203 protein-coding genes, 3 tRNA genes, 3 pseudogenes and 2 riboswitches (1 of these 211 running past the window's edge) are annotated in these 230686 nt (G+C 62.9%); of the genes and pseudogenes, 112 read left to right on the top strand and 97 right to left on the bottom strand.

Features of this window, described 5'->3' with window-relative positions; translation table 11 throughout:
• Nucleotides 1–418: the end of a DNA topoisomerase III gene (locus tag NCR35_RS01605; RefSeq protein WP_250532767.1), read on the top strand. It extends 2240 nt beyond the left edge of the window; the window shows 418 of its 2658 coding nt (coding positions 2241–2658); its start codon lies off the left edge, out of view; it ends in the stop codon at nucleotides 416–418.
• A gap of 88 nt (nucleotides 419–506) precedes the next feature.
• Here the strand turns inward: NCR35_RS01605 and NCR35_RS01600 are convergent, their stop codons facing one another.
• Together NCR35_RS01600 and NCR35_RS01595 are read right to left on the bottom strand one after the other, a co-directional pair.
• On the bottom strand, nucleotides 507–1604 hold the full coding sequence (locus tag NCR35_RS01600; RefSeq protein WP_250532766.1) for a transcriptional regulator GvmR: 1098 nt from the start codon (nucleotides 1602–1604) through the stop codon (nucleotides 507–509).
• Nucleotides 1605–1827: 223 nt separating this feature from the next.
• Nucleotides 1828–3699 carry a phosphoenolpyruvate carboxykinase (GTP) gene (locus tag NCR35_RS01595; RefSeq protein ID WP_250532765.1) on the bottom strand — a complete coding sequence of 624 codons (1872 nt, stop codon included), beginning with the start codon at nucleotides 3697–3699 and terminating at the stop codon, nucleotides 1828–1830.
• A gap of 509 nt (nucleotides 3700–4208) precedes the next feature.
• On the opposite strand from NCR35_RS01595, the gene NCR35_RS01590 reads away from it, so the two are divergent.
• The gene (locus NCR35_RS01590; protein WP_175938885.1) at nucleotides 4209–5225 is read left to right on the top strand and encodes a D-2-hydroxyacid dehydrogenase family protein; all 1017 of its coding nucleotides are present in this window, start codon (nucleotides 4209–4211) and stop codon (nucleotides 5223–5225) included.
• Nucleotides 5226–5228: 3 nt separating this feature from the next.
• On the opposite strand, the pseudogene NCR35_RS01585 reads toward NCR35_RS01590, so the two are convergent.
• The 3 genes and pseudogenes from NCR35_RS01585 to NCR35_RS01575 all read right to left on the bottom strand — a co-directional run bounded on the left by NCR35_RS01585 (nucleotide 5229) and on the right by NCR35_RS01575 (nucleotide 7012).
• A pseudogene (locus NCR35_RS01585) lies at nucleotides 5229–5706 on the bottom strand (OsmC family protein).
• Between the two features lie 19 nt (nucleotides 5707–5725).
• Nucleotides 5726–6595 carry a patatin-like phospholipase family protein gene (locus NCR35_RS01580; RefSeq protein ID WP_250532764.1) on the bottom strand — a complete coding sequence of 290 codons (870 nt, stop codon included), beginning with the start codon at nucleotides 6593–6595 and terminating at the stop codon, nucleotides 5726–5728.
• A gap of 3 nt (nucleotides 6596–6598) precedes the next feature.
• Entirely contained in the window at nucleotides 6599–7012 is a 414-nt protein-coding gene (locus NCR35_RS01575) for a PaaI family thioesterase (RefSeq protein ID WP_250532763.1), read from the bottom strand.
• A 169-nt stretch (nucleotides 7013–7181) separates the two neighbouring features.
• On the opposite strand from NCR35_RS01575, the gene NCR35_RS01570 reads away from it, so the two are divergent.
• A tRNA-Lys gene (locus NCR35_RS01570) sits at nucleotides 7182–7257 on the top strand.
• A 51-nt stretch (nucleotides 7258–7308) separates the two neighbouring features.
• Here NCR35_RS01570 and NCR35_RS01565 read toward each other — a convergent pair.
• Nucleotides 7309–7695 (bottom strand): DUF488 domain-containing protein, encoded by a 387-nt coding sequence (locus tag NCR35_RS01565; protein ID WP_250532761.1) that lies wholly within the window; start codon nucleotides 7693–7695, stop codon nucleotides 7309–7311.
• Nucleotides 7696–7862: 167 nt separating this feature from the next.
• Between NCR35_RS01565 and NCR35_RS01560 the strand changes: the two genes are divergently transcribed.
• A complete protein-coding gene (locus tag NCR35_RS01560; RefSeq protein WP_250532760.1) occupies nucleotides 7863–9224 on the top strand; it encodes an MFS transporter in 1362 nt (453 codons plus the stop codon).
• Nucleotides 9225–9474: 250 nt separating this feature from the next.
• On the opposite strand, the gene dbpA is transcribed toward NCR35_RS01560, so the two are convergent.
• Complete coding sequence (gene dbpA, locus NCR35_RS01555) at nucleotides 9475–10857, bottom strand: ATP-dependent RNA helicase DbpA (RefSeq protein ID WP_250532759.1); 1383 nt, start codon at nucleotides 10855–10857, stop codon at nucleotides 9475–9477.
• Between the two features lie 4 nt (nucleotides 10858–10861).
• Nucleotides 10862–11056 carry a hypothetical protein gene (locus NCR35_RS01550; protein ID WP_244847619.1) on the bottom strand — a complete coding sequence of 65 codons (195 nt, stop codon included), beginning with the start codon at nucleotides 11054–11056 and terminating at the stop codon, nucleotides 10862–10864.
• 266 nt (nucleotides 11057–11322) lie between these two features.
• Between NCR35_RS01550 and NCR35_RS29865 the strand changes: the two genes are divergently transcribed.
• The 8 genes from NCR35_RS29865 to NCR35_RS01515 all read left to right on the top strand — a co-directional run bounded on the left by NCR35_RS29865 (nucleotide 11323) and on the right by NCR35_RS01515 (nucleotide 24852).
• Nucleotides 11323–11451: a hypothetical protein gene (locus tag NCR35_RS29865; RefSeq protein ID WP_284502798.1), complete on the top strand. Its 129-nt coding sequence runs from the start codon at nucleotides 11323–11325 to the stop codon at nucleotides 11449–11451.
• Between the two features lie 402 nt (nucleotides 11452–11853).
• Nucleotides 11854–13878: an anti-phage ZorAB system protein ZorA gene (gene zorA / locus NCR35_RS01545; RefSeq protein ID WP_250532758.1), complete on the top strand. Its 2025-nt coding sequence runs from the start codon at nucleotides 11854–11856 to the stop codon at nucleotides 13876–13878.
• Between the two features lie 3 nt (nucleotides 13879–13881).
• On the top strand, nucleotides 13882–14592 hold the full coding sequence (locus NCR35_RS01540) for an OmpA/MotB family protein (protein ID WP_250532757.1): 711 nt from the start codon (nucleotides 13882–13884) through the stop codon (nucleotides 14590–14592).
• Nucleotides 14589–16283, top strand: a complete 1695-nt coding sequence (locus NCR35_RS01535) for an EH signature domain-containing protein (RefSeq protein ID WP_250532756.1) — start codon at nucleotides 14589–14591, stop codon at nucleotides 16281–16283. The genes NCR35_RS01540 and NCR35_RS01535 overlap by 4 nt, the downstream gene beginning before the upstream one ends.
• 9 nt (nucleotides 16284–16292) lie before the next feature.
• Complete coding sequence (locus tag NCR35_RS01530) at nucleotides 16293–20051, top strand: SNF2-related protein (RefSeq protein WP_250532755.1); 3759 nt, start codon at nucleotides 16293–16295, stop codon at nucleotides 20049–20051.
• 799 nt (nucleotides 20052–20850) lie between these two features.
• Nucleotides 20851–21420, top strand: coding sequence for an ATP-binding protein (locus NCR35_RS01525; protein WP_250532754.1), 570 nt, complete (start codon nucleotides 20851–20853; stop codon nucleotides 21418–21420).
• On the top strand, nucleotides 21417–23177 hold the full coding sequence (locus NCR35_RS01520) for an AAA family ATPase (RefSeq protein WP_250532752.1): 1761 nt from the start codon (nucleotides 21417–21419) through the stop codon (nucleotides 23175–23177). Before NCR35_RS01525 ends, NCR35_RS01520 begins: the two co-directional genes overlap by 4 nt.
• Nucleotides 23149–24852 (top strand): LeoA/HP0731 family dynamin-like GTPase, encoded by a 1704-nt coding sequence (locus tag NCR35_RS01515; protein ID WP_250532751.1) that lies wholly within the window; start codon nucleotides 23149–23151, stop codon nucleotides 24850–24852. The genes NCR35_RS01520 and NCR35_RS01515 overlap by 29 nt, the downstream gene beginning before the upstream one ends.
• A 920-nt stretch (nucleotides 24853–25772) precedes the next feature.
• On the opposite strand, the gene gyrB is transcribed toward NCR35_RS01515, so the two are convergent.
• From gyrB to dnaA, 3 genes are all read right to left on the bottom strand, one after another.
• Nucleotides 25773–28244: a DNA topoisomerase (ATP-hydrolyzing) subunit B gene (gyrB, locus tag NCR35_RS01510; protein ID WP_250532750.1), complete on the bottom strand. Its 2472-nt coding sequence runs from the start codon at nucleotides 28242–28244 to the stop codon at nucleotides 25773–25775.
• Between the two features lie 134 nt (nucleotides 28245–28378).
• Nucleotides 28379–29482, bottom strand: coding sequence for a DNA polymerase III subunit beta (gene dnaN, locus NCR35_RS01505; protein ID WP_244847616.1), 1104 nt, complete (start codon nucleotides 29480–29482; stop codon nucleotides 28379–28381).
• Nucleotides 29483–29756: 274 nt separating this feature from the next.
• The gene (gene dnaA, locus NCR35_RS01500) at nucleotides 29757–31325 is read right to left on the bottom strand and encodes a chromosomal replication initiator protein DnaA (RefSeq protein ID WP_244847615.1); all 1569 of its coding nucleotides are present in this window, start codon (nucleotides 31323–31325) and stop codon (nucleotides 29757–29759) included.
• Nucleotides 31326–31750: 425 nt separating this feature from the next.
• Between dnaA and rpmH the strand changes: the two genes are divergently transcribed.
• The 4 genes from rpmH to yidC all read left to right on the top strand — a co-directional run bounded on the left by rpmH (nucleotide 31751) and on the right by yidC (nucleotide 34514).
• Complete coding sequence (gene rpmH, locus NCR35_RS01495) at nucleotides 31751–31885, top strand: 50S ribosomal protein L34 (protein WP_004198824.1); 135 nt, start codon at nucleotides 31751–31753, stop codon at nucleotides 31883–31885.
• Between the two features lie 90 nt (nucleotides 31886–31975).
• Nucleotides 31976–32452, top strand: coding sequence for a ribonuclease P protein component (gene rnpA, locus NCR35_RS01490; protein WP_250532749.1), 477 nt, complete (start codon nucleotides 31976–31978; stop codon nucleotides 32450–32452).
• A 56-nt stretch (nucleotides 32453–32508) separates the two neighbouring features.
• Entirely contained in the window at nucleotides 32509–32838 is a 330-nt protein-coding gene (yidD, locus tag NCR35_RS01485; protein WP_250532748.1) for a membrane protein insertion efficiency factor YidD, read from the top strand.
• Nucleotides 32839–32846: 8 nt separating this feature from the next.
• On the top strand, nucleotides 32847–34514 hold the full coding sequence (gene yidC / locus NCR35_RS01480; protein WP_206467306.1) for a membrane protein insertase YidC: 1668 nt from the start codon (nucleotides 32847–32849) through the stop codon (nucleotides 34512–34514).
• Between the two features lie 90 nt (nucleotides 34515–34604).
• Here yidC and NCR35_RS01475 read toward each other — a convergent pair whose 3' ends face one another.
• Both NCR35_RS01475 and NCR35_RS01470 read right to left on the bottom strand, forming a co-directional pair.
• Entirely contained in the window at nucleotides 34605–35099 is a 495-nt protein-coding gene (locus NCR35_RS01475) for a hypothetical protein (protein ID WP_250532747.1), read from the bottom strand.
• A 182-nt stretch (nucleotides 35100–35281) separates the two neighbouring features.
• Nucleotides 35282–35698: a transcriptional regulator gene (locus NCR35_RS01470; protein WP_250532746.1), complete on the bottom strand. Its 417-nt coding sequence runs from the start codon at nucleotides 35696–35698 to the stop codon at nucleotides 35282–35284.
• 300 nt (nucleotides 35699–35998) lie between these two features.
• On the opposite strand from NCR35_RS01470, the gene mnmE reads away from it, so the two are divergent.
• On the top strand, nucleotides 35999–37387 hold the full coding sequence (mnmE, locus tag NCR35_RS01465; protein ID WP_250532993.1) for a tRNA uridine-5-carboxymethylaminomethyl(34) synthesis GTPase MnmE: 1389 nt from the start codon (nucleotides 35999–36001) through the stop codon (nucleotides 37385–37387).
• Nucleotides 37388–37392: 5 nt separating this feature from the next.
• On the opposite strand, the gene NCR35_RS01460 is transcribed toward mnmE, so the two are convergent.
• Both NCR35_RS01460 and NCR35_RS01455 read right to left on the bottom strand, forming a co-directional pair.
• A complete protein-coding gene (locus NCR35_RS01460) occupies nucleotides 37393–37863 on the bottom strand; it encodes an SgcJ/EcaC family oxidoreductase (RefSeq protein WP_250532744.1) in 471 nt (156 codons plus the stop codon).
• On the bottom strand, nucleotides 37860–38486 hold the full coding sequence (locus tag NCR35_RS01455) for a LysE family translocator (protein ID WP_250532742.1): 627 nt from the start codon (nucleotides 38484–38486) through the stop codon (nucleotides 37860–37862). The genes NCR35_RS01460 and NCR35_RS01455 overlap by 4 nt, the downstream gene beginning before the upstream one ends.
• 395 nt (nucleotides 38487–38881) lie before the next feature.
• On the opposite strand from NCR35_RS01455, the gene sap1 reads away from it, so the two are divergent.
• Nucleotides 38882–39226, top strand: coding sequence for a surface attachment protein Sap1 (sap1, locus tag NCR35_RS01450; protein ID WP_250532741.1), 345 nt, complete (start codon nucleotides 38882–38884; stop codon nucleotides 39224–39226).
• A gap of 197 nt (nucleotides 39227–39423) precedes the next feature.
• The gene (locus NCR35_RS01445; protein WP_250532740.1) at nucleotides 39424–39975 is read left to right on the top strand and encodes a YaeQ family protein; all 552 of its coding nucleotides are present in this window, start codon (nucleotides 39424–39426) and stop codon (nucleotides 39973–39975) included.
• Nucleotides 39976–39978: 3 nt separating this feature from the next.
• On the opposite strand, the gene NCR35_RS01440 is transcribed toward NCR35_RS01445, so the two are convergent.
• On the bottom strand, nucleotides 39979–40386 hold the full coding sequence (locus tag NCR35_RS01440; RefSeq protein ID WP_250532738.1) for a VOC family protein: 408 nt from the start codon (nucleotides 40384–40386) through the stop codon (nucleotides 39979–39981).
• Between the two features lie 250 nt (nucleotides 40387–40636).
• Here NCR35_RS01440 and NCR35_RS01435 point away from each other — a divergent pair, with 250 nt between their 5' ends.
• Nucleotides 40637–41764 carry a site-specific integrase gene (locus NCR35_RS01435; protein ID WP_250532737.1) on the top strand — a complete coding sequence of 376 codons (1128 nt, stop codon included), beginning with the start codon at nucleotides 40637–40639 and terminating at the stop codon, nucleotides 41762–41764.
• Between the two features lie 82 nt (nucleotides 41765–41846).
• Here the strand turns inward: NCR35_RS01435 and NCR35_RS01430 are convergent, their stop codons facing one another.
• The 5 genes from NCR35_RS01430 to NCR35_RS01410 form a co-directional block, all read right to left on the bottom strand.
• Nucleotides 41847–45251 (bottom strand): DEAD/DEAH box helicase family protein, encoded by a 3405-nt coding sequence (locus tag NCR35_RS01430; RefSeq protein ID WP_250532735.1) that lies wholly within the window; start codon nucleotides 45249–45251, stop codon nucleotides 41847–41849.
• The gene (locus NCR35_RS01425; protein WP_250532734.1) at nucleotides 45248–46186 is read right to left on the bottom strand and encodes a hypothetical protein; all 939 of its coding nucleotides are present in this window, start codon (nucleotides 46184–46186) and stop codon (nucleotides 45248–45250) included. The genes NCR35_RS01430 and NCR35_RS01425 overlap by 4 nt, the downstream gene beginning before the upstream one ends.
• A 2-nt stretch (nucleotides 46187–46188) precedes the next feature.
• Nucleotides 46189–47370, bottom strand: coding sequence for a restriction endonuclease subunit S (locus tag NCR35_RS01420; RefSeq protein WP_250532732.1), 1182 nt, complete (start codon nucleotides 47368–47370; stop codon nucleotides 46189–46191).
• Entirely contained in the window at nucleotides 47367–48908 is a 1542-nt protein-coding gene (locus NCR35_RS01415) for a type I restriction-modification system subunit M (RefSeq protein WP_250532731.1), read from the bottom strand. Before NCR35_RS01415 ends, NCR35_RS01420 begins: the two co-directional genes overlap by 4 nt.
• A 169-nt stretch (nucleotides 48909–49077) precedes the next feature.
• A complete protein-coding gene (locus tag NCR35_RS01410) occupies nucleotides 49078–49650 on the bottom strand; it encodes a recombinase family protein (RefSeq protein WP_250532730.1) in 573 nt (190 codons plus the stop codon).
• Nucleotides 49651–49978: 328 nt separating this feature from the next.
• Between NCR35_RS01410 and NCR35_RS01405 the strand changes: the two genes are divergently transcribed.
• Entirely contained in the window at nucleotides 49979–50716 is a 738-nt protein-coding gene (locus NCR35_RS01405) for a hypothetical protein (protein WP_250532729.1), read from the top strand.
• Between the two features lie 41 nt (nucleotides 50717–50757).
• On the opposite strand, the gene NCR35_RS01400 is transcribed toward NCR35_RS01405, so the two are convergent.
• From NCR35_RS01400 to NCR35_RS01330, 15 genes are all read right to left on the bottom strand, one after another.
• Complete coding sequence (locus NCR35_RS01400; protein ID WP_250532728.1) at nucleotides 50758–51873, bottom strand: hypothetical protein; 1116 nt, start codon at nucleotides 51871–51873, stop codon at nucleotides 50758–50760.
• A 1305-nt stretch (nucleotides 51874–53178) separates the two neighbouring features.
• Complete coding sequence (locus NCR35_RS01395) at nucleotides 53179–54135, bottom strand: tyrosine-type recombinase/integrase (protein WP_250532727.1); 957 nt, start codon at nucleotides 54133–54135, stop codon at nucleotides 53179–53181.
• Nucleotides 54132–54368 carry a hypothetical protein gene (locus NCR35_RS01390; RefSeq protein ID WP_250532726.1) on the bottom strand — a complete coding sequence of 79 codons (237 nt, stop codon included), beginning with the start codon at nucleotides 54366–54368 and terminating at the stop codon, nucleotides 54132–54134. The genes NCR35_RS01395 and NCR35_RS01390 overlap by 4 nt, the downstream gene beginning before the upstream one ends.
• An 89-nt stretch (nucleotides 54369–54457) precedes the next feature.
• The gene (locus NCR35_RS01385; RefSeq protein ID WP_250532725.1) at nucleotides 54458–54928 is read right to left on the bottom strand and encodes a hypothetical protein; all 471 of its coding nucleotides are present in this window, start codon (nucleotides 54926–54928) and stop codon (nucleotides 54458–54460) included.
• Between the two features lie 242 nt (nucleotides 54929–55170).
• Nucleotides 55171–55599: a hypothetical protein gene (locus NCR35_RS01380; protein WP_250532724.1), complete on the bottom strand. Its 429-nt coding sequence runs from the start codon at nucleotides 55597–55599 to the stop codon at nucleotides 55171–55173.
• 251 nt (nucleotides 55600–55850) lie between these two features.
• Nucleotides 55851–56159, bottom strand: a complete 309-nt coding sequence (locus NCR35_RS01375) for a hypothetical protein (protein WP_250532722.1) — start codon at nucleotides 56157–56159, stop codon at nucleotides 55851–55853.
• Nucleotides 56160–57486: 1327 nt separating this feature from the next.
• Entirely contained in the window at nucleotides 57487–57735 is a 249-nt protein-coding gene (locus NCR35_RS01370; RefSeq protein ID WP_250532721.1) for a hypothetical protein, read from the bottom strand.
• 416 nt (nucleotides 57736–58151) lie between these two features.
• The gene (gene traJ, locus NCR35_RS01365; RefSeq protein ID WP_250532720.1) at nucleotides 58152–58523 is read right to left on the bottom strand and encodes a conjugal transfer transcriptional regulator TraJ; all 372 of its coding nucleotides are present in this window, start codon (nucleotides 58521–58523) and stop codon (nucleotides 58152–58154) included.
• 285 nt (nucleotides 58524–58808) lie between these two features.
• Nucleotides 58809–59087, bottom strand: a complete 279-nt coding sequence (locus NCR35_RS01360; protein ID WP_250532719.1) for a TraK family protein — start codon at nucleotides 59085–59087, stop codon at nucleotides 58809–58811.
• On the bottom strand, nucleotides 59074–59973 hold the full coding sequence (locus NCR35_RS01355; protein WP_250532718.1) for a hypothetical protein: 900 nt from the start codon (nucleotides 59971–59973) through the stop codon (nucleotides 59074–59076). The genes NCR35_RS01360 and NCR35_RS01355 overlap by 14 nt, the downstream gene beginning before the upstream one ends.
• A gap of 898 nt (nucleotides 59974–60871) precedes the next feature.
• Nucleotides 60872–60947, bottom strand: a tRNA-Ala gene (locus tag NCR35_RS01350).
• A gap of 66 nt (nucleotides 60948–61013) precedes the next feature.
• Complete coding sequence (locus tag NCR35_RS01345; protein WP_250532717.1) at nucleotides 61014–61364, bottom strand: c-type cytochrome; 351 nt, start codon at nucleotides 61362–61364, stop codon at nucleotides 61014–61016.
• A gap of 12 nt (nucleotides 61365–61376) precedes the next feature.
• On the bottom strand, nucleotides 61377–62171 hold the full coding sequence (locus NCR35_RS01340; RefSeq protein WP_250532716.1) for a BON domain-containing protein: 795 nt from the start codon (nucleotides 62169–62171) through the stop codon (nucleotides 61377–61379).
• A 23-nt stretch (nucleotides 62172–62194) separates the two neighbouring features.
• Nucleotides 62195–62782 (bottom strand): phosphoheptose isomerase, encoded by a 588-nt coding sequence (locus NCR35_RS01335; RefSeq protein ID WP_244847602.1) that lies wholly within the window; start codon nucleotides 62780–62782, stop codon nucleotides 62195–62197.
• Nucleotides 62783–62914: 132 nt separating this feature from the next.
• Nucleotides 62915–63268: a YraN family protein gene (locus NCR35_RS01330; protein ID WP_250532715.1), complete on the bottom strand. Its 354-nt coding sequence runs from the start codon at nucleotides 63266–63268 to the stop codon at nucleotides 62915–62917.
• A gap of 90 nt (nucleotides 63269–63358) precedes the next feature.
• Between NCR35_RS01330 and rsmI the strand changes: the two genes are divergently transcribed.
• The gene (rsmI, locus tag NCR35_RS01325; protein WP_250532713.1) at nucleotides 63359–64240 is read left to right on the top strand and encodes a 16S rRNA (cytidine(1402)-2'-O)-methyltransferase; all 882 of its coding nucleotides are present in this window, start codon (nucleotides 63359–63361) and stop codon (nucleotides 64238–64240) included.
• Between the two features lie 52 nt (nucleotides 64241–64292).
• Here rsmI and NCR35_RS01320 read toward each other — a convergent pair whose 3' ends face one another.
• A complete protein-coding gene (locus tag NCR35_RS01320; protein ID WP_244847599.1) occupies nucleotides 64293–64895 on the bottom strand; it encodes a septal ring lytic transglycosylase RlpA family protein in 603 nt (200 codons plus the stop codon).
• 666 nt (nucleotides 64896–65561) lie between these two features.
• Between NCR35_RS01320 and NCR35_RS01315 the strand changes: the two genes are divergently transcribed.
• The 3 genes from NCR35_RS01315 (at nucleotide 65562) to NCR35_RS01305 (ending at nucleotide 67411) form a co-directional block, all read left to right on the top strand.
• On the top strand, nucleotides 65562–66206 hold the full coding sequence (locus NCR35_RS01315) for an MBL fold metallo-hydrolase (protein WP_244847598.1): 645 nt from the start codon (nucleotides 65562–65564) through the stop codon (nucleotides 66204–66206).
• Nucleotides 66203–66862: a 3'-5' exonuclease family protein gene (locus NCR35_RS01310; RefSeq protein ID WP_244847597.1), complete on the top strand. Its 660-nt coding sequence runs from the start codon at nucleotides 66203–66205 to the stop codon at nucleotides 66860–66862. The genes NCR35_RS01315 and NCR35_RS01310 overlap by 4 nt, the downstream gene beginning before the upstream one ends.
• 90 nt (nucleotides 66863–66952) lie before the next feature.
• Nucleotides 66953–67411 carry an Lrp/AsnC family transcriptional regulator gene (locus NCR35_RS01305; RefSeq protein WP_008352298.1) on the top strand — a complete coding sequence of 153 codons (459 nt, stop codon included), beginning with the start codon at nucleotides 66953–66955 and terminating at the stop codon, nucleotides 67409–67411.
• Here NCR35_RS01305 and NCR35_RS01300 read toward each other — a convergent pair.
• The 3 genes from NCR35_RS01300 to NCR35_RS01290 all read right to left on the bottom strand — a co-directional run bounded on the left by NCR35_RS01300 (nucleotide 67408) and on the right by NCR35_RS01290 (nucleotide 70129).
• Entirely contained in the window at nucleotides 67408–68601 is a 1194-nt protein-coding gene (locus NCR35_RS01300) for a cation diffusion facilitator family transporter (RefSeq protein WP_250532712.1), read from the bottom strand. The genes NCR35_RS01305 and NCR35_RS01300 overlap by 4 nt on opposite strands.
• A 191-nt stretch (nucleotides 68602–68792) precedes the next feature.
• Entirely contained in the window at nucleotides 68793–69095 is a 303-nt protein-coding gene (locus NCR35_RS01295; RefSeq protein ID WP_250532711.1) for an H-NS histone family protein, read from the bottom strand.
• A 368-nt stretch (nucleotides 69096–69463) separates the two neighbouring features.
• A complete protein-coding gene (locus NCR35_RS01290) occupies nucleotides 69464–70129 on the bottom strand; it encodes a HugZ family pyridoxamine 5'-phosphate oxidase (RefSeq protein ID WP_250532710.1) in 666 nt (221 codons plus the stop codon).
• 159 nt (nucleotides 70130–70288) lie between these two features.
• On the opposite strand from NCR35_RS01290, the gene NCR35_RS01285 reads away from it, so the two are divergent.
• On the top strand, nucleotides 70289–71512 hold the full coding sequence (locus tag NCR35_RS01285; RefSeq protein ID WP_250532707.1) for an MFS transporter: 1224 nt from the start codon (nucleotides 70289–70291) through the stop codon (nucleotides 71510–71512).
• A 57-nt stretch (nucleotides 71513–71569) separates the two neighbouring features.
• On the opposite strand, the gene NCR35_RS01280 is transcribed toward NCR35_RS01285, so the two are convergent.
• Complete coding sequence (locus NCR35_RS01280; protein WP_250532706.1) at nucleotides 71570–72715, bottom strand: branched-chain amino acid ABC transporter substrate-binding protein; 1146 nt, start codon at nucleotides 72713–72715, stop codon at nucleotides 71570–71572.
• 533 nt (nucleotides 72716–73248) lie between these two features.
• On the opposite strand from NCR35_RS01280, the gene NCR35_RS01275 reads away from it, so the two are divergent.
• A complete protein-coding gene (locus NCR35_RS01275) occupies nucleotides 73249–73953 on the top strand; it encodes a dienelactone hydrolase family protein (RefSeq protein WP_250532705.1) in 705 nt (234 codons plus the stop codon).
• A 34-nt stretch (nucleotides 73954–73987) separates the two neighbouring features.
• On the opposite strand, the gene NCR35_RS01270 is transcribed toward NCR35_RS01275, so the two are convergent.
• Together NCR35_RS01270 and NCR35_RS01265 are read right to left on the bottom strand one after the other, a co-directional pair.
• Nucleotides 73988–74170 carry a hypothetical protein gene (locus tag NCR35_RS01270; protein ID WP_175938812.1) on the bottom strand — a complete coding sequence of 61 codons (183 nt, stop codon included), beginning with the start codon at nucleotides 74168–74170 and terminating at the stop codon, nucleotides 73988–73990.
• A gap of 208 nt (nucleotides 74171–74378) precedes the next feature.
• The gene (locus NCR35_RS01265; RefSeq protein ID WP_250532704.1) at nucleotides 74379–75644 is read right to left on the bottom strand and encodes an MFS transporter; all 1266 of its coding nucleotides are present in this window, start codon (nucleotides 75642–75644) and stop codon (nucleotides 74379–74381) included.
• A 324-nt stretch (nucleotides 75645–75968) separates the two neighbouring features.
• On the opposite strand from NCR35_RS01265, the gene NCR35_RS01260 reads away from it, so the two are divergent.
• The 3 genes from NCR35_RS01260 (at nucleotide 75969) to NCR35_RS01250 (ending at nucleotide 78172) form a co-directional block, all read left to right on the top strand.
• Complete coding sequence (locus tag NCR35_RS01260; protein ID WP_250532702.1) at nucleotides 75969–76181, top strand: hypothetical protein; 213 nt, start codon at nucleotides 75969–75971, stop codon at nucleotides 76179–76181.
• A gap of 77 nt (nucleotides 76182–76258) precedes the next feature.
• On the top strand, nucleotides 76259–77293 hold the full coding sequence (locus NCR35_RS01255) for a serine/threonine protein kinase (protein WP_250532700.1): 1035 nt from the start codon (nucleotides 76259–76261) through the stop codon (nucleotides 77291–77293).
• A 156-nt stretch (nucleotides 77294–77449) separates the two neighbouring features.
• Complete coding sequence (locus tag NCR35_RS01250; RefSeq protein WP_250532698.1) at nucleotides 77450–78172, top strand: PepSY-associated TM helix domain-containing protein; 723 nt, start codon at nucleotides 77450–77452, stop codon at nucleotides 78170–78172.
• Between the two features lie 31 nt (nucleotides 78173–78203).
• Here the strand turns inward: NCR35_RS01250 and NCR35_RS01245 are convergent, their stop codons facing one another.
• The 12 genes from NCR35_RS01245 to mgrA all read right to left on the bottom strand — a co-directional run bounded on the left by NCR35_RS01245 (nucleotide 78204) and on the right by mgrA (nucleotide 91474).
• Entirely contained in the window at nucleotides 78204–79223 is a 1020-nt protein-coding gene (locus NCR35_RS01245) for an XdhC family protein (protein ID WP_250532697.1), read from the bottom strand.
• The gene (locus NCR35_RS01240) at nucleotides 79196–79741 is read right to left on the bottom strand and encodes an SRPBCC family protein (RefSeq protein ID WP_250532696.1); all 546 of its coding nucleotides are present in this window, start codon (nucleotides 79739–79741) and stop codon (nucleotides 79196–79198) included. Before NCR35_RS01240 ends, NCR35_RS01245 begins: the two co-directional genes overlap by 28 nt.
• Nucleotides 79732–80964, bottom strand: a complete 1233-nt coding sequence (locus NCR35_RS01235; RefSeq protein WP_250532694.1) for a vWA domain-containing protein — start codon at nucleotides 80962–80964, stop codon at nucleotides 79732–79734. Before NCR35_RS01235 ends, NCR35_RS01240 begins: the two co-directional genes overlap by 10 nt.
• Nucleotides 80940–81836 carry an AAA family ATPase gene (locus tag NCR35_RS01230; protein WP_250532692.1) on the bottom strand — a complete coding sequence of 299 codons (897 nt, stop codon included), beginning with the start codon at nucleotides 81834–81836 and terminating at the stop codon, nucleotides 80940–80942. The genes NCR35_RS01235 and NCR35_RS01230 overlap by 25 nt, the downstream gene beginning before the upstream one ends.
• Nucleotides 81836–82642: an FAD binding domain-containing protein gene (locus NCR35_RS01225; protein ID WP_250532690.1), complete on the bottom strand. Its 807-nt coding sequence runs from the start codon at nucleotides 82640–82642 to the stop codon at nucleotides 81836–81838. The genes NCR35_RS01230 and NCR35_RS01225 overlap by 1 nt, the downstream gene beginning before the upstream one ends.
• Nucleotides 82643–82653: 11 nt before the next feature.
• The gene (locus NCR35_RS01220) at nucleotides 82654–85053 is read right to left on the bottom strand and encodes a xanthine dehydrogenase family protein molybdopterin-binding subunit (RefSeq protein ID WP_250532689.1); all 2400 of its coding nucleotides are present in this window, start codon (nucleotides 85051–85053) and stop codon (nucleotides 82654–82656) included.
• A 52-nt stretch (nucleotides 85054–85105) separates the two neighbouring features.
• Nucleotides 85106–85582 carry a (2Fe-2S)-binding protein gene (locus NCR35_RS01215; protein WP_250473410.1) on the bottom strand — a complete coding sequence of 159 codons (477 nt, stop codon included), beginning with the start codon at nucleotides 85580–85582 and terminating at the stop codon, nucleotides 85106–85108.
• Between the two features lie 285 nt (nucleotides 85583–85867).
• Nucleotides 85868–87310, bottom strand: coding sequence for a branched-chain amino acid transporter BcaP (bcaP, locus tag NCR35_RS01210; protein ID WP_250532688.1), 1443 nt, complete (start codon nucleotides 87308–87310; stop codon nucleotides 85868–85870).
• A gap of 141 nt (nucleotides 87311–87451) precedes the next feature.
• A complete protein-coding gene (rqpR, locus tag NCR35_RS01205) occupies nucleotides 87452–88108 on the bottom strand; it encodes a response regulator transcription factor RqpR (RefSeq protein WP_250532687.1) in 657 nt (218 codons plus the stop codon).
• A gap of 8 nt (nucleotides 88109–88116) precedes the next feature.
• On the bottom strand, nucleotides 88117–88962 hold the full coding sequence (locus NCR35_RS01200) for a sensor histidine kinase (RefSeq protein ID WP_250532686.1): 846 nt from the start codon (nucleotides 88960–88962) through the stop codon (nucleotides 88117–88119).
• Nucleotides 88963–89278: 316 nt separating this feature from the next.
• Nucleotides 89279–90049, bottom strand: coding sequence for a ferredoxin--NADP reductase (locus tag NCR35_RS01195; RefSeq protein ID WP_175938781.1), 771 nt, complete (start codon nucleotides 90047–90049; stop codon nucleotides 89279–89281).
• Between the two features lie 378 nt (nucleotides 90050–90427).
• Nucleotides 90428–91474, bottom strand: a complete 1047-nt coding sequence (gene mgrA / locus NCR35_RS01190; protein WP_250532685.1) for an L-glyceraldehyde 3-phosphate reductase — start codon at nucleotides 91472–91474, stop codon at nucleotides 90428–90430.
• 213 nt (nucleotides 91475–91687) lie between these two features.
• On the opposite strand from mgrA, the gene NCR35_RS01185 reads away from it, so the two are divergent.
• Nucleotides 91688–92482, top strand: coding sequence for a mechanosensitive ion channel family protein (locus NCR35_RS01185; RefSeq protein WP_244847577.1), 795 nt, complete (start codon nucleotides 91688–91690; stop codon nucleotides 92480–92482).
• 76 nt (nucleotides 92483–92558) lie between these two features.
• Nucleotides 92559–92762 (top strand): DUF3185 family protein, encoded by a 204-nt coding sequence (locus NCR35_RS01180; protein ID WP_175938776.1) that lies wholly within the window; start codon nucleotides 92559–92561, stop codon nucleotides 92760–92762.
• Nucleotides 92763–92766: 4 nt separating this feature from the next.
• Here NCR35_RS01180 and NCR35_RS01175 read toward each other — a convergent pair whose 3' ends face one another.
• Nucleotides 92767–93543 (bottom strand): phytanoyl-CoA dioxygenase family protein, encoded by a 777-nt coding sequence (locus NCR35_RS01175; RefSeq protein ID WP_250532684.1) that lies wholly within the window; start codon nucleotides 93541–93543, stop codon nucleotides 92767–92769.
• A 316-nt stretch (nucleotides 93544–93859) separates the two neighbouring features.
• Here NCR35_RS01175 and NCR35_RS01170 point away from each other — a divergent pair, with 316 nt between their 5' ends.
• Nucleotides 93860–94210, top strand: coding sequence for a hypothetical protein (locus NCR35_RS01170; protein WP_250532683.1), 351 nt, complete (start codon nucleotides 93860–93862; stop codon nucleotides 94208–94210).
• Between the two features lie 75 nt (nucleotides 94211–94285).
• Here the strand turns inward: NCR35_RS01170 and metK are convergent, their stop codons facing one another.
• A complete protein-coding gene (metK, locus tag NCR35_RS01165) occupies nucleotides 94286–95473 on the bottom strand; it encodes a methionine adenosyltransferase (protein WP_250532682.1) in 1188 nt (395 codons plus the stop codon).
• Nucleotides 95474–95757: 284 nt separating this feature from the next.
• On the opposite strand from metK, the gene NCR35_RS01160 reads away from it, so the two are divergent.
• The 12 genes from NCR35_RS01160 (at nucleotide 95758) to NCR35_RS01105 (ending at nucleotide 108760) form a co-directional block, all read left to right on the top strand.
• Complete coding sequence (locus NCR35_RS01160; RefSeq protein ID WP_250532681.1) at nucleotides 95758–96642, top strand: lipid A biosynthesis lauroyl acyltransferase; 885 nt, start codon at nucleotides 95758–95760, stop codon at nucleotides 96640–96642.
• A 58-nt stretch (nucleotides 96643–96700) separates the two neighbouring features.
• Nucleotides 96701–97573: a diaminopimelate epimerase gene (gene dapF, locus NCR35_RS01155; RefSeq protein WP_250532680.1), complete on the top strand. Its 873-nt coding sequence runs from the start codon at nucleotides 96701–96703 to the stop codon at nucleotides 97571–97573.
• Nucleotides 97574–97607: 34 nt separating this feature from the next.
• Entirely contained in the window at nucleotides 97608–98327 is a 720-nt protein-coding gene (locus NCR35_RS01150) for a DUF484 family protein (protein ID WP_175938763.1), read from the top strand.
• A gap of 10 nt (nucleotides 98328–98337) precedes the next feature.
• Complete coding sequence (gene xerC / locus NCR35_RS01145) at nucleotides 98338–99261, top strand: tyrosine recombinase XerC (RefSeq protein WP_250532679.1); 924 nt, start codon at nucleotides 98338–98340, stop codon at nucleotides 99259–99261.
• A gap of 36 nt (nucleotides 99262–99297) precedes the next feature.
• The gene (locus NCR35_RS01140; RefSeq protein WP_244847570.1) at nucleotides 99298–100497 is read left to right on the top strand and encodes a class I SAM-dependent rRNA methyltransferase; all 1200 of its coding nucleotides are present in this window, start codon (nucleotides 99298–99300) and stop codon (nucleotides 100495–100497) included.
• 132 nt (nucleotides 100498–100629) lie between these two features.
• A complete protein-coding gene (locus NCR35_RS01135) occupies nucleotides 100630–101712 on the top strand; it encodes a CobW family GTP-binding protein (protein WP_250532678.1) in 1083 nt (360 codons plus the stop codon).
• A gap of 531 nt (nucleotides 101713–102243) precedes the next feature.
• The gene (gene dksA, locus NCR35_RS01130; protein ID WP_061122132.1) at nucleotides 102244–102660 is read left to right on the top strand and encodes an RNA polymerase-binding protein DksA; all 417 of its coding nucleotides are present in this window, start codon (nucleotides 102244–102246) and stop codon (nucleotides 102658–102660) included.
• A 346-nt stretch (nucleotides 102661–103006) separates the two neighbouring features.
• Nucleotides 103007–103543: an ATP-dependent protease subunit HslV gene (hslV, locus tag NCR35_RS01125; protein ID WP_159837392.1), complete on the top strand. Its 537-nt coding sequence runs from the start codon at nucleotides 103007–103009 to the stop codon at nucleotides 103541–103543.
• Between the two features lie 12 nt (nucleotides 103544–103555).
• Nucleotides 103556–104893: an ATP-dependent protease ATPase subunit HslU gene (gene hslU, locus NCR35_RS01120; protein WP_250532677.1), complete on the top strand. Its 1338-nt coding sequence runs from the start codon at nucleotides 103556–103558 to the stop codon at nucleotides 104891–104893.
• Between the two features lie 326 nt (nucleotides 104894–105219).
• Complete coding sequence (gene ada, locus NCR35_RS01115) at nucleotides 105220–106302, top strand: bifunctional DNA-binding transcriptional regulator/O6-methylguanine-DNA methyltransferase Ada (protein WP_250532676.1); 1083 nt, start codon at nucleotides 105220–105222, stop codon at nucleotides 106300–106302.
• A gap of 196 nt (nucleotides 106303–106498) precedes the next feature.
• Entirely contained in the window at nucleotides 106499–108118 is a 1620-nt protein-coding gene (gshA, locus tag NCR35_RS01110) for a glutamate--cysteine ligase (RefSeq protein ID WP_250532675.1), read from the top strand.
• 141 nt (nucleotides 108119–108259) lie between these two features.
• On the top strand, nucleotides 108260–108760 hold the full coding sequence (locus NCR35_RS01105; protein ID WP_175938747.1) for a hypothetical protein: 501 nt from the start codon (nucleotides 108260–108262) through the stop codon (nucleotides 108758–108760).
• Between the two features lie 10 nt (nucleotides 108761–108770).
• Here NCR35_RS01105 and NCR35_RS01100 read toward each other — a convergent pair whose 3' ends face one another.
• The gene (locus NCR35_RS01100; protein ID WP_250532674.1) at nucleotides 108771–110330 is read right to left on the bottom strand and encodes a DHA2 family efflux MFS transporter permease subunit; all 1560 of its coding nucleotides are present in this window, start codon (nucleotides 110328–110330) and stop codon (nucleotides 108771–108773) included.
• A 99-nt stretch (nucleotides 110331–110429) separates the two neighbouring features.
• Nucleotides 110430–110927, bottom strand: a complete 498-nt coding sequence (locus NCR35_RS01095) for a MarR family winged helix-turn-helix transcriptional regulator (RefSeq protein ID WP_250532673.1) — start codon at nucleotides 110925–110927, stop codon at nucleotides 110430–110432.
• Nucleotides 110928–111110: 183 nt separating this feature from the next.
• Here NCR35_RS01095 and NCR35_RS01090 point away from each other — a divergent pair, with 183 nt between their 5' ends.
• Nucleotides 111111–111398, top strand: a complete 288-nt coding sequence (locus tag NCR35_RS01090) for a hypothetical protein (RefSeq protein ID WP_250532672.1) — start codon at nucleotides 111111–111113, stop codon at nucleotides 111396–111398.
• A 195-nt stretch (nucleotides 111399–111593) separates the two neighbouring features.
• Nucleotides 111594–113174, top strand: a complete 1581-nt coding sequence (locus NCR35_RS01085; protein WP_250532671.1) for an efflux transporter outer membrane subunit — start codon at nucleotides 111594–111596, stop codon at nucleotides 113172–113174.
• A 9-nt stretch (nucleotides 113175–113183) separates the two neighbouring features.
• On the opposite strand, the gene NCR35_RS01080 is transcribed toward NCR35_RS01085, so the two are convergent.
• The 12 genes from NCR35_RS01080 to gspD all read right to left on the bottom strand — a co-directional run bounded on the left by NCR35_RS01080 (nucleotide 113184) and on the right by gspD (nucleotide 124672).
• On the bottom strand, nucleotides 113184–113966 hold the full coding sequence (locus tag NCR35_RS01080; protein ID WP_250532670.1) for a type II secretion system protein N: 783 nt from the start codon (nucleotides 113964–113966) through the stop codon (nucleotides 113184–113186).
• On the bottom strand, nucleotides 113963–114466 hold the full coding sequence (locus tag NCR35_RS01075) for a type II secretion system protein M (protein WP_175938736.1): 504 nt from the start codon (nucleotides 114464–114466) through the stop codon (nucleotides 113963–113965). The genes NCR35_RS01080 and NCR35_RS01075 overlap by 4 nt, the downstream gene beginning before the upstream one ends.
• Nucleotides 114463–115818 (bottom strand): type II secretion system protein GspL, encoded by a 1356-nt coding sequence (gene gspL, locus NCR35_RS01070; protein WP_250532668.1) that lies wholly within the window; start codon nucleotides 115816–115818, stop codon nucleotides 114463–114465. The genes NCR35_RS01075 and gspL overlap by 4 nt, the downstream gene beginning before the upstream one ends.
• 31 nt (nucleotides 115819–115849) lie before the next feature.
• The gene (gspK, locus tag NCR35_RS01065; RefSeq protein ID WP_250532666.1) at nucleotides 115850–116962 is read right to left on the bottom strand and encodes a type II secretion system minor pseudopilin GspK; all 1113 of its coding nucleotides are present in this window, start codon (nucleotides 116960–116962) and stop codon (nucleotides 115850–115852) included.
• Entirely contained in the window at nucleotides 116959–117642 is a 684-nt protein-coding gene (locus tag NCR35_RS01060; protein WP_244847558.1) for a PulJ/GspJ family protein, read from the bottom strand. The genes gspK and NCR35_RS01060 overlap by 4 nt, the downstream gene beginning before the upstream one ends.
• Nucleotides 117620–118006, bottom strand: a complete 387-nt coding sequence (gspI, locus tag NCR35_RS01055) for a type II secretion system minor pseudopilin GspI (protein ID WP_206467274.1) — start codon at nucleotides 118004–118006, stop codon at nucleotides 117620–117622. The genes NCR35_RS01060 and gspI overlap by 23 nt, the downstream gene beginning before the upstream one ends.
• Nucleotides 118006–118488, bottom strand: coding sequence for a GspH/FimT family pseudopilin (locus tag NCR35_RS01050; protein WP_255774822.1), 483 nt, complete (start codon nucleotides 118486–118488; stop codon nucleotides 118006–118008). Before NCR35_RS01050 ends, gspI begins: the two co-directional genes overlap by 1 nt.
• Nucleotides 118489–118500: 12 nt before the next feature.
• The gene (gene gspG / locus NCR35_RS01045) at nucleotides 118501–118965 is read right to left on the bottom strand and encodes a type II secretion system major pseudopilin GspG (RefSeq protein WP_244139978.1); all 465 of its coding nucleotides are present in this window, start codon (nucleotides 118963–118965) and stop codon (nucleotides 118501–118503) included.
• A gap of 140 nt (nucleotides 118966–119105) precedes the next feature.
• Nucleotides 119106–119519, bottom strand: a complete 414-nt coding sequence (locus NCR35_RS01040; RefSeq protein ID WP_206467272.1) for a general secretion pathway protein GspC — start codon at nucleotides 119517–119519, stop codon at nucleotides 119106–119108.
• The gene (gene gspF / locus NCR35_RS01035; RefSeq protein ID WP_250532665.1) at nucleotides 119519–120736 is read right to left on the bottom strand and encodes a type II secretion system inner membrane protein GspF; all 1218 of its coding nucleotides are present in this window, start codon (nucleotides 120734–120736) and stop codon (nucleotides 119519–119521) included. Before gspF ends, NCR35_RS01040 begins: the two co-directional genes overlap by 1 nt.
• Nucleotides 120737–120740: 4 nt before the next feature.
• A complete protein-coding gene (gene gspE / locus NCR35_RS01030) occupies nucleotides 120741–122240 on the bottom strand; it encodes a type II secretion system ATPase GspE (protein WP_502801626.1) in 1500 nt (499 codons plus the stop codon).
• Nucleotides 122237–124672, bottom strand: a complete 2436-nt coding sequence (gene gspD / locus NCR35_RS01025) for a type II secretion system secretin GspD (RefSeq protein ID WP_250532664.1) — start codon at nucleotides 124670–124672, stop codon at nucleotides 122237–122239. Before gspD ends, gspE begins: the two co-directional genes overlap by 4 nt.
• 596 nt (nucleotides 124673–125268) lie before the next feature.
• Between gspD and NCR35_RS01020 the strand changes: the two genes are divergently transcribed.
• Both NCR35_RS01020 and NCR35_RS01015 read left to right on the top strand, forming a co-directional pair.
• Entirely contained in the window at nucleotides 125269–125715 is a 447-nt protein-coding gene (locus NCR35_RS01020) for a lytic transglycosylase domain-containing protein (RefSeq protein ID WP_250532663.1), read from the top strand.
• A 107-nt stretch (nucleotides 125716–125822) separates the two neighbouring features.
• Complete coding sequence (locus NCR35_RS01015; protein ID WP_250532662.1) at nucleotides 125823–127031, top strand: GTP-binding protein; 1209 nt, start codon at nucleotides 125823–125825, stop codon at nucleotides 127029–127031.
• A gap of 199 nt (nucleotides 127032–127230) precedes the next feature.
• Here NCR35_RS01015 and NCR35_RS01010 read toward each other — a convergent pair whose 3' ends face one another.
• Entirely contained in the window at nucleotides 127231–127509 is a 279-nt protein-coding gene (locus NCR35_RS01010) for an HU family DNA-binding protein (protein ID WP_008352404.1), read from the bottom strand.
• A gap of 504 nt (nucleotides 127510–128013) precedes the next feature.
• Here NCR35_RS01010 and mnmC1 point away from each other — a divergent pair.
• From mnmC1 to NCR35_RS00975, 7 genes are all read left to right on the top strand, one after another.
• Entirely contained in the window at nucleotides 128014–129825 is a 1812-nt protein-coding gene (gene mnmC1, locus NCR35_RS01005; protein WP_250532661.1) for an FAD-dependent 5-carboxymethylaminomethyl-2-thiouridine(34) oxidoreductase MnmC1, read from the top strand.
• 732 nt (nucleotides 129826–130557) lie between these two features.
• Nucleotides 130558–131760, top strand: a complete 1203-nt coding sequence (locus NCR35_RS01000) for a cation:proton antiporter (protein WP_250532660.1) — start codon at nucleotides 130558–130560, stop codon at nucleotides 131758–131760.
• 52 nt (nucleotides 131761–131812) lie between these two features.
• Nucleotides 131813–132928 carry a YbdK family carboxylate-amine ligase gene (locus tag NCR35_RS00995; RefSeq protein ID WP_175938712.1) on the top strand — a complete coding sequence of 372 codons (1116 nt, stop codon included), beginning with the start codon at nucleotides 131813–131815 and terminating at the stop codon, nucleotides 132926–132928.
• 801 nt (nucleotides 132929–133729) lie between these two features.
• A complete protein-coding gene (locus tag NCR35_RS00990; protein WP_175938710.1) occupies nucleotides 133730–134374 on the top strand; it encodes a MarR family winged helix-turn-helix transcriptional regulator in 645 nt (214 codons plus the stop codon).
• A gap of 146 nt (nucleotides 134375–134520) precedes the next feature.
• Nucleotides 134521–135249, top strand: coding sequence for a glutamine amidotransferase (locus NCR35_RS00985; RefSeq protein ID WP_250532659.1), 729 nt, complete (start codon nucleotides 134521–134523; stop codon nucleotides 135247–135249).
• A 70-nt stretch (nucleotides 135250–135319) separates the two neighbouring features.
• A complete protein-coding gene (locus tag NCR35_RS00980) occupies nucleotides 135320–136432 on the top strand; it encodes an NADH:flavin oxidoreductase/NADH oxidase (RefSeq protein WP_250532658.1) in 1113 nt (370 codons plus the stop codon).
• Nucleotides 136433–136574: 142 nt separating this feature from the next.
• Nucleotides 136575–137051, top strand: coding sequence for an SET domain-containing protein (locus NCR35_RS00975; protein ID WP_244847548.1), 477 nt, complete (start codon nucleotides 136575–136577; stop codon nucleotides 137049–137051).
• Between the two features lie 14 nt (nucleotides 137052–137065).
• On the opposite strand, the gene NCR35_RS00970 is transcribed toward NCR35_RS00975, so the two are convergent.
• Complete coding sequence (locus NCR35_RS00970; protein ID WP_502801625.1) at nucleotides 137066–138592, bottom strand: sensor histidine kinase; 1527 nt, start codon at nucleotides 138590–138592, stop codon at nucleotides 137066–137068.
• Nucleotides 138593–138621: 29 nt separating this feature from the next.
• Entirely contained in the window at nucleotides 138622–139308 is a 687-nt protein-coding gene (locus NCR35_RS00965) for a response regulator transcription factor (protein WP_035962098.1), read from the bottom strand.
• A 611-nt stretch (nucleotides 139309–139919) separates the two neighbouring features.
• On the opposite strand from NCR35_RS00965, the gene NCR35_RS00960 reads away from it, so the two are divergent.
• Nucleotides 139920–140405 carry an Lrp/AsnC family transcriptional regulator gene (locus NCR35_RS00960; RefSeq protein ID WP_175938702.1) on the top strand — a complete coding sequence of 162 codons (486 nt, stop codon included), beginning with the start codon at nucleotides 139920–139922 and terminating at the stop codon, nucleotides 140403–140405.
• Here NCR35_RS00960 and NCR35_RS00955 read toward each other — a convergent pair.
• Both NCR35_RS00955 and NCR35_RS00950 read right to left on the bottom strand, forming a co-directional pair.
• The gene (locus tag NCR35_RS00955) at nucleotides 140381–140917 is read right to left on the bottom strand and encodes a class IV adenylate cyclase (RefSeq protein ID WP_250532657.1); all 537 of its coding nucleotides are present in this window, start codon (nucleotides 140915–140917) and stop codon (nucleotides 140381–140383) included. The genes NCR35_RS00960 and NCR35_RS00955 overlap by 25 nt on opposite strands.
• A gap of 72 nt (nucleotides 140918–140989) precedes the next feature.
• Complete coding sequence (locus NCR35_RS00950) at nucleotides 140990–141892, bottom strand: LysR family transcriptional regulator (RefSeq protein WP_250532656.1); 903 nt, start codon at nucleotides 141890–141892, stop codon at nucleotides 140990–140992.
• Between the two features lie 134 nt (nucleotides 141893–142026).
• Between NCR35_RS00950 and NCR35_RS00945 the strand changes: the two genes are divergently transcribed.
• The 27 genes from NCR35_RS00945 to NCR35_RS00815 all read left to right on the top strand — a co-directional run bounded on the left by NCR35_RS00945 (nucleotide 142027) and on the right by NCR35_RS00815 (nucleotide 172616).
• Entirely contained in the window at nucleotides 142027–143703 is a 1677-nt protein-coding gene (locus NCR35_RS00945; protein ID WP_250532655.1) for a GMC family oxidoreductase, read from the top strand.
• A gap of 299 nt (nucleotides 143704–144002) precedes the next feature.
• Nucleotides 144003–144782, top strand: a complete 780-nt coding sequence (locus tag NCR35_RS00940; protein ID WP_175938694.1) for an ABC transporter ATP-binding protein — start codon at nucleotides 144003–144005, stop codon at nucleotides 144780–144782.
• Nucleotides 144779–145540 (top strand): ABC transporter ATP-binding protein, encoded by a 762-nt coding sequence (locus NCR35_RS00935; RefSeq protein WP_250532654.1) that lies wholly within the window; start codon nucleotides 144779–144781, stop codon nucleotides 145538–145540. The genes NCR35_RS00940 and NCR35_RS00935 overlap by 4 nt, the downstream gene beginning before the upstream one ends.
• Nucleotides 145541–145618: 78 nt before the next feature.
• Nucleotides 145619–146839 (top strand): ABC transporter substrate-binding protein, encoded by a 1221-nt coding sequence (locus tag NCR35_RS00930; protein WP_250532653.1) that lies wholly within the window; start codon nucleotides 145619–145621, stop codon nucleotides 146837–146839.
• 79 nt (nucleotides 146840–146918) lie between these two features.
• Nucleotides 146919–147803, top strand: a complete 885-nt coding sequence (locus tag NCR35_RS00925; RefSeq protein WP_244847541.1) for a branched-chain amino acid ABC transporter permease — start codon at nucleotides 146919–146921, stop codon at nucleotides 147801–147803.
• Nucleotides 147803–148774, top strand: a complete 972-nt coding sequence (locus NCR35_RS00920) for a branched-chain amino acid ABC transporter permease (protein WP_244849175.1) — start codon at nucleotides 147803–147805, stop codon at nucleotides 148772–148774. The genes NCR35_RS00925 and NCR35_RS00920 overlap by 1 nt, the downstream gene beginning before the upstream one ends.
• A gap of 492 nt (nucleotides 148775–149266) precedes the next feature.
• Nucleotides 149267–150433 carry an ABC transporter substrate-binding protein gene (locus NCR35_RS00915; RefSeq protein WP_244847540.1) on the top strand — a complete coding sequence of 389 codons (1167 nt, stop codon included), beginning with the start codon at nucleotides 149267–149269 and terminating at the stop codon, nucleotides 150431–150433.
• A 240-nt stretch (nucleotides 150434–150673) separates the two neighbouring features.
• Nucleotides 150674–151846 carry an ABC transporter substrate-binding protein gene (locus NCR35_RS00910; RefSeq protein ID WP_250532652.1) on the top strand — a complete coding sequence of 391 codons (1173 nt, stop codon included), beginning with the start codon at nucleotides 150674–150676 and terminating at the stop codon, nucleotides 151844–151846.
• A gap of 112 nt (nucleotides 151847–151958) precedes the next feature.
• Nucleotides 151959–153014 carry a branched-chain amino acid ABC transporter permease gene (locus NCR35_RS00905; RefSeq protein ID WP_250532650.1) on the top strand — a complete coding sequence of 352 codons (1056 nt, stop codon included), beginning with the start codon at nucleotides 151959–151961 and terminating at the stop codon, nucleotides 153012–153014.
• Nucleotides 153015–153017: 3 nt separating this feature from the next.
• The gene (locus tag NCR35_RS00900) at nucleotides 153018–154802 is read left to right on the top strand and encodes a branched-chain amino acid ABC transporter ATP-binding protein/permease (protein WP_250532649.1); all 1785 of its coding nucleotides are present in this window, start codon (nucleotides 153018–153020) and stop codon (nucleotides 154800–154802) included.
• On the top strand, nucleotides 154802–155548 hold the full coding sequence (locus NCR35_RS00895) for an ABC transporter ATP-binding protein (protein WP_250532647.1): 747 nt from the start codon (nucleotides 154802–154804) through the stop codon (nucleotides 155546–155548). Before NCR35_RS00900 ends, NCR35_RS00895 begins: the two co-directional genes overlap by 1 nt.
• A 154-nt stretch (nucleotides 155549–155702) precedes the next feature.
• Complete coding sequence (gene mnmG, locus NCR35_RS00890; protein ID WP_250532645.1) at nucleotides 155703–157664, top strand: tRNA uridine-5-carboxymethylaminomethyl(34) synthesis enzyme MnmG; 1962 nt, start codon at nucleotides 155703–155705, stop codon at nucleotides 157662–157664.
• Complete coding sequence (gene rsmG, locus NCR35_RS00885) at nucleotides 157661–158311, top strand: 16S rRNA (guanine(527)-N(7))-methyltransferase RsmG (RefSeq protein WP_250532644.1); 651 nt, start codon at nucleotides 157661–157663, stop codon at nucleotides 158309–158311. Before mnmG ends, rsmG begins: the two co-directional genes overlap by 4 nt.
• Nucleotides 158312–158372: 61 nt before the next feature.
• A complete protein-coding gene (locus NCR35_RS00880; RefSeq protein ID WP_250532643.1) occupies nucleotides 158373–159188 on the top strand; it encodes a ParA family protein in 816 nt (271 codons plus the stop codon).
• Complete coding sequence (locus NCR35_RS00875) at nucleotides 159185–160084, top strand: ParB/RepB/Spo0J family partition protein (protein WP_250532642.1); 900 nt, start codon at nucleotides 159185–159187, stop codon at nucleotides 160082–160084. The genes NCR35_RS00880 and NCR35_RS00875 overlap by 4 nt, the downstream gene beginning before the upstream one ends.
• 39 nt (nucleotides 160085–160123) lie before the next feature.
• Nucleotides 160124–161236 (top strand): SLC13 family permease, encoded by a 1113-nt coding sequence (locus tag NCR35_RS00870; protein ID WP_250532990.1) that lies wholly within the window; start codon nucleotides 160124–160126, stop codon nucleotides 161234–161236.
• Between the two features lie 290 nt (nucleotides 161237–161526).
• Nucleotides 161527–162036 (top strand): ATP synthase subunit I, encoded by a 510-nt coding sequence (locus tag NCR35_RS00865; RefSeq protein WP_250532641.1) that lies wholly within the window; start codon nucleotides 161527–161529, stop codon nucleotides 162034–162036.
• Nucleotides 162037–162221: 185 nt separating this feature from the next.
• Nucleotides 162222–163073 carry a F0F1 ATP synthase subunit A gene (gene atpB / locus NCR35_RS00860; protein WP_244847530.1) on the top strand — a complete coding sequence of 284 codons (852 nt, stop codon included), beginning with the start codon at nucleotides 162222–162224 and terminating at the stop codon, nucleotides 163071–163073.
• A gap of 89 nt (nucleotides 163074–163162) precedes the next feature.
• Nucleotides 163163–163432: a F0F1 ATP synthase subunit C gene (gene atpE, locus NCR35_RS00855; protein ID WP_175938665.1), complete on the top strand. Its 270-nt coding sequence runs from the start codon at nucleotides 163163–163165 to the stop codon at nucleotides 163430–163432.
• Between the two features lie 135 nt (nucleotides 163433–163567).
• Nucleotides 163568–164038: a F0F1 ATP synthase subunit B gene (locus NCR35_RS00850; protein WP_250473360.1), complete on the top strand. Its 471-nt coding sequence runs from the start codon at nucleotides 163568–163570 to the stop codon at nucleotides 164036–164038.
• Nucleotides 164039–164040: 2 nt separating this feature from the next.
• The gene (locus NCR35_RS00845; RefSeq protein ID WP_250532640.1) at nucleotides 164041–164583 is read left to right on the top strand and encodes a F0F1 ATP synthase subunit delta; all 543 of its coding nucleotides are present in this window, start codon (nucleotides 164041–164043) and stop codon (nucleotides 164581–164583) included.
• Between the two features lie 57 nt (nucleotides 164584–164640).
• Nucleotides 164641–166182, top strand: a complete 1542-nt coding sequence (gene atpA / locus NCR35_RS00840; protein ID WP_159837343.1) for a F0F1 ATP synthase subunit alpha — start codon at nucleotides 164641–164643, stop codon at nucleotides 166180–166182.
• Between the two features lie 69 nt (nucleotides 166183–166251).
• On the top strand, nucleotides 166252–167136 hold the full coding sequence (gene atpG / locus NCR35_RS00835; protein ID WP_244847527.1) for a F0F1 ATP synthase subunit gamma: 885 nt from the start codon (nucleotides 166252–166254) through the stop codon (nucleotides 167134–167136).
• Between the two features lie 44 nt (nucleotides 167137–167180).
• Nucleotides 167181–168575 (top strand): F0F1 ATP synthase subunit beta, encoded by a 1395-nt coding sequence (atpD, locus tag NCR35_RS00830; protein WP_250532639.1) that lies wholly within the window; start codon nucleotides 167181–167183, stop codon nucleotides 168573–168575.
• A 75-nt stretch (nucleotides 168576–168650) separates the two neighbouring features.
• Nucleotides 168651–169076 carry a F0F1 ATP synthase subunit epsilon gene (locus tag NCR35_RS00825; RefSeq protein ID WP_175938650.1) on the top strand — a complete coding sequence of 142 codons (426 nt, stop codon included), beginning with the start codon at nucleotides 168651–168653 and terminating at the stop codon, nucleotides 169074–169076.
• A gap of 239 nt (nucleotides 169077–169315) precedes the next feature.
• Nucleotides 169316–171046 carry an AMP-binding protein gene (locus NCR35_RS00820; RefSeq protein WP_250532638.1) on the top strand — a complete coding sequence of 577 codons (1731 nt, stop codon included), beginning with the start codon at nucleotides 169316–169318 and terminating at the stop codon, nucleotides 171044–171046.
• A gap of 622 nt (nucleotides 171047–171668) precedes the next feature.
• Nucleotides 171669–172616, top strand: coding sequence for an alpha/beta hydrolase (locus NCR35_RS00815; protein ID WP_250532637.1), 948 nt, complete (start codon nucleotides 171669–171671; stop codon nucleotides 172614–172616).
• A gap of 4 nt (nucleotides 172617–172620) precedes the next feature.
• Here the strand turns inward: NCR35_RS00815 and NCR35_RS00810 are convergent, their stop codons facing one another.
• On the bottom strand, nucleotides 172621–173433 hold the full coding sequence (locus NCR35_RS00810) for a transporter substrate-binding domain-containing protein (protein ID WP_502801635.1): 813 nt from the start codon (nucleotides 173431–173433) through the stop codon (nucleotides 172621–172623).
• A 198-nt stretch (nucleotides 173434–173631) separates the two neighbouring features.
• Between NCR35_RS00810 and hemE the strand changes: the two genes are divergently transcribed.
• Complete coding sequence (gene hemE, locus NCR35_RS00805) at nucleotides 173632–174729, top strand: uroporphyrinogen decarboxylase (protein ID WP_250532635.1); 1098 nt, start codon at nucleotides 173632–173634, stop codon at nucleotides 174727–174729.
• Between the two features lie 447 nt (nucleotides 174730–175176).
• Complete coding sequence (locus tag NCR35_RS00800; RefSeq protein ID WP_250532634.1) at nucleotides 175177–177420, top strand: primosomal protein N'; 2244 nt, start codon at nucleotides 175177–175179, stop codon at nucleotides 177418–177420.
• Between the two features lie 24 nt (nucleotides 177421–177444).
• Here the strand turns inward: NCR35_RS00800 and NCR35_RS00795 are convergent, their stop codons facing one another.
• The gene (locus NCR35_RS00795) at nucleotides 177445–177606 is read right to left on the bottom strand and encodes a hypothetical protein (RefSeq protein WP_175938639.1); all 162 of its coding nucleotides are present in this window, start codon (nucleotides 177604–177606) and stop codon (nucleotides 177445–177447) included.
• 296 nt (nucleotides 177607–177902) lie between these two features.
• On the opposite strand from NCR35_RS00795, the gene putA reads away from it, so the two are divergent.
• Together putA and NCR35_RS00785 are read left to right on the top strand one after the other, a co-directional pair.
• On the top strand, nucleotides 177903–181832 hold the full coding sequence (putA, locus tag NCR35_RS00790) for a trifunctional transcriptional regulator/proline dehydrogenase/L-glutamate gamma-semialdehyde dehydrogenase (protein WP_250532633.1): 3930 nt from the start codon (nucleotides 177903–177905) through the stop codon (nucleotides 181830–181832).
• A 98-nt stretch (nucleotides 181833–181930) separates the two neighbouring features.
• Nucleotides 181931–183079 carry a branched-chain amino acid ABC transporter substrate-binding protein gene (locus NCR35_RS00785; protein ID WP_244847519.1) on the top strand — a complete coding sequence of 383 codons (1149 nt, stop codon included), beginning with the start codon at nucleotides 181931–181933 and terminating at the stop codon, nucleotides 183077–183079.
• A gap of 301 nt (nucleotides 183080–183380) precedes the next feature.
• Here NCR35_RS00785 and NCR35_RS00780 read toward each other — a convergent pair whose 3' ends face one another.
• The 3 genes from NCR35_RS00780 to NCR35_RS00770 form a co-directional block, all read right to left on the bottom strand.
• Nucleotides 183381–183989 (bottom strand): T6SS effector amidase Tae4 family protein, encoded by a 609-nt coding sequence (locus NCR35_RS00780; RefSeq protein WP_250532632.1) that lies wholly within the window; start codon nucleotides 183987–183989, stop codon nucleotides 183381–183383.
• Nucleotides 183989–184546 carry a PAAR domain-containing protein gene (locus NCR35_RS00775; RefSeq protein WP_250532631.1) on the bottom strand — a complete coding sequence of 186 codons (558 nt, stop codon included), beginning with the start codon at nucleotides 184544–184546 and terminating at the stop codon, nucleotides 183989–183991. The genes NCR35_RS00780 and NCR35_RS00775 overlap by 1 nt, the downstream gene beginning before the upstream one ends.
• A 414-nt stretch (nucleotides 184547–184960) precedes the next feature.
• Nucleotides 184961–186655: a thiamine pyrophosphate-binding protein gene (locus tag NCR35_RS00770; protein WP_250532630.1), complete on the bottom strand. Its 1695-nt coding sequence runs from the start codon at nucleotides 186653–186655 to the stop codon at nucleotides 184961–184963.
• A 308-nt stretch (nucleotides 186656–186963) separates the two neighbouring features.
• Between NCR35_RS00770 and flhF the strand changes: the two genes are divergently transcribed.
• Genes flhF through NCR35_RS00755 form a run of 3 tightly spaced genes read left to right on the top strand, consistent with a single transcriptional unit; the run spans nucleotide 186964 to nucleotide 190407 of the window.
• Nucleotides 186964–188745: a flagellar biosynthesis GTPase FlhF gene (gene flhF, locus NCR35_RS00765; RefSeq protein ID WP_250532629.1), complete on the top strand. Its 1782-nt coding sequence runs from the start codon at nucleotides 186964–186966 to the stop codon at nucleotides 188743–188745.
• Nucleotides 188738–189655 carry a MinD/ParA family ATP-binding protein gene (locus NCR35_RS00760; protein WP_250532628.1) on the top strand — a complete coding sequence of 306 codons (918 nt, stop codon included), beginning with the start codon at nucleotides 188738–188740 and terminating at the stop codon, nucleotides 189653–189655. Before flhF ends, NCR35_RS00760 begins: the two co-directional genes overlap by 8 nt.
• Before the next feature lie 20 nt (nucleotides 189656–189675).
• Nucleotides 189676–190407, top strand: a complete 732-nt coding sequence (locus tag NCR35_RS00755) for an RNA polymerase sigma factor FliA (RefSeq protein WP_175938629.1) — start codon at nucleotides 189676–189678, stop codon at nucleotides 190405–190407.
• Nucleotides 190408–190411: 4 nt separating this feature from the next.
• Here the strand turns inward: NCR35_RS00755 and NCR35_RS00750 are convergent, their stop codons facing one another.
• Complete coding sequence (locus NCR35_RS00750) at nucleotides 190412–191494, bottom strand: GGDEF domain-containing protein (protein WP_250532626.1); 1083 nt, start codon at nucleotides 191492–191494, stop codon at nucleotides 190412–190414.
• A gap of 372 nt (nucleotides 191495–191866) precedes the next feature.
• Here NCR35_RS00750 and NCR35_RS00745 point away from each other — a divergent pair.
• A pseudogene (locus NCR35_RS00745) lies at nucleotides 191867–192538 on the top strand (transposase); the annotation flags it as partial.
• Between the two features lie 68 nt (nucleotides 192539–192606).
• Here NCR35_RS00745 and NCR35_RS00740 read toward each other — a convergent pair.
• Together NCR35_RS00740 and NCR35_RS00735 are read right to left on the bottom strand one after the other, a co-directional pair.
• Nucleotides 192607–194460, bottom strand: coding sequence for an O-linked N-acetylglucosamine transferase, SPINDLY family protein (locus NCR35_RS00740; RefSeq protein ID WP_502801634.1), 1854 nt, complete (start codon nucleotides 194458–194460; stop codon nucleotides 192607–192609).
• A gap of 597 nt (nucleotides 194461–195057) precedes the next feature.
• Nucleotides 195058–195387, bottom strand: a pseudogene (locus NCR35_RS00735) (glycosyltransferase family 2 protein); the annotation flags it as partial.
• A gap of 345 nt (nucleotides 195388–195732) precedes the next feature.
• Here NCR35_RS00735 and NCR35_RS00730 point away from each other — a divergent pair.
• Together NCR35_RS00730 and NCR35_RS00725 are read left to right on the top strand one after the other, a co-directional pair.
• Nucleotides 195733–196878, top strand: a complete 1146-nt coding sequence (locus tag NCR35_RS00730) for a DegT/DnrJ/EryC1/StrS family aminotransferase (RefSeq protein WP_250532625.1) — start codon at nucleotides 195733–195735, stop codon at nucleotides 196876–196878.
• A gap of 83 nt (nucleotides 196879–196961) precedes the next feature.
• On the top strand, nucleotides 196962–197936 hold the full coding sequence (locus NCR35_RS00725) for a 3-oxoacyl-ACP synthase III family protein (RefSeq protein ID WP_250532624.1): 975 nt from the start codon (nucleotides 196962–196964) through the stop codon (nucleotides 197934–197936).
• Nucleotides 197937–198046: 110 nt separating this feature from the next.
• Here NCR35_RS00725 and NCR35_RS00720 read toward each other — a convergent pair whose 3' ends face one another.
• The 7 genes from NCR35_RS00720 to NCR35_RS00690 all read right to left on the bottom strand — a co-directional run bounded on the left by NCR35_RS00720 (nucleotide 198047) and on the right by NCR35_RS00690 (nucleotide 203215).
• Entirely contained in the window at nucleotides 198047–198676 is a 630-nt protein-coding gene (locus NCR35_RS00720; protein ID WP_250532623.1) for an LbetaH domain-containing protein, read from the bottom strand.
• Nucleotides 198673–199845, bottom strand: a complete 1173-nt coding sequence (locus NCR35_RS00715) for an aromatic ring-hydroxylating oxygenase subunit alpha (RefSeq protein WP_250532622.1) — start codon at nucleotides 199843–199845, stop codon at nucleotides 198673–198675. The genes NCR35_RS00720 and NCR35_RS00715 overlap by 4 nt, the downstream gene beginning before the upstream one ends.
• Nucleotides 199846–199977: 132 nt before the next feature.
• On the bottom strand, nucleotides 199978–200607 hold the full coding sequence (locus NCR35_RS00710) for an acetyltransferase (protein ID WP_250532621.1): 630 nt from the start codon (nucleotides 200605–200607) through the stop codon (nucleotides 199978–199980).
• A gap of 7 nt (nucleotides 200608–200614) precedes the next feature.
• Nucleotides 200615–201361 (bottom strand): SDR family NAD(P)-dependent oxidoreductase, encoded by a 747-nt coding sequence (locus NCR35_RS00705; RefSeq protein WP_250532620.1) that lies wholly within the window; start codon nucleotides 201359–201361, stop codon nucleotides 200615–200617.
• On the bottom strand, nucleotides 201358–202395 hold the full coding sequence (locus NCR35_RS00700) for a ketoacyl-ACP synthase III (protein ID WP_250532619.1): 1038 nt from the start codon (nucleotides 202393–202395) through the stop codon (nucleotides 201358–201360). Before NCR35_RS00700 ends, NCR35_RS00705 begins: the two co-directional genes overlap by 4 nt.
• A gap of 8 nt (nucleotides 202396–202403) precedes the next feature.
• A complete protein-coding gene (locus tag NCR35_RS00695; RefSeq protein WP_250532618.1) occupies nucleotides 202404–202646 on the bottom strand; it encodes an acyl carrier protein in 243 nt (80 codons plus the stop codon).
• 493 nt (nucleotides 202647–203139) lie between these two features.
• Nucleotides 203140–203215: transfer RNA gene (locus tag NCR35_RS00690), tRNA-Arg, on the bottom strand.
• A gap of 291 nt (nucleotides 203216–203506) precedes the next feature.
• Between NCR35_RS00690 and NCR35_RS00685 the strand changes: the two genes are divergently transcribed.
• Nucleotides 203507–204415 (top strand): c-type cytochrome, encoded by a 909-nt coding sequence (locus tag NCR35_RS00685; RefSeq protein ID WP_250532617.1) that lies wholly within the window; start codon nucleotides 203507–203509, stop codon nucleotides 204413–204415.
• 18 nt (nucleotides 204416–204433) lie between these two features.
• Here the strand turns inward: NCR35_RS00685 and NCR35_RS00680 are convergent, their stop codons facing one another.
• Nucleotides 204434–206521, bottom strand: coding sequence for a UvrD-helicase domain-containing protein (locus NCR35_RS00680; RefSeq protein ID WP_250532616.1), 2088 nt, complete (start codon nucleotides 206519–206521; stop codon nucleotides 204434–204436).
• A 230-nt stretch (nucleotides 206522–206751) separates the two neighbouring features.
• On the opposite strand from NCR35_RS00680, the gene NCR35_RS00675 reads away from it, so the two are divergent.
• From NCR35_RS00675 to NCR35_RS00640, 8 genes are all read left to right on the top strand, one after another.
• Nucleotides 206752–207795 carry an oxidoreductase gene (locus NCR35_RS00675; protein ID WP_250532615.1) on the top strand — a complete coding sequence of 348 codons (1044 nt, stop codon included), beginning with the start codon at nucleotides 206752–206754 and terminating at the stop codon, nucleotides 207793–207795.
• Nucleotides 207796–207912: 117 nt separating this feature from the next.
• Nucleotides 207913–208016: riboswitch (glycine riboswitch) on the top strand.
• Between the two features lie 7 nt (nucleotides 208017–208023).
• A riboswitch (glycine riboswitch) is annotated at nucleotides 208024–208153 on the top strand.
• Nucleotides 208154–208270: 117 nt separating this feature from the next.
• Nucleotides 208271–209395, top strand: coding sequence for a glycine cleavage system aminomethyltransferase GcvT (gene gcvT / locus NCR35_RS00670; RefSeq protein WP_250532614.1), 1125 nt, complete (start codon nucleotides 208271–208273; stop codon nucleotides 209393–209395).
• Nucleotides 209396–209466: 71 nt separating this feature from the next.
• The gene (gcvH, locus tag NCR35_RS00665) at nucleotides 209467–209847 is read left to right on the top strand and encodes a glycine cleavage system protein GcvH (RefSeq protein WP_175938591.1); all 381 of its coding nucleotides are present in this window, start codon (nucleotides 209467–209469) and stop codon (nucleotides 209845–209847) included.
• 53 nt (nucleotides 209848–209900) lie between these two features.
• Complete coding sequence (gcvP, locus tag NCR35_RS00660; protein WP_250532613.1) at nucleotides 209901–212831, top strand: aminomethyl-transferring glycine dehydrogenase; 2931 nt, start codon at nucleotides 209901–209903, stop codon at nucleotides 212829–212831.
• 193 nt (nucleotides 212832–213024) lie between these two features.
• Nucleotides 213025–214053, top strand: coding sequence for an alginate lyase family protein (locus NCR35_RS00655; protein WP_250532612.1), 1029 nt, complete (start codon nucleotides 213025–213027; stop codon nucleotides 214051–214053).
• A gap of 21 nt (nucleotides 214054–214074) precedes the next feature.
• Complete coding sequence (locus tag NCR35_RS00650; RefSeq protein ID WP_250532611.1) at nucleotides 214075–215463, top strand: L-serine ammonia-lyase; 1389 nt, start codon at nucleotides 214075–214077, stop codon at nucleotides 215461–215463.
• A 129-nt stretch (nucleotides 215464–215592) separates the two neighbouring features.
• Nucleotides 215593–216150 carry a hypothetical protein gene (locus tag NCR35_RS00645; RefSeq protein WP_250532610.1) on the top strand — a complete coding sequence of 186 codons (558 nt, stop codon included), beginning with the start codon at nucleotides 215593–215595 and terminating at the stop codon, nucleotides 216148–216150.
• Between the two features lie 59 nt (nucleotides 216151–216209).
• Nucleotides 216210–216896: a hypothetical protein gene (locus NCR35_RS00640; RefSeq protein WP_250532609.1), complete on the top strand. Its 687-nt coding sequence runs from the start codon at nucleotides 216210–216212 to the stop codon at nucleotides 216894–216896.
• 9 nt (nucleotides 216897–216905) lie between these two features.
• Here NCR35_RS00640 and flhA read toward each other — a convergent pair whose 3' ends face one another.
• The 5 genes from flhA to flgA all read right to left on the bottom strand — a co-directional run bounded on the left by flhA (nucleotide 216906) and on the right by flgA (nucleotide 222758).
• Complete coding sequence (gene flhA, locus NCR35_RS00635; RefSeq protein ID WP_244847497.1) at nucleotides 216906–219008, bottom strand: flagellar biosynthesis protein FlhA; 2103 nt, start codon at nucleotides 219006–219008, stop codon at nucleotides 216906–216908.
• The gene (flhB, locus tag NCR35_RS00630; protein ID WP_244847496.1) at nucleotides 219005–220213 is read right to left on the bottom strand and encodes a flagellar biosynthesis protein FlhB; all 1209 of its coding nucleotides are present in this window, start codon (nucleotides 220211–220213) and stop codon (nucleotides 219005–219007) included. The genes flhA and flhB overlap by 4 nt, the downstream gene beginning before the upstream one ends.
• Nucleotides 220214–220404: 191 nt before the next feature.
• Complete coding sequence (locus tag NCR35_RS00625; protein ID WP_250532608.1) at nucleotides 220405–220839, bottom strand: flagella synthesis protein FlgN; 435 nt, start codon at nucleotides 220837–220839, stop codon at nucleotides 220405–220407.
• Nucleotides 220840–220922: 83 nt separating this feature from the next.
• Nucleotides 220923–221246, bottom strand: a complete 324-nt coding sequence (gene flgM, locus NCR35_RS00620) for a flagellar biosynthesis anti-sigma factor FlgM (protein WP_250532988.1) — start codon at nucleotides 221244–221246, stop codon at nucleotides 220923–220925.
• Between the two features lie 180 nt (nucleotides 221247–221426).
• The gene (gene flgA, locus NCR35_RS00615) at nucleotides 221427–222758 is read right to left on the bottom strand and encodes a flagellar basal body P-ring formation chaperone FlgA (protein ID WP_250532607.1); all 1332 of its coding nucleotides are present in this window, start codon (nucleotides 222756–222758) and stop codon (nucleotides 221427–221429) included.
• Between the two features lie 290 nt (nucleotides 222759–223048).
• On the opposite strand from flgA, the gene flgB reads away from it, so the two are divergent.
• From flgB to flgJ, 9 genes are all read left to right on the top strand, one after another.
• The gene (gene flgB / locus NCR35_RS00610; protein ID WP_244847493.1) at nucleotides 223049–223537 is read left to right on the top strand and encodes a flagellar basal body rod protein FlgB; all 489 of its coding nucleotides are present in this window, start codon (nucleotides 223049–223051) and stop codon (nucleotides 223535–223537) included.
• 7 nt (nucleotides 223538–223544) lie between these two features.
• Nucleotides 223545–223970, top strand: coding sequence for a flagellar basal body rod protein FlgC (gene flgC, locus NCR35_RS00605; protein WP_035962196.1), 426 nt, complete (start codon nucleotides 223545–223547; stop codon nucleotides 223968–223970).
• An 11-nt stretch (nucleotides 223971–223981) separates the two neighbouring features.
• Nucleotides 223982–224707 (top strand): flagellar hook assembly protein FlgD, encoded by a 726-nt coding sequence (locus NCR35_RS00600; RefSeq protein ID WP_250532606.1) that lies wholly within the window; start codon nucleotides 223982–223984, stop codon nucleotides 224705–224707.
• A gap of 47 nt (nucleotides 224708–224754) precedes the next feature.
• Nucleotides 224755–225972: a flagellar hook protein FlgE gene (gene flgE / locus NCR35_RS00595; protein WP_250532605.1), complete on the top strand. Its 1218-nt coding sequence runs from the start codon at nucleotides 224755–224757 to the stop codon at nucleotides 225970–225972.
• Between the two features lie 47 nt (nucleotides 225973–226019).
• On the top strand, nucleotides 226020–226772 hold the full coding sequence (gene flgF, locus NCR35_RS00590) for a flagellar basal-body rod protein FlgF (protein ID WP_244847490.1): 753 nt from the start codon (nucleotides 226020–226022) through the stop codon (nucleotides 226770–226772).
• Between the two features lie 32 nt (nucleotides 226773–226804).
• Nucleotides 226805–227593, top strand: a complete 789-nt coding sequence (gene flgG, locus NCR35_RS00585; protein WP_244847489.1) for a flagellar basal-body rod protein FlgG — start codon at nucleotides 226805–226807, stop codon at nucleotides 227591–227593.
• A gap of 76 nt (nucleotides 227594–227669) precedes the next feature.
• Nucleotides 227670–228353, top strand: coding sequence for a flagellar basal body L-ring protein FlgH (locus NCR35_RS00580; RefSeq protein WP_250532604.1), 684 nt, complete (start codon nucleotides 227670–227672; stop codon nucleotides 228351–228353).
• A 2-nt stretch (nucleotides 228354–228355) separates the two neighbouring features.
• A complete protein-coding gene (locus NCR35_RS00575) occupies nucleotides 228356–229483 on the top strand; it encodes a flagellar basal body P-ring protein FlgI (protein WP_175938557.1) in 1128 nt (375 codons plus the stop codon).
• A 12-nt stretch (nucleotides 229484–229495) separates the two neighbouring features.
• Nucleotides 229496–230554, top strand: coding sequence for a flagellar assembly peptidoglycan hydrolase FlgJ (gene flgJ / locus NCR35_RS00570; protein WP_250532603.1), 1059 nt, complete (start codon nucleotides 229496–229498; stop codon nucleotides 230552–230554).
• The last annotated feature ends 132 nt before the right edge of the window (nucleotides 230555–230686 follow it).

The raw sequence follows: 230686 nt of genomic DNA, 5'->3' as shown, positions 1-230686 counted from the left end.
CGAGAACTCGGTCGCGAATCCGAAGACCTGCGATTTCCGCTCGGGCAAGGTGATCCTGCAACAGGAGATCGCGCGCGAGCAGATGGAAAAGCTGCTGAACGAAGGCAGCACCGATCTGCTGACGAACTTCAAGTCGTCGCGGACGGGGCGCAACTTCAAGGCGTATCTCGTGAAGCAACCGGACGGCAAGATCGGCTTCGAGTTCGAGAAGAAGGAGGCGAAGCCGGGCGCGAAGACCGCGGCGGCGAAGCGCGGCGCGACCGCCGACGCCCAGACCGACAGCGCGGACGAAGGCGATAGCGACGTCGCCGTAGCCGCGAAGACGACGCGGAAGGCGGCCACGAAGACGGTCGCGGCCAAGAAAGCCCCGGCAAAGAAAGCGGCGGCGAAGAAGACGGCGGCGCGTAAAGCGAGTTAATCCCCCGCGCCGGCCTAAAAGCAAAAAGCCCGCGAAGCGATTCGCGGGCTTTTTTTCGTCCGGTGCGCGCTCGAAGGCGCGCAGTCGATCAGAACGGCGACGCTGCCGGCACGCGCCCTCGCGTTCGCGAAGGCTTCGCCAGCTTCGGGCCGAGTTCGCCGTCCATCGAGCGGGAACGCGGCGCGGGCGGCGGCGCTTTGGCTTCGTCGGCGTGAGCGTAGTGAGCTTCCGCGCTGCTCGCGGCCGCCGGCTTGCCGATGCCATCGCGAATCCACTGCTCGCCGAGTTGATGATCCGGCGTCTGGCTGAAGTGCTCGACCAGATGATCGATGAACGTGCGCACCTTCGCGGGCAAGTGCCGCCGGCTCGGATACGCGACGTTGATTTCGACCTGCGGCAACTGATAGTCGCCGAGCAGGCGCACCAGTTGATTGCGGTTCATGTCGTTGCCGATCAGATAGCTCGGCAAGATCGCGATGCCCATGCCGAGCAACGCGAACTGCCGCAGCATCTCGGTGTTGTTCGCGATAATCACGTTCTGCGGACGCACGCGCACTTCGCCGTCCGGACCCGTGAACACGCGCTCGTCGCCCCAATACTCGGACGGCAGGCTCAGGCACGGATGCTCCAGCAAATGTTCAGGCCGCGTCGGCGTGCCGTGCTTTTCGAGATATTCGGGCGTCGCGCACACGGTCATGCAGCCCGTGGTCAGGCGTCGCGTCACGACGCTCGCGCTTTTCACCTGCCGCGCGATGACGATGCCGACATCGAATCCTTCTTCCACGAGATCGACCTGGCGGTCCACCAGCGTCACGTCGGGCACGACTTTCGGATAGCGCTGCGCGTACGTCTGCAACACGGGCGCGAGATTGTGCAGGCCGAACACGACCGGCGCGACAATGCGCAGCGAACCCAGCGGCTCGTGATTGCGCGCGACCACCATCTGTTCGACATCTTCGAGCTCATCGAGAATCTGGCGCGCCCGCTCCAGATACACCTGACCGGACTCCGTGAGCGAAAGGCTGCGCGTCGTGCGGTTGAGCAGACGCGTGCCGAGACGACTTTCGAGATCGGCGACGTGGCGCGTCGCCACCGCGTTCGAGATGTCCATCGCGCTTGCGGCCCGGGCAAAACTGCCGAGATCGGCCACGCGAACGAACACCTTCATCGACTGCAAATGATCCATGGGACAACTCCTGCCGCCACGCGGCTATAAATCGTGCTGCAAGGCAATTCAGAATTATCCTAGGACTCGAAGATTCGTGCAGAAGTTGCGGACCCGCCGTCGTTTTTGGAAAAAATCGTTGAGAAATGCGGGGGACGGAGAAAGATGACCGTTCGGTCATCTTTTCGAAGGAGGAAGGCGCGCCCGGCAGCGTCAGCCACCGGGCGATGCAACGCAGAGTGGATCAGGCAGCGAGACGCTTTTCCATGTCCGCCTTGGCTTCAGGCAGCGCGTCGGGCAGCCCTTGCTGGAGCTTCGCGAACAACTCGTCGTGCAGGGTGAGTTCGTCGCGCCACGCGGCGTCGTTCACCGAGATGACCTGCTGGAACTGCTCGCGCGTGAAATCGAGCGCGCCCCAGTCGATGTCTTCATAACGCGGCGAGATGCCGAACGCGTGTTCCTCGCCGCTCGCCGTGCCTTCGATGCGTCCGACCATCCAGTTCAGCACGCGCATGTTCTCGCCGAAGCCCGGCCACACGAACTTGCCGTCCTCGCCCTTGCGGAACCAGTTGACGCAGAAGAACTTCGGCGGCTTCGCGTTCTGCGCTTGCAGGCGCTCGCCCATCTTCAGCCAATGGCCGAAGTAGTCGCTCATGTTGTAGCCGCAGAATGGCAGCATCGCGAACGGATCGCGGCGCACGACGCCCTGCTGGCCCGCGGCGGCCGCCGTGGTTTCGGAACCCATCGTCGCGGCCATGTAGACGCCTTCGTTCCAGTCGCGCGCCTCGGTCACGAGCGGCACCGTATTGGAGCGCCGTCCGCCGAAGACGAACGCGTCGATCGGCACGCCGGCCGGGTTCTCCCAGTCTGGATCGATTGACGGACACTGCGACGCCGGCGCCGTGAAGCGCGCGTTCGGATGCGCGGCCTTCGCGCCAGTTTCCTTCGCGATCTGCGGCGTCCAGTCGCGGCCCTGCCAGTCGATCAGATGCGCGGGCGGCGTGTCCGTCATGCCTTCCCACCAGACGTCGCCGTCGTCGGTCAGCGCGACGTTCGTGAAGATCACGTTCTCCTTGAGCGTCGCCATCGCGTTGAAGTTGGTCTTTTCGCTCGTGCCCGGCGCGACGCCGAAATAGCCCGCTTCGGGGTTGATCGCGTAGAGACGGCCGTCGCCGCCCGGCTTGATCCAGGCGATGTCGTCGCCGATGGTCGTCACTTTCCAGCCGTTCAGGTCGGAAGGCGGAATCAGCATCGCGAAGTTGGTCTTGCCGCACGCGGACGGGAACGCCGCCGCGACGTGGTACTTGCGCCCTTGCGGCGACGTGACGCCGAGAATCAGCATGTGCTCCGCGAGCCAGCCCTCGTCGCGGCCCATGGTCGATGCAATGCGCAGCGCGAAACACTTCTTGCCGAGCAGCGCGTTGCCGCCGTAGCCCGAGCCGAAGCTCCAGATCTCGCGCGATTCGGGAAAATGCACGATGTACTTGGTGTCGTTGCACGGCCAAGTCACGTCCTTGCGGCCGTCCGCGAGCGGCGCGCCGACCGAGTGAACGCACGGCACGAACTCGCCGTCCGCGCCGAGCACGTCGTACACCTCGCGGCCCATGCGCGTCATGATCCGCATGTTCGTCACGACGTACGGACTATCCGACAGCTCCACGCCGATATGCGCGATAGGCGAGCCGAGCGGGCCCATCGAAAACGGCACGACGTACATCGTGCGGCCGCGCATGGCGCCGTCGAAGAGGCCGTCGAGCGTCGTGCGCATTTCCTGCGGGTCGATCCAGTTGTTCGTCGGGCCGGCGTCTTCCCGACGCTGCGAGCAGATGAACGTGCGATCCTCGACGCGCGCCACGTCCGACGGATCGGAGCACGCGAGATACGAGTTCGGGCGCTTCTCGGGATTGAGCTTCTTCATGGTGCCGGCGGCGACCATCTGTGCGCAGAGCCGGTCGTACTCCTCTTGCGAGCCGTCGCACCAGACGATGCGTTCCGGCTTGGTGAGCGCCGCGACGCGTTGAACCCATTCGATCAGTCTTGCGTGCCGGACATAGGCCGGCGCTTCGACGTCGATGGCATTGTTATTGTTTTGTTCGACTACTGCGGGCTGGTTCATCGAGTTGTCTCCGTTCTTCTGCAATGAAAAACCGTGCGCCCGGACGCTGCGTGCGAGAGGCGTTTCGACGGGACCGCAGGCGCTTCACGCGACAGTGCTTACGCGAATGCGGTCGACCGGCCGAGTGCGGCGTCCTCGGGGCGTGACTCTTGCTGACCTCCCGGCGCTTCCTGCAGTGGCTTGCGCCGCAAAGGAACAAACTGTTAAAAAGAGATACTAAGCGGCCTGTCCCGTTGCTGATTACCGTGTTTTCCGCAATGGGCGCCGCGATTTTCACTTTTCGACGCGGACCTTTATCCGCCGCCGAATGAGGGGAATCAAGCGGGAATCAAGCGGGAATCAAGCATAACACCGCATGGCAGCGAGACATTGACGCTGCGCATAAAGCACAGGTTTCGGCGGAATTGCACGGATTTATCGGTAATTACCCGAAGTTAATTCGCACTTCTTTCAATCGCCGGTTCGACGACGCAGCAGGTTTAATGCCCAACAATACGCAATCACACTCCATGAAAATCGCCATTCTCGACGACTACCAGGACGCCGTTCGGAAGCTCGACTGCTTCCATCTGCTCGATGACCATGAGGTGAAGGTCTTCAATAACACGGTGCGCGGGCTCGGACAGTTGGCTAGCAGACTGTCGGAAGTGGACGCGCTGGTACTCATTCGTGAACGCACCCGCATTAGTTCGCAGTTGCTCGATAAGTGCCCGAAATTGCGCATGATCAGCCAGACGGGCCGCGCGGGCGGCGGCCACATCGACATCGACGCGTGTACGGAGCGCGGAATCGCGGTACTGGAAGGAACCGGTTCACCCGTCGCGCCGGCCGAACTGACGTGGGCGCTCATCATGGCGGCGCAGCGGCGCATTCCGCAGTACGTCGCGAACCTGAAGCAGGGCGCGTGGCAGCAGTCGGGATTGAAGACGTCCGCGCTGCCGCCGAATTTCGGGCTCGGGCAAGTGCTGCGCGGCCAGACGCTCGGCATCTGGGGCTACGGGAAAATCGGCAGGCTCGTGGCGGGCTACGGCAAGGCGTTCGGCATGAACGTGCTGGTCTACGGCCGCGAGCACTCGCAGGAGGCGGCGCGCGAAGACGGCGTGGCGATCGCGGAAAGCCGTGAGATGCTGTTCGAGCAGAGCGACGTGCTGACCGTGCATCTGCGTCTGAACGACGAAACGCGCGCCATCGTCAAAACGGACGATCTCATGCGCATGAAACCGACTGCGCTCTTCGTCAACACGAGCCGCGCCGAATTGCTCGAAGAGAACGCGCTCCTGAATTCGCTGCATCACAACCGGCCGGGCATGGTCGCGGTGGACGTCTACGAAAGCGAGCCGATTCTGCAAGGCTACGGCCTCTTGCGCATGGAAAACGTGATCTGCACGCCGCACATCGGCTACGTGGAGCGCGAAAGCTACGAGCTGTACTTCAGCGCGGCGTTCAAGAATATTCTGGCGTTCGATGCTGGCGATATGTCGAGCGTGGCGAATCCCGAGGCGCTTCAGCACGCGCGCCGCCGTTGACGCTCAGAGCGTCGACACGTCGATAGCCGGCTCGCAGCGCACCAGGAAATTCACCGAATTCGCGATGAAGCAGTACCGGTGCGCCTCTTCATGCAGCCGCGCGGCGAGTGCCGCGTCCCCGCCCGCGCCGATGGTCACCTTCGGGGCGCAGCAGCACATCGACGAAGCGCCCGCTTCCGCCGCGCTCTTCCTGCATCGTGCCGATGGCTTCATCGACATAGGCGGTGACGACGACCTTGTTCGTCGCGCACAGGTGCAGATACCAGAGCATGTGGCACGACGAGAGCGACGCCACGAACAACTCCTCCGGATTGTGACGCGCGGCGTCGCCGCGAAACGCCGGATCGCTCGATGCCTCGATCGCGGGCTTCGTGCCGACGCGCACGAGATGGTCGCGCGAGTACGCGTCGTAGGCGGATGTGCCAGAGCCGAGATCGCCGGTCCACGCGACGGTCAGTTCATAGCGATGCAGCTTCGACACGGCATGCCTCCATAGAGACTCAGGCGAGATGCGACGCGGTTTCCAGAAGACGCGGCAGGCGTTCCAGGAAGTCTTCGCCGTCCTCGCGACCCAGGTCGTAAGCATGCTCCATCTGCGACGGGCTCGTATAGTCCCAGCTCGAAATCGGCACCTTGCGCGACGGCTGCACGTAAAGACGCCGCTGCTCCCCGTGCGGCACGACGAACATGCGCTCGCGCGGATACAGCCGCGTGACCATCACGAGCACCATGCCCGGCGACGCGTCGAGCGCGGAAACCGGCACGTTGTCGACCATGCCGCCGTCGAGCACCGGACGCCCGTTGCGACGCAGGATCGGCGTGAAAGGCGGCGTGCTCGACGATTGCAGAATGAGGTCGGCCAGGTCTTCGATCGTCGCGCATTCCTGCGCCGTCACGAACTCGGGATGAAAGCCGAGCGCCTGACCGAGCGTCGGATGCAGCGTCTTGCGCACGTATTTTTCGATGTTATAGGCGATCAGGCCCGCCGCCACGGCGCTGCGCGCGCCGAGCCAGCGCGGCAGATGCGACACGCCGATGCGAATCTCCGGCGCCGATGCCAGTTCGTCGAAGCGATCCGCGAAGATATCGAGCAGCGCCTGGCGGTAGATGCGGTAGTGCGGAAACACGGACTGGCCGCGCAGCAGATTGCCCCAGTAGGCGTTTCGCGTGTTGTCGCGCAGGACGTCCGCGTAATAGCGCATGACCCAGCGCGCATCGTTGGTGTAGAGCATGCAGGCGGTGGCCGCGCCCGCCGAAATGCCCGCGATGATCCGCGGACGCAGGTCCAGCTCCGGCTGCACGACGTTCCAGAACCCGGCTTGCCACCAGCAGCGGTTGCCGCCGCCGGCGAATACGACTTGATCGAACATTGCTTACTGGTCTTTGTTGATGAGCGCGTAGGTGGTCGTGGCGTGGGCGGCGAGTTCGCCTTTGTCGTCGTGCATGTCGATTTCGCCGAAGACGAGATTGCGTCCGCGCCGCATCACGCGGGCCGTGACGAGCACGTCGCCGGACTTCACCGGGCGCATGAACGTGGTGTTGAGCGAGACGGTGGTCATCGGCGAGAAACCGCCCATGACGTGCGATATGGCGACGACCATCGCGGTATCCGCGGCGGCCATGAACACCTGACCGCAGATGACGCCGCCCGCGTGACGCAGATGCTCCGAGTACGGCAGACGCAGCGTGACGGAGTCGGTCCCGATGGCTTCGGGCGCGAGCGACAGTTCGCGGACCCACGGCGCGAGGATGCTGTCCAGCAACGCGCGGATGGCGGCTTCGTCCATGTCTTCCTGTTCCGTGATGAGTTGACGAATCGAACGATGGTTCGGCGATGCGTCATGATAACGGCTGTCGTGGCGCGCGATGTTCGGCGCGTGGGTCGTTGCGGCGTCGGATTTTCGCGCGGAGGGCTTGCGCTTTTCGAAATATTGCCGCTATAATTTCGCTTCTGTTGGGGCGTTAGCTCAGTTGGTAGAGCAGCGGACTCTTAATCCGTAGGTCGAGTGTTCGAGTCACTCACGCCCCACCAAGGAATTCCTAAGCCCGGTTAGCGAAAGCTGACCGGGCTTTTTGCTTCGTATCAGACCACCTCCGCGCCCCGCTTCACCAAAAGCTCCCGCAGCACCGACCGGTGACACCGCGCCTCATTCTCGCAGTAGCACCCGACCGACAAATTCGTCGTATGCGACAGCGCCGCGAGCAGATCGAGCGACCTGCTCGCCTCCGGCGTCGCCATCTCCGCTTTGTATTTCCGCACGAAGGCGCTCCACTCCTTCTCCGTCTGCGCGCTCAGCGCCTCCGCCACCCGTTCCGCCGATGGCGCCAGGTTCGGGTACCACACATCATAGAAGTTGCGGCTCGCGAACTCGGCTTTCGGCACGCCGCGCGGCGGCCGGCGAACGGTGCCGATGCGCAAGCCTTCGTTGTCGGCGCGCGGTGAGCCGAGCCGCACGATTCGAATCGCCATACTCCGTCTCCTCGTTGTGGTCGTCACAGCATAACCGCCGCCGACGCGTTCGAGCGCGATCCGTCGCGTTCCCGTATCGTTTCGGATTATTCTTCGTTCGCTTACTTCCGGAACACGACGTGCCCGCCGATCCCGCCCAATCCGCACCCCGCGACCCCGATGCGCCGATGACTCCTCGCGAGCGACGCGGCATGGCCGCCATTCTGCTCGCCGTCGCGCTGGCGACACTCGATACCGCCATCGCGAATACCGCGCTGCCCGCCATTGCCGCCGACCTCGGCTCGACGCCCGCGGCCTCCGTCTGGATCATCAACGCGTACCAGCTCGCGATGGTCGCCACGCTGCTGCCGTTCGCGGCGCTCGGCGGCATCGTCGGGCATCGGCGCGTTTATCTCGGCGGGCTCGTCGTGTTCACGATCGCATCCGCGATATGCGCGTTCTCGTGGTCGCTGCCGACGCTCGTCGCCGCGCGCCTGCTGCAAGGGCTCGGCGCGAGCGCCATCATGAGCGTCAATACGGCGCTCATCAGCGCGCTGTTTCCGCTGCACCGGCTCGGGCGCGGCGTCGGACTCAACGCGCTGATCGTCGGCATGTCGTTCGCGATCGGGCCGACGGTGGCGTCCATCGTGCTGTCGCTCGGAGCATGGCCGTGGCTCTTCGCGGTGAATCTGCCGGTCGGCGTGCTCGCGCTTTTCATCGCGTGGCCCGCGCTGCCGCAGACGAAGCGCAGCGCGCACGGCTTCGATCGCGTGGCGGCGGCGCTCAACGTCGTCACGTTCGCGTCGCTCATCTTCGCGCTCGGCGAAGCGGCGCAGCGCGCGCCGTCGCGCACGGTGCTCGCGGCGCTGGCCGTTGCGCTCGTCGCGGGCGCGCTGATGCTTCGACGCGAGCACGGCCATCCCGCGCCGATGCTGCCCGTCGATCTCTTCCGACGCCCGATGTTCGCGCTCTCGACGATGACCGCCGTCTGCTCGTTCGCCGCGCAAGGACTCGCGTTCGTGTCGCTGCCGTTTTACTTCGAGACTGTCCTCGGCCGCACGCAGGTGGAAACCGGCTTTCTGATGACGCCGTGGTCGGTGCTCGTCGCGTTGATGGCGCCCATCGCGGGGCGCTTGTCCGACCGCTATCCGCCGGGTCTGCTCGGCGGCATCGGGCTCGCCGTTCTGTGCGCGGGCATGGTGTCGCTCGCGGCGCTGCCCGCCAATCCGCATGCGCTGGATATCTGCATCCGCATGTCGATTTGCGGTGCGGGCTTCGGCTTTTTTCAGTCGCCGAATCTGAAGGCGTTCATGGCCAGCGCGCCGCGCGAACGAAGCGGCGGCGCGAGCGGCGTAGTCGCGACGGCGCGGCTCGTCGGGCAGGCGACGGGCGCGGCGCTCGTGGCGCTGTGCTTCGGCATCGCGGGAAAGCACGGTCCGGCGCTCGCGCTTTCGCTGGGCGCGGGCTTTGCCGGAGCGGCGAGCGTCGCGAGCGGGCTAAGGCTGGTGACGCGTGATGCCGGCACGGCGGCGGGGATGGCGCGGGAGTGAGTTGGAGGCGCGCAGATGCGCCGCTCGTGACGTGCGAAACCGGCACCGCCTCGGCTTGCGTCGCGCAGGCCTAGATTGAGGCGCTTCGATTCGCCGCTCGTCACGCGGCGCAGAAGTGAACGACGGCGCTCAACCGTGATAGCGACGCGACGTCGGCGACCGTGGTACGCGAGTGGCTCGAAAGCGCGCAACCGCGATGCGCGCGCGACCTCGCTGACACGGCACGCGACCACGTCGAAAGGCCCGCCGCTCAGATCCGCCGCACCTTCACCTTGCGCCCTTTCAGCTTCCCGGCGCCGAGCCTGCGGATAGCGTCATCGGCGATGCCGCGCTCCACCGCCACGTAAGTCACCATATCCATCACGTTGATCTTGCCGATCTGCGCGCCGTCGAAGCCTGCTTCGCCGGTCAGCGCGCCCAGCACGTCGCCGGGGCGGATCTTGTCCTTGCGTCCGCCGAGAATCTGCAACGTGGCCATCGGCGGCTTCAGATGCCCCGGTTCCGCCGACGTCAGTTCCGACAACGGATGCCATTCCACTTCCGCACGCTGCGCTTCTTCGATCGCGCCCACGCGCCCCATTTCGTCCATGCTCGCGAGCGACAGCGCCCAGCCCTCCTCGCCCGCGCGCCCCGTGCGGCCGATGCGATGCACATGCACTTCCGGGTCCGGCGTCACGTCGACGTTGATGACCGCTTCCAGTTGCGCGATGTCGAGCCCGCGCGCCGCCACGTCGGTCGCGACGAGCACGGAGCAACTGCGATTGGCGAACTGCACGAGCACCTGATCGCGTTCCCGCTGTTCGAGCTCACCATGCAGCGTGAGCGCCTCGAAGCCTTGCGCGCGCAGCACGTCGAGCAGGTCGCGGCATTGCTGCTTGGTGTTGCAGAACGCGAGCGTGCTTACCGGACGATAGTGATCCAGCAACAGCCCGACGGCGTGCAGCCGCTCGTGGTCTTCCACCTGATAGAACCGCTGCTTGATCTTGGCATTGCTGTGCTGCTCAGTGAGCTTGATTTCGCGCGGATTGCGCAGGAACTGCTGGCTCAGTTTCGCGATGCCTTCGGGATACGTCGCGGAAAAGAGCAGCGTCTGCCGGTCCTTCGGGCACTGCCGCGCGACGGACGCGATATCGTCGAAGAAGCCCATGTCGAGCATGCGATCGGCTTCGTCGAGGACGAGCGTGCGGACCCCGGCGAGCGAAAGCGTTTCGCGCTGCAGATGATCCATGATGCGCCCCGGCGTTCCCACGACGATATGCGCGCCGTGCTCGAGACTCGCGATCTGCGGACGCATGGGCGTTCCGCCGCACAGCGTCAGCACCTTCACGTTTTCTTCCGCGCGCGCGAGGCGGCGAATTTCCTGCGTGACCTGATCGGCGAGTTCGCGCGTCGGGCAGAGCACGAGCGCCTGCACGGCGAACTGCTTCGCATCGAGCCGCGCGAGCAGCGGCAAGGTGAAGGCCGCAGTCTTGCCGCTGCCGGTTTTCGCCTGCGCGATGAGGTCGTGCCCGGCGAGCGCATGCGGCAGGCTTGCGGCCTGAATCGGCGTCATCGACGTGTAGCCGAGTTGTTGCAGGTTCGCCTGCATCGCCGGGGAAAGCGGCAGGTTGGCGAAGGAAGTGTCGGTGGTCATGGCGTTAATGCGAGCCTCGCGGCGGGATGTCGCTGACTTGTTCGTAGGAGACGGCGCCCTCGGGCGACTCGTGGCGCGTCACGTAGTTGCGCGCGCCGCACATCGGGCAGCGGAACAGCAGACCTTGGCCTTCGTTTTTGATGACGACGTCCGAGGGCTGCCATTCCGCTTGGCAGGACTGGTTTCGGCAGGTGAACATGGGGAAGTTCTCTTGATTGCGATCCGCGCGGGTGCGCCCGCGCAAGATGGATTGGCTCGAAGCCGAAGTGTACGCGGGTTGGGGCGGGCGCTTCGGGGATTAGAGGGGGCGCGGTTGTCCGCGGAAGACTTGGGTGCGATGCCAGGCGACGGGCGCCGCTGCGGTGGCAGTGCGGCAAGCCAGCTCGGCATTGCCACTGGCTTCAAGCCAGCGTGCGAATGGTCCCGAGGTGAGAAACGGCGTGCTACGACCGGCAGCATTGCATCGTGCGGGCTATCGACGTGCTGACGGCGACGCTGGATGAGTACGCAGAATTCGACAGCGAACTCGAGATGATTCGGGCGACGTATCGCGCGAAGCGCGCATTCAACGAACTGCTCGCAAAACAGTTGTAAAGTTCTCCGTATGCCGTGATGGGCTGATAACCGCTATCTGGGTGCAGGTAGCCCATTGCGGGCCTGCAAAAACCGGCCGCAAGTTCTGAATTCAACGGCGTTATGGCAGTCCGGGCGGCATGCCCGGCGGCATCCACAACACAACATTCGCCTGCTTCTAATCAACTGGAAGCCGTAAATCTTCACGCCCCGCAAGACAAACGTTTGCGCAGAAGCTTGAACTACGACGTTTGAGGCTTTTCCTCTTCAAACTTCGGAGGAATATGCCGTAATATTAGGCCAATAAAGGTAATGGCCTGTCGGCGGTCGGCGACGTGCCGTTAGATTCACCACCGACGCCCGCGCGGATACGCGTGGTGCGTACGTTGTAAGAAGCCAAGCCCGTTGTCGGGGAGACCGAAGTTGAATATCCAGTCGTTATTTGCTGGCGTGCCGACGCCCGCTCTTGTCACGGGCGCGTCCCTGGCCACTCTTGTCGTTGCTGTCATTGCATTTTTCTTCGGCCCGGCAATAAGGCATTTGCTTCGCCTAAGCTCTATCCAGCGGCGCATAAAAGCGTTCGACAGCGGAGACTATCCTTCGCAGTTCGAAGCGGCATTCGCCGGCGACCGTCGGCTCGCGCATCTTTGGAATGAATACGCAGAATCACTGCATGTCCAGCGTGAAGAGCGCGACGGACAAATGGTGGTGCGCGCCGTCCGTGCCACGGTCCCTGCCGAGTTGTACTTCAACAGTCAGGTTGTCGTCGACAGCCGTTTGCGCACGGAATTTTTCAAGCACGTTCCCGGGATTTTTACCGGCGTCGGGATTATCGGAACGTTCAGCGGACTCATAGAGGGCCTTCACGCATTTCAGGTCAGCGAGAACGCGGCAACCGTGCGCGGTAGTCTCGAGTCACTCATGCATTCCGTAGGAGAGGCGTTCCTTGTTTCGGCCTCAGCAATCGCCGCGGCGATGTTAACCACGCTGTTCGAGAAACTCCTCCTTGCCTCACTGTACCGACGTACCGAGGAGATCGCTCATGCAATCGACGCGTGCTTTGAGGCCGGAGCCGGCGAGGAGTACCTCGCGCGTCTGGTGAAGGCATCGGAAGAGTCGGCCAGTCAATCCAAAATCCTCAAGGATGCACTCGTCAAAGAGATGGGCGAGCTGTTGCGCGAGTTGACCAGCGCGCAGATCGAGGCGAGCAAGGAGCATTACGCGCTCGCCGCTGAGGCCGGCCGCCAGAACAATGCCGCTCTTGGGCAAGCTATTGCGGAAAGCATCCAGCAAGGTCTCAAAGGACCGCTCGAAGAAATCGCAGCGACGGTTAAAACCGCTAGTGGTGACCAGAGCGCAAGCGCCGGGCGGATGCTGCAAGATGTAATGACGAGCTTCAGCCAACGGTTGAATGATCTGTTCGGAGGTCAGATTTCGGGCCTTACCGAGCTCAACCAACAAACCGCCCAAAGCATTCAGCAGGCCGTCAGCACCCTGCACACGTTGGTAGCGAACATCGAAGCTTCCAGTCAGCGTTCGACGGATGCAATGGCGCAGCGCATGGCCGAGGCCATCGAAAAGATGGAATCTCGACAAGAGGCGATGAACGCGCAATCAGCCGCATTCGTCGAGCAGCTGCGCCAACTGGTCGCGACATCTCAGTCGGAGACCAATCTGAAATTGCAGACGACGCTGGAAACGCTTGGCACGCACGTCGGGGAAATGCTGACCGCGCTGAGCGGCGCGCAAGCAGAGGTATTCGAAAGTAACCGAGCTCGCGAAAGCGCCATGGCTGAACGGACGACCGGGGCCGTTACAGCGATGTCCGAATCCGTCGATGCTGTTGTCAAGGAACTGAGTTCGGCCACTGCGCAAATGGCGCAAAGTGTGAACGCTTTGACTCAGTCCACAGCGTCATCCGTGGACCGCATGCACGCTGGCGTCGAAGCATTGGGCACGGCGTCGCGCAACTTCGCTGCGGCGGGCGAGCGAGTCGCCGGCGTCATCGGTCAAACCGCCGACGTTTCAACCAAGCTCGCTGCGACGGCCGGGCAATTGTCGAGCGGTGCGGGTGCAATCCAGGAGCTGCTCGGCGACTATCGCGCTCACCGCGATAGCATCGGTCGACTTGTCACCGAGTTGCGTGCCACTGTCGAGGCAGCGAAAAAGGAGGCCGCGTTGACCGGCGACATTCTCAATCGCATCGAGACATCCACCCGACACCTTGGCGCGGCGCAGAAACAGGCTGACGAATACCTCGCTGGCGTGAGTCGCGTTCTGGCCGACGCACACGGCGCCTTCGCGACCGAAGTCAAGCGCACGCTCGATAAGACAAACACCGAGTTCCATACAAAACTGACTTCCGCAGTCGGGTTGTTGTCTTCCGCAGTGGGTGAGCTGGAGGTGACGCTTGCCTCTATGGGAACCTTGGCGCCTGCGAGGAGGTAAGCGATGTTTGGACGTCAATTCGTCGTCAGGCGCGGAGGCCGTGATGAGGCGGAGAAGCCCTTTTGGATTTCTTTTGCTGACCTGATGACCGCGCTGATGGTCCTCTTTCTCGTTGTCATGGGGGTAGCTTTGCTCGCCGTGACAAAGAATGTAACGGAGAAAGAAAAGCGTGAAGAGCAGCATAGGAAAGACATCGAGCTTATCCTGGACCGGTTTCAAAGCGCAGCGAAGCGGTACAACGGCATCAAAATTGACCGTGACCGGCACGTTATTGACTTTGGGGATCGTGCGCGCTTTGCGTTTGGAAAATCAAATCTGGCGCCCGAACAGGAAGCAGTGCTGCGTCAATTCGTCCCCGAAATCCTGACGTTGGCGAACGGTGATTTGGGCAAGCGTGTATTAAAACGCGTGGTTGTCGAAGGCTACACGGACAGAACCGGCACATACCTGAGCAATCTCAACCTCAGCCTTCAGCGCAGTGAGCGGGTGCTGTGCAGCATGTTTGCAACGGCGGGTGCGAGTCCGCTCGTAGAGGATCAGAAGGAAGACGTACGGAATCTGTTTCTCGTCGGCGGCTATTCGTTCAATGACTCAAAAGAGACGGACGAGGAGAGCCGTCGCGTTGAAATGCGTCTTGAGTTTCTGGGGGTTGGCGAAGATAGAGCTCCGGCACCGGTGCAACTGGGGAATTTTGGCGACTGCGCACTGCGATGAATGCTCTCAATTACCTCGCGTCCTTACTGCAATCGTCCGTCATCGAGGAAGGACACTCGGTCCAATTGAGCGGAGAAATCGACGCGCTCATCGAAAAGCTGAAAGCGCGCGCGAAATCAGCTGGCGGCCGGGCGCCCGTCCACGACCTTCAGCTCGATGCGGTCAGGCGGTACTGGGATAGCCAGGAGGTGCCTTCGTATCGCGACGCATACTTACTGTCGTTTGGCTTATGCATTCCGCACCGCCCAAAGGGTCAGTGCGTCATGGAGGACCGACCTCGCTTTCAACGCGTCATCGACAGTGTAGACGGCTACAGAGGTAAGACTGCCTCATACAGGCGCTGCTATCAAGGACTTGCAAAGAGCTACTTTGCTTATGATGTAGACGCGCCGAATGTCGCGCCGGCCGGAAAGAAGAACTGGTTAACTCTTCGCGACTATCTCCACGACCGTAACCGTGACATACGAGACACCAGACCAGGGCCCGGGTGGGTCGACACGGCAATCGAGAATCGGCAACTTTTCGATGAATCGCCCTGCGCTCCCTATGTCAGCCAGTTACTGCGCGGCGACGAATCGCATATCGACCGAATTTGTGAGCAGCTGCAAATCGGAAAGGAGTCGTGGTTTCTGCGCCAGCTCGTGCTGACGCAGGTCGAAGGTGCAACGAAGCTTCGTGACAACGAGTTCGTCAGCCTGCTCCCTCGCTTGCTCGGCCTGCTGGCCCATAACGAGGTGCTCCGCGACCGAGGAACCATTCTGGTCCTTGACCGATATGCCCGTGTCTCCCGCACCCCGCTCCATCCCGGACTTCGCGACCATGCTGTCACCTGGTGGGGCAATCCGTGGCTGCCCTCGAATGCGACGCGTTGGGGCGGCGTCGCGCCCGCGGCTCGAGCGATGGTCTCTGATTGGCTAAAGCTCGAATTTATCGAGACCTTCTTTACAAAGCTGGCGGAGGACGGGCTGGCCGACCGTCGCCGAATGGAGTTCTGGAAGCGATATGTCAAATCCATTGACAACATCGAATTTGCACTAGGCTCAACGGCACGCAATTCTCATGAACCTGATCTCGTCGCGCTGCGCAGGAAAATGAAGGGGCTGACTCGCGACCTCGACGCCTCTGGTGCCAACAACGCTTTCATCATGAGGATGGGTAGGTTAGTGGCCGTGGAGTTCAGTGGCCTCGGAAACGCGTTTTATGGCTACGACGCCAGTCGCTCGCTGCCCTTCGATACGCGTCAGACATTAAAGCTCGCGAAAGACGATTGGAATTCGCTAAAGCATTCAAACTGCATGCTGTGGCTCAACCATCAGGATGGCATTCGCGGCTGGAGTCGCTGGGAGGATAGGTTCGAGGAAAAGCTTCGTGAGGGTTTCAATATCCTCCCCTCCGTCGATACTTCAGGTTCTTCTACAAGAAGCCAAGCTGCTAATGAACGTTCGCGCCCGGCGAATGTGGGCTCGTCTCGCGAGAATATTCGCTCGACGCAAAATCACACTGCAACTCACGAATCGTACTCGCATGTCGCGTTGAAGCGATTCGCCGCAATCCATGGTTTGCAAATCGATGACAGGACTGCGCTTGGCGGAAACTTGTGGGTCCGTGGAGACGAGGATGACGAGCATATCGGCCAAGTTCTGGCGGATTGGGGCTTTCATGCAAAGCCGGGCAAAGGCTGGTGGAAATAAGGCGAAACCGTGTTCAAGCTATTCAAGCAGGCAAAAGCGCCGAACGGCACGACCTGGAAGCGACAGTGGTCGGATAAGGGCATCGTTCTGACGCGTCGAACGGAAAGCGCAGGTGCAACGGTCGACGGCGAGTTCCTCGGCGGTTACCTCACGCAACTCACCGATGACGGTCTCGCCAACCCGGTCGAGGACGGGTTCCTGCTGGACTGGCAGTCGGTGTATGAAATCCTCGCGCGGCAAGACTACGAGCAGTTGCGCGACGGTCTTAAGATTCCACCGTTTGCCGACTTCCGTCCGTACCTGCGGAGTAGCCATTCGCTGAGCGACCGTGAGTTTGCTATTGCCATCGATGGATGGCGCATTGATGGTGGCCGCCCATTTCAAGGCACTCTCACGGGGCCAGTAATGTCGGAAGGTACCGCAGAGATGCTGATGCGCCCCGCGCACTGGACGCTCTTCAATGCGGTGGTTACGTTCTCGCGCCGAGGTGACGATGAACGCTCTGATTTGTCCAACCGCCAAGGTTGGGGACGGATTCGCAAGCTGGCGCTCGACGCCGATGCAGGACTTGACGATTTTCTCTATCGCTCGGTGGTGCTGAGTCCCGAAAAGCTCAATATAGGGCTGAGGCGGTCGGTGGATGTGGCCGACGACCACGTAGTCGAGATCGAGCCGAGCTTCGACGGCGCGCCAGACGACTGGCTCGACATGTTCGATAGAGTTCGCGACATTCGTGACCGATATGACATCACGACGCGAGAGGGAATCGTCCAGGTTCTGGTCACGCCGAAAGTCAAGACGGTGCTTCGTGAGATCAAGCGTATGCCTGGCCGGCGCGTCGCGGGCTCACGGGCACAAGCATTTTTGCTCAATCCTTACGCGGCGTTGGGCGCTGATGCCGTCGACGTCATCGAAGAGTCTCAATTCGAGCGCGCCCGGGAAGACGCAGGTCTCGACTATGAACGTTTCGTACCGACGTTCGAGCGCGACGCTGCGGGTTATCCACTGCGAGTCGGCCTGCTTGTCGAATCGGCCGTGGCAAGCGGACCGACGTCCTCGAAGACGCATTGGCTCGACGACGACCAGCTATCCAAGTTTGTGGGGGCCCTTTCCAGGTCTCTCGCGCTTGGGCACCAACTGCTCGCCTGGCAAGGCTACGACCTCGCTCTGCAGGGCGACTCGGAGCAACACCTTCAGGACTTGTCAGCTGCGCTCGCACAACGTCGCACCCCTCCAACGCTGGTCTCCTACGCGCAGGTCCATGACCTGGGAGCCTACTCCACGCGCATCGAATCGATCGGAATCGAGAAGCCGTACCATTCCCCATACATCGCGAAGAAGGATGAAGGTGAAGGGTGGTTTCCCGAGAACATCCTGCCCGTCATCGTTTATCGTCCAAAAGACGGTGGCGATCCGGTAGCCGTACCTACCAACAAGCTGGCCATTGAGAAACTGAAGGACGACGTACGGGAAGCCGAAGCGAAGGGCTTAGCGAAGATCGATGTCCCTTGGGTCAAGGACGCGATCTCGCTGTCGGATGCGAAAGAAATCGTCTCAACGTTCGGAAGGCTCTTCTCCGATTTGGAATCGGGAAAGCCGTTCGACCCAGAAGATCAACGCAAAAAACCCAGTACACAGAACGCAAGGAAGCAACTTGTTCTGCGCGCGAATATTCAGGCACTCGAATACGAGGAGTTGCGTCGGGAGGCGCTACAGTCGGTACCCGCAAGTCCGAAGCTTCCGCAAAGCATTCGCCCGGGCTTCGCTTTGCTGCCGCACCAACAGACAGGCCTCGCCTGGATGCAGCATCTCTTCTCTCTGCAAACCGAATATCAGGTTCGCGGCGCTATCCTTGCCGACGACATGGGCCTAGGCAAGACTTTCCAATTGCTGGCGCTCATGGCCTGGTTGCTCGAGATCGACGCCAATATCGATCCCATGCTGGTGGTCGCGCCTGTCTCATTGCTGGAAAACTGGGCCGAGGAAGCCGACAAGTTTTTTGAGCCGGGTACATTGCCCTTGTTGACTGCTTATGGCGATTACCTTGCCGAGTTTCGCGTTCCGCGCAATCAGATCGATCAACGTCTGCAGACGGAGGACGGTCTGGTCAAGTTTCTGAGGCCTGATTGGGTTGGCAACGCCAAGGTGGTTTTGACCACGTACGAAACATTGCGCGACCTGGAGTTTTCGTTCGCCGCGCAAAAGTGGTCGATGATGGTGTGTGACGAGGCTCAGCGAATCAAGAACCCGGCCGCAATGGTGACCAGGGCCGCGAAGAAGCAGAACGCGGCCTTCAGAATTGCCTGCACTGGGACACCGGTGGAAAACACATTGGCTGATATGTGGTGTCTCTTCGACTACGTGCAGCCGGGTCTGCTGGGCGCACTGAACGATTTCGGTGAGCGCTACCGCAAGCCAATTGAAGCGAAGACGGATGAAGAAAAGTCCCGCGTCGAAGAACTGCGCGCCCGCATTTCACCGCAGATTCTCCGGCGCCTGAAGACTGAAGTCGATACAGGACTTCCTCCGAAAATCGTGGTCGAAGAGTGTCGGCGGCTCCCGATCTCTGGTGCTCAGCGCAAGCTTTACGCAAAAGCGGTGGATGGTTTCAAAAGGCGCAAGGAACCCGACCATACCACGCCGTTCAAGAATCATCTAGGACTGCTTCATTATCTCAGGCTAGTGTGTACCGACCCGAGAGCGCATGGTCTAAGCGTGTTCAAACCTGAGCCAATAAGGGAATATCGCGCGAAATCTCCAAAGCTCGATTGGCTGCTCAAGCAGCTTTCCGAGGTTAGGGCGAAGGGCGAGAAGGCAATCGTCTTTTGCGAGTTCCGGGAAATCCAGCGACTTTTGCAGCACTACATCGAAGCGGAGTTTAGCTATCGTCCCGACATCATCAACGGGGACACGAGTGCTTCATCGTCTCACGTCGCCAGTCGGCAGAAAAGAATCAAAGCTTTCCAAGAAGCGCCGGGATTCGGTGTCCTGGTGCTTTCGCCGGTGGCCGTTGGATTCGGCGTGAATATTCAGGCCGCGAACCATGTTGTTCACTACTCACGCACTTGGAATCCGGCCAAGGAAGATCAGGCGACCGACCGCGCTTACCGCATCAATCAGAGGAAGCCGGTGTACGTCTACTATCCAACTATCTGGGCGGACGATTTCACGACGTTCGACGTCAAGCTTGACCAACTGCTTGCCCACAAACGAGGGCTATCAGAGGACATGTTGAACGGTGCCGGGGACGTGGCGCCGGGGGACTTCAACGTCGCAGACGTGGTGCCGCGTTCACAGACGAGTGACCTGGATGAACGCATCACTCTAAATATGGCGCTTCGTATGGGATGGCAGCATTTCGAATGTCTTGTCGGCGTACTCTGGAGTAAGCGTGGATTCCACTGCTACCGGACGCCGGGCACGAATGATAACGGTGTAGACGTCGTGGCAATCGACGGCGCACGAGGCCAGCTCATTCAGGCCAAAACCAGTGGAACTGATGGTACGAAACTTGGCTGGGACGCGGTGAAAGAAGTGGTGGCCGGTGAAGCCTTCTACCGGCGTAGGCACCCGAACGTCTCGTTCGAAAAGGTCTGCGTCACAAATCAGTTCTTCAATGCGCAAGCGCGAGAGAACGCCAAGCTGCATTCTGTTGACCTACTTGACCAGACAGATCTTTCCGACATGCTTCAGACGTACGAAACGACAATGCTCGAGGTCGAACGGATGCTTTTCGTCGAATGGCAAACGGTGGACCTCGCTAATTAACCAGTGGGATGACGATGAACAGACTCGCTGCTGATTGGCATAACCGCTGTCGCGCGCTACCTCGCCGTGGTCTACGGCCGTTGACGACATATGTCACCGACTTTTAGCAGTGGCACAACTTGGACGCGCGCGGCATGGTCGCACTAGCTTGGGCCGATGCGAGTGCGCCAGAGCCCGCGTTCGTGACAAGCGGACATCATCACAAACGCATCCCGCATGTCGTGACTGCAATCGCGCGATGCTGCGAATGCGTGACGCCCGCGGATACGCGAAGCCCGTTGCAGAGATGGTCGTGTCTCGCCCGTTCCAGTGACTGACGTCCGGCTTCTGTCTGCCGAGTTTTCCATTGCCCCCCTTTGCACCATCTCGCCGCATTGCGATTGTCTTTGTGGCCGCTATGGTGAGGACAGCGGCAGTCGGGGCGTATGCTGATTGGGTCAAGTCTGATGGGCACCAGGGATAACCAGACTTACCTGTATGAAATGGAGGGTTGGAAATACCTTGTGACGTTTGGTTAATAAGCGGTCCGAAGCGAGATGCTAGTGCGTCCAGCGCCCTGTACGTTGAATTGCCCTCAATGTGGGGGGAAACCTACATTTGCCCCGCATAGCGATGTCCTGATCCCTAGTCTGCGCATGAAATATCTTGGCCCCCGCTGTTGCACGCGGAAATTACGGCGGCTTGAAGCGACGCCGTCCGAACAGTTGTCGGGCAAGTTGAAGGACGTCATCACGCAATAGGGCGAGCGCCTCCGACAACGTCGGTTCCCTTCTAATTATCAATCATCTTGTCAACCAACATGCATCCTGAACAGGATTTCAATCGACTGTACACCGACATCTCTGCAAGCATCGCAGGTGCCATCGTCGACATCGCTGAACTGAATGTCGAGCACGAACAAGGGAAGCAGGAAATCGGCAACATGCTGCAACGGCTACGCAGGATTCAAGCGCGCTTCGACCGGCAGCTGGCCGATCTCCAGCAATTCGCGGAGTGGGACAAATTCACGCTCGCCTTCTTCGGTGAGACGAATGCCGGTAAAAGCACCATCATCGAGTCCCTGCGCATTCTCTTCAACGAAGAATCGCGCGAGCAACTGCTGCGCGAACAGGCCTACGACGTCGCGCGTTTGGAACAGGCGCTTGAGCACCACGTCGAGCAGGTCCGGCAAAACATGGACCGCGTTTGCAGCGACTATGCGGCGGAAATTGCCGACATCAGGCAAAGCGCAGCAGCGCTCGCTGGCATGGTGAAAGCGGAATCGTCGGCGCGTGTGCGACGCAAGGTCTGGCTGGGTGTACTTGGCGGCGTTGTCGCAGGGTGCACGCTCACTGTGCCGCTCACACTTGTGCTTCGAGGCCTGCTATGACCACGGCTAGCGGAGAAACTGAGGCGCTCTATGAAGACGGGATCCGCACCGCACCCTCATGCGCGCCTGCGACCGTAAACGCTACGCGCGCGCCACTATTCCGCAGTCGCTCTGCCACCGACGCGGTAGACAGTCTGGTTAATGCGTCGCTCTCGGCGTTCCATGAGGCGGTGGTCGCGCTAGAAGCGAGTCGGCTGGCCGCGCCGCGCGTGGATGGCCAGATTATCGGCACCGGCGAGGCGGACTTTACCAAAGGCAATACAGTCTATCAGCTGAATCACAAGGGCAAGACCTTCCAGTTGCTCGACGTGCCCGGCATCGAGGGCGACGAGGACCGCTACACGAAGATGGTAGAGGAAGCGGTCGCGAAGGCGCACCTCGTCGTCTACGTCAACGGCACGAACAAGAAGCCCGAGAAAGCCACTGCCGAAAAGATCCGCTCGTATCTGCGCTGGGGCACGCAGGTATATCCGCTCGTGAACGTCCGCGGAAACGCCGATTCCTACGAGTTTGAAAGCGATCGAGAGTCGCTGGAATCGCATGGCGGCGCGCTCGCCGCGCTTGAGCAGACCGTCGGCGTGCTCGATACCGTGCTTCCCGAGGGTGTGCTACTGCCCGGCAACTGCGTGCAGGGGCTGATCGGCTTTGCTTCGCTCGCGGTGAACAGCGCAACCGGCAGGACCACCATTCACCCAACGCGAGACAAGGATCTCGTCATCCAGCAACGCAATTTCCGCAAGCATTTTGCTTCGTACGAGGCGATGTTCGAGTTCAGCCAGCTTGGTGTTATCGCGAAACTGGTTGATGCGAAGCTGCCCACTTTCCGCGAAGATATTATCGAAAGCAACAAGGTGAAAGTGCGCCAATTGTTGGGGGCGAACATTGCGGAACTGCAAACCGCGCTCGCGGATCATCGGCGCTTCGTGAAAGACATGTCGGGGAGTTTCAAGGACTGTCGTGACCTGGTCGAGACATCGTTGAGCATCTTTGAGCGACTGCTGGCCAATGGATTATCCAACCGCTGGTCCGACTTCTTCAACGCGCTTAGCGAGCGTGCCGACACGATCGTTGAGAAAAATTACGGCGAGAACGAGGTCATTGCGTCGGAGCTCAAGCGTGCGTCCGCGGCTCTACTGATCAATGTGGGCGAGGATTTACAGAAGCACCTTGCAACCTTGCTCGAAGAGCTTCACGAGCGTGCCCGCGACGCCATGCAGCGATTGATTGTCGACGTTCAGCGCCTGCAGTTCCTGCAAGACAAGAAGCTCGAGGCTGACGGCCGCGCTGCGGCGTTCCGGGTCGAGCAGCTGGACATGAGCCAGAGCCTCAAGGAGTGGCGCGGCATTGCGTTAAATATCGCTTCGTATGCCGTCACAGGCGCAACCATCGGTTCGGCATTTCCTGTCATCGGCACCTTGATCGGTGGGATTGCCGGTGCTGCCATCGGCGCACTCATGAGCGTGGTCGGGGTCTTCATCAGCAAGGAAAAACGTATCCGCAAGGCCCAAGCGCAGGTGCAGAACCAGATCGAAGATCTGCGTAGTAAGGTCATGAGTAAGCTCTCAGGCGAAGTGGCAAGAATCGCCGGCCCGATTCGCAGGGAAATGGGGAATTCTGTGCTTGCACAGGTCGATGCGCTGCATGCAAAACTCGTGCGCCCACTCGTCGTCATTGAACAGCAGATTGCCGCGATGTCAAACATCAAAACTCGACTCGAAAACATGCCCTATGGAACAATTCAAGCAATTCAGCGTTGATAAGGACGCTGCCGTCGGCAAGTTGAACCAGTTGCGCGAACTCCTCGTGGAGCTAGGTGAATTGGGGCTGGACGTGCATCAAGATCTGGACAAGATCGGCTCCGCCTTGGCATCGATCGAAAGCGACGTGTTGCGTATTGCGCTGCTCGGTGCGTTTTCAGATGGCAAAACGAGCGTCGTCGCCGCATGGCTCGGGCGCATCATGAGCGACATGAAGATCGACATGGACGAATCTTCCGACCGGCTCGCCGTGTACAGACCGGAGGGGCTGCCGGGAGAATGCGAAATCGTCGATACGCCGGGACTCTTCGGCGACAAGGAGAAGACACTCAACGGCCAAACGGCGATGTATGAGGATTTGACGCGCCGCTATATTTCAGAGGCGCACCTGATTCTGTACGTGGTCGATGCCACAAATCCGCTCAAGGAAAGCCATGGAGAGATAGCCAAATGGGTTTTGCGTGACCTCAACAAGCTCACTTCCACGGTCTTTGTCATCAATAAAATGGACGAGGTGACGGACCTGACCGAACACTCGCTTTATACGGAACAGGCCACGATCAAGCGGGACAATCTCAAGTCGAAGCTGCAACGTGTGGCGGCTCTTTCGCCGGACGAGTCGGCGCGGCTCAACATCGTGTGCGTGGCCGCGAATCCGAATGGCCGCGGTCTCGATTTCTGGTTCGGCAAGCCGGAGCACTACGAAAGCCGCTCACGCATCAATGATCTCAAGGCGACAACAAGCCAGATCCTAAAGGACAACGTGCCTGCGATACTAATTGCGAAAACGGGCTTCGACGTCGTGCGCGACGTCGTTGCGCAGAAGCTTGGCGCGGCTCAGGTGCAACTCGGCGAACTCGCGATCTATGCGAAGCAGAATCAGGAGGAGTCGGAGCGTATCAAGAGCGATATTAACCGCGGCCGCGCGGATGTCAATCGGCTTGGTGGCGAGCTTGGGAAGGAATTGCAGGCGATGGAAAAGCAGCTGCTAAACAAGTTGCGCCCCTTGTCGCTTGAGGACATTCGCGGCTATCTAGAAGACGAGATCGGCTATACGCAAGACGGCATTGGCTACAAGCTGAATCTGAATATTAAGACGGCGGTCGATCGCTTTTTCGAACAGTCTTCAGCCGTCACGAATCGCATTTCAGTTGAGATCAGTCGCCAACTCGACAAGAGCGAAAGTTTCGTCGAAGCGATGAGCGAGGGTGTACTTCAATCGGCCAGCGGCGTGCTCAAGGGCATCTCGAAGATTAATCCGAGCGTCATCAAAGGCACGATTTTCGCTGCCCGCGACCTGCTGGGCCAGCTCACTGGTATCGCCATCAGGTTCAAGCCGTGGCAGGCCACGAAGTTTGCCGGCGCCATCGCAACCTGGGCTGGTCCTGCGGGCGGTGCTATTTCGCTGGGAGTCGATGTGTACAAGATGTACAAGAGTCACGAATCGGAGGCCGAACTCAAGCAGATCAAGGACGAGATTGGCGACGTCATTACCAGCACCTTCAAGGATATCTACGATCTCCTAGCCGACAACGAAAGAATGCTCGACTTCTTCGCGCCGCAACTGCGCGAGTTCCAGCGCATCATTACGACCATGAGTGATAGCGCCAGAGCCATTCAGGAGAGTCACGAAAAGTTCGGTCAGATCGAACGGCGACTGCGAATGCTCGGCTGAGGGTAGGAGTACGGCGTTTGGTCCGCGCTACCTTCGTTACTGACGCGTTCGCTCAGGAAGTAGATTCGTGGAGAGGTGATGTCAGCTTGTTGCTGCCATGAAGTCATCGTATTCCGCATGTCTGAAGATCCTCACATGGAAGCTTTTTCGCAAACACGACGGAAAGTCGCGGGGTCGCGGCAATTCCTCATTCGTTGTCATCGCGCCGTGCGTTATTTTGGCTGATCCGACAAACGCAGTGAACCGATCGCACGTTTCAAAGTAGTGAAGTCTTGAATGCATGTAGCAGTGTCGACGACAACAAAGCGAAGGTTTATTGCCTTGAGGGTCTTGCGAGCTTTTAAACCCTTCGAAATCTTGCCATTGACGGATATGGCAACGCCGGCCCGTTTGAAAGCGCGGTTTCAAACGGGCTGAGGAAGCATACACTTGAGACCGCCCTTCTTCAGCCATCCCGAGCATATGACCATTCTGTTGGCGGACTGAATTGATTGCGTGGTCGCCTCCACACGTCGAGGTCGGGCGTCCGTTTTGTGTACGAGGTCGGTGTCCGCCATATTCTAATGTCTCGAACGAGCGATTCTTAAACCCATCACACCGGCACCCGGTCCGAGTTGCCTCAACTAAGTATCGCTGGAAATAGATCTTCTTTTGGCGATGAGCTGTCGCGCCGATCCGGGCAATTCGGATGCCGACGCGTAGCGAGTCCCTTGGCTCAGGCGACGCACCAGATCAATCGTTTGATCTGCCTGCAGTGTGGCAGCACAAGCTTGAGCGCGTCGAGCCTCATGTTTCGGAGCCCCTCCTACTGCCCCTACGACACCGATCCATGTAGGCCAGTCGACGCAAGTTTGTCGCCCAGTAGCAAAACTGTGGCGCCAGTAGCAAATTACTTCGGCACCCTACGGTTCGCACCCCCCTCAAACATCAATATTCCCCGCCCGCAACGCATTGCTCTCGATAAACGCCCGACGCGGCTCCACATCATCGCCCATCAGCGTCGTAAAGATGCCATCCGCAGCGATCGCGTCTTCGATCTGCACGCGCAGCAGACGCCGCACGTTCGGATCCATCGTCGTTTCCCAAAGCTGCTCGGGATTCATCTCCCCGAGCCCCTTATAGCGCTGCTTCGACACGTTGCGTTCCGCGTCCGCGATCAGCCACTTCATCGCGCTCTTGAAATCCGACACGGCCATCGACCGTTCGCCGCGCTTGATCAACGCGCCTTCGCCGATCAAGCCCTTGAACGTATCCGCCGTCGAAACCAGTTGCTTATAGTCAGCGGTCAGTTGCAGGTCTTCGTCGAACACGGAAACCTTAACGTTGCCGTGGTGGCGCCGCTTGATGTGCAGCGAGCGCACTTCGCGCACCTGATCGTAGGCCGTCTCCACCGTCACTTCCGGCTTCAGCGGATCGGCACGCAGGCGCGCTTCCAGCGCCTTCGCCGATGCCGCCGCCGCTTCTTCCGTCGACAGGTCGATCACGACACCATCCATCACGGCTTCGAGCGCGGCCGCGTCGTAGATGCGGCTGATGCGATCCACCACCGCCTGCGCCAGCAGGTACGCACGCGCCAGTTCGCCGAGCGCATCGCCCGAAATCGGGTCCGCGCCTTCGTTCGGAATCAGTTCGGAACCCTGTAGAGCGAGCTTCAGCATGTGCTGGTTGAGCTCGTGCGCATCCTTCATATACCGTTCGTCCTTGCCCGCCTTGATCTTGTAGAGCGGCGGCTGCGCGATGTAGATATACCCGCGCTCGACGATCTCCGGCATCTGCCGGTAGAAGAACGTCAGCAAGAGCGTGCGAATGTGCGCGCCGTCCACGTCCGCATCGGTCATGATGATGATGCGGTGATAGCGCAGCTTGTCGAGGTTGTAATCGTCCTTGCCGATGCCGCAGCCGAGCGCCGTCACGAGCGTCACGATCTGTTCCGACGAGATCAGCTTGTCGAAGCGCGCCTTCTCCACGTTCAGCACCTTGCCGCGCAGAGGAAGAATCGCCTGGAACTTGCGGTCGCGTCCCTGCTTGGCCGACCCGCCCGCCGAGTCGCCCTCGACGATATAAATCTCCGACTTCGACGGGTCCTTCTCCTGGCAGTCCGCGAGCTTGCCCGGCAGGCCGATGCCGTCGAGCACGCCCTTGCGCCGCGTCATCTCGCGCGCCTTGCGGGCCGCGTCGCGCGCACGCGCGGCATCGACGATCTTGCTCGTGATGATCTTCGCGTCGTTCGGCGTTTCCTGCAGATAATCTTCCAGCGCCTTCGCGACGATTTCCTCGACCGGCGCGCGCACTTCCGACGACACCAGCTTGTCCTTCGTCTGCGAACTGAACTTCGGCTCCGGCACCTTCACAGAGAGCACGCACGACAAGCCTTCGCGCATGTCGTCGCCGGTGGTCTCCACCTTCGCCTTCTTCGCGATGTCGTTGTCCGTAATGTACTTGTTGATGACGCGCGTCATCGCGGCGCGCAGGCCGGTCAGGTGCGTGCCGCCGTCGCGCTGCGGGATGTTGTTCGTGAAGCAGAGCACGCTTTCGTTGAAGCTGTCGTTCCACTGCATGGCCACTTCGACGGTCACGTTCTCGCGCTCGCCGGTCGCGTGGAACACGGTCGGATGCAGCACCTGCTTCTGCTTGTTGATGTATTCGACGAAGCCCTTCACGCCGCCCGCGAACGCAAAGTCGTCTTCCTTGCCGGTGCGCAGGTCCGTCAGGCGGATACGCACGCCGTTGTTCAGGAAGGACAGCTCGCGCATGCGCTTGGCGAGAATGTCGTAGTGGAACTCGACATTGCCGAAGATCGTCGCATCGGCCAGGAAGTGGACTTCCGTGCCGCGCTTTTCGGTATCGCCGACCACAGGCATCGGCGAATACTGCACGCCGTCTTCCTCGACGATCTCGCGGTTCTGCACCACGCCGCGCGCGAATTCCATGAAGTGCTTCTTGCCGTCGCGGCGCACCGTGAGGCGCAGCCATTCCGACAGCGCGTTCACGCACGAGACGCCCACGCCGTGCAGGCCGCCCGACACCTTGTAGCTGTTCTGATCGAACTTGCCGCCCGCGTGCAGTTCCGTCATCACGATTTCGGCGGCGCTGCGCTTCGGGTCGTGCTTGTCGTCGCGCTTCAGGCCCGTGGGCACGCCGCGGCCGTTGTCCGTCACGGAGATGGAGTTGTCCGCGTGAATCGTCACGTGAATGTCGTCGCAGTAGCCGGCCAGCGCCTCGTCGATGGAGTTGTCCAGCACTTCGAACACGAGGTGATGCAGACCGGTGCCATCCGACGTATCGCCGATATACATGCCCGGACGCTTGCGCACCGCCTCCAGCCCTTCGAGGATCTGAATGGAGGATGCGCCGTAGCTGTTGTCGGGTTGCGAATGTGTGTTTTCAGTCATGGATTTCTTCCGGTTCTGCGTCACTGCTTCGACACTACTTCGATAACTGCTCGTAAATGCTCGAACTTTTCAAAACACCTTAAAAACGCCAAAGGGGCGCGCCGCCCCTTGGAGTGTGATCGGTGTCGTACGCGTCAGATGCGCATCGGCATCACCACGTATTTGAATTCCTCGTTCTCCGGAATGGTGATCAGCGCGCTGGAATTCGCGTCGCCGAGCGCCACCTGAAGCGTGTCGACCTTCAGATTCGCGAGCACGTCGAGCAGATACGTGACGTTGAATCCGATATCGACGGTATCGCCCTGATACGCGATTTCGAGTTCTTCCTGCGCTTCTTCCTGGTCCGCGTTCGTGGACATGATTTTGAGCTGGCCAGGTTCGACGAGGCAGCGCACGCCCTTGAACTTGTCGGACGTGAGAATGGCCGCGCGTTGGAGGGACCGCTGCAACTCTTCGCGGCCGATCTCGAACGTGTTCTTGTGCGACTTCGGAATCACGCGCTGGAAGTCGGGGAACTTGCCTTCGACCAGCTTCGACACCAGTTCCACCTGGCCGAACGTGAACTTCACCTGCGTCGCGGCGATGTCGATCTTCAGCGTGTCGTCGATGTCTTCCAGTAGGCGCTGCAATTCGAGAATGGTCTTGCGCGGAATGATGACTTCCTGACGCGGGAACGCGCCTTCGATCTTCATGGACGAGAACGCGAGGCGGTGGCCGTCGGTGGCGACTGCCATCAGCTGATCGCCGTCCACTACCAGCAGCATGCCGTTCAGGTAGTAGCGGATGTCCTGCTGGGCCATCGCGAAATACACCATGCCGAGCAGCTGGCGGAACGTCTTTTGGGGAACCGACAGGCTCGCGCCGAAGTCAGTAGCCTGGTTGACCGTGGGGAACTCGTCCGCGGCGAGCGTCTGCAAGTTGAAGCGGCTCTTGCCCGAGCGCACGGTGAGGCGCTTGTCGGAGAGGTCGAGCGCGACTTCGCCGGCGGGCATGGCGCGCAGGATGTCGAGCAGCTTGCGCGCGGCGACGGTGGTGGCGACCTGATCGCCGCCGACGCCGAAATCGGCGCGCGTGGTGATCTGGAGTTCGAGGTCCGTCGAAAGGAACGACACGTCCGCGCCGTTCTTGGTGATGAGCAGATTGGCGAGGATAGGCAACGTATGGCGGCGTTCTACGATACCGCTCACGGTTTGCAGCGGCCTTAGAAGATTATCTCGTTCGGTCTTGACCAGTTGCATAGAGTTCCTTCATTGATGTGACGGCCTGTCCGGGCGGTTCGCCACCGTAGCGCCACCGTTCGCCCGCCGGACAACCTCGTAACACGCGTTGCCGGCCCCCCGCCGGTCACTCGCGAAAGCTTGCGCTTCAGAACCGTCCAGGCCAGCGGACGGCAAACCTGTATTGTGCCTGAAAACAGCACGGCTCCCTAGAAATTGGGGGCGTTTTCGCCAATAAACAGGCCCGCACGCGCAACAATCGACGCCTGCTGCCGCGCGCCGCCCGGCGGCTTCATCAGCCCTTCAGCGTCTGTTCCAGCACGTGCAGTTCGTGGTTCAGCTGCGCGTCGTTGCCGCGCTCGGCGGCGATCTTGCGCACCGCGTGCAGCACGGTCGTGTGGTCGCGGCCGCCGAACAGTTCGCCGATTTCCGGCAGGCTTTTCTGCGTCAGTTCCTTCGCCAGATACATGGCGATCTGACGCGGACGCGCGATATTGGCCGGCCGCTTTTTCGAGTACATGTCGGCGACCTTGATGTTGTAGAAATCCGCGACCGTCTTCTGGATGTTCTCGACCGAGATTTGCCGGTTCTGCACCGTCAACAGGTCTTTGAGCGCCTCTTTGGTCAGCTCGATGGTGATGTCGCGGCCGTGGAACTTCGAGTACGCCAGAATCTTGCGCAGCGCGCCTTCGAGTTCGCGCACGTTCGAGCGCAAATGCTTCGCGACGAAGAACGCCACGTCTTCCGACAGGCTCACGCCTTCGGAAATCGCCTTGCGCATCAGAATGGCGACGCGCATTTCCAGTTCCGGCGGCTCGATCGCGACCGTCAAGCCTGAGTCGAAGCGCGAGATCAGGCGATCGTCGATGCCCGAGATCTCCTTCGGATACGTGTCGCTTGTGATGATGACCTGCGCCTTGTTGGCGACGAGCGCCTCGAACGCATAGAAGAATTCCTCCTGCGTGCGCGACTTGCCCGAGAAGAACTGAATATCGTCGATCAGCAGCAGGTCGAGCGAGTGGTAGTAGCGCTTGAAGTCGTCGAACGCCTTGCGCTGGTACGCCTTCACCACGTCGGACACGTACTGTTCCGCATGAATGTAACGGATGCGCGCGCCGGCCTTGTCCATCAGCAGTTGATTGCCGATGGCGTGAATCAGGTGCGTCTTGCCGAGGCCCACGCCGCCATACAGAAAGAGCGGGTTGTAAGAGATGCCCGGGTTGTCCGCGACCTGAATGGCGGCCGCGCGGGCAAGCTGGTTCGCCTTACCGGTCACGAAGTTGTCGAACGTGAGCACCGGATTGAGCTTCGAACGTTCGTAGGCGGAATCGGTTTCACCGCCCGCCGAGGGCGGGCCGCCCGGCCGCCACGTGCGCCGTCCAGCGGCGGCTTCGTTGGCGTCGAGGCTCGGAAGGTCGAGATCGACCTGTTCTTCCTGCGTGGCCTGCGCCTGCTGCGCGGCTTCGGCCGCGAGCGCGTTGACGTGCGCCGTCGCGTTCGCGTGCGCCACCACCGAAGGCGCGGCGGGGGCGGCGGCCGGCGCGGGCGGACGCGGCGGCGTGACGCTCACGCGCGGCGCAGCGTTGGGCGCGCCGCCGACGGCGCTGCGGGCGGTCGCTTTCGGATCGAGAACGAATTGCACGTCGATGGGCGCGCTGAAAAACTCGCGCGCCACGTCGGCGATGCGTCCGGAAAACTGGCTCTTCACCCAGTCGAGCTTGAAGCGGTTCGGCGCGGCGATGCGCAGCGTGCTCGCGTCGGCATCGAAGTCGACCGGGGTCAGCGGCTTGATCCACGTGACGTACTGCTGAGGCGTGAGCTCGCGCTCCAGCAGTGCGGAACAGTGTTCCCAGAAATCGTTCATCGAGTGCGGTCGTTATGGTTGCTGCGCGCCACCTGCGGCCATGCTTGCCGAACGCGTCCGATGACATACGATCGGTCGGCAAGTCCCGGCACGGCCAAGCAGGCATGCTCCGGAGGCTTACGCCGCAAGGGTTTGCGGGCGAACGGCGGGCCGAAGCAGCGGGCGGATATTTGGGAGTAAGGCGAGATTCTAACGCCAAACCCTCGCGGCGCGCGAGTTATCCACAGGGTCAAATCACCGCGCCGAAAGAGGCCGAAAGAGCCGGGTTGCACCGGCGATGGGCGCTAAACTATTGACGGTCAATAGGAAAACGGTTTAAATAGCGGGTTCCGCGAAAACAGAATTCCTGAACCTCCGGCCATCGTGCTTGCAGTGACCACACTGGAGCCAAGCCCGCGCGGTCAATCAACTCAAGTGAGAGCACCATGAAACGTACTTACCAACCTTCCGTGACGCGCCGCAAGCGCACCCATGGCTTCCGCGTTCGCATGAAGACCGCCGGCGGCCGCAAGGTCATCAACGCTCGCCGCGCGAAGGGCCGCAAGCGCCTGGCCATCTAATACAGATCGGTGCTGCTCGCAGCCGCGTCGCGTTCGGAGACGGACGCATCGGAAGGTGGCGAGCCGCTTGCCGAGCGCCGCACAGAAGTCTTGAAACAGGACATCGTCGAGTTGCCGGCGTCGGCCGCGTTCCCCAAGGCCGCAAGGCTGCTGAAAACGGATGAGTTCTCATCCGTTTTTCGTTTGCGCCCCTGGCGGCGTTCGCCGCACTTCGTGCTGTACGGCAAACCCACGGGCAACGAAGCGCGGCTCGGGCTCGTCATCGGCAAGAAGCAGGCGCCGCGCGCCGTCACGCGCAATCTGATCAAGCGGCTTGCGCGCGAGGCGTTCCGGCTGCGTCGCGAAGAGCTGCGCGGATTCGACATCCTCGTGCGGCTGCACGCGAAAATCGACCGCAAGGCGATGCCGAGCGCCAGTTCGCCGCCGCTCCGCGAACTGTGCCGCGGCGAACTGGAAGTACTTTTCGACCGTGCCGTGCGCGAAGCAGCGCGCCGCGTGGCCGAACCCGTGGCGGCGCCGCCTCCGGCGCCCGCCGTCGACGATTCATCCGGCCCTTCCGGGTCATGAAGCGCGGCAGCGACGGTTTGTCTTCCACGGCAGACCGAACGCGCAGCGCGAAGCTTATGCAAACGGCACTCATCGCGTTGTTGCGCTTCTACAAGGTTGCGATCAGCCCCCTGCTCGGCAACCGGTGCCGCTTTTACCCTTCCTGTTCCGACTACGCGCGCGAGGCAATCCAGTATCATGGCGCCGCGCATGGCACGTATCTCGCCGCAAAACGGCTCTGCCGCTGCCATCCCTTTTCGGCGGGCGGCGTCGATCTCGTGCCGACACCGTCCCGTGGCTCCGGTTCTCCATCCGCTTCCAATCAGGCGGATAGCCCGGCTGCAGGTTCCGCCCAAGAAAAGCATTCACCACTAAACGGCGCAAATGCGCTTACCGATCGACACTGAGACAACGCATGGATATCAAACGCACCGTCCTATGGGTCATCTTCTTCGTGTCAGTTGTCATGCTGTTCGACAACTGGCAGCGCGACCATGGGCGCCCGTCGATGTTCTTCCCGAGCGCGACGCAGCCGGCCAAGACCGCCAGCAATCCGGCACCGGGCTCGGCTACGCCGGGCGCGCAGCCGTCCGAACTGACGAACGCGCCGGCAGGCGCTGCGCCGGGCACCTCGACGCCGCCCGCCACGGCGGCTTCGCAGCTCGTCAAGTTCACGACGGACGTGTATTCCGGTGAGATCGACACGCGTGGCGGCACGCTCTCGAAGCTCTCGCTGCTGAAAGAAGGCGACGGCAAGCAGCCCGACCTCTACATCACGCTCTTCGATCACACCGCGAACCACACGTACCTCGCGCGCACGGGCCTGCTCGGCGGCGACTTCCCGAATCACAACGACGTCTTCACGGCGGTGCCGGGCCAGACGTCGCTGTCGGGGGACGCAAAGACGCTGACGCTCGCGTTCGAGTCGCCGGTCAAGGGCGGCGTGAAGGTCGTGAAGACCTACACGTTCACGCGCGGCAGCTACGTGATCAACGTGGATACGAAGATCGAGAACGTCGGCAATGCGCCGGTCACGCCGAAGCTCTACATGGAACTCGTGCGCGACAACACGCCGGTCGAGACGCCGCGCTTCTCGCACACGTTCATCGGGCCGGCTGTCTATACCGATCAGAAGCACTTCCAGAAGATCGATTTCAGCGACATCGACAAGAACAAGGCCACGTTCGAGCCGTCCGCGAACAACGGCTGGATCGCGATGGTGCAGCATTACTTCGCGTCGGCGTGGATTCCGAAGGAAGGCGCGCAGCGCGACATTTACGTCCAGAAGATCGATCCGGACCTGTACCGCGTGGGCGTGCAGCAGCCGGTGCAGACCATCGCGCCGGGACAAAGCGTGACGGTCGATGCGCGTCTTTTCGCCGGTCCGGAAGAAGAGCGCATGCTGGAAGGCATCGCGCCGGGTCTGGAACTGGTGAAGGACTACGGCATGGTGACGATCATCGCCAAGCCGCTTTTCTGGCTGCTCGAAAAAATTCACGGTTTCGTCGGCAACTGGGGCTGGGCGATCGTGCTCTTGACGCTGCTGATCAAGGCGGTGTTTTTCCCGCTGTCGGCGGCGAGCTACAAGTCGATGGCGCGCATGAAGGAAATCACGCCGCGCATGCAGCAGATTCGCGAACGCTTCAAGAGCGATCCGCAGAAGATGAACGCGCAGTTGATGGAGCTGTACAAGACCGAGAAGGTGAATCCGTTCGGCGGCTGTCTGCCGGTGGTGATTCAGATTCCGGTGTTCATCTCGCTGTACTGGGTGCTGCTGTCGTCGGTGGAAATGCGCGGCGCGCCGTGGATCGGCTGGATTCACGATCTGTCGCAGCAAGACCCGTATTTCATTCTGCCGGTGCTGATGGCGGTGTCGATGTTCCTTCAAACGAAGCTGAACCCGACGCCGCCTGACCCCGTGCAAGCCAAGATGATGATGTTCATGCCGATCGCGTTCTCGGTCATGTTCTTCTTCTTCCCGGCGGGTCTCGTGCTGTATTACGTGGTGAATAACGTGCTGTCGATCGCGCAGCAGTACTACATCACGCGGATGATGGGACAGCGTAAGAAGAAGGTGGCTTGAGGTTTTTGGCTGCTCATTTGGATGGGGAGACGCCCGGCTTTGCCGGGCGTTTTTTTTGCGCTGCCTTGACCGCTTACCGCACCGCTTCTTTCACGACTGCTTCATCCCTTGCGATGCGCTGCCGGAAAGATGGTCGCTGAGTCGTTCATCTAGCCGGTTCAGCTTGGCCAGAACGAGGTACGCGGCGGCCGTTGCCTCACGAATATCGCGACGAAATGCGTCCTCCTGCTCATAGCTTTGAAACGACGGTACGGTTTCAGCCGCCTCCAGCCGAGTCGAAACATATGGCGTGATGTCCTCACCGTTCAACAGCATCGTTCCCCGGTGGCCGAGGAGCATGCTCAACGACGTCCGATTCTTTCCCCGCGGCATCGTCTTTGCATCGAACCAGTTTTTTACGGTCGTAGGCGTTACGCTCGCGTCCGGGTCCGCATGCGCGAGTGCGTGAACGAGGTCGTCCGGATGTCCGACGCGGAAGAGCTTCTGCTTGAAATAGGGAACGTCACGCTGGATGGTGTCGGCCACGTCTGCGACCAGCAGCCGTAAGCCGCGCGCGAAAGCCTGTTTTGTACGATTGGTCGCCATGCAGGTAGTGTCGTGGACATTCCAATCCGCGTCTCCAAACTCGAATTTGCGATCTCGAATTCGAGTTTGTATCCATAGCGGGACGGAGCCGAGGCCCTTGCGCTGCAAGCCTTCCCGCCCTCAACGGCGCAAGATAAATCTCGCGGATCAGAACTGAAAAATTTCGTCGCAGCCAGCGCGCCCTACCGCTTCATCGCCCCATAAAACTGGTCGATGAGCTCTTCCAGCAAATACCGATGATGCGGCGACAGCGCCTCGATCTTCGACGCAAGCTCCAGCGTGTCCTCGGACGCCGGGTACCTTTCGTCGCGCGCGAGCGGTTTGGGCGCGGTCTGCACGCCGCCGCTCGGCGGCGGACCGTAATGCAGCCAGTGGAGATCCACCTTCAGCCATTCAGCGAGCGTCTGGAGTTTGTCGCTCGTGGGAATGGAGCGCCCGGTGAGCCACTTATGCGCGGTTTGCGGAGATACCGGCTCGCCCTGGTACCGCAAGTTGAATTTGTTTGCGAGATCAGTCGCGCCCCGCAGCTTCTCGGGCGAGCGGGTCATGGAAAATTTGAGCCGTTCTGAGAAATCGGCCTTCTCTTGCTGTGTTGGCATGCGTTCAATTGTGCAAGGCAATTGCTGCCTACACGTCAACCAATTGCGCTAGATCTGGCGCGCGTCGGACGTCGTTTATCCTGTTCGAGTAATCGCCTATCTGCCTGATGTCAGCTATATCGGCGCCCCGAGACCAGTTCTGACAAGCACCGGCCGTTGATCCGCAGTGGCCGGTGCTGCACACAGCGAACCGTAACCGTATCTTGTTTAAGATAATGCAAGAATTATCCTAGCGAATCGGATCAAGAACCGCGCGATACAATGCCGGCTCCTTCCGACGCCTCCGCTCCCACCGCCGCCATGTTGACCAACGACACCGATCCCATCGTCGCTATCGCCACCGCGCCGGGGCGTGGCGGAATCGGCGTCGTGCGGCTTTCGTTCGGGCGGGCGGGCGAGGCGGCCGCGCAGCAGGCGATGCAGGCGCTCTGCGGCCAGCCGCTCACGCCGCGCCACGCGAGCTACGCGCCGTTCATCGACGGCAAGGGCGAAGCGCTCGACCGCGGCATTGCCCTGTACTTTCCCGCGCCGCATTCGTACACGGGCGAGCACGTGTTGGAATTGCAGGGCCACGGCGGGCCGATCGTGCTCCAGCTGGTGCTGCAACGGGCGATCGAGGCGGGACGCGACTTCGGCCTGCGACTCGCCGAGCCGGGCGAGTTCACGCGCCGCGCGTTTCTCAACGACAAGCTGGATCTCGCCCAGGCGGAAGCCGTCGCCGACCTGATCGAAGCGAGCACGGAAGCCGCCGCGCGTTCAGCCGGCCGCTCCTTAGAAGGGGCGTTCTCGCGCGAAATTCACGCGCTCGTCGAGGACGTGATCACGCTGCGCATGCTGGTCGAGGCGACGCTCGATTTCCCGGAAGAAGAGATCGACTTTCTCGAAGCCGCCGACGCGCGCGGCAAGCTCACCCGCATCCGCGAACGGCTGGATCGCGTGTTGGCGGATGCCCGGCAGGGCGCGCTCCTGCGCGAAGGCATGTCGGTCGTGTTGGCGGGGCAGCCGAACGTTGGGAAATCGTCGCTATTGAATGCGCTCGCCGGTGCCGAACTGGCAATCGTCACGCCGATTGCGGGCACCACGCGCGACAAGGTCGCCCAGACGATTCAGGTCGAGGGCATCCCGCTGCATATCATCGACACCGCCGGCTTGCGCGAGACCGAAGACGAAGTGGAGCGCATCGGCATCGAGCGCACGTGGGGCGAGATCGAGCGCGCGGACGTTGTGCTCCATTTGCTCGACGCTCGCACCGGGGTGACTGTTGACGACGAATCGATTGCTGCACGCTTTCCGCAGGGCGTGCCGGTCGTCCGCGTGCTGAACAAGACTGATCTCGCGGGCGCGCCGGCCGCCGTGCGCGACGGCGACGACCAAGCGCGCGAAGTGAACCTGTCCGCCAAGACGGGCGACGGCATCGCGTTGCTGCGCGAGCAGTTGTTGAAAATCGCCGGTTGGCAGGCGGGCGCCGAAAGCATCTACCTCGCGCGCGAACGGCACCTCACTGCGCTACGCGAAGCGCGCGAGCATCTTGCGCTCGCCGCGGATCACGCGAGCCATCAATCGCAGGTGCTCGACCTCTTCGCCGAGGAATTGCGGCTCGCGCAGGACAGCCTGAACGCGATCACCGGCGAATTCACTTCCGACGATCTGCTCGGCGTCATCTTCAGCCGCTTCTGCATCGGGAAGTAGCGTCGTCAGGCCGCGCGCGGCGGCCCCAAATCACGCAATTCGGCCGTGAGCTTTTCGGCTTCCTCGGGCCGTCCGTGAAATGCCGCCGGCGTGTTTTGAAACATCTCGATCGCGTACGCTCCGTCGCAAAGGGAAAGCACGAGCGTCTGCACGGCATTGAAGCGCGGATCGAGCGCGTCTTGTCCCCGCGGCCACATGCCCGCCACCGCGCGCAGCAACAGCGTCTGCCCGGCCGCCATGCGCCTGACCTCGCGCACCTTCGCGACAAAAAGCGGCGTGGGATGCGCCGTGAAAATCGGTGTCAATTGCGCCTCAATGCAGGCCCGACCGTCGATGGCGCTGCCGTCGAAGCCGACGAGGCTGCCTCGCTCCGCAAAGCGCCCGGCCATAGCGGCGGCGTCCTGCCGGTTCCAGTCGTTGAGCAGCGCAAAATACACGCGCCGCGCGCTGGCGGTCCAGTCGTCGATGCCGTTCATGCTGCCCTCTTCCAGGCCGCAGCGAACACGCCCGCGCCCATCAGCAACGCGCCGCCGGTGCGGTTCACGGCGCGCTGCACCGAAGTCTTGCGGATCGCGCGGCGCGCTCCCGATGCGAGCAGCGCATAGGCGAACGCGTTCGCCGCCGCAATGCCGACGAACGTGGCTTCCAGAATGGCGATCTGCGAGACGGACGCCGCGTGCGGATCCACGAACTGCGGCACGAAGGCGACGAAGAAAATGATGCTTTTCGGATTGAGCGTGGTGACCGCGTACGCGTGCGCCAGTATGCGGCTCGTGCGCAGTTCGCCGGCCGGCTTGACGGCATCCGTATCGACGACCGGCGCGCGCCACAGCTTCACGCCGAGATAGAACAAGTAAGCAGCGCCGATCCACTTCACAGCCATAAAAAGCTCTGCCGATGCCGCGAGCACCACGCCGAGACCGAGCATCGAAGCAGTCATGGCCGTGAGGTCGCCGAGCGCGACGCCGAGCGTCGTGGCGAGGGCAAATTTGCGGCCGTGGCCGAGCGCGTACGAGACGACGAGCAGCACTGTCGGCCCGGGAATCGCCACGAGAATCGCCGAAGCGATTGCAAACGGCAGCCATTGAGCGAGCGTCATTCCGAGTTCTCCTAGAGTAATGCCGTCGATTTATCCACGAACCGGCGTGCGTGACAATAGGCCCTTCGGCTAGCTTCCGCTACCGGCCATCGACTGCTAGGCGCGTGTCGCGGCGCGACAGGAATCGCTTCTGCGACGCACCAAAAGCGCAACGAGACAAATCGTCGCACCGACCCTCTCCTTCGAAGGATTTATTTTCGCTTTCGCCAATTAATCGGCCGTTCGTCGTAAAAGGGAGCGCAGGTAATCTCCGGGATAAAAACTGCGACATTGCGTCTTGTTGCGATCGCACACAACATATGCTTGCAACGCGACACCGCTCATTTAGCATGAGTTCACGGAACGGGTTTTATATACGTTGCTAATGTCGCGGCTTGAGTCCGGAGGCTCTATTCATGAAGAAACGCGCCAGTGCTGTCTTCGCCGTGGTGGGCTTGGTTGTCGCGGTTTCCGCGGCATACGCGCAGGACAACGCGATCCAGCCGCAGCAGACGTTCAAATTCAGGCCCAACTCGTACGGCTGCTTGTCGAAAGATAAATTCGATTCAGCGGACCAGCACGCGAGAGCCGGCGAACATCAGCAAATGCAGCAGTTCTTCGAAGGCTACGAGTGCATATCGACGCCGGTGAATTCGCATTTTCGCGTGCTGCGCGTGGTCGGCCACGACATCGAATTCGTGAATGCCGCCAATAGCGACACGCAAGGCATGTGGACCGCCGATCGCTTTATCGATCAATAAGCGATCGTATTCGAGCGCGCTGTACGAACGGCGCGGTCGCCCGCTCGGGTGGCCGCGCAATCCGCACTTCCAATTCCACATCGATTCGCCGCACAATGTCGGGCTCAGCGCGTCCGATGTGCGGCTTTTGCCGCTGCGCCGTGCCGCTTTCTAACATCCAATGAATCGCCGGCCGCGAGCGCCGGTGTCATCGCTGCATGGCTCTAAAATCCACCATCTACAAGGCCGATCTCCAGATCGCCGACATGGACCGTCATTACTATGGCGACCACTCCTTGACCATCGCGCGGCATCCGTCCGAGACGGACGAACGCATGATGATTCGCGTCGCGGCGTTCGGTCTGTTCGCCGACGAGCGACTCGAATTCTGCAAGGGCCTCTCGGATACCGACGAACCCGATCTCTGGCAAAAGGACCTCACCGGACAGATCGAGCTGTGGATCGAGGCGGGTCAGCCGGACGAACGACGCATTGCGAAGGCGAGCGGTCGCGCGGATCGGGTGGTCGTGATCGCGTATGCGGGAAAGACGGCGGACATCTGGTGGCAGGGCGTGCGCGCGAAGGTCGAGCGCCTGCAGAACGTGACGGTGTGGTCGCTCGCGGACGGCGTGGCGGAAGCGCTCGGCAAACTGGCCGAACGGACGATGCGCCTGCAACTGACGGTGCAGGATGGCGAGGCGTCGCTTGGCAGCGCGACGGTCGATCCGGTGGCGATTCGCTGGAATGTGCTGAAGGCGCCGGTCGCGTGAGCGTCAGGCTTCCGGCGGCCCTTTGAGCTCGATCATGTTGCCTTCGGGATCGAACAGATAGAGCGACGGGCCGAAGCCCTCGGCGCCGTACCGCCGTGCCTCTTCGCCGATGCGCGCGCCGTGCGTCTCGAGATGAACGCGCAGCGCGGCGGCATCGAAGGGTTCGACGCGCAGGCACAGGTGATCCATGTTGCGGCCCGCGCCCGGCTGACCGCTTTCGGGGCGGTCGATGGATGCGCCGACGGCAAGCAGATCGATCAGCGAGCGGCCGGCGCGCATCTGCACGAGACCGATATCGCGCTGCTCTTTTTCCACCGCGCAGCCGAGCGCGGTGCGGTAGAAGTGGATCATCGCGTCGAGGTCGATGCAGCGGATTACGACGTGATCGATTTCGCGGATGTGGATGGGCATGGTGCGCTGCTCGCTCGCGGGGTTATTGAGGAGCAGTGTATGCGGGATGTGGTTTGGGGGGGACGCAGAAAAGACAAAGGGCTCGGTGTGTACCGAGCCCTTTGGAATTCGTGGTGGAGAGGAGGAGGATCGAACTCCCGACCTTCGCATTGCGAATGTAAAAATCTTGCCATATAAATCAAGCGACCTAGCTTTGCCCTCGCTTATTTGCCACAATCTTGCCACACTCCATTCGAGCGAACACTGACAAATGCCAACCATACGAAAGCGTGGCCACTACCAATGGGAGGCCCAGGTCCGCCGACGCGGCTACCCAGCACAGAGCAAGACTTTTAATACAAAGGCTGAGGCGGAAGCGTGGGCCAGCATGATCGAATCGGAAATGTCGCGCGGCGTGTGGGTCAGCCGCAGTGAGGCGGAGGCAACGACGCTCTTTGAGGCGCTGAAACGCTACGAAGAAGAAATCTCGCTGTCAAAGAAGGGGGCCGCACAGGAATTGTCCGTTCTGAAGACCTATAAAGCAGTCGACCTCGCGAAGCGGCCACTAGCAACGATTCGCAGCGCAGACGTAGCGAAGCTTCGGGATGAATGGCTGAAGGAGTACAAGCCCGCGACAGTCCTACGTCGCTTGGCGGTACTGTCCCATGTATTCAACATCGCCCGTAAAGAATGGGGCATGGACAGTCTTTCAAATCCGATCGAACTAATCCGCAAGCCGCCGCCTAACAACGCTCGTACGCGGCGCATTGCTGTAAATGCCGCGCCTGTATGCACGGTAAGCGGGCAAGAATCCGAGCCGCGTGGCGCGGAAGACGGCGAGCTCGAACGAGTAGCCAAGGCTAGCAGCTCTGCGCTGCTGCCGTCCATTATCTGGCTGGCCGTCGAAACCGCGATGCGCCGGGGTGAGATCGTGTCCCTATTGTGGGTGAACGTGGACCTAAATCGCCGCGTCGTGCACCTGCCGTCGACGAAAAACGGAGACGCCCGCGACGTACCCCTATCGTCGCGTGCCGTTGCTGTGCTTCAGGCGCTAAAAGACGCGCGGAATCACGCCAAGGATGACACAAGCGAAGGTGACGAAGATAACGCCGGCCGCGTATTCGAGATTCGCAGCGACGGGGTAACGAGAGCTTTCGAGCGCGCAGTAGGGCGCGCCCGCAAGCTTTACGTCGATGAGTCCAATGCTATCAAACAGAGACCGGATGGCAAATTCCTGACGGACCTTCGCTTTCACGACCTGCGACACGAGGCGATCTCGCGCTTGGCATCCATTTTCCCAATGCACGAGCTGACAAAGATAACGGGCCACAGAGACCCGCGTATGTTGATGCGTTACTACCACCCAAGAGCTGAGGATCTAGCAAAAAGATTGCCCTAACTCCAGCGGCAGTCCCCCGAGCGTCGTGCCCGGAGATGTCCTAGACGACCTCTCGTCGGGGCGGCCTAGCTACTACTTCAACCTAAGCCGCTGCTCGCTCTTTTATGTCGTTGAGCACAGCAACGATTCGTAGAACATCGGCTTGCGGGAACAAACCGCTCACTCCCTGATCATCGAAATCGGTGAAGGGGCTCTCGTACAGCCGGCGCGGGTCCATCGCGCCCCGATCGGTCAGATGGTCGACGATTAGATTGATGAACTCAATCTGGTTGGCGTTGAGGTTTCTGCTCGTCAAAAAGTCAGCGAAAGCAACCTTGGCGGCATCCCGCTCAAGACCGACGAGGGAGCGAATGAACAGGCCAAGGCCGCCGTCCGCGCCGAGATTGACCAGTTCGTCGTTCGTCCCTACGCCTTCCTCCAAGAGGATGCGTTCAAGTTCGGACAGGTCTTGTCGCGTGAGCTGTTCGTTCCGTCGGAGCTTCTGGACGGTGATGTGGTCCGCATGGGTCTTCAGGAAATGCCGGACCTTCATTTGGAACCGTGCTTTGTCCGTACCAACACTCACGTCAGGTAGTACGATCGCAGCACCTTCGCCGATCTCATCCTCGAAGTCGGTATAAACAACCTGACGCTCGTCTGCCTCGATTAGTTTGATCAGCGAGCGAAGTTGCCGGCGCATCTGCTCCAGAGTCCAAGCATCGATATCCTGCCAGTATTCGTCGGTTTGAAGCTCCATGATCAGCGCCATCTGCGCCGCGACCATTGGCACGTTGGCGACCAGCTCCAGCCTGCTCGTCAGAGCCATGACCTTCTCCTTGCAACTCGCGAACGTGGCTTCGCCGCGCAGCAGGGCGAGCTGCCCAGTGATGACGATAAAGTCGAATTGTTTGGCGGCGGTATCGTTGTCCTCGAAGCCTGTCGGCAGACCGGCAACCTCGCGGGTTAGGATATCCCGGTCTTCCGAGCTGAAAAGCTCCCATGCCTCTCGTTGCTGGAAGCGCTCGACCGCCCGACGCTTGGCGCGCACGAGGAAGTTATCGAGCGTCATGGCGCTGACCTCCTCGTAGAGGCGCGTCCGAACGTCAGCGTCAAGGCGTGTGAGTTCGTCTGGCCGGTCAATCTCTGGCAGGCCCTGGATTTCAGAGGCAAGCTCAACGCGGGCGGCGAACAGGCGCTCGCCCAAGGAACGGCCAACAGCGCCATCGGTGATCTTTGGATTCAGGCTAAAGAACTCAAAATTCTGGCAAAAATCGAATATCAGGAAGGTCTCTTTGTGCTTGCCCAGTCCGAAGAGGTCGGGGCAAAGACGCGTCCCCCGGCCGATCATCTGCCAGAATTTGGTCTTAGAGCGGACGATCTTGAAGAAGACGAGGTTCAGAACCTCGGGCACGTCGATGCCCGTGTCCAGCATGTCGACGGAGATGGCGATGTGCGGCGCTTTGTCGGGGATTGAGAAGTCGTCGATTAGGGATTGTGCATACTCGGTCTTGAAATCGATTACGCGCGCGAACTGCCCGGCCAAGTACGGGAAGTTGGCGTCGAAGCGCTCGGCGATGAACTGGGCGTGGTCGTGATTCTTAGCGAAGATGATCGTCTTGCCGAGCCTGTCGCCTTCAGCGACTTTGAGCCCGTGCGTCATCAGGTGCTCCAGCACCTTGTCGACGGTATCCTTGTTGAATAACCACTTGTTGAGCGCGCCGGGATCGATATCGCTGCCCGGGAGCTTGTCCTCCCATTCCAACAAATCCCACTTCTCTTTGTCCGCGTCCGACAGCTCGTCGTATTTGATGCCCTGACGAATGAACTTCAGCGGGACCGAGACCGCCGTCGGCGGCACGAGGAACCCGTCGCCAACCGCGTCGTCGAGATCGTAGGCGTCGGTTGGTACGCCGCGCTCCAACATAAACAGCGAATAGGTGTCGCGATCGATTTCATCGCGCGGCGTAGCGGTAAGCCCGACCAAAAAGCTGTCGAAGTAGTCAAAGATAGCCCGATATTTGCGGTAGACCGATCTGTGCGCTTCGTCGATGACGATCAGATCGAAATGCCCGGAACCGTACTTTCGCTGCCCGCTCTGGATCTCGTCGATCAGGCCCATCATCGTTGGATACGTCGCGACATATACCCGCGCGCCGCTATGATCGTTCTTCTTCGGATCGTGGCGCTCGATCAGGTTTGCGCTCGGGGCAGACGGCAGGTGTTTTTTGAAGTTGTTATGCGCTTGCTTTACAAGCGCTACGCGATCGGCTAGGAACAGCACTCGCTTCACCCAGTTGGCCCGCATGAGCTGATCGACGAGCGCAATGACCGTCCGGGTTTTACCAGAACCCGTCGCCATGACGAGAAGCGCCTTGCGGTGGCGATCTTTCTCAAACACCTCGCCAACGCGGCGAATGGCGCGGGTCTGATAGAAGCGCTCGACGATGGCACTATCGATGGTCGTCGCGGTGAGCCCGCGGCGCGCATCCTTGCGCTGTCGCCATAGCTCCAATTCGTCCTTCTTTAGGAAGCCGTCGACCTGACGGGGCGGATAAAGCGTGTCGTCCCACAGCCAATGCTCATAGCCGTTGGTGTAGAAGATCAGCGGCCGGGCGCCGAACTCGGCCTCAAGGCAATCGGCGTAAAGCTTCGCCTGTTGCTGTCCAACGCGTGGGTCGCGCTTGGTTCGCTTGGCCTCGACGACGGCGAGCGGCTTGCCGTCATCGCCCCAAAGCACATAGTCGACAAACCCCTCTTCGGCTTGATTAGGCATGCCTTTGACCGGGTATTCTCGATCGCGCGACTGATCGAGTGCCCAGCCAGCTTCGGAAAGTAGCAGATCGATGAAGGCGTCGCGAGTCTCAGCCTCGTTATAGTCGTGGGTGTCAGCCGTCTGTTTGTTCGCAGCCTTGACCGCCGCAACCTCCGCCTGAAGCCGTTTGACCTCAGCGTCGAGGCTGACCTTATCTTCCTCGCTCTTGACCCGGGCTGCCTGCTCCTCTGCCAGAAGCCGTGCAGCCGTTTCGCGCTCCTTCGCCACCGCCTCCAATTTTGCGAGCGTAGAAGCTTCGACCTGTACGGCGCGCGGTAGAGCATCGGCATTGAAGGTCAGCGCTGCGTCCGGCTTGGGTCCTCGCGCGTAGGTGCGTACCAGCCAGTAGCTGAAATGGAATAGCTCACGAACACAAGTGATAGCGTTCTGCGCGGCAACAGGACGGGTCTCGTGAACCGCCTTATTGCCGAAATCCTTGATAATACGTGCCTTGGTGACAAGCGCATTACCCGCCACCGCGCGGAATGTACCTTCATGGATGAGCGCCGACAGCGTCGTGTCGTAAGGCGATCGCAGGCTGCGATCGTTGGCGTACATCCACTTGACCGCGCCCTCGAGTGCCAGGCGCGCATAGAAACACGCGCCACGAGGGTCGGACAGCGCCGCCATTTCCGCCTTTTGAGCTAGGTCATAAACTGCTGAAAATTCAGCTTTCAGGAAGGCGAACTGGGTCATGCACGGCCCTCAAACACGATTTCCGGATCAATCTCGTGCGATAGGTAGGGAAGCAGCCCAACCAACATCAGAGAAACAGAAACAAGGTCGCGCAGTTCAATTTCGCGATGTGCGCCGCCGCCGGTGCCATGCCCCATGTTCGGGTAAGCACCACGAAATGCGTAAATCTTCTCGGCCGCCTGCTTCACTGTTGCATGAGGCCATGATCGCACCTCGCCAATCATCTCCGAAAGAACGCCTTTGGTCACATGAGGATTTCGAGACGTAATGGCCTCGAGCATATTGAACTGCTTGATGAAGCAGCTCTTGAGCCGCCCGGCGTTCGGACCAAACTTAAGATCGCGGAACGCATCGTCAAATTCTTGAATGGAGCTTTCGAGCCGCGCATCCTGCAAACACAGATCGCGCACCTCCCCCCAAACCGACGCGAAGATGCCGGGCAGATTAGGGTGAAGGGAAAACGGCCTGCGTAGATCGTAGCGAATGCTGTACTTGCGCAGAAACCCCTCAACAAGATTGACGTATCGGTTAGAGAGATCGTCTCCGCCAATATCATCGATGCACTGAAAGGCTTTTTCCAGTGCAATCACGGCGTCGGATTCGGTGTTCAGCGTCGCTTGGAGCCGCTCTCGGAGCCAGACCCTTGCCTCCTCCCGGCCCGCAGTCAAAGCCTTTCCGTAAGCAATCTTTTGTTGGCGATAATCTTCTAATGCCGTTTCGTAGTCCGCCTGTGCAACGAGGTATGCAGGGTCGGTCGCGTTTCCATTATCGTCAAACTCAACGGGTTCGCCCGGCGCAGCGGGTGGACGAGGCTTTGGCATCAAAGCCTGATAAAGCTCGGAAAATAGCTCCACTGGGGCACTTTTGCTTTCGGCCAAGCGCACCCAAATGTCACTCCACACATACGGCCAAGCTGTCTTGAGGTCGCCGCGCATTGTTAGAGCTCTGCCCGGAAAGCCCGATTCTGAATCGATAAGAAAAGATTGCCCATATGATCTAAGCTTGCGTCATTTTCTGAAACTATTGGGCGTAGCGCTGAAATTTTCGCCACAAACTCTTTCTGCAATTCAAGAGGTGGAATGAAGATGGGCGCACTCACGATCAAACCAATGTTCAAAGTTGGCTGCGCTACGGTTCTCGTCTCAGCGGCGAAGTAACGTTGAACTAGTGGCGAGCGGATCATCTCTGCTATAAATTCACGTTCTGCAATTTGAGAGTCCACTGGCACGCGAGCAACGGCTCGGGCGATATTCGCTCCCTTGAGCCCGGAATGGGCCAACGCAACCGTGCCGATAGAACCAACGCAGCCAATCAAAATTTCATCGCCAGCCAGTCGAGAGCGACTGTAATTCGCTTCGATTTCCGATGAAATTTTCTTGATTTCGGCTGGGTCTATAGATGGCTTGAGCAGGTCACCAACGCGTATCAGGGGAATCCCTCCCTCTACATCATCGCCGGGTTGAACGACTCCGTAGTTGATTTTGTCGCCTTTCCGGACAACGCTTTCGAGCTCGGCTTCTTTCCAACCTTTTGGATTGCAGGTCAAATCACCAAACATCTCATGAAATATGGCTTGGGCGAGTTGGTTGAGGCGGTCGAGGGCGCGCCGGCGCTTGCGGCGCAGCTCATCCGCCTGATCCAAGATCGCTGCAATCCGCTTCTGTTCGCCAAGTGGGGGAAGCGGGATTTCAACCCGTTCAACGATTGCCTTCGAGACCTCCTTGAACGTCGCTCCATTGCCAAGTAACTCAAGCTGAGAGCGATGGCATTTTAGCCACCAATAAAGATAGGACGCGTCGACGTTTGGGCCAGGAACCATGCTCTTGAACCCTTGGTTTGTTGCCATCGGTACAGAATTTATTGCGACGTGTCCAATCGGTGCGCGAGAGCTGAACAACACCGAATTCGCTGGTAACAGTTCAGCGGCGCAGCTTTTCAGTCCAGCAGCAGTAATCTTGCGGGGCGTGTCGCCAAGGAATTTTCCGTCCAAGTCCGACAAGTCTTTCGGAGTCGTCCATGGAACATCGCCGTCCCAAAACTCGGCGGTACCACTCTTCGGCGTGGCTCCGCCGACAACACGAACGCAGTCCTTCAATGCAACTATCGGCCATGTACTCATCGCAGCATCGCCTCTAGGTTGGTGAGGCCATCGCTGATTTCAGCTTCAAGCTGGCGCAGTTCGTTGATGATGTCGGCGGGGCTGTCGTGCGTGACTTCCGCGTGCTCAACTTCCTTGTAGCGGTTGAGCGACAGGTCGTAGGTACCAGTAGCGGCAATATCGGCCTTGGGCACACAGAAGCTTTGCGCGGTGCGCGGGTTTTCAAGCTCCCCCTCTGCCCGGCGCAACCAACGCGCCAAAGCGTCGGGCAGATTGTTCTTGGCGTGATCGTTCCCACTGAGGGGAGATGCGGGCAGCACGCCCAGCTTTGCATCGTCGAGCAGCGCCGTGCGCTTATCATCCAGTGAGAAGCCATCGGCTTGAAGATCATAGAACCAGACGCTTTCGGTTCCACCCACGCCGGTCTTGGTGAAGAACAGGATGGCGGTGGACACGCCCGCATAGGGGCGGAATACGCCGGAGGGCAGTTTCACCACACCCTCAAGCTTGTGCTTCTCGACCAGCATTTCGCGCAAGGACTGGTGAGCCTTCGACGAACCGAACAGCACGCCATCAGGCACGATCACAGCAGCGCGCCCACCGGTCTTGAGCAGGCGTAGGAAGAGCGCGAGGAACAGAAGCTCGGTCTTTTTGGTCTTGACGATTTGTTGGAGGTCTTTGGCCGTGACTTCATAGTCGAGCGATCCGGCAAAGGGCGGGTTTGCAAGGATCAGCGAATAGCGTCCAGCGTCGCTATCATGTTCCTGCGCCAGGCTGTCTCGGTAGCTGATATCCGGGTTATCGACGCCGTGCAGCGTCATGTTCATGTTGCCAATGCGTAGCATGGTCGGGTCGAAATCGAACCCATGGAACATATTGCCGTGGAAATGCTTGCGCAGGCGTTCGTCCCGAAACAATTTCGGATGATTGTCGCGGAGATATTCTCCTGCCGAAACAAGGAAGCCGCAGGTGCCAGCGGCGGGGTCGCAGATTACGTCCTCCGGCGTGGGGCGCGTCATCTCCACCATTAGGCGAATGATGTGCCGCGGAGTCCTGAACTGTCCGTTCGTACCTGCGCTTGCGATTTTACCAAGCATGTACTCGTAGAGGTCGCCTTTAGTATCGCGATCCTCCATCGGAATCTTGTCGAGCATATCCACGGTCTTGGCGAGCAGGGCCGAGTTGCTGAACCCGAGCCGAGCATCTTTCATGTGCTGGCCGTAGCTAGACCCCTTCTCGCCCATTTCCCGAAGGAAGGGGAAGACTCGCTCGCCCACAACGCTCATCATTTCGCGAGCTTCGAAGTTTCGGAAGTGCGACCAACGAAGGTCGGAGTATGGCCGGCCCTGCTCATCGTTCCCTTCAGGGAAGATGCGCCGCTCAATAGCTATACCGAGGTTAGCGGCCTTGTTCTCTTCCAGCGTCTGAAGATCGTCGAGTCGCTTTATGAAAAGCAGATACGTGATCTGCTCGATCACGGACAGCGGATTGGATACCCCGCCCGACCAGAAGGCATTCCAAATCTGGTCAACTTGATTGCGAATTTCTCCGGTAAGCACCCTTAGTCGTTCCCTTTGTTCGATCGTCGCATCGCAGGCCCGCGACGTACGATCGTATTAATTCGAATAAAACCTGCGCCGCAGACCTATCCTACCGCCGGCAAATATTAATAAATTGGTCTCTAGCGGACCGCCCAGGCTCCGGATCGAGCCGAAAGCTTTGCCACAATCATTGGCTTCGTGGGGCTATAACGCCGACATGTTTGTAAAGCGTGGTTCGGGAAACCCCATACCGACGCGCAACGTCCGCCACCAGGATATCGGGGTTACGCAGCAGCGCCTTAATCGCCCGCACTTGCTTCTCTCCCAGCTTGGGCTTGCGGCCGCCTGAGCGGCCTCTGGCACGGGCCGCGGCTAGTCCGGCACGGGTCCGTTCACGGATCAGACTACGCTCGAACTCGGCGAGTGCCGCGAAGACGTGAAAGACGAGTTTGCCGGCCGCGCTGCCCGTCTCGATTTTCTCGGTCAGGCTTTCGAAGCTGACGCCAGTGCGCTCCAATTCGGCCACGATCTGCACTAGGTCGGGAAGGCTGCGGCCGAGCCGATCCAGCCGCCATACCACTAGCGTGTCGCCGCTCCGCAGTGCCTTCCTGCAATGCTCAAGCTCGAGACGCTCCGCACTCTTCCCACTCGCGGCCTCCTCATAGATGACGCCGCAGCCAGCCTGTCTAAGCGCATCACGCTGAAGGTTGAGATTCTGATCCTCCGTAGAAACCCGAGCATAACCAATCCGCTGATTCATTGACACAACCAGGACGTTGAAAACTTGACGCGAATGTTAACCCGACAAAGGGGGTTCGGCTAGAGCACGATAGGCACTTTTAGCGTGTCTAGAAAACCACCGTTTTATGAACACTCCGAGGATCGACGCCGTCGCAGCCTCAACAGTCATGAGAATGCCCTTCACCTCAGAATGCACTGCCGACACGGCGTTCAGCTCGACGTAGAACCGCCCGTCAAGAACACCTGGACTGGGTCACTATGACAAGATGACCCCGCAAGTTTGTCGGCCGAACGCTTCTGCTGGACAATACGCTGAGAAAACCATGATTTGCTGACTCGGATAGGCTATGGAAATTAAATCGATACTCGAAGACAAGAAAGTTTCTGCGAAAAGTGTACTTATTGAGATATCTATCGCAGATTATCTCACTCTCGCCAAACAAATTTATAAAAAGAACAATCTTCAGCGAAAACGTGTGCGCAGCTCCAAAACCGTATATTCGCTACTGAAAAACGATATTTTGGAAGGCTGCGTCATACCCCCGGTTGTATTGGCGTACACAAAACCCGCCGGAACATTGGAGCAGGATCTGCCGCGAGCATTGAAGCAGGACAGCGCGAATTTTGTTCTTCTCGATGGATTGCAGCGCAGTCTCACGCTCATGGAAATTGAAGCCGAGACTTCGGACAGGCCAATTATCCAGGAAAGATTTTTGCAAACGAAAATCCGCTGTGAGATCTATGAAGGCATCAATAAGCTTGGCATTCTATACAGAATGCTGACTCTCAACACAGGGCAGACTCCTATGTCGGTACGACATCAGGTGGAAATTATGTACCAAGACTTTTTGGACGTTGAAGTTGATGGAATAACGCTGGTTCGTGAATCTGATGCACGGCGTGCCCGACAAGCGGTCAGAAAAGGAGCGCCGTCAGCCACAGGCCAACGGCAAGGAAAACCAAGTTCCAGTCAGCAGTATCGTGAGCGACGAAACTTCGCCGACGCGAAAGTAACAATGCTGCAGCATTATCGGTGTTTTGAAGAACTCCCGCCACGCTCACCAGCGCCCAAGTGCGCTGAGTAATTCCCGGGGGAACCTGCTGTAAGACCGCTGATCTATTTGCCTTAAACGTTCGCTGACTGCGCGGCCTTCTTGTCCGCACGATCGAGGTCCAGCAAGCCACCGCTTTCAAAATCGGCCAAACGTCGGATACGAGTAAGCATTGCAAGTATGACCTTCGTCGAAACCACGATGTTTGGTGAATACTCGTTCAGTAGACTTAGCTCTGCTTCGATGCCTAATGTAATGCCGATTTCCTTCGTTTTGCCATGCAAGAATCCGACATTGTCTGGCGACAGAGGCAGTTGATCATCGCGCTTCGTCGATAAGTCCGCTTTTTTCAGTTTCTGCGAGTTCAGAAGCTGGTTAAGCATCCTTTCGGCCGTTACCAACGCCTCTTCAGCTTGCAGGTAGCATCGAACGGCGCCGGCAATGCTCTCGCCAACCGACTCCAGAGCCTCGATCTTTATTTCCCCAGGCGACGCATATCGGATCTGCTTGATCTCCAAGTCATGAAGAGATGGCACCAGCCCTTTTAACGCCTCAAACAAATTGATTCTGCTATACCCCCCCGTCCACGGGGATGTGAGATATCTGCTTACTCGGCCGCCCAGATTCGTGACAAATCGTGGTTTAGTGCAGTAAAAGAACGCGTACAACTGCGAGTAGATTTTAGAAAACCTGTCCAGGTCGGCAAAGAACCACTGGCCGTCAATCGGCACCTCAAACGATGTCGGATTGAGTTCTTTTGTCAAGGAAATGTCTGGGGCCAACTCCTCGTCGAACACCGACTCATCCGTGGGCAGGTACTCCTCAATCTCCGCCAGCGTGCTCGTGACGTCTTTGATGCTCCGATGATGCGACCGTCCCTTAAAGCCACCTTCATCGGTAAAGACGTCCTGGAAGGTAGTATCGACAATAAACCGCTGGGGAGCTTGCAGCACAAGGGTGCGAAGTGCCGACGCCTTCGTCAGATAGGCAACCAAAAGCGGGCGTGCTACAGGAAACAGCAGCCACCGCTGGACCTGCTGGCCGTCGGTGTCGCACCACAGATAGAGCCAGTTTCGCTGCGCATCGCGAAAAAGCGATAGCACCGGACCTTCGAGGTAAAGAAGGTCGCAGATATAGCTATGACTGTCGATGACAGAGATTGACTCGCGAGGAGCGTTGATCCTTCTCACAGCGGAAGCCTCGCATGGTCAGCAACAGCCTCGGCCCCGGAGAAACTCTGAAATTCGAAAAAGTCGAAGTGTCCGGTTGCGTTAGGCAACGTACACACCCCGTCCGCACTCGAGATTTTCAGTGCGATGAAGTGGTCACCGACGTTCTTGAGGAATTTAGGCGACGTCGCGAGCACCTTTTTCGCCTTCCTTGTTAGCGCGTCGAGTGATTCAAACACAGAAAGCGAATAGCCTGTGCAACACTGGGTGATAGGTTGCCCAGCGTGGGTTCGCTCCGGCTGAATCTTCGCAACCGGCAACCAATTGTGCGCATGTTTGATATCGCCGAATGCAAATCGAAATCCAACGATGTCAAGCCCCTGCACATCATGCGGTGGACAGCCGGCTACCTCCCTAATCTCCGTTGCGTACCGTAGTACGACTTTGCCCTCGTTTGGAGGCGCAGATTCGGAAGCTTGATCCGCGACGGGCGCGGCTGCCGGTAGGGCAACGTGAACGTGCGCTAAGCCATCATTTTGATTTGTATTCATTTTTATTAGGTTACACAAACCGCTGATTCGTCCGCAGTAGAACGCAGACATCGGTCTCTATCACACGAGAGTATAACGCGACCCACCACTTCAATCCTTACAACGTGGCAAACTTGCTCCTCGATCTCGATAAGCGCCCCGTGTCGGCCCTAGGCCTCCAGCAATCGTTACGCTGACGCGGTCTTCAGTATCTCCGCAAGCGCCCTTATTGAAACGGAACACTGATGCAGCTCCAGTCCGACCTCAGTTGGACTGTCTTTTCGCATTTTGCGGTCCAGTTTCCTCACTGCTTCTCCAGCGGCTCGATCTCGGCGAGATAGGGACGTAGCTCATCCATGATACGGTCCTCTCGTTCCTGTAGTCGCTTGACCGCAGACGCGTATTCCCGCTCGTACCTCTGTCGCGCGACCCGTGTATCGCACCATGCACGGCTTAGGGGCTCGCTTTCTTTTCGCAGCTTGCGCAACTTGCGTATCGCGACGTTCAGCTGTGCCTCGTCCGTCAACTCGGCGGCCAGTTCAGAATTTATCATTGACTTTGCACGCACGGCTCGGTTGGTTGACGGACTCGTCCACGGCTCAAGAACGTTTTCAATCCATCCCCAAAGCATGTCAAAACGCCAACACAAGTTCACGACAGGTTGCGTAATGTGCGTACTGCTGGAGTCTGCCATCCATGACGGGACACTCAGCCGCTGCCCGAGACCTCGACGCGAGTGGCGTATCTCGCGAGAGCCATCATGAAGCGATTGATGCGTCGCAGAACACTGGCATAGCTATACATGGATACGCTCCACTTCGTCCAGGCTGATCTCGTCGTGACGCCGGTAATAGAGCTGCGTGATACGCGTCGAGGCGTGGTTCGCCATCGTCGCGGCATTCTCCAGCGTGCCCCCGTTCTCCAGGTACGCGGTGATGCCGGTCGCGCGGAACGTGTGGTTGCCGATGACTGTGCCGATGCCCGCGGCGAGCGCCCGGCGCCGCACCATTGCGTAGGCATTCGCCTTCGGCAACGGCGTCGTGCTTAGCTGCCCCGTACCACGCCGGAACGTGCGGAACAGCGGCTCCTTCAGCTCGGCACTGATACCCGTGCCGTCGAGGTACGCATGCAGGTACGCCTCGAGCGTATGGTGACAAGCCATTGCGTGCGCCTTGCCACCTTTCTCGCGCAGCCGAACCCACAGGCGCCGCTGCTGCACATAGACGTCCTCGACCCGCATCGCCAGCGCCGCGCCCACCCGAGCGAACGAAAACACCATCAGCGCAATCAGCGCCCGGTCACGCAGTCCGATCGGCTTCGAGACATCGATGCTGTCGAGCACTTGCCGCGCCTCGCTTGCCTCGAGCACAGGTGTCTTGCCCTGCTTGGCGGTATGACTTGGCCCGTGCACCGAGGCCGCCGGGTTGTACGGCACGATCTGGCCAACTACTAGCCAGTCGAACAGATGGCGGATCGCCGCCAGGCGCTGCTTGACGGTCGGTGCGGAGTGCGTTTGCGTCTGCAGCTCCATCCAGGCGGCGACGTGCAGCGGCTGCACCGCCGTGATGGACGTCACGCCAGCGCCGGCGCACCAAGTCAGAAAATCCCCCGCCGCGCGTGCGTACGCGCGCCGCGTGTGCGGATTGCGGATCGCCGACGCAAAGAATTCCAGGAAACGGATGCCAGCCCGTTCGCCGGCCGCAATGACCAGCGCCGGCGGAGCAATGCCGTCCGGGATGACAAGCTGGTTCATGACTGGGGGGTGATCCGCAGCCAGGCGCCGAGCGTATCTTTAAGGCACTGCTGGCAGAGGTCGACGCTGACCTCGTTACCGTCCCCGAAGATCGAGCCAAAGCCACCGCGAAACGACAGTGACACGTGCTCATGCCAGCCGGAATCGTAATCGTCCCGCGTCATGCGTTTCTGGCACCGGTCACAGGTGCAGGCCGCGACTTCGTGAACAACCTTGTCCTGATATTCGAGCATGGTTTTATCTCTTTATGGTGCTGTGCAGTACCGCGCGGATCGGATGTGCGTCACGGCAGCGCTCCGAAAAGCTGTTCTAGAACGGCATCCTACGAACGCAGTGGCGTGAAGGCGCTGCGCGGGACAGTCCGCTGATTGGGCCGCTGCAGCTTCACGCCCGCCGCATTGGCCTTGGTATGGGTCGCGGTCTTCAGGTTCCGGATATCAGGCAGTGGCTGGCCGGGCGCGTTACCGAACCAGAGGAAAGACTGGAACTCCAGATCCTCGCTGACCACGATCCACAGGATGCAGCCGCTGGGCTTGTCCATCAGCTTCAGGCTCGCCGTCACGCCCATCCGCCTGCCTCCGGCCACCATCACCTTGAACTGGATATGACGGACAACGGCACCGTGGCTCATTACGAGGTCATAGCCGCCCGCGTCGAACTCCGATCGCAGCACCTCGACATCGACGATGCGCCGCCGCCACAGCAGGCGCAGCGCGTCGCCGATAAACGCATGCTCAACGATCCGCTCGCGCAGCACGGAGTGCACGGAATGACGGTCGTCGCTGTCTGTCATCTGGTCATCTGGCTCGTCCACGCGCCGGCCTCTTCTTTATATAGGTGCGCCTCTCAGCGAGCATTCCGCGTGTGCGCACGACATGCGCACAATACCCCCGTCTCGAAACAGAGACCTGTAGAGACAACATGCTTGAAACAGATGATGACGTTGACGCGCCCACCCACTATCAAGACGGAGCTAAGGGCCTCAGCCCCGCTCCGATGCATCGGGTGTGGGCGCTCGAAGACAGCCGTTCAAGTTCATTCGGCCTTCGTTAACCTTTCGATTCGGACGTTTGAAGCATCAATGAAAGCCAGGGCATCATCCAAAGCATCGTTAGCTGCTTTTGTAGATTTCGCAACGCTCGCAAATACGTCGAGTAGATCAGGCGGCAGGGGGTCGTTGAAGTCATCGTGAACATCGAGCTTGCCATCCAGAAGACCGAGCCGAATACATGGCGAGAGACTGGAGACAAACTGCTCTCCGTGCTCCACAGAAAATCTTACATGTTCCCGGTGCCCATCCGGATATTTCTTAGTACATAGTCCGATAGGGGTATCCGCATCGCGGTAGTAAATCGCCCTTCCTGCGTCAAGATGCTCGCGCGCTGCACGGCCATCGTCGGATTGCAGGAGACGAATCCACTCGTCCGTATCATCTGGCAGACCTTTGAATTGGTCATCTTTCATAGTAGGTCTAACTCCAACGCTGAGTGAAGTTTAGCCGCTAAATTCTGCCGAGTTCGCCACCTTCTTCGCATCGGCCGTAGGTCGTTAGCGGTGCGTTCATGATATTAGTTTAAGGGCAGTGCGCTGTTCGGCTAGCGAAGGATGAGCCTCTAGATTGCGACTGTCGTCGCAAGCTTTCGCCAGGTTTGAGTATCAAAGCACTGCGAATATCAGCGCTGAGCTGCAAGGGGGCCTGTAAGACTCTGAAAGACCTATACCGCTTCAGGACGACCTTGGTTGCTGTGTCGCTTTCGAATTTTTCGGCTCAGCTTCCTTACTTGTTTCTCAAGCTCCTCGATCTTTGTGAGATAGGGCCTGAGCTCGTCCATAATACGGTCCTCCCGTTCCCGGAGTTGCTTGACCATGAATGCGTAGTCTCGCTCGTATTTTCGACGAGCCACCCACGTTTCCGACCACGCGCGATTGAGCTGTTCGCTGTCCTTCCTCACCTTCCGCAATTCGCGTATCGCCGTCTTCAGTTGCGCATCTTCTGCCAGTTCGGCCGCTAGTTCCGGGTTCATGTCAAGCCTCGCTTGCGCACGGTCCACTGTCACATCGCTTCGAATACAGCTCCGCACAAACTTGCCGTTCTAGTCTGCGGGATTGAACCAACCGCGCGCCCCCGTACTGTCAATGAACGGGAGCTGACGGCCTTACCCGCCATTGCCGTTGATGCCATCGCACGCAGATTCAGGGCCTCTTGCACATCTCAAGCCGCGAGGCACGGCTTGGAGGCCCTTACGGGACTGCCATGAGCATCGAGAGCCCCGAAACAACCGCGCCTCGATGTTGCTGATTCAGGCCGTGCGAAAAATTGTGCCGCCGCCTCTACGTTGACAGTACGGGGGCGGGGTTGGTTGCTATCGACTCAACTCCTCTGGGGCTCGTCCTTCTCCTTGTCGATACGCCGATTCGAAGCGGAGATGAACGACAGGCGTCGTCTACTGCGTCATTGGCTTTCTGGACAAACCCAGCTCCAGGAACGCGCTTACGCTTTTCCCGCTCCACCATCGATCATCCCTCGTTATTAATGTAGCTCGCCGCTCGGCAGTCGGGTGGGGTTCTCACCCCTCGCTTCTACCGAGAAGCTTATTTCTTTCGGGCCGTCAACCTCCGTCCGCCGCCTTTGGCGGTGTCTTGAGACGGGGCTTGCTGGAATAGCGCCGCGGTCCCTTATAGCTCGGCAAAACCGCTATCAAATGCTCGCCTTGCAGGTCAAATGTCACCAGCTCCCGTCGACCGTCCGGATACACCTTCAAAATCCCGTCCATCCCTTCCGGAGCCGACACATACGCCGGTTGACCGGCTGCTAAGACCGCTTCAAACGGCCGCTGACGCAGAATGGCTCTAATGTCCAGCTGGAACGGGCGCGGCTTCCGCGTCGAACGTGCCGCTTTGCGACCTGACCAACCCATCACACCGAGGTCCCAAGCGCCGACACTTCAAATCCAACAACCTCGACCGCCGACGCCGCAGCATCCAACGACTTAAACACCCGAGCGGCACCATCCTTAACCGCTCGCAACGCCACCGCTCGATCTTTCGTTCCAAAGAAGCGAACCACCCATCCGCCTGGAACACGAACCAACGCAAAGGCCGTCAAGAGGCCCCCCTCGCGCAGCTCCGACGCTACCCGCTGCGTTACCAATGTCTGGTCCGAGAACGCCGGCAACTCCAATGTCCTACGATCTGTCACATCCTTCATGCAATCCCCCGCGGTTTTAAGAAAACATTGTGACGTTCTTCAAAAGCATCAAGACGTTCTTGATGGTCGGGAATACGTTAACCCAAACCGAAGAGACGTTCTGTCCTGCCCCTCGTTTGTCAACAGCGCTTGTGACAGATGACCTATGCGCTATCTGCGATACCGTCAGGGTCTTCCTTCCAGAACCTCTCCCCCACGCGGAACCCGAGTTGCCGAGCCAACTCACGCGGCAACCGCAATAGAATTGAAGCCTTCTGTCGAACGACCAACACCTCGAAATCAACCCCCTGGATTTCGACGTTCAACACCTCGTCATCAAACAGCTCGTAGTACGTCTTCCACGGCGTTGTACATCCGCCCTCGCTCTGCTCAACTATCCTGTCTCCGCTCATTCATTCTCCCTTATCACGTAATTCGCCCTCGTACTCTGCCGCATATTCTTCGTCGGCGAGTTATTTACACCGGTCCGCGTCGTCACAAAGCTCGACATGTCCTCGTTCAGGAGCGAAATTTAGCCGCTAAATCCGCCTAGCGCGCCAGCTTCGGGCGATGACGGCAACCGCACGTTCGGAACACTGGACCGTTCCCGGCGAACAGGCAAGAGCACTGGACTGAAAATTTAGCGGCTAAATCCTGACGGTCCTTCGAAGACACCGTCGGAGAGCCGAAGAGCCAATACGCCCTCATTTGCAGTCCGCGATTGACGGCAACTTCAGGCGACCGAGCCGGCGCCAATCGCTTTCACTGGAAGCGGTTGAATTTATAGCCACTCATTCGAAAGGCATGACGGATGACGACCGAAGATGGGCTACCGGGCAGCTGGCTTTTTAACGAGATCGAGCATTGCTATTTGCATCGTAACAATCCGTTCGAGCACGCCATGAATAACCCTGCGCATTTGCGCAGGATCCTGCGAGCCAAGTTTTTCACTATTTGTCAGCCACAGCTTTAATAAGCCACCAAGCCGCCCTTGATCTCCATTAATTTTGGCAAGCTTTAACACTAGCTCTGCATCGATGACTCCCTTGATGCGGTAGCCCATTCCGACGTTACGCAGATACATCGAAACACTCATTCCTGCCTTACGCGCGTTCTCTTCAATGCTCGCCTTCTCTTCCGGCAGGCACCACACTTTGATTGGCGTAGAACCTTTTCGGGTGGCCTTCACTTCGTTATCCATTCTGGCGTTCACTCGGTATGCGCCCTCTGGTCGGGCCGTTGTCACCACGAGGTGACCACTCGCCTCAGCACGATTTCTGTTGAGCGCGGAGCGCGAATAAGGAAAGTGAAGAAGGTCCGCCCGCTTGCGGGTGGGCCTACTTCACCTATCTTGCCCTGCTTTTTAGCGGTACGTTTCAAGGATAGCGATCAAGAATCAAGCGATCAAAATCCGAACAACGGTTAGCCGAAAGCGGACTGTTCGGCTTTTGATCGCTTTCATCTTGATCACTTCAAGTTTGATCGGTTATTGATTGGGTTTATCTTGAGTCTGTCTTGAAATGTTCCACCTCTTGTCTAGAATTAAAGCGTTCACGTAACGACGAAAAGCTTGATAGCCGAAGGTAATTACCCCTTCCTCGCGTAGGGCACGGTGGATCGCCAAAAGTGACCAGCCAGCTTCAATTGCCTCTGCGACCTCACTCCTTATTCCGAGAAATGTAGCCCGATTCGCAGGACCCGGTGAGTTGCCTGGCTCTGCCAGGGCTTGCGCAGCGATTCTTTGCGAAAGACTAATCTCTTGCATCTATCCTCTCCTTTTTCGAACGCTCAGCAGTGAGCACACTATTGATTCGCGCGAGTTCGGCCACCGCTCGTGCTTTCGACGAGGGAAGCACGGAATTAACTGGAGGCGATGGAAAGGTAGACGGCGGACATGCTGTAGCAGCGAACGCACCGCTTCTAGCCGCGCGAATTAGTCCGGTGAGGTAAGGCAACGGCCCATATTTAACATCGCCGCTGTCTAGCCGCCGAGAGAGTTCATCTAACAGTTGCTGCGCGCAAGCAGGGCCAAACGGCAAAACGGCCTTTTCAGCTGTGAGCCGCTGATCCTGCGTCAACTGCTCCGGATACCTCAGCGGGGCAGTAGTAGTGTTAGGAATAGAGTTATCGTTAGTGTTACCCAGCCGGGTATCGATGGCGTATGGATAGGGTATCGATACCCTATCCGCGACACGCTCTGGCCGAAGCGTTGCTTCGACGACAGCTTGTAGATCGCCAACCTTCTTGTCGTTGCTTGGAAGTCTCGCGACGAAGTCATCGATAAATTCATCGCGCCACTGCGGCGGTATGGCTGCGATCTGATCAAACGTTCGCTGACGCAAAGTTCCACCGACGGCCATTGTCGGTGAATTGTGCTCCCACCAAATGCGCACCCATACGTAACTTAGACCTTCGTCTAGTTTCACGAAATTACACTCAGTGAGCCGTCTGAGCACAGGCATGAGCTGTGAGTCTGAATCCCAGCCCATTTCCGAGGCTGCGATTCTGGGCACAAATTCGTACGCGCCAATGATGTTGCTAAATGGGCAAGTAAGAAGGTACGCAAGCATTGCCCGATCCTCCTGTGTCCTGCCGGCCATCTTCGTCGACCGCCAGAACGCCGCGTCGTTGATAGTTCTTTGTCGTCCCATCAAGCCGTCTCCGCGGTTTTGGTGAGCTGCCGCTGCCGTGCGATAGCTTCGGCTTTGGTCGGCCGACCGCGTCGAGCTTGGCCGTGCTCTCTCAAGTTCGATGCAGCGACGATGGTGAGCCCATGAACATGTTCTGCCAGCCATTGCTCGACATCCTCTGCGCGCCACAGTAAGCGCTTCGTGCCAGGCAATCGGCATATAGGGGGGAGCGATCTAGGGTTGCGCGTCGCGTCGCTACGTACGCTGGCCACCGACTTATGGAGACAGGCGGCTAGTTGATCGACTGTGAGCAGATTTCTCATCAGCGAGCCTCCTCAAGCGAGAGCACGAGCCCGCTCAGAAAGCTGGCAGGTATGGAAGCGACAGCAAAGGCGACGACTGGCAGGAGATAGGAAGAGATTAAAAACCGATACCAACGCGGTCGATAATCGCGGACAAGCAGGACTTGAACAGTCGGAAGGTTCATGTGACAACCCAATGAAGCGGCTAGGGTCATCAAGTAGATGCGCCGGATTTCTACTCGGTATTTGACCTTGGCGACACCGATGCCCGGCCGTTTGTTTGCAAAATCACGATGTCTGGATGAAAGGCAGTCGCAGATATGCGAGCCACCTAAGCGTCGAGCAGGTTGCCAAAGGCAACCTGTCGGTAGTCGACCATGGCAAGAGCCCGGCCTAGAGGGAGGTGAATCGGGCGACCCGAAAGGTAAGATCCGTCCGACGAGAGGCAGTCTAACTGCAATGCTGAGCAATGTCACGCACGACAAACCGAGTTAGTCGCCACACTCGCAGCAGATCAGCCACAAATTTGCCACACTCGCACTGCGAAAACCTGCTTTAGAAAGCAAAACAACGCACTACATCGTAAGACGTAGTGCGTTGTTTCTAAAACAAAATCGTGGTGGAGAGGAGGAGGATCGAACTCCCGACCTTCGCATTGCGAACGCGACGCTCTCCCAGCTGAGCTACCCCCCCAACGAAGTGCGATTCTACCACAGCGAAGCGCCCTGCAAGCAAGCCCCTCCGCTGCGCCACAACACGTCACTTCTGCGGCGCCCCCGCGAGCACCCACGCGACGACGGTCTGGATATCGCCATCGTTCATCGCGGGGTGCGAGGGCATCGGGATCGAGCCCCAGACGCCGGCGCCGCCGTCCTTCACTTTCTTGGCGAGCTTCGCACTCGCCTGAGCATCGCCCTTGTACTTCTGCGCGACCTGCTGGAACGACGGACCCACGAGCTTGCGATCCACCGCGTGACAGCCCATGCACGCATTGCTGCGCGCAATCGCCATCGCGTTCGCAGAAGAAACCGACGCAACCGGCTGTTCAGCCGCCACCGCATAACCTGATGTCGCCAACAACGCAGCCACGACAAACCTTGCTTCAACCATCTTCACGCACCATTACTTCGCTGAACTGGAACTGCCCGGACGCACATCAGAATTCTTCACGGGCGCCGGGGTCTGCTGATCGAGCGGTCGCGACGTCACGGAAGAATCCGGCACCGTGCCGACTGTCGCTTCCGCGGGCGCAGGCGTCGCCGCCGTCGATGCACTCGTGCCCGACGCCGCCGCCGCTGCCAGCGCCTTCGCTTCTTCCGGCTTGATGTACTGATACACCTTCACGACCTGCTCGACGCCCGACACGCGCGCCGCGACATCCGCGCCGTGCGCGCCTTCATCCTGCGTGACGAGGCCCATCAGATAGATGATGCTTCGCTCGCACACCACCTTGTAGTAGTTGGCCGACAGATCCTTCTCGCCGACCATCGCGGTCTTCACGCGGCCTTCGAGGTACGAATCGTTGGCGCGCGACGATATCGAACTCGCCGGCTGCACCGACAGTTCGTTCACGATGCCGCCCACGTTGTTGATATCGCGCACGACAGCTTCGGCCTTTTGCTTGGACGCGTCGTCGGGCACTTCGCCCGTCAGCAGCACGCGCCGGTTGAACACCGTCACGTTGATGTGCGCCTGATCGGACACGTTCTCCTTGATCCGCGAAAGCGCCTTGACCTGGATCTCGCGGTCTTCCGTTTGCGCGCCGAGCGTGCGGCGATCCGTGGCGATCAGCGTGCCGCCCGCCGCCGCGCCCACCACCGCGAGCGCGCAACCCTGCAGCGTCAGCGCGACGCCGGACAACAGGCTGACCGTCAGCGTGGCTTGAGCCAGCGCCGCCTTGACGCGTGTCTTCTTCATCAACTCCGTTCCCCCTTTTGGATTCAGTCTTCGCCCAGCAGCATCGCGTCGATGCCGTCGCACAGGCAATGGATGGTCAACAGATGTATTTCGTGGATGCGCGCGGTCCGTTCGGACGGCACGCAGATGTGGATGTCGGTATCGGCGAGCACGTCGGTCATCGCGCCGCCGCCGTCGCCGGTCAGCGCGATCGCGACCATCTCGCGTTCGTGCGCTTCCTGCACGGCGGCAAGCACGTTCACACAGTTGCCGGATGCACTGATCGCCAGCAAGACGTCACCCGCTTGCCCGAGCGCGCGGACCTGATTCGAGAAGATCTGCTCGAACGCGAAGTCGTTGCCGATGGCCGTGAGAATCGAGGAATCCGTGGTCAGCGCGATAGCCGGCAAGCCGGGGCGCTCGCGCTCGAAGCGGCCGATCAGCGCGGCCGCGAAGCGTTGGGCGTCCGCCGCCGAGGCGCCGTTGCCGCATACGAGGATCTTCGAGCCGTTGGCGAGCGCGCTGAACAGCGTATCGACGGCGGCCGCGATGGGCACCGCGAGCGTATCGAGTGCTTCGAGCTTGAGCGCGGCGCTGTCGCGGAATTGCTGTTGAATGCGTTCGACTGACATCGACTCTCGGTGTTCGGCCGCGATGCGGCGTTCGTTGCGTGTGGCGTCGGAGCGAGGCGCGCGCAAATCGCGGCGAGCGTCCGGCGTTGAGTCTGCGCAGTTTACCGCATGCACCCTGCGCCGAACCGCGCGCTACGACTCGTCCGCGCGAAACGCATCCGGCAGCCAGCGAATCTCGCCCGCGTCGAACGCGATCACGTCGAAGCGGCACGCCGGAAGCGCGCCGCGCCACGTCGTCAAATAGTGCTGCGCGGCGCGCACGAGGCGCGCGCGCTTCGTCGCGCCGATGCTCGTCGCTGCATCCGCGAACCGGCGGCTCTTGCGCGCCCGCACTTCGACGAACACGAGCGCGCCGCCTTCATCGATCATCACGAGATCGATCTCGCCGCCGCGACAGCGCACGTTTCGCGCGACAAGGCGCATGCGCTGCCGCTCGAGATAGTGGAGCGCGCGTGCCTCGAAGGCGTCGCCGAGCGTTTTGGACATTCGTGCCTCGTGAAAGTTGTCGGCGGGCAGGCCGAAGCGCGCGTGGCAAAATGACGTCCTCTCCTCTTCGCTCTATGCCCGCCCGCGCACATGTTGCACATCACTGAACTGGCCGCCGGGCAGCAGTATCCGGCGGGCGCGCTTTACGTCGTCGCCACGCCCATCGGCAATGCCGCGGATATCACCGTGCGCGCGCTGCATGTGCTTTCCCTCGTCGATCGCATCGCCGCCGAGGACACGCGCAACACCGCGCAACTGCTCGTGCGCTACGGCATCTCGAAGCCGTCCATCGCCGTGCACGAACATAACGAGCGCAGCGCGGCCGAGCGCGTGATCGAGCATTTGCGTAGCGGCGAGCGCATCGCGTGTGTGTCGGATGCAGGTACGCCCGGCATTTCGGACCCCGGCGCGCGTCTCGTCGATGCCGTGCGCGAAGCCGGCCTGCCTGTTGTTCCGCTTCCGGGGCCGAGCGCGGTCGTCACCGCATTGAGCGCGGCGGGCGCGTGGGTCAACGGCTTCACGTTCGTCGGCTTTCTGCCAGCGAAGGCCAAGCAGCGCGCCTCGCAATTGCGCACGCTCGCGCAGCATCCGATGGCGCTCGTCTTCTACGAAGCGCCGCATCGCATTGTCGAAACCACGCGCGCGCTCGCCGATGCGTTGGGTGGCGAGCGTCAGCTTCTGATCGCACGCGAGTTGACGAAGTTACACGAGAGCCTGCATCGCTGCACCCTGGCCGAAGGGCCAACGTGGCTCGAAGGCGATGCGAATCGTCAGCGCGGCGAGTTCGTGCTCGTTGTGGAAGGCGCGCCCGAAGCGGAGGATGCGGAGGACGCGCACGATGCGCTTCTTCTTACGCTGCTGGAGGAGTTGTCGGTGAAAAGCGCGGCGCGGATCGCGGCGACGCTGACGGGCGCGCCGCGCAATGCGCTGTACGAGCGCGCGCTGCGGCTCAACAAGCCGGCGCAGGAATGAAAACGGGCCGTCGAAAGACGGCCCGTCCGTTGTCATAGCAGCGCGAAGAGGCTCAGTTCACGCTGTCATCCGCGAGCGACTGCGACTGTTCGCGCGCCGCTCGGACTTCTTGCTGCGTGAGGCCTTCGATCTTCACTTTCTGCGTCCCCGCGCCGCGCATGCCGAGCGCGGCGGCGGCGGCATACGACAGGTCGATCACCCGGCCGCGCACGTAAGGACCCCGATCGTTGATCTTCACCACGACGGTCTTGTGATTCGACTCGTTCGTCACGCGCACCCATGACGCGAGCGGCAGCGTGCGGTGGGCGGCGGTCATCGCGTTCATGTCGAACTTCTCGCCGCTTGCCGTCTTGCGGCCATGGAACCAGCGGCCGTACCACGAAGCCTTGCCCTGCTGTTCAAACGTGCCGACGTCCGGACCGTCGGTGATCGGCTGCGCGTCGGACAGCGACTGGCTCTTGTTCGCGGTGTCGGCCGGAACCGTGCTCAGGTTCGTGTCGAATGCGAGCGGCGCATTCGAGCGGGCACTCGCCATGCTAATAGTAGGCGTGGTCTGATGATATGACGCGACGTCGCCCGAACCGGGCGCGGCGCAACCTGCCAGGACGCCGACAGCGAACAGGCTTGCGATATGTCGAATGAATCGAGCATTCATAGGCGGTTACCAACGGTAAAAGGGCCGCCGCGCCGCGCTCGTGGGCGCGCGTCAGGCAGCCAAAGGCTTCTCCGCGCAAAGCAGCGCGCCGCTCGCCTCGGCGAACGGCAGACTGATGCTCGGATGCGGCGTACTCGTGCCGCAAACGCCCGGTTATCGTTCACGTCTGGCGCAACCTGTCCCCGGCAGCCTGACCAGACCCCACATGCCGCCATCGAACGTGGCATCACGCTCGTGCCCGCCTCGACCACGAGACGGCGCAGGAACGGCGGCGTAGGCCCCATCCAGCGTGACAGCGGCAAAGGCCGTCGAACGGACGCGCAGCGCCCGGCTGGACAAGACGTGTGCACCTACAAGAAGGTGCGTTGAGTTGCAGTTGCGAGGCTTTTGGCCCCTAACAGCTTACTGATGGCGATTGTAAAAACGCACAGGCGTTTCGGCAGTCGCCCATTGACGGCATGGCCAAATCCATGCACTGGTGAGCCCATTATACAAAAAAAGCGGGGTTTGGCTGCGCCGACTGTGGAAATCGTCATTGATTCTGCCTATGACCGCAAGAATTTCCGATTGCGATAGCCCTTTCGCGCGTCCGCCACGCGACCGTCGCGGCTCCGAAGCCGCCGGTACAATGAACGTTTTTACAGGCGCCGTCCCCCGGACAGACCGATGAAAGTCACTCTCGTTCCCGTTACGCCGTTCCAACAGAACTGCTCTATCGTCGTCTGTGAGGCGACGCGCCGCGCGGCCGTCGTCGATCCGGGCGGCGACATCGAGCGGATTATCGCGGAGGTGGATCGGCAGGGCGTGACGGTCGAGAAGGTTCTGCTCACGCACGGTCATCTGGATCATTGTGGCGGCGCGAAGGCGCTCGCGGATCATTACGGCGTGCAGATCGAAGGGCCGCAGAAGGAAGACGCGTTCTGGATCGACCAGTTGCCGGCGCAGTCACAGCGGTTCGGCTTCGCGAACGCGCAAGCGTTCACGCCCGACCGATGGCTCGAAGACGGCGAGACGGTCCAGTTCGGCAACGAGACGATGGAAGTCTTCTTCTGCCCTGGCCACACGCCGGGGCATGTCGTGTTCTTCAGCCGCGAGCATCGGCTTGCGTTCGTCGGAGACGTGCTGTTTGCCGGTTCCATCGGCCGAACGGACTTTCCGCGCGGCAATCACGCCGAGCTTATCCGCTCGATCCGCGAGAAGCTCTGGCCGCTCGGCGACGACGTCACGTTCGTTCCGGGTCACGGCCCGGCGTCGACCTTCGGCGAAGAACGCCGCACGAATCCGTTCGTGCGCGATGGAGTCGCCGCATGAACGCAATCCCCGAAATCTACGTCAGCACGGACGTCGAAGCAGACGGACCGATTCCCGGCCCGCACTCGATGCTGAGTTTCGCGTCGGCGGCGTACACGGCCGACAAGCAACTCATCGCCACCTTTTCCGCGAATCTCGAAACGCTGGAAGGCGCGGCCCCGCATCCGGTGCAGGCCGCGTGGTGGAAAACGCAGCCCGAAGCGTGGGCCGCATGCCGGACCGATCTGCAAAAGCCGGAAGTGGCGCTCGTGAACTACGTCGAATGGGTCGAGGCGCTGCCGGGCAAGCCCGTGTTCGTCGCGTATCCCGCGGGCTTCGACTTCACGCACATGTTCTGGTACATGATGCGCTTCGCTCAACGCTGCCCGTTTTCGTGGTCGGCGCTCGACATGAAGACGCTCGCTTTCGCCATCACCGGCCTGCCGTATCGGAAGGCGATCAAGCCGCGCTTGCCGAAGCACTGGTTCGACGACTTGCCGCACACGCATGTGGCGCTCGACGACGCCATCGAGCAAGGCGCGCTCTTCTGCAACATGCTCGCCGATCTGCGCGCCGCACAGGCGGCTTTGGCGTCATCGCAAGCGGCAGCGAGCGCTGACGAACCGACGGAAAGTGATCCGGAAGGTAAAACACCGCCCGCAGAGCCAGTGAGTTAGGGAATCTCCCTCGCTGCGCCCACGTTGCATTGCGCTTCTTTTCTGGGGCCTCTACCATTGGAGTCAGATCGCGACCGAACGGAGGCGCAGTTGACTCTCGATACATTTTCACAAAAAATCCTGCGTCTTCTGCAACTGGACGCTCGCCGTTCCGTTCAGGAAATCTCCGATCAGGTCGGGCTGTCGAGTACGCCGTGCTGGCGCCGTATCAAGGACATGGAGCAGTCCGGCGTCATTCAGCGTTATACGGCGCTGCTCGACCGTGAAAAGCTCGGGCTGCACGTCTGCGCGCTCGCGCATATTCATTTGACGCGCCATACGGAAGGCGGCGTCGAGCAATTCGAGCGCGAAATCGCGACCTGTCCCGAAGTGACCGAGTGCTACAGCACGACGGGCGAATCCGATTACATCCTGAAGATCGTCGCGCCCGATATCAAGGCGTACGACGCGTTTCTTCACGACCGCATCTTCAAGATTCCGGCCGTCGCGCAAGTGCGCACGAGCGTCGTGCTCCGCGAAATCAAGTTCGATACGCAATTGCCGCTTTAGAAGCGCGCGCCTGACCCCGATGCGTTTTGTGCGGGTTGAGGCGCGGCCACTCTCACGGCCTGCGTCACGCGAATTTGACGCGCGCCCAGTCGTTGCCTGAGCACGTCCAGATTCACATTCGCGAGTCGGGGCGCCGTCTCGCTTTGTGCCGCGTACGGCAAAACAATTTCCACGTCGAAGCCGCGCTTCAGATAGTGCAGGTTCAGTGTATCGACGGATAAGCCGTGTTCCGAAAACGCAGCGGTAACCGCCTTCGTCACCGTGCAACGCAGCGGAAAATTGCCGGGCAGCGGATTCACCGCATCGCTTTCCGGATCGACGTGGATGAGCGCGTCGATTACCCGGGAATCGGTCAGGATATGCGCCCGCGCGGACTCGGCGATGTAATGACCCTCCGACACGGAAATCAGCGGGTCCACGAGAATGTGCGCATCGACAATGGCGAGATCGCCCATTTTGCGGGTCCGCAAATCGTGCACATCGCGTACGCCGGGTGTTGCCAGCAAAATGCCGCGAAAATCGGTCGTGGTCGATTCATCCAGCGCACGGTCCGAAAGGTCTTGCAGCGCATCCCACGCGAACGTCCATCCCATTCGGCCTACCATAAAACCCACGAGCGCCGCCGCAATGGGATCGAGAATACGGAACCCCGCAATACTGCCGACGATGCCGAGCGCGACGACAAGCGAAGACGCCGCATCCGATCGCGCATGCCACGCATTCGCGACGAGCATTGCGGACCGGACGCGTTCGGCCGCGCGCAGCATATAGCGAAACAGCGCCTCTTTGGACACGAGAACGATTATGGCAACGACCAATGCGCTCGCATGAACCGGCGGGATTGCGCCGAGATTCATGATGCGCACGCCCGCGCGCCACAACATGCCGATACCGACGGCAATCAGCAATCCACCGAGGAATAGCGAAGCCACCGTTTCGTAACGGCTGTGACCATAGTTGTGATCCACATCCGGTACGGCCGCCGCCTTTCGGTTCGCAATCAGAACCACGAGATCCGAAACGATATCGGCGAGTGAATGAACGCCGTCCGCAATCAGTGCCTGCGAATGCGCAGTCAGACCGACCGCGAGTTGTGCGGTAGTGAGTCCGCTGTTGAGCGCAATACTCGCCCAGGTTGTTCGAACTGCGACATCGTGCTTTTCCGTTGCGTGCGCCGTCGAAAGTGTCATGTAAAGTGCTCGGGGTGTCCATTGACTGCATTTTATCAGCCACGCACCGCTTCCGCTTTCAAATCAACAACTTAATAACGCGACGCATTCTCGCCAAACGATTAACTGAACGCAGTGCGCGAATAGCCGCGGCGCCAACAAAAAGGCCGCGCCATTGGGCGCGGCCTTTTGTGGTCCGACTGAAGCGCGGCTTATTTCCCGATTAGGAAACTATCGCGGTCCTGGCCCGCAATCCACTTCGGCGGCTTGCCACGGCCGGACCAGGTGCTGCCGCTCTCGGGATCACGATATTTCGGCGCGACACCGGTGCGGCTGCGCGATGACTTAGCGGCTTTCGCGCCCCGGCCGCCGGCCAATTCCTGAAGCGTGATGCCGTAATCGGCCATTTTCTGCTTGATCTCATTAAGTACTTCGGCGTATTCGCGCGACTTCGCTTCTTCGATCTGACGCTCGAGAGACTCGCGCTGTGCGAGCAGTTCCTTGTATGAAGGCATGGCAAATCCCTAAGTAGTGTATTGGCTTGCGAGTCGAGTGCTCGCTCTTCGGTTATCAGTATAGCCTCGGACTGAATCGCAGATTAACACATTTCAGCTAAATCGCGGCATAGAAGGATTGCGATTAAGTGTATTGGCTAATTACTCGTAACATTTGCCGACTCGTTCGCCGTTTCGAACGCTGACGCACGGGCGTAAATCTCCGATTCAGTGTCCGATGAGCGTGAGAATCGCATGAGACGAAAACAACGCGTTCCACTTGGCAAACAAATTCTCATCGGATGGCAGCTTCCGGTGCAGTTTGTTGCCTAAAGAACAGTCGGGAACAGTCAGCGGCACTGTAAACCGCATGCAAGTGCCGATGCGTCCTACGCGTGTCGTTCGAAACAGTCGATCAGCGCGGCTTTCAATTCTTTTGCATCGAGCTTGGGTTTATCGAATGTAAAACGATTGCGCGCGCCCGAATCAAGCAAATCGCAGCCATACCGGTCTATCCCCAATAATCGGATGTCGGCTGGCCGGCTTGCATGAGTCTCGGAGAATGCGCAAAGCGCGGCTTCTTCGTCGTCGCTCAACGGTTCCAGCGGATCTATTTCATTTCCGTCGAGCCAGCCCATTGCGCCAAAGCCGCCGATAAAGCGCATGCGCGCTGTCGACAGTATCCAGAAGGCGAAGTCGCCTAATGCGAGATAACGCGCCGCATCCGGGTGATAGCGCAGATATCGCCGCGCGAGTTGTTCGTGATCCGATTTCGCCGCAGGTTCGAACGTGCCCAGCAGAGTCAGGCGCTGACCTTCGAGAACGCTTGCGCCATTGGCATGCGCGACGAGAAAGCCGGCGCGCGGGTCGGCTTGAAGATTACGCGTGTGTTCAGCGAGGTGACTGATGAGCAGCATCGGCGCGTGCCGCGCGGTCAGCGCGAATGGCAACGCAGTCGGATAAGGAAAGCCCGCCGGATCGCGCGAATGAGTCGCGAGCGTTCCTTCGGAAACACGATGCAGCAAATGAAGCGGCGCTTGCGGCGGAATATTCATGAAGACAGCTCGGCAGGTGAGTTGCCGAAAATGGTAATTCAGCGCGGTCAGCGTGTCTCCTGGCCGTTCGATAGAATCGTAAGCTCTCGCGAAAGGCGGCATGATCGGCGGTTGTCCCGCGTCATTGCCGCCGCGCGCCACTTTTCCAACGGCTCAACCGTGTCCGACTCGACTTCCGCTTCTTCCGCCCGCGAGTCCAATCCATCGCTCGCGGTACATCGCAGTCTCCCTCAAGCCACACGCCAGCGCGCACGCTACGCCACGATGGCCGTCTTCTTCATCGCCGGCATGATGTACGCGTCGTGGGGCGTCCACGTCCCGACCGTGCGCGACAAGTTCGCGCTCAGTCCCGGCATGCTGTCGCTCGCATTGTTCGCGGTCGCCGGCGGCTCCATCTTCACGATGATCACCACCGGATCGTGGATCGCGCGCGCCGGCACACGCACGGCCTGCATGGCGGGCGGCATCGCGATGACGGTATGCGGCGCGCTCATCCTCCTCGTGCCGTCTTTCTGGCTGCTGCTGATCGTGCTCGCGCTGTTCGGCGCGGGCATGGCCACGCTCGACGTCGCGATGAACGCCGAAGCAAGCGCCGTCGAAGAGGCGCTCGGGCGGCCGATCATGTCGTCGCTGCACGGCATGTTCAGCATCGGCGGGATGGCGGGCGCGGCAATCGGCGGCACGCTCCTCGCGCACGGGCTCGCGCCGGCGGCGCATCTGGCGCTCGCGGCGGGCGCGAGTCTTATTGTGCTGCTGGCTTCGATGCCGTCGGTTCTGCCGCACGTGCCGCATCACGAGGCGCACGCGAAGGCCTCGTCGTCGAACCGCTGGCGCTCGGGGGCGCTGTGGGCGTTGGGCGGCCTCGCGCTCGTCGCGCTGATCGCGGAAGGCGCCATGTACGACTGGGCCACCGTCTATATGCGCGATGTCGTCGAGGCGTCGCCGTCGTTGTCGAGCGCCGCCTACGCCGCATTCTCCGGCGGCATGGCGGCCGGGCGTTTCGGCGGCGATGCGGTGCGCGCGCGCTTCGGCGCGCCGCAACTCGTGTTCGGCAGCGCGGGCCTCGCGTTCGTCGGCATGGTGATGGCGCTCGTCGTGCCGAACGCGTTGGTCACGATGACGGGCTTCACGCTGATGGGCCTCGGACTCGCCAACATGATGCCGGTGCTTTTCGCGGCAGCGGCGCGCGTCGAAGGCGTCACGGCGGCCGAAGGGCTCGCGCAGGTCGCCGGGCTCGCGTACTTCGGTCTGCTGCTCGGGCCGGTGCTGATCGGCGGCGTCGCGCAGGTGAGCACTTTGCCCATCGGCTTGTGCGTCGTCGCGGCGTGCTGCGCGGCGATCGCGCTCATCGGTCCGCGCATCCTCAGGCGCCTGAAGATATAAAAAAACGCGCGGACCTTCGAAGTCCGCGCGTTCTTCCGAGCTTACGCCCGCCCGCGATTACATCTTGACGACGTCGAGCAGCGTCTTCTTGCCTGCCTTGTAGTCGTACAGCGAGATCACGCCGTGCTTCAGGTCGCCCTTCGAATCGAAGGTCGTCTGGCCGATCACGCCCTTGTAGTCCGTGTTCGGCATCGCGGCGAGGATCTTGGCCGGATCGACCGAGTTCGCGCGCTTCATTGCGTCGACGACGATGTACACGGCGTCATACGTGAACGGCGCGTAGATCTGGATCGGCTGGCCGAAACGCTTCTGATACTTCGCGGCGAACGCCTGACCGCCTTCCATCTTTTCCAGCGCCATGCCTGCTTCCGAGCACACGACGTTGTCGGTCGCGTCGCCGGCCAGGTCAGCCAGCTTTTCCGTGCAGACGCCGTCGCCCGCGAGCACCTTCGCGCGCAGGCCGAGCTGCTTCGCCTGCTTGGCAAACGGGCCGCCGGTCGCGTCCATGCCGCCGTACATCACGGCGTCGGGGTTCTCGCCCTTGATCTTCGTCAGAATCGCGCGGAAGTCCACGGCCTTGTCGTTGGTCGCGTCGTGCGAGACGACCTTCAGACCCAGCGACTTCGCGGTCTTCTCGAACTCGTTCGCGAGGCCCTGGCCGTAGGCGGTCGAGTCGTCGACCACGGCGACGCTCTTCACCTTCAGGTTCTTCGCCGCGTAGTTCGCGAGCGCCGGGCCTTGCTGCGCATCGGTCGCGACGACGCGGTACGTCGTCTTGAAGCCTTGCTGCGTGTAGGTCGGGTTCGTTGCGGACGGCGAGATCTGGACGATGCCCGCGTCGCTATAAATCTTCGATGCCGGGATGGACGTACCGGAGTTCAGGTGGCCGACCACTGCGACGACCTTGTCGTCGACGAGCTTCTGCGCGACTTGCGTAGCGGTACGCGGGTCGGCTGCGTCGTCTTGCGGGTCCAGTTGCAGGGTGATCTTCTGGCCGCCGATGGTGAGACCCTTCGCGTTGATCTCTTCGACTGCGAGCCGCGCGCCGTTTTCGTTGTCCTTGCCGAGGTGAGCGATACCGCCGGTCAGCGGAGCGACGTGACCGATCTTGACGACCTGGTCGGCTGCTGCGGACGTTGCCAACGTAGCGAACAGCACGGCTGCGGCGCTGATCGGCAACACTTTGTGAAGCTTGGTGTTCATGTAAGTCTCCAGTTTCGGTCCCAAAAACAACGTAATCGCCCTGTGCCCCGTCTTTCATCACGATCGCTCAGTCCCGTGGACGACCACGCCGGATGCATCGTATTGCACTTGGCAAGTCCTTCCGGCCGGCTGTTCGTGGCAGCCGCCATCCGCACCGCGCGAGAAGTGTAGGGTTGTCAAATTAATTTAGGGAAGTTTTTTAAGATACTGGTGTGACTACCGATTAACGGCCAGTTGAGAACGCCGCCCGTTTGTGGTGGCGATTGCGCCGCGAGGCCCAACCGATGCGGGTTTCGGCCCGGCCTTTACGCCCTCTGCCAGTCTGCCGATAATCGCGCGGCGCTGGTCGCCATTAGCCGGTTTCAAAAGCCGTTTAACGCCTGGCTTTAGGCATGCGCCTCTAAAAATCGCCTGCCTGGTCAATCCGCGTGCCTGCTTCCCGCCAACGACTGACCGCGCTCAGGCGGCTGAAAGGGAAAGCTGGCAAACTCACTCGCCTGTTCTTATCAGTCAACCGAGCAAGGAGCATCGACGTGACCGTAACCGTGACTTCCCGATGGATCGACATTCCCGCCGACGGCGGCAGCTTCCAGGGCTACCTCGCGCTGCCCAAGACGGGGACGGGGCCCGCCGTGATCATCCTGCAGGAGATCTTCGGCGTGAACGCGCATATCCGCAGCGTCGCCGATCAATACGCCGCCGATGGCTATGTCGCGCTCGCCCCCGACGTTTTCTGGCGCACGCAGCCGCGCGTCGAACTGGGCTACGAAGGCGCGGATCGCGAGAAGGCGATGGAACTGCTGCAAAAGACCGACCTGGATTCGGCCGTCGCCGATGTCGGCGCGGCTGCCAAGGCGCTGCGCGCGCTGCCGGAAGTAAGCGGCAAGGTCGCCGCGATCGGCTATTGCTTCGGCGGCCGGCTCGCGTATCTCGCGGCGGCGCAAGGCTCGGTGGATGCGGCCGTGGCCTACTATGGCGGCGGCATTCAGAATCAATTGGATAAGGCCGATCAGGTGAAAGCGCCGATCCAGTTCCACTACGGCGAACTCGACGCGCACATTCCCGCCGATGCCGTCGATGCGGTGCGCCAGCGTTTCGCCGGCTGCGCGGATTCGGAACTGTACGTCTACCCGGCCGCCGATCACGGCTTCAACTGCGGCGATCGCGCGTCGTACAACGCGAAGGCGTCGGCGCTCGCGCACGGCCGCACGCTGACGTTCCTCGGCCAGCACCTGTAAGCAGCGAAGCGCGCGCGGCGAACGCCGCGCGCCGTCATATCAGCGCGGGCAATCCCTCGACCAGCAGGAACGCGACGAGCACGCCCACCAGCGCGCCGCACGCTCGAAGCACGTTGTTCTTGAAGTGCGATGCGCACGGAATGGCGCCGAGGAACAGCGCGCCGGCAAGCGCCATCGGGATGACCAGAATGAAATCGCCGATCGTGAAATACGTCATGGTGCGTCTCCCATCGTCCTGCTTTTCTTGCTCGAATCGTGTCGGCGCAAATGTGCGCATCGACGATTCGAGTATAGGCGGCGGGAGAAAGCGCGTTGCGCCGTCGTCGCGAAACAGGGCTCGCTGAAAACGCCGAAGCCTTGCGACAGAAGGCTCCGCGGCCCGCGTTATTAAGCGAACGCGGTAAAACCCTTAGTTTCGTCCGATTTCATTCGGCTTTCGACGGCGAGCGGATCAGCGCCCGTTCGCGACGGTTCAGATAAGCGGCAGCCGCGACGCCGAGCACAAGCAGTCCCGCGATCAAGCCGGCCACGCCCGGCCAACCGAAGCCGGTCCAGAAGTGACCGCCATACGATCCGATCAGACTCGATCCCAGGTAATACGCCAGCAGATACAGCGCGGCGGCTTGGCCCTTGGCCTGTTTCGCGAGCCGGCCGACCCAGCCGCTCGCCACCGAATGGCCCGCGAAGAAGCCGAACGTGAGGCACGCGATTCCGCCGATGATCACCGGCAGCGACATCGAAAGCGTCAGCGCGATGCCGGTCATCATCAGCACGATCGCGGCGATCAGCACGCGGCCACGGCCGAAGACATCGGCCATCTTGCCCGACCACGGCGACGCGACCACGCCGGTGAGATACACGGTGAAAATGGCGCCGATCTGCGTCTGATTGAGACCGAACGGCGCGCCCAGCAGCCGATAACCGACGTAGTTGTACACCGTGACGAAGCTGCCCATCAGCACGAAGCCGATCAGAAAGAGAAACGGCAGGCCGCCATGCCGCAAATGCCCGACCAGCGAACTCCGGTGATGCGAGAACCCGACGCCGCGCCGCGGCTTGAAGCGTCGCGACGGCGGCAGCAGCGACCGGAACGCGAGCGTCGCGAGCAGTCCGAGCACGCCGATGCCGCCGATCGCCACGCGCCAGCCGAAGAAGTCCGCGAGCACGCCGCTGATCACGCGCCCGGCCATGCCGCCGATCGCCGTGCCGCCGACATAGAGGCCCATCGCAAGGCCGAGTCCTTCGGGATGCACTTCTTCCGCGAGATACGCCATCGCGACGGCCGGCACGCCGCCGAGCGCGAAGCCTTCGAGCGCGCGCACCACGAGCAGCGCGTGCCAGTTCGGCAGCAACGCCGCGATTACCGTCAGCACCGACGACGCGAGCAGCGACAGCGTCATCAAGCGGTGGCGGCTCCAGCTTTCCGAGACGAATCCCGCGATGAAAATCGCCACCGCCAACGCCGCCGTGCTCACCGACACCGCGAGCGCGCTGACCGCCGGGCTGACGCCGAAGTCCTTCGTGAACTCCGGAAGCAGCGGCTGCACGCAGTACAGCAGCGAAAACGTCGCGTAGCCCGCGAAGAGCAACGCGAGCGCAGCGCGCCAGTAAGCTCGCGAGCCGCGCTCCAGATAGAGTTCCGCAGACGCGGGCGGCACATCTTTGCGCTGCGGCGCGGGTGATGCGTTCACGAATGAAGTCTCCGCTTAAAACTGAAACCCTCAACGATACGCCGTCCCTCAGGGTTTTGCCGGATGCAGCGGCGCATTCCATGTGCCGCGGACAGCAAACATGCGTCGAACGTCTGCGCTGGGCAACAAATCGCGGCATTGGGCATCGCGTTTGCGCGTTGCCATAGGCTAAAGTAAGCGCACAATCGTTCATGAAAGCCGCGCAGGTCGCGCTTCCCGCAACAAAGACGCGGCGATTGTCTGGTGCACGCGCCGTCACAAGCCCGTGCTGTTGGAACATATGACCGGCGTCTCATTGAGCCGGCATGGAAACGGGGATTCATCATGCAAATCGGTTCGATTGTCCGCTCCGTGCATATTGCCGTGCCTCATGGCGCTCGCGGCATCGTCATGCGCATTCTCGGCGACATGGCCATGGTCGCGTGGTACGCGGGCGAGCCCGGCGTCACGAAGCTCCTGAACACGGAGCCGTTCTTTCTAGAAGACCTGATCGATACGGGCGACATCGTGCGCCCGTCGAACACGGTCGTTCATTGAGCGGCGTTGTGCCGGCGACCCGTGCGCCGAGTTGAAGCGACACTGATGCCCGCCGCCGGAAGGCGCACAATGCCGGAATGAACTCAAATCATTCCGACTCCGCCGGCGTCCCCGCTTCCGACGCCGCGCCGCCCTTCGCCGGCCTCACGCCCGAGCGCGTGCTCGACGCCGTCGACAGCGTGCTCCTGACCGCCGACGCGCGCACCGACGGCCGGCTGCTCGCGCTCAACAGCTACGAAAACCGCGTGTATCAGGTGGGCGTCGAAGACGGGCCGCCTGTCATCGCGAAGTTTTATCGGCCGGGGCGCTGGTCGAATGAAGCGATTCTCGAAGAACACGCGTTCGTCGCGAGCCTTGCCGCGCGCGAGATTCCGGCGGTTCCGGCACGCGTCGTTCAAGGCGCGACGCTCAACGAGTTCGAAGGCTTTCGCTTCGCCGTCTTCGATCGACGCGGCGGCCGCGCGCCCGACCTCGACAACCGCGAAACGCTCGAATGGCTCGGTCGCTTCATCGGGCGCATTCACGCCGTCGGCGGCATCGAGCCGTATCGCGAGCGGCCGACGCTCGATATCCACACCTTCGGCTATGAACCGCGCGATTTTCTGCTGACGCATGGCTTCGTGCCCGACGACGTGCGGGAAGCCTACGAGCGCGCCGTGTCGATGGCGCTGGACGGCGTCGCGCAATGCTTCGAGCGCGCCGGCGACGTGCGGCATCTGCGCATGCACGGCGACTGCCACCCGAGCAACGTGTTGTGGACGGACGCGGGCCCGCATTTCGTCGATTTCGACGACAGCCGCATGGGACCGGCGATTCAAGATTTGTGGCTCCTGCTTCCCGCCGGCCGCGCGGAAGCGTCGCGTGCGCTCTCCGATCTGCTCGCAGGCTACGAAGATTTCTGCGACTTCGACGAGCGCGAGCTGCATCTGATCGAGGCGCTTCGCACATTGCGGCTGATCCACTACGCCGCGTGGCTCGCCCGCCGCTGGGACGATCCCGCGTTCCCCGCCGCGTTCCCCTGGTTCAACACGCAGCGCTACTGGGAAGACCGCATCCTCGAACTGCGGGAGCAAATCGGCGCGATGCAGGAAGGGCCGCTCTGGCCCGTCTGAAATTTTTGGTGACGAAGCGGCGTCTTTGCGACGCCAGAAAGCATTGTGTCAGGCGTTTCGACGTGCAATGATAACGATTCTCATTTGCCCGCCCTGAACGACTGCGTCGGTCAGGGCGTGGCGTTGCCGACGAACCCGCCGACCCCGGAGAGACGCTTGAACGCGCCTGACACTTTCACCCCGCCGCCGACGCGCGACAACGCTCGTTACCGTCCGCAAGGACGCCCGATGGACCACGCCGACGAAGCCGCGCGCAAGAACCGCTCGCGCCGCTCGACGTTTCTCAAATGGTTGCGCAAGGTTCACGGCTGGGTCGGCTTGTGGGGCGCGCTGCTCGGTTTGCTATTCGGCGTGACCGGTTTTCTGCTGAACCACCGCGCGCCGCCGCTGCGCGTCTCGACTGGCGAGCCGCAAGTTTCGCAGATGCAGCTTCCGCTACCCGCGGGCGGTTTCAAGTCGCCGCGCGACATGGGCATGTGGCTCAAGAAGGAACTCCAACTCGACGGCAACGTCGGCCGCACGCGGCGCGAGCCGGCGCATCCCGTCGGCTGGGGCGACAAGAGCACGATGCAGCCCGAGCAGTGGTCGACGATGATCGCGTCGCCGGGCAGCAGTGTCATGGCGGAGTACTGGGTCGGCAACAACTTCGTCTCGGTGAAGCGCACCGAAAACACCTTCCTCGCGATGCTGACGAACCTTCACAAGGGCGTTGGCCTGAGCGTCGGCTGGGTGCTGCTGATCGACACGCTCGCCGGCAGTCTGATTCTTCTGTCGCTCACCGGCGTGCTCCTGTGGACCGAGCTGAACAAGCGGCGCACGGCGGGCGCGGCGATCGTGACGGTGTCGCTCGTCGCGATGATCGTGTGCGGGCTGATGTAAGCGGCAACGGCGGCGCTTCATTGTGCGGCCGTCACACGCCGCAGACTTCGCCCTTTCCAGCGACTTCACGCGCCGCCTTCGCGCCTTCCACTTGCAGCAGTTCCGGCAGCGACACGCCGTTCTTCGCCGCCGTCACTTCCGCGAGAATCGATACGGCAATCTCCGGCGGCGTCCGGCTGCCGATATAGATGCCGACCGGCCCGTGCAGCCGCGCGAGTTCGGCGTCGCTGAGATCGAACTCTTTCAGCCGCTCGCGCCGCGCCGCGTTATTGCGCCGCGAACCGAGCGCGCCGACATAGAACGCCGGCGTCTTCAACGCTTCCATGAGCGCGAGATCGTCGAGCTTCGGATCGTGCGTGAGCGCGATCACCGCGCAACGCTCGTCGAGCTTCATGTCCATCACGGTGTCGTCGGGCATGGTGCGCACGATGGTCGTGCCCGGCACGTCCCACTCGTCGGTGTACTCCTCGCGCGGATCGCACACGGTCACCTGATAATCGAGCCCGACCGCGATGCTGCACAGATAGCGCGACAACTGCCCCGCGCCGATCACGAGCATCCGGTAGCGCGGACCGTGAATGGTGAGGAGCTTCGCGCCGTCGAAGAGCACGCCGTCCGTGGCCTGCGCGGGTTCGAGGCGCGCGGCGCCCGTCGCCATGTCGAGCGTGCGCGCGACGAGCCGCCCGCTTTCCACCGCCGCGCACAGTTCCGCGATGCCGCTCTCGCGCGTGAGCGGCTCCAGCACGAGTTGAATGGTGCCGCCGCACGGCAAGCCGAAGCGGTGCGCTTCTTCCGCGCTGATGCCGTATTTCACCGCTTCCGGCTTCGCCTGCTCGATGCCCCGCTGCCGCACGCGGTCGATCAGATCGTCCTCGATGCACCCACCCGACACCGAGCCGACCACATGGCCGTCGTCGCGCACCGCGAGCATTGCGCCTTCGGGCCGGGGCGACGAGCCCCACGTCTTCACGACCGTGACCAGCAGCGCGCGATGCCCTTCTTCGAGCCATCGCGCGCTGTTCTTCAGGACTTCGAGATCCACGCTGTCCATGATTTCTTTCCTTTCTCTTCCTTGTCGGCGTCAGCCGGTTCGTCCGCGACGCCATCCGGCTGGGTTTCCCCTGCGCCCTGCAACTTCGCGCCGAATCGCTTGAAGAACTCACCCGCGATCTTACGCGCTGCGCCGTCCACGAGCCGCGAGCCAATCTGCGCGAGCTTGCCGCCCACCTGCGCGTGCGCGCTGTAGGTGAGCTTCGTGGTGTCCGCGTCCTCGCCCGGTTCCAGGTTCACTTTGGCCGTGCCTTTGCTGAAGCCCGCCGCGCCGCCCTGCCCTTCGAAGACGATCGTATAGGTGTGCGGCGCGTCGATATCGGTCAGTTCCATGCGTCCCTTGAAGCGTGCCTTCACCGGACCGACAGCGGCAGTCATCCCGACGGCATAGGCATTTTCGCCGTCCGCTTCGATGCTGTCGCAGCCCGGGATGCAGGCTTTCAGCATGGCCGTGTCGTTGAGCGCCTCCCACGCGCGATCCTGCGGCACCGGCAAGGTATGCGTTTCGGTCAGTTCCATTGCGTGTGTCCTCCTGGCATTCGGGGCGCGCCGCGCGCGGAAAGCGCCGCCATTTCCCGCCCGACAGCGGCCAGGCTGTCGAGGTTGTGAGCCGCGAGCATCGCATCGACGTGCGGCAGGATCGCGCGCACGCCTCGCGCGCGCGGCGTGAAGCCGGCAAATCGCAACAGCGGATTGAGCCACACCAGCCGATGCGCGAAGCGCCTGAGCCGCGCCATTTCGGCATCGAGCACGTCGATGGCCTCGTGATCCAGCCCGTCGGTCACGAGCAGCACGGTCGCGCGGCCCGCCAGCACGCGACGCGCCCAGCGCCGGTTGAAATCCGCGAGCGCCGCGCCGATGCGCGTGCCGCCCGACCAGTCCGCGACCTGTTCGCCGAGCGCGGTCACCGCGACATCGGGATCGCGCTCGCGCAACGCGCGGGTCGCGTTCGTCAGCCGCGTGCCGAACAGGAACACCTGCAAGCGTTCGCGCGATTGCAAAAGCGCGTGACAGTAGTACAGCACGGCGCGGGAATACGCGCTCATCGAACCGGAAATGTCGAGCAGCAGAACCAGCGGCGGCCTGCGCTCCACCGCCGCGCGATACTTCCACACGGTCCAGTCGCCGCCCGCGCGGACCGCTTGCCGCGCGCTCGCGCGCAAGTCCGCGTGCGTGCCGCGCGACGCCGCCTTCAGCCGGCGCGTCGGCTCGGTCGCGAGCGGCAGCCGGTGCGCGCGAATCTGATGCCGCAACGCGCGCCATTCGTCGGCGCTGAGGGTGTCGAAATCGCGATGACTGAGGCGCTCCTGCGCACTGAACGACAGCCGCGCGTGCGTCTCTTCGGCGGGCGCTTCCGGCTGCGGCCTCTCGCGCGTTTCGCGCGTGTCGGTGCGCGTCGCGAGCGCATCGGCGAGACGGTTGTTGCGCTTCGGCGGCGGCGCGGCGCTTTGAATCTTCGGCAGCAAGAGCGCGCGCAGCTTGCTTTCCCAATCAGGATCGCGCCAGAACAAATCGAACGCGGAATCGAAGATCTCGCGCTCGTCGCTCGCATGAATCAGCAGGCACGCGAGCGCCGCGCGCACGTCGTCGCGCCGGCCTAAGTCGATGAAGTGCAGCGCGTCGAGCGCATCGACCGCCTGCGACGGCGACATGCCGAGCCCCGCGCCGCGCAGCAAGCGCACGAAATGGACGACGTTGCGCGCGAACGGTTCCACGGTCACGCCCGCGCCGTCGACAGACATTGCGCGAGCGTCGCGGCGTCCATGCGCGCGAGATCGTCCTGATACTTCAGCAGCACGCCGAGCGTGTCCTGCACCGATTGCGGATCGAGTTCCGAAACCGACAACGCCGCCAGCGCGCGGCACCAGTCGATGGTTTCCGCGACGCCCGGCGCCTTGAACAAGTCCATCGTGCGCAACTGATGGACGAACGCGACGGCCCGCGCCTGCAACGCCGCGCCCGCCTCCGGCGCACGCGCCGCGACGATGTCGAGTTCCACGTCCCGCGCCGGATAGCCGATCCACTGATACAGACAGCGTCGCTTCAACGCATCGTGGACTTCGCGCGTGCGGTTGGACGTCATGATCACGAGCGGCGGCCGCGCCGCGCGCACGGTGCCGTACTCGGGAATCGACACCTGAAAGTCGGACAGCAGTTCCAGCAGAAACGCTTCGAAGGGCTCATCCGCGCGGTCGATCTCGTCGATCAGCAACACGCGCCGCGCGTTCGCGTTCGCGGGATCGGGCAAGAGCGCCTGCAACAGCGGCCGCTTCAGCAGAAACTCGCCGCGATACAGCGAATCGTTCGACGGCGTTTCGCCCGCGGCTTCCGCGAGGCGCAGCGCCATGATCTGACGCGGATAGTCCCATTCATACAGCGCGCTCGCCGTATCGAGCCCCTCGTAGCATTGCAGACGCAAAAGCGTCGTGCCGCACAAGCCCGCCGCCGCCTTCGCCAGTTCCGTCTTGCCGACGCCCGGCTCTCCTTCCAGAAAGAGCGGGCGCTGCATCTTCAGCGCGAGAAAGAGCGCCGTCGCCAGTTCGCGGCTCGCGAAGTACTGCTGCTCGCGCAGGCGCGCGAGCGTGTCGTCGATGGAAGCGGGTTCGTCGATCATCACGCCGAGAACGACAGCGCGCGTTCGATCGCGCGGCCCGCGAGCACCGGAATCAGATGCGCGCGGTAGGCTGCGCTCGCGTGCATGTCGTCGTTGAGGCCGTCGGCGGGAATCGTCACGCTGCGCGCGGCCGCCACCGAGAAGTCCTTCGACAACGCCGCTTCCAGTTCCCTGGCCCGGAACGCGGAAGGCGCCGCGCCGGTCACGCCGACGCGCACGCCGTCCGCATGCTTCGCGACGAATACGCCGACGAGCGCGAAGTGCGACGCCGGATTGCGAAACTTCTCGTAAGCCGCGCGCTCGGCGAGCGGAAACTCGACGGCGGTGATCAGTTCGTCCGGTTCGAGCGCGGTCTCGTACATGCCGAGGAAAAAGTCGTCGGCGGCGATGCGACGGCGGTCCGTCACGATGGTCGCGTTGAGCGCGAGCACGGCGGACGGATAGCAGGCGGCGGGGTCGTCGTTGGCGAGCGAGCCGCCGATGGTCCCGCGCTCGCGCACCTGTCGGTCGCCGATGCGGCTCGCGAGATCAGCCAAACCCGGCAGCGCGCGTTTTACGTCCGCGTTGGCGCCGACTTGCGCGTGGCACATCGCGCCGCCGATGGTCAGCTTGTCGGCATCCAGCGTGACGGTTTTCATCGACGCGATGCGCGTCACATCCACGAGCGCCGACGGCTGCGCAAGCCGCAAGCGCATGGTCGGCAGCAAGCTCTGGCCGCCCGCGAGGTATTTGGCGTCGCCGTTCGCCGCGAGCGCGGCCACCGCCGCTTGCGCCTCGTCCGGCCGTTGATAGTCGAATGCGTACATATCGGTCTCCGTCAGGCGGTTTCGGCAACTTGGGCGGTTTGGGCGGCGTGCATCGCGGTCCAGACGCGATGCGGCGTCGCGGGCATCTGCAAGTCCTTGACGCCGAGCGGCGCGAGCGCATCGAGAATCGCGTTGATGACGGCGGGCGGCGAGCCGATCGCGCCCGCTTCGCCGCAGCCTTTCACGCCGAGCGGATTGTGCGTGCACGGCGTGCCTTTCGCGGTCTCGACGGTGAAGCTAGGCAGGTCGATGGCGTGCGGCATCGCGTAATCCATGAACGAGCCGGACAGTAGCTGACCGCTCTCCTTGTCGTACACGCAGCGCTCCAGCATGGCCTGGCCGATGCCCTGCCCCAGGCCGCCATGCACTTGCCCTTCCACGATCATCGGATTGATCACGTTGCCGAAGTCGTCCACCGCAGTGAACTTCTGGATGCGCGTTTCGCCGGTGTCGCGATCCACTTCGACTTCGCAGACATACGCGCCCGACGGATACGTGAAGTTCGTCGGATCGTAGAACGCGTTTTCGTTGAGACCCGGCTCCATGGTTTCGAGCGGGAAGTTATGCGGCACGTAGGCGGCGAGCGAGACTTCCGCGAAGCTCTTCGTACGGTCCGTGCCCGCGACGCGGAACACGCCGTTCGAAAACTCGATGTCTTCCGCCGACGCTTCCAGCAGATGCGCGGCGATCTTCTTCGCCTTCGCTTCCACCTTGTCGAGCGCCTTCATGATCGCCGAGCCGCCGACCGAAATCGACCGCGATCCATACGTGCCCATGCCGAACGGAATGCGCCCGGTGTCGCCGTGAATGACCTCGACGTTTTCGAGCGCCACGCCCAGCCGGTCCGCCACCACTTGCGCGAACGTCGTCTCGTGGCCCTGACCGTGGCTGTGCGAGCCGGTGAACACGGTGACGGAGCCGGTCGGATGCACGCGCACTTCGCCTGCTTCGAAGAGGCCCGCCCGCGCGCCGAGTGCGCCCGCCACGTTCGACGGCGCGAGCCCGCACGCCTCGATGTAGCACGAATAGCCGATGCCGCGCAGCTTGCCTTCCTTCTCCGACTGCGCGCGCCGCTCGGCGAAACCCGCGACGTCCGCGAGTTCCAGCGCGCGGTTCAGGCACGCGTCGTAGTCGCCGGTGTCGTAGGTGAGGCCGACCGGCGTCGCGTACGGAAACTCGCGGATGAAGTTGCGGCGGCGCAGTTCGACGGGATCGATGTTCAGTTCGCGCGCCGCCGTCTCGACGAGCCGTTCGACCACATACGTCGCTTCCGGACGGCCGGCGCCGCGATAGGCATCGACCGGAACGGTGTTCGTGAACACGGCCTTCACTTCGGCGTAGATCGCGGGCGTGGCGTACTGACCGGCGAGCAGCGTCGCGTACAGCACGGTCGGCACCGACGACGCGAACGTCGACAAATACGCGCCCATGTTCGCCGTCGTGTGGACGCGCATCGCGAGGAACTTGCCGTCGTTGTCGAGCGCGAGTTCCGCTTTGGTGACGTGGTCGCGGCCGTGCGCGTCGGAAACGAAGGCTTCGGAACGCTCGGCGGTCCATTTGATCGGACGTCCGACTTTCTTCGATGCCCACGTCAGCGCCACGTCTTCCGGATACAGGAAGATCTTCGAGCCGAAGCCGCCGCCCACGTCCGGCGCGATCACGCGCAGCTTGGATTCCGGCAGCGACAGCACGAACGCCGCCATCAACAAACGCTCGACGTGCGGATTCTGATTCGCGACGTAGACCGTATAGCTGTCGTCGTGCTTCGAATAGCTCGCGTTGACGGCGCGCGGCTCGATGGCGTTCGGCACGAGCCGCTGATTCACGATATCGAGTGTGGTGACGTGCGCGGCCTGCGCGAACGCGGCGTCGGTGCGCGCCTTGTCGCCGTGGCCCCAGTTGTAGCAGACGTTGTTCGGCACGCTGTCGTGCACGAGCGGCTGGCCCGGGTCGGCGGCGCTACCCGTATCGACGATAGCGGGCAGTTCTTCGTAATCGACTTCGATCAGTTCGAGCGCATCTTTCGCTTCCTTCACCGATTCCGCGACGACGAGCGCCACCTGATCGCCCACGTGCAGCACCTTGTCATGCGCGATGACGGGATGCGGCGGCTCGTGCATCGGCGAGCCGTCCGTGCTGTGGATGAGCCATCCGCACGGCAAGCCGCCGACGTTTTCGCCCGCGAGATCCTTGCCGGTGAATACGCCGATCACGCCCGGCGATGCAAGCGCCTGCTCGGTATTAATATTGCGAATGCGCGCGTGCGCATGCGGCGAGCGCAGGAACACGCCATAGCTTTGGCGCGGCAGCACGACGTCGTCGGTGTACTGGCCCGCGCCGGTCAGGAAGCGATAGTCTTCTTTGCGCTTGACGCCAGCGCCGATCAGTTTCTGTTGCTCAGGGGCATTCATCGCGGTCTCCGTGATAGGCGCGATTCTTGGTGTCGAAAAGGGAACGAGGGAGTCAGGCGCCCGCTTTCATGTTCTGCGCGCCTTCGAGAACGGCTTTCACGATGTTGTGATAGCCAGTGCAGCGGCACAGATTGCCGTCGAGCTGATCGCGGACTTCTTCTTCCGTGAGATCGGGCGATTCGGCGGCGAGCGCGCTCGCGCTCATCACCATGCCCGGCGTGCAGAAGCCGCATTGCAGGCCGTGGCATTCCCTGAACGCCGCCTGCATCGGATGAAGCTGGCCGTCTTTCGACATGCCCTCGATGGTCGTCACGCTCATGCCGTCGGCCTGCGCGGCGAGGATGTTGCACGATTTGATCGCGCGGCCATCGAGATGAACGGTGCACGCGCCGCACTGCGCGGTGTCGCAGCCGACGTGCGTGCCGGTCAGCCCGAGGTTTTCGCGGAGAAACTGAACGAGCAGGACATGCGGTTCCACCTTCGCGGTCACGGGTTTGCCGTTGACCGTCAGGCTGATGCTGAGCGTCATTACTGTCTCCTTGTCGACCGCGGCGGGCTTTTCGCCTCGCTACGGTCCTTGCACGATTGCAAGGGGATGGACCAGCCTCAACGTCACTCGGGTCACGCACGTCACCACGTCTCTACCTGCCCGCGCGTCGCGTCCGGCTGGAATTTCGTGTTATGTGTACGGCGAGTAAAGCACAAATCAGCGGGCGTCGCTATTAGGCGCACGCCCGTGCCGCCCTTGCCGCCGGGCGAAAAAAAACGCCGCCCGGAAGGGGCGGCGTTCTGCGCTGATCCATCAGACAAGCGGTTAGTGCGTCACGGTTTCCCGCTTCGGGGCGTTCGCGCTCGACGGCTGCGCCTGAACGCGACCCAGCGCGGAATGACGGCGCGAATACGCGAAGTAAATCACGAGCCCGATCACGAGCCACACGACGAACGCAATCCACGTCGTCGCCGTCAGGTTGAGCATCAGAAAGAGGCACGACGCCACCGCCAGAATCGGCACGACCGGAACGCCCGGGCAGCGGAACGCGCGCGGCAGGTCCGGATGCGTGCGGCGCAGGATCAGCACGGCGATGGACACCATCGAGAACGCGGCAAGCGTGCCGATGTTGATCAGTTCGGCGAGCACGTTGAGCGGCACCAGCGCGCCGATCAGGCCGAAGAAGATGCCGACGAGCCACGTCGTGAAGAACGGCGTCGCAAAGCGCGGATGCACGCTCGAGAGCTTGGCGGGGAGCAGCCCGTCACGCGACATCGCGTAGATGATGCGCGTCTGGCCGTAGCTCATCACGAGAATGACGGTGAGCATGCCGAGCACCGCGCCCAGGTCGATGAAACCGGCCACCCAGTTCTGTCCCGCCACTTGCAGCGCATACGACACCGGATGCGAGATGTGCGCGAACTGCGCCGCCGGCACGATGCCCGTCACGACCGCCGCCACCGCCACGTACAACACCGCGCACACCGCGAGCGAGGAAATGATGCCGATGGGCAGATCGCGCTTCGGGTTCTTCACTTCTTCGGCTGCGGACGACACCGAATCGAAGCCGATGAACGCGAAGAACATGACCGCCGCCGCGCCGAACACGCCGGACCAGCCGTGCGGCATGAACGGATGCCAGTTCGCCGGCGTGACGTGGAATACGCCGACCGCGATCACCAGCAGCACGACCGTGACCTTGATCGCGACCATGACGTTGTTGATGCGCGTGGATTCCTTCACGCCGATCGACAGCAGCCACGTAATGACCATCATCACGAGGAACGCGGGCAGGTTGAAGTACGTGACGTGGTCCGGCAGCGCGCCGGGCGCGGCGGTGAGCGCGGTCGGCAGGCTGATGCCGAAGCCCGACAGCAGCGATTGCAGGTAGCCCGACCATCCGACTGAGACGGCGGACGTCGCGAGCCCGTATTCGAGCATCAGGTCCCAGCCGATGATCCACGCGGCCAGTTCGCCGAGCGTCGCGTACGAATAGGTGTAGATGGAACCGGCGACCGGGATCGTCGAGGAAAACTCCGCGTAGGCGAGCGCGGCGAAACAGCACGCAATCGCCGCGACGATGAACGACACCATCAGCGCGGGCCCTGCCTGCACGGCGCCCGTGCCGGTCAGCACGAAAATGCCGGTGCCGATGATCGCGCCGATGCCGAGAAACGTGAGGTCCAGCGCGCCAAGCGTTTTCTTGAGTGACGTGCTGTGCGCGCCGGCCAGCATGTGCTCGATGTTTTTCTTACGGAACAACGACATTGCGGTAAGTCTCCATGCGGCGCTCGCGCGCCCTTGCTGCGGAAAAACCCGACATTCTATCGGAGACTTCGACAATGCCCACAAATTGGGCAGCATGCGCGCATGCGGTGCCTGTTTATCTTGTTTGAGATAAAACGCCGCTCAGCCTGCGATCGCAGGGTTCATATCGACGAGGCGGTTCGAGAGGACGTAGAACGTCAGTTCGGCGTTGTTGGCGAGCTTCATCTTGTCCAGCAACCGCGTGCGGTAGACGCTCACTGTTTTGACCGACAACGACAGCGCGTTTGCGATGTCGGTCAGCCGCTTGCCCGACGCCAGCATGCACAGCGTCTGGAACTCGCGGTCCGACAAGTTCTCGTGCGGCATCCGCTCGCTATCCAGCGAGACGTAGGTGGCGAGCGCCTCCGCCATTTCGGGGCTGACATACTTGCGGCCGGCGGCGACCTGTTGAACCGCGCGGATCATCAGCGCGGGGTCCGCCGTCTTCGAGAGATAACCTGCCGCGCCTGCCTTCAGCGCGCGCACCGCATACTGATCTTCGCGATACATGGAGAACATCAGCACCGGAAGACGCGGCGTGTCCCGCTTGAGGCGCTTCAGCACGTCGAGGCCGGTGGTATCGGGTAGCGAGATGTCGAGGAGCGCGACGTCGAACGAGGCGCGCGCCGCGAGCGCCAGCGCCTGCGCGCCCGACGCCGCTTCGCTCACCTCCGACGCGACGCCGCGCTCCAGCAGCAGCTGCGCGACGCCACGGCGCACGATGGCGTGATCGTCAGCGAGAAGAATCTTGAGCGCCATGCGCGCGCTCAGTCGTTGACCGCGCGCAGCGCGGCGCGCGGTGCGGCTGTCCACGGCAGGCGCGCGCGCACGCAGGCCCCGCCGGTTTTCGATGCGCCCACGCGCAGCGTGCCGCCGAACGCCTCGCAACGAGCGCGCATGCTCTCGAACCCGAGCCGCCCGGCTTTACGGCGCGCAGCGGGCGTGATGCCGATGCCGTCGTCGTCCACCACCAGCGTGAGCGCGTCGTCGTCGGCTGTTAGCGTGACGTTCGCGCGCGTCGCATGCGCGTGCCGCGCGACGTTGTTCAGCGCTTCCTGCGTGATGCGAAAGAACGCATGCGACAGACCTTGCGGCAGGCGCTTCGCGTAAATTTCAACTGAACAAGATAAATTGACGGAGAGACCGGCGCGCGCGCCGAAGGTTGCGAGCCATTCGGCGAGCGCGGCGGGAAGTCCGTCGTCGAGCGCCGGCGCGTGCAGGCCCTCCACGATCCGGTGGTTCGAGGCAGCGACTTCGGCGAGACATTCGCGCGCCTGGCGCAGTGCTTGGGAACAGGCAGCGGGCGCATCGGCGGGCAGCAGATATTCGGCGCGCGCCACTGCGAGGTTCGCGGCGGTGAGAATCGCGCCGGCTTCGTCGTGCAGATCGGCGGCGATGCTGCGGCGAACGCGCTCGTCGGCCGCGCAGACTTGCGAAGCGAGGTCCTGTACGCGGGCGCGCAGGCGTTCGACCTCGCGGTCGCTTTCCCGCTTGGCGTCGAAGAGAACGGAAAACGGTAAGCCGGATGCCTCCGGCGTCGCTGACGACACGCCGCGCACGGTGGCGCAGGACGTTGCACGCTGATCCAGTCCGATCAGGGCCGACGGGTTCATTTTTCCTCGCTTTGAGCGCAACTTGAGCTACGTCCTCGGCACCGCGAGTCGGCGTAACTAAATTTACACTCTGTAACATGGAAATCGGACGATGCACGGCTTGCGCATCGCTTCGACGTGATCGCATCATATCTCAAAAATATGATTGATCCATGTCCGACAAGGCCGCGGCGGCAGAACTTCATGTCGATTGATAACAGCAGCGCAGCCCAAGCGCGGCAAAGACTGTCCGCAGTTGTAACAAGCAGCCGGCAAGCAGGCGAAAAAAAACCGGAGCGATTTGCCCCGGCTTCTTCGCGAACACGCCATCCAAGAATCAGCCGACGAACGCCTTTTCGACGACGTAATGACCCGGATGGTTGTTGCTGCCTTCCTGGAAGCCCAGCGAGTCCAGCAACTGACGCGTGTCGCGCAGCATGTGCGGGCTGCCGCAGAGCATCACGCGGTCGTTTTCGATGGAGAACGGCTCCACCGACAGATCCGAGAACAGCTTCTTCGTCTCGATCAGGTCCGTAATGCGGCCGCGGTTCGCGAATTCTTCGCGCGTCACGGTCGGGTAATAGACGAGCTTCTCCGAGACGATCTCGCCGATGTGCTCGTGCGCCGGCAGGTGCTCGGTGATGAAGTCCTTGTACGCGAGTTCATCGACGAAGCGGCACGTATGCGTCAGCACGATCTTCTCGTAGCGGTCGTAGACGTCCGGGTCCTTGATGATCGACATGAACGGCGCGAGGCCCGTGCCCGTGGAGAGCAGCCACAGCGTCTTGCCCGGCAACAGGTTGTCCGCGACGAGCGTGCCCGTCGGCTTCTTGCCGATCAGCACGGAATCGCCGACCTTCAGGTGCTGAAGACGCGAAGTCAGCGGGCCGTCCGGCACCTTGATGCTCAGGAATTCGAGATGCTCTTCGTAGTTCGCGCTCGCGAGACTGTAGGCGCGCAGGAGCGGCTTGCCGTCGACTTCGAGGCCCACCATCGTGAACTGGCCGTTCTCAAAGCGGAACGAGGCGTCGCGAGTGCAGGTGAAACTGAAAAGCGTGTCGGTCCAGTGGTGGACGCTCAGAACGGTTTGAGAGTTGAGGTTGCTCATGGCTTCTTGGACTATGCGAAAACGGTGACGCTCGCGGCGGAACGCCGGAACGCGGGTCGCTCGACGCCGCGCGAAAGGACGAGCGGCTTGCGCTTTCGTCCGAACTTTCGGCTCTGTGCGGCGTGTTTGCGGCAGGCCCGCGTCGGCAGTCGTGCAGCCGGGCATTGCATGGGCGCAATCGGCTATTCTAACCCGATAGCCGCCGGGCGTCCTCGGGCCGGTTCGCCAGCAGCGCGTGACGATCCGCCACGCGCCACGCGCCGCCGCCGATTCTGCTCGCTGCCGATCAGCAGCGAATGAACCGCGAGCCCGCATGATAGCAACCGTAGCGGAGCCGCTTCCGAATCACCCTTCTGACGGAATGCGGCTTCGAGACGTTCAGATGCGCTGATCCGTCGACGGCTTTTCCCACAGATTGATGCCGCCTTCCTGCGCGTACTTGTCGATCTCCGCGAGTTCTTCCTGGCTGAACTCCAGATTCTTCAACGCGCCGACGTTTTCGGTGACTTGCTCCGCGCGGCTCGCGCCGATCAGCACCGAGGTCACGCGCCCGCCGCGCAGCGCCCACGCCAGCGCCATCTGCGCGAGGCTTTGGCCGCGCCGCTGCGCCAGTTCGTTCAGCTTGCGCACGTGCTCCAGATTTTCCTGGCTCAGGTGTTCCTGCTTGAGCGATCCGCCGCCCGGCTTGTTGACGCGCGCATCCTGAGGCACGCCGTTCAGATACTTGCTCGTGAGCAGCCCTTGCGCGAGCGGCGTGAACGCGATGCTGCCCGCGCCGATCTCATCGAGCGTATCGAGCAGTTCTTCTTCGATCCAGCGGTTCAGCATGTTGTACGACGGCTGATGGATCAGAAGCGGCACTTTGTGCTCGGCGAGCAGCTTGGCCATTTCGCGCGTCTTCGCCGCCGAATACGACGAGATGCCGACATACAGCGCCTTGCCCGAATGCACGGCGGTCGCGAGCGCGCCGGCGGTTTCTTCGAGCGGCGTATCGGCGTCGAAGCGATGCGAGTAGAAGATATCGACGTAATCCAGCCCCATGCGCTTCAGGCTCTGATCCAGACTCGCGAGCACGTACTTGCGCGAGCCGCCGCCCTGCCCGTACGGACCGGGCCACATGTCCCAGCCGGCTTTCGTCGAAATCAGCAGTTCGTCGCGATACGGCTTGAAGTCGTCCTTGAAGATGCGCCCGAAGTTGGTTTCCGCGCTGCCGAACGGCGGCCCGTAGTTGTTCGCGAGGTCGAAATGAGTGACGCCGAGATCGAATGCGGTGCGCAGGATGTCGCGTTGCGTCGAAATGGGCGTGGTGTCGCCGAAGTTATGCCAGAGACCGAGCGACAGCGCCGGCAGCTTGAGCCCGGATTTGCCGCACGTGCGGTACTGCATCTGCGAGGAGTAACGCTCGGATGCTGCTTCGTAAGCCATGACAGATTTCCTTTGCGAGTGGCGGTTTTGGACTAACTTTGACAATCGTGAAGCCGGTGGATGCGCGCCGCTGCTCTATGCTCGCGAATCGACCAAAGCCGTCAATGTTAAGCCAATCGGCGACGGCGCGAGCGCGGGGCATTCGCCTCCCGATATGCGGGAGCACACGGCGCGCCGCCTGGTCAACGCATTCATCGCACAAGGAGCCTCTTTATGGATTCAATCGACAAACTGCGCCCCGCCTACGACTTCATGCTCACGCTCGGGCTGACGTACGGCGTCAACCTTCTGATGGCGATCTTGATCGTCGCCGTCGGCTGGTGGATTTCGAATATCGTCGCGAACGCGCTGCGCCGCACGCTCAACCGCACGAACGTCGATGCCACGCTGACGCCGGTGCTCGCGAGTCTCGTAATGTGGGCCATACGCGTGGTCGCCATCGTCGCGGCGCTCGGCAAATTCGGCATCGCGGCGGCGAGCATCCTGACCGTGCTCGGCGCGGCCGGGCTTGCCATCGGACTGGCGCTGCAGGGCACGCTGCAAAACATCGCGGCCGGTTTGATGTTGCTGCTGTTGCGGCCGTTTCGCGTCGGCGACTATATCGAGGGAATCGGCGTGACGGCGGGCACGGTCAACGAGATCGGTCTTTTCACCACGCGGCTCACGAAGGCGGACGGCGTCGTCATGTATGTGCCGAACAGCATCATCTGGGCGAATCCGGTGACGAATTACAGCGCGAACGAGCAGCGGCGCGTCGTGCTCAACTTTCTCGTGCAGCACGGTCAGGACGTCGAGCGCGTGCTCGGCGAGCTGCGCAGGCTCGTGACGGGCGATGCGCGCATCGTGCAGGACGGCGCGTCGGCGCCGTGGATCGCCGTCACGGATTACACCGATACCGGCGTGAAGTTCAACGTGGGTGTGTGGACGCGCGCAAGCGACCATCCGGCCGTGCAGGCCGACTTGCTGCGCCAGATTCAGCCGCTCACGCGCGTGCCGGTCGCGGCGTGACCGTGGCCTGGCTGGACGCCCTGCGGCGCGCCTTGTAAGCTGGCGCGCCCTATCCCGAAACTAACGAGGACCCTTGATGACCCGAGCGATTTCCCTTGCCTTGCTCGTCGGCGGCATCGTGCTCTTGTACTTCGGCGGACAGTCGTTTCACTCGTTGAGCAACGACGTCTCGCGCTTCTTCACGGGCTCGCCGACCAACAAGACGATCTGGCTGATCGCGGGCGGCATTGTCGCGTCGCTTGCGGGGCTGATCGGACTCGCGCTGCCCTCGAAACGCTGAACGATCAGACGAGCGCCACTTCCGGTTTCGACGCGGAACGCGTCCCCGGCAACGCCGCGTTGCTCGCGCCGCGATACGTGTAGACGAGCGAAAACTTCACCTGATCGGTGAGATTCTTGCCTGCGGAGTGCAGCGTGTTGCAGTGAAAGAACACGACGTCGCCCTTGGCGAGCTTGGGCGAAACCGCCGTGTGAATCAGCGCCGTGTTCTCCGGCAAATCGGCGCGGAAGAATTTGGCGTCGTCGAATCGGTCCGACGTGAACGCGAGCTTGTGCGAGCGCGGCACGAACCACAGCGCGCCGTTTTCGACGGTTTCATCGCCGAGCGCGACCCACGCGGAAACCAGATCGTCGCGCTCGAACGCCCAGTAACGCACATCGCGATGCCAGCCCGTCAGGCTGCCGTACGCCGGGTGCTTCGTCATCACGCAGTTGTGGTGCGCGCGCGATAGATACGGCGTCTCGCCGAAGTACAGCTCCATCCAGCCGCGCACTTCCGGCGATGTCGCGAATTCCGCGAATAGCGGATGGCGCCCGTATGCATCCAGAAGCCGCCGCACGGTATGTCCGCCCGGCGCGTGCTTCGATTCGGGCGCGCCCGGATACTTCAGGTCGGCTTCGTATTCGACCGGCGCGGCGGCTTCGGCCAATTGACGCTGCGCGACCTCGCGCAGCGCGTCGCAGCGCGCCTCGGACACGAGCCCCTTCACGATGACGAAGCCCATTTGGCGCAGCTCGTGCACCTGATCACTCTTCGATTTCAGCGACGTTTGTTCAGACATGTTGGTCGGCCTCGGCGCGGCTTCGATATCGCCTCATGCAGCCAGCGCAATACCCGGAAAATTGGGGCGAATACGGGCATTGTAAGTCGCGCGGGCCGCAAAGGCGCTCGCAGCATGGCTCGCGCGCCGCGCCGTGAAGGGACTGCTTCAGTAGCCGGCAGGGAAAACGCGGACTTACGACAGTCACGCACGTCCGGTACATTGGCCGCATCGTTTCGGTGCAACTTCGCTGCCGGGGTTGAATCGAAGCCTTGAACGCTATTTTTGAGACGACTACTGTCGAGTTTGCCACCACGCAGACGAACCTATCGCCGACATGAACCACCGAATCGCTAAGGGCCTTCGACGCGCCGCATCCCGTGCCGCTCGGCCCGCCCGGCGCGGCATGATCCGCGCGTTGCGGCATCATTCCGCTCGCACGCAGGCGCTTGCGCCGCAACCGACGAACACGCATCCGGTCGATGGCATCCGCTCCTGGTTTCGCGGGTTCTTTCTGAATCTGCGCGCACGCGCCGCCTCGCGCGACGTGTCGCTGCGCACGCTGCTGCGCCGCCCGATGCAACTGCGGGCGCCATCGCCGAAGCCGCGAGCCGCCGCGCTAACGAGCCGCCGGCCGCGTCGCACGTCGGCGACCAGCCCCGGCTGGTACGCGTTCGCGGTGCGCTGAACACGCGCATCGCCCAAAAGAAAAAAACCGGCAGGCGCGATGCCTGCCGGTTTTTTATTTATCGCGCCCGAAGGCTTACGCCACGCGCACCACCGGCTCGGTGCCGGCGGCCTCGGCCAGCAACAGCGCCTTGTCCGCGGCTTCCCACGAGAATTCCGGCTCTTCGCGGCCGAAGTGACCATACGCCGCCGACTTTTCGTAGATCGGGCGCAGCAGGTCGAGCATCTGGATGATGCCCTTCGGACGCAGATCGAAATGTTCGAGCACGAGCTGGGTGATCTCGGCATCCGACACGCGGCCGGTGCCGAACGTATTCACCATCACCGAAGTCGGACGCGCGACGCCGATGGCGTACGACACCTGAATCAGGCAGCGCGACGCCAGACCGGCCGCGACCACGTTCTTCGCGACGTAACGGCCCGCGTAAGCGGCCGAGCGGTCCACCTTCGACGGGTCCTTGCCCGAGAACGCGCCGCCGCCGTGCGGAGCCGCGCCGCCGTACGTATCGACGATGATCTTTCGGCCCGTCAGACCGCAGTCGCCTTGCGGACCGCCGATCACGAACCGGCCCGTCGGGTTCACCAGGAACTTGATGTCGCCCTTGATGAGTTCCTTCGGCAGCGTCGGCTTGATGACTTCTTCGATGACGGCTTCGCGCAGCTGCGGCAGATCGATGTCCGGCGCGTGCTGCGTGGAGAGCACGACGGTGTCGATGGAGTGCGGCTTGCCGTCCACGTAGCGCACGGTGACTTGCGACTTCGCGTCCGGACGCAGCCAGGGCAGACGGCCGTCGCGGCGCAGGTTCGCCTGACGCTCGACGAGACGGTGCGACAGGTGAATCGGCAGCGGCATGAGTTCGGGCGTTTCGTCGCAGGCGTAACCGAACATGAGGCCCTGGTCGCCCGCGCCTTGGTCCAGATTGTCGTCGTGCGCCTTGTTCACGCCTTGCGCGATATCCGGCGATTGCTTGTCATACGCGACGAGCACCGCGCAGCCGCGATAGTCGATGCCGTAGTCCGTGTTGTCGTAACCGATGCGCTTGATGGTGTCCCGCGCGATCTGGATGTAATCGACGTTCGCGGTGGTCGTGATTTCGCCCGCGAGGACGACGAGACCGGTATTGCAGAGGGTTTCCGCCGCGACGCGCGAGTATTTGTCCTGAGTCAGGATGGCGTCGAGAATAGCGTCGGAGATTTGGTCGGCGACCTTGTCCGGGTGGCCTTCGGAAACGGATTCGGAGGTAAACAGGTAGTCGTTCGACACGCTTCAGACTCCAATTGAGTACGGTTGAGATTCACGTAGCCGACTTCGTTTGGAGTCTGAAGCGGCGACGCTTTAGCGGATGTCCTTTCTCCGTCCTGAACCTCGATGCACGCGATGCATGCATTCGGCTCAGGCCGGCTTCGCCCCGCAAGTTGTCCATTAACTCGGCGAAGCCCTTATTATACCGGTTTCCCGTGTTTTTACAGAGTCGAACGCTTGTCGTCATTCGTCCCGCGCTTATCCTCCGCCGGTAGCCGCCGCCCGTATGTTCGCGGGAGCACGTCATGTTAGGGCGCATCGGCGTATCGCTCGCCATCGGCTTTCTGAAGTTTCTCGCGATCATTCCTTACGGCATTACCGCGCGTTTCGGCGATGGCCTCGGCTGGCTGCTTTATCAGATTCCGAGCCGGCGCAAGCGCATCGTGCATACGAACCTCAGGCTCTGCTTTCCCGAATGGTCGCCCGAGCGCCGCGAGGAAGTCGCGCAGATGCACTTCCGCCACGCCATTCGCAGCTATGTCGAGCGCAGCGTGCAGTGGTTCGGATCGGCGAAGAAGCTCGAAAAGCTGATCGAAGTGGACAGCGCCGTCGATCTCAGCGATCCGGATCTGCCGCCCACGCTCTTTCTCGGGCTGCACTTCGTCGGCATCGAGGCGGGGTCGATCTTTCTGAACTACTCGCTGCACAGGCAATGCGGATCGCTGTATCAGCCGTTTTCGAATCCGCAGGTCGAAGAGATTGCCAAGCGGCAGCGCGCCCGCTTCGGCGCGGACATGGCGAGCCGCGCGGACAGCGCGCGCATCGTGCTGCGCTGGCTGCGCGACCGCAAGCCCGTCATGCTCGGCGCGGACATGGATTACGGCATGCGCAATTCCACCTTCGTGCCGTTCTTCGGCATACCGACGTGCACGCTGACTGCCGTCGGCCGGCTCGCGAAGACGGGCAAGGCGCAAGTGGTGCCGTTCATCGGCGAAGTGCTGCCGAACTACAAGGGTTATCGGCTGAAGATCTTCGAGCCGTGGGAGAACTATCCGACCGGCGACGACGATGCCGACGCCCGCCGCATGAACGCGTTTCTCGAAGAGCAAATTCCGCGCATTCCCGAGCAGTATTACTGGGTTCACAAGCGCTTCAAGACGCGGCCGCCGGGCGAGGCGAGTTTTTATTGAGCCGCGCGGCGCCAAGCGCCACGAAACGCCGCACCGAGGCTCACATACAATAGCGGCCATGAAACTCAAGTTCACCAAGATGCAGGGCGCGGGCAACGACTTCGTCGTGCTCGACGGCTACTCGCAGGCGCTCGATCTGAACGCCGCGCAGGTTCGCGCGCTCGCCGACCGTCATTTCGGCGTCGGCGCGGATCAGCTGCTGCTGGTCGAAAAGCCGACCGTCGATGGCGTCGACTTCAAGTACCGCATCTTCAATTGCGATGGCGGCGAAGTCGAGCATTGCGGCAATGGCGCGCGCTGCTTCGTGAAGTTCGTGCGCGATCGCGGGCTGACCGCTGCTTCGACGGTGCGCGTGCAGGTGCAGAAGGGCGTCATCACGCTGACGATGCAGGACAACGGCGAAGTGACCGTCGACATGGGCGCGCCGGTGTTCGATCCGCCGCGCGTGCCGTTCGACGCGAGCGGGCTCGAAGGCCGCAGCGAAGGCAACGATACGCTGTGGCCGCTCGATATCGGCGGAAAGACGCGCTCGGTGTCCGTCGTGTCGATGGGCAACCCGCACGCGGTTCAGATCGTGGACGACGTCGAAGCGTATCCCGTCCTCGCCGAAGGCCCGCAGATCGAGCGCCACGCGCGCTTTCCGGAGCGCGTCAACGCGGGCTTCATGCAGATCGTGGATCGGCATTCGGTCAAGCTGCGCGTCTTCGAGCGCGGTGCGGGCGAAACGCTCGCCTGCGGCACGGGCGCTTGCGCGGCGGTGGCCGCGGGCATCCGGCGCGGCGTGCTCGAATCGCCGGTGCGGGTCGAGACGCACGGCGGCACGCTCACGATCAGCTGGGACGGCGCACGCGACGAATCCGCCGCGCTTTTCATGGCCGGACCCGCCGCGACGGTCTTCGAAGGCGAGATCGAGCTTTCGGACATCGGCTGACTTGAGCCCACGCATTCAAACGTATCAGGCAAACATGAATCCACGCGAAGTCGCCGACTATCTGCTCGACAACCCCGACTTTTTCGTCGAGCACGCCGAACTGCTCGGCACCATCCGGCTTTCGAATCCGCACGGCAAGTCGGCTGTGTCGTTGCAGGAACGCCAGATGGAAATGCTGCGCGACAAGAATAAGCAGCTCGAACGGCGGCTCGCCGAACTGCTGCGCTACGGCCACGAAAACGACAGCATCGCGACGAAGTTCAACCGCTGGACCGTGCGCGTGACCGGCCAGCGCGACCCGTACGCGCTACCGTCCACCATCAGCAAAGGATTGTGCGAAGTGTTCGACGTGCCGCATGCCGCGCTGCGCATGTGGGATGTCGATGAAGCGTATCGCCAGGCGGATTTTGCGCGCCACGTCGGCGAGGAAGTGCGTATCTTCGCGGGCAGCCTGGACGCGCCGTATTGCGGCGCGAACAGCGGCTTCGCGGCGGCGCAGTGGCTCGGCGTGGCGAATTCGGCTTCGGCATCCAGCGGCGGCTCGCTTGAAGACGCGTCCGCCGAACGCGGCATCCAGTCGATTGCGCTCGTCGCGCTGCGCGATCCGCAAGCCGGCCCGGATGCGCCCGCGTTCGGCCTGCTCGTGATGGGATCGCCCGACGCGCGGCGCTTCCACGACGGCATGGCGACGGATTTCCTCGCGCAGATCGGCGTGCTGGCGAGCGCGGCGCTCTCCCGCCTGCTGCCGAACTGAGCGACGCGACATGCAGCCCGCCGACCACATCGCCGCTTATCTCGCGATGCTCGAACACGAGCGGCGTCTGTCGGAGCACACGCTGCGCGGCTACACGTACGAACTCGGCGAACTGCGCGCGCTCGCCAAGGGCCGCGCGCTCGAAACGCTGACGGCCGCCGACATGCGCGGCGCGGTCGTGCGCGCGCACGCGGCGGGCCTGTCGCCGCGCTCCATCGCGCATCGGCTCTCGGCGTGGCGCGCGTTTTACCGCTGGCTCGCCGAGCGCGTCGAGATGTCCGCGAATCCCGTCGCGACGGTGCGCGCGCCGAAGCGCGAAAAGACGCTTCCAAAGGCGCTTTCCGTCGACGACGCAATGGCCCTGATGGACGCGCCGCGCGCTGACAGCACCGAGGCATTGCGCGATCACGCCATGCTCGAACTGTTCTATTCGTCGGGGCTGCGGCTTTCGGAACTGGTCGGGCTCGATGTCCGCCACGTCGATACGAAGGACCATCAGTCCGCCGGCTGGCTCGATCTGGCCGCTGCCGAAGTCACCGTGCTCGGCAAGGGCAAGCGCATGCGCAAAGTGCCGGTCGGCCGCAAGGCGATCGATGCGCTGCGCGCGTGGATCGACGTACGCGGCGAATTCGTGAAGCTCGATCCGCACGCGCTTTTTCTCTCCGTGCGCGGGAATCGCATGTCGCCGGGCGTGGTGCGCGAGCGCGTCAAGCGCATGGCGCTCTTGGCGGGCATTCCGGCGAATGTGCATCCGCACGTGCTGCGGCATTCGTTCGCCACGCACGTTTTGCAGTCGAGCGGCGACCTGCGCGCGGTGCAGGAACTGCTCGGCCATGCGAGCATTACCGCGACGCAGATCTATACATCGCTGGATTTTCAGCACCTTGCTCGCGTCTACGACTCGGCGCATCCGCGCGCGAAGAAGCGCGACTAACACCGCGGCGCCACGCGCGCTGCTCTCATCATCGCAATGAACACCATCACGCTCAAACCGGCGAAGGACAAGTCGCTCGTTCGCCGCCATCCGTGGATTTACGCGAACGCCATCGCGCGCATCGACGGCAATCCCGCGCCCGGCGCGACTGTCACCGTGCGCGCCGCCGATGGCCGCTTTCTCGCGCGCGCGTCGTACAGCCCGCATTCGCAGATTCGCGCGCGCGTCTGGACGTTCGACGAAGCGGAGCCCGTCGATCACGCGTTCTTCAAGCGCCGCGTGCAGCGCGCAGTCGCGCATCGGCAGACGATGGTTCGCGATACCGGCGCGACGCGCCTCGTCTTCGGCGAAGCGGACGGCTTGCCCGGCCTCATCGTCGATTACTACGTCGCCGATCAAGGCTCGCATGCGCAGCTCGTCTGTCAGTTCATGGCGACGGGCGTCGAGGCCTGGAAGCCGGCGATCGTCGATGCGCTGATCGCCGCGACCGGCTGCCCGAACGTCTACGAACGCTCCGATGTGTCGATCCGCCAGAAGGAAGGGCTGGAACAGACGACCGGCGTGCTCGCGGGGGATCCGCCGCCGGACACGCTCATCACGAACGAATGCGGCGTGCGTTATCACGTCGACGTGAAGCACGGCCACAAGACGGGCTTCTACGTGGACCAGCGCGACAACCGCGTGCTCGTGCAGCAGAACGCGCAAGGCCGCGACGTGCTCAACTGCTTCTGCTATACGGGCGGCTTTTCGCTCGCGGCGTTGAAGGGCGGCGCTGCGCGCGTGGTGTCGGTGGATTCGTCCGGCGAGGCGCTTGCGCTCGCGCGTGAGAATGTGAAGGCCAACGGCTTCGACGCGGAAAAAGCCGAATGGCTGGACGCCGACGCCTTCAAGACGCTGCGCCGTCTGTACGACGAAGGCCAGCGTTTCGACCTGATCGTGCTCGATCCGCCGAAGTTCGCGCCGTCGCGCGAAACCGTGGACCGCGCGGCGCGTGCGTACAAGGACATCAATCTGAGCGGCTTCAAGCTGCTGCGTCCGGGCGGGCTGCTGTTCACGTATTCGTGCTCGGGCGCGATCGATGCGGATCTGTTCCAGAAGATCGTCGCGGGCGCGGCGGCCGATGCCCGCGTCGATGCGCGCATCCTGAAGCGCCTCTCCGCGGGCGTCGATCACCCGCTGCTCACGGCGTTTCCGGAAGGCGAGTACCTCAAGGGCCTGCTGTTGCAAATCGCGTAAGCGGCCTTATCTGGCTGCGGCAAGGTCACGCGGCGCAAAGCGTCCGCTTAGCGAATATGTTCCAATAACCGATTCAGTGCGCCACCGACCGGCCGCGCGACTCCGAACACTGACAAGGAAACAGGCGACACCATGATTCCCGTAACCATCCTGACCGGCTTTCTGGGCAGCGGCAAAACCACGCTGCTCAAGCGCATCCTGAACGAGAAGCACGGCATGAAGATCGCCGTGATCGAGAACGAGTTCGGCGAAGAGAACATCGACAACGAAATTCTCGTGCAGGAAACGAACGAGCAGATCATCCAGATGAGCAACGGCTGCATCTGCTGCACGATTCGCGGCGATCTGGCGCGCGCGCTCGAAGACCTCGCGAACCGCAAGAAGGCGGGCACGCTCGACTTCGACCGCGTGGTGATCGAAACCACGGGTCTCGCGAATCCGGGCCCGGTCGCGCAGACGTTTTTCATGGATAACACCGTCGCCGACGAATTCCTGCTCGACGCGATCATCACGTTGGTCGATGCGAAGCACGCGAACGCGCAGCTCGACCAGCACGAAGTGGTGCAGCGGCAAGTCGGTTTCGCGGATCGGCTGTTCGTCACCAAGTCCGATCTCGTCGATGCAGACGCGCTCGAAGCGCTGAAGCATCGGCTGCTGCACATGAACCCGCGCGCGGCGATCAAGGTCGTCAATTTCGGCGATGCCGACATCAAGGAAATCTTCGATCTGCGTGGCTTCAATCTGAACTCGAAGCTGGAAATCGATCCGGACTTCCTCGCGGAAGACGAGCACGATCATGACCACGATCACGCGCATGATCACGCACACGACGACGATCACGACCACGCGACCTGCGGTCACGACCACAGCCACGATCACGAGCATCATCATCACCACCATCACGCGCACCACGACGACAAGATCAAGTCGTTCGTGTATCGCAGCGACAAGCCGTTCGATCCGAACCGCCTGGAAGACTTCCTCGGCGGCATTTTGCAGATCTATGGCGAGCGGCTGCTGCGCTACAAGGGCGTGCTGTATATGAAGGGCGTCGATCGCAAGGTCGTCTTCCAGGGCGTGCATCAGATGATGGGCAGCGACCTCGCCGCCAAGTGGATGCCGATCGAGAAGAAGAACAGCAAGATGGTGTTCATCGGTATCGAGCTGCCGAAGGATCTGATTACCGACGGCCTCGACGCCTGCCTGGTGAAGTAATCGCGGACGTAACCGCGGCACGTATTTCGCTGATCTGCGCCAAGCGCGCGAAAAAGGCGGGACGCAACGTCCATACGAAGTTAAACGCCGCCCGCGAGCCTCGCCGGCGGCGTTTTTCGTGGGCGTTTATTGTCGCGGTTATGTAGTCGCGCCCACCAAACGACATCGCTTTTTGCGGGTTCAGGCGTTATATTTTTGAAATTCCGGCGGCTTTCGACAGGGTTTTCCTCGGTTATCGTCGGAAATTGCGGTTCAGTTACAATACAGCCCCACTGGAGAAGGGCGAATCCGTTCGGCGCATACGAATACGGGCGTTGGCCGTCGGATGTCAGAAAAGGATGCCCCGGCGGACGATCTGCTGACAGGCCGGGAGGGCCACGAGGCGAGCGTTGAAACGGAGCAGCCAATATCGGTTTCCAGAGGAGTTCGGCCCCGCATCGAGTGTCGCGTGACGCCAAAACGCTGCATGCATGCGGGCAACGCAAGTGCGGGCGTTGCGAAGACATCGCCTTACATTGAAGAAGCAAGCAGATGACAACGAAACTCTTGACCGAAGCCGAAATCCTGAAGATGAGCGAGAAGGACTACATGAACGAGGAACAACTCGCCTTCTTCAAGAACCGGCTCGAGCAGTTGCAAGCGGACATTCTCAAGAATGCCGGCCAGACGACGGAAAATCTGCGGGAAACGGTGATCGTGCCGGACCCGGCGGACCGCGCGACCATCGAGGAAGAGCATGCACTGGAACTGCGCACGCGCGACCGCGAACGCAAGCTCCTGAAGAAAGTGCAGCAATCGCTCGCGCGCATCGAATCCGGCGACTACGGCTGGTGCGAAGAGACCGGCGAGCCGATCGGCATTCCGCGTCTGCTCGCGCGCCCCACGGCCACGCTCTCGCTCGAAGCGCAAGAGCGCCGCGAACTGCGCCAGAAACTCTTCGGCGACTGAAGCGGCAACCGCGCGGCGAACGGTGCGGGTCCGCCCGCAACGGGGAACGCGCCGCCGCGAAAAAGCGCGAAGTCGGGCGTTAGCACGAACAAAAGGCACACGTGAATCGTGTGCCTTTTTGCTTTTCGCGCGTCCGACAAACCCGCACCTTGATAAATCCCGCCGCGCCCTAAACTGAACTCGACGCGCCCGCTCATCGCGAAGGCGCGCGCGCGGCGCCGTACGCTTCGAGCCTTCCGGCCGGGCGGAACCCCGCGCCGTGCACTCCATCGAATTCTCGACTGCGTGGCGGCTCGTCACTGATCGCAAGCCGCCCGCGTTCTTCTGGTTTTCTTAAGGAACGCACATGGAACAATTTCACGGCACGACCATCGTCTCCGTGCGACGCGGCGGCAAAGTCGCGTTGGGCGGCGATGGTCAGGTGACGCTCGGCAACATCGTCATGAAGGGCGGCGCCAAGAAAGTGCGCCGCATCTATGGCGGCAAGGTGCTGGTCGGCTTCGCCGGCGGCACGGCCGACGCGTTCTCGCTGCTGGATCGCTTCGAAGCGAAGCTGGAGAAGCACCAGGGCAATCTGACGCGCGCCGCCGTCGAACTGGCGAAAGACTGGCGCACCGACCGCATGCTGCGCCGCCTCGAAGCCATGCTGATTGCCGCCGACGCGCAGGCCACGCTCGTCATCACCGGCAACGGCGACGTGCTCGATCCCGAAAACGGCATCTGCGCGATCGGCTCCGGTGGCGCGTATGCGCAAGCCGCCGCGCAGGCGCTCGCGGAAAACACCGAGCTTTCGCCGCGCGAGATCGTCGAGAAGGCGCTGACCATCGCCGGCGACATGTGCATCTACACCAATCACAATCGCGTCATCGAGACGATCGAATAAAGGAACCCAGCGATGACCACCATGACTCCCTCCGAAATCGTCTCCGAACTCGACAAACACATCATCGGTCAGGGGCGCGCCAAGAAGGCGGTTGCCGTCGCGCTGCGCAACCGCTGGCGTCGCCAGCAGGTTGCCGAGCCGCTGCGTCAGGAAATCACGCCGAAGAACATTCTGATGATCGGGCCGACGGGCGTCGGCAAAACCGAAATCGCGCGGCGTCTTGCAAAGCTCGCGGACGCGCCGTTCATCAAGATCGAAGCGACGAAGTTCACCGAAGTCGGCTACGTGGGCCGCGATGTCGACAGCATCGTGCGCGATCTGATCGAAATTTCCGTCAAGCAGACGCGCGAGGCGGAAATGAAGAAGGTGCGCACCAAGGCGGAAGATCGCGCGGAAGATCGCATTCTGGATATCCTGCTGCCGAGCGCGCGCCCGGTGGGTTTCGGCGCGGCCGAAGCGACCAGCGAAGGCGATAACACCACGCGTCAGACGTTCCGCAAGCGCCTGCGCGAAGGCGCGCTCGACGACAAGGAAATCGAACTGGACGTCGAGTTGCCGCAAGTCGGCATGGACATCATGGGGCCGCCGGGCATGGAAGACATGACCGAGCAGATTCGCTCGATGTTCGCGAACATCGGCGGCGGCAAGAAGACGCGCCGCAAGGTGAAGGTGAAGGAGGCGCTGAAGCTCCTGACCGACGAGGAAGCCGGCAAGCTGCTCAACGACGAAGAGGTCAAGACCAAGGCGGTGCAGAACGTCGAGCAGAACGGCATCGTGTTTCTGGACGAGATCGACAAGATCGCGTCGCGCAGCGAAGTCGGCGGGGCGGAAGTCTCGCGGGCGGGCGTGCAGCGCGACCTGCTGCCGCTCGTGGAAGGCACGACCATCAACACGAAGTACGGGATGATCAAGACGGATCACATCCTGTTCATCGCGAGCGGCGCGTTTCATCTCGCCAAGCCGAGCGATCTGATTCCCGAATTGCAGGGGCGTTTCCCGATTCGCGTCGAGCTGGATTCGCTGTCCGTGGGCGACTTCGAGTCGATCCTGAATTCGACCGATGCGAGTCTCGTCAAGCAGTACAAGGCGCTGCTCGCCACCGAAGACGTGGAACTCGATTTCGCCGATGACGGCATCCGGCGTTTGGCCGAAATCGCGTTCTCGGTGAACGAAAAGACCGAGAACATTGGCGCGCGGCGGCTTTATACGGTGATCGAAAAGCTGCTGGAGGAAGTGTCGTTCGCGGCGGGCAATCACGCGGGCCAGCCGGTGAAGATCGACGCGGCGTACGTGGACCGCGCATTGGGCGATGTCGCGGACGACGAGGATTTGTCGCGCTACGTGCTGTAGGTCGCGCCGACACAGAGAGAACCGGGCCTTCGCGCCCGGTTTTTTTTCGCCTGCTGCGCGAGAAGGCAAAAAAAAGCCCGCCTAGTCGGCGGGCTGAATCCATATCAGGAGGAGACATGGAGGAGACAGTTCCAATCATACACAGCGGGTTGATGCGACGCAATAGAAATTTTAGTAAAAACCCCTATGGCGTCGATGTGTGGTATCTGCGCGTCACTTTTTGTTGCAACGCTGGACGAGCCGGAAATGACAGAGCAAGGAACGGCGCGTAACCTCACCGGCACGGCTTTACATTGGACGCGTACCCTGAAGCCGCCGAGGTCACCATGAACGCCGCTGAATTCCCCCGCTATCAAACCGACGAAAGCCGCTGGCAAGCCGTCGCCGAGCGCGACGCCCAAGCCGACGGCGCATTCTTCTTCGCCGTGCGCACCACCGGCGTGTTCTGCCGGCCGTCGTGCGCGTCGCGGGCGCCGCGTCGCGAGAACGTCTCGTTCTTCACGACGACCGACGAAGCGCAAGCCGCCGGCTATCGCCCGTGCAAGCGCTGCCAGCCGACGAGCCTGCCGCGCGAACTCGCCATCGTCGAGCGCGCGTGCAAGGTGCTCGACGCCGATCCGCAGCAGCGAATGACGCTCGCGCAACTGAGCGACGCCGTGCACGTCAGTCCGTTCCATCTGCAGAGGCTGTTTTCGCGGATCGTCGGCATTTCGCCGCGGCAGTATCAGGCCGCCCGGCGCGCAGGCGTGCTGCGCGACGCGTTGCAGCGCGGCCGCGACGTCACGCGCGCCGCGCAGGACGCGGGCTTCGGCTCCCCGTCGCGCATGTACGAGGCCGCGCCAGCCGAATTAGGCATGACGCCTTCCGCGTACCGGCGCAAGGGCGCGGGGCTGACGGTGCGTTATGCGACCGCCGCCACGCCGCTCGGCGCCGTGCTGGTCGCCGCGACGGACAAAGGCGTCTGCAAGATCGCATTCGGCGATGATCCCGCCGCGCTCGTGGACCAACTCGCGGTCGACTTCGCGCTCGCGGAGCGCATGCAGGACGACGCGCGCATGGAGCCGTTCATCGCGCAGATTCGCGCGTATCTGCACGGCACGCGCGAGCGTTTCGACCTGCCGCTCGACATAGGCGCGACCGCGTTTCAACAGCGCGTGTGGGATGCGCTCTGCCGCATTCCGTACGGCGAGACGCGCAGCTACACGGACATCGCCGCGTCGGTCGGATCGCCGGGCGCGGTGCGGGCCGTCGCGAGCGCATGCGCGTCGAATCCGGTGGCGCTCGCGATTCCGTGTCATCGCGTGATCGGCAAGGACGGCGCGATCGCGGGCTATCGCTGGGGACTGTCGCGCAAGGAAGCGTTGCTGGACACAGAACGCGCGCATAGCGAAGCAGGAAAGGTCGCCTGAGCGCCGGATTTCGGCCGATGCGCCCGGCGTCGCACGACGCGCGGGCGCTTTTTCATTGCATCGGCGTTTCGCGTCGATCGCGCTGCGAACCGCGCCAATCGGCTCCCCAAGCACGGGCAACACCGAGATGTTAAAGTGCCCGCTACCCGAAAATTTGACCGAGCGCGTTCCCATGCGCTCTTCGCAGAACGCTTCAATGGCAAACACGAATTCCGCTCACTCCGCAGCCGGCGCGTATCGGCGCAGGCTCGCCGCGCTCGCGTCGGGCTCGCATGCCGACGCCCTGCGCCAGGGCTTGCGCGGCATCGAAAAAGAAAGCCTGCGCGTGACGCCCGAGGGCAAGCTCGCGATGACGCCGCATCCGCGGTCGTTCGGCTCGGCGCTTACGCATCCGTTGATCACGACGGACTATTCGGAAGCGCTCGTCGAACTCATCACGCCCGCCGAGCCGGACGCCGCGCGCGCGCTCGAGCGGCTCGACGCGATCCATCGCTTCGCGTACGCGCATCTCGGCGACGAGCTGCTGTGGAACCACTCGATGCCGAACGCGTTGCCGCCCGAGAACGAGATTCCGCTCGGCTATTACGGCACGTCGAACATCGGCAAGCTGAAGCACGTGTATCGCCGCGGACTCGCGCTGCGTTACAGCCGCACGATGCAATGCATCGCCGGCATCCACTACAACTATTCGCTCGACGAGAATGTGTGGCGCGCGTGGCAGGCGCTCGATCCGGCGAGCACGCTGGCCTTGCAGGATTTTCGCTCTGAGCGTTACTTCGCGCTGATCCGCAATTTCCGCCGCACGAGCTGGCTCCTGATGTATCTGTTCGGCGCGTCGCCGGCGCTGGATAAACGCTTCGTCGAAGGCAAGCCGCATCAGCTCGAAGCCTTCGACAGCGACACGTTCTACCTGCCGCATGCGACGAGCCTGCGGATGAGCGATCTCGGCTACACGAACAATCCGGCGCAGGCCGATCTGCTGCCGAGCTACGATCGTCTCGACGCTTACCTCGACGTGCTCGCGAAAGCCGTGAGCCAGCCGTACGCGCCGTACGAAGCCATCGGCACGCAGCGCAACGGCGAGTGGGTGCAGATCAACACGAACGTGCTGCAGATCGAGAACGAGTTCTACTCGACCATTCGCCCGAAGCGCGTCACGCGCTCCGGCGAGCGCCCGCTGCACGCGCTGGCCGAGCGCGGCGTGCAGTACATCGAAGTGCGCTGTCTGGATATCGATCCGTTCGCGCCGGCTGGCATCGCACTGGAGACCGCGCGTTTTCTGGATGCGTATCTTCTCTACTGCGCGCTCGAAGACAGCCCGCTGTTGCCGCGTGAGGCGAGCATCGAGGCAAACGACAACTTCAGCGCCATCACGAAGGAAGGACGCAAGCCGGGCCTCACGCTGCGTCGCGACGGCGCGGAGGTGTCCATGCAGCAATGGGCGAACGAATTGTTCGATGCGATCGAGCCGGTCGCCGGCACGCTCGACGCGCTTTCCGGCAGCGACGACCACATGCGCGCGCTGGCGGCGCTGCGCCCGCGCATCGCGGATGCTTCGCTGACGCCGTCGGCGCGCGTGCTTCAGACGATGCGCGACAGAAAGCAGTCCTTCGAAGAATTCGCGCTCGAAATCAGCCGCGAGCACGCGGAATACTTTCGCCGTCGCCCGCTGCCGCCGGACGAAGAGCGCAAGATGGAAGCGCTCGCGGCGCAGTCGCTGGCCGAGCAAGCCGCCATCGAACGCGAGCAGACCGAGCCGTTCGACGCGTTCATCGCCGCGTACGGGAACTACAAGCCCGACAGCGTCGGTGTCTGAGCGCACATAACGAGCACTTTTTTCTTGCTCCGCAGCGCCGCGTGCGGCAAAAACGACGCGTTTTGCAACAGAGCGAAACGCGCCGAACACCCTACGCGCGTGCGGGCCAAAATCGGCTTTTTATCGACTATCGGGAATGCGATGAACTACCGACTCATCAGCGCAGCCGCGTCGCTGGCCTTGATCGCCGGATGCGCGGCCGAAACGCAGGTCAGCAGCCAGACGATCGAGCAGGCCACCGCGCCGCTCACCTGCATGAGCAAGCTCGAATGCGACGCCTGGTGGGCGCGCGCTCAGGTATGGGTGACGAATCATTCGGAGTACAAGTTGCAGGCCATCACCGATTCGGTGATTCAGACGGCCGGTCCGTCGAGCGGCAAGCGCGCGCTCGCGTATCAGGTCACGAAGACGCCGAGCAACGAAGGCACCGCGACCATCGGCTTCGCGGCGCATTGCGACAGCCCGCTCGGATGCGATCCGAATCCGTGGCAGGCGGGCGCTGACTTCAAGCAGTTCGTGCGCAATGGCACGTCCCGGCCCGTGAACGCGACGCCGCAAGCCGTTCAGCAGCCGCAGCAGATGCAGTCGGTGCCGCTGAATCTGGACAGCCAGCCGGCGCAATCCGTCACGCCGATTCAGTGACGCGCGCCCGTCAATGCCCCATCGACGCCGACGCGCCCTTGCGCGGACGCGTCAGCCAGACCATCGCGGCGAGCACCAGAAACGCATAGAACGAGATGCGGAAGAAGTCGTTGGTCGACATCATGTACGCCTGCGCGGCCACGACGCGATCCAGTTGCGCGGTGAGCGCTTGCCCCGACAAGCCGACGCCCGCGAGCAAATCCGAATAGGCGGTGGTCGTCTGCGCGTACGGCGTGACCGATTCGGTGAGCACGGCGTGATGCCGGATCATGTCGTTTTCCCAGAACGTGGTGCTCACCGCCGTGCCGATCGCGCCCGACAGCGTGCGCAGGAAATTCGATAGCCCCGCCGCGCCCGCCAGCCTTTCGTCGGAGACGCTGGAGAGGGTGATCGTCGTCATCGGCACGAAGAAGCACGCCACGCCGATGCCCTGAACCAGACGCGGATACACGATGTCGTGGAACGGCGTGTCGAGCGTGAACGTCGAATTCCAGTACGACACGAACGCGAACACGATAAACGCGAAGCTCGCCACGACGCGCAGGTTCATGCGATGCATGTTCTGGCCGATCATCGGCGAAAGCACGAGCGCGAGAATGCCGACGGGCGCGGTCGCGAGTCCCGCGAGCCACGGCGTGTAGCCGAGCACGGTTTGCAGCCACAGCGGCAGCACGACGACCGATCCGAAAAACGCGAGAAAGCCGAGCGACGTGATGAGCACGCCCATTGCGAAATTGCGGTCGCGAAAGAGCGACAAGTCGATGACCGGCTCCTTCTCCGTGATCTCCCACACGAACATGAACGCGAGCGAGATGGCCGCGATGATCGCCAGCGCCACGATGAAGTTCGAATTGAACCAGTCGCGGTCCTTGCCGAGGTCGAGCATCATTTGCAGACTCGCGACGCCGATCACGAGCAGCGCGAGCCCGACGCCGTCGATGCGCTGATTCGTCGTCTTCGTCTCATGGCCGCGCAGGAGGAAGTACGCGATAGCCGCCGAGAACACGCCGATCGGCACGTTGATATAGAAGATCCACGGCCACGTGTAGTTATCCGTGATGTAGCCGCCCATCACCGGGCCGAAGATCGGCGCGACGATCACGGTCATCGCCCAGAGACCGAGCGCGAGCCCGCGCTTTTCCGGCGGATAACTGCGCATGAGGATGGTTTGCGAGAGGGGGACCATCGGGCCGGAGACGAGACCTTGCAGCAGCCGGAAGGCGATCAGCGACTCGAAGTTCTGCGCGAACCCGCACAGCGCCGAGGCGATCGAGAACAGCAGCACGGAAATGGTGAAGAGCTTGACCTCGCCGACGCGCCGCGCGAGCCATCCGGTCAGCGGCACCGCGATCGCGGACGCCACCGAATACGACGAGATGACCCACGTTCCTTCGCTCGTCGCGACGCCGAGGCTGCCGGAGATGGTCGGCACCGCGACGTTGGCGATGGACGTGTCGAGCACTTCCATGAACGTGCCGAGCGCGAGGCCCATCGTCAGCAAGGCGAGGATGCCGCCGGTCAATGGAGCCGGGGCGGCGGGATCGGGCGCGGTCGTGGCGTTCGTCGACATCGTTGTTGTGCTCCAACGCGTGAATTATGTGTGTCGCGGCATTCTCTGCCCAGACAGTGAATAGGGCAACTCGTGCCCGCCCGAACTCGATGGATTGCTCTAGTCGGCGTCGGACTCGTCGAGCCCGCAGCGGGCGCTCGCGTCCGTCGGCGAATTGCCGATGATGCGCGCCAGCATGGCGATCAGCAGGTCCAGTTCCGACCGGCTGAAACCGTGCAGCTGCTCGTTGAGCACCGCCGCGCCGATGGCCGGCAGTTGCGCGGCGGCGTCTAGCCCGCGCTCCGTCAGCTTCAGTTCGACGATGCGCCGGTCGGCGTCGCTGCGCGTGCGGCTGACGAAGCCTTTCTTCTCCAGCCTGTCGAGCATCCGGGTCATCGACCCGCTGTCGTACGACATCTCTCGCGACAGTTCGAGCGGCGTGCGCGCCCGCCCCGACGCCAGCGAAAGGATGACGCCGATCTGCTGCGACGTGAGATCGAGCGGCTTCAGCGCCTCGTCGGTGCGCGCGATCAACACATTGCGCGCCTTCGCGAGGTGATACCCGAGGCTCGTTTCGAGGCGGATCGTGGCGGGATCGTAGAGCGGTTCGCTATCCATGCGGTTTGACGTCGGCGCGGCGTGCCGCGAAACAACAGTGCGAGAAAAAGCAATCGCCAGTATCTTGAAAACTACTTGCACAGTCAATATTATTCTATGCAACGAGTTATGCGCTTAATGCGCCGCCCGAGACCATGTTTTGATCCAGCCGCGTCGTTCCATCGACGCCTGAAGAGACCGTAAATGAGCCGCTTCGCAGAGACCGCCCACACCGCCCGCCGACGCATCGGCCAAGTCAGCAGCACGATCGCCAGTGCTTCCCGTCACTTCGTTCCGCCGAAGCTGAATTCGTGGAAGCTCGCGCTTTATCTGGTCGCGTTCCTGCTGCCGGGCGGCTCGCTGGCGGTGCTCGGAATGGGCTGGTTCGAGAATCGGCATCGGCGCAAGGGCCGAGTAGCGGAGAAAACGGGCGGTGCGTCGTCGCGCGCGCTGATCGGCGGGCCGTGCACGGGCGGCTCGACTGGCCGTTAAATCGCGGTCATGGTCACGAGTAACGCGCCGTAACGTATAACGTCCCGCGCGTAACACCAACCTTACGGCTATGCCGTTACCCTAACGTCTGCCCGACGCCCGCTGCGAATCGCCAGCGGGCGTTCCGTTACCATCTCGGCTGACCGCGTTCGCCGCATCGGACGAACCGCCGCCAACCGAATTCTCGACAAGCAGATGCCGTATCGCCCCGCCGTTTCCGCTTCCATCACGTCGCGCCATCCCGCCGCTCGCCGCACCGCGCGCAATCTGAGGGCCATTGCGATTGCCGCCGCCTGCGCGGTCTTCATCGCGGGTTGCGCCGTCGGCCCGGATTATCAGCGTCCCGCCACGCCGATGCCCGCTGCGTACAAGGAAGCGCCCGAAGGCTGGAAAGTCGCCGAGCCCGCCGACCGCACGGACCGCGGCGACTGGTGGACCGTCTACGACGACGAGCAACTGAACGATCTCGAAGCGCGTCTGAACCAGTCGAACCAAACCATCGCGCAGTACGCTGCCGCGTATCGCCAGGCGCGCGCGCTCGTCGGCGAGGCGCGGGCGGCGTATTTCCCGACTATCGGGGCGTCCGCGTCGGCGTCGCGTTCGGGCAGCCGCCTGACGACCGGCACAGCCACGAGCCGCAGCACGGTCGGCAACGACTACAGTCTCGCGCTCGATGCATCGTGGGAGCCGGACTTGTGGGGCAGCATCGGCCGGACGGTGACGGCGCAGAAGGCGGGGCAGCAGGGCGCCGCAGCGGACCTCGCCAACGCGCGTCTGTCCGCTCAGGCGACGCTCGCGCAGACCTACTTCCAGTTGCGCGCACTCGACGCGCAGCAAAAGCTGCTCGACGAGACCGTTGCCGCGTATCAGCAGTCGCTCAGGCTCACGCAGAACCAGTACGCGCAAGGCATCGTCGCGCGCTCGGATGTGATTCAGGCGCAGACGCAGTTGCAGTCGGCGCAGGCCGCAGCGATCGACAACGGCGTGGCACGCGCGCAATACGAGCATGCCATCGCGGTGCTCGTCGGCGAGCCGGCGTCGACGTTCTCGCTCCCCGCGATGCCGCTCGACGCCACGCCGCCGACCGTTCCCACCGCGATGCCGTCCGCGCTGCTGGAGCGGCGTCCCGATATCGCGTCGGCCGAGCGCAAGGCGGCGGCGGCGAACGAACAAATCGGCATCGAGATGGCGGCGTATTTCCCGACACTCACGCTGTCGGCGCAGGGCGGGTTCGAAAGCTCGGTGCTGTCGCAATTGCTGCGCGCGCCGTCGCGTTTCTGGACGCTCGGGCCGGATATCGCCGCGACGATTTTCGACGGCGGCTTGCGCGCGGCGCGTACCGAAGCGGCCCGCGCCGCGTACGATCAGAACGTCGCGACGTATCGGCAAACGGTGCTGACCGCGTTCCAGGACGTCGAAGACAATCTCGCGTCTCTGCGCATTCTGGAGAAGGAAATCGTCGTGCAGCAGCAGGCGGTTCAGTCCGCGCAGCAGGCGCTCGCCATCATCAATAATCAGTACAAGGCGGGAACGGTCGCGTTCATCAGCGTGCTGACCGCGCAGACCACGGCGTTCACGGCGGAGCAGAAGCTCGCAAGCATCGCGGGCCAGCGCATGGTGGCGTCGGTGGGGCTGGTGAAGGCGCTGGGCGGCGGCTGGGACGTCGCGCAGATGAACCGCGAGACGGGCGGCGAGAGGGGCGGCGTTAAGGCGCCGGCGCCGGCTTCCGCGCCCGAGGCCATATCCGCGACGCAAAAGGACTCAGCCGGCGGCTGATGTCGCGCTCTAATAATGGTTGAACGTCAGCGCGACGGTATCCGGATCGGTGTGTCGGCCGAGCAGATTCAAGAGTCCCGCGAGATTTTCGCGCTGCGCCGGTTCAGCCTTTGCAGTGCCTTCGAAGGTCGTCGCGTCTTGCGAGATCACGCCGCTGCCGGTCAACAGCAGAGGGCCCCGGGTTGTCGAGAGATCAATGCTAGCCGTCGCCCCTTGCGCCTGCAACGCGACCCGATACGACCCGAGCGGCTTCACCCGCGACACGCGCGAAGCCATGTCGTCCAGCGTCACCACGAACTGTCCGTAAGCATTCCTGCCGAGCAAGCGGAATTCGGTCCACGAAAGCCGCACCGTCCCCTCGAAATTCAGCGTATTGAACGGCGCGCCCAGACCGGCGAGCAGCGTCGCCGGAACCGCGATTCCGCCCGCCGATAGCGTCGCGCCGCGCGTCGTGGCATCGACGATCACGGGGTCCGGCATCGCCTCCGTCTGCCGCATGGTCATGTGCACGCGGCCGGTGAAAAGCGGCCAGAACGCCGTCGTCCATTCGATGCGCCCCGGCAGCAGCGTCGCGCCGGAGCCGTCGCTGCTCGCCGCGAGCATCAGCGTCGCCGAGCCGCGCCAGAGCGAACCCGAAGGATCGGCGAGATTCACGTGGCCGCCCGTCGCCTTCGCGAACTGCGGCGTGATCCACGCGGCGGGCATCATCACGAGCAGCGTTCCCGCCACCGACAGCACCATCACGATAAGTCCCGGCAACGCGAGCCTGAGTCGGCGAGTCCAGTAGCTCATTTGACGCTGGCCGGTTGCAGCGATGCCGTCAGATCAACCTGACCGTCCGGCTTCAGCGCCTGAATGTGCGCCTCCGACACCTGCACCTTGAACTGCTTGCGCGCGTCGTCGAGCCACATCGTCCAGTTCGGGAACGACGCGTTCTTCAACTGAATCTGCACCGCCGCGCCGATGACCTGTACCTGCGTCGGCTGCATGTTGTTGTCCGCGAGCGACTTCGCGAGCGCATCGCGCAGCGCGCCGCCCGTCGGCGTCACGCCCTCGGCGCTGCCCGCGAGCGAGCGCGCTTCGTTCGCTTGCGCGGTCATCGTGGCGAGCTGGCGCTGCATCGTCGGCAAGGTGTCGCGCAGGCGGGCGCGGCCTTCGTACGCGGGCGCCCACAGCACGAGATAAACCAGCGCGATGCCGAGCAGCAGGCCGCCCCACATCAATAGCGTTTTTTCGCGCGGCGTGCGCGCCTCCCAGAACTCGGAGAGCGTTCGTCCGATTTCCGCTTTCATTGGCCGCTCCTGATGGTCCATTTGCCGGTGTTCGTGTCGATCGCGCCGTTCAGCCCGTTGGCGGCGAGGCGCTTGCCGAGGTCAGGATCGACCTTGGTGTCCGGCTTGAAAGTCACTTCGAGATGACGGTCGCGATAATCCAGCCCGGCGATGCCGTTCACCGGCACCGGACCGAGCGAGCGCGCGAGGCCGTCCGCGAGCGACAGAAAATCCGACGGCGAGAGTTCGCCCGACGCCACGCGCAGCCGGTCGAGATTGCGCGACATCTGATCCGGCGCGTCGAGCACGGTCGTGGTTTTGGGGAACGCGTTGAGCAGCAGTTCGGTCATCTGCGCGTTGATGGCGTCGCGCTGGCGCGAAAGCTGAATCCACTGCACGTTGATGCCGACAATCGACACGATGACCGACGCCGCCACGAGCGCGATCGGCACGCGCAGGCGGCGCATGGTCGCGCGGTCGAGCCGCCACGGCTGCGCCGCGAATTCGAACTGGCACAGGTCGAAGCGGCTCGCGAGCGCATTGCGGGCGAGCGCCTCGAACGCGAGCGGCTGCGCGCCCGCGATGGCCGCATGTCTGCCCGACGCCGCGAGGCGCGGCTCGTCGCCGGGAATATCGGCGAGCGAATACAGCGTGAGCGGATGCTCGCCCGCGAGTGCATCGAGCGTGGGCGCAATCGAATCGACGGGCAGCGCGAGCCCTTCGCCGAGCGCCGCGCGTTCGCCGCGCGCGATGGCGATTTCGACGCGCGGCGCGCCGCCGCTCGCGGGCGCCGCCGCCTGCACCTCACCGATCAGCGCGGGCGCGGTCGAAATCACGTTGCCGAGCAATCCCGCGATGAAGGGCGTCGGCGGCGCTTCGGCTTCGGCGGTTTGCTCTTCGCCTTCCGGCGTCGCGATGACAGGCGCGGCGGCCGGAACGGGCAGGCAGCGCATCGCAGGAACCGCCTTCAGATTGCGATGCCCGGTGCTCATGAACGCATCGCAGACAAAGCGGAACCAGCCGCGATCGATCACCGCGACCACGCGCCGTCCGTCGGCGAGCGAGACCGGATCGACGGCGATGTGGCACGTCTGCGGGTCCTGAATCAACTGGTCTTCGACCACGTTCGGCAGTGCCTGGCGCAGCCTCGGACCTTTGAGCGGCGGAACGGTAGCGGCGAGCAGCAGCGTGTCGCGCGCCGCGACGATCAGCACGGTCGCATTCGCGCGCGGCAGAACGCCGACAGCGGCGCGGCCGGCGCGTTGCGTCTCGCCGCGCTTGTCCAGCAGCAGAAACGGCAGGTCGGGCAGTTGCCACTCCTGCGAGCGCACGGCGGGATCGCGCGGCGGTAATAGAACGATCAGTGTGCTCAAAGGCCACTTCCTCTTGTCAGTAACAGCGTCATCAGAGCGCGTCGCGCGTAAAGACGATGCGCGTGGTGTGCGTCGTCGGATCGCGGTACACGAGCGTCGTGCGCTCCAGTTGCGCGCGCTCATGTTCGACGCGGCCGTGAATCACAAAATAGCGCGTGGTCACGTCGAGCTGGTTCGGATCGATCGACGTGGAACGGACGCCCGCGCCGGTCAACGCGAGCTGCACGTTGCCGATATCGTGGAAAAACACCGTCTCGCGCCGGGCGACGAACGCCTGCGCCTGCGAGAGGCTCATGCCCGGCACCACGGCCGCGACCACCGTGGCGGGCGCGGTGTTCATGTTCACCGAGGTCGTCGTCGGCAGCACGGTCACGAACGGCCGCAGCTTCGCGACCGCTTCGGCCGAAAAGCCGGGCACGTCGAGCAGGGAATCCACGGTGATCATTTGCAGCGGCGCGACGGGCGCGTCGCTATCGGCGTCCTTGAGGCCGGGATCGTCGGTGAAATTGCCGCCGCCCGTGCCGCCGCCTTGCGCAATCGCCGCCATGGCTTCCGCAGGCGAGCTCGCAGCTGTCGCGCCGTTGCCCGTCTGCGTCTGGAAGCGCGTGGCGGAGCGCGAAAGTCCCGCGCGCATCTGCAAGGCGACCGTCTTCGCGAGCGATCCGTTGATGCCGAGCATCGTCAGAAGGCGCTGAAACGCCTGAATCTGCTCGACGTTGATGGTCAGCACGCCGGGCGTCGGCGTCGCGACGAGGTTGCGCAAGTTGAACTTCGCCTGCGCGTCTTCGATGGAGCCGGACAGAAACGTCTGCGCGCCTTCCTGCGAGCGCACTTCGCCGATCTGCCCGAGAAAGTCGGAGAGCTTCGTCTTCGCGATCGGCACGCCCCACACGCCGCCGAGATACGTGACGGTCGGCGAAGTATCGGCTTCCGAACGCAGAATGAGGCGCGTCCAGTCGAGCGCGCTGCGCGAAATCCACTGCGCCTGCGCAAGCAGCCGCTGATTTTCGATGCGCCGCACTTGCACCTGCTGCCGCCACAACATGCCCGAGACGAGAATCGACGAGAGCGCGACCACCAGCAACGCGCTGATGATCGCGACGCCGCGCTGTCTTTTGCTCAGGCCCGATGCACGCATCGTCATTCTCCGACCAGAAACACGCGCGTGATCGGCACGCGCAGATTCGGCGCGCCGACCGCCACCTGAATGCCCGACACGGCACGCGCGAGCGGCGCGTTCCCGAGTTGCGGCACCTTCAGATTGTTGTCGTTCTCGTTGATCTGCGAAAGCACGTCGGCCATGCGCGTCGTCCAGCCCTTCTGCGGAATGTAGACGCGCGTCGCGAGCGACCGCACGCCGCCCAGCAACGGAACCGCGCTCCAGCCATCGGCGGTATCGCTCGATGAAAGCGCGCGCCGCACTTCGCCGACGTTTTCGAGCGGCGGCGACGCGAATCGCACGATGCGCCCGTCCGTCAGCCGGTAGCGCACGACCTGCAGGCGCGGCGCGGTGGCCGGCGCGAACACGCCACGCACGATCTGCAGCGACCCGTTGCCGAGCGAGACGGCGGGCTGGCCGGCTTCGTCGTCGGTCGCGGCCTGACGCGCGTCGATGCGCATCTGATCGAACAACTGCGCGACCACGCGCTCGTCTTCCATCGCGTTCGTGATGGTCGCGCGGCCGCGAATGATCTGGTCCAGCCCGCGCCACGACAACACGGCGATCACCGCGAGAATGGCGATGGCGATGAGCATTTCGAGCAGCGTGAAACCGCGCTGCCGCCGCGTCGCGCGGCGCGGCTCAGAGCGAACGATTCGTTTCATTCGCCACCACCGTGACCATCTGCGCGAGATAACCGGCGCGCCCGGGCGTCGCGACGAACATTTCGACGCGACGGAAAATAGGATTCGGCGTGGCCGAGACGCGCTGCGTGCAAACGAGCTTCAGGTTGCCCTGCGAGCAGTCGAACGTGCGCGAGCCGATGTCCGGAAACACATGCGCGAGCCGCAGTTGCGCGAGTTCGTTGTCCGCGCTCCATCCCGCGAGCAGACGCCGATGCAGGTCCGCTTCGCTCGTCGCCATCGACCCGACCGCGCGCAGCGACGCGGCGAGCGCCACCGCGAGGATCGCCAGCGCGACGAGCACTTCGATCATCGTGAAGCCGCGTTGTACAGATGGTGACCGCATCACCGCACCTGAAAGCGGCCGTTGCCGCTGCCGATGATCGTCGCGCGCCCCACCGCCGAAACGAGCGTGATTTCCATGGGCGTGTCGATGGCTTCGGTGCCGAAGACGAGCCGGCTCACGGTCTTGTCGGAATCGAGAAACTGAATGCTCACGCTCGTCACGCCGCCTTCCCAGCGGCGGGCGCGCAGAAGGTCGTCGCGCAGCGGGCGCCAGCCGTCTTCGGTGCGGATGTCGAAGCGGAACCCGCCTTCCACCGGCTGAAACGCGATCGGCCGGGCGCGCACTTGCGCTTCGTCGCCCGCCGATTCGAACAGCAGCGCGAGCCGTTGCGCTTCTTCGTTCAGGTCGGTGCGCGGATTGCGCGTGAGCTGCAGCGACGCAAGCGACACGAGCAAGCCCGCGATGACCAGCACGACGAGCATTTCCAGCAGCGTGAAACCCGCATTGCGACGCGCCGCCCTGTGCCTGCCGTGCCTGTTCACTTCACGTTCCTTTTACTGCCACGAGCCGACGTCGGCATCGTTGCCCTCGCCGCCCGCCTTGTTGTCCGCGCCGTAGCTGAACACGTCGATCTCGCCGTGCACGCCCGGATTCAGATATTGATACTGGCCACCCCACGGATCGGCCGGCAGGCGTTCGAGATAGCCGCCGTCCTTCCAGTTGTTCGGCACGGGTTCCGTCGTGGGCTTTTCGACGAGCGCGCGCAGACCCTGCTCCTGCGTCGGATAACGGCCGTTGTCCAGCCGGTACAGCTTCATGGCCTGCATGATGGTGCCGATGTCCTGCTTCGCGGCCACGCGGCGCGCTTCGTCGGGGCGGCTCATGATCTTCGGCACGATCAGCGCGGCGAGAATGCCGAGAATCGCGATCACGACCATGATCTCGATGAGCGTAAAACCCCGTTGACGGCGCGCCTTGGCCTTGGTGATTTCCATGCGGCGTTGCGTCCACATTTGCATGACTGCTACCTCGTGTTGATTCAGGGCTTGCGCCCGCTTGATTTAAGAAACATGCGGCTTCGTTTGACCGAAGCCGCCGAGCATTCTATCGACCGGCTTTCATCGCGCCGTGACCGCTGTCAACGCGCGGCCTGGCGTGCTCAACGGACGTAGATCGTCGGTCCGGGCGGCACGGGCGGCAGGAAGATTTCCGACTTCACGCCGTTGCGCTCGACGATGATCGAACGCGCTTTCACCTGCGAGAGCTTCACGCCCTGCGCGAGCGGCCCGCCGAGCGACACCGCGCGCGGCGGCTCGCCGCCGTAGCTGACGATGGCCGCCGCGCCGCCTTGCAGCGCGAGAATGCCGAACAGATGCACGTCCGAATTCGCTTGCCGCTCCAGTTGTCCGCCGAAGATCGTCGCGGCCTGTTCGACCGACGGCGTGCGCGTCGCGGCGGCGGCAGGCAGCGGCGCGGTCTGGCGAGAAGTCAGCGTGACGACCCAATAAGTCACCGTCACGCAAAAGAGCGCGAGAGCGGCGAGCGTGAGCAGGCGGGTTTGCAGGGCGTTCATTACTGCACCAGATTATTCAGTTCGATGATCGGCAGCATCACCGCGAGCACGATCACCAGCACGACGCCGCCCATCGCGAGAATCAGCAGCGGTTCCAGCAGGCTCGTGAGGAACATCGTGCGGCGTTCGAGTTCGCGCGCTTCGCCTTCGGACGCCCGGTCGAGCATCGTGGTGACGTCGCCGGTGGCTTCGCCCGAGCGGATCAAATGCACCAGCACGGGCGGGAACGTTTTCGTATTGGCGAGCGCGCGAGAGAGCGCCGAGCCTTCGCGCACGCGCACGATGGCGTCGTCGACGTTCTGGCGCATCGCGGTATTGCTCAACGTTTCGCCAGCCGCCTGCAGCGCGCGCAGGATCGGCACGCCGGCTGCCGTGAGAATCGCGAGCGTGCTGGCAAAGCGCACCGTGTTATAGCCGCGCACCAGCTTGCCGACGAGCGGCGCCGTCAAGAGCCAGCGGTCGAACGCCAGGCGCGGTCCGGGCCGCGACAGAATGCGCCGCACGATCCACGCGACCAGCACCACGCCGATCAGCACCGCCCACCAGTAACTGCGCACGAAGGCGGACAGCGCCATCATCATCACGGTGAGAAACGGCAGCGCCTGCTTCGTGCTGGCGAACACGTTCACCACTTGCGGCACCACGTAACTCAACAGGAAGGTGACGATGCCGAACGCGATGATCGTCACGATGCCCGGATACGTGAACGCGAGAACGATCTTCTGCTTCAACGCGTTGCGCTGCTCGATGTAGTCCGCGAGACGCGAAAGCACGAGCCCGAGCTTGCCGGTATGCTCGCCCGCCGCGACGAGCGCGCGATAGATCTCCGGGAAGTCCTTCGGATGCTGCGCGAGCGCGTTCGCAAACGAATGGCCGCCGAGCACTTCGGCGCGGATCGCGGCCATCAGTTCGCGAATGTAATCGCGCTCGGATTGCTCGGTGAGCACGGACAACGTTTCGCCGAGCGGCAGGCCGGCGATCAACAGACTCGCGAGCTGGCGCGTGAGAATGGCCTGCTCGCGCTGCGAGAGCCGTCGCCCGAGCGAGAGCCGCTGCTGCCGTTCGCCGCGCGTGCGCGTGCCCGCGGCCTCGACGACGAGCGGCGTCAGTCCTTGCGTGCGCAGATGGCTGCGCGCGGCGCGGGCGCTGTCGGCGTCGAGCACGCCGGTCTGCGTCTTGCCCGCCTGGTCGATGGCTTCGAAACGGAACGCCGGCATACGCTTATTCTCCGCCTGTCACGCGCAGCACTTCTTCGAGCGATGTCACGCCCGCGTTCAGCCAGCGGTTCGCGTCCTCGCGCAGCGTGCGCATGCCGTGCGCGCGGCCCGCCGCGAGAATCTCGGCGTCGGCGGCGTTGCGATGAATCAGCGGGCGAATGGCGTCGTCGATCAGCAGCAGTTCGTACACGCCGCGCCGGCCCACGTAGCCCGACTGGCCGCATCGGTCACAACCGACAGGATGCCAGTGCTTCACGCCGTCTTCTTCCTCGCGCTCCTCCTTGCACACCGGGCACAACTGGCGCACGAGACGCTGCGCGAGCACGCCCAGCAGCGACGACGCGAGCAGATACGGCTCCACGCCCATGTCCGTGAGACGCGTGACGGCGGAGGCCGCGTCGTTCGTGTGCAGCGTCGCGAGCACGAGGTGGCCGGTCAGCGACGCCTGCACCGCGATATGTGCGGTTTCCAGGTCGCGGATTTCACCGATCATGATGATGTCCGGGTCCTGACGCAGAATGGAGCGCAGCGCCCGCGCGAACGTCATGCCGATGCGCTCGTTCACCTGCGTCTGGCCGATGCCCGACAGATCGTATTCGATCGGGTCTTCCACCGTCATGATGTTGGTGGTCGTGGTTTCCAGCCGCGACATCGACGCATACAGCGTGGTCGTCTTGCCGGAGCCGGTCGGCCCGGTCACGAGCACGATGCCGTGCGGCCGGCCGATCAGCTTGTCGAACTGGACGAGCGTGTCGCGCGCCATGCCGAGCGTTTCGAGGTTCAGCCGCTGCGCGTCCTTTTCGAGCAGACGCAGCACGGCGCGCTCACCGTGGCCGGTCGGCAGCGTGGACACGCGCACATCGACCGGACGGCCGCCGACGCGCAGCGTGATGCGGCCGTCCTGCGGCAAACGTTTCTCGGCGATATCGAGCTGCGCCATGATCTTGATGCGCGAAATCAGCGCGCCGTGCAACGCCTTCTTCGGACGCACGACGTCGCGCAAGGTGCCGTCGACGCGAAAGCGCACGACCGACGCGTTCTCGAACGGCTCGATGTGAATATCCGACGCCTGTTCGCGCGCCGCCTGCGTCAGCAGCGCGTTGATCATGCGGATGATCGGCGCGTCGTCTTCGGATTCCAGCAGGTCTTCCACTTCCGGAATGTCCTGCATCAGGCGCGACAGATCGACTTCGCCTTCCACTTCGCCGACCACCTGGGCCGCGCTGCCGTCGTTACGGGCGTACGCCGAGTTGATCGCGGCGGCGAGTTCGTCGCCGGACTTGCGGACAATCGTGAGTGCGCCGAAATTGCGCGCGACTTCCGCGAGCGCCGCGTCGTTCGTGCGCTCGCTGATCCACACTTCGATGCCGTCGGCATGCTGCTGGGCGACCAGAATCTGGCCGGTACGCGCGAAGCCGTAGGGCACGAGCCGCGCTGCGAGCGGCGACGCGGCCGTTGCTTCCGTCGCGGTCGTGGTTTCGGCTTCGGCGTTCAGCGTGTTCACGGCTGTCCTCCCGTCTGATTGCCGCCGAGCGGCGCGGCGCTCGGCGCGTTGTTCGGCACCGCATAGCCCGTCGCGGCGTTGCCGGGCATGGCGTTCGTCGCCGCGTTGCCGGGCATCGCGTTGGTCGCGCCGTTCGCGGGCGCCGGGTAACTATTCTGCGGCGCACTCTGATACGGCTGCGGCGCGGGACCCGCGTTCGGGTCCTGCGGCAGCGTCGAGCTGGGCACGCCGCGCGTCAGGTTGTTCCAGTCGAGCAGATTCTGGGCCGGGGCGCCACCGCCTTCGCTCGGACCGAGCGGCTTCGGCGGCATCATCGGCACGTTCTGATCCTTGACGATGCGGTTGTCCGTTGTCGAACCGTACTGCTGATTGCGCAGATATTCATAGCGCGTATTGGCGATCTGCGAGGCCGTCGCCTGATCGCGAACGATCACCGGGCGCAGGAACACCATGAGGTTCGTCTTCGTGCGCGTCTTGCTTTCGCTGCGGAACAGGCTGCCGATGAACGGAATGTCGCCCAGCAGCGGAATCTTGCTGTTGTTGTTGTTGTACTGATCCTGCATCAGCCCGCCCAGCACGACGATCTCGCCGTCGTCGGCCAGAATGGTCGATTGCACCGAGCGCGTGTTGATGGTCACGCCGCCCGGATCGGTCTTGGTCGTCGCGTCGACGCTCGAATCTTCCTGATAGATCTGGAGCTTGAGCACGCCGCCGTCGGTGATCTGCGGCTTCACGTGCAACGTCACGCCCACGTCGCGGCGGTCGAACGTGTTGAACGCGGTCACGGACGTGGCGGCGTTCGCGGTCGGCGTGGCGTACGAGCCCGTCACCACCGGCACGTTTTGGCCGACGACGATCTTCGCTTCCTCGTTGTCCAGCGTGATCAGGTTCGGCGTGGACAAAATGTTCGCATCCGCCGAGGTAGAGAGCGCCTGAAGCAGGCCGCCGAGCCCGAACAGATTGCCGAAGCGGTGCAGCAGACCGATGTTCAGGCCGTTCGCGAGCAGGCCCGTGGTCGAGGTGACCGCCGACGGATTCTGCGCGATTGCATTGCCCTGGAGCGTCAGGTCGAAGATGTTCGTGTTGCCCGAGCCGAAGCTCGTGCTGCCGTACAGCGCGTTGTTGCCGCCGTTCGAGAGCAGCAGGCCCTGCCACTGAATGCCGAGATTCGCGCCGCTCGTGGCCGAGAGTTCGACGATCAGCGCTTCGATATAGACCTGAGCACGGCGCGCGTCGAGCTGGTCGATCACCGTGCGCAGATTGCGGTAGACCGGATCGGCTGCCGTGATGATGAGCGAATTCGTCGCGGAATCCGCCTGGATCATGCCGCCGCCGCTCGTGTCGTTGCCGGTGTCGTTGTCCTTGTTCGAGGAGAAGCCCGTGTCGCGCGTGCCGCCGGTGCCGGACATCGGGTTATTGCCCGTACCCGAACCGCTGCTGCCGAGGCCGCCGGGCAACGGCGGAACGCCTGAGGTGCCCGTGGAAGTCGACGAGTTGCCGAGCCCGCTTTGCCCGAAGGAATTCGACGAGTTGGAGCCTGAGCTGCTCGACGAGTTGTCCGAGTTGCCGCCGCCCTTGCCCAGCATGGCGCGCAGCGTCTTGGCAAGCCGCGTCGCGTCCGCGTTGCGCAGCGGCACGACGTGCATATTGCCCGGCTCCGACGTCGGCGCATCGAGCTTTTTCGCGAGCGCCTTGGCCGCCGCGAGCCGCGCGCTGCTGGAGGCACGGAACATCAGCGAATTGGTGCGCGCATCGGGCGTGACGGTGACTTTCAGCGTCGCGTCCGTGCTGCCGATGGTGCCGGGATCGAGCAGCTTGTTCATCTGATCCGCGACATCGATTGCGTTCGCGTTCTTCAGCTGCACGATGTCGACTTCACGGCCCGCCGCTGTGTCGATGCCCGCGATGATGCCCGCGATGCGCCGCACATTGTCCGCGTAGTCCGTGACGACGAGCGTGTTGTTCGCCGGGTAGGCCGCGATGGTGTTGTTCGGCGAAATGAGCGGCCGCAGCACCGGCAGAATGTTGTTCGCCGATTCGTTGTGCAGCACGAACACCTGCGTGACGACCTGATCGCCGCGCGCCGGCGGCGCATTGCCGACGTAGGTCGGCACGCCTTGCAGCTTGGCGTCGGCTTCGGGCACGACTTTCAGGACGCCGTGATCCTGCACGAGCGAGAAGCCCTGCATGCGCAGCGACGCCTGCAGCGTCTTGAGCGCCTGCTCCTCCGGCACCGGATTTTCGGAGACGAGGTTGAGCTGCCCCTTGACGCGGGGATCGACGATGATGGTTTTGCCGGTGGCCGCACCGATCGCCTTCGCGACCTGGTCGATATCGGCATTGACGAAATTCAACGTCACTTGCGCGTGCGCGGCTTGCGCGACGATAAGTCCCGCCGCCAGCAGTGCCGTCGCCATGCGACGCAGTGCCATAGGTTGTCTTCTCATGGATGTGATGTCTGAGCCGGGGTACAAAGAACCGGCTAAGGCAGCACCGTTCGTCAATCCGAGGGCGCTGCCAACCGTGGTGCGAACGTGTCCGCCCGACCACGATTATTTATAAAAATATGACGATAGCAGCTTTGTGTAACGAAATAGTGCAACTTCGTTCGCCGCCGCTTGCGCCCGGCGGCTGCATGCCAAGAGTTCCAGTGCGCTCAAGCTTTCCGACGGCCTGCCGATAACCCATCGGAAGACTTTTGTCAGACAAGCGATGCACACGGGACCCGAATTGTAACCCGATTAGATTACTTTATTATTCATACGTTTAAGAAAGCGCCGATAGTCAGCAGAGGATTCCCGTTGGTTCAATCCGCGGTCCGTTAGACCTATGTCGGCTAGCCAACTTATGGTCGAAGACGTCAGCCGGTATCATACGGGCGGTTCCGTTCCCCCGGCGTCGGCGTAAAGCTCGGGTTTTCCCGATGCCGCCAGCGGCAGCAGAGAGCGGACAACGAATCTTGGCGTACGCGCGAGGCGCGGCGCCGGCAGCATGACGGTTCCGCACGGGCGGATGGAGTAGAACGAAGATGAAGCGATTCCTGCGAATACTTGCGATGGGTTGCGGCACCATGCTGGCGGCCGCCTCCGCTCACGCCGACTGTTTCGACGAAGCAGCGAAGTATCAGAAGGTCAATCCGCTCATTCTGCGCGCCATCGCCTGGCAGGAATCCCACAACAAGCCCGACGCCATCAACAAGAACGCCAATGGCTCGACCGACTACGGGCTCATGCAGATCAACTCCATCCACCTCAACACGCTGTCTCAATACGGCATTTCCAGCGGCACGCTGATGGAGCCGTGCAAGAGCGTCTACGTCGCCGCGTGGCATCTGCGCCAGAAGATGAACAAGTACGGCAATTCGTGGCAGGCCGTCGGTGCTTACCATTCCGAAACGCCCGCGCTGCGCGACAAGTACTCGGCGCAGATCATCGAGATTTTGCGGCGCTGGAAGTTGTTGCAAGCGTCGAAGTAATTCCCGGTTCTTCCGCGCGCGAGCCGCCGCGCCGCTCGGCGCCTTGCCTCCGCTCACCCCGCGTTTGATGCAGAATCGTGACTTCGATTCTCGTCCACACGCCCGCAATGAACCAAACGCCACTGCCAGTCACCGTGCTCTCGGGTTTCGTCGGCGCGGGCAAATCCACGCTCCTCGATGCATTGCGCAACAACAGCGAAGGCGTGCGCATCGGGTCCTTCGCTTGCGGCGCGGGCGAGGATGCGATGCACGGGATCGCCGATGCCATCACGCGACTCGCCGAGCAGCAGCCCCGTTTCGATGCGATCGTGATCGAAGCGCCGCCCGGCGTGAATCCGATGGATATCGCCGAACACTTCGCTTTCGGCGATGACGAAGACGCGCCTTTCGCTGGCCGCGCGCATCTCGATACGTTCGTCACCGTCGTCGATGCATCGACTTTCATGCGCGATTACGCTTCGGCGGAGTCGCTTGCGGAACGCGGCGTCGTGCTGAACGGCGAAGCGTCCGACGAAGACAAAACCGTCGTCGAGGCGCTCGTCGAGCAGATCGAATTCTGCGACGTGATCGTGATGAGCAAGACGGACCTCGTCGGCCAGGACGAACTGGACCGGCTCGCGCACATCTTCCGCGCGTTGAATCCGCGCGCCGTTCTGCTGCGCGCGGAACACGGCAAAGCGCCGCTCGGCGAACTGGTGAACACGGGCCGTTTCGATCTCGACGCGACCGGCAGCGCCGCAGGCTGGCTCGCGATTCTTAACGATGAACACGAAGACGCTAGCGACGCCGCTGCGTCCGGCGTCCGGCATTTTGTTTATCGGGCGCGCAGGCCGTTTCATCCGCAACGGCTCTGGAATCTGCTTCATGAGGAATGGCGCGACGTGCTGCGCGCGAAGGGCTTCTTCTGGCTCGCCACGCGCAGTGTCGTCGGCGGGTCGCTATCACAGGCGGGCGGCACGTTGCGGCACGGTCCGGCTGGCGTATGGTGGGCCGCGCAGGACAGAAGCGAATGGCCAACGGATGATCCCGAACTGGAAGCCGAGATCGTCGCGGAATGGTTCGGCGATCCGGACGACAACAGCATCGGCGATCGACGGCAGGAACTGGTGCTGATGGGCGTCGGTCTCGACATCGACGCATGGCAGCGGAAGTTCGACGCGTGCCTGTTGACCGACGACGAATGGACGCTCGGCAGCGATGCGTGGCAGCAGTTCGACGACCCGTTTCCCGCCTGGGATGTCGAGGACCACGACCATGAGCATGAGCACGATCACGACCACGGTCCCGACTGCGACTGCGAAGACCATCGGCATTAGAAGATGAAAAAAAACCCGCCGATGGCGGGTTTCATGGTCCTCTTGGTCTCCGGCTTTTTTCCGCTCATGCGGACGAACCTGAGTAGCTTGCGCAAGACGGGCGCTATCAAGATACGAACACGGAACAACTAAACACGAGCGATGGCGCTGATAAACGCTGAAAGAGCTGCCAGGCGCTGCGCAGCGAGGGGCCAGGCGCTCAGCGCTTGTTGACTGCGTCCTTGAATGCCTTGCCAGCCGTGAACTTGACGGTCTTGGCGGCCGGAATCTTGATGGATTCGCCGGTCTTCGGATTACGGCCCGTGCGCGCTGCGCGCTTTCCCGAACCGAAGCTGCCGAAACCGATCAACTGAACTGCGTCACCTTTCGAGACAGCCTTCTTGATGACTTCGAGCAACGTGTCCAGCGTTTCGCCGGTTTGAGCTTTGCTGGCGCCGGTCTGAGCGGCTACGGCGTCGATCAATTCCTGTTTGTTCATTAAGGTTCCTTTATCAGTTTAGGTTGACACGAACAGCGCGAACGCGCCGATTATACGTGCGCAAGCCGTGCAGTCGAGTAGGGGCGGGCCTCTGGCGCGCCCGTCCGACAATCAGGCGCAGTTTCGCGCCATGTCACCGGCGTTGCTTCCCATCAAATCCCTCGCGCCGCCTTCGAACGAGGCGCTTGGTATGATAGCGCAGCGCAAACCCAATCTGGACAAGGGTTTCAAAGATTTACCCTTATGTAACGGGGTGTTCCGGGCGGCCTTCGCGGGTCGATCACGCGCGACTCGCTTTCGCATGCCGAAGCCGCCCTGATCGGACAGCGCGCCGTTGGTTTTTGCCAACGTTTCATCGCCAATTCTCTGGCCGTTTCGCGCTGAAAGCCTTGTCGGTACTGGCTTTCGCGGATGCAACCGGTCGTGCTTCCGTGCGGCGCATGGCGGTGTTCGCCGACTATCCGACGCCTCACAGACGCCCGCTTTTCCGCCCAGGCTTGATGCATGACCGATACATCGCCCGTTAGCGAGCCGCTTCTCGCGCTGCACGATCTTCCGGCGCGCTGGAAGACGAAGCGCGTGTTCACCTTCGTCGATGCCGCCGCGCGCTTCGACACTGACAGTCTCTTTCTGGCGTTATGGCGTCTCTGGCGCGACGACGCCGCGCGCTGCGAGCGCCTGCATGTGGTCGCGGTGGCGCCGCTGCGCGCGCTCGATACGCCGCCGTCCGCTCCCAGCGATCCTCTATTGTCCGAACTTGCCCGCGTCTGGCCGATGCGCGTGCCCGGCGTGCATCGGCTCGAATTCGAAGCGGGGCGCGTCGTGCTCACGCTTGCCGTCGGCGACGACATGCTGCCGAAGCTCTGGCTGCGCGCGGACGCGTTTCATGTCGACGCGACGCAAGACGGCGATCCGCGCAAATGGAGCAAGACGCTCGCGCGCTTTGCCGGCGACGGCGCGACGCTCTGCGTCGACGTCGCCGAGGCAGGCCGCGACTCGTGGACGCGCGCGCTCGCTGCCTCCGGCTTCGAATGCCGTCCTAGCGACGGTCAAATCGCTGCGCGTTTCGCGCCGCGCTGGCGCGTGCGCCGTCATGAACCGCCGCTGGCCGCGAACGTGACAGCGCGCGAGGTCATCGTCATCGGCGCGGGACTGGCGGGGTGCGCGGTAACGTCGTCCTTCGCTTCGCGCGGCTGGCGCGTGACGCTGATCGACCGGCACGCGTCGCCCGCGCAGGACGCGTCGGGTAATCCGGCCGGCGTCTTTCACCCGATCGTGTGGCGCGACGACAGCATCGCCGCGCGCCTCACGCGGGCGGGCTTTTTGGGCGCGCTGCAACGATGGCAGACGCTCGAAGCCGCCGGCCACGACTTGCGGCGCAGCGCCGGTCTGCTGCAAATCGCCGACACGCAAGAAGACGCGGATGCGCTCGCCGACGCCATCGCGCGATTCGGCTATCCGCCCCACTACGTGACGCCGATAACGCGCGACGACGCTTCGCGCGTGGCAGGCGTACAAGTGACGCGCGGTGGCTGGCTCTTTCCGCGCGGCGGCGCCATTTCGCCGGCCGCAGTCTGCGCGGCGCAACTCGCCGCTGTCAGCGACGCGCTAACCACGCGCATGAATACGGCCGTCACGCAGATTGCATTCGACGGCCGCGACTGGCGTGCCTTCGACGCCCGAGGCGAACTGATCGCGAAAGCGCCGGTTCTGGTGCTCGCCAATGCGCACGACGCGGCGCGCCTCGCCGGTCTACACGGAGATCCGACGCGCGGCGTGCGCGGTCAGCTTTCGATTGTCGAGGAGAGCCCGCTGGATGCGCTGACGCTGCCCGTGGTCGGCGACGGCTATGCGGTGCCGCTCGGCGCGCGGCGCACGTTGATCGGCGCGACGTACGACATCGACGAGACGGATCCGCACGTCCGCGAAGCCGGGCACGCGGAGAACGTCGAGCGCGTCGGACGCATGCTCGCCGGGCTGAAGGACATACGCGTTGCGCAGGGCCGCGTGGCGTTTCGCTGCGTGACGAGCGACCGCATGCCGATGATCGGCTCGCTCGCCGACGAAACCGCCGCCCGCCGCGATGCCCGGCGCCTTTCCGGCGCATGGCCGCTCGACCTGCCGCGCATGCCGGGTCTTTACGGCGCGTTCGCCTTCGGTTCGCGCGGGCTCGTCTGGGCGACGCTGGCAGCGGAACTGATCGCATCGCAGGTAGAGGGCGAGCCGTTGCCGATCGAACGCGAACTCGCCGAAGCCGTCGATCCCGCACGATTCTTTTTACGAGCGTTACGTCACGGAGATATCGGCCCGGCCTAGTTATCCTCGCAAATCTGTGGATAACCCGGCGGGATCCGCAAGAAAGAGCTGTGTACGCGTTGTGCACGTAAACGGGACAAGCCGGAGACCGCCCGTTAACCGCCGAAAGTTGTTCCGAGTTAACGGCGCGAGACGTCCGGGTTTACCGCGCGCTTTTTCGGTTTACATGTGCTTGATGGAAAAGCAGAAAAGCCAGTTGTCCACAGCGGCCGCGACGCCTTGTTAACTACTACTACGTTTATATACAGTAAACCTGTAAACACCTGAAGACGACGTCACCGGAACCGCAAGAAGCGCCCGGACCGCCGGTCAGGTTTTCCGAACCGGCACGTCTGCGGTTTGACTTACCTCATAAGAATCATAAACTTGGAGTTTCAGCCGGGGACATGACTGTGTGGCACAATCGCGCTTCTTCCTGCGTCGCGCCGTCCAGACGGCGAGCGCCTCAATGGAACGACGCTTGCAACGCGAAGCTCCGATCATCGCGCTGCAACGCCGTTCGCTGCGTCCGGCCAGTCTCGCTTTAAGCGTCGCATTGGACCGGGACGCATCGTCTAATCCGTGCACGGCCGGTTCCGTGACGCCGTGTTCGTTCGTATTCGTTTCGCCTGAATGAACTACGCCCGTGGCGGGAGCGGGTTGTGAGCATGCGTGCCGTCCGCTGACGTTTTTCGCCCACCACGCGGCCGGACGTGCCCCTCTGCCTGAAGCAACGAAGGAGAAGCCCACACGATGAATTCGGCATTTTCATTTCTGCCCGCCTGGCCGCTCGAACCCGACGCCATTCTCTGGGCCGGTCTCGCGCTCGTCACGGCGGGGCTCGCCGGAGAACTGCTATGGCGCGCGTGGCGTCTGCCGCGCATCACCGGCTATGCGGTAATCGGGCTGATCGCGGGTAACGCAGGGCTCGGCGTGATCGACGCGAGCGCGGGCGGTCTGTCGCGACCGCTTCTCGACGTCGCGCTCGGGCTGCTGCTGTTCGAACTGGGCGGCCGGCTCGATCTGCGCTGGATCCGCCGAAATCCGTATCTGATCTTGTCGAGCATCGCGGAATCGACGCTCACGTTCGGTCTCGTGCTGATCGCGCTAATCCTGTTCCATGTGCCGACCATGCCGTCGGTGGTGATCGCCGCCATTGCGATGTCCACGTCGCCCGCCATGGTGATTCAGCTAAAAACCGAATTGCGCGCGGAAGGTCAGGTGACGCAGCGCCTGATGACGCTGACCGCGTTGAACAGCATGTATGCGGTGATCGTCGAGAAGCTGGCGGCGGGCGTGCTGCATCAGGAGATCTACGGCAACGCATTCGCGACGATCCTTCAGCCGCTTTATCTGCTGATCGGGTCGCTGGTGTTGGCGTTTCTGCTGGCGCGCGCCTGCAATCTGCTTTATCGACGCCTGAACGCCAACGATGAGCATTCTTTCGTGGCGCTCTTCGGACTCGTGCTGCTCGCCATCGCCATCGCTCACCTCTTCAAGCTCTCGACGATCTTCGCGTTGCTCGCGGCCGGCATCATCGTGAAGAACGCGGACGAGCGGCCGCAGTTGTGGCCGTCGCACTTCGGGTCGGCGGGATGGCTGCTCACCGTCATTCTGTTTGCGCTCACGCTGACATCGTTTGCGTGGCGAGATATCGCGCTCGGCGGCGTCGCGGCGCTGGGCCTCGTGCTCGCGCGCTTCATCGGCAAGCTGATCGGCGTGCTGATCTTCGCCAAGCCGAGCGGGCTGGAATGGAAGCAGGGCGTGGCGCTCGGCGTGGCGTTGACGCCGATGTCGGCGCTCGCGTATCTGCTCGTCGACGATATGTATGTGCTGTATCCCGACTACGATCCGACGCTGCGCGCCATCGTGATGTGCTCGATCGTGCTGCTGCAGATCGTGACGCCGTTCGTGGTGTACCGTAGTTTGTCGGCGGTGGGCGAGCGGCGCGAGTGAGCGCATTCAAGCATCGCCCGGCCGGCATAGCATTGATTCAACAAGAGGCGTCATGGCACTAGAACCCTTCATCAACTCGGAACCGTTCACGTTCGGCGTCGAGCTAGAAATCCAGGTCGTTAATACGCACGACTACGATCTGACCAAGGCCGCGTCCGACCTCATGCGTCTTATCAAGGACGAGAAGATTCCGGGCAACATCACGCCCGAGATCACCGAAAGCATGATCGAGCTCTCGACGGGCATCTGCACGACGCACGAACAAGCCGTGACGGACTTGCGCAAGATCCGCGATACGCTCGTGGCGGCGGCCGACCAGCTGAATGTCGGGCTGGCCGGCGGCGGCACGCATGCGTTCCAGCAATGGAGCGACCGCCAGATCTACGACGCGCCGCGCTTTCAGTACATCTCCGAGCTATACGGCTATCTCGCCAAGCAGTTCACGGTGTTCGGCCAGCACGTGCATATCGGCTGCCCCGACCCGAACAGCGCGCTTTTCCTGCTGCATTCGATGTCGCGCTACATTCCGCACTTCATCGCGCTCTCGGCTTCGTCGCCGTATATCCAGGGCGTCGATACGGGCTTTCACTCGGCGCGGCTCAATTCGGTGTTCGCGTTTCCGCTGTCCGGCCGCGCGCCGTTCGTGCTCACGTGGGACAGCTTCGAGGAATACTTCTCGAAGATGGTCCACACGGGCGTCGTGAACAGCATGAAAGACTTCTACTGGGACATTCGCCCGAAGCCCGGCTTCGGCACCATCGAAGTCCGCGTGATGGATACGCCGCTTTCGGTCGATCGGGCGGCGGCCATCGCGTGCTATATCCAGACGCTTTCGCGCTATCTGCTGCTCGACAAGCCGCTCATGCCGCAGGAAGACGATTACCTCGTCTATACGTTCAACCGCTTCGAGGCATGCCGCTTCGGGATGGAAGGCACGTGCGTCCATCCGCAGACGGGCGAGCGGCGCACGGTTGCCGAAGACATTCTGGCGACGCTCGACGTGCTCGCGCCGCATGCCGAAGCGCTCGGATCGCAGGCGGCGCTTGCGCAGATCGCCGACATCGCGCGCGGCGGCGTCAACGATGCGACGTGGCTGCGTGGCGTGTTCGACAAGGAGAAGTCGCTGCACGAAGCCGTGAGGCAGCAATGTCTGCAATGGCGTGCGTAAGCGAAGCGCGTGAATGGCGCGAAACAAAACCTTAAGGCACGCTTAAGACTTTTCGAGCATCGTGATGTTTTGACGGTTCTCGCACATAGGCCGCTTGGAACAACTTCTAAGCGGCTTTATTGTTTTTCGTGTTTATGGAATGCGTGCATGCGGCGGTGAGAATAGAATGCGCGCGCTAACGTTTGAGCAGAACCCGAAGCACTTTCCTCAAGGTTTCCGTGAAGCGTCCGTATACATCGGGAAGGCTGTCGGTGAACGCGGAGTTATTGCGGACAACGCAGGATTCCCCGGAGCGGTAAGAATCGTTACCGGGCGTTACGGGGCATGTAGCCGTTGGCAAAAAAGCAGGCACCATGACGGTATTGGCAATGAACGGCAGTCCTTTCAGCTCGGGCGGCAGTCGGTTCAGCTCGAGCGGCAGTCGGTTGGTGGTCCAGAGCGCAGTCTCAACGAAATACCGCGCTTTTCCACGGGTTATCCACAGTTTTGCGTGGATAATTAAGGTGTACGTTTGGTCTCAGTCGCTTAGAATGGCGACTTCGCCGATGGCGGGGTATAGTCGGCGAAAAAGCAGCGTCACGGCACGACACAAGAAGGCGCAAAACGAAGAGGGTGCAATGTCCCCATTCAGGCAAACCGAATTGGCTTGGTACGCCTGAATTTTGAGACGGCGGGGACCACAAACCGGGAGTTATGCCGAAGAACGGGGCAACGTGAATCGGGGCGGCTTTCGGGGCGAGGTGTTCGCTTATCGGCGAACGGGCTGTCGAAACCCATAAAGCGGAAAACAAGCGAAACATTATGAGTGAAGGCGTTTACGGAGAGCAGGCGACGGGGCGGGTGACCCACGGCCTGCTGCGGCTGAGCACGGCGATGCGCAGCCAGGCATGGGAATGGGCGGAAGGTGCGGGGCTGACGCCTACCCAAGGTGAAATTCTCGTGTTGCTGATGCAGCGCAAGGGGCCCATGCGCCTCGGCGAGATCGCGCGCGAGACGGCGCTGACGGCCGCGACCACGAGCGATGCCGTGAGCACGCTCGAAGGCAAGGGGCTCGTCGAAAAGCGCCGCGCGCTGGACGACGGCCGCGCGCTGGCCGTGCGCCTGACATCGCGCGGACGCACGGCGGCGAAGAAGGCGCTGCAATGGCCGGACTTCCTGTCGAAGGCCGTCGGCACGCTGCGCGAAGACGAGCAGGCGACGTTCTATCGCACGCTGCTCAAGACCATTCGCCAACTGGAAGCCCAGCAGCACATTCCGGCGCATCGCATGTGTCTCTCGTGCACGCACTTCGAGGTCAGCAAGAACCCGAAGAAGGTCCCGCACCATTGCGCGCTTTTGCAGATCGACATGGCGGATACCGATCTTCGTCTCGACTGTTCGGTATACGAAGAAGGCGATCTCAACACGCAGAAGAAGAGCTGGAAGGTCTTCGCGCAGATCGCCTGAGTTCGGACGCGGCGGCATTTGCGGCATTCCACGCTGTGAGGCGGCGGCCAGTCGGTTAGACTGTGCCCGTCGCGCCTCGCCGCGAGGCGCGGCTCGTCATGTAGAGACGTTCCGAGCCACGCACGCCGATCCACGGAAAGCCGCCGATGAAACCTGAAGTCCTGGCCATTCGCCACGTTCATTTCGAAGACCTCGGCAGTCTCGAACTCGTCGTCGGCGACCGCGGCCATCTCGTGCGCTATCTCGATGTCGGGCGCGGGCGCATCGGCGCGCCCAATCCGCTCGATCCGTCGCTGCTCGTCGTGCTCGGCGGGCCCATCGGCGCGTGTGAAGACGCGCAGTATCCGCACCTCGCTCCGCTTTTGTCGATGCTCGAAAAGCGCATCGCCGCGGGGCTTCCCACCATCGGCATCTGCCTCGGCTCGCAACTCATCGCGCGGGCGCTCGGGGCGCGCGTCTATTCATCGAAAGATCTGGAACTCGGCTGGTCCCCGCTCACGCTGACCGAAGCGGGGCGCGTATCGCCGTTGCGTCATCTCGAAGCGGACGGTCGCGCGGTGCCGGTCTTCCACTGGCACGGCGATACGTTCGATCTTCCCGACGGCGCGACGCTGCTCGCGTCCACCGAGCGATGCGCGCATCAGGCGTTTTCGTGGGGCGACCATGTGCTGGCGCTCCAATGTCACGCCGAAGTGCTCGCGGACCGCTTCGAGAACTGGCTCGTCACCTATCCGGGCGATCTCGCCCGCAGCGGCACGACCGCCGCCGCGTTGCGCGAAGCCACCGCGCAGCACGGTCCCGCACTGGAACGCGCCGCCCGCGCGATGTTCGGCGAATGGCTCGACCGCTTTCCCGTCGACGTGCATCGACACTGAGCGCGGCGCTGCACGAACAAAACGCAGGTGCTATTCTCGTTCGCTTCTTTCTTCGCGACGGGCTTCACACATGAGCGCGCTGTTCACTCCGGCCACGCTGCGCAGTCTGCAGTTGCCGAATCGCATTGTGATTTCGCCGATGTGCCAGTACTCCGCCGAGCGCGGCGAAGCCACGGCGTGGCACATGATCCATCTCGGGCATCTGGCGCTCTCCGGTGCGGGCATGCTGTGCATCGAGGCGACGGCCGTGGAGCCGGACGGACGCATCACGCCGGGCGATCTCGGCCTCTGGGACGATGTGACGGAAGCGGCCTTGCGTCCCGTGCTCGCCGCCATTCGCCAGCATTCGAACATCGCGGTGACGATGCAGCTCGCGCACGCGGGCCGCAAGGCATCGAGCCAGAAGCCGTGGGAAGGCGGTCAGCTCATCTCAGTCGCGGAGGGCGGCTGGATGACGCATGGGCCGTCTGCCATTGCTCACAAGCCGGACGAAACACCGCCGCTCGCGCTGGATACCGCCGGCCTCATGCGCGTGAAGGAAGCGTTTGCCGCGTCGGCGCGGCGTGCGGCGCGGCTCGGCATCGACGCGCTCGAAGTGCACGCGGCGCACGGTTATCTGCTGCATCAGTTTTTGTCGCCGCTCGCCAATCGGCGCACGGACGAATACGGCGGCTCGCGCGAGAACCGCATGCGCTATCCGCTCGAAATCTTCGATGCGGTGCGCGCCGCGTTTCCCGCCGACAAGCCGGTCGGCGTACGCGTCTCGGCGACGGATTGGGTCGAAGGCGGATGGGATATCGAAGACACCATCGCGTTCGCCGCACAATTGAAGGAGCGCGGCGTCGACTGGATCGACGTTTCCTCGGGTGGCGTATCGCCGCAGCAGAAGATTCCTCTTGAGCCCGGCTATCAGGTGCCGTTCGCCAAGGCCGTGAAGGAAGCGACCGGCGTGAATACCATCGCCGTCGGTCTGATCACGGATGCGAAGCACGCGGAAGAGATCGTCGCGAGCGGGCAGGCCGATTTCGTCGCGATGGCGCGCGCCATGCTCTACGATCCGCGCTGGCCGTGGCACGCGGCGGCCGAACTGGGCGCGACCGTCAGCGCGCCGCCGCAATATTGGCGCTCGCAGCCGCGCGAGCAGAAGCATCTGTTCGGCGACATCTCGTTCGGACAGCGTTGATGTCAAGCGGTTGAGATCGAAGCGCGCGGGAGTGTACGATACCGTGCTGACGGTCGAACGCGGCGCCTTCGAGGCCACCGCGTTTTTTTATTGCCGCCGGCCGAAGCGTCCCACATTGATTCGTTATTGAAGGATTCGTTCGATGAGTTCACGGAGGATCACCGTTCGCCGCTCGGGCGTGCATGGCAAGGGCGTGTTCGCCGCGAAGCCCATTGCGGCCGGCGAAGAGGTGATGGAGTACAAGGGCGAGCGCATTTCGTGGAAAGAGGCGCTGCGCCGGCATCCGCATAACCCGGACGAGCCGAACCACACGTTTTACTTCGCGCTGGAAGACGGGCGCGTGATCGACGGCAAGATAGACGGCAACAGCGCGAAATACATCAACCATTCCTGCGCGCCGAATTGCGAGGCCGAGGAGATCGAAGGCCGCGTGTTCATTCGCGCGCTGCGCGACATCGAGCCGGATGAAGAGCTCAATTACGACTACGGGCTCGTGATCGAAGGGCGCATCACCAAGAAGCTCAAGAAGGAATACGAGTGCCGCTGCGGCGCGAAGAAGTGTCGAGGAACGATGCTCGCGCTGAAGCCGGAAAAGAAGGCGAAGAAAGAGAAGAAGTAAGCGAACCGCGCCGCCTAGTGCCGCGCGGCATCCGTCGCCTCGGCGTTCGCTTTGACTGGCAGACGCACGATGAACCGCGCGCCGCCTTCCGGCGCATCCTCGTAATGCACGCTGCCGCCGTGCAGCGCGACGATGTCGTGGACGATGGCAAGCCCGAGGCCCGCGCCGCCTTCCACGCTTTGTCCGTCGCCACGGAAGAATCGCTTGAAGAGATCCGGCTGCTGGTCGCCCGGCACGCCCGGACCGTTGTCCTCGATCACCACTTCGCCGAAGCGCGCGCCGGTTGCGTCGCGCCATTCGCCGACCGTCAGCGTGATGCGCGCGCCGTCATAGCGCGAAGGCGGCACGTACTTGAGCGCGTTGTCGATCAGATTGGCGATCACTTCCCGCGCCAGCACGACATTGCCGCGCACGACGATCGCATGTTCGTTCTCGGGATCGTCCGTGCGCTGAAAGCCGAGATCGACGCCGGCCGAAAGCGCCCGCGGCACCCATTCCGCGCCGGTTTCGAACGCGAGCGCGGCGAGATCGAAATCCGCGAAGCGCGCCGCCTGCTCGCCCGGTTCGGCGCGTGCGAGCGACAACAACTGATTCGACAGCCGCACGGCACGGTCCGCCGACGCGCGCAATTCCTTGACCGCTTCGAGTGCCTTCGCGGGATCGCGTGAACTGAGCGCCTGCTCCGCGTGCAGCTTCACGGCGGTCAGCGGCGTGCGCAGCTGGTGCGCGGCATCCGCGATGAACTTGCGCTGCGCATCCAGCGCCGCCTGCAAACGCACGAGCAGCGCGTTCATGGCGCTCGTGAGCGGCCGGACTTCGCTCGGCACGTGCGATTCGTCGACCGGTTCCAGCGAAATGTGCGTCTGCCGATTGAGCGCGTCGGCCAGATCGGTGAGCGGGTTCAGCTGCTGGTTCACGACGCGCCACACGATCACCCAGCCGGCGAGCAGCAACAGCAGAAGCGGCATCATGATCGCGACGAGAAATTCCACCGCGATGCGATACCGCGACCCCACGCGCTGCGCCACCTCCACGACGATCGGATTGCCATGCGGCTGCGGCACGCGAACCTGCGCGGCGCGCACGCTGGTGCCCTGATAGTGCGTCTCGAAGACGTAGGCGTAGTGAATGCGCCGCACGGAAGTGCCCGTGAGCGGCAAGTCGGAATCGCCGGCGATTTCCTGATCGCCCGTGCTGATGCGATAGACGAGCTGCTCGATGGGATCGGAGAACATCGCCTGCGCGAGCGGCGGCACGGTCACGGGCGCATCGACGCCGGCAAGCTGAATCTGCTTGGAGATGGCCGTGGCAAGATCCGCGAGCGAGCGGTCCACCACATGCTGCGTGTACTGCCACGCGAGCCAGTACGCCATGAGCCCGCTCATCAGCGCGAGCAGGGACAGCGGCGCGGCGAGGCGGCGCAGCAGCGTGCGCCGCAGGCTCGGAGGCGCGGCAGGTTCTGCGGGCTTCGATCGCGCCAGATCGAGCCAGTCTTCGCGGGCGAAACGCTGATCGCCCGCGCGCCGGGTTGGAAGTCGCAAAGCGTTCTAGGGCAGAAGCGGCCGGTTCCTTACGCCGCCTGCCGGATCTCCTGAAGCAGATAGCCGAAACCGCGCACCGTGACGATTTCCACGCGCGTGTTCTCCAGCTTCTTGCGCACGCGATGCACGTAGACTTCGATCGCCGTGTCGCCGAGATCGCCGCCGAAGTGCGTCAGATGATCCTGCAACTGCGCCTTGCTCACGACGCGGCCATGACGCAGCAGCAGCATTTCGAGCACCGCGAATTCGCGCGGCGAGAGTTCGAGCGGGCGCTCGTCGTTGAAGATGCGGCGATCCACGCCCGAAAGCCGCAAGCCGCCGAGCGTCACTTCGGGACGCGGCACGTCGCCGTGCGGGCCGCTGCGGCGCATCACGGCGCGAATGCGGGCTTCCAGTTCCTGCGGCTCGAACGGTTTCAGCATGTAGTCGTCGGCGCCGCTGTTGAGGCCCTGCACGCGGTCGTGCAGTTCGTCGCGCGCGGTGAGGATGATGACCGGCGTGTGCCGGTTGCCCTGGCGAAAGCGCGAGAGCAGCGTCATGCCGTCGATGCCGGGCAGGCCCAGATCGAGGATGACGAGCTCGTGGCGGTTCTGCGCGAGCGCCTGCTCGGCGAAGATGCCGTCGTGAACCATGTCGACGGTGAAGCCGGATTGCTCCAGGCTGCTTTGAATGCCGCGCGCAATAGGGCGGTCGTCTTCGATCAGAAGGATTCGCATGAAGTCGCTCAGTACAATTGGGTTGCGCTCGAGTCGGCGCCCAGGCCGGTGATTGACGACGCGGCGGCGCAGGTTCGAGCCGGATCAAAACCGTTACCTCTTATGCGGCGCCGCCGGCGCCTCGTTCGCGCGAGCGGCTATACACCGAATGCCTGTCCCTGGACGTGGCTGTCTGCCACTCGGCGCACCGTCGAGCCGAATCTTCGTGGATGCGGCCGCTTGCCGTCTCTCAGCGGCACTGCGCTGTCCGTGGTGCGCTGCTGATTGTACAGCTTCAATCTCGCGAGGCTCGTTGACGGCGGAACGTCCATTAGCGGCGAAGTTGAACAAGTTTACGCCGACTTTAAAATCCGCCTGCATGGATGAAAGATAGGCTCCGCAGCGGCTTACGGTCTTTCTTTTTTTGCCTTGCAGAGCGCGTGACACGGGGCGCGGACGGCATTGGATGCCTTTCGGCAATGTCATGGTTGGTAATACGCCCGTTACCTTGTTGGCTACCGTAAGCCGATATTCAGGTCGCGCGCGAACGGCGCGCTTCCCGCGTGGTTATGGCAGTTTTCCATGGCCGATGCGCTAAAGTCGCATCTTCCCCCGTCTTCGCGCGCCCCGCCATGCTGGAACTGGACCATTTCGACCTCGCCCTGCTGGATGTCCTGCAACGCTTCGGGCGCGCCACGCATCAGCAGCTCGGCGAGCAGGTGCCGCTCTCGCCGTCGCAGATCGGACGGCGCTTGCAGCGGCTGGAGGCCATCGGCGTGATCGAAGGCTACCGCGTGATGTTGCGGCCCGAGAAGCTCGGCCTCGGCGTGACCGCGTTCACCAGCCTGAAGCTGAAGCATCACAGCGATTCGGTGATCGAGCAGTTCCAGCAGGAAATCGACACGCTGCCCGAAGTGCTCGAATGCCACGCGACGGTCGGCGATGCGGATTATCTGCTGCGCATCGTCGCGCCGGATCTGAACGCGCTTTCCGGCTTCGTCATGAAGAAGCTGATGCGCGTGCCGGGCGTCGACAGCGTGCGCTCGAACATCGTGCTCACGACGTTCAAGCGCAACGGCCCGCTGCCGCTCGCTCACCTCGCGGCGGACGCGTCCTGACCGGCGTTCAGCAGATCGACATACGCGAGCGGCACGAGGTCCGCCGCGCCCACGCCGAGGCGCTCGAACATGGCGTGCGCTTCCGCTTCGCCGCCGGCTTCGTCGTCGTCCTGGCCGAGCAGCACTTCCAGTTCGACGAAATCGCCGAGGCCGTCCACGCGATCCAGATGAATACGCGTGCGCCCGACGAGAAACACATGCCGCTCCTTCGAAACGATGCCGCGCGTGGTGAGCGCCTGCGCGAGCAGCGCGTGCATGGCTTCAGGGTTCGTCACCGGGCTGCGCGAGTAGTACGAGACTTTCGGGCCGTCGCGGTCGTCGCGCTGATAGAAGATCAGTTCGGACGGCGTGCCGTCGTCGAACTGGCGCAGCTTCAGGCGGCCGGTCGGCACGTCGTAGAAAAAGTCCTGTTGCCGGAACACGAGCGGCGCATCCGTGGCGAGCGCGGCAGCGCGTTCGCGTAGTTCGTCGAATCGATGCGCGCGTGCCTTGATTTCGATATTAAGTGCCATAAACGAGGTCTCCGGTTGTCCTTCGGGTGAGGGCGCAGCAGCGAGACTAGCAAAGAAACCGTGAAGCCTGGGTTACACGGACCATTGCGCATCGATCAGGCGCAGCGCCGCCGCGATGGCCGGTTCCTCGCGACGCTCGGCGAGCGCGACGAACGATAGCTGTGTCGGCACGGTGACGCCTTCGACGATCGTGAGCGCGTGCGCATGCGCCTCCGCCAGCGCGATCGAGTCCCGCGCGAGCGACAATCCCACGCCCGATTTCACGAGATCGAGCATCGACGGCTCCTGGTCCACTTCCGCGACGATCATCGGCGTCGCGCCCGCCTCGCGGAACACGCGCGACAGCAGCCGGTTATGCGCGGATTCCGGCGGCGTCCAGATCCACGGCAGCTTGGCGAGCGTCGCCCACGCGCGCTTCCCCTTGTTCACGCGGTTGTGCCAGCCGGCCGGCGCCAGCACGCGATACGAAAACGGCGTGAGCCGCACGACATGAAAACGCTCGCCGTCGCGCGAACCGTCTTTTGCCGGATCGCCGATGTAATAGCCGACGTCCAGCTCACGCGAGCGCACGCGTTCCAGCACCCAGCCCGACATGCCGTGACGCAGCGCCGTTTCGATGCGCGGATGCGCTTCGACCGATTGCCGCAAAAAGCCGCCGAGCCGCAGGAACTCCGGATCGAGAATAGTCCCGATGCGCAGCGTTCCGCTGACGTCATGCCGTAGCGCAGCGGCCGCGCGCTGCACGTCGGCGGCGGCGGCGAGCGCGCGTTCGGCGTGCGGCAGCAGGGCTTCGCCATCGCGCGTCAGCAAAAGGCCATGCGACGTCCGCGCGAACAGCACGACGCCCAGCGTCTCCTGCAAGTTCTTGATCTGCAGGCTGACCGCCGGCTGCGTGAGATGCAGTTGCGCCGCGGCGCGCGTGAGGTTGCCTTCACGCGCCACGGTCAGGAACGCGCGGAGCAGGGTGTAGTCCATCGGCTGATATTAGCGCGTCTTATATCGCTGTTGAACATATCTCATTGGATCGGCGGACGGCGACCGCAGTACGCTTGAAACAAAAGGCGCAGAAGAAAGAGACACACAGACGCCAGCCGAACAGGAGACAAGTCATGAAACAGAACGCCCGCAAGCTCGAAGGCGAATTCGACTACATCATCGTCGGCGCGGGCACGGCCGGATGCGTGCTCGCCAATCGCCTCACCGAAGACCCCGACGTCACCGTGCTGCTGCTCGAAGCGGGCGGCAAGGACGATTACCACTGGATCCACATTCCGGTCGGCTATCTGTACTGCATCGGCAATCCGCGCACGGACTGGCTGTACAAGACGCAAGCCGAACCCGGCCTCAACGGACGCGCGTTGTCGTATCCGCGCGGGCGCGTGCTCGGCGGATGCTCGTCGATCAACGGCATGATCTACATGCGCGGCCAGCGCGAAGACTACGACGAGTGGGCGCACATCACGGGCGATTCGAACTGGTCGTGGGATTCGGTGCTGCCCGTTTTCATGCGCAGCGAGGATCACCACGGCGGGGCGAATCCATGGCACGGCGTGGGCGGCGAATGGCGCGTCGAAAAGCAGCGGCTCAAGTGGAAGATCCTGGAGACGTTCGCGCAAGCCGCGCAGCAAAGCGGCATTCCCGCCACCGACGACTTCAATCGCGGCGACAACACAGGCGTCGGCTATTTCGATGTGAACCAGCGCGGCGGCATTCGCTGGAATGCGGCCAAAGCGTTCCTCCGCGAAGCGATGAAGCGCCCGAATCTCACCACGATTACCGGCGCGCACACACAACGGCTCGTGTTCGAAGGCACGCGTTGCGTAGGCGTGGAATATCGCGGCGGCGATGTCGACTACATCGCGAAGGTGCGCCGTGAAGTGGTGCTGAGCGCGGGCGCGGTGAACTCGCCGCAGATACTGGAACTCTCGGGCATCGGCAATGGCGCGCGCTTGCAGCGGCTCGGCATCGACGTAGTGCGCGATCTGCGCGGCGTCGGCGAGAATCTGCAGGATCACTTGCAGTTGCGCATGGCGTATAAGGTCAACGGCGTGCGCACGCTCAACACGCTTTCGGCGCGCTGGTGGGGCAAGCTCTTCATCGGCATGCAGTACGCGTTCATGCGCAGCGGTCCTATGTCGATGGCGCCTTCGCAACTCGGCGTGTTCGCGAAGTCCGATCCGGCCGATGCATCGATCAAGCGGCCCGATGTTCAGTATCACGTGCAGCCCTTGTCGCTCGAACGCTTCGGCGAGCCGCTGCATGCGTTCAATGCTTTTACGGCGTCGGTTTGCAATCTGCGGCCGACATCGCGCGGAAGCATCCATATCACGTCGCCGGATGCGCATACGCCGCCGCTCATCGCGCCGAACTATCTCTCCACCGACCGCGACCGCGAAGTGGCCGCGAACTCGCTGCGTCTCACGAGGCGCATCGTGAGCGCGCCCGCATTGGCGCGCTATGCGCCAGAAGAGATTCTGCCGGGCGTGCAGTATCAAACGGAAGAAGAGCTCGCGAAGGCGGCGGGCGATATCGGCACCACGATCTTTCATCCGGTCGGCACATGCCGCATGGGCATCGACAACGATCCGGGCGCGGTCGTCGACAGCCGCTTGCGCGTGCTCGGCGTGCAGGGTTTGCGCGTAGTCGATGCATCGGTGATGCCGGTCATCACGTCGGGCAACACCAACTCGCCGACGCTGATGATCGCCGAACGCGCCAGCGACATGATTCGGGAAGACCGGCGCGCGGTGCGGTCGCAAGAAGTCATCGCGGCGGCGCTCGCGTAACGTGAGCCATCGCGGAGCACGCGTCATGCCTTCTGCGCGTGCATGGACGGCGCTTCGAGGCTTGCATGAGTCAGTGCAAATCCCTTAGTGCAAATCCCAATGATTGCGCTGCATCATTGGCGCGACAATGGCCCCGGATCACGTGATGCTCGCTGTTTGTCGCGCCTGCTTTCCTGCGGTGCGCAATCGGCTACGAAGCGAAGCGGCATCGTGACGGAGACACCGTCCGGTGCGCGCGACAGAAAAATAAAGCGCAGGCGAACACATCGTTCAGCGCCTCACTTCGCATGGAAGGGGACATGATTCTCGGCGACACCATTCTGGAAACGCGAGGGCTCACGAAAGAATTCAAAGGCTTCACGGCCGTGAATGACGTGAACCTGCGCGTGCGCCGCGGCTCGATCCACGCGCTGATCGGACCGAACGGCGCGGGCAAGACCACCTGCTTCAATCTGCTCACCAAATTTCTCGAACCGACCGCGGGCCAGATCGTCTTCAACGGCACCGACATCACGCGCGAGCGCCCGGCGCATATCGCGCGGCGCGGCATCATCCGCTCGTTTCAGATTTCCGCTGTGTTTCCGCATCTGACCGTGCTGCAGAACGTGCGTATCGGCTTGCAGCGGCAGCTCGGCACGTCGTTTCAGTTCTGGCGCAGCGAACGTTCGCTCGATGCCTTGAACGATCGCGCGATGGACCTGCTCACGCAAGTCGGCCTCACCGATTTCGCCGACGTGAAAACCGTCGAGCTTTCGTACGGCCGCAAGCGCGCGCTCGAAATAGCGACGACGCTTTCGATGGAACCCGAACTCATGCTGCTCGACGAACCGACGCAAGGCATGGGACACGAGGACGTGGACCGCGTGACCGCGCTCATCAAGAAGGTATCGGCGGGACGCACCATTCTCATGGTCGAGCACAACATGAACGTGATTGCCGGCATCTCGGACACCATTACCGTGCTTCAACGCGGCGAAGTGCTCGCGGAAGGCAGCTACGCGGAAGTATCGAAGAATCCGCTCGTGATGGAAGCCTACATGGGCAGCGCCGACGCGGCGCTCACCGGAGCGCACGCATGAGCACGATCGCGGAAGAACGCCGCTCGCGCGAGGCGAACGGCGCGGCGGGGAATGCGCCGGCGCTGGAAATCGAAGGCTTGCAGGCGTGGTACGGGGAATCGCACATCCTGCATGGCGTGGACCTGAAGGTGAATCGCGGCGAAGTCGTGACGCTGCTCGGCCGCAACGGCGCGGGACGCACCACGACGCTTCGCGCCATCATGGGTCTGACCGGGCGGCGCACGGGCTCGATCCGCGTGGGCGGACGCGAGACTATCGGGCTGCCCACGCACAAGATCGCGCATCACGGGGTCGGCTATTGTCCGGAGGAGCGCGGCATTTTCTCCAGCCTGTCGTGCGAGGAGAACCTGCTTTTGCCGCCGCTCATTGGCGATCCGAAGCAGGCGATGTCGCTCGACGAGCTGTATTCCATGTTCCCGAACCTGAACGAGCGGCGCGCGAGCCAGGGCACGCGTCTGTCGGGCGGCGAACAACAGATGCTCGCCGTCGCGCGAATCCTGCGCACGGGCGCGAACCTGCTTCTTCTCGATGAAATCTCCGAAGGCCTCGCGCCCGTCATCGTGCAGACACTCGCGCGCATGATCCTGATGCTGAAATCGCGCGGCTATACGGTCGTGATGGTCGAGCAGAACTTCCGGTTCGCGGCGCCGCTCGCGGACCGCTTTTACGTGATGGAGCACGGGAATATCGTCGAGCATTTCGGCGCGGGGGAACTCGAAGCGAAGATGCCGGTGCTGCACGAACTGCTCGGCGTGTGAGAACGCGTCGCGCAGGCAGCACGGCAATGCAAGCAACACCAGCAGCGCAGCAACAATCAAAAACTCATGGAGACTGGAATGAAAAAGAAGACCCTCGCGCGCCTCTCTACTCTTTGCTTTGCGGCTGCGGCGGCGAGTGTGACGCTCATGAGCAGCGGCGCGCAAGCTGCCGACGGCAATAGCGTCAAGATCGGCTTCGTCACCGACTTGTCGGGCCTCTACGCCGACATCGACGGACAAGGCGGGCTCGAAGCCATCCGCATGGCGATCGCGGACTTCGGCGGCAAGGTGAACGGCAAGCCGATCGAACTCGTGTATGCGGACCATCAGAACAAGGCGGATATCGCGGCATCGCGCGCGCGCGAGTGGATCGACCGCGACGGCGTGAACGCGATCATCGGCGGCACGAACTCGGCCACCGCGCTTTCCACTGCGCAAGTCGCGGCAGAGAAGAAGACGCCGTACATCAACATCGGCGCGGGCGCGGACAACCTCACGAACGAACAGTGCTCGCCGTACACCGTCCACTACGCTTACGACACCATGGCGCTCGCCAAAGGCACCGGTTCGGCGGTGACGAAGCAGGGCGGCAAGACGTGGTACTTCCTGACCGCCGACTACGCGTTCGGCAAGGCGCTGGAAAAGAACACGTCGGATGTCGTGAAGGCAAACGGCGGACAGGTGCTCGGCACGGTGCGTCATCCGCTGTCGGCGTCGGACTTCTCGTCGTTCCTGTTGCAGGCGCAAGGATCGAAGGCGCAGGTCCTGGGCCTGGCGAACGCGGGCGGCGACACGATCAATTCGATCAAGGCCGCGAAGGAATTCGGCATCACCAAGTCGATGAAGATCGCCGCGCTCCTGATCTTCCTTACCGACATCCACAGCCTGGGACTGGAGACGACGCAAGGACTCGTCGCGACGGATAGCTGGTACTGGAACAAGGACGACAAGACGCGCGAGTGGGCGAAGCGCTACTTCGCGAAGATGAAGAAGATGCCGACGAGCCTGCAAGCCGCCGACTATTCCGCCGTCACGACGTACCTGAAGGCCGTGCAGGCCGCCGGCACGACGGACAGCGACAAGGTCATGGCGCAGATGAAGAAGGCGAAGATCGACGACTTCTACGCGAAGGGCTACGTTCGCGAGGACGGCGCGATGATTCACGACATGTACCTGATGGAAGTGAAGAAGCCGTCGGAATCCAAGGAACCGTGGGACTACTACAAGATCACGGCCACCATTCCGGGCGATCAGGCGTTCGGCACGAAGGCCGAGTCGCGCTGCGCGGCCTGGAAGTAAGTTCTTCGGCGACTGACGCCGCAAGCGGTCCCGCGCGACTGCTTGCGGCCATGCTTCGATCCAACCCTCGGCAGGTTCAATGGAAATTTTCGGCATCCCGCTCGCCGCGATGATGAGCCAGTTGCTGCTCGGACTGGTGAACGGTTCGTTCTACGCGATCCTGAGTCTCGGGCTCGCGGTGATCTTCGGCTTGCTCAACGTCATCAACTTCGCGCACGGCGCGCTCTTCATGCTCGGCGCCATGCTCGCGTGGATGGGCTATTCATACTTCAACGTCCCGTATTGGGCGATGCTGCTGCTCGCGCCGATCATCGTCGGCTTGCTGGGCGTGGTCATCGAGCGGTCCATGCTGCGCTGGCTGTACAAGCTCGACCATCTATACGGGCTCCTGCTGACTTTCGGCCTCACGCTCGTGATAGAAGGCGTGTTCCGTTCCATCTACGGTTCGTCGGGCCAGCCGTACGACGTGCCGTCGCTTTTGTCCGGCGCGACGAATCTCGGCTTCATGTTCCTGCCGAACTATCGCGCGTGGGTCGTGGTGGCGTCGCTTATCGTGTGCTTCGCGACGTGGTTCGTCATCGAAAAGACGCGCATCGGCGCGTATCTGCGCGCAGGCACGGAGAACCCGAAGCTTGTCGAAGCGTTCGGCGTGAACGTGCCGTTGATGATCACGCTGACCTACGGCTTCGGCGTCGCGCTCGCGGCGTTCGCGGGTGTGCTGGCCGCGCCGGTCATTCAGGTGTCGCCGCTCATGGGCCAGTCGATGATCATCACCGTGTTCGCGGTCGTGGTGATCGGCGGCATGGGTTCGATCATGGGCTCGATTCTCACGGGTCTGCTGCTCGGCGTGATCGAAGGCTTCACGCGCGTGTTCTATCCGGAAGCGTCCGCGACGGTCGTCTTCGTCATCATGGCGCTGGTGCTGCTGGTGCGCCCGGCGGGACTCTTCGGCAAGGAAAAATGATGCAGAGAAAAGTGCTCTACGCGCTGTTGCTGGTCGCGTTGATCGCAGTGCCGTTCGCGGGCGTGTATCCGGTCTTCATGATGAAGGTGCTCTGCTTCGCGCTCTTCGCGGCGGCGTTCAACCTGCTGATCGGTTATACGGGTTTGCTGTCGTTCGGGCACGCGATGTTTCTGTCGAGCGCGGGCTACACGGCCGGCTATGCGATCCAGACGCTCGGCTTCACGCCCGAACTCGGCGTCTTGCTCGGCACGGCAGTCGCGACGCTGCTCGGCGTGATCGTCGGACTGCTCGCGATCCGGCGGCAAGGCATCTATTTCGCGATGGTCACGCTCGCGCTCGCGCAGATGGTCTACTTCGTGTTCCTGCAAGCGCCCTTCACGCACGGCGAAGACGGCCTGCAAGGCGTGCCGCGCGGCAAACTGTTCGGCGTCCTCGATTTGAGCAGCGACGTGACGCTCTATTACGTCGTGCTCGTGTTGATGCTGCTCGCGTTCGCGCTGATCGTGCGCATCGTGCATTCGCCGTTCGGGCAGGTGCTGATCGCGATCAAGGAAAACGAGCCGCGCGCGGTCTCGCTCGGTTACGACACCGCGCGCTACAAGCTGCTCGCGTTCGTGTTGTCGGCGGGGCTCGCGGGCCTCGCGGGCGCGACGAAGACGCTGGTGCTCGGTTTCGAAACACTCGGCGATGCGTACTGGACCATGTCCGGCCTCGTCGTGCTTATGACGCTCGTCGGCGGCATGAGCACGATGTTCGGACCGTTGCTCGGCGCTGCGATCATCGTGGCGCTGGAAGACCGGCTCGGCGATATCGGCGCGGGCATCGCGAAGGTGACGGGCGTCGCGTGGTTCAACTCGCTCGGCGAATCGGTGACCATCGTGACGGGCATCATCTTCATTGCGTGCGTGCTGGCGTTCAGGCGCGGCATTGTGGGCGAGATCGTCGCGCGGGTGAGGCCGTTGCAGGGATAGCATCTAATTCGATGTCCGAAGCAATTGCGTTTCGGGAAGCCCGACGGTTAACGGCGCGAAACACGCCCTTTTAAGGTGCTTTTATGCACCACTAGGGTAAATGCTAGGTTGTGGCGAAATGATGCGGATATTAATATCCGTCCTAGTTCTGAAGCACCCAGATTTTTGAGGTGGAGAACGAGGAGACATGAGGCACGAAGTGCCCGAGACGAAAGGCGCTGTTGGATGAGTCCAACGGCGCCTTTTTATTTTCGCGGCCGATAATACGATTTGCCTGACGGATTCATCGGAGCCGCGCATCGAGCGCGATTCATCGCTCACAGCATAACCACTAAAACGTCTGCCGGATGTGGCCGAAACGCTTGATGCGCGGCGCGCCCATGGCTACACTGCATTTCCCGACTCTTCGGTCGGCGATTCGCAGCAGATAATCCGCAGCAAAGATTCAAGCGTTACTTCTATTCGAACACACGATCGACGGGGTGGAAATCAATGAAGTGGGCATTACGCGGTAAGGCGGTCGCAATGGCCGTCGCGGGATTATCGGCGGTATTCAGCACTCAGGTTTTTGCGGACGTGAAAATAGGCGTGACGGTATCGGCCACGGGTCCTGCCGCGTCGCTCGGCATTCCCGAAAAGAACACCATCGCGCTATTGCCGAAGGAAGTCGCGGGGCAGAAAGTGCAGTACATCGTTCTCGATGACGCCACCGATTCCACGCAGGCCGTCAAGAACGCGCGCAAGCTCACGAGCGAAGATCACGTCGACGCGCTGATCGGCTCCACGGTCGTTCCCAACTCGCTCGCGATGATCGACATCGCCGCCGACACCACCACGCCGATGATCTCGATGGCCGCGGCCGCGAGCATCGTCGAACCGATGGACAGCAAGCGCGCGTGGGTCTTCAAGACGCCGCAGAACGACATTCTGATGGCGACCGCCATCGCGCAGCACATGGCGAATCACGGCGTGAAGACGGTAGCCTTCATCGGCTTCTCGGACGCGTACGGCGAGAGCTGGTTCAAGGAATTCTCGAAGGCGGCGGACCTCGCGAAAATCCGCGTCGTCGCGAATGAACGCTTCGCGCGCAACGACGCGTCCGTCACCGGCCAGGTGCTCAAGATGATGTCGCAGAACGCGGACGCGGTGCTGATCGCGGGTGCAGGCACGCCGGCCGCGCTGCCGCAGAAGACGCTGAAGGAGCGCGGCTACAAGGGCAAGATCTATCAGACGCACGGTGTCGCGAACAACGACTTCCTGCGCGTATGCGGCAAGGATTGCGAAGGAACGTTCCTGCCCGCCGGGCCGCTGCTCGTCGCGGAACAACTTCCGGACAGCAATCCCGTGAAGCAGGCCGCGCTGACCTACAAGAAGGCGTACGAAGGCGCGTATGGCGCGGGATCGGTGTCTACGTTCGGCGGGCACGCCTGGGACGCGGGCCTCATTCTGCAACACGCGATTCCGGTCGCGCTCAAAAAGGGGCAGCCGGGCACGCCCGCGTTTCGCGAAGCATTGCGCGCGGCTATCGAAGACACGAAAAATCTCGCGGCATCGCACGGCATCTTCAACATGAGCGCGAACGACCACTCCGGCCTCGATCAGCGGGCGCGGGTGATGGTGGAGATCGTCGGCGGCAAGTGGAAGCTCTCGGGCAACTGACCGTCGATATGTGAGTCGATTCCAACCAAGGCGCGTTTCCACGAACGCGCCTTTTTTTCGTTCGAAACGAGAGGGCGCGTAGCCGCGCGCGACGGCCCGATCGGTCAGGGAAAACGAGCCTAGGCATGCGCCGGGGTGGTCCATAGATTGGGGCGGCTGAATCGCAGGCTTATCGATAACAACTCGCAGCAGCGCACCGCGGGGGTGCGCCAAAAGCAGGATCGCGTTTGGAGACGAGCAATGAAAACGAAGAAAGCATGGGTCAAGAAGGGCATCGCGCTGGCCGTTGCCGGCAGTGCCATGTTCGGCGCGGGCGCGGTGTTCGCGCAGGTGAAGATCGGCGTGACGCTGTCGGCGACAGGGCCGGCCGCATCGCTCGGGATTCCCGAGAAGAACACCGTCGCGCTGTTGCCGAAGGAAATCGGCGGCAAGTCGGTCGAATACATCGTGCTCGACGACGGCACCGACACGAGCCGCGCCGTGCAGAACGCGCGCAAGCTGATCGACGAGGATCACGTCGATGCGATCATCGGCTCGACGGTTACGCCCAATTCGCTCGCGATGATCGATCCGGCGTCGAGCGCCAAGACGCCGATGCTCTCGATGGCCGCGTCCGCGTCGATCATCGCGCCGATGGACGCCAAGAAGGCGTGGGTCTTCAAGACGCCGCAAAACGACGCGCTGATGGCCGATGCGATTGCGAGTCACATGGAAAAGCACGGCGTGAAAACGGTGGGCTTCATTGGCTTCGCGGATGCGTACGGCGACGGCTGGTACTCGGTCTTCAACGCGGCGGCGGCCGCGCACAAGCTGAAGATCGTCACGAACGAGCGGTATAACCGGCCCGATACATCGGTGACGGGTCAGGTGCTGAAGACGATGGGCGCGAATCCCGATGCCGTGTTGATCGCGGGTGCGGGCACGCCGGCCGCGCTGCCGGCCAAGACGCTGAAGGAGCGCGGCTACAAGGGCAAGGTGTACCAGACGCACGGCGTCGCCAATAACGACTTCTTGCGCGTGTGCGGCAAGGACTGCGAGGGCGAGATTCTGCCGGCCGGTCCCGTGCTCGTGACCGAGCAATTGCCGGACAGCAATCCGGTGAAGAAGTCGTCAGCTGCGTACAAGAGCGCGTATGAGAAGGCGTACGGCGCGGGCTCGCTCTCGACGTTTGGCGGCCACGCGTGGGATGCCGGACAGATGCTTGCCCGCGCGATTCCCGAGGCGCTCAAGAAGGGCCAGCCGGGCACGCCCGAGTTCCGCGAGGCATTGCGCGCGGCGCTGGAGAACCTGAAGGACCTGCCGGTCGCGCACGGCATCATGAACACGACGCCGAACGACCACAACGGCTTCGACGATCGCGCGCGCGTGATGGTGCAGATCGTCGACGGCAAGTGGAAGTTGCTGAACGACTGACCGCGCAGGGTATTTTCAAGATAGAGAAGCGGCGCGCCGGTGGTGCGCCGCTTTTCCCATGTTCATCGGCCGATCACGGCCCTCACGTTTCGAAGAAGCTCTAAGAGGAAGTATGGACTTATCGATTGCGGCGATTCTCGCGCAAGACGGCATCACGACGGGCGCCATCTACGCGTTACTTGCGCTCGCGCTGGTGCTGGTGTTTTCCGTGACGCGCGTCATCTTCATTCCGCAGGGCGAATTCGTCGCCTATGGCGCGCTCACGCTGGCCGCGCTGCAAACGCAGAAGCTGCCCGCGACGTGCTTTCTGCTTATCGCGATGGGCGTGGGCTGCTTTATCGCCGAAGTCGCGGGCATTGTGCGGCATCCGGGACGGCATCATCGGATAGGGCGGCTCCTGGCCGTGCTCGCGGGCAAGTATCTGTTGTTTCCGGTGGCGGTGTGGGCGTTGACGCAGGCGGTGTTCGCACAAACGCTGCCGATGATTGCGCAGATCGCGCTGACGCTGCTCATCGTCGTGCCGATGGGCCCGTTCGTGTACCGGCTGGCGTATGAACCGATCGCGGAGGCGAGCACGCTGTTGCTGTTGATCGTGGCGGTGGCCGTGCACTTCGCGATGGTCGGGCTCGGGCTCGTCATGTTCGGCGCGGAAGGCTCGCGCACGACGGCGTTTTCCGACGCCAGTTTCAATGTCGGCAGCGTGTCGATATCGGGGCAGAGTCTGTGGGTCGTCGGCACGGCGCTCGTGCTGATCCTCGGGTTGTACTTCTACTTCGATCGCTCGATTTCCGGCAAGGCGTTGCGCGCCACGTCGGTGAACCGGGTGGGGGCGCGGCTCGTCGGCATCGGCACGACGCAAGCCGGGCGTCTCGCGTTCACGCTTGCGGCGGGGCTCGGCGCGCTGTGCGGTGTGCTGGTCGCGCCGATCACGACCATCTACTACGACTCGGGATTTCTGATCGGCTTGAAGGGTTTCGTCGGCGCAATCGTCGGCGGTCTCGTGAGCTATCCGCTGGCGGCGGCCGGCTCGTTGCTCGTCGGGCTGCTGGAGTCGTATTCGTCGTTTTGGGCGAGCGCGTACAAGGAGGTCATCGTCTTCACGCTCATCATTCCGGTGCTGTTATGGCGAAGCCTTGCCAGCCCGCATTCCGACGAAGACGAGGAGTAAGCCATGACCTTTCTCCATCGATATCGCTTCTTCTGGCTGTTCCTGCTCGTCGTGTTCGCGCTGCCGGTGCTGCCGGGGCCGGTCGCCGTGCCGGAATACTGGATCACGCTTCTGAACTACATCGGCCTGTATTCGATCGTCGCGATCGGGCTGGTGCTACTGACTGGCATCGGCGGCATGACGAGCTTCGGGCAGGCGGCGTTCGTGGGTGTTGGCGCCTATGCGACCGCGTTCCTTACGACGCGCTATGGCGTCTCGCCGTGGCTCGCGCTGATCGCGGGCGTCGTGCTCACCGCGTTCATCGCGCTGTTGCTCGGGCTGATCACCATGCGGCTCTCCGGACATTTCCTGCCGCTCGGCACGATTGCGTGGGGGCTCTCGCTGTTCTATCTCTTCGGGAATATGGAACTGCTCGGCAAGTACGACGGCATCAACGGCATTCCGGTACTGAACCTGTTCGGCTGGCAACTCGAGTCGGGGCGCAGCATCTACTACCTGATCTGGGTCGTCGTGCTGCTGGCGGTCGTGTCTGTTCAAAATCTGCTTAATAGTCGCCCGGGCCGCGCGATTCGGGCGCTGCGCGGCGGCGGCATCATGGCGGAAGCGATGGGAGTCAATACGGCCTGGATGCGCGTCGTTATCTTCATCTATGCGGCGGTGCTCGCGGCTATCTCGGGCTTTCTTTATGCGCACTTGCAGCGCGCGGTGAATCCGACGCCGTTCGGCCTCAACCACGGCATCGAATTCCTGTTCATGGCGGTCGTTGGCGGGGTCTCGCATGTCTGGGGTGCGATTCTGGGAGCGACGATCCTCACCGTGCTGCAGGACTATCTCCAGACGCTGCTGCCGAAGCTCATCGGCGCGAACGGCAATTTCGAGATCATCGTTTTCGGGGTCGTGATGGTCTTGTTGCTGCAATACGCACGGCAGGGCGTGTGGCCGTTCGTCGCGCGGGTCTTTCCGCGAGGGCCGCGCGCGCACGTGCCGGAGCACGGCGAACCTTTGCCGCAGCGCAGCAAACCGTCGGCGGGCGAGCCGCTGCTCATCGTCGATACGGCCCGGAAGCAATTCGGTGGTCTCGTTGCCGTTAACAACGTGAGTTTCGACGTGAAAGCCGGCGAGATCGTCGGTTTGATCGGGCCGAACGGGGCAGGAAAGTCGACCACGTTCAATCTGGTCACCGGCGTGCTGCAGGCGACGAGTGGAGCGATTACGTTTCACGGCGAGCGCATCGACAAGCTTACGTCGCGGGAAATCGTGAAGCGGGGCATCGGACGGACGTTCCAGCACGTGAAGATGCTGCCCGGGATGAGCGTGCTGGAGAACGTCGCGATCGGGGCGCATCTGCGCGGCAGCACCGGCGTCTGGCGCAGCGTCGTCCGACTCAATGCGGCTGAGGAGGCGCGGCTGATGTCCGAAGCGGCGAAGCAGATCGCGCGCGTTGGGCTGGAGAAGCATCTATACGCCGAGGCCGGCAGTCTGGCGCTCGGTCAACAGCGGATTCTCGAGATCGCGCGGGCGCTGTGCTGCGATCCGGCGCTGCTGCTGCTCGACGAACCGGCAGCAGGGCTGCGTTATCAGGAGAAGCAACAGCTGGCCGAATTGCTTCGCAAGTTGCGGTCGGAAGGCATGAGCATCTTGCTGGTGGAACACGATATGGACTTCGTAATGAACCTGACCGACCGGCTCGTCGTCATGGAGTTCGGTACCAAAATCGCCGAGGGACTGCCGAAGGACGTGCAGGAGAACCCGGCTGTGCTCGAAGCCTATCTGGGCGGGGTGGAGTAATGGCAGAAACCATTCTTGAAGTCAGCGACTTGTCCGTGCGATACGGCAAGGTCGAAGCTCTGCGCAACGGGAAGCTGCAAGTAGCGGCCGGGCAGATCGTGTCGGTGATCGGTCCGAACGGTGCCGGAAAGTCGACGCTGCTCAACGCCATCATGGGCGCTTTGCCGCAGAGCGGCCATGCGAAGGGCGTGATCCGCTACATGGGCGAGGACGTGTCGGCGCTGCCGATCGAGCGGCGCGTTTCACGTGGAATGTGTCTCGTGCCGGAGAAACGTGAGCTCTTTCCGACGATGACGGTCGAGGACAATCTCGTGCTCGGCGCATACCGGAGAAAGCGGGCTGGCGAGCGCGAATATCTGGACCAGTTGGGCCACGTGTTCGAGTTGTTTCCCCGCCTCAAGGAGCGACGCAAGCAGGCAGCGGGAACGCTCTCTGGCGGCGAACGGCAGATGCTCGCTGTGGGTCGGGCGTTGATGGGAAAACCGCGTCTTCTGATGCTGGACGAGCCGAGTCTGGGGCTTGCGCCTCTGATCGTGAAGGAAATTTTCCATATCGTGAGCGCCCTAAAACAGACGGGCGTCGCGACGTTATTGATCGAACAGAATGCCCGGGCTGCGTTGCAGATATCCGATTATGGATACGTGCTCGAAACGGGCGAATTCGCGTTGGAAGGGGAGGCGGACAGTCTCCGACACAATCCGCAGGTCATAGAGACGTACCTGGGCTTGGCCAAGAAGGCGGCTTAGCGTTGAAAGCAGGCGCAATTCGGGTGGCGTGTTTCACGTGAAACACGCCATCTTTTTCGCCCGTGCATCTCACGCCGAGAACGCGAGCACGCGATGCCTATATAATCTTGCGATATTCCTTCTTCGGTTCGTGTCGTCCGTACACGAAATCTCCATGCTTTATCCCACAGAATTTGACGTGATCGTCGTTGGCGGCGGTCATGCAGGCACTGAAGCCGCGCTGGCTTCGGCGAGAATGGGCTGCAAAACGGTGCTTTTGACCCATAACATCGAAACGCTCGGGCAAATGAGCTGCAATCCGTCGATCGGCGGCATCGGCAAAGGGCACCTCGTTAAAGAGGTCGACGCCCTGGGCGGTGCGATGGCAGCGGCCACAGACGAGGCGGGCATCCAGTTTCGCATCCTTAATTCGTCGAAGGGTCCGGCCGTGCGCGCCACGCGGGCACAAGCGGACCGCGTGCTCTATAAGCAGGCCATCCGGCATCGGCTCGAAAATCAGCCGAACCTCTGGTTGTTCCAGCAAGCGGTCGACGACTTGATGGTCGAAGGCGACCGCGTCGTCGGCGCCGCTACGCAAGTCGGACTGCGGTTTCGCGCCCGGGCCGTGGTGCTGACCGCCGGGACGTTCCTGGACGGCAAGATTCACGTGGGCCTGAACAACTATGTCGGCGGACGGGCCGGCGATCCGGCCGCGGTCTCATTGTCGGCGCGTCTGAAGGAGCTGAAGCTGCCTCAAGGGCGGCTGAAAACCGGGACGCCGCCGCGTATCGACGGGCGAACCATCGACTTTTCCGTGTTGGAGGAACAGCCCGGCGACCTCGATCCGATTCCGGTCTTTTCTTTCTTGGGGCGCGTCGAGCAACATCCGCGGCAAATGCCCTGCTGGGTCACACACACGAATTCGCGCACGCACGACATCATTCGCTCCGGGCTCGACCGGTCGCCGATGTACACGGGCGTGATCGAAGGCGTCGGCCCGCGATACTGTCCGTCGATCGAGGACAAGATCCACCGGTTCGCTTCCAAGGACGCGCATCAGATTTTCCTCGAGCCGGAAGGGCTGACGACCAACGAGTTCTACCCGAACGGAATCTCCACTAGCCTGCCGTTCGATGTGCAACTCGATCTCGTCCGGTCGATGCGTGGCTTGGAACACGCGCATATCTTGCGGCCGGGCTACGCGATCGAATACGACTACTTCGATCCGCGCGCGCTGAAGGCGTCGCTGGAGACGAAGGCGATCAACGGCCTCTTTTTCGCTGGGCAGATCAACGGCACCACCGGCTATGAAGAAGCTGCGGCACAAGGGCTGTTGGCCGGCATCAACGCTGGGTTGCAAGTGCAAGGGAAGGACGCATGGTGCCCACGCCGCGACGAAGCGTATCTCGGCGTGTTGGTGGACGACCTCGTGACCCGTGGGGTGTCGGAGCCGTACCGCATGTTCACGAGCCGAGCGGAGTATCGGTTGTCGCTTCGGGAAGACAACGCCGACATGCGGCTGACCGAGATCGGCCGAAACATCGGCGTCATCGACGATGCGCGATGGGACGCGTTCAGTCGGAAGCGCGACGCTGTTTCACGTGAAACAGAACGACTCCGTTCTACTTGGGTCAACCCGAAGACGCTCCCGGCGGAAGAGGCGACGGCCTTGCTCGGCAAGCCGATTGACCACGAATACAGCTTGGCAGATCTGCTGCGCCGCCCCGGCGTGTCGTACGACGGCGTCTGTGCGCTGCGCGGCGGCACGTCCGGTCCGGATGCTCCGCTCGCAGACGATCCGGTTCTTCTCGAGCAAATCAAGGAACAGATCGAGATCGGGGTGAAGTATCAAGGCTATATCGAGCGGCAAGCGGACGAGATCGTGCGCAACGGCGCGCAGGAAAACACGCGCTTGCCGGACGGGATCGACTACAACGACGTCCGCGGTTTGTCGTTCGAGGCGCGGCAAAAGCTGATGCAGCACCGTCCGGAGACCATCGGGCAGGCGTCGCGAATCTCGGGTATCACGCCCGCCGCTATCTCGCTGCTCATGGTTCATCTGAAACGCGGGCTCGGCCGTCGCGGCAAGGGCGGCAGCGGCGACGAGCAGACGCCTACGACGTCGGCAGCGCAATGACGGATCTCGATTCGTTACTGGATCAGGGTGCCGTCGAGCTAGGCGTCGCGCTCTCTGCGGAACAAAAACGCAAGCTGCTCGATTACGTCGCGCTGCTGAGCAAATGGAATGGCGTCTACAACCTGACGGCCATCCGCGAGCCCCGGCAGATGCTCATCCAGCACATTCTGGATTCCCTCGCGATTGTGCCCGCCGTGGCGGGCCGTCATGCATCGACGTTGTTGGACGTGGGTTCCGGCGGGGGCCTGCCGGGCATCGTGCTGGCCATCGCATTGCCCGATTTGCAGGTGACGCTGAACGACATCGTTCATAAGAAAACCGCATTTCAGTCACAAGCAAAAGCCCAGTTGGGCCTGCCGAACTTGTCGGTCGTGACCGGCCGAGTCGAAACGCTAAAGCCGGGCGTCGACGTCCACGGGAAATTCGACGTGATCGTGTCCCGCGCGTTCGCAGAGCTCGCGGATTTCGCTACACTTGCCCGACATCTGGTCGCGGAGGACGGTTGCATCCTCGCCATGAAAGGGGTGAAGCCCGACGCTGAAATCGCGCGCCTTCCGCAGGGTGCGGCGGTCAAAGGTATCGAACGCTTGGCGGTGCCGTTCCTCGACGCCGAGCGCCATCTCATCGAGGTTCGATTCGATGCCTGAGCCCGTGCCGTACTGTAGCCATGCTGATCTTCTGACAGCGAAGAAACGAGGACATTAAACGATGGCAAAAATCTTCTGCGTCGCGAATCAGAAGGGCGGCGTTGGAAAGACGACGACAGCGGTGAACCTGGCGGCCAGTCTGGCGGGGCTGGGCCAGCGCGTGCTGCTGATCGACCTGGATCCGCAGGGCAACGCGACGATGGGCAGCGGGGTGGATAAAGCGGCCTGCGAGAACACGGTGTACGAAGTGCTGGTGGATGGCGTCACGTTGCGCGAGGCACGCGTCAGTCCCGAGGCCGTAGGCTACGATGTGCTGCCGGCTAATCGTGAGTTGGCGGGCGCGGAGGTGGAACTCGTCGGCATGGATAACCGCGAGCGCATCCTTCGCGCAGCGATTGCAGACATAGCGGCAGACTATGATTTCGTGCTTATCGATTGCCCGCCGGCACTGTCGCTGCTGACGTTGAACGCGCTGTGCGCGGCGCACGGCGTCATCATCCCGATGCAGTGCGAGTACTTCGCGCTCGAAGGACTCTCCGACCTCGTCAACACCATCAAGCAGATTCACGCCAATCTCAACCGCGACCTCAAGGTCATCGGGCTGTTGCGCGTGATGTTCGATCCGCGGATTACGCTGCAGCAGCAGGTGTCGGATCAGCTTAAGGCGCACTTCGGCGACAAGGTGTTCGATGTCGTTATCCCGCGCAACGTGCGTCTTGCCGAGGCGCCCAGCTACGGCCTGCCCGGCGTCGTGTTCGACAAGGCGTCGCGCGGCGCGCAGGCGTACGTCCAGTTCGGCGCGGAAATGATCGAGCGCCTGCGCGCGCTGCAACCCCAATCGATGCGGCAGGAAACGCCGACGGAGGAACCGAAATGAACGCTGTGATGAAGAAAAAGGGCTTGGGCCGCGGTCTGGACGCATTGCTCGGCGGCAGCGTCGACATTACGGAAGCCGTGCGCGGCGAGGGCACGCCGACGGTGCTGGCGCTCGACAAGCTGCAAGCAGGCAAGTATCAGCCGCGTACGCGCATGGACGAAGGCGCGTTGCAGGAACTCGCTTCGAGCATTCGGGCGCAGGGCCTGATGCAGCCGATCCTCGTGCGTTCCGTGGGCGACGGTCATTACGAGATCATCGCGGGGGAGCGGCGTTTCCGTGCGGCGCGTCTTGCCGGTCTCGACGAAGTGCCGGTGCTCGTGAAGAACGTCCCCGATCAGGCGGCCGCCGCCATGGCGCTGATCGAGAACATTCAGCGCGAGGACTTGAATCCGCTGGAGGAGGCGCAGGGCATCCAGCGGCTCCTCGACGAGTTCAGCTTTACGCATGAACAGGCTGCCGAAGCGGTCGGCCGTTCGCGCAGCGCGGTGTCGAACCTGCTGCGTCTCTTGAATCTGGCGTCGCCTATTCAGACGATGCTCCTTGCCGGCGATCTCGACATGGGACACGCGCGCGCGCTCTTGTCCGTCGACGCCGCCACGCAGATCCAGTTGGCCAACCATGTGGTGAACCGCCGCTTGTCGGTGCGGGAAACGGAGCGTCTCGTCGCGGCGACGCTCAAGCAGACGCCCGCCAAAGCGCGCCCGCCGAGCGACGGCGGACGCGATACGCGTCGTCTGGAAGAGGAATTGTCCGACCTGCTCGCCGCCAGCGTGAAGATCAAGGTCGGCGGCCGGGGGCGCGGAAAGGTCACGATCGACTTCGGCAATCTGGACGCGCTCGAAGGGATTCTGACGAAGCTGCGCGGCAGCATCGAAACGACAACGCCCGCAGCGTAAGAGCAAGGGTCGATCTTGTCCGAACTCGATGCCAAGGGCGTGCGCCCCGACTTTCCGACGCGCATCTGGAAGGCGATTTCAAAGGAACCGGTGCTCGCGATACTCGTGTTCGCGCTGGTTGTGATCGAGATCGTCCGTCCGCAACCGTTGACGGCGCTGCCGGGTCTGGTCGACTGGCAAACGGTTCTCACGCTCGCCGGTCTGCTGATTCTGACGAAAGCGATCGAATTGTCAGGATTCCTAATGTGGGCGGCGCATCGGCTGGTGCATCACATACACGGTGAGCGCGGGCTCGCGCTGCTGCTTGTGGCGCTGGCCGCCGGCCTGTCCACGCTGCTGACGAACGATGTCGCGCTGTTCGCCGTGGTCCCGCTCGCGCTGTCGCTCAACAAGCTGGCGCCGCTGCCGCTCAAGAAGCTCGTGATCGTGATCGCGCTGGCAGTGAACGCCGGCTCTATTCTTACGCCGCTCGGCAATCCTCAGAACCTGTTCCTCTGGCAAACAAGCGGCGTTTCCTTCGGCGTGTTCGTGTGGAAGCTGCTGCCCTTGTGCGCGGCGCTGATGGCGTTGTTGTTCGCGCTGACGTTCGCGATGTTCCGCGCGACGCCCCTCGACCTATCCGGCGATGCCGAGGCGCATCGCGTAGACCGCAGGCTGTGCGGCGTCAGCATCGTCGCGTTCGGCGTTTTCGTCGCGCTGGCGGACGCGCATCACGCGGGTCCAGCGTTGGCGGCGCTGGCCGTCGGCTTCCTTCTATGGCGACGCGAGGTCGTGCTGAAGATCGACTACCTCCTGCTGCTCATCTTCGTGCTGATGTTCATCGTGCTTCGCAGTGCGGCCGCATTGCCGACCATCCACGATGCCATCGCCCGCATCGGCATCCATTCGCCGGTGCGCGCATTCGCCGCCGGGGCGGTGCTCTCGCAGGGCATTAGCAACGTGCCTGCGGCCATCGTGCTGGCCGAGTTCTCGAAGGACTGGCGCGCGCTCGCGTTCGGCGTGAGCGTGGGCGGGTTCGGCGTGGCTATCGGCTCCCTCGCGAATCTCATCGCCGTGCGTCTGTCGGGCGAGAAGGGCATGTGGACGCCGTTTCACGTCGTGTCGATACCGTTCTGGATCGCTGCCATGGTGATCGGCTGGGTGCTCCTTTGAAGCGCCCGACGCAACGCGTTTCAATCTGAAAATCTGCTTGCAATCGCAAGAAAAATCTCGCCTTTGCGACCGTTTTTTAAGCTTCGTCCGCTTGGCTTTTGACGCACCTAAACTATTGAATCCGTGACAACAATCGCTTACAATCCCCCGGATTTATCAGCTAGGCCACCTCGAAAGCGCCGCGAAAGCGCAAGGTGATTCTCCGGACACTGGGTTGAAGGCCTGAAGCCGAGCGCGAGTACTTCGCGTGCGGACCTCAGGCGAATGCGACGCACATGCGCAAACGAAACATGCAAGTCAGTGCTCGCTCGACCGGCGATAGTCACGCCACCGGAAATCAGCCGCGCAATTCGACTGACGACTCGTGGGACGCCGAAGCGCAAGATAACAATATCGTTCCGCTCACACGGGATCAGGCAGAAAAGCTGTTCGGCCCGCAAGTGAGTCGTCCATCGCGTGTCACGCCGTACCGGGTCGTGGCGGCGCAAATGGTTTTGTCCCTGGGTGCGACGCTGCTCTGGTGGCTGTTCTACAAGCCGCCGGGCGATGCTGCGCTGTCAGCCTTCCTGGGAGGAGCGATCGCCTGGGTGCCTGCGGCTCTGTTCGCCGCGCGCCTGAAGGCGAGAAGCGGCGCGGAAACGATCATGAGCTGGATGATCGGCGAAGGCGTGAAGATGGGAGCGACGATTGCTATGTTCGTCGCGGTCGCGCTCTGGTATAAGAGCGCGCTGTGGCTGCCGTTGCTCGTGACGTACATCGTCGCGCTGAAAGCGTACTGGGTTGCGATGGCGCTGCGATGACCTTGCGCCGGCCGGTCTTCATGACCTCCGGGGTAAGTGCCGCGCAGCATGGCAGTAGGTAGCATGAACATGAGTGCGGGACGTGTCCTGCACACGGGCCTCTCGCCCCGGAGCCGCAACGCGAAGCGGCGGCTCGGAAGCGAGGGCGGCGAAAGATTTTTGACAATTTGGGTGGCTTTAACGATATGGCAGCTAGCGAAGGAACGCACGCTCTGGATCCGTCCGAGTACATTGCGCACCACTTGCAGAATCTTTCCACGCATCCGCAGACGTCGATCTTCGACATCCACGTCTGGAATCTGGACACGCTGTTCTGGTCCATCGTATGCGGCCTTTTGACCATCATCATTCTGGGCCTGGCTGCGCGCAAGGCCACGTCCGGCGTGCCCGGCCGTTTCCAGTGCGCAATCGAAATGCTCGTGGAAATGGTCGAGGACCAGTCGAAGTCGATGATCCACGGCAGCCGCCGTTTCATCGCGCCGCTCGCGCTGACCGTGTTCGTCTGGGTCGCGCTGATGAATTCGCTCGACTTCATTCCCGTTGACTTGCCTGGCCGCGTGATCGGCTGGCTCGGGCTCGAGCACGCGCTTCCGCATCATCGCATCGTGCCGACGGCTGACCTCAACGGCACCATCGGCATCGCGCTGGGCGTCTTGCTGCTGATGCTCTACTACAACATCAAGATCAAGGGCGCCGGCGGTTTCGTGCACGAACTGCTGTCCGCTCCGTTCGGCTCGCATCCGGTTCTGTGGATTCCGAACCTCGCGCTGAACATCATCGAGTTCGCCGCCAAAACGGTTTCCCTCGGCATGCGACTTTTCGGCAACATGTACGCCGGCGAGCTGCTGTTCCTGCTGATCGCGCTTCTCGGCAGCATGTGGACCTTCGGTGCGAACCTGTCCGTGCTCGGCTTCATTGGCCATGTGATCGCGGGCACGGTGTGGGCAGTGTTCCACATCCTGATCGTGTTCCTGCAGGCCTTCATTTTCATGATGCTGACGCTGGTGTATCTCGGCCAGGCGCATGACACGCACTAAGTGAGCGTGCCGAGGTCCGGAATCGTCAAAGAATCACAGTTTTAATTTTTATAAATCCAGTTCCAAAGTCTTTAATCAAAGGAGTGATCATGCAAGCTTTCATCGCCAACATCCAGGGTCTGACCGCCGTCGGTATCGGCATCATCATCGGCCTGGGTGCAATCGGCGCCTGTATCGGTATCGGTCTGATGGGCGGCAAGTACATTGAAGCGTGCGCCCGCCAGCCGGAACTGATGAACCCGCTGCAGACCAAGATGTTCCTGCTGGCTGGTCTGATCGACGCGGCGTTCCTGATCGGCGTTGGTGTGGCAATGCTGTTTGCGTTCGCGAACCCGCTGCTCGCACGTCTCGCAGGCTGAGGTTTCTCGGAAGTGCGCGTCCGAATTTTTGACAGGACGCAGAACGGAACGGGTGAGGCGCTGATCGAGCACAACAGCCGGTTAGCGCCTTTTAACCGTTTCACTCTCCGATCAAGCAACGTTTAAGGAAACACCGTGAATCTCAACGCAACCCTGTTTGCGCAAATGGTCGTGTTTCTGATCCTCGCGTGGTTCACGATGAAGTTCGTGTGGCCGCCGTTGATCAACGCCCTCGACGAGCGCTCGAAGAAGATTGCCGACGGCCTCGCCGCCGCCGACAAGGGCAAGGCGGAGCTGGAAGCCGCGCACAAGCGCGTCGACCAGGAACTCGCGCAGGCTCGCACGGACGGCCAGCAGCGCATTGCCGACGCCGAGAAGCGCGCCGCCGCCGTCGCCGAAGAAATCAAGGCCAACGCGCAAGCCGAAGCCGCGCGCATCATCGCGCAGGCCAAGGCGGACGCCGACCAGCAAATCGTCAAGGCCCGCGAAACGCTGCGTGCCGAAGTCGCGGCGCTGGCCGTGAAGGGCGCAGAGCAAATTCTGAGACGCGAAGTCGATCAGAAGGCTCACGCCGATCTGCTGAATCAACTCAAAACCGAGCTCTGATCATGGCCGAATTTGCAACCATCGCTCGTCCTTACGCAGAAGCGCTGTTCCGCGTGGCCGAAACCGGCGATCTCGCGGGCTGGTCCACCTTCGTCGAGGAGCTGGCACAGGTTGCGCGTCTGCCCGAAGTGGAATCGGTCGCCTCGAGCCCGAAAGTGAGCCGCGAGCAGATCACCGACTTGCTGCTCGCCGCGGTGAAGTCGCCGCTCGCTCAGAGCAACGCTCAGGCAAAGAACTTCGTGCGCATGCTGGTGGACAACCATCGTCTGCCGCTGCTGCCGGAAATCGCCGTCCAGTTCGACGAGCTGAAAAACGCCCGTGAAGGTGCGGCCGACGCGCATATCGTCAGCGCGTTCCCCCTCGAAGGCGCACAGTTGAACGACCTGGTCGCAAGCCTCGAACGCAAGTTCGAGCGCAAGCTGAAACCGATCGTCGAAATCGATCAGTCGCTGATCGGCGGCGTTCGCGTGACGGTTGGCGACGAAGTGCTCGATACCTCGGTCCGCGCGCGCCTTGCCAGCATGCAGACGGCGCTCACCGCCTGACGCTTCTTGGAAGCGCCTTAGCTGGCACGCAACAGAATTGACTATCAGGAGCGAATAATGCAACTCAATCCCTCTGAGATCAGCGAGCTGATCAAGAGCCGGATCCAGGGCCTTGAAGCGAGCGCGGACGTTCGCAACCAGGGCACCGTGATCTCCGTGACCGACGGTATCGTGCGTATCCACGGCCTCTCGGACGTGATGCAGGGCGAAATGCTCGAGTTTCCGGGCAACACCATCGGTCTTGCACTGAACCTCGAACGTGACTCCGTCGGCGCCGTTATTCTCGGTGAGTACGAGCACATCACGGAAGGCGACATCGTCAAGACGACGGGCCGCATTCTGGAAGTGCCGGTCGGCCCGGAACTGATCGGCCGCGTGGTCGATGCGCTCGGCAACCCGATCGACGGCAAGGGCCCGATCAACGCCAAGATGACCGACGCTATCGAAAAGATCGCGCCGGGCGTGATCTGGCGTAAGTCGGTGTCGCAGCCGGTGCAGACCGGTCTGAAGTCGATCGACGCGATGGTGCCGATCGGCCGCGGCCAGCGCGAGCTGATCATCGGCGACCGTCAGTGCGGCAAGAGCGCCGTGGCTGTCGACGCGATCATCAACCAGAAGGGCAAGAACCTCATCTGTATCTACGTCGCGATCGGCCAGAAGGCTTCGTCGATCATGAACGTGGTGCGCAAGCTCGAAGAAACCGGCGCAATGGCTTACACCATCGTCGTCGCGGCTTCGGCTTCGGAATCGGCAGCGATGCAATACCTCGCGCCGTACGCCGGCTGCACGATGGGCGAATACTTCCGCGATCGCGGCGAAGACGCGCTGATCGTCTATGACGACTTGACCAAGCAAGCGTGGGCGTATCGCCAGATCTCGCTGCTGCTGCGCCGTCCGCCGGGCCGTGAAGCGTATCCGGGTGACGTGTTCTATCTGCACTCGCGTCTGCTCGAGCGCGCGGCTCGCGTCTCGGAAGAGTACGTCGAGAAGTTCACGAACGGCGAAGTGAAGGGCAAGAGCGGTTCGCTGACGGCGCTGCCGGTCATCGAAACCCAAGCAGGCGACGTGACCGCGTTCGTTCCGACGAACGTGATTTCGATTACCGACGGCCAGATCTTCCTGGAAACCGACCTGTTCAACGCCGGTATCCGCCCTGCGATCAACGCGGGCGTGTCGGTGTCGCGCGTCGGTGGCGCGGCTCAGACCAAGGTCGTGAAGAAGCTGTCGGGCGGTATCCGTACCGACCTCGCGCAGTATCGTGAACTGGCGGCGTTCGCGCAGTTCGCGTCGGACCTCGACGAAGCGACCCGCAAGCAGCTGGAGCGCGGCCGCCGCGTGACGGAACTGCTGAAGCAGCCGCAGTATCAGCCGCTGCAAGTGTGGGAACTGTCGGTGGCGCTGTTCGCGGCCAACAACGGCTATCTCGACGATCTGGAAGTTGCGCAAGTGCTGCCGTTCGAAAAGGGCCTGCGCGAATACCTGAAGACGAGCCATGCCGATCTGATTAAGCGCATCGAAGACAATAAAGACTTGTCGAAGGACGACGAAGGCGCGCTGCATGCCGCGCTGAAGGACTTCAAGAAGTCGGGCGCTTATTGATCGGGACTGAGGAGCAACGCGCGGCGCATCGTCGATGAAAGCCGCGCGGCTTCGATCAAGGAGTAAGCAATGGCTGGAATGAAGGAAATTCGCGGCAAGATCAAGAGCGTGCAGAACACGCGCAAGATCACGAAAGCGATGGAAATGGTCGCCGCATCCAAGATGCGCCGCGCCCAGGAGCGCATGCGTTCCGCCCGCCCGTACGCCGACCGAGTCCGCGCAATCGCAGCGCACATGAGCGCCGCGAATCCCGAGTATCGTCACCCGTTCATGGTGAAGAACGACGGCGCGAAAGCGGCTGGCCTGATCCTCGTCACGACCGACAAGGGCCTGTGCGGCGGCATGAACACGAACATCCTGCGTGCGTCGCTGAACCGCATCAAGGAACTGGATCAGAGCGGCGTGTCCATCGAGGCGTCGGCCATCGGCGGCAAGGGACTCGGCTTTCTGAACCGGCTGCGCGCCCGTGTCGTGTCGCAAGTCACGCAATTGGGCGACACGCCGCATCTGGAAAAGCTGATCGGCGCGATCAAGGTGCAGCTCGACTTGTACTCGGAAGGCAAGGTCAACGCGGTGTACCTGGCGTACACGCGCTTCGTCAACACGATGAAGCAGGAGCCGGTGATCGAGCAACTTCTGCCGCTGTCGATCGACGATCTCCATAAGCAGGGGAGCGAAGGCGAAACGCCGAAGACGTCGTGGGATTACATCTACGAGCCGGACGCGCAAACCGTGGTGGACGACCTGCTCGTGCGCTACGTCGAGGCGCTCGTCTATCAGGCGGTCGCGGAGAACATGGCGTCGGAGCAGTCAGCGCGCATGGTCGCGATGAAGGCGGCGTCGGACAACGCGAAACAAGTGATCAACGAACTGCAGCTCGTCTACAACAAGAGCCGTCAGGCAGCGATTACGAAAGAATTGTCGGAAATCGTCGGCGGCGCCGCGGCGGTCTGAGTTTGCTGACCGCGTGAAAGAACACAGTATCTAAAGGAAATGCGATGAGTACTACTGCTTTGGTAGAAGGCAAGATCGTACAGTGCATCGGCGCCGTTATCGACGTGGAGTTTCCGCGTGCGGAAATGCCGAAGATCTACGACGCGCTCATTCTGGAAGGCACGGAACTGACGCTCGAAGTCCAGCAGCAGCTGGGCGACGGCGTGGTCCGCACCATCTGTCTGGGTGCATCCGACGGCCTGCGCCGCGGCACGATGGTCAAGAACACCGGCAAGCCGATCAGCGTGCCGGTCGGCAAGCCGACGCTCGGCCGTATCATGGACGTGCTCGGCCGTCCGATCGACGAAGCGGGCCCGATCGAATCGACGAACCAGCGTTCGATTCACCAGCAAGCGCCTTCGTTCGACGAGCTGTCGCCGTCGACCGAACTGCTCGAAACCGGCATCAAGGTTATCGACCTGATCTGCCCGTTCGCGAAGGGCGGCAAGGTGGGTCTGTTCGGCGGTGCAGGCGTGGGCAAGACCGTGAACATGATGGAACTCATCAACAACATCGCGAAAGAACACGGCGGTTATTCCGTGTTCGCGGGCGTGGGTGAGCGTACCCGTGAAGGGAACGACTTCTATCACGAAATGAAGGACTCGAACGTTCTGGACAAGGTCGCGCTGGTGTACGGCCAGATGAACGAGCCGCCGGGCAACCGTCTGCGCGTCGCGCTGACCGGCCTGACGATGGCCGAGCACTTCCGTGACGAAGGCCTGGACGTGCTGTTCTTCGTGGACAACATCTACCGTTTCACGCTGGCGGGCACGGAAGTGTCGGCACTGCTCGGCCGTATGCCGTCGGCAGTGGGCTATCAGCCGACGCTGGCTGAAGAAATGGGCAAGCTGCAAGAGCGCATCACGTCGACCAAGACCGGCTCGATCACGTCGGTTCAGGCCGTGTACGTCCCTGCGGACGACTTGACCGACCCGTCGCCGGCTACGACGTTCGGCCACCTGGACGCAACCGTCGTGTTGTCGCGTGATATCGCTTCGCTCGGTATCTATCCGGCCGTGGACCCGCTCGATTCGACCTCGCGTCAGATCGACCCGAACGTGATCGGCGAAGAGCACTACTCGATCACGCGCGGCGTGCAGCAAACGCTGCAGCGCTACAAGGAACTGCGCGACATTATCGCGATTCTGGGCATGGACGAACTGTCGCCGGAAGACAAGCTGTCGGTCGCGCGCGCTCGCAAGATCCAGCGTTTCCTGTCGCAGCCGTTCCACGTTGCTGAAGTGTTCACGGGTTCGCCGGGCAAGTACGTGCCGCTGAAGGAAACCATCCGTGGCTTCAAGATGATCGTCGAAGGCGAGTGCGATCATCTGCCGGAACAGGCGTTCTACATGGTTGGCACGATCGACGAAGCCTTCGAGAAGGCCAAGAAGATCCAGTAAAGGTCGGGTGTATCGAAGCGGACGCCGGCTTGCGCCGGCGTCCTCGAACTACGCTCAACCCAGGAGTTGGACAACATGGCAACCATCAAAGTAGACGTCGTCAGCGCGGAAGAGCAGATCTTCTCGGGCCAGGCGAAGTTCGTCGCGCTGCCGGGCGAGTCCGGTGAGCTCGGCATTCTGCCGGGTCACACGCCGCTCATCACGCGCATTCGTCCGGGCGCAGTGCGCATCGAGGCGGAAGACGGCTCGGAAGAGTTCGTGTTCGTCGCGGGCGGCATTCTGGAGATTCAGCCGGGCATCGTGACCGTGCTGGCCGACACCGCCATCCGCGGCGCCGATCTGGACGAAGCCAAGGCCGAGCAAGCGAAAAAGCGCGCCGAGGAAGCGATGCAGAACAACGCGTCCGAACTCGAGTACGCTACGGCGCAAGCCGAACTGGCGTATGCCGCGGCGCAGCTCGCAGCGATCCAGCGTTTGCGCAAGGCGCACGCGAAGCACTGAGCAAGACGCATATTCGCGTGTCAGGAAAGCAGCCTCCGGGCTGCTTTTTTTATGCGTGCAAGCCTCGGCAAATGTGCATATCGGATGCGCGACGTTTCCGGTATGCACGTAACGCATTGATTCCGCGAATCCCCGCTAGATTCCACCGACAAGCATTGCGGGTAACACTGAATGCCCGCTGGCCGCGTCGCCATGCACAATGGCCTTCCAATTAGCCTTCATCCGGGCGGAGTCCATCGATGGCACACGAACCGACGCACGCCGGCGCGCAGATCGAACCGCGCGACGGCCTCTCTTATGTCCGCGGCGCGACCGATATCCCTCTCAGCGATGCCACCGTCTCGCGCTTCCTTCTGGAAACGGTCGCGCGCTTTCCCGATCGACCGGCGGTCGTGTTCCGAGAGCAGAACATCCGCTGGACGTGGCGCGAGTTCGCCAACGAGGTCGACGCGCTCGCGACCGCGCTGCTGCAACTCGGCCTCAAGGCGGGCGATCGCGTCGGCATCTGGTCGCCGAATCGCGCCGAGTGGCTGCTGACGCAGTTCGCCACCGCGCGCATCGGGGCCGTGCTAGTGAACATCAATCCGGCGTATCGGCTCGCCGAACTGGAATACGCGCTGCAGAAGGTCGGCTGCACGGCGATCATCGCGGCCGAGCAGTTCAAGACATCGAAGTATCTGAATATGCTTCAGGCGCTCGCGCCCGAGTTGTCCGACGCCGAGCCGAACGACCTGCACGCGGCCAAGCTCCCTGCGCTGCGCACGGTAATTCGCATGGGCGACGGCACGACGCCCGGCATGCTGAATTTCGACGACGTCATGCGCCGGGGCCGCGCCGCGCTCGACACTGCGCGACTCGACGCGCTCGAAACGAAGCTCGACGCGCACGACGCGATCAACATCCAGTTCACGAGCGGTACCACCGGCAATCCGAAGGGCGCGACGCTCACCCATCGGAACATCGTCAACAACGCGCGCTATATCGCGATGGCCATGCGCCTGACCGAGGCCGATTCCCTCTGCATTCCCGTGCCGCTGTATCACTGCTTCGGCATGGTGCTGGCGGTGCTCGCGTGCGTATCGACGGGCGCGGCGATGGTCTTTCCCGGCGAAGCATTCGATCCCGCCGCGACGCTCGCCGCCGTTAGCGAAGAGGGCTGCACCGCGCTGCACGGCGTGCCGACGATGTTCATCGCGGAACTGGATCACCCCGATTTCGCGAAATACGACCTGAGCCGCCTGCGCACGGGCATCATGGCGGGCTCGCCGTGCCCCATCGAGACGATGAAGCGCGTCGTGTCGAAGATGCACCTGAACGAGATCACGATCGCGTACGGCATGACGGAGACGAGCCCCGTTTCGTTCCAGAGCTCGACGACGGACCCGCTCGACAAGCGCACCGCCACCGTCGGCCGCATTCAGCCGCATCTCGAAGTGAAAATCGTCGATCCGCTCGGGCAAATCGTGCCGGTCGGGGAAACGGGCGAACTTTGCACGCGCGGTTATTCGGTGATGAAGGGCTATTGGGGCGACGAAGCCAAGACCCGCGAGGCGATCGTCGATGGGTGGATGCACACCGGCGATCTCGCGACGCTCGACGCGGAGGGTTACTGCAATATCGTCGGGCGGTTGAAGGACATGCTGATACGCGGCGGCGAGAACATTTATCCGCGGGAGATCGAAGAATTCCTGTTCCGTCATCCCAAGATCCAGTCGGTTCAGGTTTTCGGCGTGCCCGACGCCAAATACGGCGAGGAAGTCTGCGCATGGATCGTGGTGCGCCCGGGTGAGCAGGCGACTGAGCAGGAGATCCGGGCTTTCTGCGAAGGGCAGATCGCGCACTACAAGATTCCGCGCTATATCCGCTTCGTCGACGAGTTGCCGATGACAGTCACCGGCAAGGTGCAGAAGTTCGTGATGCGCGCTCAGATGATCGACGAACTGAAGCTGACCGAAGCGAAGACCGCCTGAGCACGCCTCCGCGCGGTCGCGGAAAGACAAAGGGAGCGCAGCGCGCTCCCTTCTGTCATGGGCAAACGATACGAAAAACGCCTGCGTCGCAAGCGCGCAAACGTTTGTCGAGGCGAAAAAAAAGCGGGCCTGGAGCCCGCTAAAAACCACACGCTACGGGGTTAGCGCGAGGAGACCAACTGTGGGAGCTTCGGTTATGCCTTTAAACCGAAGAACGATCCCAACACGGATGCCCCCTATTCGGAGCGCCGGGACATGCCGGCTTGCGATTTGCGTTGCGATTTCCGCCGCGCAATCGAGACCACCCGTGTTGAAACCGTTTGAACAGATTGTGGGCGAATTGATTGACGATGGCCGTAACAAAGTGTTTCAGGTTGTAACCCAAAGTGCGTAATCGCCGAGCTAAACATTCTCGCCTGAAACCGCTAATGTCTGGGCACTTATTGCGAGTTAATCAGGCCATTTGTTCTTTTGCCCCGAGGTCAGTGCAAAATACAGTTTAAACGGCGGCGGCCGATTTCGCTATTCCTCAGAAAAATAGCACGGGCGGACGCATGAAAACGATTTTTTGGTGTGTTTTCAATGCGCCGTGACTACGCAAATCACTAATTGGAGACGTGCATTGACCATCGATTCGGACCTTCTTCACTATTACGGCCGCGTCGCGGAAGCGTTCCCGCCGCTCGGACCCGATGCGGATGCGTCCGCTGTGCGCCAGCGGTTCAAGGCGGTCGCCCAGGCGTACTCGGGCGCGCGCGACGACGCCATCGCCGTCGAGGACATTGACGTTTCTTTACAAAGCCGCTCGCTTGCCGCGCGCATCTATCGGCCGAAGGCGGCAAGCGGACCGCTGCCGTTGCTTGTCTACTTCCACGGCGGCGGCTGGGTGGTGGGTGACATCGAGACGCACGACGGCCTCGTCGCGCGGCTCGCGCTCGACGCGCAGTGTGCCGTCGCGAGCGTCGATTATCGGCTCGCGCCGGAGCATCCATTCCCGGCTCCGTGCGACGACGCACTGGACGCGCTTCTGTGGTTGGCGGAACATCGTTCGCGGCTCGGTTTCGCGACGGACAGGCTGGGCGTCGGCGGCGACAGCGCCGGCGCGCATCTGGCGGTCGTCGCGGCGCGCGGCGCGAATCAGCGCGTAGCGGGCCTGGTCAACATGCAACTGCTGCTGTATCCGGTGATGCGCCGCCAGTTCGACAGCCCGAGCTGTCTCGCCAATGCCAACGGGCCGGGTCTCACCAACGACGAAATGCGCTGGTACTGGACGCAGTTTCTGTCCGGCGCAGCGCCCGACGAGCACGACGTTCGCGCGTTCCCGCTTGCCGAGCCGTACGAGCGGACGCCCGCGCGCGCCTTGATCGTGGCGGCCGCCTATGATCCGCTCTACGACGACGCCTACGAGCTTCAGCGTTTCCTCGAAGCGAACGGCGGTCGCGTCGAGATGATCGACGCGACCAACATGACGCACGGCTTCGGCCGCCTGCATGCGCAGTCCGGCGCGGCGCTCGACTGGTTGCGGCGAACCGGCGAGCGCGCGGGCGAACTGCTGCGCGCGGAACGCTGACGCGTTACTTCAACCACTTGTCGACGACAGTCTGGAACTCGCCGGTCGAACGCGCGAGGTGCAGCCATTGATCGACATACTGTTGCCACGCGACGTCCCCGCGCGGCAGCAGATACGCCTTCTCGCCGAACTGGAACGGCTTGTCCTGATGCACCGAGCACAGACCGGGATTCAGCTTCTGCTGAAGCAGCGTCTCGGAGGCGTCCGTGACCATGACGTCGGCGCGGCCGTCGAGTATCTGCTTGAAGATCGTCACGTTGTCCGGATACTCGATCAGCTGCGAGTGCGAGAAGTATTGCTTCGCGAAGCGTTCGTTGGTGCCGCCCGGATTGACGATCGTGCGCACGTTCGGCTGGTCGATCTGCGCGACGGTCTGATACTTGTCGACGTCGCCGCAACGCACGATCGGCGTCTTGCCGTCTTCCATGTACGGCGCGGTGAAAAACCCGCGCCTCTGCCGCTCGAGCGTCGTCGACACGCCGCCGACCGCGATATCGCACTTGGCGACGAAGTCGTTCATCAGATTCGACCACGACGTTTTGACGTAATCGGCTTTCGCGCCGAGCGATTTCGCGAGGCTGTCGGCAAGATCGATGTCGATGCCTTCGAACTGACCGTCCGCCCGCAAGAACGAATACGGTTTGTAGTCGCCGGTCGTGCAGACGCGCAGCGTGTGGCGCGCGAGCACTTCGTCGAGCCGCGAGGCGTACGCGGGCGCGGCCTGCACGACGCTGCCGCCCTGAACGGTCTGGGCGTGCGTGACGTTCGATGCGAGAAGCGGCCAAGTCAGCGCGCAGGCGGCGAGACGGAAGGACATGCGTTTCATCGATGCTCCTGGTTCTAGTTGTGGTGGGCCGCGACGACGCCGGCGGCCATCGATGATAACGAGCGTCCGCGCGTCTGCAAATCATCTCGAAATCGCCGCGACGCGCGCCGATTTGCCGCCGCGCTGCCGCGAAAACGGGCAGCCGGTCCGGTAGAATGGACGATTCTTCAGGCTTCGGCACCGAGCGACGTGGCACACACTCTTCTCAACGACACCTTCTTGCGTGCGCTGCTGCGCCAGCCGACCGAATACACGCCGATCTGGCTGATGCGTCAGGCCGGCCGTTATCTGCCCGAATACAACGCCACGCGCTCGCGCGCCGGCAGCTTCCTCGGCCTCGCGAAGAACCCGGATTTCGCCACCGAGGTCACGCTGCAACCGCTCGAACGCTATCCGCTCGACGCCGCGATTCTTTTCTCCGACATCCTCACTGTGCCGGACGCGATGGGCCTTGGCCTGAACTTCGTCCAGGGCGAAGGTCCGCGTTTCGAACGCACGGTGCGCACCGAAGACGACGTAAAGCGTCTTTCGGTGCCGGACATCGGCGCGACGCTGCGCTATGTGACCGACGCCGTGAGCCAGATCCGCCGCGCGCTCACCGACGCGCAAGGCCGCCAGAAGGTGCCGCTCATCGGTTTTTCCGGCAGCCCGTGGACGCTCGCGTGTTACATGGTCGAAGGCGGCGGCTCCGATGATCACCGGACCGTAAAGGCGATGGCTTACGCGCGGCCCGACCTCATGCACCGCATTCTCGACATCAATGCGCAAGCCGTGACCGCGTATCTGAACGCGCAGATCGAGGCGGGCGCGCAGGCCGTCATGGTCTTCGATACGTGGGGCGGGGCGCTCGCCGACGGCGCGTATCAACGCTTTTCGCTCGACTACATTTCGAAGGTCGTCGCCGGTCTGAAGCGCGAACACGACGGGGCGCGGGTGCCGGTCATCACGTTCACGAAGGGCGGCGGGCTGTGGCTTGAGGAGATCGCCGCCACGGGCGTGGATGCGGTCGGCCTCGACTGGACAGTGAACCTGGGCGCGGCACGTGAGCGCGTCGGCGGTCGAGTGGCGCTACAAGGCAATATCGATCCGGCCGTGCTCTTCGCGCCGCCCGAGGCGATTCGCGCCGAAGCGCGCGGCGTCCTGGACAGCTTCGGGAATTTCCCGGGCCACGTGTTCAATCTGGGACACGGCATTTCGCAGTTCACGCCGCCGGAACACGTCGCGGAACTGGTCGACGAGGTGCATGGGTACAGTCGCGCCATGCGCGCGCAGGGCGCCTCGCGATAATCAGCGATGCTGCGGCGCAGCGGGCGTCGATGCTCGTCCATGGCGGGCGCGTACGTCGGCTTTCGGGACTGCCCGCGGTTCGCGGTCTCTTGCGATGTCAAGGTGGACTTATGCACATTTTGTTCGTTGCATCGCGCCATCAGACGTATCGCCGCCCATAGCCCATAAAAGCCGGCTATTCTTGCTGTAAGTCGCTGATTCCACACAACTTATAAGAGTCTTGTCCGATATGTGGGCAAACGCACGCAAGCGATCCGCGACATTCTTTGCGGCGGACCGCGCGGAACTTCTCAACAAAGTTATCCACAGGGCTGTGGAAAGCGGCGGAAAACCAAAAAAAACCGGACACTTCCCGGCGACGTTGACGTTTCACATTAACTTCGTCCGCGCGAGGCTTGCACCGCCGTCTCACGCCCGCAGTGCCGGGCCTTGCGGACGCTTCACGCGATGACGGACGTCTTCGTGCGCGTTGCCGTCGATCAGCCCATGCCCGTGCTGTTCGACTACCGCTATGCGCTGGCCGGCGAACCGTCCGTCGGCGCACTCGTCGAGGTGCCGTTCGGACGGCGCGACGTCGTCGGGCTGATCTGCGAGATCACGTCCGAGACCGAGGTGCCGCCGAACAAACTGCGCGACGTGACACGCATCTGCCGCGAATGCCCGCCGCTTTCCGCGCAGTGGATCGCGCTCGCGCATTTCGCGGCGGAATACTACCAGCGCGGGCTCGGCGAAGTGGCGCTGCCGGCGCTTCCGCAAGCCTTGCGCGACGCGTCGCGGTGGGATCGGCTGCTCGCGGTCGAGGAGCGTTTTCGGCTGCTGCCCGCTGGTCGCGATGCGCTCCCCGACGCGCTGCCCGTTCGCGCCCACGCGCTGCGCCGTCTCGCCGCGGCGCTCGCGGAACATGAGTTGTTGACCGTATCGGACGCCCGCGCGCTGCATCCGAAGGCGTCCGCCACTTTCGACGACTGGCTCGCGCGCGGCTGGATCGAACGGGCCGCGCCAAGCGAACCGACGCGGCCCGACGCGCCGTCATCGCCGACCGGCGGGGCGTCGCTCCCGCAACTCACCGACGAACAACGCGAAGCCGTCGATGCCATCGCGGGCGCTCAGGAGTTCGCGCCGTTCCTGCTCCACGGCGTGACCGGCAGCGGCAAGACCGAGGTCTATCTCCACGCGCTGGCCGCGTTGCTCGCGTCGCGGCCCGACGCGCAGGCGCTCGTCCTCGTCCCGGAAATCAACCTCACGCCGCAGTTCGAAGCGGCCTTTCGCCAACGATTCGCCGCGCTCCCGCCGGATTCCATCGTCACCATGCACAGCGGCCTGGCCGAAGGCGAGCGCGCGCGCAACTGGCTCGCGGCCCACACCGGCAGCGCGCGCATCGTGCTCGGCACGCGGCTCGCCATTCTCGCGTCGATGCCACGGCTCGCGATGATCGTCGTCGACGAGGAACACGATCCGGCCTACAAGCAGCAGGAAGGCTTGCGCTACTCGGCGCGCGATCTGGCGGTCTATCGCGCGAAGCAACTGGAAATTCCGGTGGTGCTGGGGTCCGCGACGCCCTCGCTCGAAACGTGGTGGCAGGCCGAGCAGGGCCGCTACACGCGACTCACGTTGACGCGCCGCGCCGTGACCGACGCTGTGCTGCCGACCGTGCGGCTCATCGATCTGGAAGAAGAACACAGGCGCGGCCGGGCGTCGGTCGAAGGGCTGTCAGGACCGCTCATCGCGGCGCTGAAGTCGCGGCTGGAGCGCGGCGAGCAAAGCCTCGTGTTTCTGAACCGACGCGGCTACGCGCCGATTCTCTCGTGCGATGCCTGCGGCTGGGTCGCGGGCTGCCCGCGTTGCAGCGCCTATGCGGTGCTGCATAAGCCCGAGCGTGCGCTGCGCTGCCACCACTGCGGCTGGGAGTCGCGCATTCCGAAGTCGTGCCCGGATTGCGGCAACATCGATATCGCGCCGATGGGCCGTGGCACGCAGCGCGTCGAGGAAACGCTCGCGAGCGTGGTGCCGGGCGCGCGCGTGCTGCGTATCGACGCCGACAGCACGCGGCGCAAAGGCAGCGCGCAGGCGCTGTTTTCGGACGTCCACGCGGGCGAGGTCGATATTCTCGTCGGCACGCAGATGATCGCGAAAGGACACGATTTCCGGCGTGTCACGCTCGTCGGCGTGCTGAACGCGGACACGGCGCTCTTTTCGCACGACTTCCGCGCGAGCGAGCGGCTCTTCGCGCAACTGACACAGGTGAGCGGCCGCGCCGGCCGCGCCGGGCTGCCCGGCGAAGTGCTGATCCAGACGCGCTATCCGCGCCACGCGCTTTATCTCGCTTTGTCGCGACAAGACTACGTCGGATTCGCGAACGCCACGCTTGCCGAGCGACGGGACGCGCGCCTGCCGCCCTTCGTCTATCAGGCGATGCTGCGCGCTGAAGGCCGCACGCTCGAAGCCGCGATCGCGTTTCTCGAAGACGCCGCCGCCGCGTTCGCGCCGTTGCCCGGCTCGGACCGCGTGACCGTCTACGATCCCGTGCCGCTCACCATCGTCAAGGTCTTCAACGTGCACCGCGCGCAACTGCTGCTGGAAAGCGGCTCGCGCGCCGCGCTGCAAACGGCGCTGCGAGCGTGGCAGCCGGTGCTGCGCTCGCTCAAAGGCGTGCTGCGCTGGAACGTGGAAGTCGACCCGCTCGACGTTTAATCGCGGCGGGCCGCCCGCCGCTCGTCAGACTTTCGCGCGCGATGCCTCCGCGCCGCCGCGAACCGGCGTCGCCTCGTCGCGCGTATCGTCGACATGATGCGTACGCGACGACGCCCCGCGCACGAACAGCACCATGCAAAGCGCGAACATCGCCCAAACCCCGACCACCACCATCCACGTGCTCATGTTGTCGTTCCCCGTAGCTGCTTTTGTAGCGCCGGACGGCGCGCATCGCTTTATATCGGCAGCGGGGACGCATTTACTTAGGGGTTGTCCCAAAAAACCTCGGGTTAGGGAAACTACTAGGCGATTTCCGCCACCGGACAAGCATCCGAAAAACAGCCGAGACGCCCGCCTCACAACGGTTTGGCGGCGGTGCAACCGTCTCGAAAATGCTGGTTGCACCTTTTAAATCAGCGGGGTACGATTCGCCAACTTTTAGGTCCCTGGCCGGGTAAGCGTGACCGGCAAACGAAGGAAATATGGCGAGCACAACCCTTGGCGTGAAAGTCGACGATTTGCTGCGGTCCCGGCTGAAAGACGCCGCCACGCGGCTGGAACGCACCCCTCACTGGCTGATCAAGCAGGCGATCTTCGCGTACCTGGAGCGGATCGAGCACGGCCAGCTTCCGCCGGAACTCTCGGGCGTGAACGGCACATCTGAAATGAGCGACGCCGCGACTGTCGAAGGCGACGAAGACGGTGCGCCGCATCCGTTCCTGGACTTCGCGCAGAACGTGCAACCGCAGTCCGTGCTGCGCGCGGCCATCACGGCGGCGTATCGCCGTCCGGAGCCGGAGTGCGTGCCGTTTCTGATCGGTCAGGCGCGACTGCCGGCCACCGTTGCCGGCGACACCGAAAAGCTCGCGACGAAGCTCGTCGAAACGCTGCGCGCGAAGAGCAAGGGCGGCGGCGTGGAAGGGCTGATCCACGAATTCTCGCTGTCGAGTCAGGAAGGCGTGGCGCTGATGTGTCTCGCCGAGGCGCTCTTGCGCATTCCCGACCGCGCCACGCGCGACGCGCTCATTCGCGACAAGATCAGCAAGGGCGACTGGCGCTCGCACATGGGCCAGGCGCCGTCGTTGTTCGTCAACGCCGCGACGTGGGGCCTGATGATCACCGGCAAGCTCGTGACGACGAACAGCGAAGCCGGCCTCTCGTCGGCGCTTACGCGCATGATCGGCAAGGGCGGCGAGCCGCTGATCCGCAAGGGCGTCGATATGGCGATGCGTCTGATGGGCGAGCAGTTCGTCACCGGCGAGACCATCTCCGAAGCGCTCGCGAACAGCCGCAAGTTCGAAGCGCGCGGTTTCCGTTATTCGTACGACATGCTCGGCGAAGCCGCGACGACCGAAGAAGACGCGCAGCGTTACTACGCGTCCTACGAGCAGGCCATCCACGCGATCGGCAAGGCGGCCGGCGGGCGCGGCATCTACGAAGGCCCGGGCATTTCGATCAAACTGTCGGCGCTGCATCCGCGTTACTCGCGCTCGCAGCAGGAGCGCACGATGAGCGAACTGCTGCCGCGCGTGCGCGCGCTGGCGCAACTCGCGCGCCGCTATGACATCGGCCTGAACATCGACGCCGAGGAAGCCGACCGTCTCGAACTCTCGCTCGATCTGCTCGAAGCGCTGTGCTTCGATCCGGAACTCGCGGGCTGGAACGGCATCGGCTTCGTGGTGCAGGCGTATCAGAAGCGTTGCCCGTTCGTCATCGACTATCTGGTGGATCTCGCGCGCCGCAGCCGTCATCGCTTGATGATTCGTCTCGTCAAAGGCGCGTACTGGGATACCGAAATCAAGCGCGCGCAAGTGGACGGCCTCGAAGGCTACCCGGTCTACACGCGCAAGATCTATACGGACATCTCGTATCTCGCGTGCGCGAAGAAGCTGCTCGGCGCGCCGGATGCCGTCTATCCGCAATTCGCGACGCACAACGCGTACACGCTGTCGGCCATCTATCACCTCGCGGGCCAGAACTACTATCCCGGCCAGTACGAGTTCCAGTGCCTGCACGGCATGGGCGAGCCGCTGTACGAGGAAGTCACCGGCCGCGACAAGCTGAACCGTCCGTGCCGCGTGTATGCGCCGGTCGGCACGCACGAAACGCTGCTCGCGTATCTGGTGCGGCGTCTTTTGGAAAACGGCGCGAACACGTCGTTCGTGAACCGCATCGCGGATGAGTCCGTTCCGGTGAAGGACCTCGTGCGCGATCCGATCGACGAAGCGCAAGCCATCACGCCGCTCGGCGCGCCGCACGCCAAGATTCCGCTGCCGCGTCAGCTGTACGGCAACGAGCGCCTCAATTCGATGGGCCTCGATCTTTCGAACGAGCACCGGCTGGCGTCGCTGTCGTCGGCGCTGCTCGCGAGCGCGAATCATCCGTGGCAGGCCGTGCCGATGCTGGAACGCGACGACCCGCAAAACGGCGTCGCGCGCGAGATTCGCAATCCGGCGGATCATCGCGATGTCGTCGGCACCGTGGTCGAGGCGTCGTCGCAACAGGTGAGCGCGGCGCTCGCGAACGCGGTGGCCGCCGCGCCGATCTGGCAGGCGACGCCCGTCGAAGACCGCGCGGATTGCCTCTCGCGCGCCGCCGACCTGCTCGAAGCGCAGATGCACACGCTAATGGGCCTCGTCGTGCGCGAAGCGGGCAAGTCGCTGCCGAACGCGATCGCCGAAATTCGCGAAGCCGTCGATTTCCTGCGCTATTACGCGTCGCAGATTCGCGCGGAGTTTTCGAACGACACGCATCGCCCGCTCGGGCCGGTGGTGTGCATCAGCCCGTGGAATTTCCCGCTGGCCATCTTCATGGGTCAGGTCGCGGCCGCGCTCGCGGCGGGCAATCCGGTGCTCGCGAAACCCGCCGAGCAGACGCCGCTGATCGCCGCGCAAGCCGTGCGCATTCTGCGCGAAGCCGGCGTGCCGGCGGGCGCGGTGCAACTGCTGCCGGGCGATGGCGAAACCGTCGGCGCGGCGCTCGTCGCCGATGCTCGCACGCGCGCCGTCATGTTCACCGGCTCCACCGAAGTCGCGCGCCTCATCAACAAGACGCTCTCGGAGCGCCTCGATTCCGATGGCCGCCCGATCCCGCTCATCGCGGAAACCGGCGGCCAGAACGCGATGATCGTCGATTCATCCGCGCTCGCGGAACAGGTCGTCGCGGACGTGATGCAGTCTTCGTTCGATTCGGCCGGTCAACGCTGCTCGGCGCTGCGCGTTCTTTGTCTGCAGGACGATGTCGCCGACCGCACGCTCGACATGCTGACCGGCGCGATGAAGCAGCTCGCCGTGGGCAATCCGGATCGCCTGTCGGTGGATGTCGGTCCGGTGATCGACGCCGACGCGAAGCGCAGCATCGACGCGCACATTGCGGCGATGCGCGAGAAGGGCCGCAAGGTCGTGCAGCAGCCGCTGCCCGATGCGTGCGCCCAAGGCACGTTCGTGCCGCCGACGCTTATCGAGCTGGAAAGCATCGACGAGCTGAAGCGCGAAGTGTTCGGGCCGGTGCTGCATGTGGTGCGTTACCGCCGTGCGTCTCTTGATAAACTCCTCGACCAAATTCGCTCGACGGGGTACGGACTCACGCTGGGCATCCATACGCGGATCGACGAAACCATCGCGCATGTCATTCAGCGCGCGCACGTGGGCAACATCTACGTGAACCGCAACGTGATCGGCGCAGTGGTCGGCGTGCAGCCGTTCGGCGGCGAAGGTTTGTCGGGCACGGGTCCGAAGGCGGGCGGCGCGCTGTATCTGCAGCGTTTGCTTGCCAAGCGCCCGACCGGCTTGCCGAAGTCGCTCGCGAGCACGCTCGTCGTCGATGAGACGCCGTCCGCCAGCACGCCCGCCGCCGCGCTCACCGCGTTGCGCGACTGGGCCATCGGCGAACGCGATCCGCAGACGGCCGCGCGTTGCGACGGTTATCTGCAACATGTGCTGGCGGGCGCGACGGCCGTGCTGTCGGGTCCGACGGGCGAGCGCAACACGTACACGTTGAGCGCGCGCGGCACCGTGTTCTGCGTGGCATCGACGGCGAGCGGCGCGCGCGCACAGTTCGCCGCCGTGCTGGCGACCGGCAACAAGGCGCTTTTCGCGGGATCGGCGGGCGAGCAACTGGTCGCATCGCTGCCGCCCGCGCTCAAGGCGCATGCGTCGGTGAGCAAGGATCCGGCAGCCGGCTACGATGCCGTGCTGTTCGAAGGCGACAGTGACGAACTGCTGTCGCTGGTGAAGGAAGTCGCCAAGCGCCCGGGGCCGATCGTATCGGTGCAGGGCGTCGCGGCGGGCACGTTCGCCGACGCTGGCCACGACGGCGAAGACTACGCGCTCGAACGTCTGCTGACGGAACGCTCGGTGAGCGTGAACACGGCGGCGGCGGGCGGTAACGCGAATTTGATGACGATCGGTTGAGACTTGCGGCGCCCGGTTCAGACAAATTCAAAACAAACGGCAGCAGGCACGGCGATCCCGGCAATAAGCTGCCATCCACACTGGTATTAGGAGAAGCTATGAAGCACACGATGACCAAGCTGGCAGCCGCCATGACGCTCGCCGGCCTGTCGTTCGCGGGGACCGCATTCGCACAGCAGGCAGACGAGGTGAAGGTCGGCTTCGCCGGCCCGATGACCGGCGCGCAGGCTCACTACGGCAAGGACTTCCAGAACGGCATCACGCTCGCGGTCGAAGACTTCAACGCGACGAAGCCGGTGATCGGCGGCAAGCCGGTTCGCATCGTGCTGGATTCGGCGGACGACCAGGCCGACCCGCGCACGGGCACGACCGTCGCGCAGAAGCTCGTGGACGACGGCATCAAGGGCATGCTCGGCCACTTCAACTCGGGCACGACCATTCCGGCATCGCGCATTTACGCGAACGCTGGCATCCCCGAAATCGCGATGGCCACCGCGCCGGAATACACGACGCAGGGCTTCAAGACCGCGTTCCGCATGATGACCTCGGACACGCAGCAAGGCTCGGTCGCGGGTGAGTTCGCGGTGAAGAACCTGAAGGTGAAGAAGATCGCCATCGTCGACGACCGCACGGCGTACGGCCAGGGTCTTGCCGACCAGTTCGAGAAGGCGGCGAAGGCGGCGGGCGGCACGATCGTCGATCGCGAATTCACGAACGACAAGGCTGTCGACTTCAAGGCGATTCTGACCAAGATCAAGTCGATGAATCCGGACCTCGTGTACTACGGCGGCGCCGATTCGCAGGCCGCGCCGATGGTCAAGCAGATGAAGACGCTCGGCTTCCGAGCGCCGCTGATGGCGGGCGAAATGGTGAAGACCGACACGTTCATCAAGATCGCGGGCGAGTCGGCGGAAGGCACGGTGGCATCGCTCGCCGGCTTGCCGATGAACGAAATGCCGGGCGGCGCGGCGTACGAAGCGAAGTACAAGAAGCGCTTCAACGAAGACGTGCAGACGTACTCGCCGTACGCGTACGACGGCGCGATGGCCATGTTCACCGCAATGAAGGCGGCCAACTCGACGGACCCGGCGAAGTATCTGCCGGTGCTCGCGAAGACCGACATGCAAGGCGTGACCACGAACCACCTCGCGTACGACGCGAAGGGCGATCTGAAGAACGGCGGGATTACGCTGTACAAGGTCGTCGGTGGGAAGTGGACGACGTTGCAGAGCGTGGGCGGGAAGTAAGCCTTAGTCGCAGCGTTTGAGGAAACGGCCCGGCGTGCGCAAGCGCGGCGGGCCGTTTGTCTTAGATGGAGCGCTCGCCTTCCCTAGATTCGACCACGTCGCCGGTGGCGCAGCAGGCAGGTGCCGGCAACTAAGAATACAAGCGCTCCCACTGCCGCGCTTTCAAGTGCCGTCGCCAGCGCCCGACCGCCGCATTCATCGCCGCAGGGTGTGTTGGAATCCGGTAGCGCGAGATACAAGCTAGTGAAACCGGCGACGAGCGCGCCACAGACTAATAGTCCGGCATAAAGAAGCGCGCGCTTCACTTTATTTCCCAGAATAGAATCGTCTTCGCCTGCGAGAGGTCCGAGTAGAAATTCTCGGGTCCGATACCGATGGCAGAGAGCGGGTTCCATACGTGCGAAATGCCAAGGCCGAATCTCAAAGTAGTCTCCGTGCTCGGCGTAAGGCGCTGTCCGTCCCACAGGTCGATGTGGTCGCCGCTCGGTTGTCTCTCTTTGAGCGAGCGCCGCCAATAGCTGCCGAAGAAAGCGATACCGGTACGGCCTGTGATCTTGTCTTTCCAGTCTTCGCCCGTAACGGTCTCGGGCGGCGGGCAACCGGCGAATGGCTGCAAGCCCAGCCATTGCGCTACTTCCTTTGCGCGAAGCATATGGCTTCGGGGATGACCGCGAAACCAGCAAGTTTCTCCCTTGAACGATTTATTTGTAATGCCGACTGCGGCCAGGCATGCTCCGAAACGAATTGCGCATTCGTCTTCGAATGCAGCTTTTCCAGTTGATGGATCAATGCAGGGCGCAGACTTCGGATAGGCGGCCCATAGTTCGGCGAACGAGACCACTCTTAGATTCACGAGTTTTACCGAGCCGGGGATTCGGTTGGTTTGGACGATGGTTTTTGCGTTCGGCATTACTTCCAATCCTTGTGGCTCAGAGCATCGTCGCCCCAGTGAATCTCGTAAGTCTCCGCACTGCCGGTGTATATGCGAGGCAAGCGGCAAGTACTGTCAGTCCGGCCGCACCGGCTTTCTCCGTCTGCTTTCGATATCAGGTACGGGTAGCCCTCCGGGACGTTCGAGGCACATACGCACTCATCGAAAGCGCCCGCACTCATCCACGCGCTATCTGTACCGGCCACGTTTGCGGAGCCGATCGACCCAACGATATCGGCCAGATCGTCGTACCACGCTTCTCCCGCGCGTTTCGCCACGATGTGAGGATGCTCGGGACAGCCGCAGATGACCAAGTCTTCGTCTAGCGCAATCTGACTCTTGCCGAGGGTCATGCGACGAGGACCGCCGGCTTTGGCGATGTAGCCGGTAGTTTTACAGGCGGGGCAGTACGCCGATCCATTGATGAGCGCGGCCTGATGTCCCTCACTGCCCATTGTGAATGGCATTTCCACCTGACGGCGAATTTCACCGCCGTTACTGAGCATGTCGCCAACTACTGCGATTCGTCGCATCATGAGCGGCCTCGGGTATTGATTCGTTATGCTTGATAGTTGCCTGGTGCAGCGGCCTTAATATATCGACCGCTTTCGCAGGGCCGACTGCTAGCGTACTAACCAAACGAACGATGGGGCCGCGGCAACCGCAAAATGAGCGCCGAAATTACAATTCTTCACGACGCCCATGGGATCGACGCGCAGTAAGGGCCTTAGTCGGAGGTTTCATGATCGTCGAATTGCCGCTTCACCGAATACGCGCGCCTCTTATCGGCGCGTTCGCGAAAACGGCTGGCCGCCCCAGAACCGGCAGCCATGCGCTACTTGTTTGAAGAGGTAATCAGCCGCTAGGGCCGAACGCTTCCCCAAGAGCCGGCGCTATGTCCGACGCTTGGGGTGGTTTTCAAATGTCCCGCGCAGCCAACCAGCGACAACTCACTTCTTTCCCTGCTCCCGCACCTGCTCCAACGTCGCCCCGGGCGTGCTCTGATCCTGCGGAATACGAATCTCGATGACCGCAGGCAGCCCCGAACCCACCGCGCGCTCGAACGCCGGCATGAACTGCTCGGTCGCCTCGACCCGCTCCCCGTGCGCCCCAAACGCCCGCGCATACGCGACGAAATCCGGGTTCGTCAGCCCCGTACCATGCACGCGATGCGGATAGTGCCGCTCCTGATGCATGCGGATCGTGCCGTACTGCGCGTTGTTCACCACCACGAAAATCACCGCCAGTCCATATTGCATGGCCGTCGCGATCTCATGGCTCGCCATCATGAAGCAGCCGTCGCCCGCAAAGGCGATCACCGTGCGCTCCGGATAAAGCGACTTCGCCGCGATCGCGGCCGGCACGCCGTAACCCATCGCGCCGCTCGTCGGAGCAACCTGCGAGCGGAAGTGCCGGTACGCGTAGTGCCGATGCAGCCACGTCGCGTAATTCCCCGCGCCGTTCGTGAGAATCGCGTCGGCGGGCAGGCGCTCCGAGAGCGTGCGCATGATCTCGCCGAGCTGGACGTCGCCAAGCATCGGGCGCGGCTTGCGCCACTCGAGATACGCGGCATGCGCGGCTTCGGCGCTTCCGGCCCAGGCAATCTCGGCAGGCGGTTCCAATGAAGCCAGCAGCGACGCGATCTCCGGCATCCCCGAAACGATCGGCAAATCCGCGCTATACACGCGCCCCAGTTCCTCCGCGCCCTGATGAACGTGGATGAGCGTCTGCTTCGTCTTCGGGATGTCGAGCAATGTGTAGCCGCCCGTCGTCGATTCGCCCATGCGCGGGCCGAGCACGAAGAGCACGTCGGCATCGCGTACGCGGGCGGCCAGCGCCGGATTGATGCCGAGGCCCACATCGCCCGCATAGTTCGGGTGCTCGTTGTTCAGCGTGTCCTGGAAGCGGAACGCGCAGCCCGCCGGCAGTTGCCATCGCTCGATGAAGCGGGCGAAATCCTGCGTCGCCGCTTCGGTCCAGCCGCTGCCGCCCGCGATCACGAACGGCTTCTTCGCATTCCCCAGCAGATCGCGCAGCCGCTCCATCTGCGCGGGCGCGGGCGACGCCGCGACGCGCTGGTAATGCGGCGCGGGCGGCACGGCTTCGCATGCTTCGGTCAGCATGTCCTCGGGCAGCGCGAGCACGACCGGCCCGGGCCGGCCCGCCGTCGCCACGTGGAACGCGTGGCTCATGTATTCCGGCACGCGACGCGGATCGTCGATCTGCGCGACCCACTTCGCCATCTGCCCGAACATGCGGCGGTAGTCGATCTCCTGAAACGCCTCGCGATCCATATGGTCGCGCGCGCATTGGCCGATGAGCAGGATCATCGGCGTCGAGTCCTGATACGCGGTGTGCACGCCGATGGACGCGTGCGTCGCGCCCGGCCCGCGCGTCACGATGGCGACGCCCGGCCGTCCGGTCAGCTTGCCGACGGCTTCGGCCATGTTCGCCGCGCCCGCCTCGTGGCGGCACACGATGGTCTGGATCTGCGCGGTCTCGTCGTGCAGTGAATCGAGGACGGCGAGAAAGCTCTCGCCCGGCACGCAAAAGACGCGTTCGACGCCGTGATGCGCGAGTGCATCCACGACGAGACGCGCGCCGGTGGTCTGACGGGAAAGAGCGGAGGAAGCGTCGGAGGTCATGCGGTCAAGTCTCCTGTTGTATTGCGGCCGAAGCCGGCATTGCGCACTGAGCCCTAAAGCTTACGCCGCCGCGAGGCCCGTTGTCCGCTGCGAAGCGAAATCCAAGCGGAATCTTTTCCCGCCTCGGCGCCGCCGGAACGCCCGGACGTCGTCCATCAGTCGAAATACCCCTGTTTCCCACCCTTTATCCCGCGATAGGCCGAAGGGCATCTTCGCAATAATGGCTTCACTGAAAAGCGGACGCCCCGAACCATCCGGCAGCGCCCGCCTCGCAAAGATCGCAGTCTCATACCTCATCGGGGGCAAGTTTGAACATTCGTAAATTCATTGGCGCCAACAGCCGCGACGCTCTGCGCCAGGTTCGTGAAGCGCTCGGCCCCGATGCCGTGGTGTTGTCGAATCGCACGCTCGACGACGGTTCCGTCGAGATCGTGGGCGTGGCGGATCGCGACATCGCATCCATTTCGCCGGCCGCGCACGAACAGGCGCCGGCCGCATTCCCGAGCGCCACGCCGCGCTCCGCGCTCGCGCAAGCCGCGGCCGCCGTGGCCGCGAAGCAACCGGCCGCCGCGAATCCTTACGCGAGCGGCGACGTGTTCTCGTCGGTTTTCGGCGCGAATCCTGAAGCCCATACGGATGACCTCGACCACCGCGACGCGCCGCGCGACGCCCAAGCCGACGACGCACCGCGCACGATGGCCGAGTCGAATCCGTGGCTGATCGAGCACGCGCGACGCATCGCCGAGCAGGCCGCGATGCCGTCGAATCGTCCGCTGTCGGCATCCGCTGCGATCGCTCGCGGTCTGGGCGTGCCGGTGCCGCCGAAGGCATCCGCAGCGAAAGCCGCCGACAAGCTCGCGGATCAGCGTGCCGAGAAGCGCGCCGACAAACCCGAGCCGAGCAACTACGCGATGCGCGAGTCCGCGCAGCCGAAGATCGACACGCCCGACTGGGCGCGCGAAGCCGCGCAAGTCGCCGCGCGCCGCGCCGCCCACAAGATCAACGCGGGCGCGCCGCAAGCCGAAGCCTCGCCCGACAATGCGCTCGAAGGTCTGCCCGCGAACGCGGCCGCCGTCGTGACCGACGCGATTCGCGCACGCATGGAGCAAGTCGTCAACGAAACGGTGATGCACGAGCTCTCGTCGATGCGCGAGATGATGGAAGAGCACTTCTCCGGTCTCCTGTGGGGCGAGCGCCAGCGCCGCAGCCCGGGCAACGCCGGCCTCACCAAGCGCCTGTTCGCGGCCGGTTTCTCCGCGCAACTCGTGCGCATGGTCGTGGACAACATGCCCGAGATGGAAAGCGCCGAGCACGCGATGGAATGGGTGCAGCAGGTGCTCGAATCGAACCTGCCGGTCATGGCGAGCGAAGACGCGCTGATGGAACGCGGCGGCGTGTTCGCGCTGATGGGCCCGACGGGCGTCGGCAAGACCACGACCACGGCCAAGCTCGCCGCGCGCTGCGTGATGCGCTTCGGCGCAAGCAAGGTCGCGCTGCTCACGACCGACAGCTACCGGATCGGCGCGCACGAGCAACTGCGCATCTTCGGCAAGATTCTCGGCGTCTCGGTCCACGCGGTGAAAGACGCCGCCGACCTGCAACTCGCGCTCTCGGAGTTGCGCAACAAGCACATCGTGCTGATCGACACCATCGGCATGAGCCAGCGCGATCGCATGGTGTCCGACCAGATTTCGATGCTCTGCGGCGCGGGTCATCCGGTGCAGCGCCTGTTGCTGCTCAACGCGACCAGCCACGGCGACACGCTCAACGAAGTGGTGCAGGCGTACAAGAGCGCGGCCGATCAGCCGCCGCTCGCGGGCTGCATCCTGACCAAGCTCGACGAAGCGACGAATCTCGGCGGCGTGCTCGATACCGTCATCCGCTACAAGCTGCCGGTGCATTACGTCTCGACCGGCCAGAAGGTGCCGGAGAACCTGTACGTCGCGACCAAGCGTTTTCTGATCAAGAGCGCGTTCTGCATTCCGCGCGAGGGTTCGCCCTTCGTGCCGCAGGACGACGAGGTGCCGGCACTGCTCTCCGCATTGTCCGCGCGCGCCACCACCGAACTGCATGAGGTCCGCTTTGGATAAGTTCGTGCTCGATCAGGCTGAAGGTCTGAGAAGGCTGCTCACGCGAGGCGGTTCGCGCGTGGTGGCGGTGGCGGGCGGGCCGGCGGGCATCGGCTGCACGTCGGCGGTCGTGAATCTGGGCGCGGCGCTGTCCGTGCATGGCAAGGACGTGCTCGTGATCGACGAGCGGGCGAACGCGGCATCCGCTGCGCGCCTGGCCGGTACGTCCGGCGCCGGGGCGCTCGCCGCGGTGATGTCGGGCCGCGAGGCGCTTCAGGACGCGGTGACGCGCACGCCGTTCGGCTTCTCGCTGCTCGCCGCGCCGCGCGACGAACGCATCAGCCACGACGCCGCGCAGTGCCGCGCGCTGCTCGAAGGTCAGGCGGACATCGTTCTGATCGACGCGCAGCTCGATCGATACGGCGCGCTCTCGTCGCTCGCGGCGCAGGCGCATGACTTTCTCATCGTGACGCGGGTGGCCGCGTCCGCGATCACCGAGGCGTACGCGTGCATCAAGCGTCTGCACTACGCCCATGCGATCGGCCAGTTCCGCGTGCTCGTGAATCACGTGCAGAACCCGGCCGACGCGGCGGTCGCGTTCGACAACCTGTCGGGCGTCGCGAGCCGGTATCTGGCCGTGTCGCTCGTGCAGGCAGGGTATGTGTCCGAGGATGCGCGCGTCACTCGGGCGAAGGAGCTCTCGCGCTGCGTGGTGGAAGCGTTCCCGGCGACAGCCGCGGCGCGCGACTACCGGCAGATCGCGGCGGAGCTTCTGCATTGGCCGATGCGTCCCGCCCCGACCGGGAGCGAGACGCAGGTCCGGAATGACGCGCGGTTTTCGGTTGGCGAGGCTGACAAGGGCGGACGGGAGACGGGGCGCATGGCGTCGTTGTTTTCCAGTCATGCATTGACCAGTACGGCGTCGATGTGATCAAGATTAAGGTGACTCAGATGTACAACGCCCAAGGCAAACTCTCACAGTCGGACGTCCTGACTAAATATGCGCCGCTCGTTCGCCGGCTCGGACTTCAGCTCGTCGCCAAGATGCCGGCGAGCGTCGATCTCGACGACCTGATTCAGGCCGGCATGATCGGTCTTCTGGATGCGGCGAGCCGCTATAAGGAAGATCAGGGTGCGCAGTTCGAAACCTACGCGAGCCAGCGCATTCGCGGCGCGATGCTCGACGAGCTGCGTGCCAACGACTGGCTGCCGCGCAGCATGCGCAAGACGTCGCGCGAAGTGGAATCGGCGGTGCACAAGGTCGAGCAGAACCTCGGCCGCGCCGCGAGCGAAGTGGAAATCGCCGAGCACATGAAGATGCCGCTCGACGAATATCAGTCGATGCTGCAAGACCTGCACGGCAGCCAGCTGATCTACTACGAAGACTTCGACCGCTCCGCCGACGACGAGCCGTTCCTCGACCGCTATTGCGTCGACCGTTCGGACCCGCTGTCCGCGCTGCTCGACGACAGCCTGCGCGGCGCGCTGATCGAAGCCATCGACAAGCTGCCGGAACGCGAAAAGCTGCTGATGAGCCTCTACTACGAACGCGGCCTGAACCTGCGCGAAATCGGCGCGGTGATGGAAGTGAGCGAATCGCGCGTGTGTCAGCTGCACAGCCAGGCGGTCGCGCGTTTGCGCGCCAAGCTGCGCGAGCAGTCGTGGACGAGCGTCGAAGCGTAATACGTTAGCCGGCTTCGAAGTCTCGCGCTTCGGCGAACACCGTTTTGCCGATGCCGAGACTTTTCGCGCGATACATCGCGCGGTCGGCGGCGCGCAGCACGGCGTGGATGTCGGCGTGGCGCGCGTCGGCCGCGCTGGACAACATGCACGCGCCGATGCTCGCCGAGACCGAAACCGGCCGCCCGTCCACCGACGCGATCGACGCGAGCGCCGCGTGAATGCCTTCGGTGATTGCGAGGACGGCCGTGCGGCTCTGCGCCTGATGCGCGAGCACCACGAACTCGTCGCCGCCGAGGCGCGCCACGGTGTCGCTATTGGACATGCGGCGGGCGAGCACGTTGGCGAACTGCTGCAATAGCACGTCGCCGACCGCGTGACCGTAGGTATCGTTGACTTCCTTGAAGCCGTCGAGGTCGATCAGAAGCAGCACGGTGTCCTGCGTTGCCTCGGACATCGTGCGATTGACGATGTGTTCCAGCGCGTAGCGATTGGCGAGACCCGTGAGCGGATCGGTCGATGCCTGACGCGCGAGATCGCGATTGGCGTTGCCGAGGCGATCGACGAGCACGGTCAGATACACCGATGCCGCCAGCACGCTCAACGCGAGCCCGAGCGCGGCGGACAGGTTCGCGTTCCACCACGGCTGCCAGAGCGCGAGCCCGCCGATGACCGTCATCGCGGTGGCGCAGGAGACGGCGAGCGTGCGCTTGCCGTAGCGGCAGCCCGAGCCGATCAGAAACCAGAAGACGACCCACAAGAGCGGCAGAGCGATCTCGCCGCCCGCGGCGAGCGCCGCGCCGACGAGCGCCTGATCGGCAATGGTCGTGACCACGAGCCGCTTCTTCGATGGCGACGCCATGCGGCTGACGATCAGCAGCGTGACTGCGCCGTAGAACACATAGAGCCCGACGATTTGCGCGACCAGCGACGCTTCGCGCGAAGGGACGAGCCACGCGAAACAGGCGTAGGCGAGGAGAACTACGGCGCCGAGCACAACGCGCAGCGTGGCTTGTTCGCGTTCGGGATGCCGAAGCGCCGCCCATGCGAAGGCATGAGGCCAGCGTGGCGGGTGGTGAGCCTGCTGCATGTGAACCCCTGGATTTTGTTTTTGTTCGTTCGACGCGCCTGGAATGGGCGCGGTCGGCCGTAGGGTTAACGGCAAAGCAGGTGCGAGGCTTGAGTTCGTGGGGGATGACGACGAGGCGACAGATGTGCGACTTGGCGCGCCCGGCTGGGATCGAACCAGCAACCCCTTGTCTTTTTCTTTCCGTATGCCGCTGTAGAGCAGGTGATGGCACGGCCTTCGTATACGCCGAGTAGCGGTGAAGCAGCATGGACGGTAAAGCCGGTGCCCGTTTCGGCAAACCAGTTGAAGTGAGTCAATTGCGATCGGGGGCGTCCGGGTTGCTTGGAGCCCGCGCGGGAACCAGCGCCGTGACGCCTAGCCGAATCCTCGTGTATGAGGCATGGACTGGAACCGACGATCGAATCGGGCAAAGGACTGGACTCGACCCAGAGCTGATCCGGCGACTGGCGCACGAAACGCTTAACCGGGCGGATAAAAAAGCAACGGCCCGCGAGCGCTCGCACGGCGGCGAGCGGACGCACTATCCGGCTACGAGAAGGGCCAACTAAGCCGGTGCGCAGCACGATCACCGCAACGGCACCAGCCGCAAGCGCATCACGACTCATGACGACTTTCTCGACATCGACTTTCCGCGCGACCGAGAAGGGACCTCCCATCCGGTGATCATTGCCAAGGGCGAGCCACGCTTTGGCGACTTCGACGACGAGATCATCGCGCGCAATGAGCGCCCGGGAGAACCGCGATTTTCTCGTGACGATGCACGACATCGAACAATCTGCGGACTTGGTCAGCACGGTGGCCGGCTGGGCGATCGACGAGGTGCGCGAATGGGCACAGCGACCGCGCGAGCCGATATATTCAGTGGGTGTTCCCCGACGCGCTGCGGGCCAAGATCGGCGACGAAGAAGTGGTCCCCAACAAGGGGATCTACATGGCGCCGGGCCTGGGCCGCGACGGCTCGCGTGACGTGCGGGGCTCTGGATCGAGCAGGCCGAAGGCGCGAAGTTCTGGCCGCGCGTGGTCAATCACCTGAAGCTGCGCGGTGGGCCGGTCATCCCGAATGATTAACGACGCCTTCGCGCCCGGCCGACGAGCAGCCGGGCACGCGCTGGCTAACGCGCCACAGCTTCAGTGGGCGCGACGTGCGCCACCCACATGCCATGCAACGCGTCTTCCAGATGCTTCGCGAAGCGAGGCGCGTCGCACAGCGGCGAAGCGACGAGTTGCGCACGCAGGCCGCTGCGAAGCGCTTGCAGCTGCGACGCATCGGCGGCGAACTGCACGGCTTTCGCGACATAGTCGTCTTCGCTCTGTGCGATCCAGTCGGGCAAACCGGCCGCATGCAGCATGCTTTCGCAGATGTGCGACAGAAACCGCTCGCCGCGCAGGCACAGGACAGGCACGCCCATGAACAGGCCTTCCGCCGTCGTCGTGCGACCCGGATACGAGAACGGGCTCAACGCGATGTCCACCCGACGATACGCGGCGAGATACTCGGCATGCGGCGAATGGTCCTCCAGGATGAGGCGCGATGCATCGACGCCGTGTGCAGCGAAACGCGCGACGATCGACTCGCGGGCGTGATCCAGATCCAGATTCTGCGCCTTGATGAACAGACGCGAATGCGCGACGGCATGCAGCACGCGCGACCAAAGCGCCACCGTCTGATCGGCAATCTTGGCGAGCTTGCCGAAATAGCCGAACGTCACATGTCCGTTGTCGAGCATCGGCAGCTTGCCCGCGTCCAGCGGCTCGGCAGGCGGCGTGAAGCACAAGTAGCTGTCGGGCATCCGCCACGCGCGCTCGGTGAAGTGGTGTGCCTCGCTTTCGGGCAGCACGTAACGGTCGCCGAGCATGTAGTCGATCGCGCGCATACCCGTGCTTGCGAAGTAACCGGGCCAGCTCACCTGAACGGGCGCGGGCTTGCGCGCAAACACGGGCAGGCGGTTGAACTGCGTATGACCCGATGCATCGATCAGCACGTCGATGCGATCGTCGCGGATGCGTGCGGCGGCGGCAACGTCGGTCATGCCCGCGAGGCTCGTCCACGTCGCAAAGCGCGAACGGATGCGCAGCGTCAGCGCATCTTCGACATCGCGCGTCGCATACGCGTGCAACTCCACTCGGGCTGCATCGACATGATTCACGATGCTTTCGAGCAAGGAACCGACCGGGTGCTCCTTCAAATCGCCCGACACAATGCCGACGCGCAATGCTCGGGCTGTCGCGGGCGTCGCTTCGACGAGCCAGTCATGGTACGGCGTTACGCCCTGCGTGATGGCTTCATCGAAACTTTTGGCTTCCTCCAGGTACGCGGCGGGCGTCACGCCGCTGTAGTAATTCGACGCGAACAACCGGTTGCTCCGCGGCGCCGGCAACTCGGGGCGCAACGCAATGGCCGTGCTGTACGCTTCGACGGCAGCATCGAGTTCGTCGAGCTCCATCATCGTCGCGGCAAGGTTGTTATAGGCTTGCGCGTGATCGGGCTTCAGCGACACGACCTTGACGAACGAATCGACAGCGCCGCTCAGGTCGTGCATCGCGCGCTGTGCAATCCCGAGGTTGTAGTACGCGTCGATATAGTCGGGCTGCTGCGCGATCGCCTGGCGGAAGCACTCGACGGCAGCAGCAGGCCGGTTGTCCGCCTGCATGACGTTGCCGAGGTTGTAATAGAACGCGGCCGCCGGTCGAACCGCGATGGCGGCCATGATCAGCTCGGAGGCTGTCGCGTACTGGCCGAAGGCGTGAGCAACGAGACCCAGCAGATGCAGCGCTTCGGGGTGGTTCGGATCTGTCGCGAGGATCTCGCGATACAGCGTCTCGGCTTCGTCGAGCCGATCGGCCTGATGACATTCGACGGCGCGCGCGAGCAGCGCCTCGATAGCGGGATTCGTCGTCGCCGGCTCTTCGGCGGCGGCCACACTGGCTTCCGGCGTCCGCAAACGGGCCGCCGCGCGCGCGTGCATCTTTTCGTTCGCCATTGCGGCGTTGGCGCGAAAACGCGGGGACGCATAGAGTCCCGCAGTCGGCTGTTTGACCAGCTCGTCGAGGTTGTCGCGCAATGCCTGCAATTCGACCATGCCGAGCGTGTCGATGCCGTGCGTGTAGAGGCGGGTCAGTTGCGCTTTCGCGCGCATCAACGCTTCCGCGGACATTTGACCCGCCGCCGCCTCGCCGCGCACCATCACTTCCCATTCGTAGTAGCCCGCAACGAGAATGGGACTCGCGACACCCGAATTCTGCGTGCCATGCCGACGGAAACAGCTCAGATAGCCGCCCAGCAGCACGAGCGGTCCCTTCTCCGCGAGGTTCAGATACATGCTGACGTCGTTGAGGAACGTGATGTCCCAGCCGCGGTACAACATCACCGTCGACATGTCGACGGCATCGCGCACCATCATGATGTTGCTAGGCTCGCCGATGAAGTTGTTCGCCAGCGCGACCATGTGCTCGACGAGTGCCGGACGTTCGACCAACGCGATCTGGCCAGCCGGAACGAGGGCCGGCGGCGTGTGCAGAACGTTGTCGTCGGCGTCGATCAGGACGCGCTCATGAACGGCGATGGCTGAACCGGGATGCTGACGCAGGGCGTCGACCAGCGCTTCCACGGAGCGCGGCATGAGCAGGTCGTCGTCGTAGAGCCACTTGATGTACTCGCCGCGCGCCTGTTCGAACAGCAGCAGTGAATTGCGACGCGCGTCCCCGCTGGCATGATGGAAATAGCGAATGCGCGGATCGTCGAAGCTCTCGACGATGGGGCGCAAGCGACCGTCCGCGGTGTCGTCGCCGACCAGGATTTCGATGTCCGCGAAGCTCTGTGCCTGCGCGCTCGCGATTGCCTTCGCAAGGTAGTCCGGCTTGAACGCGGGAATGAGGATGCTGACGGTGGTCATGGAAAAACGGGTCCTGTTCGAGAAAGAGGGCGCACATCGGCAGCCTGAAGTTGCATGGCCGCGCCCGGGCATCCATGGCACGACGGCTTGCATACAGAATAGCGAGCGGTCGCTCGACGCCATCCACGGAACAGCGAGGCGTTTTCGTCCTTATTCGTTCCCGATGTCGCGCCTGATGTCGCGCTGAATTTCGCTTGCTGATCCTCGCGCCCCGCGCGTGCGAACCATGCCTCGAAATAGCAGCGTTTGACCCGCTTGATCAATCGATCGGATTGCCATGGCCGACGCTATTCTCGTTTTCATTGGACGTGCGCCCGTTGCGCATTCCGCTCACTCGCGACTGCCATGCAAACACTCGTTCCGGTCACCCAGCCTTATCTGCCTCCCCTCGATGAGTTTCTTCCGTATCTGCAGAAAATCTGGGACAGCAAGCAGGTGACCAATGGCGGCCCCTTTCACACACAGCTCGAAGCGGCGCTTTGCGAATACCTGGGTGTCGAGTATCTGTCGCTGTTCTCGAACGGCACCCTCGCGCTGATCACCGCGTTGCAGGCAATGAAAGTGACGGGCGAAGTCATCACGACGCCGTTCAGCTTTGTGGCGACGACGCACGCGTTGCACTGGAACGGCATCAAGCCCGTCTTCGCCGACATCGACCCCGTGACGATGAACCTCGATCCGCGCAAGATCGAAGCGGCCATTACGCCGCAAACCACGGCTATCCTGCCCGTTCACGTCTACGGCAACCCGTGCGATGTCGAAGAGATCGAACGGATCGCCGACACGTATGGCCTGCGCGTGCTGTACGACGCGGCTCATGCGTTCGGCGTGCGCAAGTCGGGCGAGTCCGTGCTGAAGTTCGGCGACATGTCGATGCTCAGTTTTCATGGCACGAAGATCTTCAACACGTTCGAAGGCGGCGCGATCATCTGTCACGACGCCAAGACGAAGCGCCACATCGACCATCTGAAGAACTTCGGTTTCGCCGATGAAGTCACCGTCGTGAAACCCGGCATCAACGCGAAAATGAACGAACTGCAGGCGGCCTTCGGCCTCTTGCAGTTGCAGCATATGGACAGGATCGCCGTCGCGCGCGCGCGGATTGCGGCGCGCTACGAGGCGGCGCTCTCGGGTGTGAAGGGACTGCTGCTGCCTGTCGCGCCCATCGACAGTACGAGCAACCATTCGTACTTCCCGGTCCGCGTGACGGCAGACTTCCCCATCACGCGCGACGCGCTTTACGATGTGCTCCGTGCGGAAGACATCCTCGCGCGGCGGTATTTCTATCCCCTTATCAGCGAGTTTCCTACCTACCGTGGACTGCCGTCGGCGGGATCGGCGAATCTGCCCGTGGCGACGGCTATCTCGCGCGAAGTGCTGTGCCTGCCCATCTTCCCGGCACTCGACAGCGACACGCAGGACAGGATCATCGAACTGGTGCTGACGGCAGCGACGGCGCGTGATCGCGTCACCGAACTGGCGGACGCGTAAGCGGCCATGGCGTCAGCGCGCTGCCGTTGCACCGGGTCCATGCGCCATTCATCAAGGTATCTTCTATGTCAAATGTGCTGTCCATGCCCGACGTCTACCTGAACTCCATCGCCGTCGTTCAAGGCGAGCGAATAGAGCAAAACGACGCTTCGACGTTGGGCATTGCCGATGCGAATTACGAGCGCATCGTGCGAAAAACAGGCGTGCACAGCCGGCCTGTCGCAGGTCCCGATCAATATACGAGCGACCTCGCATTCGCGGCCGCGCAACAGCTGCTCGCAGCGAGCCCCGCTACAGGCGTGAGCGCGTTGATCGTCTGCACGCAAACGCCCGATCATCTGATTCCGGGCGTATCGTCGCGCATTCACGGTAGGGCAAAGCTGGCAAACGATTGCCTCGTCATGGACATCAACCAGGGCTGCTCCGGCTTCGTGCTTGGAACACAGACGGTCGTTGCGTTGCAGCGGTCGTTTCCGACAGAGAAGAGCGCAGTTCTCATCAACGCTGATACCTACTCGCGTCTGCTTCGACGCGACGACATCACGACACGCGTGCTGTTCGGCGATGCAGCGACGGCGTGCGAATTCTCGACGCGTCCTCAAGGATTGCGCTTCCTGTACTGCCGCAGCTTTGCAGACGGCTCGGGCTACGATGCGTTCGTCGCTCAGGGGTCCGCTATTCGACCGAGCGAGCACGCGCCCGGCATTTACATGGACGGCACGGCGATCTTCAACTTCGCGCTGCGCGAAGTCCCGAAAGCGGTCGAAACGGCATTGAGCGATACCGGGTTGAGCGTCAGTCAGATCAGGAAGTTCGTTTTCCATCAGGCGAACGACTTCGTGACATCGCAGTTGGCGAAGAAGCTCCGGCTCAGCGACGAGCAGGTTCCGAACAACTGCGCGTATATGGGCAATACCGTCTCGGCCTCCGTGCCTATTCTGCTCGCGGAACAGATGGCATTGCTGGAGCCCGGCGATATCGTGATGACGGTCGGCTTCGGAGTCGGATTGTCCTGGGGCGTCGCGCTATTCGAGTATGCGGGCGATTCTCCGGCGTAATACGGAACCGGCGTCGCGCGGGTGACGGTAACCAAGCAAAAAGGCACGACTGCGTAAGTCGTGCCTTTTTTCATTGGGAAAGCGAACGCCTTCCGATTCAGCCTACGTCCTCAAGCATGACTGGGCAGCACGCGCACTGGATTTTCGAATTGCGGCGAGATGAAGGTGCTCGGCGCAATCTTGCCCGCATACTGGCGCGGGATGTTCAGGTACGAATGCGCGCCGATGACGGACGCCCGTGCAAGACTGCTGTTCGCGCAGATGGTGACGAAGTCGCCTATGATCGCCCGTTCACGGATCGAGACATTGGCTTCCAGCGTCACATAGTCGCCGACCGTGACTTCTTCCGTCACCACGACGTTTGGACGCAGCACGCAGTGATGGCCGATTCTGCTTCCAGCACCGACGAAAGCGCCCGCGTGAATGATCGTGTTTTCACCAATGACCGCGTCCGAAGCTATCTGCGCACGGGGCGAAACAAGCGAGACAGCGCGATAGCCGAGCGCGGCTGTCGCCTCGTGCAGCGCGCGTCTCACATCGTTTATGTAGAACTCGTTGACAGCGATGGCGATGTCCCACTCCTCTGGCGAGAAGCGTTGGAGTTCGCTCAGATCGAAGACGTAGTAGTCCTTCGACGGGATGTGCAGCATTGCCACATCGCGTTGTGAATGGGCCTGCAATGCAAGCGCGTGGACGTCGCGCAGAGAATCGTCGGGACCCGCGATCAGCAGAGACTTCATGGCGTGCCTTCTTCATTCAGATGTTGCATGTACCACGTCCCCATCGCCGCGAGCGGCGCCTCGTGATCGCCCAGCACGTTGATGGGCGACCCGGACTTCAGCGACTTCTGCAGCGCGTTGAGTAAAACCACGTCTTCATCGACGACCCGTTTTTCCGCATGATGGATGCCCCACAGCAGATGCGGCTGCGGCGGCGTGCCATCCTTGAAACGTGTCGTGAAGACCCACGAGTGGTACTCGAACTTGTCAGGTGCGACGGGCACATACTGCTGCAGGTAATAGTGTTCGCCGTGGATGGAGCCGAAGTTGAGATTCGGAAACAGCACGCAGTGGAGCACCGCGCCTGGATCTGCCGCCCGCTCGAACAGCCCGGAATACCAGTGAGGCGCATAACGCAAGCTGCACCGCCGGAGCTGCGAAAGATCCGCGAGCTTGACGGGACGCGCCGGTATTTCGCCCGAGTGAAATTCGACGTCCGCAAGAGGACGCCCTTCTCCGAACAATGGAGAGGCGGTCGTCGACGCGCCGTGCTGCGAACCGTCGCTCGCATAATCGAACAGCGGTGCGAAGGTGTCCTTATGCACGAACGAAACGTGATTCCAGTCGAGAATGTTCTCGAAGTTCAGCTTCCAGTTGTAATCGACGTTGAAGGTCGTGTACGACACTTCGGGCGCGAAGTATGCCGAGATCCCCTCAAGCACCCGCAGCATGTCGCTCGAGTATTGTTCGGTGATGGGTATCGGTTCCGCGCTCAGATTGACGAACACGAAGTTGCCGACCACCTCGAGCGCGAACGTCTGCAAACGCAGTTCGCTTCGTTGACTACTGCAGATCTTATAGAGCTTGTCGTTCGGGATGCCGCGCAGGCTTCCATCGCCGTTATAGGACCAGCTGTGGTACGGGCAGATCAGCTTGCGTTTGCCGCAGTCGGCCTGCTGAATGGGCATGCCGCGATGGGCGCAGGCGTTGCGATAAGCGCGCAGCTCCCCGTCGACCCTCTGTACGAGCACGGGCACGCCGCCCAGGTTACGCGTGATGAAGCTGTTCTCGTCTTGCAGTTGCTGCGTGAGACCGACGAGCAGCCAGAGCTCGCCGAAGATTTTCTTCTGCTCACGATCGAACCACGCTTGGTCCGTATAGCACGCGGGTGGCAGGACAGGTTCGATCATGGCGAATGTTCATCACTGGAGTGAGTTCGATGCAACGACTCGCGCTTGCGAGTGGCCCCGTGCCTTTCACGGACCCTTGCGCGACGCGCGTGCCGATGCCGCCGCGGAGCATCGGCCGCGGCGTGAAAACGTTCAGATCGTCCGTGCGGGGTTGCCGAAAACGGTCACGCCCGGCGGTACATCCTTGACGACGACGGAGCCGATGCCGATCGTCGCACCGGCGCCGATGGTGACGCCCTTCGCGATCGTCGAGCGCGGATTGACGGTCACGCCATCGCCGATGTTCACGCCGCCCGCGATGAACGTCATTGCACCGATCATGCAATGCTCGCCGACCGTGACGTCGTGTCCGACGATCGTGTAGGTGTCGATATAGGTGAACGCACCGATCACGCAGTCCGTCGAAACGACCGCGCCTGGCGTCACGAAGGTGCCTTCGCCGATCCGCACGCGCGCTGCCACGGACGCGCCATTCCTGAAGCTGAAGAACGCCGCGCCTTGCGCCTGCAACGGCGCCACGAGCTTCTTGCGCCAAACGGGATCACCGACTGCCGGAATGAACACATCGCCTTCCCGAACCTTGTAGTCGAGTGGATTGCCGACGACAGCGCAATCCAGGCCTTCCGGTATAGCGACGTCCGCGCGCGTGTCGAGGAATCCGCCCAGTTCAAATTCGTCGTGCAGCGAGGCGTCTTTCGACAGCACGTCGTGTACGATGCGGCCCAAACCGCCGCCGCCGATAATCAGTAGTCTCTTACGCATGGCTGAATCACCCGACCGTGTGCCCGCCGTCCATCACGAGCGTGGTGCCCGTGATCCATCGGCTTGCACTGGAAAGAAAAAAGATGGCAGCATAGGCAACGTCATCCGGCAGTCCCAACCCCAGCGGATAGCGGGCGGCCGTATCGTCGATGCTGTCCGTGGTGCGCCGCGCCGCTTGCAGCATGGGCGTCTCGACCAAGCCCGGCGCGAGACAGTTGACGCGAATCGCTCGCTTGGCAACTTCCATCGACAACACGCGCGCCATGCTTTCAAGCGCGCCCTTGCTGCCGCCATAAGCCCCGACTCCCGCTACGCCGATATGTGCCGAAATCGATGAGATGAACACGATCGAGCCACCGCGGTTCACTGCGTTGCGGACAAGAAGCTGCTGCGTCAGCAAGATCGGGCCCAACGCGTTGATGCGGAACTGGTCTTCGATGTGGCTGCGCGATGCAAGCCTCAACGGCGCCAGCGCAGCGATGCCCGCGCTGTGCACGATGCCGTCGAACTTGCCGACGTCTTGCGCCAACTGTTTGATGCTATCGTCGATGCTGAGGTCGCACGTGAAATAGCCGTGACCTTCGCCGCCCAGTTCGTCGATGAGGCTACGCAAGCGCGCCTCGTCGCGTCCAGTCGCGATCACCGTGGCGCCGGACTGCGCGCAGCGCACGGCGATTTCCCGCCCGATGCCGGATGAAGCGCCCGTCACCAGTATGCGTTTGCCGTCGAGTGAGAATGCGTCTTGCACGGTCATGCCTCTATCAGCGCCGGGAACGTGGCCGATTCGATGTCCACGATCGCGCCACCCCATGACAGCCCGATGCCGAATCCGCACAGCAGCAGCCGATGCCTTGCGTCGTCGAGCGTAGTGTGAAGCCGCGCGGTCATGGTCACGGGCAGCGATGCGCCGCTCGTGTTGCCGAAGTCGTGCAGCGTCGACGGCACTTTCTCCGCGGGGAGGCCAAGCTTCTTGCGGATCGTCTCGTTGATCATGCGGTTGGCCTGGTGGAAGACGAAGTAATCGATCTGCTCCTTCTCCGTTTTCGCGTAGTTCAGCAGCGTGTCGACTGCGGGAGGCACGCGCTGCGTCGAGAAGCTGAGGACGGCCGTCCCGTCGAGGATCAGATCCATCGGCGAACGCATAAAGCCGTTCTCATCCCGATGCTGAAGCGTGTGTTGCGTCGTAACAGGCTCGCGATGGCCGCCGACGGGCAGCATGATCGCCTTGTGTCCGCTGCCGTCGCTGTTCAGGTTGAAGAACATCGGCGCGGCGTTGGCGTCGAACTCCAGCGCGGTCGCGGTGCCGGCGTCGGAGAAGATCGGATCCTTGAGTGAACCGGCGCGGTCGCCGACCAGCAGCAGCCCCTTCTTGATCGCACCCGACGCAATCATGCTGCCGAGCAGATGAATGCCGAACGGATAGCCGGAGCAACCCAGGTTCACATCGAACGCGATGGTCGTATGCGGCAGGCCGAGACGGTCCTGCAGAATGATGGACGTGGCGGGAATGATGTAGTCAGGCGACTGCGAGACGACGATCAGTGCGTCGATCTCATCGCGTGACCATTCGAGGTCCGCCAGCAGCTTTTCAGCAGCGACGAATGCGAGGTCCGAGAAACATTGCCACTCGGGGCACAGACGGCGTTGCCGGATGCCGATATTGCGCACCAGCCGCTCGCGCTCCGAACGGATCTGCGGCGGCGCGTCTTCGATGTTGTCAACGACGCGCTTGGGCACGCAGGTCGCCATGCCTGCGAAGCGCACGTTGTGCAGAGTGGAGAGGCCCATGGTGTATGTTATCCGAGCAGCTTGTGCAGGTCGGCGAGCGTCACGCACTTTCTGATGTCGTCGCCGGAAATGGTTTTGCCGAAGTCGGTGTCGAACATGACGATGACGCCGAGCGACGCGAGCGAGTCCCACTCAGGCAGGCTGAGGAGTTCCGTTTCCGCCGTGACTTCGACGGGTTCCTGGAAATCGACCGCAATCAGAAATTGCTCGATGAACTGTTCGATGGTGGGAAGCGTTGTGGCGGAAGACATCAATGACTCCTTGGAAATCGCGGCAAAGGCGCGAAAGGTGATTCGCTCGGAATGGGCGGCTCGGCGGCGGTCATGCCGAAGAGCCATGCACCAGGTTTGTCGGGAGCGTTTGATTATCGCAGCCTGTCAAGCCTGGCTGCCGGAAGTCCTGTCGGAGCGGTCGAACGACGTGAATGGTGCTCACGTCGCTCGTCATCGAGCGGGAGTGGCGGCAGATGAAGGGACTATACCGACGCACCCGATGATCCAATTCGGTCAACAGAGGCCGATTCCCCCTCCAAATCAGTTCAATACCCGAAGATGGAGGGGGGCGTGAATCGGGCGGGTGAGTCCGGTGACGGTGCCGTTACTGGCTGCCATGCGGAGAGACGGCCCGGCGATACGAGTGGGGCTGGAGGTGCAGTGATCTGGGAAGCCGCGGAAACGGGAAAACGGGGAGGCGGCGGTGCGTGCGGTGGAAGGGACCTGCACAGACTGAACACCGACGATCTCTTGGCGCGCCCGGCTGGGATCGAACCAGCAACCCCTGCCTTCGGAGGGCAGTACTCTATCCATTGAGCTACGGGCGCTTCGGCGGAAAGCCTTGCGTGCGGGTGCCGGAAGACGGCTGCAAGGCCCATGCGAATCCGAGAGGATACCTGTTTTCCGCGAATCCGTCCATCGCGCGGGGTTCGACGCCGCCCGCGAAGCATCACACGATTCGGGTAAACGCCCGCGCCACGGCGCCCGCCGCCTTGCGCCTTCCGGTAAGCGTTCCGTCTATAATCGACCGTGCCCTCGGCGACGCAGGGCGTCAAGCGCGGTAGCTGTCACGCTGTCACTGAACCGACTCACCTAAAAAAACGGGAGACGAGACAAGCATGAGCGAAGCCCCCCACGGAGCCCCGATCAAGACACCCGGCCAACTCATCGCGGCGGTCATTGCTGGGTTCGGCATTCCCGTCGCCATCATCGTTCTGCTCGCCGTCTACGTCGACAATACGACGCGCACCGGCGCCGGCACCAATCTCGACGCCTCCGTCGAACAAAGAATCGCGCCGGCCGCGCAAGTGAACATCCGCGACGCCAACGCGCCGCGCGTCTACAAAACCGGCGAGGAAGTCTTCAAGGCCGTGTGCTCCACCTGTCACGCCACCGGCACCGCCGGCGCGCCCAAGTTCGGCGATGCCGCCGCATGGGCGCCGCGCATCGGTCAGGGCTACGACACGCTCGTCCACAACGCACTGAACGGCAAGGGCGCGATGCCCCCGCGCGGTGGCGCCAGCCCCGACGATTACAGCGATTTCGAGATTGCGCGCGCCGTCGTCTACATGGCGAACAACGGCGGCGCGAAGTTCGCCGAGCCGGCGCAGCCCGCGCCGGGCGCGGCGGCTTCGGCTTCGGCGCCTTCGTCCGCTTCCGCGCCGGCGTCCGGCGCAGCCGGTGCAAGCTCGACCGAAAACGCGCAAGCCGCAGCCGCCGTCGCGGCACTCGCTTCCGTGCCGCAGACGGCATCGGCTCCGGCGGCGGGCGCGCAAAGCGCCGATGCGTCGCAGGCCGGCAAGGCGCTCTACGAGCAGGTCTGCCAGGCGTGTCACGCGGCCGGCGTGCTTAACGCGCCGAAGTTCGGCGACAAGGCCGCGTGGGCGCCGCGTCTCAAGGACTCGATGGAGACCGTCTACAACTACGCGCTGCACGGCAAGGGCGCCATGCCGCCGAAGGGCGGATCGAACGCGTCGGATGCGGACGTGAAGGCCGCCGTCGATTACATGGTGAACGCGGCGAAGTAACGCGGCAATGAATAACCGTCAGTTCTTCTGCAGCATCGCCTTCAGCATCGCCATGCGATCCTTCGGCGAGAGCGGCGCTTCTTCGGGCGTCGGGGGCGGGGCGTCGTCGAGCAGCATCTCGGGGATGAAGCGCGACGGCTCGCACACCACCGTCTCCCGCGCGCGCTTGCGCTTCTTGCACCAGTTCAGATGCAAGCTGCGCTGCGCGCGCGTGATCGCCACATACATGAGCCGCCGCTCTTCCTCGATGCGCGAATCGTCGATCGGCGCGTCGTCGTCGGACCCGCCGCGATGCGGCATGATGCCTTCCTCGACGCCGACCAGAAATACGTGCGGATATTCGAGCCCCTTCGACGCATGCACCGTCGAGAGCCGCACCGCGTCGGGGTCTTCGTCCTTGCCTTCGAGCATCGACATCAGCGCGACAGTCTGGATCAGCCCGAGCAGGTTCTTGCCTTCGTCGGCGAGACCGTCGGCGGTGTCGTAGCCGGTCTGTTCCGCTTCAGGCGATGCCTCGGGCTTCGTGCCCTTGCGCTTCAGCCATTCGAGAAACTCCAGCACGTTCTGCCACTTGGATTGCGCCTGCCGCTCGTCGAAGGCATCGTAGAGATACGCTTCGTAGTGGATGGCTTCCATCATGTCGTCGAGCACTTCGGTCGCCGGATCGCGGCCCGCCCGGTCCGACAGGCGGCGAATCCACTCGCAGAACGTGCGCAACGGCTCGACCTGCCGCGCCGACAGCCGCGCCTCGATGCCGCCCATGAACACCGCTTCGAAGAGCGACACCTTCGCCGCGCCCGCGAACGCGCCGAGCGCTTCCAGCGTCGTATTGCCGACGCCGCGACGGGGCGTCGTGATGGCGCGGATGAACGCGGGATCGTCGTCGGGATTGGCAATCAGACGCAGATACGCGATCAGATCCTTGATCTCCGCGCGGTCGAAAAACGACTGCCCGCCCGACAGCACGTACGGAATGCGCTCGCGCCGCAGCACTTGCTCGAAGATGCGCGCCTGAAAGTTGCCGCGATAAAGAATGGCGTAATCGCGAAACGCCGCGCGCCGCTCGAACTTGTGCGCCGACAGACGAAACACGACGGATTCGGCCTCGTGCTCTTCGTCGTTGCAGCCGGTCACGGTGATGGTGTCGCCCATGCCGTGCTCGGACCACAGCTTCTTCTCGAAGAGCTTCGGATTGTTCGCGATGACGTTGTTCGCCGCCGTCAGAATGCGCACCGTCGAGCGATAGTTCTGCTCCAGCTTCACGACATGCAGCTTCGGAAAGTCCTTGCTCAACTGCGCGAGATTTTCGAGCGTGGCGCCGCGCCAGCCGTAGATGGCCTGATCGTCGTCGCCGACCGCCGTGAACGCGGCGCGCGGACCGGCCAGCAGCTTCAGCAGTTCGTACTGGCAGGCGTTCGTGTCCTGATATTCGTCGATCAGCAAATAGCGCAGACGGTTCTGCCACTTCTCGCGCACGGCTTCGTTTTCCGCGAAAAGCTGCGCGGGCCGCAGGATCAGATCGTCGAAATCCAGCGCCTGATACGCGTGCAGCGTCGCGGCGTAGCTGCGATAGACGATCGCGGCCTGATGCTCGTCCTCGTTGCTCGCGAGCACGGTGGCCTGATCGGGCGAGACCATCGCGTTTTTCCACAGCGAGATGATCGACTGAATCTTGCGGATCAGCCCTTTGTCCGTGGTGCCGAGTTGCTCCTGAACCATGCCGAAGCAGTCGTCGGCATCCATGATGGAAAACTGCGGCTTCAGACCGACGTGCTCCGCCTCCTGCCGCATGATCTGCACGCCGAGCGAGTGGAACGTGCAGATGGTCAACTGATTGACCGGCACCTTGCGGCCTTCCTTGCCGGGCGTCGTCAGTGTCTTGCCTTCGAGCAGCTTCGCGGTCCGTTCGCGCATTTCGAGCGCGGCCTTGTTCGTGAAGGTGAGCGCGGCGATGTGCTTCGGCTCGAAGCCGCGTCCTTCGATCAGGTGCGCGATTTTCTGCGTGATGACGCGCGTCTTGCCGCTGCCCGCGCCGGCGAGCACGAGACAGGGACCATCGAGATAGCGCACCGCTTCGCTTTGGGCGGCGTTGAGACCTGCGGACATCGTTCTGGACTTTGGCGAGTGAGGCGAGCGGCGCAAGAGCCAAGCCGCGCCGCCGATTGAACTGCGAACACCGCCGCGCAACCCGTTGATCGCACGGCAAATTCGAGAGCGCGATGTTAACACGATAGGACGCGGCGGGTTTTGGCCCCCGTTCGCTGGCCGTTGGCGCGTTGGGCGGTGCAGGCTCATGCCACAATATCCGACCGATTCACGACAGGATGATGCCTTCCATGAGTTCAGCACTGAAAGTCGGCCTGATGGGCTATGGCCTGGCCGGCGCGACGTTCCACGCGCCCGTCATCGAGCATTGCGGCCGCGCGAAGGTCGCCGCCATCGCGACGAGTCAGGCCGAGCGCGCGCTCGCCGATTATCCCGATGCGCGCATCGTCGCCGACTTCGATGCGCTCATCGCGCTGACCGACGTTCCGTGCGTCGTGATCGCCACGCCGAACGACACGCATTTCGACCTCGCGCACCGTGCGCTGTCGGCGGGCAAGCATGTGGTCGTCGACAAGCCGGTCACGCTGTCCGCCCGCGATGCCCGCACGCTCGCCGATCTCGCCGCCGAGCGCGGGCTGCTGTTCGCGCCGTTCCACAATCGCCGCTGGGACGGCGATTTCCTGACGGTGCGCACGCTGATCGAAAGCGGGCGGCTCGGGCGCATCACGCATTATGAATCGCACTTCGACCGTTTTCGCCCGAAAGTGCCGCAGCGTTGGCGCGAAGAAGCGGCGCGCGGCGGCGGTCTGCTGTTCGATCTGGGGCCGCATCTGATCGATCAGGCGCTCACGCTGTTCGGCGCGCCGCAGACAGTGACGGCGTTCGTGAAGGCGCATCGCGACCACGCGCACGCGCCGGACTACGTGCATCTCGTGCTCGGTTACGCGGACAAGGAAGTGGTGCTGCACGCGAGCGCGCTCGCGGCGCTGGAGCCGCCGCGTTTTTCAATTCATGGCACGCGCGGCAGTTATGTGAAGACCGGCCTCGACGTGCAGGAAGACCAGCTTCGCTCCGGCATGCGGCCGGGGAATGCGGAGTTCGGCAAGAATCCGCCGGGCCTCTTGCGCGAAGTGGACGGCGATCACGATCTGCGGCATCAATTTGCGACGCGCGATGGCTCGTATGTGGAGTTTTATCGGGCGCTGGCGGCGTCGGTGATCGACGGCAAGCCGTTCCCGGTGACGCCGCAAGATGCCGTCGATGTGATGACGGTCATCGAGTTGGCGATGCAGAGCGAGCGGGAAGGGCGGAGGGTGGAGTTCGTGCGGGGGTGAGCCGGCGCCGCCGCCATGAACTGAGAGGCGTCGGACGAGTCGGCACGAGGTAAGAAACGACGCAATCGCCCCGGTCCGAATCCGTTTGACAACCCCATCCCCCTCGCGTAAATTCTGCCGCACGCGTCGGGAGAGCGCGTGGCCGCTTCATTGAAGCGAGAGCCACGCCGCCGAAGGGGCACACCCACAAACTCTCAGGCAAAAGGACCGGCCGCGTCGAGGACACATTCCTCGCACTCTGGAGAGCGGCAACGGCACGCATCAGGCCAGTTGCCCACCGAAGGGGCGCGCGATGGACCGCCAGCACACGCTCGCGAATCCGCGCAATCTCTCAGGTACCGAGGACAGAGGGGTCACGCATCGCAACCGCATCGCGGGTCGGTGTCTTGCTTCGCTGCATCGAGCGGCGACCAAGGCGATCATCCGCAGCGAAGTGCGCTGCGTGGCCTTTTTTGCTCCGCGAACCGAGGCCCCGATGACCGAACTTCAACACACGCCCTTGCACGCCGCTCACCTCGCGCTCAACGCGCGCATGGTCGATTTCGGCGGCTGGGACATGCCCGTCAACTACGGTTCGCAGATCGACGAGCATCGCGCCGTGCGCACCGACGCCGGCATGTTCGACGTGTCGCACATGCGCGTCGTCGATTTCGAAGGCGACGCCGTCCGCGCGTTCTTTCGCCACGCGATCGCCAACAACGTCGACAAGCTGACGACGCCCGGCAAGGCGCTCTACTCCTGCCTGCTGAAAGACGACGGCGGCGTGATCGACGACCTCATCGTCTATTACTTCTCCGACACGCGTTTTCGCGTGGTCGTGAATGCGAGCACGGCGGACAAGGACATCGCGTGGTTCGGGAAGCTGAACGCAGACGGCAACTTCAACGTCACCATCACGCCGCGCCGTGATCTCGGCATCATCGCGGTGCAAGGGCCGAACGCGCGCGAGAAGGTCTGGAACGTGCTGCCGGACACGCGAGCTGAAACCGAAGCCGTCAAGCCGTTCAACGCGGTCATGTTCCCGTCGACGCAGTACGGCGAACTGATGCTCGCGCGCACCGGCTATACCGGCGAGGACGGTTTCGAGATCGTCGTGCCGGCCGCGAACATCGAAAAGCTGTGGAACGCGCTGCTCGCCGCAGGCGTGAAGCCCGCCGGCCTCGGCGCGCGCGACACGCTGCGGCTCGAAGCCGGCATGAACCTCTACGGCCAGGACATGGACGAAACCGTCTCGCCGCTCGATGCGGGCCTCGCGTGGACCGTCGACCTCAAGACTCCGCGCGATTTCGTCGGACGCGCGGCGCTGGAGGCGAACGGCTCGAAGGCGAATTTCGTCGGGCTCGTGCTCATCAAGGAAAACGGTCGTGCGGGCGGCGTGCTGCGCGCGCATCAAAAGGTCGTGACGCCACACGGCGAAGGCGAGATCACGAGCGGCACGTTTTCGCCGTCCATGCAGGAGTCGATTGCGTTCGCCCGCGTGCCGACGGCCGTCGCGCCGGGCGATACGGTGCAGGTCGTCATCCGCGACAAGCAAGTTCCTGCGCGCGTGGTAAAACTTCCGTTCGTGCGCAACGGCAAGGTGCTCGTCGAGTTGGCATAACACTGTCGAGCGCCGTCGCGCCCGTTTCTCCGACCAAGAATCTCACGAACGAACCACGCAAGGAGCATCCAATGAGCATCCCGGCCGATCTGAAATACACCGAATCGCACGAATGGGTCCGCACGGAGTCCGACGGCACGCTGACCGTCGGCATTACCGATCACGCGCAGGAAGCGCTCGGCGACATCGTGTTCGTCGAACTGCCGGCGGCGGGCAAGTCCGTCGCGGCGGGCGACGCGATTGCGGTCATCGAATCGGTGAAGGCCGCCTCCGACATCTACGCGCCGGTCTCAGGCGAAGTCGTCGCGGCGAATGACGCGTTGACGTCGTCGCCGGATCAGGTGAACGGCGCGCCGTACGAAAGCTGGCTCTTCAAGATCAAGCCCGCGAGCGATGCGGGCCTCGACAAACTGCTTGACGCCGAAGGCTACGGCAAGTCGATCGGCGAATAACTCTCTATCAGACGAAAAGCGGTTCCACGCGGGCCGCTTTCGCAGGAATTCACATGAAGCTCGAACACCCGGATCGTCCGATGAACCGCACTTCTCTGTCACTCGCCGCGCTCGAATGCCACGATGCGTTCGCCGGCCGGCACATCGGCCCCGACGAGGCCGACCAGCGCGCGATGCTCGACGCGCTCGGTTTCGCGTCGCGCGCGGCGTTCATCGACGCGGTGATTCCCGACACGATCCGCCGCAAGGAAACGCTGCCGCTCGGCGCGTTCACGCAGCCGAAGAGCGAAGCCGAGGCGCTCGCGGCGCTGCGCAAGCTCGCGGACGAGAATCTGGTGTTTCGAACCTTCATCGGTCAGGGGTATTACGGCACGCACACGCCTGCCGTGATCCTGCGCAACGTGCTCGAAAATCCGGCGTGGTACACGGCTTACACGCCGTATCAGCCGGAAATTTCGCAAGGGCGCCTCGAAGCGCTGCTCAACTTCCAGCAGATGGTGATGGACCTGACCGGCCTCGCGATGTCGAACGCATCCCTGCTCGACGAAGCGACGGCCGCCGCCGAAGCCATGACGCTGCTGCAACGCGTCGGCAAGCCGAAGTCGAACGTGTTCTTCGTCGCGGACGATGTGCTGCCGCAAACCATCGAAGTGGTGAAGACGCGCGCGAAGCCCGCGGGCATCGAAGTGAAGGTCGGTCCGGCAGCGGATGCCGCGAGCGCGAACGCATTCGGCGTTCTGCTGCAATATCCCGGCGCGAACGGCGACGTGCATGACTATCGCGCGCTCGCGGAAGCCATTCACGCTGCGGGCGGCCATGTGGTCGCGGCGGCGGATCTGCTCGCGCTCACGCTCATTACGCCGCCGGGCGAATGGGGCGCGGATGTCGCCATCGGCAACACGCAGCGGTTCGGCGTGCCGGTCGGCTTCGGCGGTCCGCACGCGGCTTACATGGCCGTGCGCGACGAATTCAAGCGCCAGATGCCGGGGCGTCTCGTCGGCGTGACCGTCGATGCGCAAGGCAATTCCGCGCTGCGTCTCGCGCTGCAAACGCGCGAGCAGCACATTCGCCGCGAGAAGGCGACATCGAACGTCTGCACGGCGCAGGCGCTGCTCGCGATCATGGCGAGCATGTACGCGGTCTATCACGGCCCGCAAGGTCTCAAGACGATTGCGCTGCGCGTGAACCGCGTCGCGTCGATCTTCGCGGCGGGCGTCGCGAAACTCGGCTACAGCATCGCGAACAAGACGTTCTTCGATACCGTCACTATCGAAAGCGGCGCGAACACGACCGCGCTGCATCAGGCCGCTTACGCCGCGCATATCAATCTGCGGCGCGTGAGCGCGACCCAGGTCGGCGTATCGCTCGACGAAACCACCACGCGCGACGACTTGCAGAAGCTCTTCGCGCTCTTCGCGGAAGTCGCGGGCAAGACCGAAACGTTCGACATAGACGCGCTCGACGCGTCCATCGGCGATTCGCTTCCGGCAGACCTCAAGCGCACGAGCGATTACCTCACGCATCCGGTCTTCAACCGGCATCACTCCGAACACGAAATGCTGCGCTATCTGCGCAGCCTTGCCGACAAGGACCTGGCGCTCGACCGCACGATGATTCCGCTCGGCTCCTGCACGATGAAGCTCAACGCCACGTCGGAAATGCTGCCCGTGACGTGGCCGGAGTTCGCGCAGATTCATCCGTTCGCGCCGGCCGAGCAGACGCTCGGCTATCGCACGATGATCGACCAGCTCGAACAGATGCTTGTCGCGTGCACCGGCTACGCGGCCGTCTCGTTGCAGCCGAACGCGGGTTCGCAGGGCGAGTACGCGGGCTTGCTGATCATTCACGCGTACCACGAGTCGCGCGGCGAAGGGCATCGCAATGTGTGTCTGATTCCGGCGTCCGCGCACGGCACGAACCCGGCGTCGGCGCAAATGGCGGGCATGCAGGTCGTGGTCGTCGCGTGCGATGCGAACGGCAACGTCGATATCGACGATCTCAAGGCGAAGGCCGAGAAGCATTCCGCGAATCTCGCGGCGATCATGATCACGTATCCGTCGACGCACGGCGTCTTCGAGCGCAACGTACGCGAGATTTGCGACATCGTGCATCAGCACGGCGGGCAAGTGTATGTCGATGGCGCGAACATGAACGCGATGGTCGGCCTGTGCGCGCCCGGCCAGTTCGGCGGCGACGTCTCGCATCTGAACCTGCACAAGACGTTCTGCATTCCGCACGGCGGCGGCGGACCGGGCGTCGGTCCGGTCGCGGTCGGCGCGCATCTCGCGAAGTTCCTGCCTAACCAGACATCGACCGGCTATCAGCGCGACGAAGCGGGCATCGGCGCGGTGTCGTCGGCGCCGTACGGCTCGGCCGCGATTCTGCCGATTTCGTGGATGTATATCGCGATGATGGGCGCGAAGGGCCTCACCGCGGCCACCGAAAGCGCAATCCTCGCCGCGAACTACGTCGCGAAACGCCTGGCGCCGCATTACCCGGTGCTGTACAGCGGCCCGGGCGGGCTCGTCGCGCACGAGTGCATTCTCGATGTGCGGCCGATCAAGGAAGCGAGCGGCATTTCGGTGGAAGACGTGGCGAAGCGCCTGATCGACTACGGTTTCCACGCGCCGACCATGAGTTTCCCCGTGCCGGGCACGCTGATGGTCGAGCCGACGGAATCGGAATCGAAGGAAGAGCTGGACCGCTTCATCGACGCGATGATCGCCATTCGCAACGAGATTCGCGCAGTCGAGGAAGGCCGCGCCGATCGCGAAGACAACGTGCTGAAGAACGCGCCGCATACGGCTGCCGTCGTGACGGCGGACGAGTGGAAGCACGCGTACACGCGCCAAGAAGCGGCGTATCCGGTGAAGACGCTCATCTCGCGCAAGTACTGGTCGCCGGTGGGCCGCGCCGACAACGCATATGGCGATCGCAACCTCATGTGCTCGTGCGTGCCGGTGTCGGAGTACGCAGACGCGTGACGCACGCGCGCCGCGCCGCCCGAAAGCGTCAAGCTTTGTCGGGCGGTTTTGCGGTGCGTTCGAGAACGGCTAACATCTCACCCCGGACCAAGCCAATCAGGGAGTGCGTATGGCGCCGAAGGTGCGAAAGGGGAACGAGGCGAGCCGCTTCAGGGCGACACGCGCAACGCTGGCGACGCTTTGCGCGCTTTCGATGACCGCGCCTGCCGCGCATGCGGCGATGAACTTCTGCGCCGCGCCGGCCATGCAGACGAGCGAGCGCACGAATGCCGATCCCGGCGTGAAGGCGCTGGTGAATGCAGTGCAATCGCACGTCAACGACACGCCGAAGGCCCGCGCCACGCTGCACACCGAAGGCACGCTGCCGCACGAAGGCATCTATGACCAAAGCGTCGAAGCGGAGAAAGACCTCGACCTGATGCGCGATGCCGCACTCGCCTGGCGCGCCACGGGCAACGAGCGCTATCTGCGGCTTGTCGACCGGTTTCTGCTGGCGTGGACCACGACGTATCAGCCGAGCTTCAACCCGATCGACGAGACGAACTTCGAATCGCTGATCCTCGCCTACGATCTGACGGCGAGCGCCCTGCCGGTGAAAACGCGCAACGCGGCTAATGCGCTCATCGCGAAGCTGGTGAATGGCTACGTCGCGGATATCGACAAGCAGCCGCGCCCGCTCAAGGGCACGTACCGGAACAACTGGCAGAGCCATCGCGTGAAGCTGATCGCGATGGGCGCGTTCACCATCGACGACCGCAAGATGATCGACGCGGCGCAGCGGCTTTTTGTCGAGCATATCGGCGACAACATCGCGCCGGACGGATCGACGGTCGATTTCGCCGAGCGCGACGCGCTGCACTACGTCACGTACGACTTGCAGCCGCTCGTGACGGCGGCGCTCGCGGCGCGGCGGCATAACCGCAACTGGCTGCCGGAGCGCGCGACGACGGGCGCGACGCTCGCCGGCGCGCTCAACTGGCTGACGCCGTACGCGCTCGGCACGAAGACGCACGACGAGTTCGTGCATTCGAGCGTCGCCTTCGACGCGAAACGGCGCGAGGCCGGCTTGCCGGGCTACTCGGGCCAGTGGGACCCGAAGAACGCGGCGGAGCTTTTTTATCTGGCGGCGCGTCTCGACGGCCGCTATGCGCCGGTGGCGCTGCGGCTCGCGCCGACGCCGCCCGCGTGGCTCGCGGTCTGTCTGCCGCTGCCGGCGCGGTAACTTCCATTTGCAGGAGCAGTCATGGCAGTCAGCGTTTTCGATCTCTTCAAAGTCGGCATCGGACCTTCCAGCTCGCACACCGTCGGCCCGATGCGCGCCGCGCTCATGTTCGCGCAAGGGCTCGAACGCGACGCGCTGCTGGACGCGGTGACATCGGTCAAATGCGAGCTGTACGGCTCGCTCGGCGCAACGGGGAAGGGCCACGGCACGGATCGCGGCGTCATGCTCGGACTCATGGGCGACGCGCCGGATACCGTCGATGCCGGCACTATCGTGCCGCGGCTCGAAGCGGTGCGCGCAACGAAGACGCTCGCCTTGCTCGGCAAGCACGAGATCGCGTTCACGGTGAAGGACAACATCGCGTTCTATCGGCAGGCGCTGCCGGAACATCCGAACGGCATGAAGCTGTATGCATTCGATGCCAGCGGCCAGTTGCTACGCGAAGCGACGTATCTCTCGGTGGGCGGCGGCTTCGTCGTGACGGCGGGCGCGCCGAATACGGCCGTGCTCACGGCGCACGCGCAATTGCCGTATCCGTTTCAGACCGGCGACGAACTGCTGAAGATGTGCGCCGAATCCGGCAAGTCGATTGCGCAGCTGATGTGGGAAAACGAGTGCGTCTGGCGCAGCCCTGACGAAATTCGCGCGGGCCTCCTGCATATCTGGGACGTGATGCAGGATTGCGTCGCGCGGGGGTGCGGCATCGGCAATCCGGATGCGGAAGGGCATCTGCCGGGGCCGTTTCAGGTGAAGCGCCGTGCGCCGCAGCTTTATCGCGCGCTGACGGGCCGGCCCGAGCAGGCGTTGCGCGATCCGCTTTCGATGATCGACTGGATCAACCTGTACGCCATCGCGGTGAACGAAGAAAACGCGGTCGGCGGCCGCGTCGTGACGGCGCCGACGAATGGCGCGGCGGGCATCATCCCGGCCGTGCTGCATTACTACGACCGCTTCGTGCCGGGATCCAACGCGCAAGGCGTGATCGACTTCCTGTTGACGGCGGCGGCTATCGGCATTCTGTACAAGATGAACGCGTCGATATCGGGCGCGGAAGTGGGATGCCAGGGCGAAGTGGGCGTCGCCTGCTCGATGGCGGCCGGCGGCCTCGCGGCGGTGCTCGGCGGGACGCCTGCGCAGGTGGAGAACGCGGCGGAGATCGGCATGGAGCACAACCTCGGGCTCACGTGCGATCCGGTGGGCGGCATGGTGCAGATTCCCTGCATCGAACGCAACGCGATGGGCTCGGTGAAGGCCGTGAACGCGGCGCGCATGGCCATGCGCGGCGATGGTTCGCACTACGTGTCGCTGGATTCGGTCATCAAGACCATGCGCGAGACGGGCGCCGATATGAAGACGAAGTATAAGGAGACGTCGCGCGGGGGATTGGCGGTGAATATTGTGGAGTGTTGAGCTTTCGCTGTGTGCTGGCAGGCGTTCCGTCCTGCGAGTGCAACATTTCTTGTACGGGGCGCGCGGCGTCGGTTGGAGGGGCTAGCATGGTCGGAGCCCAAACGAATCTATCGACCGCATCCTCGATGCATGTCTGACGATGACTGCGCGCCGCTCAATGCGTCGGTAGAAATACCTGAGAGAACCGCATTGAAACCGAAGGACCTTGCCGCGCACAAGGATGCGTGTAAAACGCTCAGCGGTTCCCCGAAGTTCCGGCCCATGGTCAAGCAGCGATGGCCGAAGCCCTTCAACAAGATGGCTCGGCCCCGCGTTCAGGCGACCGACCTCATTCCAGTTTCGGACGATCACGCCGTACTTTTCCTCTGGCGCGATGGGGATCAGCTCGAAGACCGCTCGTTTTACGGACACCTGGTCTGCACAATGCCGCATGGCGACATATACCCGCTCTTCGAACTGCATTACCATCCGAGTCACAAGGGGCTGCACTGCAAGCTGCCCTGCAATACATCGAGCGATTACAGGAATCGCTTGTTGCCCGGGGCACCCGAACTCGATTTAAAGCTGCCCCGACGCTTTGACCCGCGCGCCGCAAACGACCGTGCCGCGCTTATCGTATTGTTTTGCAACGCTGTGGGCATAACCATCTCCAACGAACACCAAGGACAAGGCGATCTATTGTGCTAGCGGACCCGCTCAAGCAAACGCTCTGCTCTTTGTTCGAAGTGCACGCCGATACAAACGGCGTGCAGCGAATCGTGACGCCGTTGCAGTATCCGGGAACGGGGGATCATGTGGTCGTGCGCATTCGTCCCTGCCAGGGCGGCTATTCGATTGATGAGAACGGAGAAGCCTGCTTCAACGCAGGCATGATGGGCGGTGAAGTCGAATCGGGCGCCGTCGAACGGTGGTCGCAGGAGATCGCGCAATTGAGTCCCGTTCGCCTGTGCGAGGACGAGGTCATCCGCGCCGCGACCTCTGACGAGCGTCTTCTCGCGCCTTACGTCTTTCGTGTGGCCGAGGCGGCACAGCAGCTTTTCGCGGTCGCCACATGCCGCGTCGAGCGTCAGTCGCCAAGCGATTTCAAAGGACGCCTCACCCGCGCGATCGCGGAAATCGCCGCCGAGTTCGGGCTCGAGTACCGGTCGGAAGTCGAATTGCCGATCTCTGGCGGGCTTGTTGCCGATCATGTCATTGAAACGCCGACGCCCTCCATCGTCATCGCCGCGACTTCAGCCAAGCGTCTGCTGGAAGGCGAACTCATTCACCTGCAATATCGTGCCGAGAAACTTCCGGGCTCAGTGCTGGCGATTGCGGAAAGTCAGCTGGCAGTCGGCAAGACGGAGTTCGAGCGCGCGAACTACTACACATGGAAGACGGTCGTCTTCGACGCGCGCAATCTTCGCAGTCTGATCGGCTCCGTCCTGCATTGAGACGGATGCTCACGCCCCAATCAAATTAACCACCTTCACATTCCGCGTATCCGGCACTTCCGCATAAGACAGCACCTTCAGCTGCGGCAAGCTCCGGCGCAGGAACCGCGCAAGCATCGTGCGCAGAGAATGCTGCACCAGCAGCACCGGCGGCAATCCCAGATTCTGCTGACGCATGATCGCGTTCTGCGTCGAGTTCATCAGCGTCTGCGCGAGTCCCGGCTCCAGTCCCGGATTCGGCCCCGTCGATAGCGCCTGCGACAGCACGCGCTCCAGCGTCGGATCGAGGCCCATCACCTGCAGATCGTCGGCGCCCGGATACCACTGTTGCGTGATCGCGCGGCCCAGCGCCAGGCGCACCGCCGACGTGAGTTCGTACGGATCCGAGATGCGCGGCGCGTGTTCCTGCAGCGCGTCGAGAATGGTGCGCATGTCGCGAATCGGCACGCTTTCGTCGAGCAGGTTTTGCAGCACCTTCTGCAGCGTCGTGAGCGAAAGCGTCTTCGGCACGAGGTCTTCCGTGAGCGACGGCGTGTCCTTGCCGATACGCTCCAGAAGCGCCTGCACTTCCTGTCGGCCAAGCAGTTCCGCTGCATGCGTCACGACGAGGTGATTCAGGTGCGTCGCGACCACCGTGCTCGCATCCACCACCGTGTAGCCGTACACCTGCGCCTGTTCGCGCATGTTCGTCTCGATCCACACCGCCGGCAAGCCGAACGCCGGATCGGTCGTTTGCGTACCCGGCAGCGCCGCCGACACCTGACCCGGATTGATCGCGAGCCATTGGCCGGGGAACGCCTCGCCCACGCCGACTTCCACGCCCTTGAGCGCAATGCGATAGCCGTTCGGCCGCAATTCCAGGTTGTCGCGAATATGGATGACCGGCGGCAAGAAGCCGATCTCCTGCGCGAACTTCTTGCGAATGCCCTTGATGCGCTTGAGCAGTTCGCCGTCCGCGTTGCGATCCACGAGCGGAATCAGGCGGTAGCCCACTTCGAGCCCGAGCGGATCGATGAGCGCCACGTCTTCCCAGCTCGCCTCCGCGTTCTCGGCCGACGCCGCCGCCGCCGATGCGATCGGCGTGACATCCGTGACCGCGCTCGTCTTCTTGTTCGCAGCGCGCTTGTTCATCGTGCGCGCGGCGTAAATCAGCCCGCCGCCCAGCAGCATGAACGCGAAGTGCGGCATGCCCGGAATCAGTCCCATCACGCCGATGATCACGCCGGTAATCATCAACACGCGCGGGTTCTGGAACAACTGGCCGGTCAGCTGCGTGCCGATGTCCTCTTCGGTCGCGACGCGCGAGACGATCACGCCTGCCGCCGTCGAGATGATGAGCGACGGAATCTGCGCGACGAGGCCATCGCCGATGGTAAGCAGCGTGTAGTTGGTCGCCGCGTGCCCGAAGTCCATGTCGTGCTGAAGCATGCCGACGATCAGGCCGCCCACCACGTTGATGACCATGATGAGCAGGCCCGCGATGGCGTCGCCGCGCACGAACTTCGACGCGCCGTCCATCGAGCCGTAGAACTCGGCTTCCTGCGCGACGCTCTGGCGGCGCTTCTTCGCCATGTCCTCGTTGATGAGACCGGCGTTCAGGTCGGCGTCGATCGCCATCTGCTTGCCGGGCATCGCGTCGAGCGTGAAGCGCGCGCCGACTTCCGCGATACGTCCCGCGCCCTTCGTGATGACCATGAAGTTGATGATCATCAGGATCACGAACACGACAATACCGACCGCGAAGTTCCCGCCGACGAGAAAGTGCCCGAACGACTCGATCACCTGTCCCGCCGCGTCCGGGCCGGTGTGGCCTTGCAACAGCACGATACGCGTCGACGCCACGTTCAGCGACAGCCGCAGCAGCGTGGAGAACAAGAGCACGCTCGGGAACGCCGCGAAGTCGAGCGGCTTTTGCGTGTACATGCTGACGAGCAGCACCATCACCGACAGCGCAATGTTGAAGGTGAACAGCAGATCCAGCAGAAACGCCGGCAACGGCAGAATCATCATGCCGAGAATCATGCAGATCAGGATCGGGCCGGCGAGCGCCCGAATGTTCTGCGTGCCCAGCGCGTCGGGGCGTTTGGCGAAAAATCCTGCGCGCGCGTTCATGCTGCGGCTCCCTTGTCAGTGTTACCGTCGTTCAGGGCTTCGGCAGCTTCCTGATCGGCGTCGGCGTCGGAAACGCCGCCTTTGTCCAGTTCCTTCGGAACTTCGAGATCGGTGGGATCGTCCGGCTTGATGCCGCCGTCTTCCTTGTAGCGCTTCAACTGGTAGACCCACGCGAGCACTTGCGCGACCGCGCCGTACAGCGCGCCCGGAATCTCGCGGTTGATCTCCACGTTGTGATACAGCGCCCGCGCGAGCGGCGGCGCTTCGAGCAGCGGCACGTTGTTCTCGCGGCCCAGCTCGCGAATGCGCGCGGCCACCAGATTCACGCCCTTCGCGACGACGCGCGGCGCGCGCATCTCGCCGTCCGTGTACTTCAGCGCGACGGCGAAGTGCGTCGGGTTCGTCACGATCACGTCGGCGGTCGGAATGGCCTGCATCATGCGGCGGCGGGCGGCCGCGCGCTGCTGCGAGCGGATGCGGCCCTTCACGTGCGGATCGCCTTCGCTTTCCTTGTGCTCGCGCTTCACTTCTTCCTTGCTCATCCGCAGCTTCTTTGCGTACGACCACATCTGATACGGCACGTCGACGGCGGCGACGAGAAACAGTCCGCCGATGGCCATGCCGCAGCACACGACGATAAGGTGCATGGCGTCGGCGAGCGCGATTCCGAGCGGCTTCGTGAGCAGTCCGAGCACTTCGGCCTTGCGGCTCCAGATTTCCCAGCCCGCCACGCCGCCGACGATGAGCGTCTTAAGAATGGACATGCCGAGCTGGATCGGGCCTTGAATCGAAAAGATCTTGCCGAGTCCGCTGATCGGATTGAGGCGTCCGAAGTTCGGCGCGAGCGGCTTGGTGGTGATGAGCCAGCCGCCGAGCGCCATCGGCGCGGCGAGCGCAGCGAACGCGGTCATCGCGAGCACGGGCAGCACGGCGAGCATGCCTTCCTTGCTGGCGTTGGCCGCGCCGATCATCGTCTGGCGCGTGTCCAGCACCACGTCGTGATTGAACGTGAAGGCGGTGCGCAGAATCGACTGCAAGTGTCCGCTGATGGACCCGGACAGCGCCAGCACGCCGAAAAATCCCGCCGCCAGCAGCGCGAACGACGCGAATTCCCGCGAGCGCGCAACCTGGCCTTCCTCCCGCGCCTTTTCCAGGCGCTTGGGAGTGGCTGATTCGGTTTTTTCGAGATCGCTTTCTTCTGCCACTGCGTGCTCCGCTTCGTGCTTCGTTGCCCACGGCATGAAGCCGCTTTCTGATGCAAACGATTATTGCGGAAGGCGTCGAGTGGCTATCGGGGGATTAAGTCGGGGAAAGGGGGGTTAATCGACGGATAAACAAAACGGCGCACGACCTCGTGCAAGGCCGCGCGCCGCGTTGAGACGAATCGGCAAGACGATCAAACGCCCGGCACGCGCCCGTCCGGGCCGTAGAACCCGGCCTTCGACGGCGCGACCTGCAAGGCGGCGAGCGCCTTGCGGTTGTATTCCATGCGTGTGCGGATCAGCACGCCGTTGTTGTTGTTGCCCTGTTTCGCGCGCCGGGCGGCGGCGCAGAGCAGCTTCCATTGCTCGGCGATGCGCACATCGCCTTCGGCGGCGGCTTCCATGCCGGCGAATCCGCCCGGAAAACCGAGCGCGTTCAAATGCGCGTCGCGCTCTTTTTCGAGCCCGCTGATGCGCTCGGTCAGCGCCGTCTTCTGGCCGATGATCTCCGGCAGCGCGGCCAGCGGCTGCGCGGCGATCAGGGCTTTTTCCTCGTGCGCGAGGAGGGCTTCGAAGGCCTGAACGGCGGCGACTTCTTCGGTGACAGTGGCAAGCAGGGCGTCTCTCATTGCAGCTCGCTAAAAACGCGGTTCATAAAGGCCGCCCGGCTCGTGTCCACTTCGCGCGCCGGGACGTGCCCGGGCCGTTGCGTTCAGCCGCCGGTCGGCGGGGTTCTCGTTTGCAGCAGGTCGCGCGCGGTGCTCAAAATGCCGTCGGCGATCTTGCTGGTGTCCATCTTCAGGCTGCCGTCGCGAATCGCGGCCTTGATCGATTCGACTTTCGCCGTATCGATGTCCGAGCCGTTCGACGCGCGCAGGTCCGACGACAAGCTCGACAGGCTGACCGTCGACTGGCCGGCGCTGGCGCCGTTCGCTTGCGCGGTCGGCGCGGCAGTCTTCGCATCGCCTTGCGATGCACGTTGCAGCCCGTCTTGCAGGCCGCTCAAAGAGGTGTTGCTATTCGATTCGATTTTCACGATGTCCATTCCCGAACGTGTTGAGTCCTTTATCGGCGGTGGCTTTGAAAAACTTTACCCTGCCGGGGGAAGCGCAACCTGATCGGTGCCTGGTCATCTGCCGCTCTGCCTTGTCCCACAAGGCTTTGCCGGCTTTGCAACAAATTGCAACAGAACGTCTGCTGCCGCACACAAGTCCGCTTACATGCGAACTTCCACCGTCTGACTATCCTTCACGATGCCGGTGATGATCTGTCCGCCGGCCGTCTTCACGCGGACCTGCTGGCCGGGCGCGGCGTTGTTCATGGCGCTGCCATCGGCGGAAATCGAGAAGCCGCTGCCGTCGGCGACCACATGGACCGTCTGGCCGATCGCCACGGAACTCGCGGCGCGCAGCATGTCGGTGCGCAGCGGCAAGCCAGCCGGCACGCGCGACAACGCCACCGCGCCGACGGCCTGCGACGGATCGGTGACGACGGCTTGGGGCATCGCCGTGAGATCGCCGTCGCGGGCGACGAGATCGGCGCTCGCGAGCACTTCGCCCGGCGCGATGGCGCGCGCGGCGGTGTAATACGTCGCGTTGATGGAGACGCGCGCCTGCACGTACAGCGTCCACGGCCGCTCGCCGACGCAGCGCACGCCCACGGTCACGCGGCCCCAGAGACGCGCGCCGGTCGGCATGAACGGATCGAGCGCGGAGCAGGGCGCGAGGCCGCGCGGGAAGACCGGCGTCACGGTGATATCCACCTTGCCGGGCAAGCCCGCCGCCTGCTGCTGAAGGAACGTGAGCGCGGCGACGCGGATGGATTCGCCGTCCTGCGCCGTGGCGGCGGCTGACGGCGTTTGCGCGGCTGCCGTGGCCGGCGAGAAACTCACGCGTTTCATCGGCGAGGCGGCGGCAGCGGCGGCTGAATAATTGGCGGAGCGAACCGGCGATGCAGCGGCGGCCGCGATCGGGCGTGCGCCAGCCGCGCCGGGCGTCGCGTCGTCGCGCATGACGACGACTGGCATCACGTCGCGCGATGCGATCTGCCTTGCGCTAGCCGCTGACGCATCGCCGCGCGAGACGGCGACGGGCGCTTTCGCCGGCGTCGCCGTAGCGGGCTTCGCTTCGCCCGGCCCCGGAACGACGATCATGCCGCCTGCGTCGTCCATGGCGTCGTCGGCGGCTTCGGCGTGCGCTTCCAGCGCGAGCGCGGCGTGGCGCATGGCGGCGTCGGCGGCGCTCGTCGCGGCGCGATAACCCGACGCCCGCGCCATGTCGGCCACAGGAGCGGGCGTCGGCGCGGGCGCGGCTGCGGCCACGGTTTTCGACGAGCCAAGACTCTTCGCCATTTCCGCGACGGCGGCGGGATTCGTTTCCGCGTTGCCCGGAATCGCGATCATGCCGTCGCTCTGCTGCGCGAATGCGCCCGCCGCGAAGCCGAGCAAGAGCGACGCGCCCGCCACGCCGCGCGCCGCTGCACGCGCGCCGCGCTTCATGGCGCTCGCACGCATCGCAACGTTCGACGACTGTCTGACGGACCTGCTCATCACTGCTCTCCTCGCCGCCGCGTAGCGAGCGACTGCGTATCTGAATGGATCGGGCCGCGCGCTGCGGCCACTGCGTGCGGTCGCGGCTCTGAAAACGCCGCTTCCCACTCTCGACGCAGATTCTAGATACGCCGGGCCGCGCTCAAGCCTCGAATAGAGGCCGCGTTTCCCGGTTATTCATCGGATTAGTTATTGCGCGGCGCTCCTAAGATGCGTGTCATGCAAAAACCCCCCGGCGATTGGGCGGGGCCAGGCGACAACCATCCCGGATGGGACCGGAGAAGAAACGAATGCTAGACAGACTCGACAAGGAACTCGCGTTCGGCCGTGAGGCGCTCGATGTGCGCGCTTACCGGCAGGAACTGCTGTCGTCGAACATCGCGAACGCCGACACCCCCGGCTACAAGGCGCGCGATGTCGATTTCTCGACCGCGCTCGCCGGGGCGCTGAAGAAGGACGGCGCGTCCGCCACCGCCTCGAACACGGCGACGCTAAGGATGGCGCAGCCGGTTTCGGTGAGCGCGAGCGGGTCGCTCGCCGTAACCGCGAAGGGCCACATGTCCGGCGCCTCGACGCTCACCGCGTCCGGCGGCTCGACCGACGACTACGGCCGCCTTGCGTATCGCGTGCCGAGCCAGCCTTCGCTCGACGGCAACACCGTCGATCTCGACGCCGAACGCGTGCAGTTCGCGGACAACGCGCTGCATTTCGAAGCCGGAATGACCGTGATGACCTCGCAGATCAAGTCGATGTTGTCCGCCATCACGTCCAACAGTTAAGAAAGCCATGCCTTCATTGATGAACATTTTCAGCGTCGCCGGTTCGGCGATGTCTGCTCAGGCGCAGCGCCTGAACGTGACCGCGTCGAATCTCGCGAACGCGGACAGCACGACCGGCCCCGACGGCCAGCCGTACAAGGCGAAGCAGGTCGTTTTCGCGGTCGATCCGCTCGGCGGCGCGAAAAGCGGCTCCGGCCAGCAAGTCGGCGGCGTGCAGGTGACGGGCGTGATCGACGATCCCAGCCCGATGAAAACGAGCTACGACCCGAGCAACCCGGCGGCCAACGCGGACGGCTATGTGACGCTGCCGAACGTCGATCCGGTGCAGGAAATGGTCAATATGATTTCCGCGTCGCGTTCCTACCAGGCGAACGTCGAGACGCTCAATACCGCCAAGCAATTGATGCTCAAGACTCTGACCATCGGAACCTGAGGAATCCAACCGTGACGACGAACACCACCATCGGCAGCAACGGCACCACGGTGTCGCAGACGCTGCTGGACACCATGAACGGCGCGAAGAGCGCGTCCAGCTCTTCGAGCAGCACCAGCAGCACGGGCGGCACGTCCGCTTCGGATCTGCAGAACACGTTCCTCACGCTGCTCGTGACGCAGTTGAAGAATCAGGACCCGACGAATCCCGCCGACAGCTCGCAGATGACTTCGCAGCTCGCGCAGATCAACACGGTGACGGGCATCGGTCAGCTGAACACGTCGCTCAGTTCGCTCGCGACGCAGCTTTCCGCGGGCCAGTCCACGCAGGCCGCCATGCTGATCGGCTCGAACGTGCTCGCGCCGGGAAGCAGCATGACGGTGTCGAGCGGCGCGTCGTCGACGTTCGGCGTGCAGCTCGCCAACGACGTGAGCGATCTGCAGATCGTCGTGAAGGACAAGTCCGGCAACATCGTCAACACGCTGGATCTCGGCGCGCAAGGCTCGGGCGTCGTGCCGGTATCGGGCTGGACGCCGGTCGACTCGAAGGGCGCCACGCTCGCCGACGGCACCTACACGATCACCGCGCAAGGCACGATCAACGGCCAGCAGGCGACCGCGACGACGCTGTCGGCCTCGCAGGTGCAGAGCGTCGTGCAAATGACGGGCGGCACGCCGGGCCTGAAGCTGTCCAACGGTTCGACGGTCGGGCTGTCGAGCGTCGCATCGATTCTTTGATTCCACTTTCCTTTGACGCCGGGATGCGCCCGGCGAAGAGATAAACCATGAGCTACCAACAAGCACTGAGCGGCCTCGGCGCCGCGTCGAGCGACCTCGACGTCATCGGCAACAACATCGCGAACTCGAACACCGTCGGCTTCAAGCAGGGCGCCGCGCAATTCGCGGACATGTACGCCAGTTCCATGGCGACGGCCGTGTCGAACCAGATCGGCATCGGCACGCGCCTCGCGGAAGTCCAGCAGCAGTTCTCGCAAGGCACGATCACGACGACCAATCAGGCGCTCGACGTCGCGATCAACGGCAACGGCTTCTACCAGCTGTCGAACAACGGCGCGACCGTGTATTCGCGCAACGGCGTCTTCCATCTGGACGACAGCGGCAAAATCGTCAACTCGGCGGGCCTGCAACTGATGGGCTACGCGGCCGATTCGGGCGGCGTCGTCAGCAGCGCGAGCACGGTGCCGCTCACCGTGCCGACCGCGAACATCGCCCCGACGGCGACCAAGACGATCACCGCTGCGTTCAACCTGAACTCGCAGGACACGGACCACGCGGCGAGCAGCTTCGATCCGACCAACGGCAACACGTACAACGCGTCGACTTCGGTGGACGTGTACGACACGCTCGGCGGCACGCAGAAGGTGTCCGTGTACTTCACGAAGACCGGCACCGGCTCGTGGGAAGCGTTCGCGGGCTACGGCGATCCGGTCTCGCAGAAGACCGACCTCGGCGCGGTGACGTTCGATTCGTCGGGCAACCTGACGAGCGGCTCGAAGTTCACGTTCACCATTCCGAACGGCGCGGACCCCTCCGGCGCGACGACGCAATCGTTGACGCTCGATCTCTCCGGCACCACGCAGTACGGCGCGAAGAGCGGCCTCACGAACCTGCATCAGGACGGCAACAGCACGGGCGAACTGACGGGCTTCACCGTCGGCACCGACGGCATGCTGACCGGCAATTACTCGAACGGCGAAACGAAGGCGCTCGGGCAAATCGCGGTCGCGAACTTCAACAACCAGAACGGCCTGCAGAACCTCGGCGGCAACGTGTACGCGCAAACGGCCGCTTCGGGCGCGCCGCAAGTGGGCGCGCCGGGCTCGACGAACCACGGCACGCTGCAAGGCGGCGCGGTGGAAAACTCCAACGTCGATCTGACGAGCGAGCTCGTGAATCTGATCACCGCGCAGCGCAACTATCAGGCGAACGCGCAGACGATCAAGACGCAGCAGACCGTCGACCAGACGCTGATCAATCTGTAATCACCGTCCGCAAGCAATAGACGCATCAGGAAAGAAGGAAGCGATTCATGGACCGTCTGATCTACACCGCGATGACCGGCGCAAGCCAGTCGCTGGAACAGCAAGCCGTCGTGGCGAACAACCTGGCGAACGCATCGACCACGGGTTTCAAGGCGCAACTCGCGGCGTTCCGTCAGGTGCCGATGTCGTTCGAGAACCAGTCCGCCGACGGCACGACGCGCACTTTCGTGCTCTCGTCGACGCCGACGGCGGATTACTCGGCCGGCCCGATCCAGCAGACTGGCAATCCGCTCGACGTCGCCGTGCAAGGGCCCGGCTGGCTCTCCGTGCAGACGGCGGACGGCGGCGAGGCATACACCCGCGCCGGCAATCTGCACGTGGACCAGAACGGCCAGCTCGTCACCGCGAACAACCTTCCGGTGCTCGGCAACGGCGGCCCGCTCTCGGTGCCGCCGGGCGCTGAAGTGACCATCGGCAAGGACGGCACGGTGTCCGCGCTGATTCCGGGCGATCCGCCGACCGCGATTGCGACGGTGGATCAACTGAAGCTCGTCAATCCGGACCCGTCGACGCTCTCGCGCGGCGACGACGGTCTTTATCGCACCGCGTCGGGCGACCCAGCCGATGCGGACCCGAACGTGGTCGTGGCCGGCGGCGCGCTCGAAGGCAGCAACGTGAACCCGGTCTCCGCGATGGTCTCGATGATCACCAACGCGCGCCAGTTCCAGATGCAGACGAAGCTCATGGAATCGGCGGACCAGAACGAACAATCGGCCAACAAGCTGCTCAACTTCTCCTAAGCGGCCTGCAAGACACTCAGGACAACACAGACATGAATCGCTCTCTCTATATCGCCGCGACCGGCATGAATGCGCAGCAGGCGCAGATGGACGTTATCTCGAACAACCTCGCCAACGTGAGCACCAACGGCTTCAAGGGCTCGCGCGCAGTGTTCGAAGACCTGCTGTACCAGACCACGCGCCAGCCGGGCGCGAACTCCACGCAGCAAACCGAACTCGCCTCGGGCGTGCAGCTCGGCACGGGCGTCCAGCAAGTCGCAACGGAACGCCTCTACACGCAGGGCAACCTGCAACAGACCGGCAACTCGAAGGACGTGGCCATCAACGGCCAGGGTTTCTTTCAGGTGACGATGCCCGACGGCACCACGGCATACACGCGCGACGGCTCGTTCCAGACCAACGCGCAAGGCCAGCTCGTCACGTCGAGCGGCTATCAGCTGAACCCGGCCATCACCATTCCGAGCAACGCGACGTCGATCACCATCGGCTCGGACGGCACCGTGTCCATCACGCAGCCGAACTCGACGGCCGCGACGAACGTCGGCTCCGTTCAGCTCGCAACGTTCATCAACCCGGCCGGTCTGGAAGCGCGCGGCGAGAACCTGTTCTCCGAGACGGGCAGCTCCGGCGCGCCGAACGTGTCGCAGCCGGGCCTGAACGGCGCGGGCACGCTGCAACAGGGCTATGTGGAAGCGTCGAACGTGAACGTGGTGCAGGAACTGGTCAACATGATCCAGACGCAACGCGCCTACGAAATCAACAGCAAGGCCGTGACCACGTCCGACCAGATGTTGCAAACGCTTTCTCAGATGCAGGTTTAACCCTCTTTTCAACGGATGAAAACGCAAGGGATGGCGTCACACTAACGCTTCATTCAGCTTCATACGAGTCACCAAGATGTCGCCCACTCAAATCTTCAAGCGTGCAGCGGTTGCCGCACTCGTCGCCGCGCTCGGCGCATGCGGCCTCGTGCCGAAGGAGCCGATCGTCCAGCAGCCGATGACCGCGCGTCCGCCGCAGCCGCCCAGCGGCGGGCGCTCGCCCGGCGCGATCTACAACGCGGGCTACGCGGGCCGGCCGCTTTTCGAAGACCAGCGTCCGCGCAATGTCGGCGACATCTTGACCATCGTGATCTCGGAAAACGTGAACGCGACGAAGTCGTCGGCGGCGAACACCAACCGCGGCGGCACCGGGTCGTTCTCGGTGCCGACGACGCCCGGCATCTTCGGCGGACTCTTCAACAACACTAACCTGTCCGCGAGCGGCGCGAACAAGTTCACGGCGGCGGGCGGCGCGAGCGCGGCGAACACGTTCAGCGGCACGCTCACCGTCACGGTCACCGAAGTGCTGCCCAACGGCAACCTGATGGTGAGCGGCGAAAAACAGATGCTCATCAACCAGGGCAACGAATTCGTGCGCTTCTCGGGCGTCGTCAATCCGACGACCATCTCGGGCAGCAACACCGTGTACTCCACGCAGATCGCCGACGCGAAGATCGAATATTCGGCGAAAGGCTATATCGACGAAGCGCAGAACATGGGCTGGCTGCAACGCTTCTTCCTCAACGTGGCGCCGTTCTGATCATGAATCCGCTTCTCCGTTTCGTTTCGTTCTCGCTCGCGGCCGCGCTCGTGGCCCTGACTTCCGCGCAGCACGCGCACGCCGAGCGCCTGAAAGACCTCGTCTCGTTCCAGGGCGTGCGCGACAACCCGCTGATCGGCTACGGCCTCGTCGTCGGTCTCGACGGCACCGGCGACCAGACCATGCAGACGCCGTTCACCACGCAGAGCTTGACGAACATGCTCGGCAACCTCGGCATCACGGTGAACTCGGCGACGACGCAGAACATGCAACTGAAGAACGTCGCCGCCGTGATGGTGACCGCGACGCTGCCGCCTTTCGCGCGTCCCGGCGAAGCGATCGACGTCACGGTGTCGTCGCTCGGCAATGCGAAGAGCCTGCGCGGCGGCACGCTGCTCATGTCGCCGCTCAAGGGCGCGGACGGCCAGGTCTATGCGATGGCGCAGGGCAACCTCGTCGTCGGCGGCGCGGGCGCGAGCGCGAACGGCAGCAAGGTGCAGGTGAACCAGCTCGCGGTGGGCCGCATTTCGGCGGGCGCCATCGTCGAGCGCGCGGTGCCGGCAGCGTTGCAGCAGCAAGGCGGCGTCATGCAGATGGAACTGCGCGAGATGGACTTCGACACGACGCAGCGCATCGTCGCGGCGGTGAACAACCAGTTCGGCATGGGCACGGCGCTCGCGCTCGACGGCCGCACCATTCAGCTGCGCGCGCCGCAAGACGCGAGCGAGCAGGTGCAGTTCATGGCGCAGTTGCAGAACATCGACGTGCGTCCGGCGCAGGCCGCCGCGAAGGTGATCCTGAACGCGCGCACCGGCTCCATCGTGATGAATCAGATGGTCACGCTGCAGAACTGCGCGGTCGCGCACGGCAATCTCTCGGTCGTCATCAACACGCAGACGGCGGTGAGCCAGCCGAACGCGCTTTCGAACGGCCAGACGGTGGCGGCCAAGCAGTCGCAGATTCAGCTGAAGCAGGACAGCGGCGCGCTCAAGATGCTTTCGGCCGGCGCGAATCTCGCCGATGTCGTGAAGGCGCTCAATGCGCTCGGCGCAACGCCCGCAGACCTGATCTCGATTCTCCAGTCGATGAAGGCGGCAGGCGCGCTGCGCGCCGACCTCGAAATCATCTAAGGAGCCCGGCACATGAACTCGAACCTGACGAGCGGCATCGCCAACTCCGCGCTGGCATCGACCGATGCGGGCGGCGGCCTCGCGAATCTCTCGAACCGCTTCGCGCTCGACACCCAGGGCTTCGACGCGCTGCGCGCCCAGGCGCAGGCCGATCCGCAGCAGGGCCTGAAGGCGGCCGCCAAGCAGTTCGACGCCGTCTTCACGCAGATGATGCTGAAGAGCATGCGCGACGCGACGCCGTCCGACAGCCCGTTCGACTCCAACGATTCGAAGTCCTTCACCGCGATGCTCGATCAGCAGTTGTCGCAGCAGATGTCCTCGAAGGGCATCGGCGTGGCGGACATGATGCTCAAGCAGCTGATGCGCAACGCGGGCGGCAAGACCGACGCGGGCGGCATGGGCGGCGGCGCCAACGCGATGAACGCGATGAACGCGATGAGCGGGCTCTCGGGCGGCGGCGGCGATATCGAATCGAACGCGGGCAACATCGCCGCGATGAACGCGATGGCGAAAGCCTACGCGGCGGCGCAGGCCAACAAGAACGGCGCGTCGCTATCGGAAGGCAAGGGCTATACGGCCGCAAGCGCGCTCGAACCGCCGGCGCGCGGCGTGGGCTCCGACAAGGTGAATGCGTTCGTCGAGCGGCTCGCTGCGCCGGCGCAGGCGGCGAGCGCGGCGACGGGCATTCCGGCGCGCTTCATCATCGGTCAGGCGGCGCTGGAATCGGGCTGGGGCAAGCGCGAGATCAAGCACGCGAACGGCGCGACGAGCCACAACATCTTCGGCGTGAAGGCGACGCCCGGCTGGACCGGCAAGACCGTCGATTCCCTCACGACCGAGTACGTCAACGGCCAGCCGAAGAAGGTCGTCGAGCGTTTTCGCGCCTACGATTCGTACGAAGATGCGCTCAACGACTACGCGAAAGTCATCAAGAACAATCCGCGCTATGCGCCGGTGATCGAGGCATCGCGCGACGTGGCGGGCTTCGCGCACGGCATGCAGAAGGCGGGCTACGCGACCGATCCGCATTACGCGAAGAAGCTGATTTCGATCATGCGGCAGATCGTCTGACGACGCGCCGACGTGGTGCATCGCCGATGGCGAGGGGACCACACGTGTCCAGCAAACGTTTTACGTCGGATGGGACGGCGCACCACATAAGAAAGTCGCGAGCGCCCCTAAACTTTCGAACAGGCATGCCGC

This window comes from Caballeronia sp. AZ10_KS36, from assembly GCF_023631105.1.
Classification (GTDB): domain Bacteria; phylum Pseudomonadota; class Gammaproteobacteria; order Burkholderiales; family Burkholderiaceae; genus Caballeronia.
This window is presented reverse-complemented; position numbering and strand designations above follow the sequence as displayed.

Bases quoted from the DNA above. Each gene is read 5' to 3' on its own strand.
- NCR35_RS01600 (WP_250532766.1), bottom strand. From the start codon at position 1,604: ATGGATCATTTGCAGTCGATGAAGGTGTTCGTTCGCGTGGCCGATCTC.
- NCR35_RS01595 (WP_250532765.1), bottom strand. From the start codon at position 3,699: ATGAACCAGCCCGCAGTAGTCGAACAAAACAATAACAATGCCATCGAC.
- NCR35_RS01590 (WP_175938885.1), top strand. From the start codon at position 4,209: ATGAAAATCGCCATTCTCGACGACTACCAGGACGCCGTTCGGAAGCTC.
- NCR35_RS01580 (WP_250532764.1), bottom strand. From the start codon at position 6,595: ATGTTCGATCAAGTCGTATTCGCCGGCGGCGGCAACCGCTGCTGGTGG.
- NCR35_RS01575 (WP_250532763.1), bottom strand. From the start codon at position 7,012: ATGGACGAAGCCGCCATCCGCGCGTTGCTGGACAGCATCCTCGCGCCG.
- NCR35_RS01565 (WP_250532761.1), bottom strand. From the start codon at position 7,695: ATGGCGATTCGAATCGTGCGGCTCGGCTCACCGCGCGCCGACAACGAA.
- NCR35_RS01560 (WP_250532760.1), top strand. From the start codon at position 7,863: ATGACTCCTCGCGAGCGACGCGGCATGGCCGCCATTCTGCTCGCCGTC.
- dbpA (WP_250532759.1), bottom strand. From the start codon at position 10,857: ATGACCACCGACACTTCCTTCGCCAACCTGCCGCTTTCCCCGGCGATG.
- NCR35_RS01550 (WP_244847619.1), bottom strand. From the start codon at position 11,056: ATGTTCACCTGCCGAAACCAGTCCTGCCAAGCGGAATGGCAGCCCTCG.
- NCR35_RS01540 (WP_250532757.1), top strand. From the start codon at position 13,882: ATGTTTGGACGTCAATTCGTCGTCAGGCGCGGAGGCCGTGATGAGGCG.
- NCR35_RS01535 (WP_250532756.1), top strand. From the start codon at position 14,589: ATGAATGCTCTCAATTACCTCGCGTCCTTACTGCAATCGTCCGTCATC.
- NCR35_RS01525 (WP_250532754.1), top strand. From the start codon at position 20,851: ATGCATCCTGAACAGGATTTCAATCGACTGTACACCGACATCTCTGCA.
- NCR35_RS01520 (WP_250532752.1), top strand. From the start codon at position 21,417: ATGACCACGGCTAGCGGAGAAACTGAGGCGCTCTATGAAGACGGGATC.
- NCR35_RS01515 (WP_250532751.1), top strand. From the start codon at position 23,149: ATGGAACAATTCAAGCAATTCAGCGTTGATAAGGACGCTGCCGTCGGC.
- gyrB (WP_250532750.1), bottom strand. From the start codon at position 28,244: ATGACTGAAAACACACATTCGCAACCCGACAACAGCTACGGCGCATCC.
- dnaN (WP_244847616.1), bottom strand. From the start codon at position 29,482: ATGCAACTGGTCAAGACCGAACGAGATAATCTTCTAAGGCCGCTGCAA.
- dnaA (WP_244847615.1), bottom strand. From the start codon at position 31,325: ATGAACGATTTCTGGGAACACTGTTCCGCACTGCTGGAGCGCGAGCTC.
- rpmH (WP_004198824.1), top strand. From the start codon at position 31,751: ATGAAACGTACTTACCAACCTTCCGTGACGCGCCGCAAGCGCACCCAT.
- yidD (WP_250532748.1), top strand. From the start codon at position 32,509: ATGCAAACGGCACTCATCGCGTTGTTGCGCTTCTACAAGGTTGCGATC.
- yidC (WP_206467306.1), top strand. From the start codon at position 32,847: ATGGATATCAAACGCACCGTCCTATGGGTCATCTTCTTCGTGTCAGTT.
- NCR35_RS01475 (WP_250532747.1), bottom strand. From the start codon at position 35,099: ATGGCGACCAATCGTACAAAACAGGCTTTCGCGCGCGGCTTACGGCTG.
- NCR35_RS01470 (WP_250532746.1), bottom strand. From the start codon at position 35,698: ATGCCAACACAGCAAGAGAAGGCCGATTTCTCAGAACGGCTCAAATTT.
- mnmE (WP_250532993.1), top strand. From the start codon at position 35,999: ATGTTGACCAACGACACCGATCCCATCGTCGCTATCGCCACCGCGCCG.
- NCR35_RS01460 (WP_250532744.1), bottom strand. From the start codon at position 37,863: ATGAACGGCATCGACGACTGGACCGCCAGCGCGCGGCGCGTGTATTTT.
- NCR35_RS01455 (WP_250532742.1), bottom strand. From the start codon at position 38,486: ATGACGCTCGCTCAATGGCTGCCGTTTGCAATCGCTTCGGCGATTCTC.
- sap1 (WP_250532741.1), top strand. From the start codon at position 38,882: ATGAAGAAACGCGCCAGTGCTGTCTTCGCCGTGGTGGGCTTGGTTGTC.
- NCR35_RS01445 (WP_250532740.1), top strand. From the start codon at position 39,424: ATGGCTCTAAAATCCACCATCTACAAGGCCGATCTCCAGATCGCCGAC.
- NCR35_RS01440 (WP_250532738.1), bottom strand. From the start codon at position 40,386: ATGCCCATCCACATCCGCGAAATCGATCACGTCGTAATCCGCTGCATC.
- NCR35_RS01435 (WP_250532737.1), top strand. From the start codon at position 40,637: ATGCCAACCATACGAAAGCGTGGCCACTACCAATGGGAGGCCCAGGTC.
- NCR35_RS01430 (WP_250532735.1), bottom strand. From the start codon at position 45,251: ATGACCCAGTTCGCCTTCCTGAAAGCTGAATTTTCAGCAGTTTATGAC.
- NCR35_RS01425 (WP_250532734.1), bottom strand. From the start codon at position 46,186: ATGCGCGGCGACCTCAAGACAGCTTGGCCGTATGTGTGGAGTGACATT.
- NCR35_RS01420 (WP_250532732.1), bottom strand. From the start codon at position 47,370: ATGAGTACATGGCCGATAGTTGCATTGAAGGACTGCGTTCGTGTTGTC.
- NCR35_RS01410 (WP_250532730.1), bottom strand. From the start codon at position 49,650: ATGAATCAGCGGATTGGTTATGCTCGGGTTTCTACGGAGGATCAGAAT.
- NCR35_RS01405 (WP_250532729.1), top strand. From the start codon at position 49,979: ATGGAAATTAAATCGATACTCGAAGACAAGAAAGTTTCTGCGAAAAGT.
- NCR35_RS01395 (WP_250532727.1), bottom strand. From the start codon at position 54,135: ATGAACCAGCTTGTCATCCCGGACGGCATTGCTCCGCCGGCGCTGGTC.
- NCR35_RS01390 (WP_250532726.1), bottom strand. From the start codon at position 54,368: ATGCTCGAATATCAGGACAAGGTTGTTCACGAAGTCGCGGCCTGCACC.
- NCR35_RS01385 (WP_250532725.1), bottom strand. From the start codon at position 54,928: ATGACAGACAGCGACGACCGTCATTCCGTGCACTCCGTGCTGCGCGAG.
- NCR35_RS01380 (WP_250532724.1), bottom strand. From the start codon at position 55,599: ATGAAAGATGACCAATTCAAAGGTCTGCCAGATGATACGGACGAGTGG.
- NCR35_RS01375 (WP_250532722.1), bottom strand. From the start codon at position 56,159: ATGAACCCGGAACTAGCGGCCGAACTGGCAGAAGATGCGCAACTGAAG.
- NCR35_RS01370 (WP_250532721.1), bottom strand. From the start codon at position 57,735: ATGAGCGGAGACAGGATAGTTGAGCAGAGCGAGGGCGGATGTACAACG.
- traJ (WP_250532720.1), bottom strand. From the start codon at position 58,523: ATGGATAACGAAGTGAAGGCCACCCGAAAAGGTTCTACGCCAATCAAA.
- NCR35_RS01360 (WP_250532719.1), bottom strand. From the start codon at position 59,087: ATGCAAGAGATTAGTCTTTCGCAAAGAATCGCTGCGCAAGCCCTGGCA.
- NCR35_RS01355 (WP_250532718.1), bottom strand. From the start codon at position 59,973: ATGGGACGACAAAGAACTATCAACGACGCGGCGTTCTGGCGGTCGACG.
- NCR35_RS01345 (WP_250532717.1), bottom strand. From the start codon at position 61,364: ATGGTTGAAGCAAGGTTTGTCGTGGCTGCGTTGTTGGCGACATCAGGT.
- NCR35_RS01340 (WP_250532716.1), bottom strand. From the start codon at position 62,171: ATGAAGAAGACACGCGTCAAGGCGGCGCTGGCTCAAGCCACGCTGACG.
- NCR35_RS01335 (WP_244847602.1), bottom strand. From the start codon at position 62,782: ATGTCAGTCGAACGCATTCAACAGCAATTCCGCGACAGCGCCGCGCTC.
- NCR35_RS01330 (WP_250532715.1), bottom strand. From the start codon at position 63,268: ATGTCCAAAACGCTCGGCGACGCCTTCGAGGCACGCGCGCTCCACTAT.
- rsmI (WP_250532713.1), top strand. From the start codon at position 63,359: ATGTTGCACATCACTGAACTGGCCGCCGGGCAGCAGTATCCGGCGGGC.
- NCR35_RS01320 (WP_244847599.1), bottom strand. From the start codon at position 64,895: ATGAATGCTCGATTCATTCGACATATCGCAAGCCTGTTCGCTGTCGGC.
- NCR35_RS01315 (WP_244847598.1), top strand. From the start codon at position 65,562: ATGAAAGTCACTCTCGTTCCCGTTACGCCGTTCCAACAGAACTGCTCT.
- NCR35_RS01310 (WP_244847597.1), top strand. From the start codon at position 66,203: ATGAACGCAATCCCCGAAATCTACGTCAGCACGGACGTCGAAGCAGAC.
- NCR35_RS01300 (WP_250532712.1), bottom strand. From the start codon at position 68,601: ATGACACTTTCGACGGCGCACGCAACGGAAAAGCACGATGTCGCAGTT.
- NCR35_RS01295 (WP_250532711.1), bottom strand. From the start codon at position 69,095: ATGCCTTCATACAAGGAACTGCTCGCACAGCGCGAGTCTCTCGAGCGT.
- NCR35_RS01290 (WP_250532710.1), bottom strand. From the start codon at position 70,129: ATGAATATTCCGCCGCAAGCGCCGCTTCATTTGCTGCATCGTGTTTCC.
- NCR35_RS01280 (WP_250532706.1), bottom strand. From the start codon at position 72,715: ATGAACACCAAGCTTCACAAAGTGTTGCCGATCAGCGCCGCAGCCGTG.
- NCR35_RS01270 (WP_175938812.1), bottom strand. From the start codon at position 74,170: ATGACGTATTTCACGATCGGCGATTTCATTCTGGTCATCCCGATGGCG.
- NCR35_RS01260 (WP_250532702.1), top strand. From the start codon at position 75,969: ATGCAAATCGGTTCGATTGTCCGCTCCGTGCATATTGCCGTGCCTCAT.
- NCR35_RS01255 (WP_250532700.1), top strand. From the start codon at position 76,259: ATGAACTCAAATCATTCCGACTCCGCCGGCGTCCCCGCTTCCGACGCC.
- NCR35_RS01245 (WP_250532697.1), bottom strand. From the start codon at position 79,223: ATGGACAGCGTGGATCTCGAAGTCCTGAAGAACAGCGCGCGATGGCTC.
- NCR35_RS01240 (WP_250532696.1), bottom strand. From the start codon at position 79,741: ATGGAACTGACCGAAACGCATACCTTGCCGGTGCCGCAGGATCGCGCG.
- NCR35_RS01235 (WP_250532694.1), bottom strand. From the start codon at position 80,964: ATGTCTGTCGACGGCGCGGGCGTGACCGTGGAACCGTTCGCGCGCAAC.
- NCR35_RS01230 (WP_250532692.1), bottom strand. From the start codon at position 81,836: ATGATCGACGAACCCGCTTCCATCGACGACACGCTCGCGCGCCTGCGC.
- NCR35_RS01225 (WP_250532690.1), bottom strand. From the start codon at position 82,642: ATGTACGCATTCGACTATCAACGGCCGGACGAGGCGCAAGCGGCGGTG.
- NCR35_RS01220 (WP_250532689.1), bottom strand. From the start codon at position 85,053: ATGAATGCCCCTGAGCAACAGAAACTGATCGGCGCTGGCGTCAAGCGC.
- NCR35_RS01215 (WP_250473410.1), bottom strand. From the start codon at position 85,582: ATGACGCTCAGCATCAGCCTGACGGTCAACGGCAAACCCGTGACCGCG.
- bcaP (WP_250532688.1), bottom strand. From the start codon at position 87,310: ATGTCGTTGTTCCGTAAGAAAAACATCGAGCACATGCTGGCCGGCGCG.
- rqpR (WP_250532687.1), bottom strand. From the start codon at position 88,108: ATGGCGCTCAAGATTCTTCTCGCTGACGATCACGCCATCGTGCGCCGT.
- NCR35_RS01200 (WP_250532686.1), bottom strand. From the start codon at position 88,962: ATGAACCCGTCGGCCCTGATCGGACTGGATCAGCGTGCAACGTCCTGC.
- NCR35_RS01195 (WP_175938781.1), bottom strand. From the start codon at position 90,049: ATGAGCAACCTCAACTCTCAAACCGTTCTGAGCGTCCACCACTGGACC.
- mgrA (WP_250532685.1), bottom strand. From the start codon at position 91,474: ATGGCTTACGAAGCAGCATCCGAGCGTTACTCCTCGCAGATGCAGTAC.
- NCR35_RS01185 (WP_244847577.1), top strand. From the start codon at position 91,688: ATGGATTCAATCGACAAACTGCGCCCCGCCTACGACTTCATGCTCACG.
- NCR35_RS01180 (WP_175938776.1), top strand. From the start codon at position 92,559: ATGACCCGAGCGATTTCCCTTGCCTTGCTCGTCGGCGGCATCGTGCTC.
- NCR35_RS01175 (WP_250532684.1), bottom strand. From the start codon at position 93,543: ATGTCTGAACAAACGTCGCTGAAATCGAAGAGTGATCAGGTGCACGAG.
- NCR35_RS01170 (WP_250532683.1), top strand. From the start codon at position 93,860: ATGAACCACCGAATCGCTAAGGGCCTTCGACGCGCCGCATCCCGTGCC.
- NCR35_RS01160 (WP_250532681.1), top strand. From the start codon at position 95,758: ATGTTAGGGCGCATCGGCGTATCGCTCGCCATCGGCTTTCTGAAGTTT.
- dapF (WP_250532680.1), top strand. From the start codon at position 96,701: ATGAAACTCAAGTTCACCAAGATGCAGGGCGCGGGCAACGACTTCGTC.
- NCR35_RS01150 (WP_175938763.1), top strand. From the start codon at position 97,608: ATGAATCCACGCGAAGTCGCCGACTATCTGCTCGACAACCCCGACTTT.
- xerC (WP_250532679.1), top strand. From the start codon at position 98,338: ATGCAGCCCGCCGACCACATCGCCGCTTATCTCGCGATGCTCGAACAC.
- NCR35_RS01140 (WP_244847570.1), top strand. From the start codon at position 99,298: ATGAACACCATCACGCTCAAACCGGCGAAGGACAAGTCGCTCGTTCGC.
- NCR35_RS01135 (WP_250532678.1), top strand. From the start codon at position 100,630: ATGATTCCCGTAACCATCCTGACCGGCTTTCTGGGCAGCGGCAAAACC.
- dksA (WP_061122132.1), top strand. From the start codon at position 102,244: ATGACAACGAAACTCTTGACCGAAGCCGAAATCCTGAAGATGAGCGAG.
- hslV (WP_159837392.1), top strand. From the start codon at position 103,007: ATGGAACAATTTCACGGCACGACCATCGTCTCCGTGCGACGCGGCGGC.
- hslU (WP_250532677.1), top strand. From the start codon at position 103,556: ATGACCACCATGACTCCCTCCGAAATCGTCTCCGAACTCGACAAACAC.
- ada (WP_250532676.1), top strand. From the start codon at position 105,220: ATGAACGCCGCTGAATTCCCCCGCTATCAAACCGACGAAAGCCGCTGG.
- gshA (WP_250532675.1), top strand. From the start codon at position 106,499: ATGGCAAACACGAATTCCGCTCACTCCGCAGCCGGCGCGTATCGGCGC.
- NCR35_RS01105 (WP_175938747.1), top strand. From the start codon at position 108,260: ATGAACTACCGACTCATCAGCGCAGCCGCGTCGCTGGCCTTGATCGCC.
- NCR35_RS01100 (WP_250532674.1), bottom strand. From the start codon at position 110,330: ATGTCGACGAACGCCACGACCGCGCCCGATCCCGCCGCCCCGGCTCCA.
- NCR35_RS01095 (WP_250532673.1), bottom strand. From the start codon at position 110,927: ATGGATAGCGAACCGCTCTACGATCCCGCCACGATCCGCCTCGAAACG.
- NCR35_RS01090 (WP_250532672.1), top strand. From the start codon at position 111,111: ATGAGCCGCTTCGCAGAGACCGCCCACACCGCCCGCCGACGCATCGGC.
- NCR35_RS01085 (WP_250532671.1), top strand. From the start codon at position 111,594: ATGCCGTATCGCCCCGCCGTTTCCGCTTCCATCACGTCGCGCCATCCC.
- NCR35_RS01080 (WP_250532670.1), bottom strand. From the start codon at position 113,966: ATGAGCTACTGGACTCGCCGACTCAGGCTCGCGTTGCCGGGACTTATC.
- NCR35_RS01075 (WP_175938736.1), bottom strand. From the start codon at position 114,466: ATGAAAGCGGAAATCGGACGAACGCTCTCCGAGTTCTGGGAGGCGCGC.
- gspK (WP_250532666.1), bottom strand. From the start codon at position 116,962: ATGACGATGCGTGCATCGGGCCTGAGCAAAAGACAGCGCGGCGTCGCG.
- NCR35_RS01060 (WP_244847558.1), bottom strand. From the start codon at position 117,642: ATGAAACGAATCGTTCGCTCTGAGCCGCGCCGCGCGACGCGGCGGCAG.
- gspI (WP_206467274.1), bottom strand. From the start codon at position 118,006: ATGCGGTCACCATCTGTACAACGCGGCTTCACGATGATCGAAGTGCTC.
- gspG (WP_244139978.1), bottom strand. From the start codon at position 118,965: ATGCAAATGTGGACGCAACGCCGCATGGAAATCACCAAGGCCAAGGCG.
- NCR35_RS01040 (WP_206467272.1), bottom strand. From the start codon at position 119,519: ATGAACGCCCTGCAAACCCGCCTGCTCACGCTCGCCGCTCTCGCGCTC.
- gspF (WP_250532665.1), bottom strand. From the start codon at position 120,736: ATGCCGGCGTTCCGTTTCGAAGCCATCGACCAGGCGGGCAAGACGCAG.
- gspD (WP_250532664.1), bottom strand. From the start codon at position 124,672: ATGGCACTGCGTCGCATGGCGACGGCACTGCTGGCGGCGGGACTTATC.
- NCR35_RS01020 (WP_250532663.1), top strand. From the start codon at position 125,269: ATGAAGCGATTCCTGCGAATACTTGCGATGGGTTGCGGCACCATGCTG.
- NCR35_RS01015 (WP_250532662.1), top strand. From the start codon at position 125,823: ATGAACCAAACGCCACTGCCAGTCACCGTGCTCTCGGGTTTCGTCGGC.
- NCR35_RS01010 (WP_008352404.1), bottom strand. From the start codon at position 127,509: ATGAACAAACAGGAATTGATCGACGCCGTAGCCGCTCAGACCGGCGCC.
- mnmC1 (WP_250532661.1), top strand. From the start codon at position 128,014: ATGACCGATACATCGCCCGTTAGCGAGCCGCTTCTCGCGCTGCACGAT.
- NCR35_RS01000 (WP_250532660.1), top strand. From the start codon at position 130,558: ATGAATTCGGCATTTTCATTTCTGCCCGCCTGGCCGCTCGAACCCGAC.
- NCR35_RS00995 (WP_175938712.1), top strand. From the start codon at position 131,813: ATGGCACTAGAACCCTTCATCAACTCGGAACCGTTCACGTTCGGCGTC.
- NCR35_RS00990 (WP_175938710.1), top strand. From the start codon at position 133,730: ATGAGTGAAGGCGTTTACGGAGAGCAGGCGACGGGGCGGGTGACCCAC.
- NCR35_RS00985 (WP_250532659.1), top strand. From the start codon at position 134,521: ATGAAACCTGAAGTCCTGGCCATTCGCCACGTTCATTTCGAAGACCTC.
- NCR35_RS00980 (WP_250532658.1), top strand. From the start codon at position 135,320: ATGAGCGCGCTGTTCACTCCGGCCACGCTGCGCAGTCTGCAGTTGCCG.
- NCR35_RS00975 (WP_244847548.1), top strand. From the start codon at position 136,575: ATGAGTTCACGGAGGATCACCGTTCGCCGCTCGGGCGTGCATGGCAAG.
- NCR35_RS00965 (WP_035962098.1), bottom strand. From the start codon at position 139,308: ATGCGAATCCTTCTGATCGAAGACGACCGCCCTATTGCGCGCGGCATT.
- NCR35_RS00960 (WP_175938702.1), top strand. From the start codon at position 139,920: ATGCTGGAACTGGACCATTTCGACCTCGCCCTGCTGGATGTCCTGCAA.
- NCR35_RS00955 (WP_250532657.1), bottom strand. From the start codon at position 140,917: ATGGCACTTAATATCGAAATCAAGGCACGCGCGCATCGATTCGACGAA.
- NCR35_RS00950 (WP_250532656.1), bottom strand. From the start codon at position 141,892: ATGGACTACACCCTGCTCCGCGCGTTCCTGACCGTGGCGCGTGAAGGC.
- NCR35_RS00945 (WP_250532655.1), top strand. From the start codon at position 142,027: ATGAAACAGAACGCCCGCAAGCTCGAAGGCGAATTCGACTACATCATC.
- NCR35_RS00940 (WP_175938694.1), top strand. From the start codon at position 144,003: ATGATTCTCGGCGACACCATTCTGGAAACGCGAGGGCTCACGAAAGAA.
- NCR35_RS00935 (WP_250532654.1), top strand. From the start codon at position 144,779: ATGAGCACGATCGCGGAAGAACGCCGCTCGCGCGAGGCGAACGGCGCG.
- NCR35_RS00930 (WP_250532653.1), top strand. From the start codon at position 145,619: ATGAAAAAGAAGACCCTCGCGCGCCTCTCTACTCTTTGCTTTGCGGCT.
- NCR35_RS00925 (WP_244847541.1), top strand. From the start codon at position 146,919: ATGGAAATTTTCGGCATCCCGCTCGCCGCGATGATGAGCCAGTTGCTG.
- NCR35_RS00920 (WP_244849175.1), top strand. From the start codon at position 147,803: ATGCAGAGAAAAGTGCTCTACGCGCTGTTGCTGGTCGCGTTGATCGCA.
- NCR35_RS00915 (WP_244847540.1), top strand. From the start codon at position 149,267: ATGAAGTGGGCATTACGCGGTAAGGCGGTCGCAATGGCCGTCGCGGGA.
- NCR35_RS00910 (WP_250532652.1), top strand. From the start codon at position 150,674: ATGAAAACGAAGAAAGCATGGGTCAAGAAGGGCATCGCGCTGGCCGTT.
- NCR35_RS00905 (WP_250532650.1), top strand. From the start codon at position 151,959: ATGGACTTATCGATTGCGGCGATTCTCGCGCAAGACGGCATCACGACG.
- NCR35_RS00900 (WP_250532649.1), top strand. From the start codon at position 153,018: ATGACCTTTCTCCATCGATATCGCTTCTTCTGGCTGTTCCTGCTCGTC.
- NCR35_RS00895 (WP_250532647.1), top strand. From the start codon at position 154,802: ATGGCAGAAACCATTCTTGAAGTCAGCGACTTGTCCGTGCGATACGGC.
- mnmG (WP_250532645.1), top strand. From the start codon at position 155,703: ATGCTTTATCCCACAGAATTTGACGTGATCGTCGTTGGCGGCGGTCAT.
- rsmG (WP_250532644.1), top strand. From the start codon at position 157,661: ATGACGGATCTCGATTCGTTACTGGATCAGGGTGCCGTCGAGCTAGGC.
- NCR35_RS00880 (WP_250532643.1), top strand. From the start codon at position 158,373: ATGGCAAAAATCTTCTGCGTCGCGAATCAGAAGGGCGGCGTTGGAAAG.
- NCR35_RS00875 (WP_250532642.1), top strand. From the start codon at position 159,185: ATGAACGCTGTGATGAAGAAAAAGGGCTTGGGCCGCGGTCTGGACGCA.
- NCR35_RS00865 (WP_250532641.1), top strand. From the start codon at position 161,527: ATGCAAGTCAGTGCTCGCTCGACCGGCGATAGTCACGCCACCGGAAAT.
- atpB (WP_244847530.1), top strand. From the start codon at position 162,222: ATGGCAGCTAGCGAAGGAACGCACGCTCTGGATCCGTCCGAGTACATT.
- atpE (WP_175938665.1), top strand. From the start codon at position 163,163: ATGCAAGCTTTCATCGCCAACATCCAGGGTCTGACCGCCGTCGGTATC.
- NCR35_RS00845 (WP_250532640.1), top strand. From the start codon at position 164,041: ATGGCCGAATTTGCAACCATCGCTCGTCCTTACGCAGAAGCGCTGTTC.
- atpA (WP_159837343.1), top strand. From the start codon at position 164,641: ATGCAACTCAATCCCTCTGAGATCAGCGAGCTGATCAAGAGCCGGATC.
- atpG (WP_244847527.1), top strand. From the start codon at position 166,252: ATGGCTGGAATGAAGGAAATTCGCGGCAAGATCAAGAGCGTGCAGAAC.
- atpD (WP_250532639.1), top strand. From the start codon at position 167,181: ATGAGTACTACTGCTTTGGTAGAAGGCAAGATCGTACAGTGCATCGGC.
- NCR35_RS00825 (WP_175938650.1), top strand. From the start codon at position 168,651: ATGGCAACCATCAAAGTAGACGTCGTCAGCGCGGAAGAGCAGATCTTC.
- NCR35_RS00820 (WP_250532638.1), top strand. From the start codon at position 169,316: ATGGCACACGAACCGACGCACGCCGGCGCGCAGATCGAACCGCGCGAC.
- NCR35_RS00810 (WP_502801635.1), bottom strand. From the start codon at position 173,433: ATGTCCTTCCGTCTCGCCGCCTGCGCGCTGACTTGGCCGCTTCTCGCA.
- NCR35_RS00800 (WP_250532634.1), top strand. From the start codon at position 175,177: ATGACGGACGTCTTCGTGCGCGTTGCCGTCGATCAGCCCATGCCCGTG.
- NCR35_RS00795 (WP_175938639.1), bottom strand. From the start codon at position 177,606: ATGAGCACGTGGATGGTGGTGGTCGGGGTTTGGGCGATGTTCGCGCTT.
- putA (WP_250532633.1), top strand. From the start codon at position 177,903: ATGGCGAGCACAACCCTTGGCGTGAAAGTCGACGATTTGCTGCGGTCC.
- NCR35_RS00785 (WP_244847519.1), top strand. From the start codon at position 181,931: ATGAAGCACACGATGACCAAGCTGGCAGCCGCCATGACGCTCGCCGGC.
- NCR35_RS00780 (WP_250532632.1), bottom strand. From the start codon at position 183,989: ATGCCGAACGCAAAAACCATCGTCCAAACCAACCGAATCCCCGGCTCG.
- NCR35_RS00775 (WP_250532631.1), bottom strand. From the start codon at position 184,546: ATGATGCGACGAATCGCAGTAGTTGGCGACATGCTCAGTAACGGCGGT.
- NCR35_RS00770 (WP_250532630.1), bottom strand. From the start codon at position 186,655: ATGACCTCCGACGCTTCCTCCGCTCTTTCCCGTCAGACCACCGGCGCG.
- NCR35_RS00755 (WP_175938629.1), top strand. From the start codon at position 189,676: ATGTACAACGCCCAAGGCAAACTCTCACAGTCGGACGTCCTGACTAAA.
- NCR35_RS00750 (WP_250532626.1), bottom strand. From the start codon at position 191,494: ATGCAGCAGGCTCACCACCCGCCACGCTGGCCTCATGCCTTCGCATGG.
- NCR35_RS00740 (WP_502801634.1), bottom strand. From the start codon at position 194,460: ATGCACGCGCGCGCGGCGGCCCGTTTGCGGACGCCGGAAGCCAGTGTG.
- NCR35_RS00730 (WP_250532625.1), top strand. From the start codon at position 195,733: ATGCAAACACTCGTTCCGGTCACCCAGCCTTATCTGCCTCCCCTCGAT.
- NCR35_RS00725 (WP_250532624.1), top strand. From the start codon at position 196,962: ATGCCCGACGTCTACCTGAACTCCATCGCCGTCGTTCAAGGCGAGCGA.
- NCR35_RS00720 (WP_250532623.1), bottom strand. From the start codon at position 198,676: ATGAAGTCTCTGCTGATCGCGGGTCCCGACGATTCTCTGCGCGACGTC.
- NCR35_RS00715 (WP_250532622.1), bottom strand. From the start codon at position 199,845: ATGATCGAACCTGTCCTGCCACCCGCGTGCTATACGGACCAAGCGTGG.
- NCR35_RS00710 (WP_250532621.1), bottom strand. From the start codon at position 200,607: ATGCGTAAGAGACTACTGATTATCGGCGGCGGCGGTTTGGGCCGCATC.
- NCR35_RS00705 (WP_250532620.1), bottom strand. From the start codon at position 201,361: ATGACCGTGCAAGACGCATTCTCACTCGACGGCAAACGCATACTGGTG.
- NCR35_RS00700 (WP_250532619.1), bottom strand. From the start codon at position 202,395: ATGGGCCTCTCCACTCTGCACAACGTGCGCTTCGCAGGCATGGCGACC.
- NCR35_RS00695 (WP_250532618.1), bottom strand. From the start codon at position 202,646: ATGTCTTCCGCCACAACGCTTCCCACCATCGAACAGTTCATCGAGCAA.
- NCR35_RS00685 (WP_250532617.1), top strand. From the start codon at position 203,507: ATGAGCGAAGCCCCCCACGGAGCCCCGATCAAGACACCCGGCCAACTC.
- NCR35_RS00680 (WP_250532616.1), bottom strand. From the start codon at position 206,521: ATGTCCGCAGGTCTCAACGCCGCCCAAAGCGAAGCGGTGCGCTATCTC.
- NCR35_RS00675 (WP_250532615.1), top strand. From the start codon at position 206,752: ATGAGTTCAGCACTGAAAGTCGGCCTGATGGGCTATGGCCTGGCCGGC.
- gcvT (WP_250532614.1), top strand. From the start codon at position 208,271: ATGACCGAACTTCAACACACGCCCTTGCACGCCGCTCACCTCGCGCTC.
- gcvH (WP_175938591.1), top strand. From the start codon at position 209,467: ATGAGCATCCCGGCCGATCTGAAATACACCGAATCGCACGAATGGGTC.
- gcvP (WP_250532613.1), top strand. From the start codon at position 209,901: ATGAAGCTCGAACACCCGGATCGTCCGATGAACCGCACTTCTCTGTCA.
- NCR35_RS00655 (WP_250532612.1), top strand. From the start codon at position 213,025: ATGACCGCGCCTGCCGCGCATGCGGCGATGAACTTCTGCGCCGCGCCG.
- NCR35_RS00650 (WP_250532611.1), top strand. From the start codon at position 214,075: ATGGCAGTCAGCGTTTTCGATCTCTTCAAAGTCGGCATCGGACCTTCC.
- NCR35_RS00645 (WP_250532610.1), top strand. From the start codon at position 215,593: ATGTCTGACGATGACTGCGCGCCGCTCAATGCGTCGGTAGAAATACCT.
- flhA (WP_244847497.1), bottom strand. From the start codon at position 219,008: ATGAACGCGCGCGCAGGATTTTTCGCCAAACGCCCCGACGCGCTGGGC.
- NCR35_RS00625 (WP_250532608.1), bottom strand. From the start codon at position 220,839: ATGAGAGACGCCCTGCTTGCCACTGTCACCGAAGAAGTCGCCGCCGTT.
- flgA (WP_250532607.1), bottom strand. From the start codon at position 222,758: ATGAGCAGGTCCGTCAGACAGTCGTCGAACGTTGCGATGCGTGCGAGC.
- flgB (WP_244847493.1), top strand. From the start codon at position 223,049: ATGCTAGACAGACTCGACAAGGAACTCGCGTTCGGCCGTGAGGCGCTC.
- flgC (WP_035962196.1), top strand. From the start codon at position 223,545: ATGCCTTCATTGATGAACATTTTCAGCGTCGCCGGTTCGGCGATGTCT.
- flgE (WP_250532605.1), top strand. From the start codon at position 224,755: ATGAGCTACCAACAAGCACTGAGCGGCCTCGGCGCCGCGTCGAGCGAC.
- flgF (WP_244847490.1), top strand. From the start codon at position 226,020: ATGGACCGTCTGATCTACACCGCGATGACCGGCGCAAGCCAGTCGCTG.
- flgG (WP_244847489.1), top strand. From the start codon at position 226,805: ATGAATCGCTCTCTCTATATCGCCGCGACCGGCATGAATGCGCAGCAG.
- NCR35_RS00580 (WP_250532604.1), top strand. From the start codon at position 227,670: ATGTCGCCCACTCAAATCTTCAAGCGTGCAGCGGTTGCCGCACTCGTC.
- NCR35_RS00575 (WP_175938557.1), top strand. From the start codon at position 228,356: ATGAATCCGCTTCTCCGTTTCGTTTCGTTCTCGCTCGCGGCCGCGCTC.
- flgJ (WP_250532603.1), top strand. From the start codon at position 229,496: ATGAACTCGAACCTGACGAGCGGCATCGCCAACTCCGCGCTGGCATCG.